The organism is Actinoplanes sp. NPDC048796 (genome assembly GCF_040650035.1).
GTDB lineage: Bacteria > Actinomycetota > Actinomycetes > Mycobacteriales > Micromonosporaceae > Actinoplanes.
Genome location: NZ_JBEZGO010000007.1, coordinates 283,663 through 465,335, shown reverse-complemented (window position 1 = coordinate 465,335; position 181,673 = coordinate 283,663). Strand labels below are relative to the sequence as shown.

Below are 181,673 nucleotides of genomic sequence, written 5' to 3'. Positions count from 1 at the left end.
ACATCGTCACCAGGAACGATCGCCCGAAAAGCACACCCAGAAAGAAGCCCTCAACCACTCCACGGCCACGCCGAACAGGTTAAAACTCAAGCTAGGCCGTGTTTCGTAGTGCGCGGAGCCATTGGTTGATGGCGGCGATGGTGAGGGTGGCTTCGTAGCGTACGGCGAGTTTGTCGTACCTGGTGGCCATGGCGCGGTGTTGTTTGAGCTGGTTGATGCCGCACTCGACAGCGTGGCGCAGGCGGTAGACCTCGGGGTCGAAGGCGGGCGGGCGCCCGCCTTTCGACCCTTTGGCTTTGCGGTGCGCGTCCTGGTCGGTCTTGCTGGGGATGCATGCTCGGATGCCACGCGAGCGCAGGTGAGCCCGGTTGGCCTTGGACGTGTATGCCTTGTCGGCGAGGACGGTGTCCGGCCGCGTGCGTGGCCTGCCGCCACTGATCCGAGCGACGCGGAGTCTGGCCAGCACCGTGATGAACTGCGGGCTGTCGCCGCGTTGTCCGGCAGTCACGATCACTGCCATCAGCTTGCGGCCTTGTTCGCAGGCCAGGTGCGTCTTGGTGGTCCAGCCGCCCCGAGATCGGCCGAGTCCGTGATCTGCCGGCTCGGCCCGCACGCCACCGGGCGGCTCCTTCTGAGCGTGGCCATCACGGCGAGCTCCAGCCGCGTGCTGATGGGCGCGGCTGATGGTCGAGTCCACGCTGACGGTCCAGCCGATCAACCCGGCCGCGTCCGCCCGAGCCTGCAATAGAGCCAAGATCTGTTCCCAGACGCCGTCACGCTGCCAACGGCGGAACCATCGATAGAGGGTCTGCCAGGGCGGGTACACCTCGGGCACGTCCCGCCAGGGCGAGCCGGTCCGCACCCGCCACCGAATCCCGTCAATGATCACTCTGATGGTCCATCTGCGCGGCCGATCACGACCCGTTCCCGCAGGCAGCAACGGCTCGAGAACCGCCCACTGCATGTCGGTCAGGTCGTGTCGCCTCGCTGCCGCTACGCTCGGCACGAGGTCTCCGGTGTGAAGTTCTAGCTTGGTCGCTGAACCAACTACCGGAGACCTCTTCTGTTATCGATCACCAACACGCCTCAACATCGACGCCGCTACGAAACACGGCCTAGTCGGCGGGTTCGGTTAACCGAACCCGCCGAGGGAGCGGCGCGAGGGCGCGGATCGCGGCCACGGCGAACGGGACGAGCGTGAGGTGGCAGAGGGCGAGCGTCACGGTGCTGACCGTGTCGAAGTCGGCGGGCAGGGTCAGCAGCGGGATGGTGGCCAGGGCCAGCAGCGGGGCCAGAACCAGCGCGGTGCGGGCGGCCCACGGGCCGAGCAGGGCCACCGCAGTCAAGCCGATCAGCAACGGAACGGCGCTGAACCCGGCGACGGTGAGGGCGTCCACCTCGGCCGGCTCCCCCGACGTGGTGAAGCGGAAGGTTCCCCCGGCGGCGCGCCCCACGGCGTACACCAGGAGGTTGACGGCGACCGCGACGGCGACGGCGAGAATGAGAAGGACGGTCTTAGGCATCGCTCTTCGCCGTCAGGAAGGCCTCGATGCGATCGAGCGCGCCGGTCCAGACCTCGCCGGTGAAGAAGTCGCGGATCTCGGGGGCGGGGAAGCCGCTCTGGACGACGGTCATCAGGGTGCCGCCGTCGTGGGGTTCGAAGGTGATCTCGATGCGGGTGGTCATGGTGGTGCCGTCCGGGCCGGAGCCGGTCGAGTCGGTGACCAGCCGGTGCGGCCGGTCGATCTCGACGAAGGTCTGGGTCTCGCGGAACAGCGCGTCCGGGCTGGGGCCCCACACCGCGGTCTGCCGGCCGCCGACCCGCAGGTCCACCTCGATCTCGACGATGCCGGGCTCCTCATCGAGAATGCTGAACCAGATCTTCTGTTTCTCGGCGTCGGTGTACGCGTCGAAGACCTCCTCGGGCGTCGCCGGCAGCTGCCGCGTCACTCGCATGTCAAGCGTCATGGTCGCCGTTCCCTTTCCGGAGCGTGAAGTAGACGTCCAGCCCGTCCAGGCGGCGAGCCCAGAGACGCTGGTAGAAGCTGATCCAGTTCATGGCGTCGTCCAGCGGCGCCGGCGCGAGCCGGCACTCCCGCGCCCGCCCGACCTTCTCGGTGACGATGAGCCCGGCTTCCTCGAGCACCCGCAGGTGCTTCTTCATCCCGGTCAGGCTCATCCCGGCCGGCTCGGCCAGCTGCCCCACGGTCGCCGGCCCTTCACCGAGCCGGATCAGAACTTCACGCCGTACCGGGTCGGCCAGGCTTGAGAAGACGCGATCGAGGGCCGCTTGCTGAACCATGTGGTTCACCATAGAACACTGAACCGCCGGGTTCAATGTCGAAATCCATCCCGGTTTTCCCGCCGGTCGAGGGCCACCGCCGCCTCCTGTCGCAAGGCGGCTTCCGAGCACTGCCCGGGCCATCGGGGCCCCGGTACGGTCGTGGCCGTGACGGACGGGGGACTGGCCGTCGAGAGTGGCGCCAAGGCGCGCTGGGCTCCGGCACCAACGGCAAGGGCGGCACCACCCGGCTCGCCGCGAGCTCTGGCAAAATCGCGGCCATGGAGCCGGAGCTGGTGTTGGTGCTGCGTTACCGCAAGGCGGTGACGTATGGCTTCCATGTGCTGCTGGGCGCGCTGGGTGAGCACGAGACCGCCACCCGGTACGAGGTGCGGTTCGGGGCTGACGTGGAGGAGACCGCGCGGCACATCCGGGAGGCGGGCGACGTCCGTACCCTCGTGCTCTGGTCCTTCTACTCGCCCGATGCGGCGGCGCTGGCCGAGGAGCTGAAGCAGATCCGCGGGCTCGCCGACGGGCCGAACGTCACGCATCTGGCCGGGGGAGTGCACGCCACCGCCGAGCCGGTGCAGACGCTGGACGCCGGGTGGGACATGGCGGCCGTGGGCGAGGGGGAGTCCACCCTGCTGAGCCTGGTCGACGCCAAAGGGGATCCGGCCGGGATCACCGGGCTGGCCTACCGGGACGCGGCCGGCGAGGTGAAGCGGAGCGGCAAGGCCAGGCAGCGGGATCTCAACGACTTTCCGGGGTTCGCGCTCAAATGGGGGCGGTTCAACGCGCTCGAGATCACCCGGGGTTGTGTCTACGCGTGCCGGTTCTGCCAGACGCCGTTCATGTTCTCGGCGCGGTTTCGGCATCGCAGCGTGGAGAACGTGCGGTGGCATGTGGATCGGATGCGGGAGCGTGGGCTTCGCGACGTTCGGTTCATCACGCCCACGGCGATGAGTTACGGCAGTCGGAGTGACGAGCCGAACCTGGCCGCCGTCGAGGAGCTGCTGGCCACCTGCCGGGAGGGGATCGGGCCGAACGGACGGGTTTTCTTCGGCTCGTTTCCGAGTGAGATCCGGCCCGAGCATGTCAGCCGGGAGGCGTTGCGGCTGGTCAAGAAGTACTGCGACAACAAGAACATCATCGTGGGTGCGCAGTCCGGGTCGGACCGGGTGCTGGGTGCGGCCAAGCGGGGGCACGGCGTCGAGGAGGTACGGCGGGCCGCGCGCCTCGGCATCGAGGAGGGGTTCCAGATCAACGTGGACATGATCTTCGGGATGCCGGGGGAGGATCAGGGTGACGTGGACGCGTCGCTGGGTCTAGCCCGGGAGCTCGCGGATCTGGGAGCCCGGATCCACGCCCACACCTTCATGCCGCTGCCGGGTACGCCGTGGCGGGACGCCCCGCCGGGTGACGTCGCCCCCGAGACGATCAGCGAGGTCGACCGGTTGTCGCAGCGGGGGCGCTCTACGGGCACTGGCAGCGGCAGCGCGACCACGCGCAGCGCCTGGCCGCGGCGGCCGAGGCGTACCCCCGGCCCGGTCGTAGCCGTACCCTGCTCCCGACGCTGCCCACCGACGGATAGGCCACCATGGAGCGCATCCTCTACGGGCTGATGGCGGTCGCCGGCGTCGCCGTGATCGTCGGTCGCCTGCGGTTCGTGAGATCCGGCTCGCGCGCGAGCCGGGAGGTCTTCGGGCGTGCGACCGGCCCGCGGGAGGCGGCCTTCCAGTCCGTCTTCACCCAGGTGCTGGCGTTCGTGGTCGGCGGGGCGTTCATCGCGATGGGGGTGCTCGCGGCGTTCGGCGTCATCTGGAACGACTAGGGGCGGTCGGCCGGGCGGTCCCAGCCGTCGCAGGCGTCTTCCTCGTCCAGTTGCTCGCGGAGGACGTCGAGCAGGTCGGGGCCCTCGTGGCCGGTGTCGATGGAGCGGCCGGTCAGGCCCAGCTGGGTGGCGCAGTCGCGGCCGAAGCCCTTGACCATGCGGTCGGCGCGCGTGAGGTGGCCGCAGCGGGGGCAGCGGCGCATCACTGGTGCTTCGGGTGGGACCATCGCCCTTCAGTATCACGTGCGGATCTTCGGTGTGGGGGTTAAGGTCTGAGTCGTGGGCGTGCGGACCTGGATCGAGGGCTGGCCGGTCTACCGGCAGTTGACCGGGACCGACCCGCTCGGGCGTGGTGCCGCGGCCCAGTCCGACCGGTCCAAGGAGCTCACGGCGCGTACCGAGACCGCCGATCGGGTGGCCAAGTCGGTGTGCCCCTACTGCGCGGTCGGCTGCGGGCAGCGGGTCTTCGTGAAGGACGAGAAGGTCGTCCAGATCGAGGGCGACCCGGACAGCCCCATCTCGCGGGGGCGGCTCTGCCCCAAGGGCTCGGCCAGCAAGAGCCTGGTCACCACGGACCGCCGGCAGCAGAAAGTGCTCTACCGGCGGCCGTACGGGACCGAGTGGGAGTCCCTGGACCTCGACACGGCCATGGACATGATCGCCGACCGGGTGCTCGCCGCGCGCGAGCAGACCTGGGAGGACAACGACGCCGAGGGGCGTCCCCTGAACCGTACGCTGGGCATCTCGAGCCTGGGCGGCGCGACGCTGGACAACGAAGAGAACTATCTGATCAAAAAGCTCTTCACGGCGATCGGGGCCATTCAGATCGAGAACCAGGCCCGTATTTGACACTCCGCCACCGTTCCCGGTCTGGGAACCTCTTTCGGCCGTGGCGGGGCCACCGGATTCCTCCAGGATCTGGCGAACGCCGACTGCATCATCATCCAGGGTTCGAACATGGCGGAAGCGCACCCGGTGGGCTTCCAGTGGGTGATCGAGGCCAAGAAGCGCGGCGCGAAGATCATTCACGTCGATCCGCGGTTCACCCGGACCAGCGCGCTGGCGCACAGCTTCGTGCCGGTGCGGGCCGGGGCCGACATCGCGTTCCTGGGTGGAGTGATCAACTACATCCTCGAGAACGAGAAGGACTTCCGGGAGTACGTGCTGGCGTACACCAACGCGTCCATGATCGTCAGCGAGGAGTTCCAGGACACCGAGGAGCTGGACGGGCTGTTCTCCGGCTTCGACCCCGAGACCCGGGCGTACGACCAGTCGAGCTGGCAGTACGCGGGTCAGCAGGATGAGGGCCAGGAGGAGGGCGAGTCGCACGTCGACCGGGAGACCGCCTCCGGCCTCGAGCAGGAGTCGCACGGCCCGCCCATCCCGGCCGACGTTCCCCGCGATCCGACGCTGCGGGATCCGCGCTGCGTCTACCAGATCCTCAAGCGGCACTACGCGCGCTACACGCCCGAGGTCGTGGAGCGCCTGTGCGGCGTACCCCAAGACAAGTTCCTGGAGGTCTGTGAGGCCTGGACGGCTAATTCGGGGCGGGAGCGCACGACGGCGCTCGTCTACTCGGTGGGCTGGACGCAGCACAGCGTGGGCGTGCAGTACATCCGGACCGGCGCCATCATCCAGCTGCTGCTGGGCAACATGGGCCGGCCCGGCGGTGGCGTCATGGCGCTGCGCGGACACGCCAGCATCCAGGGCTCGACCGACATCCCGACGCTGTTCAACCTGCTGCCCGGCTACCTGCCGATGCCGCATGTCACCCAGCACGAGACGTTCGACCAGTGGATCGACGCGATCCGGCATCCGGAGCAGAAGGGCTTCTGGGCCAACGCGAAGTCGTACGCGGTGAGCCTGCTCAAGTCGTACTGGGGTGACGCGGCGACCGAGGAGAACGACTACGGGTACGACTGGCTGCCGCGCCTGACCGGCGACCACGGCACGTACCAGCAGGTCCTCGACATGATCGACGGCAAGATCAAGGGGTACTTCCTGCTCGGGCAGAACCCCGCGGTCGGGTCGGCCCACGGTCGCGCGCAACGGCTCGGCATGGCCAACCTCGACTGGCTGGTGGTGCGCGACCTGTTCATGATCGAGAGCGCCACGTTCTGGAAGAACGGTCCCGAGGTGGAGACCGGCGAGATCGTGCCGGAGCAGTGCAAGACCGAGGTCTTCTTCATGCCGGCTGCCTCCCACGTGGAGAAGGAGGGCACGTTCACCCAGACCCAGCGGCTGCTGCAGTGGCGTGAGAAAGCGGTGAACCCGCCGGGCGACGCGCGCAGTGAGCTGTGGTTCTTCTACCACCTCGGCCGCCGTTTGCGGGCCCGCCTGCACGATTCCGGCAAGTCACGAGACGAGGGCATCAAAAACCTGACTTGGGAGTACGGCGACGACGAGCCGGACGCCTCTCTCGTGCTCAAAGAGATCAACGGGTACGACCTGACGAGCGGCAAGCTGCTCAGCTCGTTCACGGAGATGAAGCCGGACGGCTCCACCTCCGGCGGCTGCTGGATCTACACCGGCGTCTACAAGGACGACGTCAACCAGGCCGCTCGGCGTAAACCGGGCGGCGAGCAGAACTACGTCGCCCCCGAGTGGGGCTGGGCCTGGCCGGCCAACCGGCGCACGCTGTACAACCGGGCCTCGGCCGACCCGGACGGCAAGCCGTGGTCGGAGCGGAAGAAGTACGTCTGGTGGGACGAGGCCGCCGGGGAGTGGACCGGCGAGGACGTCCCCGACTTCGAGAAGACCAAACCGCCGTCGTACCGGCCGCCCGAGGGCGCCTCCGGCGTCGAGGCGATCTCCGGCGACGACGCCTTCATCATGCAGGGCGACGGCAAAGGCTGGCTGTACGCGCCGAGCGGGCTCATCGACGGCCCGATGCCCACGCACTACGAGCCGGCCGAGTCCGGGGTGGCCAATCCGCTCTACGGCCAGCAGGCCAACCCGACCCGCAAGGTGTACGACCGGACCGACAACCTGACGAACCCCAGCGCGCCCGATCGGCACGCCGAGGTGTTCCCGTACGTCTTCAGCACGAGCCGCCTCACCGAGCACCACACCGCCGGCGGGATGAGCCGCCAACTGCCGTACCTCTCCGAATTGCAGCCGGAGATGTTCGTCGAGGTCTCGCCGGCCCTGGCCGAGGAACGCGGCCTGACCCACATGGGATGGGCGCACATCGTGACGGCGCGGGCGGCCATCGAGGCCCGGGTCATGGTCACCGATAGGCTGAGGCCGTTGCGGATCGAGGGCCGTACCGTCCATCAGCTCTGGATGCCCTATCACTGGGGCAGCGAGGGCGTGGTCACCGGCGACTCGGCGAACGACCTGATCGGCATCACCCTCGACCCGAACGTGCTGATCCAGGAGAGCAAGGTCGGCACGTGTGACATCCGGGCCGGGCGACGGCCCGCCGGTCCGGGCCTGCTCGCGTACGTGCAGGACTATCGCCGCCGTGCCGGGCTGGAGGACGACAGTGGGAAGTAACAGCCTGTACGGGCCGATCGACCCGGCGACCGACGCCGGTTACGTCGACGCGCCCCCGCGCATGGGTTTCTTCACCGACACCTCCGTCTGCATCGGATGCAAGGCGTGCGAGGTCGCGTGCAAGGAGTGGAACGCGGTCCCGGACGACGGTTTCAATCTCCTGGGTCATTCGTACGACAACACGGGCGGCCTGTCGGCGAATTCGTGGCGCCACGTCGCGTTCATCGAGCAGCCGGTCACCGGTGACGTTCTCGGCGACACGGCCGGACCTCAGTTCCTGGGAATGCCGACGACGGAGCTGCCGGGCAAGGCGTCGCCGGGGCCGACGTCGGATTTCCGCTGGCTGATGATGTCGAACGTGTGCAAGCACTGCACGCACGCGGGATGCCTGGATGTCTGTCCGACCGGCGCTCTGTTCCGTACGGAGTTCGGCACCGTCGTGGTGCAACAGGACATCTGCAACGGTTGCGGTTACTGCGTTTCCGGTTGTCCGTACGGCGTGATCGATCGTCGTGAGGACGACGGGCGGGCCTGGAAATGCACGCTGTGCTACGACCGTATCGGCGACGGTCTGACGCCGGCCTGTGCGAAGGCGTGCCCGACCGAATCCATCCAGTATGGCGAATTGTCGGAGTTGCGCACCCGGGCCGAGCAGCGGGTCGCCGACCTCCATTCTCAGGGTGTTCCGGCGGCGCGGCTTTACGGACACGACGAGAACAACGGCGTCGGCGGGGACGGGGCGTTCTTCCTGCTGCTCGACGAGCCCGAGGTGTACGGGCTGCCGCCCGACCCGATCGTGGCCACCCGTGACCTGCCGAAGATGTGGAAGCGGGCCGGGCTGGCCGCGCTGGCCATGGCCGCCTCGGCCGTCGTGGCCTTCGCCGGGAGGCGCTGATGAAAGACCGTTCCATGGTGCCCGAGGCGGAGTTCGAGTCGTACTACGGGCGCCCGATCGTCCGGCCGCCGGTGTGGACCCACGACATCGCCTCGTACCTGTTCACCGGCGGCCTGGCCGCCGGGTCGGCGCTGCTGGCGGCGGGCGGGCAGGCCACCGGGAACACGAACCTGCGCCGCGCGGGGCGCCTCACGACGCTCGGCGCGCTCGGCGCCAGCACGTACTTCCTGATCATCGACCTGGGCCGGCCGGAACGCTTCCACCACATGCTGCGGGTGGCCAAGCCGACCTCGCCGATGTCGGTCGGCACGTGGTTGCTGGCCACGTTCGGCGGGGTGGCGGCGGTCGCCGGGGCGGCCGAGTTCGCGCCGCTGCTCCCGTCCCGCCTGCTTCGCCGGCTGCTGCCGCCCGTGGGCGACCTCGCCGGGTACGGGGCCGCGGCGCTCGCTCCGGCGCTGGCCACCTACACCGCGGTGCTCTTCGCGGACACGGCCGTGCCGAGCTGGAACGCGGTCCACCCGGAACTGCCGTTCATGTTCGCCGGCAGCGCGCTGGCCAGCGGGGCCGGCGTGGGCCTGATCGCGGCGCCCGGCACGCCGGCCCGGCGGATGGCGGTGCTGGGCGCGGGCATCGAACTGGTCGCCGGCCACCAGGTCGAACACGGCCACGGGCTGCTCAGCGAGCCCTACCAGCGGGGCCGCCCCGGCAAGCTGCTCAAGGCGGCCCGCCTGCTCACGGCGGCCGGAGCGGTCGGTGCGGTGCTCGGCCGCCGCTCACGTGCCGTGTCGGCCCTCTCGGGCCTGTCCCTATTGGCCGGCTCGGCCCTGACCCGCTTCGGCGTGTTCGAGGCCGGCGTGGCGTCGGCCAAGGACCCGAAGTACACGGTGGTGCCGCAGCGGGAGCGCCTCGCCCAGCGTGATCAGCTTAACGAACGGCGGACGTGACCTCACGCTGCTGCCGATCGAGCTCCCCGTAGATCTCGATCTTGGCGTCGAGGACGGCCAGGTCGGCCTGGAGCTCGGCGATGCGGGCCAGCACCCGCTCCTTGTGCTCCACGAACAGCCGCAGCCGGTCGCCGACCGTGTCGTCGCCGGCCCGGACCATGTCGGCGTAGCGCCGCATGTCGCGCACCGGCATGCCGGTCGTCCGCAGCCGGATCAGCAGCTCGAGCCACCCCAGGTCGGCGTCGCTGTAGCGGCGGCGCCCGGCGGTGTCCCGCTCGACCGGGTCGACCAGGCCCTCCTGCTCGTACCACCGCAGCGTGTGCACGGTGAGCCCGACCCGCTCCGCGACCTCGCCGACGGTCAGCCCGCTCGCCATGGTTCCTCCCTCAGGCATCGATGACCAGGGTCTTGCCATCCCGGGCCGGGATGAGCTCGCCGATGACCGGGTAGCCCGGCACCTCACCGGCGACGAGCAGCCCGCCCGAGGTCTGCGCGTCCGCGAGCAGCAGAAGCTCGTCCTCGTTGACATCACTGTCCAGGTGCGGCCGCACCCAGTCGAGGTTGCGGCGCGTGCCCCCACTGACGTAGCCGTCCTTGAGGGCCCGCCGGGCCCCGTCCAGATAGGGCACGGCGGCGGCGTCGACCCGGGCGGTGACCCCGCTGGCCCGGGCGAGCTTGTGCAGGTGCCCGAGCAGCCCGAACCCGGTCACGTCGGTGGCGCACACGACGCCGTTCTCGAGCGCCTTCCGCGAGGCGTCGGCGTTGAGCGTGGTCATCGCGGCCACGGCCTCGGCCGAGACGTCACCGGTCGCCTTGTGCCGGCTGTTGAGCACGCCGATCCCGAGCGGCTTGGTCAGCGTGAGCGGCACCCCCGGCTTCCCGGCGTCGTTGCGCATGAGCCGAGCCGGATCGGCCACCCCGGTGACCGCCATGCCGTACTTGGGCTCGGGATCGTCCACGCTGTGCCCACCGGCCACGTGACAGGAGGCCTCGGCCGCGACGTCGAGCCCACCGCGCAGAACCTCGGCGGCCAGTTCCATCGGAAGCACCTCCCGCGGCCAGGCGAGCAGGTTGACGCCGACGACGGGCGTACCGCCCATGGCATAGACGTCGGAGAGCGCGTTGGCCACAGCGATACGACCCCAGTCGTACGCGTCGTCCACCACCGGCGTGAAGAAATCGGCCGTGGCCACGATCGCCGTCCCGTTGGCAATCTTCACCACCGCCGCGTCATCCCCGTCGTCAAGCCCGACGAGCAGCTCCCCGGGTCCTTCCGGCGTCGTCACCCCGACCAGCCCGGCCACGACCGCCTCGAGTTCCCCCGGCGGAATCTTGCAGGCACATCCACCACCATGGGCGTACTGCGTAAGACGAGTCACCCGCCCACTCTGGCACGTCGCGACCCGCTAGGCTCGCGCGCGGAGGCGTTCAGGTGGCTGGTGCCCCTCCCAGTCTTCAAAACTGGTGTGACCCGGCATCCGGGTCAGGCGGGTTCGATTCCCGTCCGCCTCCGCTGACGTCACGCACCGAGATCTCACTCGAAAGAGTGACGGATCTCTCATATTTACCCGCGTACTGTGTGTATGACATGACGAGTAGTGTGTATGACACGCGCGGAGGCGGCTGTGCCTGAGATATGGCCAGAGCACATCGAGTGGGACGACCACAATCTCGAGCACGCCACGAGGCACGGCGTGTCGGCCGCCGAAGTAGATCAGGTACTCAACAGTGGGCCGAAATATTATCGGAACAGGAAAGGGCGCAGCGGCGATCTGGTGGCAATTGGTCTCACCCGCGGCGGCAGGACCGTGGTGGTAGTCGTCGAATGGCGTCCCGCCACTGCTGTGATGCGACCGATTACCGCGTGGGAGGAGGGCGCGTGAGCAAGCAGCCAGAGGAGATGAGCCAGGCAGAGCTGGCTGACTTCTACTACTCCGAGCGGCACGATCTCGTTGGCGAGCCTGTGCCGACCCTAAGTCCGGCGAAGCTTGATGTCATGTTTTCGGTTCGAGTGTCCACCGAGGAAGCCGCGGCGATTCGGGCCGGCGCCGGAAAGGCCGGACTTTCGGTTTCTGCCTTCATGCGCCAGGTTGCGCTGTCGGCCGCGTCGAGCGAGGAAGCAGTGGACCTCGAACGGCTGCGACGAGATGCCGGTCAGCTTCAAAAGCTTCTTACGGCCATGGTGACAGTGGCCGCCGAGGTCGTCAGTCTCGCGAGTGCCGGCGGCATCAAGAAGCCCCCGGCCTAGCACCTGTTTCGTCCCTGAGGCGGTGCTGCGGCTTGGCCAGCTTCCGCCTGGGCCCCTACCGGACGAAACCTGGACCCACCCCAGGTACGAAACAGGCGCTGGCGGTGTATGACGTCGAACGAGGCGGGAGCCGTCAGCGGTCCAGGGCTCGCAGCACCGCGTCGGTGACGGCGCCGTAGGCCAGGTGGGGGAGGGCGTCGCTCAGCCAGTCGGTGACCGACCAGTGGCGAGGGTCGGTGACGCCGAGGGCGATCATCGACGCGTTCGTCGAGGCCATGGTGGTGGCGCCGATCAGGGCGGTGCCGGCCAGCGGGCCGGGGCGCAGGCCGGCCCGGCGGAGCAGGCCGAAGGCCGCGCCGATGGCGACGCCGGTGGCTATGCCGGTGAGGCTGGCCAGGCCCGAGACGCGGTGGTCGCGGGTTTCCGGGTCGCCGGGGATCGAGACCGGCAGGGCCTCGATCGAGTCCTCCGGGGCCGGGCTGGCGGGGCGGCCCCGCAGGGCCATGTCGAGGTAGGTGGCGGCGTTCAGGGCCGCGGTGCCGGCGGCCCCGGCTGCGGCTCCGGCGAGCAGGCCCGTACGCATGAACAAGCTCCTGCCCGGTCAGGTGGCGGCGAAACCTCGCAGGGCGCGGGCGACGTCGAAGTCGGTCAGCTGGGTGAAGTCGTGGTACCACTGGCCGACCGCGCGGAACTCCGCCGGGGCGCTCAGGCAGATCACCGCGTCGGCGTCGCCGGTCAGCGCGTCCCGGGCCGGTGGGGCGCAGACCGGGACGGCCAGGATCAGGCGGGCGGGGTGGCGGCCCCGGAGCCAGCGCAGGGCGGCCCGGGCGGTGACGCCGGTGGCCAGGCCGTCGTCGACGACCACGACCTCGCGGGCCGTGGGGTCCGGGGTGGGCCGGTCGGCCCGGTATTCGCGGGTACGGCGGGCCAGCTCCGCGCGTTCCTCCACCACCGCCGGGGTCAGATCGGACGGGGTCAGGCCCAGGGCGGCCAGGGCCGGCTCGTCGAAGACGGGCGGGCCGTCCTCGGCGATCGCGCCGAGGCCGTACTCGGGACGGCCGGGTGCGGCGATCTTGCGGGCGATGACCACGTCCAGTTCGCCGCCGACGCGGGCGGCCACGTGGACGGCGACCGGCACGCCGCCGCGCGGGAGGGCCAGCACGAGCGGGGCCGGGCCGGGGTGGCGGGGCAGCTGGGCGGCGACCGCGTCGGCCAGCTGGCGGCCGGCGTCGTCGCGGTTCTCGAAGATCAGCGCAGGTGCGTCGCGAACCATGCGGCGGCCTCCTCGGCGACGGTGTCGAGGGCGCCGGGCTCCTCGAACAGGTGGGTGGCGCCGGCCACGACGCGCAGTTCGGCGGTGACCGTCATGGCGTTGCGGGCCTCCTCGTTGATCTCGATCACGGTCTGGTCGTTCCCGCCGGCCAGCAGGAGCGTCGGCGCGCTCACCTGGACGAGCGCGGGCCCGGCCAGGTCGGGGCGGCCACCCCGGGAGACCACCGCCCGTACGGGCCGGGGACGCGCCGCGGCGGCGACGAGCGCGGCGGCGGCGCCCGTGCTGGCCCCGAACAGGCCGATCCGGGCGGTGGGGTAGGCCCCGACCAGCCAGTCGACGAGACCGATCAGGCGGTCGGCGAGCAGGCCGATGTCGAAGCGCCGATCCTCCTCGTCGTGGGTGAGCAGGTCGGTCAGCAACGTGCCCAGGCCGCGCCGGTTCAGCTCGGCGGCGACGGCCCGGTTGCGCGGGCTGTGCCGGGAGCTGCCGCTGCCGTGGGCGAAGAGCACGATCCCGTACGCGTCGTCGGGCAGGGTGAGATCCCCGGCCAGTTCGGTGCCGGCCGCGTTGAACGTGCGTTCGTGCGTCACGGTGGCCATGCCCCCGGGATACCCCGGAGGCATGCGTCCTATACGTCCGACTTGTCAGCTCTTGAAGCCGGCCAGTACCAGGTTGAGGCCCGTGTCGGCGGCGACCACCGCCCCCTTGAAGCCGGCGGCGGTCAGCAGTTCCAGCCGCGCCGTGGGCCCGCCCTGGGTGCCCAGGCCGTACGCGCCGGGCTGGCTCAACGACCCCGGCGTGCACAGCGCCGTCGACGCCGCGTAGTTGGCCCGGGCCACCGGGTTGCCGACGACGGTGGTGAAGTCGTCGGCCGACCACGGCTCGACCGCGACCACGATGCCGCCCGGCTCCAGCACCTCGTAAGCCGCCTTCAGGGCGGCCGGCGGGTCGCCGAGGTCGTGCAGCGAGTCGAAGAACGCCACCACGTCGAACCGGCCGTACCGGTCGATCTCCGTCGCCGAGGCGACGTGGAAGTCGACCCCCGGCGCCAGGGCGGCGCGGGCGTTCACGATCGACGCCTCGTGGTTGTCGAAACCGGTCACCGTGGACGCCGGCCAGGTCGAGGCGATCAGCCGGGTCGCGACGCCGTGCCCGCATCCGATGTCGGCCACGCGGGCGCCTTTCTCGAGCTTTTCGAGCAGACCGGGCACGGCCGGGAACCATTGTCGCGCCAGATGATTGACATAGGCCGTACGGAAGAAACGCTCGATGCCGTGGTGCAGACATCCCGGCATGTCGCCGTAGGGGAGGCCGCCGTCGCCGCGGAAAGCGGCCTCGAGCCGGGGCAGGGCCAGGAAATAGCCGGCGATGATCTCACCGCCACCCACCATGTAGGCGGGTGAGTCGACGACCGAGAGCGCCAGCGCGTGCTCGATCGGCAGTTCGAAGGTCTCGCCGTCGCTGGTCACGTATCCGGAAACGGTCTGTGCGCGCAGCCATTCGGTGACCAGCCTCGGATGCAGCCCGGTGGCCGCCGCCAGTTCGGCCGGGGTCATCGGGCCGGCGCCGGTCATCGCCCGATAGAGCCCGAGCCGGTCGCCGGCAACCGTGAGCGCGGTGCTGCCGGCCCCGGCGAAATCGGTCAGGAGTTGTCCCGCGAACGCTTCGGCGCGGGCTTCGTCAATGCGTGTGTCGGTCATGCCGCCTACGGTGCGGCCGCGTCCTTGCCGGCTCCTTGCTGAAGCCTTGCCAGGGCGAAATCGGCCGCGTCCGCCGCCGGCAAGGCGCCCGCCGCGCGCAGCCGTTCCAGCCGGTCACGGTCGGGGCCCATGACGGCCGGGGCGTACGGGTCGGCGTCCGCCGCGGCCACTATCGCGGCGGCCGCGGCATGGTCCCCCCGGTCGGCGAGCAATTCCGCGGTGAGCCGCAGAAGCGTCCACAATTGCGCGGTCATTCCCGCGGCGCGAACGGCGGCGATGGCCTCCCGGCAGGCGTCCGCGGCCTCGTCGTGGCGGCCGAGCCGGATGAGGACCGCGGCCCGGCCGGTCCGGGCGATGTTCGCCGTGTAATCCAACCCGGCGCGGGTGGTGCGGCGCAGCGACTCCTCGTAGCACGCGAGCGCCGCCACCGGATCGCTCGCGGCCAGCAACTCACCCCGGGTGAACGGCTCGAAACCGTCGTCAGAGCCGCCCGTCAACTCCTTCTCGTACGTTTTCAGCCAGCGCATTCCGGCCGCCGCGTCCCCGTTGTAGGCGTCCATCAGGGCCGCGCAGCACAGCCCGGTCACCCGCACCCACCCCGACGCGCCCGGCTCGTCGCGCAACCGCAACGCGTCCGCCCGTACGTCCCCCGCCCTTCCCGCGAACATCGAGCTCGAGATGCGGATGAGAATCGCCGGCCCGCGCACCGGATGTCCCGCCGGCAGCACGGCGAGAGCCGCGTGCAGCAGGCGTTCGGCCTCGTCCAGATTGCTGGTGAGCCATTCCCCGGTGCCGGCGGCGACCGCGCGCAGGGCATCACTTTCGGACACGACGGCCGGGGGAGCGCACCGCACCAACTGCGCCGTGAGCCCCGGGTCGGGCGCGTCGGACCCGGCCACCGCCGCCCAGGCCGCCAGCCGGGCCCCCTCGTCGCGGTCGCCCAGCCAGGCCAGCGCCTCCTGAACATTGCCCAGCTCACGCCGCAGAGCCGGCGACGTGTGCGGATTACGGCGCCGCTGCCGCTCGACGAGTTCGGTGACGAAGTCGAGCATCCAGCGCGCGTGGGCGTCTCTCGCCGCAGCAAGATCTTCTCCCAGATGCGCGAGCCCGACATGTCGTACGGTGTCGAGCAACCGGTACCTCGGCGGCCCCGCCGACAGGTCACACACGACCAGCGAGGCGTCCACCAGCTCCGCGAGCAGCGGCTCGGCGCCGTCCGCGAAGTACGGCAAAGCCTCGAGCCCGAACCCGCCCCGGCACACCGCGAGCCGGTCGAGCAGCCGCCGCGCCGCCGGGTCGAGCAGCTGGTACGACCACTCGACGGTGGCCGCGACCGCGGTGGCCCGGTCGCCGCCGCGGGCCGGGTCGAGCACCTGCAACCCGGCGCCGAGCCGATCCCGCAGATGGGCCAGCCCGAACACCGCCTCCCGCCGGGCCGCCAGCTCGACCGCGAGCGGCAGCCCGTCCACCAGCCGGCACACCTCGGCCGCGAGCTCCCGGCTGCGCGCGTCGGGGGAGAACCCGGCCCGCAGCAGGGCCGCCCGATCGCAGAACAGCGCCACCTGGTCCTCCTCGGGCAGCGGCCCCAGCCGCAGCACCCGCTCCCCGGGCACCCCGAGCCGCTGCCGGGAGGTGGCCAGAACCCGCACTCGCGGGCAGCGCGACACGATCTGAGCGACCAGGTCCCGTACCGCCGCAAGCAGATGTTCGCAGTTGTCGAGAACCAGAACCACGGCCGACCCGCCCAGCCGCTCCGCGACCGCCGCCACCGCACCGCGCGGCGCCGCCCGCAGCCCGAGCGCCCCCGCCACGGCCGCGCCGACATCGTCCGGCACGGACCGCTCGGCCAGCTCCACGACGAGCTCGTCCCCGGTCAGCGCCTCGCTCATCAGCCGCGTCTTGCCCACCCCACCGGGCCCGACGATCGTGGTCACCCGGCTGTCGGACAGGGCTTTCCGCAGTACGGCCATCTCGTCCCGCCGCCCGAAGAACCGGTCCGGCCGCGCCGCCCGCGGCGCCCGGACGGCCGGCCGCAGCGTGGGATCCGCACCGAGGATGCGCTGTCGCAACTCGTCCAGGGCCGGCGAGGGATCGACGCCGTGCCCGTCCACTACCCGGTCCCGGAACGCCCGCGCCACGGCCAGCGCCTCGGCCGTACGGCCGGTCTGATGTAAAGCCCGCATCCAGAGCAGATGGGGCCGCTCCCGCATCGGCTCGGCCGTCGCACAGGCCTCGATCTCCGGCAGCGCCTCGGCCCCACGGCCGGCCGCCACCCGCCGATCCAGGAACTCCTCGCGCAGGTGCCGCCGCCACTCGGCGAGCCGGGCCACATCAGGCGCGAAGCTCAGCCGGCCGGCCACACCGGACAGCGGATCACCCCGCCACACCCCGAGCGCCTCGGCGAGCGTGTCCGCGGCCTGCTCGTCCCCCTGCCGGCCGGCGGCGGCGACAAGCCGCTCGACCCGGCCGATGTCGACGGCCCCGTCCGGCAGGACAAGCCGATAGCCACCGGGTTCCCGCCGAATGACGTCCCCACCGGCATGCCGCCGCAGCCGCGACACGTAACTGTGCAGATTGCCCAGGGCGTTCGCGGGCGGCTCACCTTCCCAGAGCGCCTCGATCAGCTCACCGACCGGCACGACCCGCCCACCGGCCAGCGCGAGCCGGGCCAGAAGTACCCGCTGCGGCGCCCCGGTGAGAGCCGCCGTCCGCCCGCCGACGCGCAGCTCGACCGGCCCCAGCAGGCACACCTCGACGCTCACGGCCCCATTCTCGGCCGCTGACCCACCACAGACCAAGACACTTTCCGCCCGTACGCGACCCCACCGCACCCCGCATGGTCAACCACCCCTGGCGGTAGGTTGGTCCCATGCCCCAGGATCCACACCCGACCGGCCCCGCACCGGCCGCACCCGAGGATCCGCGGCCGTCCACTCCACCGTCGCCCACCGCTCCTTCACCGGCCGCCCCGGCTTCCGGTTCGCCCGCCACACCCTCGTCGCCCGCCACACCCTCGTCGGCCGCTAAACCTTCGTCGGCCGCTACACCTTCGTCGGCCGCCCCGGCTTCGGGTTCGGCCGCCGCCTTGCCGGCGACTGCGGGTTCGGGTTCGCCCGCCATACCTTCGTCGGCCGCCCCGGCCTCGGGTTCGGCCGCCACCGCCTTGCCGGCCACTCCGGCTTTGGGTCCGTCCGCTGTCCTCTCGTCGGCTGCTTCTCCCTCGGGCTCGCCGGCTGCTTCTGCCTCGGGCTCGCCGGCTGCTTCTGCCTCGGGCTCGCCGGCTGCTTCTGCCTCGGGCTCGCCGGCCGCTTCGGCTTCAGGCTCTTCGGCGGCTTCAGGCTCTTCGGCGGCTTCGGTGGCTTCGGCGGATCCGCGGCGGCGGGTACCCCGTACCGACGCGGTCCTGGCCGATCCTCAACTTCTGGCCGCCGCCGGGACGCTGGGCCGTGCGGCCGTCAAGGCCGCCGTCGTCGCCACGCTTCAGCGGGTCCGCGACGGTGAGCTGGCGCCGGCTGACGCCGTGGACGCCGCCCTGGCCGCACTGCCCCGGGGTCCCCGCCCGGTCCTCAACGCCACCGGCGTCGTCCTGCACACCAACCTGGGCCGCGCCGCCCTGTCGGCCGCGGCCCGCGAGGCCATTGTCGCCGCCGCCGGGCACACCGACGTCGAACTCGACCTGGAGACCGGCCGCCGCGCCCGCCGGGGCCGCGCCACCATGGCCGCCCTGGCCGCCGCCGTGCCCGCCGCCGGCGACGTCCACGTGGTCAACAACGGTGCCGCCGCCCTGGTCCTGGCGGCCACGGCCCTGGCCGCCGGCCGCGAGATCATCGTCAGCCGAGGCGAGATGGTGGAGATCGGCGACGGCTTCCGCCTGCCCGACCTGCTCGAGTCGACCGGCGCCCGCCTCCGCGAGGTGGGCACCACCAACCGCACCACGCTGCGCGACTACGAACGGGCCATCGGCCCCCACACCGGCTTCATCCTGAAGGTCCACCCCTCCAACTTCGTGATCCGCGGCTTCACCAGCGACACCCCCGTCGCCGCCCTGGCCACCCTGGACCCACCGGTGGTGGCCGACATCGGCTCCGGCCTGCTGCACCCCGACCCCCTGCTCCCCGGCGAGCCCGACGCCACCACGACCCTGACCGCCGGCGCCGCCCTGGTCACGGCCAGCGGCGACAAGCTTCTGGGCGGCCCCCAAGCCGGCCTCCTCCTCGGCGAGCCTGCCTTGATCGAGCGCCTGCGCCGCCACCCCCTGGCCCGCGCGCTGCGCGTCGACAAGCTCACCCTGGCCGCGCTCCAGGCCACCCTGACCGGCCCCCTCACCCCCACATGGCAGGCTTTGCGCGCCGACCCGTCCGCCCTGCGCACCCGAACGGAGGCCGTCCGCGCCCAGCTGGCCGCCCAGGGCATTCCGGTCACCCTCACCGAGTCGTCGGCGGTGGTCGGCGGCGGCGGCGCCCCCGAGGTCACCCTTCCGTCGTGGTCCCTCTCATTGCCCGAGACGTACGCCCACACCCTGCGCACAGGCGCAACACCCGTGGTCGGCCGCGTGGAACGGGGCCACCTCCTCCTGGACCTGCGCTGCGTCCCCGTCGACGCCGACCCCCAGCTGACCGCCGCGATCCTGACCGCCGGCAGGGCCTTGGCGTCCACACCGCGTGCCGCCATCGACCCGACGGCGATCGCCGTTCCGGCCGGACCGGCCGCGACGGCTGAAGCCGCGGCGCCTGTTGCTACGGACGGACCCGCCGTTTCGGCCGGAGCGGCCGCGACGGCTGGAACCGCGGCACCTGTCGCTACGGACGGACCCGCCGTGCCGGCCGGGGCGGCACCGAGTGGTGCGCCTGCGGCGCCGGCGGTGGCGGGGGAGTAGGCGTGCACGTCATCGCTACGGCCGGGCACGTCGATCACGGGAAGTCGACTCTGGTTCGGGCGCTCACCGGGATGGAGCCGGATCGGTGGGCCGAGGAGCGGCGCCGGGGGATGACCATCGACCTCGGGTTCGCCTGGATGGGGCTGCCGTCGGGGGAGACGGTGGCGTTCGTCGACGTACCCGGGCATGAGCGTTTCGTGCCGAACATGCTGGCCGGGGTGGGGCCGGTGCCGGCGGCGATGATTGTGGTGGCGGCCGATGAGGGGTGGATGCCACAGTCGGCCGAGCACCTGGCCGCTCTGCACGCGCTGGACGTGCGGCACGGGCTGCTGGTGGTGACCCGCAGCGATCTGGCCGAGCCGGAGACCGCGATCGAGCTGGCCCGGTCGGAGATCGCCGGAACGTCGCTCGGCGACGTGGAGGCGGTCGCGGTCAGCGGGGTCACCGGGGCCGGTCTCGACGATCTGCGGGCCGCGCTCGACCGTCTGACCGGGCGCCTGCCGGCCGCCGAGCCGGGACCGGTCCGCCTGTGGATCGACCGTGTCTTCACGGTCAAGGGCGCCGGAACGGTGGTCACCGGCACCCTCGGCGCCGGCCGGCTCCGCACCGGCGACGAACTGACCCTGGGCGACAGCACGGTACGGGTCCGCGGCCTGCAGAGCATGGGACAGCAGCGGGACGAGGTGACCGCCGTGGCCCGCGTGGCCGTCAACCTGCGCGGCACTCCCCGCGACGACCTGCGCCGCGGCGACGCCCTGCTCACCCCGGGCCGGTTCCGCTTCGCCGGTCTGGTCGACGTCCGCGTGCACGGCGACCCCGTGGCCGACCTCCCCGCCCAGGCCACCCTGCACGTCGGCTCCGCCGCCGTTCCGGTCCACATCCGCCCCCTCGGCACCGACACCGCCCGCCTGCGTCTCTCTCATCCCCTGCCCCTGCGCATCGGCGACCGGGCCCTGCTCCGCGACCCCGGCCGCCACCACGTGGCCGGCGGCGTCACCATCCTCGACGTAGCACCTCCCGGCCTCAAACGCCGCGGCGCCGCCGCAGCCCGCGCCGCCCAGCTGACCAGCATGGACGCCCACCCGTCGCTCCGTTCCGAACTCAGCCGCCGCCTCCTGATCAAAGGCGCCGACCTGGCCGCCATGGGCGTGCTCCTGCCCACCCCCTCGTCCGAGCCCATGTCACCCGCGGACGCGGCGGCTGGGCAGCCGGTGGCGGGGGACTGGTACGCCGATCCGGATCATTGGTCGGCGCTTGGTGGGCGGCTCGGTGAGGAGGTGGCCGCGTACGCCAGGGAGCACCCGCTCGAGGCGGGCATGCCCGTGGAGGCGCTTCGGCATCGGCTGGGACTGCCGGATCGGATCCTGGTGACGGCACTGGTTCGGCCTCCGGTCGTGGTGCGGAACGGGCGGGTGGTGGCGGGCCCGACGGGGGCGCCGGACGAGCTGGTGGGGCTGGTGGGCAAGGCGTTCGACGGGCTTGGGGCGTTCGCCGCGCCTGAGTCCTACGACCTGGCGGCGCTCGGTCTGGGTGCGCGGCAGGTGGCGGCGGCCGAGCGGACGGGGCTGCTTCTTCGGCTCACGCCGCAGGTGGTTCTGCGCGCGGGCGCGGTCGAGGAAGCTGTTCGTCTGCTGGCCGCGCTGCCGCAGCCGTTCACGCTGAGCGAGGCACGCCAAGCCCTGGGCACGACGCGGCGGGTGGCCGTGCCGCTGCTGGAGCTGCTCGACCGCAAGGGCCACACGCGCCGGCTGCCTGACGACCGGCGGACGATCGGGTCATAGCCGGGCGATCGCCGTCACCTCCACTTCCAGAACGGCGCCGGGCAGGAACAGGCGGCTGACTTCCACCGTGGTGCTCGCCGGTGGGTTCCCGGGGAAGAAACGGCGTCGGACGGCGCCGTACGCGGGCAGGTCGTCGAGGCTCGTCATGAACGTGCGGACGTGCATGACGTCGGTCAGGGCCGCCCCGTGCGCGGCCAGCAGCTCGGTGATGACCTCGAAGACGCGGGTGGCCTGAGCGCCGGCGTCGCCGGGCGACACCACGGCGCCGGTGGCGTCGACGGCGACCTGGCCGGAGAGCAGCAACAAGGCGCCGCCGCCGGGCAGGTCGGCCCGGGCCACGTGCGCGAATCGGTCGCCGAAGGGCGCGGCGACGGTGGCGGGGTTGTCGAGGGTCAAATTCGGCATGGGCTCGACGGTACGGAGGGGCCACGTATGCGACCAGCGAATGTCTGGCATGGACGGGATGCGGCGCTAGCATGGCTCGGCATGGAGACCCAGCTGCTGGAAGTGTTCCGGACCGTGGCTCGTCTGGGCTCGATCACCGCCGCCGCGAAACAGCTTCAATTCACGCAGTCGGCGGTGTCCCGGCAGATCGGCGTGCTCGAGGCGGAATGGGGTGCGCAGGTCTTCGACCGGTTGCCGCGCGGGGTGGCGCTGACCGAGGAAGGACGCGTGCTTCTGCCGCACGCGGAGGCCGTACTCAATCGGCTTTCGCATGCCCGGAAGGCCGTGGCGGAATTGCGGGAACTCGGCGGTGGCAGGCTCCGCGTGGGTGCTTTTCCCACGGCCTTGGCGGCGTTGGTGCCTCGTGCGCTTGCCGGCTTTCGCAAGGCGTACCCGCAAGTGGCTCTGGGTCTGGTCGAGGGTTTGACCCCGACGCTGCTGGAAAAACTCGCCGAGGGTGAGGCGGACGTGGCCGTGGTGAGTTCGTCACCGACCGGTCCTATTGACGCCAATCGCTTCGCATTGCGGCACATCCTGGACGAGCGTCTCCTGGTGGCCGTCGCGCTGGATCATCCGCTGGCGAACAGGAGAACGGTCCGGCTGGCGGAGTTGGCCGGCGACCCGTTCATCGCGGGGTCGGCCAACGCGGAGGAGACGCTGTTGCGGGCCAGCCTGCCCGACGGATTCCAGCCGCGGATCGAGATCGTGGCCGCGGAATGGACGGGGAAATTGGGCTGTGTCGCGGCGGGACTGGGAGTGGCGCTGGTGCCCGCGCTCGCCTTGCGGAGCACGCCGCCCGACATTGCTCTGTTACGCCTTCATCGCGACGACGAGCCGACCCGGCGGGTGTACGCGGCAACGGTGGCCGGTCGTTCGATGCCGCCCGCGGTCAGTCAATTCCTGCGCTTTCTCGCGCACGCCGTGCCGGGGATCTGACGATTCCGGCCGTCGCGATCGGTTGCCTTGAGAATGGCAACCGATCGCCGACGGACCGATCGGATAATTATGAGGTACGGGTCAGGCGCCACCACGCCGACGGCGATGCGATGGCGCTGTCGGTGCGCAATTCCACCCGTACACCGGAAGCCTGCACCGTGCCCACCGACTGGGCCGCCGTGACCTCGGCCGACGGCGCCGTTGTGGTGACCTTGAGCGGCACCGTGAGGCCGGGCCAGCCGACCACCTTCAGAGCCTGGGCCGGGCGGACCGTGGTGGTGGCGCCCCACGCCGTCTCCACCTGCCCGACCGGATCGGTGGGCAGGAGGGTGTATTCCTTGACGACCTTGGCCGTGGCGGTCAGCAACTTCTTGACCTCCCGGTTGACCTTGGCCAGCTGCTGAGGAGTCTGCGCGCCCGGCTGATTGAAGACGGCACCGACCAAGGTCAGCTTGCGGCTACCGACGGTGAGGTGAGAGGCGAACACCAAGTTACCGCCGGCCTCGTCGGTGGAGCCGGTCTTGATGCCGAACACGCCGTTCACCCCGAGCAGGTCGTTGTAGTTCTTGATCGTGCCGACGACCGGGATCTCGGCCTCGGGCAGGGCCACGATCTCGGCGAAGACGGCACTCTTGAGCGCGGCGCGAGCGAGAATGACCTGGTCGGGCGCGGTACTGGTGGTGGTCGGCAGATAGCCGCTGGGGTCGGTGTAGTTGGTGTTCTTCATGCCCAGGTCCTCGGCGGCGGCGTTCATCTTGGTCAGGAACGCCTCCTCGGACCCGGCGTCCCAGACGGCCAACTGGTGGGCGATGTTGTTGGCCGAGGGCAACATCAGGGCCTCGAGGGCGTCACGCTCGGTAAGTTTTTCGCCGATTTCCACCTGTACGAGGGACTGGCCGCTTGCGATCCGCGACTCGAAGTCCGCGACGTCGGCCGCGGTCACTGTCAGTGTCGGCCCCTCCTCGGTGCCACTGAGCGGGTGGTCACGCAGGATCACGTACGCGGTCATGACCTTGGCGACGCTGCCGATGGGCGCGGCGGCGGTGCTACCGGAACCGCCGATGCGGCCCAGCCCTTCGATCATGAGCTCGGCGCTGCCGGTGGCCGGCCACGGAAGCTCGGGCGCGGCCCCCGGGATCTTCATGCTGGCGGCGATCGACGTGGTCAGGGTGGCGGCCGGCAGCGAGCGCGTCAGTTGGAGGGTGGCGCCGCCGCCGAGCAGAACGACGAGCAGAACCAGGGCGATGAGTACGGGAAGACGCCGGCGCCGCCGGGCCGGGGCCGCCGGGTGTTGGCCGCCGTAGACAGTGGAGCCGGGGCGGTCGGGCGGCGGGGGTGTGACGGAGGAAGGGCGAGTGCCCGGAACTGTGACGGCAGACTTGGCACTCACCGTGACCGGAGCCGCGGCGCTCATCGGCTGAGTGAGATCGGCTTCCGCAGTCCGCGCGCCAGGCGGCGTAGCGGGCCACGCGCCGGGCCGCGTCGAAGGTGGCGCGGTGGGCGCCGTGGCGGGCCGTGTCGAAGGTGGCGCGGTGGGCGCCGTGGCGGGCCGTGTCGAAGGTGGCGCGGTGGGCGCTGTGGCGGGCCGTGTCGAAGGTGGCGCGGTGGGCGCTGTGGCGGGCCGCGTCGAGGGTGGCGCGGTGGGCGCTGTGGCGGGCCGGGACAGCGGCATCGCTACCTGCGCGACGGGAAGAGCCTGAGCCGTGCCCGGCGGGGTCTGCGGTGGCGTTACTGGGGAGGTGGCCTGCGGCGGCGTGGCTCGAGCCGAGTTCGGGATGGGCTGGGTCGGTGGCGTCGTGACCGGCTGTGAGGGAGGTGTGGTTGCCGCCGGAGGGCGAGGCAGGGGCATGGCGGCTTGCGCCGGCGGTCGCGGCAACGGCATCGCGGCCTGTGCCGGAGACTGCGGGGCCTTCGAGGGCGTGGTCGAGGGCTGTGCGGAAGACGGCGGGGTCGAGGGCGGCGAGGTCGAGGGCGCCGTGGACGGCGGTGGCGAGGTGGGGGTGGCCACGGCCGGCGGCGCTGAGGGGGAAGCGGTCAGCGGCTGCGTGGTGTCGACGGTGGCGGGCGAGCCAGGCGTACGCGGCAGCGGTTGAGTCGCGTCGGCCGGCGCGGGCGGAGGAGGCGGTGAGGAGGGTGCCGGCGGGGAAGGTGCCGAGGGTTGAGCGGGAGGGGGTGAGGAGGGCGTCGGCGGAGAAGGTGCCGAGGGTTGAGCGGGAGGGGGCGAGGAGGGTGTCGGCGGGGAAGGTGCCGAGGGCTGAGTGGGAGGAGAAGGGGGTGAGGAGGGCGCCGAGGGCTGAGCCGGAGGAGGCGTGCTCGATGGGCCGGCTTTTGTGTCGGCCGAGGGCTTCTCGTTTTTCGCCGACGGGCCGGGAAGGGCGAATGGCTTGGTCGGCTCGTCGCCGGAATCGGGCTGAACAGGGGCGGCGAAAGGCTCGGTGGGCTCCTCCTGGCTTGCCGGCTCGGCCGCTGGAGAAGCCTCGGCGCCGTACACCTGGCCCTCCGGTTGTCGTGGGGCTGGGGCCGGAGCCTTTGGCTCGGCGGGGCCCTCGTTCTCCTGCGAGAGCGGGCGGGTCTCGTCGGTCGGCTTCGGCGGGTGGGTCATCTCTCTCCTTCCGGTCCCGGGTGCCCGGGCGTCCGGCAAGTATTGCCGGAGCGCGCCACCTTTCGTTCGGGTGATTGCGCGTCAGTGGCATTCACCGCTACCTGTGAAGGATGAGTGCCGACACGGAACCCGCGCTGACGCGACGAGGCGGCCCGGTGCTCACGGCGTACGTCATGCTTTGGACGTTTTTGCTCCTTGACCTGGCGATCGTCGAGCTGATGTTCCTCAATCCGGCGACACCGACGTACGACACCCTGACCTCGATCGGTCGGTTTCTGGGGCTGCATCTCGCTTTCGTGATGGCGCTTCAACTGCTGCTGATCGCCCGGCTGCCGTTCCTCGACCGGCGGATCGGGATGGACCGGCTCACCACCTGGCACCGGTGGACGGGATTCACGATTTTCTGGCTCGTGGTGCTGCATCCCACCTTTGTCCTGCTCGGATATGCGCGGCTCGGGAACATTTCATTCCTCGCCGAGGTCGCCGATCTGGCCCGGCAGACGCCGGTTCTGCTGGGCATGATCGCCGCCGGCTTGGCGGGGATGATTGCGGTTTCTTCGGTACGCCTTTCTCGCCGCGCCCTGTCCTACGAGGCCTGGCACGCCGTCCACCTGCTGGTCTACGCCGTCGTGGTGCTCGGCGTGATTCATCAGGTGTACGAGGGCAGCGCCTTCAAGACGAACGGGCTCACCCAGCTCTACTGGTGGGGTTTGTGGGCCTTCGCGATCGGCTCGCTCATCACCGGGCGGCTCGTCGTCCCCCTGGTCCGTAACGCGCGGCACCGGCTGCGAGTCGCCGCGGTCGTCTCCGAGTCGCCCGACGTCGTCTCCGTCCACGTCACCGGCCGTGACCTCGAGCGCCTGCGGGCCCGGCCCGGCCAGTTCTTCCTGTGGCGGTTCCTCGGTCACAACAGGTGGTGGCAGGTCAACCCGTTCTCACTGTCCGCCGCGCCGGACGGTCGCTCGCTGCGGCTGACGGCCAAGGGCATCGGCGTCACCAGCGCCGGCTTGCGACACCTTCCCCTCGGTACGAGGGTGTTCGCGGAGGGCCCGTACGGCGCGTTCACCACGACACGCCGCGTCCGCGAGAACGCGGTCCTGATCGCCGGCGGCATCGGCGTCACCCCGATCCGGGCGCTGCTCGAGGACGAGACCCTGACCGGTGACATCGTCGTCCTGTACCGTGCGCGCACGCCGGCCGACGCGGTGCTGCTTCCGGAGTTGCAGAACCTGGCCCGGTTGCGCCGGGCGCGCCTGCACCTGCTCACCGGGCGTACAAGCGCGGGGAACCAGCCGTTCAGCGCCGGCAACCTGCTCGAGCTGGTGCCCGACATCGCCCAGCGTGACGTCTTCGTCTGCGGTCCGTCCGCGATGACGACCGCGGTCCTGCGCGGTCTGCGCCAGCTCGGTGTGCCGGCCCGCCAGCGCCACGCCGAGACGTTCCGCCTGGCAAGCTGACGGCATGGCCACCGACACAGCGCACCTGGCGGAACGCGTCGACCGTCCCGCCGGCGAGGTCTACGCGTACGCCTCGAACCCCGCCAATCTCCCGGAATGGGCCCCCGGCCTGGGCCAGGGCGTCGAACAGGCCGACGGCGACTGGTTCGTCCTGACCGGCACCGGCCGCGTCAAGGTCACCTTCGCCCCACCGAACGACTTCGGCGTCCTCGACCACTGGGCCACGTTCCCCGACGGCCAGACCTTCCTGAATCCGTTGCGCGTGGTCCCGTACGGCGAAGGCTCCGAGATCGTCTTCTCGGTCCGCCGCGCCCCCGGCACCTCGGACGCCGATTTCGCCCGCGACACCGCCCTGGTCGCCGCCGACCTGGCCCGCCTCAAGCAGATCGTCGAGTCCCGCGCTCTCTGATCAGGTGGCACGCCGCTTCCGGTGGACAGGTCGCTTGCGGAGGGGAAGGCTGGTCGGAGCTACACCGAACCGGAAAGAGGTATGACAATGCAGTACCGGCAGCTCGGCCGCACCGGCCTCCGGGTTTCCACCTTCACCCTGGGCACCATGGGCTTCGGCGGCACCGGTTGGGCCACCCCGGTCGGCCAGATCGACGTGTCCGGCGCGCGCGAGCAGATCGCGATCGCCCGGGACGCGGGTGTCAACCTCATCGACACCGCCGACGTCTACTCGGCGGGCCTGTCCGAGGAGATTCTCGGCGAGGCGCTCGGCGGCGACCGCGACCAGGTGCTCATCGCCACCAAGGCGCGCATGCCGATGGGCGACGGGCCGAACGACGCGGGCCTGTCCCGCCACCACATCGTGCGGGCCGCCGAGGCCAGCCTGCGGCGGCTCAACACCGACTACATCGACCTGTACCAGGTGCACGAGTGGGACGGGCACACCCCGCTCGAGGAGACCCTGACCGCCCTCGACGACCTGGTCCGCAGCGGCAAGGTCCGCTACATCGGCTGCTCCAACTACGCGGCCTGGCAGATGATGAAGGCCCTGGCCATCTCCGACGCGCGGCACCTCGAGCGTTTCGCCAGCACCCAGGTGTACTACTCGCTGCAGAACCGCGACATCGAGGCCGAGATCGTTCCGGCCGTGGTCGACCAGGGGCTGGGCATCCTGGTCTGGAGCCCGCTGGCCGGCGGCCTGCTCTCCGGCAAGTACCGCCGCGGCGTCGAGGCCCCGGCCGGCAGCCGCCACCTGAGCGAGTGGTCGGAACCGCCGATCAACGACGAGGACAAGCTGTACGACACGATCGAGCTGGCCGTGAAGATCGGCGAGTCGCACGGTGTGTCGGCGGCGCAGGTGGCCCTGTCCTACATCGCCCAGAAGCCCGGCGTGACCTCGCTGATCGTCGGCTCCCGCACCCCGGCCCAGCTGCGCGACAACCTGGCCGCGGCCGACCTGGAGCTGACCGCCGACGAGGTCAAGGCCCTCGACGACGTCAGCGGCGAGCCGCTGCGCTACCCGTTCTGGCACCAGCGCAACACGAGCTCCGACCGTCTCTCGGCGGCCGACCTCACCCAGATCCAGCGCCACCTCTGATTCGAACCCGTTTGTGCCCGCGGCCCGCGGTGGCCGCGGGCACAAGTGTTTCCACGGGCGCGGCTTCGGGGCGGGTCAGCCGAGGGCGGCCGCGATCTCCACCGACGGCAGCCCGAGCGCGGCGCCGACCTCGGCATTGGTCAGGCGCCCATCGTGCACGTTCAGCCCCAGCGCCAGCGCCGGGTCCTGGCCCAGCGCGTCCTTCCACCCCAGATCGGCCAGCTTCACCGCGTACGGCAGGGTCGCGTTCGTCAGCGCGTACGTCGACGTGTTCGGCACCGCCCCCGGCATGTTCGCGACGCAGTAGAAGACCGACTCGTGCACCTTGTACACCGGGTCCTCGTGGGTCGTCGCGTGCGAGTCCTCGAAGCACCCGCCCTGGTCGATGGCGATGTCGACCAGCACCGAGCCCGGCTTCATCCGCTTCACCAGGTCGTTCGAGACCAGCTTGGGGGCCTTCGCGCCGGGCACCAGCACCGCGCCGATCACCATGTCGGCCTCCAGGAGCGACTGCTCGATGGCGTACGACGACGAGACCAGGGTCTTGACCCGGCCGCCGAACTGGGCGTCGATCTGGCGCAGGCGGGGGAGGGACAGGTCGAGTACGGTCACGTCGGCGCCCAGGCCGAGGGCGATGGTGGCCGCGTTGACGCCGGAGACGCCGCCGCCGATGACGGTGACCTTGGCCGGGCTGACGCCGGGTACCCCGCCGGGCAGTACGCCGCGGCCGCCGCTGTTGCGCATCAGGCTGTACGCGCCGACCTGCGGGGCGAGGCGGCCGGCGACCTCGGACATGGGGGCCAGCAAGGGCAGCGAGCCGTCGGCCAGCTGCACCGTCTCGTACGCGATGGCGGTCGTGCCGCTGGCGAGAAGCGCCTTTGTGCCTTCGGCGTCGGCCGCCAGGTGCAGATAGGTGAAGACGACCTGGTCCTTGCGGAGGCGGTGGTATTCGGAGGCGATCGGCTCCTTGACCTTGAGCAGCAGGTCGGCCTGCTCCCAGACGGCGTCGGCCTCGTCGAGGACGGCAGCGCCCGCGGCGATGTAGTCCTCGTCGGTGATGGCGGAGCCCGCGCCGGCGCCGGCCTGGATGACCACGTCGTGGCCGCGGCGGACGAACTCGGCGACGCCGGCCGGCGTGATCGCCACCCGGTACTCGTGGTTCTTGACCTCGGTCGGCACACCGATCCGCATGGCTGTCTCCTTCATCACGCCGTTGTGGCCCTTAGCGTGAAACGATGTGCTGCCACCACGCAAGATGACCGAATATGATTCTGATTGGCGGCAGAAACAAGAGGAAGATGCGGACAGGGGCCTCGTGGTGACCGATCAACCGAAGGATCTTCGAGCTCTGGATCACATCGACCGCGAGTTGCTGACCCTGCTCGAGGCCGACGGCCGCATGCCCAACAACGCCCTCGCCGAGCGGGTCGGTATCGCCCCCTCCACCTGCCTGACCCGGGTCCGGCGGCTGCGCGAGATCGGTGCCATCCGCGGCTTCCACGCCGACGTCGACCCGGCCTGGATCGGCCGGCCCATCGAAGCCATGATTGCCGTACGGATCCGGTCGGAGTCCCGCGACGCGATCGGCAAGTTCGCGTCCTCCCTGGCCGACATCCCGGCCGTACGGGACGTCTATTTCGTCTCCGGCTCGTACGACTTCCTCCTGCATGTGGCGACCGCCGACGTCGAAGACCTCCGTGCCGTGATCACCGAACGCCTCAGCGGCACGCGGCTGATCGCCGGCACCGAGACGTACCTGATCTTCGAGCACCGCCGCGGGCAGGGTTGATCCCCCTCTGCACCGGGGCCATCACTCAACAAACCGCGGCGCCGGCCGACCCTTTCTCATGGTGGAGTCAGCTCGAGACGAGGACGGGCGAGATGTCGGACACTCTGGTCGCGGAGCGCGAGCGCCTGGCGGCGCTGCACGGCTACCGCGTGCTGGACACCGCGCCGGAGAGCGACTTCGACGACATCGTGGTCCTGGCCGCCCAGCTCTGCCGCGCCCCGATGGCGGCGATCAGCCTGATCGACGGCGAGCGGCAGTGGTTCAAGTCGCGGATCGGCATCGAGGCCTGCGAGGTCGCCCGCGACCGGTCGTTCTGCGCGCACGCCATGTTCAGCGACGGGATCATGCAGGTGCCCGACGCCCGGCTCGACCCGCGGTTCCGCGACAACCCGGCCGTCACCGGCGACCCACACGTCGTCTTCTACGCCGGCGCGCCGCTGGTCACCCCGGCCGGCCAGGCGCTGGGCGCGCTCTGCGTGATCGGGCCCGAGCCCCGGCTGCTGACCCCGGCCGAGGCGACCGGGCTGCGCACCCTGGCCCGGCACGTGATGGCTCAGCTGGAACTGCGGCAGTACGCCCACGGGCTGAACGCGCGGCTGCGCGACGCCGACCGGGTCCGCGACGAGTTCCTGTCCCGGGTCACCCACGAGCTGCGCACGCCGCTGACCTCGATCAACGGATACCTGGAGCTGCTGGGTGACGGCGAGAGCGCCGACGGCGAGTTCGTGGCCCGGATCCGGCGCAACTCGGAGCGGCTGACCGCCCTGGTCGACGACATGCTGCTGGCGGCGAGCACCGGCCGGGAGCGCCTGGTGCTGAACAAGCGTGAGCTCGACCTGGCCGAGATGGCCCGGGACGCCGTACGGCGTAACGTCGGCCTGGCCCTGACCCGGCGCCTCGACATCATCGCCGACGCGCCGCTGCCGGTGATGGTGGAGGCCGACCAGGAGCGGCTCGGTCAGGTGCTGGAGCGGCTGCTGCTGAACGCGGTCAAGTTCACCCCGCGCGGCCGCATCACCGTGCGCGCCTCGGTCCGGGGCGACGACGCCGTGCTCGAGGTGCGCGACACCGGCATCGGCATGAGCGCCGAGGAGAGCGCCCGCGCGCTGACCCCGTTCCGCCGCTCGGCCGCCGCCGAACGCCACGAGGTCCAGGGTGCCGGTCTGGGCCTGAGCATCGTCAAGGCCATCGTCGACGGTCACCACGGCACCCTCCGCATCGACAGCGAGCCCGGCCGCGGCACCGCGATCGTGGTGACCCTCCCGTTGAGAGAAACTGTATAAGCGCTGTTACATTGCTCAGGTGGACCTCCTCGACAGCAATCACTGGAGCGACCTGCACGCGTTGCTGGCCGCGCTCGACTCGGACATCGCCGATCTGTACGCCGCCGGGGACATGCCGGAAGTCCGGACGCGGTTCGTCGGGCCGCTCATCGCGCTGCACCGCTTCGGCCCGATGACGATCCGGGCGCTGTCCGAACGCCGCGGCGTGAGCCACTCGGCGATGAGCCAGACGGCGGCCGCCATGACCAAAGCCGGCCTGGTCGAGAGCGTTCCCGGCGACGACGGGCGGACCCGGCCGATCCGGCTCACCGCGCGGGCGGCCGAGATCATGCCGTTCCTCGTGGCCGAGTGGCGGGCCACCGAGGCCGCCGTCCGGGAGCTCGACGCCGAACTGCCGTACTCGCTCACGCAAGTCACCGCCGATCTGCGGGAGCTGCTGGCCCGGCGGTCGTTCGCCCAGCGCCTGCGGGATCATCTCGGATGAGGGCGCTGGCCGACCTCAGCCCGCTGCGCGAGAACCGCACGTTCCGCCGGCTGTGGCTGGGCACCACCGCCTCCGGCTTCGGCGGGCAGTTCGGCTCGTTCGCGGTCCTCTACTACGTCTGGGACCGCACGCACAGCGCGGCCGTCGTGGGCCTCGTCGGGCTGGCCGTCGGCGTACCACTAATTGTCTTGGCTCTTGCCGGTAGTGCCTTCGTCGACCACGTCGACCGGCGGCTGCTCACCCTGCGGTGCACCGTCGCGCAGATCGTGGTGAGCGCGGCCATGACCTTCGTGGCGTTCACCGACACCGGCGGCGTGCCCGCGATCCTGCTGCTCACCGCCGTCCAGTCGGCGATCGGCGGCCTCAACGCGCCCGCCCGTCAGACGTTCGTGCCGGCCCTGCTCACCGGCGAACGCCTCGCCGCCGGTCTCGCCCTCAACCACCTGTCGTTCCAGCTCGCTATGCTCGCCGGGCCGGCCACCGCGGGCGCGCTCACCGCCATCGCCGGCGTCGGCTGGTGCCTCGCTTTCGACACGCTCACCTACGGTTTCGCGCTGTTCGGGGTCGCCGGTCTGCCGCCCGGCGTCCCCACCTCCGAGGGCCGGTCCGGCGTGCGGGCGGTCCAGGCCGGTTTGCGGTACGCCGTGAGCACCCCCCAGGTGCGAGGGGCGCTGCTGGCCGACCTGGCGGCCACGGTCCTGGCCATGCCGTTCGCCCTGTTCCCGGTCATCAACCAGGAGAAGTTCGGCGGCCGCCCGGAAATCCTGGGCCTGTTCGCCACGGCCGTCGCGGTCGGCGGCGTCCTCGCCTCGGTCCTGTCCGGCCTGGCCACCCGCAACCCGCACCCCGGCCGCATGCTGCTGGCCTGCGGCGCGCTGTGGGCGGTCACGCTCGGCCTGGCCGGCCTGAGCACCAGCCTGTACGCGGTCCTGGGCTTCCTCGCCGTGGCCGGCTTCGCCGACACGTGGGCCGTGGTCTCGCGCGGAACCGTCGTCCAGGGCTCCACACCGGACACCTACCGGGGCCGGGTGGCCGCCCTGGAACACATCGCCGGCGCGGCCGGCCCGCACCTCGGCAACCTCCGGGCGGGCCTGGTCGCCTCCCTCACCTCGGGCGGCGCCGCCCTGGCCATCGGCGGCGCCCTGGGCGTGCTGGGGACGGCGTTGATCGCCCTGACCATCCCGGCTCTGCGCCGCTATCGCATTCCCGCTTGACCCCCATGCCACCATCCTCGGCGTGGGCTCTGACGCGTGGATTCACCTGTTCGACTACGAGCGTTACCGCGCCGAGGTCGTGCCCGGCGTGCTGGACCTGCTCCGCGGCGGCGCCGTGCCGCCGTGGCTGGCGCGGCTGCCCGCAAGCGAGTGGACCGACATGTGGTGGCCGATGGCCGAGCGCCTGCGCGCCCGGCCGGTCGACCTGGCCGCGTACTGCCTGTGGCTCGGGGCGGATCTCGGCTACCTGGGCAACGAGCCGGTGATGCGGCCGGACGGCGCCCGGCAGTGGCTGCGGTGCCCGTCGACGACCTGCCCCGAGCGGACCCGGTGCTCCTTCCACACCACGGCGGAGCAGGAGAACGTCGAAGAACTCGCTTTCCTGTACGCGGCCTGGGTCACCCTCCGCTGCCTCGGCGAGGGCCAGTTCGTCGGGCGCTCGGCCCGGCCGTCGGGTTACCGGCCGCTGCTCGACCACCTCGGCGTACCCGAAAACGATCCGATCCGCCTGCACCTGGCGGCGCTCGACGTTCGGGGCGCCGTCGTGGGCTTCGAGTTCGAGAACACCGACGGCACCTACGGCTGGCTGACCCCGGCCGAGACCGCCGACCTGGCCACCCGCCTCGACCGGCTCGACCTGCCCCGCTACGAGCCGACCTTCGCGGCCGCGTCGGCCGCGTTCGGCGCCTTTCACGGGGAGCCGGCCGGCGAGCTCGGCTGGCCGGCCCTCACGCTGTCGTTCGTTCGCACGGCCGCCACCGTCGCCGCCACCACCGGCCAGGGGATCCTGTGGGGCGGCGACCTCTACCCGGAATCCTGGCGCGACCTGCTCGGCCTGACCGCCTGAAGCGGCGGAGAACGGCCGGCGGCGGCCGGGCCGCGATCGCCGACCGGCTGGACGGCACCGACGCCGGCGGCGTCGTGGGCGCCCGCACCGGCGTCGGCGGACTGCCCGCGGAGTGGCTGTCCGCCGCCGAGCCGGTGTCCCTTCGCCAGTCTCTCGACTGATAGCGGGTGCGATCCGCCACGGCACTGTGGACGGGTGCTCACCATTGACGTCTTCACCAGCGGATACAAGCCGATCGTGGCGGACGGCCACGACGCACCGACCTGGCCCGCCAGTACCTCGACGCTGATCGCCGGCGAGCGGGACGCGGTCCTGGTCGACGCGCTGATCACGGCGGCCGAGGCCGGCCGGCTCGTCGAGTGGATCAGAAGCAAGGACCGGAACCTGACCCACGTGTACGTCACGCACGGCCACGCCGATCATTTCCTCGGGCTCTCCGTGGTCCAGCGGGCCTTCCCGGCCGTCACCGCGGTGGCCCTGCCCGAGGTCGTCCCGTACGCCCAGGAGCAGGTAGCGCCCGGCTATCTGGCCTACTGGGAGTCGCTGTTCCCGGGCCAGCTGCCGAGCGGGCCGCCGGTGGTGCCGGTCCCGCTGGACAGTGACGTGATCCTGCTCGAGGGTGCGGAGATCCGGCCGGTGGCGGTCGGGCAGAGCGACACCCACCCGTCGAGCGTGGTCCACGTGCCCGGCGCGGAGGCGGTCGTGGGCGGGGACGTGGCCTACGACGGCATCCACATGTGGCTGGCGCAGACCGACCGGGCCGCCCGGCGGCGCTGGCTGGCCGCGATCGACACGGTCGAGGCGCTGCGGCCGCGGCGGATCGTCACCGGGCACCGCGATCCGGGCGCCCCGGACGAGGACGCCGCCCGGATCCTCGCCTTCTCCCGGGGCTACCTGACGGCGTTCGACGAGGCGCTGACCGGCGCGCCGGACGCCGCCGCCCTGATCGCCGCCATGGACGCCGCGTATCCGGGGCTCGGGAACCCGTACACGCTGAGCGCTTCCGCCCTTGGTCAGTTCTGACGGCTCTCGGCCGCGGTGGCGAAGTCGTCGAGGAGGCGGGCCAGGCCGCTGACCGACTCCTCGGGCAGGACGGCGGTGACCGCCCGGCGGAAGTCCTGTTCGCCGAGGGCGGCGCGCAGGCGGGCCAGGTCGGCCACCTCGAGGCGGGCGTCGGGCAGGCCGAGGGAGATCTCGATGGCCAGCGCCTGACAGTGCAGGGCGACGGCCTCGCTGAGGCGGTTGGTGAGCGTGCAGAGCAGGGCGAGCCGGTGCTGGCCGGTGGCCAGGCCGGTCCGGTTGCCGTTCTCGGCGTCCAGCAGCAGCGCCTGCCGCAGGCGGCGCTCGGCCCCGGCGTGGTCGCCGCGGTCCTCGGCCAGCCGGCTCAGCTTGTGGCCGATCGTCGCCTGCTGGACCCGGTCGCCGGCCGTCTCGCTCACCGACAGCGCCCGCTCGAGCAGCCGTTCGGCCTCGGCCGTCTCGCCGCGCCGGTGGGCCAGCAGGCCCAGGTAGTGCAGCAGGGTGCCGGCGTCGCGGCTGCCCGGCTCGACCCAGCCCAGGGTCTGTTCGCAGACCGCGCGGGCCCAGTCCCAGGCCGACCACATGTCGAGGCGCTCGCGTACCAGGAAGCTGAGCCGGATCGCCTCGTCCACCCGCCCGGCCCGGAACAGGTGGTACCGGGCCTCGATGAGGTCGTCCAGATCGGCGACCGGGTCGCCGTCCCGGGGGCGTACGCGGTGCCGGTAGTAGTCGGCCGCACGGCCGTGTGCCGCCGCCGTGTCCTGGGGGTGGAGCCGGGCGATGGACGCGGCGGTCCACGGGTGGACGGTGTGCCGTACCCCGTCTTCGTCGGCGATCTCGCTGACCAGCCCCAGACCGGCGAGCGTCTCCAGGCCGTCCGGCAGGCCCGGCAGGGCGCTCTGCCGCACCAGCGCCGGCTCGTCGGCCGGGCGGCGGTAGACGGCGGCGCCCACGAGCAGCCGCCGGCTGTCGTCGTCGAGCAGCGCGAGCAGGTCGCCCAGCACGGCGTCGTTGACGGTGGTGGCGATCGCCTCGGCCAGGGCCAGGCCGGCCCGGCGGTCGTCGGCGGCGGCCGAGCGCAGGTCGGCCGCCCACCGCCCCGGCTCGGGCACACCCTGCCGGGCCAGCAGCTCCTCGAACCGGCCGGCCACCTCGCCGAACCCGGCGTCGCCACGGCGCAGCAGCGCGTCGAGATGTTCCAGCGTGCGCGGGTGGCCGCCGGTGCCGGCCCAGGCGCGGTGCTGCTCGGCCGGGGTGAGGGCGGCCAGCGCGGGCAGGCGCGAGCCCAGCACCCGGGCCTCGGCCTCGGTGAGCGGGCCGAGGTGGTGCTCGGTGAGCTGTTCGTGCAGGTTGCCGGGGAGGGTGAACGGGAGGCGGCTGGTGATCAGCAACCGGTGCGGTCCGGGCTCGCGGATCCACCGGGCCAGGAAGGCGGCCAGACCGGGGTCGGCCGGTTCGGCCCGGTGCCCGGCCCGGCGCGCCCGCGGGTCGATCGCGAAGTCGTCGACGACCAGGGTGACCGGCCGGGAGCCGAGCACGGCGAACGCGGTGGCGAGCCGGTCGCGCCAGAATTCCTCGGGTGTACGCAGGTAGGCCGCGAGCCGGCGCCGGCGGTCCTCGGCCGCCGTCCGGGCCGCCGACGGCTCGTCGGCGAGCAGCCGCCCGAAGGTGTCGAGGATCTGCTCGCCGGTGTCGGTCCCGCTGACCCGCAGCACCAGTCCGGCGTCGTCGCCGAGCCGGCGCACCAGCTCGCCGGCGAGGCTGCTCTTGCCCATGCCGCCCAGGCCGTGCAGCACCACCCCGGCGTGGCCGGGCCGGCGCACGTCTTCCAGCAGGGTTCGCAGGTCGTCGCGGCGGCCGACGAAACCCTCGGGCTCGTCCATATCGGCCACGGTAACTCCGTGCAGCGGCGTGGGCGCGCCCCGGCAGTACAGAACGGGCGCTGTCCACTCCGTGCCGCCGGCCAGCCGGCGCGCCCCGGCGACGGCGCCGGGCACCGACGGGAAGCCGGCGAGCAGCCGGTAGAAGTGGCCGAGGAAACGCGCCGCGTACCCGTCGGTGACCGGTTCGGTCATGGCCAGGACCTGCGGTACGCCGGCCGCCAGGAGCTCGGCCACCCGGGCCCGCCCGGTGACGACGACCAGGCCCGGACGGGTACCGGAGGGAAGCCACTCGGCGTCGTCGAGGTGCGCCACGTGCACCGGCTCGCCGGTCGCCTCCCCGTCGAGGATCCGCAGACCGGGGCCGGGCTCCACCACGTCGAGCAGTCGTTCCAGGTCGCCCCCGGCCAGGATCCTCAGTGGGCCCGGCAGGGTGCCGGTGGGGTAGGCGACGCCGGGGGCCGAACGGTACATCCGCACGTTCGGGTGCAGCCCGAGCGGCTTCCCGGTGCCGGGGACGACCAGCGCCTCCCACGGCAGGTCCTCGTCCGCGCGCACCTCGAGCAGCAGGTCTCCGGCCTCGACGAGCCGGCGCAGGGCGTCGCCCACCGCCGCCGGCGCGTAGATCCGGGCCAGCTCGTCCCCGGCCGCGCGCAGGGCCTCGCCGACCGGCGCGGCCGAGCGCGCCACCACTCCGGCGCCGTCGAGCCGGCGGGCGCGGCGCAGGTCGCGAAGCCGCTCCGCGAGACGGTCACCGGCGCCCACCGGCGCGGCGACGGCCTGACCGCGCGCGGCGACCTCGACCGTGCCCGCGTCGACGCGTAGCCTTCCGGACTCCACACTCTCAGTGAACCCCGGAGCGCACGGGAGACGAACTACCCCGAACGGTCAGACCTACCGCTCGGCCTGAGCCTCGTCCTCGTCGCCGACCTGGTCCTCCTCGCTGTGCCGCTGAGCCGGGACGGCGTCCTCACGGTCGTCCGGGGCACCGTGCCGCGGGCCGGTCTCCGGCTCGCCGAGGTCGCCGGTGACCTGCGGCTGGTCGACCCAGAGGGCACGCAGCTGACCCTGCATGAAGGTGGTGAGCCGGGACCGGTACTCCCGGTCGAACGACTCCAGCGCCTCGATCTGCTGCTGGAGCGCCTCGCGCTTGCTGCCCAGGCTGCCCACGACGTCGTCGTAGCGCTGGCGGGCCTGCTGGTTGAGGTGGTCGGCGTTGGCCTGCGCGTCCTGGGCGATCGACTCCGACTGGGCGCGGGCCTCGGAGAGGATCTTCTCCGCGTTGCGGCGGGCCTCCTCGGTCCGGGCGTGCGAGTCGCGGGCGATCTGCTCGGCGGCGGCGCGGGCGTCGGAGAGGATCTTCTCGGCCTCACGGCGCACGTTGTGGGCGTGCACCTGCGCGTCGCGGGCGATCTGCTCGGCGGCGGCCAGCGCGTCCGTACGGATCTTGTCGGCCTGGTGGTGCGCCCGCGCGACGTGCTCCTCGGCGGTGCGCTGGGCCAGGGTCAGAACCTGCAGGGCCTGGTTCGGGTGCTGACCCGGCTGTCCGGGCTGGCCGGGCTGGGCGGCCGGACCGGGCTGAGCGGTGCCGTTCTGTGCCTGCGCGCCCGCCGGCTGGGCCGGGGCGACGAGGGCGTGCTCCGAGGTCTGGCTGTCCGTTGACGTCCCATTGAGCAGCACTTTGACACGATCCTTCATGCGGTTGTTGTCGGACACGGGGTAAGACCTCCGAACCTGAGAGTCGCGGGATGCTATCAAGCTGAACTGGCAGTTCGCGAGGTCTTGTCACCCGGGGATGTCCCCGACGTACCGGGCGTGCGTCGCCGCCCACTACGCTGAGCGCATGGCCGGCGACGAGGTGGCCCGGGTCGTTCAGGAGATGCTCGCCGTCATCCCGGTGGGCTGCTCCTGGCTGCTCCCGGTCACGGCCCCGGACGGCGCCGTGCGTGACTTCCGGGTCGCCGCGGCCAGCGGTCAGGGCCGCGACATCTACCGCCGGGGCACGAGCCGGGTCGACCGCCTGCTGAGCGAGCTGTACCCCAGCATCGTCGGCGGCGAGCTCTGGCAGATCTACCTCGACGTCGTACGGACCGGCGAGCCCCGCGTGTACAAAGAGTTCGGCTACGACGAGAGGAAGGCCGGCGTCGTCGCGCACTCCCTGTTCGACGTCACCGTGCACCCCGTGCTCGGCGGCCTGCTGGTCTGGTGGCAGCGTCTCGACGAGGACCGCCGCCGGATGGCCAACACCGAGATGCTGGGCAGCCTCGGCTGGACCGAGTTCGACCTGATGACCGGGACCAGCGAGTGGTCGCCCGGCATGTACCGGATCTTCGAGCGGGACCCGGATCTGGGGCCGATGTCGCGGGTGGAGCAGGCGGCGGCGATGCTGCCCGAGGACCGCGGCGTCGCCGAGACGGCCTGGCAGAGCATGGACAGCGGCGGAACGGCCGACGTCACGGTGCGCTTCGCCGTCGGGCACGGGATCAAGCACCTGCGGATCCTCTCCGACGTCACCACCGACGCCGGCGGCCGGCCGTTGAAGATCAACGCGGTGGTGCAGGACGTGACCGCGCGGGAGAGTTCCCGGACGGCCATCGACCGTCTCCGCGACCAGCTGCGCACCCGGGAGATGACCGCCCTGGCCGAGCATCGCCTGGCCGGCCAGCTCCAGCACATGATCCAGCCGGTGCCGCGCGAGCCGTTCCCGCTGCCCGGCCTGGAGGTTCTGGTCCACTACCTGCCGGCCGAGAACACGGTGCAGGTCGGCGGCGACTGGTATCACGCGCAGGAGCTCACCGACGGGCGCGTGCTGCTGGCGGTCGGCGACGTGGCCGGGCACGGGCTGGCCGCGGCGAACGGGATGGCGCACCTGCGGTTCGCGCTGATCGCCTGGCTGTCCATCGGGGTGCACGACCCGGCGACGCTGCTGCGGCACCTCAACCGGCTGTGCGGGCAGCTGCGGCTGACCGGTACGGCCGTGCTCGGCGTCTTCGACCCGGCGACCCGGTCGCTGGCCTGGGGCCGGGCCGGGCACGCGCCGCCGTTGCTGGCCCGCGGCGGGCACGCGCGCCCGCTCGAGCTTCCGGTGGGCCTGCTGCTCGGCGCCGACGGCGAGGCGGCGTACGAAATCGCGACCTCGGCCCTCGCCCCTGACGATCTTCTGCTGCTCTACACGGACGGCCTGGTCGAGCGGCGCAGCGGTCCGCCGCTGCTGCCGCGCGTGCTCGACACGCTGGCCGCGGCGGCCGGCGCCCTGCCCGCGGTGACGACGATCAACCGGCCGAGCCCGGACGACGACACCTGCACGGTGCTGGTCAAAGTTCTTTGAGGTCCAGAGCCAGCCGTACGCGGGTGCCCTCGGCGGCCGCCTCGACGCCCACCTCGTCGCAGACGCGCTCGACGATGGCCAGGCCCCGCCCGCGCAGCGCGTCGGCGGCCGGCATGTCGCGCCCCAGCACCCGCATCGGCCCGCCGTCGATCACGTCGCAGTAGACCCGGCCGTCCGAGGCCCACAGCCGCACCCGGCCCCCGCCCTCGGTGTGCTGCAGGGTGTTCGTGGCGAGCTCGCTGACCGCGAGGGTGAGCAGATCGGCGCGGCTGCCGGGCAGGCCGAGGGCGGTGGCGTGCAGCCGGACGAAGTCGCGCAGCGGGGCCAGATCGCCGGGCTCGTGGTAGGTGGTCTCGTACGGCGCGGTGGCGGGTTCGGTGTTCATCCGCCGGTCCTGCGCTCTACCGCGGGCGGGGCGGCGTCGCTCAGCAGGCCGGCGACGCCGGTGATGTCGAGGACGGCCGCGACCGCGCCCTTGGCGTTGACCACGACCAGGCGGCCGTGGCGGCCGAGGGCGGCGTGGTGGGCGGTGATCAGGCCGTGCACGCCGGTGGAGTCGAGGAAGCCGACCTCGGCGAGGTCGACCACGACGCGGGGGTGACTTCCGCCGGCGGCGGTGAGCGCGGCGTCGAGGACGGTCAGCAACTCGTCCCGTACGGAAAGGTCGCAGTCGCCGGAGAGGACCACCCTGGTCTCGCCGGCTCCCTCGAAGGTTCGTGCCTCGAAGCGCGCCATCGCGAACATCATGTCATCCGGGCGCTTTCTTCCCAACCAAGTCCACTCGTTATTGAAGCTTCACCCTCGGGGACGCCCGCCGCATGCGTACACTCAAACCGTCAAAACGGATATAGCGCGCCTACGGGGATAACCATGAAGAAACGGCACTTTTGGATGGTCTCCGTGGCGGCCTTCGCGGCGGTCACCGCCGTCGCGGCGCCGGCCTCCGCCTCGGCCGAGCACGAGATCGCGTTCTGGGGGATGAACGAGGCCCCCGGTTCCTCAACGATGCGGGACGGCAGCGGGCACGGCTTCAACGGGCGGATCGGCCGCGACATCGGCGTCGGCCTGCGCACCGACGACGGGTACGGATACCGCTTCGACCGCCTCGAGCCGGACACCCCGCCGACCCACCCCGGGCACCTGGCGGTCGTGCCCGACGACGCCGAGCTCGACCCGGGAAGCCGCGACTACGCGGTCACCGTGCGACTGCGCACCCGCGAACACTTCGGCAACATCATCCAAAAGGGACAGGCCACCGTCTCCGGCGGCAGCTACAAGATCCAGATCCCGAACGGGAAGGTCCAGTGCTGGTTCCGCGGCACCTCGACCGCGCTGCTGGTGACCGCGCCGCGGGCCATCAACGACGGGCGCTGGCACACGGTCCGCTGCGAACGGACCGACGACGGCGTCTTCCTGACGATCGACGGGCGTACGGTCGCCGGGCGCTACGGCTGGACCGGCGCGATCGCCAACTCGTGGCCGGTCGCCATCGGCGGCAAGACGGACTGCGACCAGGTCGACGTCGGCTGCGACTACTACGCCGGCGACATCGACTACATCGCGATCGAGGTTGACCAGCACGCCTGGTGACAGTCGGCTCACCCGAGTTGACACCCGCCGGAATCCGGGCGAATGTTCCCTCGTGAGCGAAGACTGGCCGAGCGCGGGAAGCCTGCTGGCTTCGCGGTACCGCCTGGCCGAGCTCCTCGAGATCGGTGGCATGTCGCAGATCTGGCGTGCCGACGACGAGCTGCTGGCGCGCCCGGTCGCGGTGAAACTGCCGCTGGGCGCGCAGGTGGTGTGGCGCGAGGCCCGCATGGCGGCGAAACTGCAGCACCCGAACATCGCCGCGGTGCACGACTACCGCGAGGCGGTGCGCCCGGACGGCTCAATCACCCCGTTCGTGGTGATGGAACTGCTGGCCGGCGAGTCGGTCGCGGCCCGCCTGGAACGCGAGCCGATCGGCCTGCCCGAGGCGGCCCGTATCGGCGCGGCGGTGGCCGACGCGCTGGCCGCGGCCCACGCGTCCGGCGTCGTGCACCGCGACATCAAGCCCGGCAACGTGATGCTCACCCCGACCGGCGTGAAGATCCTCGACTTCGGCATCAGCGCCACAGCCGGCGAGCCGGACGACGACGAGTCCGGCTCCACATTCGGCACCCCGGCCTACGTGGCCCCCGAGCGCCTCGACGGCATGCCGTCCGAGCCGGCGACCGACGTGTACGGCCTGGGCGTCCTGCTGTTCGAGATGGTGACCGGCGACCCGCCCTACCCGGTGGACACGTGGGAGGAACTGGCCGAGGCCCGAACCCGGGGCCCTCACCGCTTGCCACCCGACCTCCCGGGGGCGTTCCGCGACCTGGTGGACCGCTGCCTGGACGAGTCTCCCACCGCCCGCCCGACGGCGGCCGAGGTCCGCTTCGACCTGACCGCCCTGTGGCTCAAAGCGGAGCCCGCCCACGTCGCTCCGCCCGGCAGCTCGGCCACCCAGCCCGGCCCTTTCCCGTCGCCGGCATCCGCCGCGCCGCTCACCCCGCCGGCCTCTCCCGGTCAGCTCGCACCCTCCGCCCGCTACGACGGCTTCGCGCCGGGAAAGCGCCCCTCTCCGTCGGCCGGCCTCGAGCCCGACGACCGGCCTCACCCGCCGGGCGGCGTTGAGCCCGAGGACCGACCTCACCCGCCGGGCGGCTTTGAGTCCGACGGCCGCCCTCACCGGTCGGGCGGTTTCGCGGCGGGGGAGCGGCCCGATGTGTCGGCGGGGTTCGCGCCTGGCCGGGCCGCGCCGGCGAGCCGAGCGCTCAACGCCGGACGAGGCTCCAGCGCGGAGGACGGTCTTAACGCGGGGAGCGGCTTCAACATGGGACGAGGCTTCGCCGCGGGACGAGGTTTTGCCGCGGGACGAGGTTTCCGCATGGGCCGAGAGTCCGGCGTCGGGCGGACGGCCGCGAGTGGTCGTGCGCCGGCCCCGACGCTCGCGCTGACCAAGCCGCCGGGCCGCCGAATGGCTCTGATCGTGGGGGTCACGGCGCTCGTCGCGGCCCTGGCCGGGTCGTTCGTCGTGATCAACTGGCCGGCGAACGAGAAGATCGACGCCAATCCGGAGCTGCCCCCGCCGCCCGTGGTCGTCACGTCCACAATAGAGGCGCCCCCGACGCCGGCGACCACGGCGCCGCCGACGTCGTCCTCGCCGGCGCCGAAGCCGGCCCCGACGCTCAGCTTCGACGACGCCGTGAGCCGTTTCCGCCGCGCGGTCGAGCGCGGCGCCGCCGGCGGCGACATCCGCTCCGACGTGGCCACCGACCTGCTGAACCTGGTCCGCCCCCTGACCCGCTCCGGCGGCAACACCGGCGACCAGGTCGATGCGTTACGCCGCAAAATCGACGACCGCGCCGGCGAGGGCAGCGTGTCCTCCGCCCAGGCCGCACTGCTCCGCTCCCGTCTCGCCGACGTCGACAAGGCCGCCCGCACGTTGTGATCCCGCGCCCGCCCGCGCTCGCGGCGGGGAAAAGCCGGGCCGCACTCGATCCCGCTCGCGGCGGGGTAAGCCCGGCCGCGCCTGGTCCCGCTCGCGGAGGAACGTCGGGCGGCCTCCGATTCCGCTCGTGGGGAACGTCGGGCCGCGCCTGGTCCCGCTTGCGGGGGAACGACGGGCCGCCTCCGATTCCGCTTGCGGGGAACGTCGGGCAGCCCGGTCCCGCGTGCGAGGGAAAGTCGGGCCGCGTCCCGGTCCTGCTCGCGGAGAAGGGCGGGCCGTGGCGGGGTGGATCGGCCGGGCCGTGGCAGGTCAGGCACTTGACGGAGGGGAAGGCCGGGCCGTGGCAGGTCAGGCTCCCGGCGGAGGGAAAGCCGGGCCGTGGCCTCTCGGGCACGTGCGCGAGGGAAGGGCGGGCCGTGGGCGGGGGTCAGGCTGAGCCGCGGATGACCAGGCGGGTGGGGAGGACCACCTGGGTTTCGGCGGGCTCGTCGCCGTCTATTTTGGCCAGCAGGAGGCGGACCATTTCGCGGCCCATTTCGGCTATGGGCTGGTCGACGCTGGTCAGGGAGGGCTCGGTGTGGCGGGTGATCACCGAGTCGTCGAAGCCGATCACCGCGACGTCCTCGGGGACGCGGCGGCCGTGCTGGCGCAGCACGCGCAGGGCGCCGGCCGCCATCATGTCCGAGGCGGCGAAGACCGCGTCCAGGTCGGGGTACTGCTCCAGCAGCCGGTACATCGCCGCGGCGCCGCTTTCCTCGCTGAAGTCGCCGAAGGCCACCGGGCCGTCGCCCACCACGTCGCGGTAGCCCTCGAGGCGGCCGATGCCGGCCGCCATGTCGAGCGGGCCGGTGATCGCCGCTATCCGGCGGCGGCCCCGCGACCACAGGTACGACACCGCCTCCCGCGCGCCGCCCCGGTTGTCGGCGTCGACATAGGAGCCCCGGTCCGCGTACGTGGGCCGGCCCGCCCGGACCGTGGCCACCCCCCGCTCCTCGAGCACCGCCGGCAGCGGGTCGTCGCCGTGCAGCGACAGCAGCAGCGCCCCGTCCACGTGCTGGCGGGTCAGGTAGCCCTCGAGCCGCCGCCGCTCCTCCGGCGCCTGCGCGATCATCAGAACCATCTGGAGGTTGCGCGCCACCAGCACCGAGGAGGTCGCCTGCACGATGCGGCCGAAGAAGGGCTCGGCGAAGAACCGCTCCCCGGACTCGAAGATGACCAGCGCGATCGAGTCGGTCCGCTGGGTCACCAGCGTCCGGGCGGCCCGGTTGGGCACGTACCCCAGTTCCTGGATGGCTTCCTCGACGGCCTGCCGGGCGCGCGGGCTCACCTGCGCCGACCCGTTGACCACGCGTGACACCGTTCCGCGGCCCACGCCGGCCCGCGCGGCGACCTCTTCCAGCGTCGGCCGCCCCGTCGCCCTGTTCCGCTCGGTCGTCATCGCCTGGCACCTTCCTCCGCGCGCGAAAAGGTGGTCGCGCCCGACACAAAGTACCTGGCCCGCGCAGCCTGCCCTAATGCGGTCGCGCCGCGATGGTGGCACCGTTACCGTCGGCGCGTGCGCGTCCGAGACTTCGAAGATCACGATTGGCCCGCGGTCTGGTCGATCATCCACCAGGTGGTGACGGCCGCCGACACTTTCCCGTACGACCCGACGATGTCCGAACAAACGGCCCGCGCCATCTGGATCGAGGGCCTGCCCGGCCGCACCGTGGTCGCCGTCGACGAGCCGTCCGGCCGGGTCCTGGGCACCGCCAAGATGGGCCCGAACCGGCCCGGCCCGGGTTCGCACATCGCCACCGCCAGCTTCATGGTCGCCGCCGGGGCGCGAGGCCGCGGGGTGGGCACGCTTCTCTGCCGCGACGCGCTCTTCTGGGCGCGTTCCCAGCCGTACGACGGAATGCAGTTCAACGCGGTCGTCGCGTCGAACCACGCCGCCGTCTCCCTGTACCAGCGCTTGGGTTTCGCCATCCTGGGCACCGTGCCCGGCGCTTTCGCCCACCCCACCCAGGGCCGGGTGGGGCTGCATTTGATGTACCAGAGTTTCGATCGGCGAGGCTAGTCGAGGCACTGCCGTAACGCGGTCAGGAGCTGGTTCTTGCTGAACGGCTTCTCGACCAGGGTGACGTCGGGGTCGAGGGTGCCCTGGGAGGCGAGGACCGGGCGGGCGTAGCCGGACATGAAGAGCACGGCGGTGCCGGGGCGGGTCTCGGCGAAACGCTCGGCCAGGTCCTTGCCGAGCATGTGGGGCATGACCACGTCGGTCAGCAGGACGTCGATCGGGCCCTCGTACTCGGCGGCCAGGGTCAGCGCGGCCGGGCCGTCGGGCGCGACCAGCACGTGGTGGCCGGCGCCGGACAGGATGCGGCGCAGCACGTCGCGCAGGGCGGGTTCGTCCTCGACGGCCAGGATCGTGCCCCGGCGGTAGTCGTCGGCCGGCGGTTCGGCCGGGGGCTCGGCCTCGGCCGGGGCGGCGTCGGTGGTGGGCAGCAGGATGGTGAAGGTGGTGCCCATGCCGGGTTCGGAGTAGACGTTGAGGTCACCGCCGGCCGCGGTGACGATGCCGTACACCGTGGCCAGGCCGAGGCCGGTGCCCTTGCCGGCGGGCTTGGTCGTGTAGAACGGCTCGAACGCGCGCTCGATCACCTCGGGCGGCATGCCGGTGCCGGTGTCGCTGACCCGCAGCCGGACGTACCGGCCGGTGCGCAGGTGCGGGCGGCCCGACGCGTAGTCGTCGTCGACGTGGAGCACCTCGGTCTCCAGGGTCAGCTCGCCGCCGCGCGGCATGGCGTCGCGGGCGTTCACCGCGAGGTTGACCAGCACCTGGTCGAGCTGGCCGGGGTCGGCGGTCACCGACGGCAGGTCCGGGGCCAGCCGTACGGTCAGGGCGATGTGCTCGCCGATCGAGCGCCGCAGCATCTGCTCGATGTCGGTGACCACCTCGTTGATGTCGAGCGGCCGCGGCCGTACCACCTCGCGGCGGGCGAAGGCGAGCAGCTGGTGGGTGAGGTCGGCCCCGCGCTGGGCGGCCTTGGAGATCTGCTCGGCGTCGCCGGTGATCTCGGTGAGCCCGGCGTCGGTGGCCGCCTCGGCGATGAAGGTGGCGTAGTTGGCGATCACCGCGATGAGGTTGTTGAAGTCGTGCGCGACCCCGCCGGCCAGCTGGCCCAGACCCTCGAGGCGCTGCGCGCGCTGGAGCTGTGCCTCCATCCGGGCCCGCTCGGCTTCGGCCTGGAGCTGCCGGTACCGGTCGTCGGCGCGGATCCGGTCGGTGATGTCGCGGATCACCGCGCACCGCATCCGGCCGTTCTCGGTCGGCAGCACGCTCATCGACACCTCGACGGGCACGGTGCTGCCGTCGACGCGGTGGGCCAGGGTCGGTGTGGGCGGGGTTCCGGGGGCCAGCAGCTCGGCCGGGGACTCGTCGGCGTCCCGGCGCGGGGCCGGGTCGTCCGGCAGCGACGGCGTGAGCAGCCGGCTCACGTCGCGGCCGATCAGCTCGTTGCGGGTGAGGCCGAACAGCAGTTCGGCCTGGGTGTTGGACAGGGTGATCCGGCCGTCGTCGCCGACGCCGACGAACGCGTCCGGCGCGGCTTCCAGCAGCGCCTGAAGGCTGGACTCGAGCCGTTCCCGGGCGCTGGTGGCGCGGGCCATCACGGTGAAGCCGAGCAGGTCGCCGTCGTCGCCGGCCAACGGCGACACGCTCAGGGTGACCGGGATCCAGCGGCCGTCGCGGTGCCGCCGGCGGGTACGGAATCGTTCCATCCGGGCGCCGGCCGAGATCAGGGCGAACATCTCCCGCTGATCGGCCCGCCGGTCGGGCGCCACGAGCAGGTCGAGGTCGCGCCCGACGATTTCCTCGGGGGAGTAGCCGAGCAGTGCCTGGGCGGCCGGGTTCCAGGAGAGGATGGTGTAGTCGCGCCCGACGGTGTAGATCGCGTCGTGGGCCGAGCCCACGATGGCCCGGAGCAGGTCGGCCTGCTCGGACAACCCGGAATTACCGCGCGATCGGACCATATGACGTCTACGTTAACGATTCGGTTCTAGGCTCGCATCATGATCGGTGAGGCCGACGCTCAGGCCGTGCCGGAGGTCGACATGCAGCGGCCCAGCGTGTCCCGGATGTACAACTACTTCCTGGGCGGCCGGCACAACTTCGCCGCCGACCGGGAGGCCGCGGCGGCCGCGCTGACCGCGATGCCCGAGCTGCCGGCGATCGTCCGGCTCAACCGGCGGTTCCTGCGCCGGGCCGTCACCCGGGCCCACGAGGCGGGCGTCGGGCAGTTCCTCGACCTCGGCTGTGGCATTCCCTCGCCCGGCGACGCCCGCGAGGTGGTACGGGAGCTCGACCCGCACGCGCCGGTGGTTGGCGTGGACGTCGAGGCCTCGGCCTATCTGCACGGATGTTGCGTCACCGAGGACGACCCGCACGCCGGAATGGTCCTGGCCGATCTCACCGACCCCGGCCTGGTGCTCGGCTCCCCGGTGGTCCGCGACCTGATCGATCTGGACCGCCCGGTCGGCCTGCTGCTGGTCGCGGTCGCCCACTTCATCCCGGACACCGAGCGCCTGGCCCGGGCGCTGGACGACTATCGCCGGGCGCTCGCGCCCGGCAGCGTGCTGGCCCTGACCCACGGATCCCGTAAGGGCTCGTCCGAGCGGACCGAACGGGTCCGGCGGATCTACAACAACACCACCGCTCCCATGGTGATGCGCGACCAGGCGGACGTCCGCGCGTTCTTCGGTGACTGGGCGCTGCTGTCGCCCGGCGTCACCCTGGTCGGCGAGTGGATGGCCGCGGAGGACCTGGACGAGGTCGCTCAGCGAGCCTTCATCGTTGGGATGTCCCGCAAAATCGGTACATGACGGACTTATTGCCGCATGCTGGGGAGATGGCAAGCGTGCTTATCGCGGAGGACGACGAGGACATCGCCCTCATCCTGACCAGGCTGCTCAAACGCGCCGGGCACACGGTGAGCCACGCGCCCGACGGAGCGCGGGCGCTGGAGATGGCGATCGCCGACCGGCCCGACGTGGTGCTGACCGACCTGGGCATGCCTCGGATGGACGGCCTCGAACTGACCCGGGCCATCCGCGAACACGCCGACATCGGGAAGACGCCGGTAGTCATGCTCAGCGGGCACCTGCATCCCGGCGACAACGCCCCGATCGCCGCCGGTGCCTGCGCCGTACTGCTCAAGCCCTGCCCCAACGACAAGTTGCGCGAGGTGATCGGCGACCTGGCCGACCTGGGCCCGCACGGCCATCAGGGCGCCGACGCCGCCTGCCCCGCCCGCTGGCCGGTCTCGGCCTAGGTGGACCACGACGCCTTCCTCGACGCGCTGCTGGAGAGCCTGACGGTCGGCGTGATCGCCTGTGACGCCGACGGCGAGGTGGTCCTGGTCAACCGGCCGGTCCGCGAGTTGATGAGCCTGAGCGAGCAGACCGCCGCACGGGACTATCCCCAGCGCGCCGACGGCGTCCTGTTCGACGCCGGCGGCAACCCGATCACCTGGGACGAGGCCCCGGTGCAGCGGGCGGTCCGCGGCGAGGTCGTCGACACCGACATGATCGTGCGCGTGCCCGGCCGCCGGGAACGGGTCGTCGCCGTCACCGCCCGGCCCATCCCCGGCGCCGGCGGCGGGCATCTGGGCGCGGTCGCGATAGCCCGCGAGGTGACCGCGCTGCGCCGAGCCGAGCGGTTCCGGGCCTGCCACCGGGCCGTCGAGCAGGCTCTGCAGTCGGCCGGGTCGATCGTCGAGGCGGCGCCGGGCGTGCTCGCCGCCCTCGGCGAGGCGCTCGGCTGGCCCGCCGCCGAACTCTGGCTCAACGGCGAGGACGACAGCGAGCTGGCCTTCGGCGGCCGGTGGTGCGCCCCCGGCAGCGGGCTCGAGGCGGTGCTCGGCTTCGCGCCGATCCGCGGATCCGGCATCACCGGCCGGGTCTGGGTCACCGGCAAGCCGCTCTGGGTGCCCGACATCGCCCACACGGTCACCCTGAGCAGCTCGCTCGAACGGTCGCGGGCCGCCGCCTGCCTGCGGCACGGCATCCGGTCGGTGCTGTCGGTGCCGGTGCGCGACGGCAGCACCGTGCTCGGCGTGCTCACCTGCTATGCCTCGATGCCCGAGCCGCACGAGGACCTGCTGGCCGTGCTGCTCGACGGGGTGGCCGCCCAGATCGGCGTCTACCTGGCGCTGCGCCGGGCCGAGGCGCTGGCGTCCCAGCTCACCCGGGCCAAGGACGACTTCATCGCGCTGGTGAGTCACGAGATGCGTACCCCGCTGACCACGATCGTGGCCAGCTCGTCGATGCTCGCCGAGGCGGCGGCCGGGCTCGACGAGGAAAGCCGCGCGATGGTGGACGCGGTCCAGCGCAACGCCACCGCGCTGCGCGGCGTCGTCGACACCCTGCTCGACCTGGCCGGCCTCGACTCCGGGCACATCGACCTCACGATCGGACCGGTCGACCTGGCCGCCGTCGTGGCCACGGCGATCGCCGCCGCCACCCCGGCCGCGGCCGCCAACGGGGTGCGCCTCGACGCCGACCGGACCGCGCCGCTCCTGCTCGACGGCGACGCCCGCCGGCTCCGCCAGGTCGTCGACGACCTGCTGGCCAACGCCGTCAACTACAGCCCGCGCGGCGGCGACGTGCACGTCGGCCTGCGCGAGCACGGCGCCTCGGTCGAGCTGACCGTGACCGACAACGGCATCGGCACCCCGGCCGAGGAGCGCGAGCGCGTCTTCGACCGCTTCTACCGCGCCAGCAACGTCCGCCACAAGGGCATCGCCGGCAAGGGCCTGGGCCTGAGCCTGGCCCGCGCGATCGTCGGCCTGCACGGCGGCACCATCAGCCTCACCGGCCATCTGCCGCACGGCACCACGGTCCACGTCCGCCTGCCCACCCGCAGACCCTAAAGCCTCATCCCGGTGATGCCGATAGTGGCGGTATGACTGACACGCAGGCGCGCCCCACAGTGCTGCTCGTGGACGACGAGTCCACCATCCTCGAGACGCTGGCCCTGCAGTTGCGCCGCGACCACCAGGTTCTGATCGCCGACAGCGGCGCCGAGGCGCTGCGCCTGCTCGCCGAGAACGGGCCGGTCGCCGCGGTCATCAGCGACCTGCGCATGCCGGAGATGGACGGCGTCGAACTGCTGCGCCGCGTCCAGGTCGAATATCCCGACACCACCCGCGTGCTGCACACCGCGCAGAGCGACCTCAACTCGGCCATCGCCGCGATCAACGACGGCGGTGTCTACCGCTATCTCGCCAAGCCGGTCAAGACCGAGGAGCTGCGCTCGACCGTACGGGAGGCGGTGGAGCTGCACGGCCGCTCGACCGCCGACCGCCAGCTGCTCGACAAGACCCTCAAGAGCAGCCTGGAGGCGCTGTTCGGCTGTCTCGAGCTGGCCAGCCCGCTCGCCTTCGCCCGCGGCGGCCGCATCCGTACGCTGGTCGGCGAGCTCTGCCAGCAGATGCAGCTCGGCACGCTGTGGGAGATCGAGGTCGCCGCGATGGCCTCGCAGCTCGGCGCGGTCACCCTGCCGCCCAGCGTGCTGGCCAAGCTCGACAAGGGCATGCCCTGCACCGCCGAGGAGCAGGTCATGATCGACCACATGCCCGAGGTCGCGGTGCAGCTGCTCAAGAACATCCCGATGCTCGAGGACGTGATCCAGATCGTTCTGGGGCTGAGCGTGAAGCCGCCCCGCAACCCCAGCCCGCTGGTCGAGGCCGCGGTCGCCGTCGTCCGCACCGCCATCGACTACGAGACGCTGGAGAGCCGCGGGCTCGAGGTGGACAGCGCCATCGCCGTCCTCGAGTGCCGCGAGGACAGCGCGATGCCCGTGCTCGCCGCGCTGCGCCAGCTCAAGGGCGTCGTGCACGTGGCCGAGAAGGTCCGCGGCCTGCGCGTGGTCGACCTCGAGGTCAACATGCGGGTGGCCGAGGACATCGTCGCCGTCAACGGCCTCGTCCTGATCGGCCGCGGCATGCTCGTCACCGAGCTGCTGCTCGACCGGCTCACCAACTTCGCCCGCACCATCGAGATCGTCGAGCCGGTGCTCGCCATCCCCGGCGGCCGCCGCTTCGACGAGGACATGCTCCTGCCCGAGCCCGGGGCCCGCTAGGAACTCTCGAGCTCGGCCGCGAACCGCTCCAGGACCTCGAACGCGAGGGCCTGTTCGGCGGCCACGCGGCCGAGCGTCACGTCCGGGTCGGGCACGAAGCCCTCCCGCGCGGCGTTCTCCACCTCGGCCAGGATCCCGGCCAGGACGCCGGCGCCGATGTTGGCCGCCGAACCCTTCATCGTGTGCGCGTGATCGCGCAGCTCCGCCGGGTCGCCGCCGCGCAGCAGCTCACCGAGCCGGTCCACCGCGCCCGGCGTCTTCGCCAGGAACGAGCGGATGAGACGGCTCATCAGCGCGCGTTCGGCCGTACCGGGGTCGCCGCCGGCGATGTCCCGCATCCGGTCCCGGACCTCGTCCTGGCGGCTCCGCTCCATGTGTCCAATCCTGCTGGCTGACGGCCGGAGGAGGTGCCCGGTCCTGAAAAGTCCTTTGGTTTCCGTCGTCCGCGCCGATTCGTCGGGGGTGGGCACCGACTTGCGTACGCCGGTCCGCTACGTCGTCGCGGCCGTCACCGTCACCCTGCTGGGCGCGGTCTGGTTCCTGACCCGTCCCGGCCCGGACGCGATCGCGTACCTCTTCATGCCCGCCGGCGGCGCCGCCGGCATCCTGGCCATCCTGTCCCTGATGCGCGGGCGGAGCCTCGACCCCGTCACCAGACGGTTCTGGTGGCACATCCTGACCGGTATGAGCGTGCTCAGCGCCGGCTATCTCATTCTCGCCGTCGTCGCCTTCCGTACCGCGCCGACGCTGCCCGCGATCCCGTTGCCCGCCGCCGCCCTGGCCGGCATCGGCATGCTGACCGCGATGTGGGGGGTCATGCGGGTCCCGCTCGGCGCCGGCGGGCCCGGCGCCCGCCGCCGGCAGCTGATCGACCGCACGATCGCCTTCGTCGGCGTCGGCACGCTGCTCTGGACCTTCGGCCTGGCCCCGATGATCACCGGGTCCGACGGCTGGAGCGCGCAGTCCACCGCGCTGATCGGCATCTCCTTCCTGCTCGGCCTCGGCGGCATCACCAAGGTCTCGTACATCGACGGCGGCCCGGTCGACCGCAGCGCCATCCGGCTGATCGCCGCGACCGCGCTGACCGGCGTCGGCGTGGCCCTGCTGTCGACCGGCGGCGACCGGAACGTCCTGCTCGCCCAGGCCATCGTCATGCCGCTCACACACGCCTTCGTGGCCACCGCCGCGTACCGTCAGTCGATCGCCACCGGTGCTCCCGCGCGCCGCTCCGGCACCCTGCTGCCCTACCTGGCCCTGGCCGCCGCCGACGCCTCCCTGCTCTCCCTGCTGTGGCACGGGCACGGCTGGACCGCGAACGTGGTCGTGGTGGCCACCGTGCCGCTCACCGGCCTGGTCGCCGTGCGCCAGATGATGGCGCTGCGCGAGAACGGCCGCCTGCTGCGAGCCCAGCGCGTCTCCGAGGACCGCCTGCGCCACGAGGCCACCCACGACGGCCTGACCGGGCTCGGAAACAGAGGACTTTTCCGTACGCGGGTGGCCGAGGCCCTCCAGCAGCGGGACACCACCGTGCTCCTGGTGGACCTCGACGACTTCAAGACGGTGAACGACTCGCTCGGCCACGACGTGGGCGACCAGCTTCTGATCGCCGTGGCCGGCGCGCTCAGCGCCGCCGTCGGCCCCGACGGCCTGCCGGTCCGGCTCGCCGGCGACGAGTTCGCCGTGCTGCTGGTACCCGGCGCCGACGGCGAGACCGTGGCCCGGCGCGTGCTCGACGAGTTCGCCCAGCCGCTCAGCGACCACCGCCTGCTGGTGCACGCCAGCATCGGGATCGCCACCGCCGGCGCGGGTGCCGGTCTCGACCCGCTGCTGCGGCACGCCGACGTCGCCATGTACGCCGCCAAACAGCGCGGCAAGGGCAACGCGGTGCGATACCACGACGGCATGGAACAGCCGGTGCTCGCGCACGCCCGGATCGGCGGCGAGCTGCGCCGCGCCCTCGACGCGGGCGAGTTCCGCGTGCACTACCAGCCGCTGATGGAGCTGGCCACGGGCCGCGTCGTCGGCGTCGAGCCGCTGGTGCGCTGGCAGCACCCCACCCGCGGCCTGGTGCCGCCGGGCGAGTTCATCCCGGCCGCCGAGGGCACCGGGCTGATCGTGCCGCTGGGCCGCTTCGTGCTGCGCGAATCCTGCCGGCAGGCCGCCGCCTGGCTGGCCGAGTTCGGCCCCGACTGCATGCGCAAGCTCGGCCCCAACGTGTCCGTGCGGCAGCTGCACGACCCGGACTTCGTGGCCGACGTGCGGGCGGCGCTGGCCGATTCCGGCCTGCCGGCCGACCGGCTGGTGCTGGAATTGACCGAGTCGGCCGTACTGCGCGGCCCGCAGGTGTCCCGCACACTGCGCGAGCTGCACGAGATGGGCGTACGGCTGGCGCTCGATGATTTCGGCACCGGCGAGTCGTCGCTGAGCCTGCTGCGCTCGTTCCCGGCCTCGATCGTCAAGCTCGACAAGTCGTTCGTCGACGGCATCGAGCTCGACGAGATGGGAACACCGGAGGCGGAGGCCCGGCAGGCGGTGGCCCGCGCCGTCGTCCAGCTGGCCGGTGCGCTCGGCCTGGACACGGTGGCCGAGGGCATCGAGAACCAGGAGCAGGCCGACCGGCTGCAGCGCCTGGGCTACACGCTCGGCCAGGGCTACCACCTGGCCCGCCCGATGCCGGCCGAGGAGATGACGCGGCTGCTGTCCGGCCGGGTGGAGCTGGCCAAGGCGGCATGAGGGGAGGGCTTAATGTACGGCGATGGACACCGCGCACTCGTTGGAAGCTCGGCTCGCCGATCTGCGCTTCACCGACCTGAGCAACGACCAGGCCACGGCCCGGATCATCGAGGAGATCGCGGACTGGGGCTCGACCCTGGGCTGGCGGGTCTACCGGCGGGCGCCCAGCGTCTTTCCGCTGCCGCCACCGCTGAAGGGCCACTCGGTGCTCGACGTGGCCTGCGCCCGGCCGTCGGCGGCGCCGATCGCGATCGAGGTCGACCGGCTGGACCGGCCCCGCACGGTGGAGAAGCTGCTCGCCGAGGCGGCGGCCGGGCGGGAGGCGATCTGGGTGCGCTGGGGAGCGGGACCGTTCACCCCGCCACCGCTGCCGGTACGCATGGTGACCCGACCGGCCGTACGCAAGTCCGGCACCTGGTCCACCGAGGCCGTGCTGCCGCCGCCACGGCACTCGGACGCGCCGATCGAGTCGGCGGCGCCGGCGTCGCTGCCCGGTCTGGGGGCCGACGAATGAGCGAGTCGCCGCAGCGGCGGGCCTGGCGCGTCACCGAGCCCCTCCACTCGATGATCTATTTCGTCCCGGAAGCCCCCGCGCGCTACGCCGAACTCGGTGTCGGCCCGACCGACGGCTACTTCGCCTCCCGCGGCGCCGGGTTCGGGCGGGTCGGCCCCGACGTCATCACCGCCACCTTCTACAACTTCAATCCCACCCTCGTCGCCCGCGCCCTTCCGGCGGTCTGGGAGAAGACGGACCCGGCCGCGATGGCGCGGGCCCGGCTCGAAGCGGCCGGCGCCGCCCTCACCCGCGGCCTCGGCGCCGCGACCCTCGCCTCACCGGAAGTGGCCGAGGCGGCCACCCTGGCCCGGCGGGCGGCCGAGGCGGCGGCCGCGTGGCCGCAGGGCCGGCCCCTGTTCGCCGCCCATCTCGGCCTCCCCTGGCCCGACGAGCCGCACCTCGTGCTGTGGCACGCGCAGACGCTGCTGCGCGAGTTTCGCGGTGACGGCCACGTGGCGGCGCTGCTGGCCGCCGGGATAGGGGGACTCGAGGCGCTGGTGCTGCACGTCGCCTCGGGCGACATGGACGAGCGGTTCCTGCGCCTGAGCCGCGGCTGGGGCCGGGATCACTGGGCCGGCGCGGCCGAGGCCCTAAAGATCAGAGGTTTGATTGCCGAAGACAGTGGCGTGCTTACCGACGCGGGCCGCGAGCTGCGCGCGGAAGTGGAAGCGGTGACCGACCGGCTGGCCCAGCCGGCGTACGACGCGATCGGAACCGACGCGTGCGTACGCCTGGCCGAGCTGACCCGTCCGCTCAGCCGCACATTGGTGAAGGCCGGGATGTTGAGTCCGGCGAGCTACACGGAGGGACGATCGTGAGCACGGGGGTAGTGACCGTCGGACATCCCGCCTCGTGGTGGGGGCAGTTCCAAGAGGTCTCGGAGCGTTTCGACGCCGCGACCGCGGCGGAGGGGCTCTCCGACGTGATCACGCCGAAGATCGCCTCGCCGCTGCTGCGCCGGGAGGCCGAGATCGCGGCCGAGGTGGTGGTACGCCACCTCAACAAGCCGGCCAGCGAAGAGCTCGCCGAGCGGGCCACCAAGGGCACCGATCGGCTGGTGGCCACCGTCGAGCGCCTCAACGAGCGCTCGACCGGAGACGCCGGCACCACCGAGGCGTACGCGCTGATCCATGCCCTGCAAGGCCGTTTCGCCGACGCGGCGGCGGAGATCGAGCCGGTGGTCGGCACCCAGGCCCTGATGCGGGTCTTCGTGCACGCGCTGCGGCTCGAACAGTTCGACTCGGCGCTGGCCCTGCGGCTGCTGCGGGCCGGCCAGCGGCCCGAGCTGGCCGTACGGTCGGGCCTGGCCGTCGGCAAATACGGCTGGTGGCCGACCTGGCTGCTCAAGGTCGTCACCGAGCGGGCCATCGCCGGCACGCTCGACGCCGAGACCATCACCGCGCTCGACCAGTGCGCCTACGCCGACCTGAGCCCGGCCCAGGCCCGCATCGCCAAGCGGCTGCTGGCCGGCGACGACCAACTGGTCGACTCGTCGGCGCACCGCCTGGAGAACCTGGGCGAGCACTCGGCAGCCGAGAAGCTGCGCCAGGGCGACCTGACCTCGGTCGCCCTGGCGGCCCGCTTGATCACCGAATAGCTGTCTCAGGCGCCGCCTTCCGTGAGGGTCACGGTGGCCGGCTGGAACGACGTGCCGTTGACGTCCACGCCGGCCGCCTTGGCCGCGGTGATCGCCTGGTTGATGTAGTCGTTGGTGTACGCCAGCCCCTCCGGCGCCTTGGTGAGAACGGTGTCACCGGTCTGGTTCTTGGTGGTCATCGAGATGTCCACGGTCTGCTTCCAGGCGGCCTCGTCGATGACGCCGACACCCCCGGTGGCCGGCCAGATCAGCTTGTTCGTCTCGTTCATCTGCCACAGCTGGTGGCTCTTGCCCAGCTTCGAGCCCTTGGCCACGACCAGGTCCCGGCACTTCTCGGCGTTGTCCCGGCAGAACGCCCAGCCCTTGATGGTGGCGGTCAGGAACTTCACGGTCTGCTGCTGGTACGCCGGGTCGCTGAGCTTCTCGGTGTTCGCCCACACCGCGTCCTGGAGCATCGAGGTGCCCTCGGACTTCCAGTCGATGATCGAGAAATCGTCGGCGGTGTAGAGCTTGCCGGTCTGCGGGTTCTTGGCCTCGAGCAGCTGGGCGTACTCGTTGTAGCTCATCGCCTGGGCGGCGTCGATCTCCTTCTTGAGCAGCGCCTGCATGTCGAATTGCTGCTGTACGAGGGTGACGTCCTTACCGGGGTCGAGCCCGGCCTTGGTCATGCCGGCGAACAGCTCGTACTCGTTGCCGAAGCCCCAGTTGCCGACCTTCTTGCCCTTGAGATCGGCCGCGGTCTTGATGCCGGAGTCCTTCCAGGCGACCTGATAGGTGCCGGACCGCCCGAAGATCTGCCCGACGTCGGTGATCCCGGCGCCCTGCTCGCGGGAGGCGAGCGCCTTGGGCACCCAGGCGACGGCGTAGTCGGCCTTGCCCTGCGCGAGAACGGTCTGGGGGACGATGTCGACGCCGCCCTCGAGCAGTTGCACGTCGAGGCCCTGCTCCTTGTAGAAACCCTGGTCGACGGCGGCGATGTAGCCGGCGAACTGGGCCTGGTAGAACCATTGCAGCTGCAGCTTGATGGGGGTCAGGGCGCCGCCGCTGCCGCCGGGGGCGGGCGTGGCCGAGTCGTCGGCCGTCCCGCAGCCCGCCGCGAGCAGGGCGGTCGCGGCGGCCACGGCCGTAAATATCCGGATTCGTCGCATGGATACCTCCGAAAATGGGCTCTAGAGTGCTCGATAGGGCGCGTGCCGGTTGTCCACAGGTCTCCAGCCGAGATTTCGTGAATGCGGGAGGATGGCTGTGTTGGATGGGGGCCCCCTTGGGAGGGCGGGCCCTGGTCTGGCGGCGGGGGGGGTCAGGCGATCAGGCGGGTTCGCCAAGGCATGGCCAGGCGTTCCAGCAGCAGCGTGGTCAAGTAGAAGACGAGGCCCAGCAGGCAGGCGCCGACCACGAAGGCCCAGGCCCGGGGGTACGCGGTGAACGCGGCCGCGCTGGTGATCCGCGAGCCCAGGCCGGTCTGCAGGCCGCCGAAATACTCGGCCACCACCGCCGCGATGACGGCCAGCGAGGACGCCTGGCGCAGGCCCGTGAAGACGTAGGGGAGTGCTCCCGGCAGGCGGACCTTGCGGGCGAAGGTCCAGCCGCTCGCGGCGTACGTGTGCATGAGCTCCCGGTGGATCGGGTCCACCTCGCGGAGGCCGCGCAGGGTGTTCACGAAGACCGGGAAGAAGACGATGATCGCCGTGACCAGGCGGCGGGGGATGCTGCTGGTCGACTCGAACATGTTGTTGAGGATCGGGGCCAGGGCGATGATCGGCAGTGCGTTGAGCACCGCCGCGAACGGGATGGAGACCTCGGTCAGCGGCGTGAAACGGCTGGCCACCATGGCCGCCAGCACGCCCAGGACGGCGCCGGCGGCCAAGCCGATCAGGGCGTTCGCGCCGCTGGCCAGGGCGGCCTCCCACACGTTCTGCCGCTGGGCGACCAGCTCGCGCCAGATGGCCGAGGGGGCGGGCAGGATGAACGGCGCCACCCGGCCCAGCGAGACCGTGAGCTCCCAGGCCACGATCGCCAGCACCCCGACGGCCACGGGCGGGACGACCGAGCGCACCCACTTCATGAGGCGGTCCTGACCGGTGCGCCGCGCAGGGCCTGGCGGACTTCGGTGATCTTGTCGAAGAACGGGGGTGACTGGCGGGCGGCGTCGTCGCGGCTGGGCAGGTCGACGGTCACCGAGGCGGTGATGCGGCCGGGGCGGGCCGACATGACGACCACCCGGTCGGACAGGAAGACCGCCTCCGAGATGGAGTGGGTGACGAAGACCGTGCTCGTTCCCGTCTTGGCGCAGATGCCCAGCAGCTCACTCTGCAGGCGTTCCCGGGTCATCTCGTCGAGGGCGCCGAACGGTTCGTCCATCAGCAGCAACGGCGGCTGCACGGCCAGAGCCCGCGCGATCGCCACCCGCTGCTGCATGCCGCCGGAGAGCTGGGCCGGATAGTGCCCGGCGAACTCGGCCAGGCCGACCAGGGCCAGCATCTCCTCGGCCCGCGCCCTGCGTTCGGCCTTGCCCAGGCCGCGCAGTTCGAGGGGGAGTTCGACGTTGCGGAGCACCGTGCGCCACTCGAAGAGCCCGGCCTGCTGGAACGCGATCCCGTACGCCTGCTCCTTGCGGGCCTGGCCGGCGCCCTTGCCGGCCACGGTGACCGTGCCGGTGGACGGCTCGATGAGGTCGGCGATCAGCCGCAGCAGGGTGCTCTTGCCGCACCCGGACGGCCCGATGAGCGACACGAACTCCCCGTCGCCCACGGTCAGGTCCACGTCGGACAGTGCTGCCACCTCGTCCGGGCGTCCCTGATTGAAGACCTTTGTGACGGACGAAACCATGACAGCGCTCATAGCGTCACCACCTCCACGTGCCGGCGGTGCCGCATCAGCGGCAGCTCCAGCAGGCTGACGAGACCGGCGACGACGAGGCCGAGCAGGGCGGCGCCGAGCATCGCGGTGTAGACCTTCGCGGGGTCCGAGGTGGCCTCGCGCGAGTATTCGATGATGAGGCGGCCGACGCCGCCGCGGGTGCCGGTGGAGATCTCGCCGACCACCGCGCCGACCACCGCCGCCGCCCCGGCCAGGCGCAGGGCCGGGAACAGGTACGGCAGGGAGGACGGGAAGCGCAGCTTGACCAGGGTGCGCCACCAGCCGGCGGCGTAGCTGCGCATCAGCTCGACGCCGCTCGCCGACGGGGACTGCAGGCCGCGCAGCATCCCGACGGCCACCGGGAAGAAGGCCAGGTACGCGGCGATCACCGACACCACGGCCCAGGCCGGCATGATCGTGCCGCCCCAGCCGGCCACCAGCGGCGCGAGCGCCACCAGGGGCACGGTCTGGCTGAGGATGACGTACGGCAGCAGGCCGCGCTCGACGATCCGGAACCGTTCCATGGCCACCGCCAGCAGGAGCCCGACCACAGCGCCGACGACGAAGCCGACGGCCGTGATGCCGAGCGTGAACAGGCACGCCTGGACCACCACGATCCAGACCGGCCGGCCGCCCGTGAGCTCCGGGCGGCCGAGCCGTTCGAGGACCGTCCACAGGTGGGGCATGGACAGGTCGTCGGCGCGGGGCAGGACCCGTACCCCGAAAAGCACTGTCCCGTCGGGGTTGCCGACCGCCTTGTAGCCCTCCCACAGCACGACGGCGACGGCGAGCCCGAGGACGGCGTACAGAAGCTTCCTCACGAGATCGCCGGGATGATGTGCTCGCCGTACGCCCGGAGGGTTTCCTCTTTCGCGTCGTGCTGGAGATAGACGGCGAACTGGTCGACGCCGAGCGCGCGCAGCTCCTCGAGGCGCTTGAGGTGCTGCTCGACCGGGCCCAGCAGGCAGAACCGGTCGACGATCTCGTCGGGCACGAACGTGGTGTGCGTGTTGCCGGCCCGCCCGTGCTCGGCGTAGTCGTAGCCCTCGCGGCCCTTGATGTAGTCGGTCAGGACCTGCGGGACCGTGCCGTCCGAGCCGTAGCGGGCCACGATGTCGGCCACGTGGTTGCCGACCATGCCGCCGAACCACCGGGTCTGTTCCCGCTGATGGCCGAGATCGTTCCCGACGTACGCCGGTGCCGCCACGCAGAATTTGATGGCCATCGGATCGCGGCCGGCCGCCTCGGCCGCCCGCCGCACGGCGCCGATCATCCAGGCCGCGATGTCCGGGTCGGCCAGCTGCAGGATGTAGCCGTCGCCGACCTCGCCGGTCAGGGCCAGGGCTTTCGGGCCGTACGCGGCGACCCACACGTCCAGCCGGCTGTCCGGCGCCCACGCGAGCTGCTGCTGTTTGCCGCGCAGCGTCACCTTCTCGCCGTTGGCCAGGCCGCGGATCACCTGCACCGCCTCGCGCAGCTGCCCGAGCGACTGCGGCGTCGCGCCGAGCACCCGCAGGGCGGAGTCGCCCCGGCCGATGCCGCAGATCGTGCGGTTGCCGTACATCTCGTTGAGGGTGGCGAACAGCGACGCCAGGACCGTCCAGTCGCGGGTGCCCGGATTGGTGACCATCGGGCCGACGATCACCCGCTCGGTCTCGTCGAGGATCTTCGAGTAGACGACGAACGGCTCCTGCCACAGCACGTGCGAGTCGAACGTCCACACGTGACTGAAGCCGGCCGCCTCGGCCTGCTTGGCCAGCTCGACCACCTGCATGGCCGGCGGGTTGTTCTGGAGTACCACTCCGATGTCCATGCGGGCTCCGTTCAGACCAGGTAGTCGGAGAGCGCGCGGGGAACGTACTTGCCACGGCCGGCGCGGCCCGTGTACTCGCCATCGCGGGAGATGACCTCGCCGCGGGACAGGACGGTGTCGACCCGGCCGTCGATCTCCCAGCCCTCCCAGGCCGAGTAGTCCATGTTCATGTGGTGCGTCTCGACGCTGATCCGGGTACGCCCGTTCGGGTCGTACAGCACGATGTCGGCGTCCGAGCCGGGCGCGATGACGCCCTTGCGCGGGTACATGCCGAACATCCGGGCCGGGGTGGTGGCGATCGTCTCGACCCAGCGGGCCAGCGACAGCTTCCCGTCGACCACGCCCTGGTAGAGCAGGTCGACCCGGTGCTCGACGCTGCCGATCCCGTTCGGGATCTTGGAGAAGTCGCCCAGGCCCATCTCCTTCTGGTCCTTCATGCAGAAGGGGCAGTGGTCGGTCGAGACCACGGACAGGTCGTTGGTGCGCAGGCCCTGCCACAGGTCGGCCCGGTGGCTCTCGTGCTTGCTGCGCAGGGGAGTGGAGCAGACCCACTTGGCGCCGTCGAAGCCGGGCGCGCCGAGCTGATCCTCCAGTGTCAGATAGAGATACTGCGGGCACGTCTCGGCGAACACGTTGCGGCCCAGGTCGCGGGCGGCCCGCACCTGTTCCAGGGCCTTCGAGGCGCTCAGGTGCACGATGTACAGCGGGCAGTCGGCGGCCACGCTGGCCAGCCAGATGGCCCGGCTGGTGGCCTCGGCCTCGAGCTCCTGGGGCCGGGTGATGCCGTGGTAGATCGGGTCGGTCTGGCCGCGTTCCAGCGCCTGCTTGACGAGGACGTCGATGGCCGGCCCGTTCTCGGCGTGCATCATGATCAGGGCGCCGTTGTCGCGGGCCTTCTGCATGGCCCGCAGGATCTGCCCGTCGTCGGAGTAGAAGACGCCCGGGTACGCCATGAACAGCTTGAAGCTGGTGATGCCCTCGCTGGTGACGAGCTGGTCCATGGCCTTGAGCGACTCGTCGTCGACCCCGCCCACGATCATGTGGAAGCCGTAGTCGATGTGGCAGGTGTCCGCCGTCTTGGCGTGCCACGCGGCCAGTCCGTCCTGCACGACCTCGCCGTACCGCTGAATGGCGAAGTCGATGATCGTGGTGGTACCGCCGATGGCGGCCGCCCTGGTGCCGGTGTCGAAGGTGTCGCTGGCCTCGGTGCCGCCGAACGGCATCTGCATGTGGGTGTGCGCGTCGATCGCGCCCGGGATGACGTACTTCCCGGTGGCGTCGATGATCTCCGGACCCTCGGGCGCGCGGCCGGGAGCGAAGATCGCGGCGATCGTCTCGCCGTCGATCAACACGTCGGCGGCGTACGGGCCGGTCGTGCCGACGACGGTCCCGCCCTTGATGAGGATGCTCACGAGGCCACCGTCCGGGTGTAGCTCTCCGGGCGGCGGTCGCGGTAGAACTGCCAGCGCTCGCGAACCGTCTTGATCAGGCTGAGGTCGAGGTCCCGTACGATCAATTCGGGGTTGTGGGTGTCACCGACCTCGCCCACGAACTTGCCCTCGGGGTCGACGAAGTAGCTCTGCCCGTAGAAGTCGTCGTCGCCGAGCTCCTCGATGCCGACCCGGTTGATGGCGCCGATGAAGTATTCGTTGGCGACCGCGCTGGCCGGCTGCTCCAGCTGCCACAGGTAGCTCGACAGGCCGCGGCTGGTGGCCGAGGGGTTGAAGACGATCTGCGCGCCGCCCAGGCCCAGCTCGCGCCAGCCCTCGGGGAAGTGCCGGTCGTAGCAGATGTAGACGCCGACCTTGCCGACCGCGGTGTCGAAGACGGGGTAGCCGAGGTTGCCGGGCCGGAAGTAGAACTTCTCCCAGAATCCGTTCACCTGCGGGATGTGGTGCTTGCGGTACTTGCCGAGGTACGAGCCGTCGGCGTCGACGACGGCGGCGGTGTTGTACAGGACGCCTTCCTGCTCTTTCTCGTACATGGGCAGGACCATCACCAGGCCCAGCTCGGCGGCGAGGGCCTGGAAGCGCTCGGTGGTCGGGCCGGGGATCGACTCGGCGTACTCGTAGTAGGCGGCGTCCTGCACCTGGCAGAAGTACGGCCCGTAGAAGAGCTCCTGGAAGCAGATCACCTTGGCGCCCTGTGCTGCGGCGTCGCGGGCATAGTCCTCGTGGGCCTTGATCATCGATTCCTTGTCGCCCGTCCAGGTGGTCTGGACGAGGGCGGCGCGAACGACGTCGGACATGACTGCTGCCCCTCTCAATTGATCTTTATAAGCGTTCACACGGCCGCAACAGGCCTGTGATCGTGTGTCTACTCCCCGTCATAGCCCCTGCGCTAGCCCTCCTGGCTCCGCTTCGCTCCGCGGCAATCGCCTTGTAACCGGTGACAGGCCAGGCGATTTCCCAACGTCCGCAAACCCGGCGGCCGTCGAGAAATCGCATGCCCTGTCACCGGCGGCGATTGCGGCTTGCTTTGAGCTCCCTGATGCCGTAGGACACTAACGACACAGATTCATGCGAACAATTGCCCGTACGTAACGGAATGTTTCTGAGAGGTAATTTGATCGGGCCAATAGTGGACGCTGTGGACGATCGCAGCGCCCGGGGAATCGCTGCGGCCATCAGCCGGATGATCACGGCGGGGACGCTGCCGGCGGGCGCGCGCCTGCCGACCGTACGAGACGTCGCGCGCTCGCTTCAGGTGAGCCCGACGACCGTGAGCGAGGCGTGGCGAAGCCTGACGCGAGCCGGTGTTCTCCGGACGCGCGGGCGGTCGGGGACGTTCGTCGCGACCGCTTCGTCGCGGCAGCGTCTGCGCTACTCGCAGATAAGCGCGGTGGGCGCGGTCGCCCACGATCTGTCGACCGGTGTGCCCGACCACGACCTGTTGCCGGATCTCACGGACGCGCTGAAACGCATCGGGGACGGGCGGCTGACGTCGAGCTACCTCGACGCGCCGGTGCTGCCGAGGCTCGAGGAGGTGCTGCGCGCTCGCTGGCCCTTCGCGCCGGACGCCCTGACCGTTGTGGACGGTGCTCTGGACGCGATCGACCGGCTGATAGGCGTGGCGGTGCGCTTCGGGGATCACGTGGTCGTCGAGAATCCGGCCTTTCCGCCGCTGCTCGACCTGTTGCAGACTGTCGGTGCGACAGTGATCGGAGTGCCGGTCGACAAATCCGGCATGTCGCCCGAGGGCCTGGCGGCCTCGCTCGCGTCGTACCCGGTCGTCGCCGTGTTCCTGCAGCCGAGGGCGCACAATCCGACCGGCGTGAGCATGACCGCGATCCGGGCCGCCTCACTCGCGAAGATCATCGGCTCTTATCCCGGCGTGCTCGTGGTCGAGGACGATCATGCCGGCGACATCGCCTCGGCGCCGCCGGTCAGCCTGGGCACGCCGCGGACCGTGCACATCGCCGGCTTCTCCAAGTCGCACGGCCCCGACCTGCGCCTGGCCGCGGTGGGCGGCCCGGCCCAGGTGATCTCGGCCGTGGCCGACCGCCGCCTGCTCGGCCCCGGCTGGTCCTCGCGGCTGCTCCAGGCCGTCCTGCTCGACCTGCTCACCGACCCGGCCGCGGCCGCCCAGGTCTCCGACGCCCGCGAGGTCTACGCGGCCCGGCGTTCGGCTCTGCTCGCGGCCCTGCACGCCCGCGGGGTGACGGCCACCGCCGACGACGGCATCAACCTCTGGATGGCCGTCGACGACCAGCAGATGGCCATGGTCGCCCTCGCGGCACACGGCATCGCCGTAGCCCCCGGCGCCCCCTTCTGTGTGACCCCGCTGCCCTCCGACCACGTCCGCGTCACCGCCGGGCTGGTCTCCACCGACGTCGAGGCCCTCGCCGACGCCCTGGCCGCCGCCGCCCTGCTCGACACCCGGGGCAGCGGCCCCCGAGCCCGCCCGCACCCCCGCGGCTGGCGGTAGCCGTGCCCCACCCCTCCACCCGTCTCGCATCTGGGATTCATCCGATTCACCCCGCTAAGGAGCGACCATGACCGATGATCTGCTGGCCCGCCACAAGGCTGTGCTGCCGAGCTGGATGCCGACCTACTACGGCGACGACGCCCTCGAGATCGTCAGCGGGTCGGGGCGGCGCGTCACCGGGAGCGACGGCCGCTCCTATCTGGACTTCTTCGGCGGGGTGCTGACCACGATGGTCGGCTACGACGTTCCCGAGATCAACGAGGCGGTTCAGCGTCAGCTCGCCACCGGGGTCGTACACACCTCGACTCTGTATCTCATCCGGCAGCAGGTCGAGCTGGCCGAGAAGATCGCGCGGCTGTCCGGCATCCCCGACGCCCGGGTCTTCTTCACCAACTCGGGGACCGAGGCCAACGAGACCGCGCTGCTCATGGCGACCAACCTGCGCCGCTCCAACCAGATCCTGGCCATCAAGAACAGCTACCACGGCCGGACCTTCGCCACCATGGCGGTCACCGGGCACCGCAGCTGGTCGTCGAGCGCGCTCACCCCGCTCAACGTCTCGTGGCTGGCCTCCGGCGACCGGCTGCGCGGGCGGATGGCCGGCCTGGACGGCGACGCGATCCTCGACGCCGCCGTCGACGACCTGCGCGAGGTTCTGGCCACTGTCACCGCGGGCGATGTGGCGGCGCTGATCGCCGAGCCGGTGCAGGGTGTCGGCGGGTTCGTGGCCGGCCCGGACGGCCTGCTCGGCGCGTACCAGAAAGTCCTCTCCGAGACCGGGATCCTGCTCATCGCCGACGAGGTGCAGACCGGGTGGGGCCGCACCGGTGAGCATTTCTGGGGTTATCAGGCGCACGGCGTCACGCCCGACCTGATCACGTTCGCCAAGGGCATCGGCAACGGGTTCGCGCTCGGCGGTGTCGTGGGCCGGGCCGAGGTGATGAACGCGGTGCCGGCCATCAGCTTCTCCACCTTCGGCGGCAACCCGGTCTCGGCGGCGGCCGGCAACGCCGTCCTGGACTACGTCCTCGACCACGACCTCCAGGGGAACGCGGCCCGGGTCGGCGCGATCCTGCTCGACGGTCTGCGCGCGCTGGACCTGCCGATCGTGGGGGAGGTGCGCGGCAAGGGCCTGATGATCGGCGTCGAGATCGTCCATCCGGGAACGACCGAGCCGGACCCGGCGGCCACGCTGCGCGTCTTCGACGAGTGCCGGGCCGGTGGGCTGCTGGTGGGCAAGGGCGGTCTGTACGGCAACGTGCTGCGGATGGGGCCGGCGCTGACCCTCACCGAGGCCGAGGCGCGGGAGGGTCTGCGCATCCTCGTCGATGCGCTGTCACTTGTCGACGCTGACAGCCGCATCTAAACGATGTTTTGTCCGGACAGCGAGAACTTTTGCTTGATCTGAAGAAACTTAGCTTCACTTTCGACGAAACAGATCGGTAACCTATCGAGCGACGTCGTTCGATAGGGAGACCGCAATGCCGCATTCACTGAACCGTCGTCAACTCCTCGGCGCCGCAGCGGCGGCCGGCGCCGCCGCGACCATCGCCGTTCCCGGAGCCGCCCAGGCAGGCGGCTCCCACGGGGGCCACCTCAGCCGAGTCCCGCGTGACCAGATCAGCGTGCAGCTCTACACGCTGCGCAACCAGCTCGCGATCGACCTCGACGCGAGCCTCGCCGAGCTCGCCGAGATCGGCTACAAGAGGGTCGAGCACGCCGGCTTCGTCAACCGCACGGCCGCGCAGTTCCGGGCCGCGCTCGACAAGGCCGGCATCCGGGCCACCTCGGGCCACGTCGGCATCCCGCAGCCGTGGAACGCCGACACCTGGAAGCGTGCTCTCGAGGACGCGGCCATCGTCGGCAACAAGTTCATCGTCCACCCGTTCTTCGGTCAGGGCGCCAACGGCCCGATCCGCGACGCCGCCGTCTACCGGGCGTTCGCGGCCGACCTGAACAAGGCGGGCGCGCTCGCCCGCAAGGCCGGGCTCCAGTTCGGCTACCACAACCACCACGCCGAGTTCTTCCGGCAGAACGGGACCAGCCTGACCGGCATGGACATCCTGTTCCGGGAGACCGACCCGCGCCTGGTGCACTTCGAGGTCGACCTGTTCTGGGCCTTCCGGGGCGCGCACGACCCGGTCGACCTGATCAAACAGAACCGCGGCCGCATCAAGCAGGTTCACGTCAAGGATCTCGACGTGAACGCGAGCTTCGCCGACCCCGGCGACGGGCTCATCGACTTCGGCCGCATCTTCGACCACTCGAAGGAAGCGGGACTCATCGAATACATCGTCGAGCGCGACGACGCCGGCTCCCCGCCGCGTACGCCCGAGCAGGCCCTCGTGACCGCCGAACGCGGTTACGACTACCTCGCCGGATTGAGGTTCTGATGATTCGTAAGTTGTCCGTCCTCGGCGCGATCAGCGCCGCCGTCCTGGTGGCGCCCGGCGCCGCCGTGGCCCACCCCTCGCCGCCGGCCCAGCCGCTGCCACCTTCGTCGGACTTCCAGAAGGTGACCCTCAACGACTTCCCGGGCGAGCCGATCGCTATCGCCGTCCTGCCGGACCGGCGGGTGCTGCACACGGCCCGGACCGGAGAGGTACGCATCCACGAGCCGGCCACCGGCCGCAACGTGCTCGCCGCGAAGATCCCGGTCTACCTCCACGACGAGGAGGGCGTGCAGGGCATCGCGATCGACCCCGACTTCAAGCACAACAAGTGGGTGTACGTCTACTACTCGCCCGTGCTGAACACGCCGAAGGACGACCCGACGACGCCCCAGGTCAACGAGGGCGACGCGCCGAACGAGGGCACCGCGGCCGACTTCGCCAGGTTCAAGGGCCACCTGCAGCTCTCGCGCTTCAAGCTGCAGGGCAGCACGCTGCGTCTCGACACCGAGCAGAAGATCCTGCAGGTGCCGGTCGACCGCGGCCAGTGCTGCCACGTCGGCGGCAAGATCGACTTCGACAGCAAGGGCAACCTGTACCTGTCGACCGGTGACGACTCCAACCCGTTCTCCTCCGACGGCTACGCGCCGATCGACGAGCGGGCCAACCGCAACCCGGTCTTCGACGCCCAGCGCAGCGCGGCCAACACCAACGACCTGCGCGGCAAGGTGCTCCGGATCAAGGTCGGCAAGAGCGGCGGCTACACGATCCCCAAGGGCAACCTCTTCAAGCCGGGCACGGCGAAGACCAAGCCGGAGATCTACGCGATGGGCCTGCGGAACCCGTTCCGCTTCACCATCGACCCCAAGACCGACGTGATCTACGTCGGTGACTACTCGCCGGACGCGCAGAACGCGAACCCGGCCCGGGGCCCGGCCGGGCACGGCCGCTGGCTGGCGATCGACAAGCCGGCCAACTACGGCTGGCCGTACTGCGCCGACGCCGACAAGCCGTACGTCGACTACGACTTCGCCACCGGCGTCTCCGGGGCCCCGTTCAACTGCGCGGCGCCGGTCAACGAGTCGCCCAACAACACCGGACTGCGCAACCTGCCGCCGGTCGAGAAGGCGGAGATCGCTTACTCGTACGGCGCCTCGGCCCAGTTCCCCGAGCTCGGCACCGGTGGCATCGGCCCGATGGGCGGCCCGGCCTACGACTACGACAAGTGGTCCCGGTCGCCGATCAAGTGGCCGGCCGCGTTCGACGGCAAGCCGCTGTTCGCCGAGTGGACCCGCGACTGGGTCAAGGCGCTCACCCTCGACCGCCGCAACCAGGTCACGAAGATCGAGTCGGTCCTGCCCGAGCTGGTCTTCGACAACCCGATGGACCTCGAGTTCGGCCCGGACGGCGCGCTCTACGTCCTCGAGTACGGCGACGGCTACTTCGCCGAGAACCCGGACGCCCAGTTGTCCCGGTTCGATTACGTGCGCGGCAACCGCACCCCGATCGCCAAGGTCGCCGCGACGCCCACCTCGGGCCAGTCGCCGCTGACGGTCCAGTTCTCCAGTGCCGGCACGGCCGACCCGGACGGCGACGCCCTGCGCTACGAGTGGTACCTGGACAACGACAACCGGGTCGACTCGCGGTCGCCGAACCCGACGTTCACCTTCACGGCGAACGGCAACTACCGCCCGACCCTCAAGGTCACCGACAGCACCGGCCGGTCCTCCTCGGCCGAGGTGATCCTGCCGGTCGGCACGGCGGCCCCGAAGGTCTCGTTCACCAGCCCGCAGGCCGGGCAGCCCTTCCACTTCGGTGACACGGTGAACTTCCAGGTCCAGGTGACCGACGACCAGCCGGTCGACTGCGCCCGGGTCACGGTGACCTACGTTCTCGGCCACGACCAGCACGGGCACCCGCTGTCCACGGCGTCCGGCTGCACCGGCTCGATCACCACGTTCCTGGACGCCGGTCACGCCGGCGCCTCCAACCTGACAGCGGTCTTCGTGGCGTCGTACACCGACACCGGCGACCCGGCTCAGACCGGCACGGCGACCGTCGTGCTCCAGCCCACACCCTGACAAGTTGCCATTCACCCGGCCGAGCTGTATGGCTCGGCCGGGTGAAACGTGTGTGCGCGCGAAACCCTAGATGGACGTCAGGTTAACGAGGGCGCAACATTTAGATGCTGATCACCTGAACCTTCCGCGCGCGCGTTGCTCGGGTGAATCTGGCTTCGTGACAGAGTCAACGGTCATTCTGGTGCTGGTGGTGGTCACCGCTCTCGGGTTCGACTTCACCAACGGGTTCCACGACACCGCCAACGCGATGGCCACGTCCATCGCCACCAAAGCGTTGCGGCCGAAGGTCGCCGTTGCCCTCTCGGGCATCCTCAACCTGATCGGTGCCTTCCTCTCCGTCGAGGTCGCGCTCACCGTCAGCAACGCCGTTGTCAAGATCCAGAATTCGGACGGTACGCCGAAGGAATCGCTCACCGCCAACGGCGGCGAAGCACTCCTGCTGATCATCCTGGCCGGCCTGATCGGCGGCATCATCTGGAACCTGCTCACCTGGCTGCTCGGCCTGCCCTCCAGCTCCTCCCACGCGCTGTTCGGCGGCCTGATCGGCGCCACCATCGCCGGCCTCGGCTGGGCCGGCGTCAACTGGAACGGCAACGGCACCAAGCTCGACGGGGTCGTCGGCAAGGTGCTCCTGCCGGCCGTGCTCTCCCCGGTCATCGCGGGCGTCGTGGCCGCCGTCGGCACCTGGTTCATCTACAAGATCACCGTCGGGGTCGCCCAGCGGTTCACCGACAACGGCTTCCGCTGGGGCCAGATCGGCAGCGCCTCCCTCGTCTCGCTGGCGCACGGCACCAACGACGCCCAGAAGACGATGGGCATCATCACCCTGGCCCTGATCGCCGCCGGTGACTGGACGGACACCAAGAGCATCCCGTTCTGGGTGAAGGCCTCCTGCGCGATCGCCATCGCCCTCGGCACCTACCTCGGCGGATGGCGCATCATCCGTACCCTCGGAAAGGGTCTGGTCGAGATCGCCCCGCCCCAGGGCATGGCCGCCGAATCCTCCTCGGCCGCGGTCATCCTCGCCTCCAGCCACCTCGGCTTCGCGCTCTCCACGACGCACGTGGCCACCGGCTCCATCCTCGGCTCCGGCGTGGGCAAGCCCGGCGCCCAGGTCCGCTGGCGCGTAGCCGGTCGCATGGTCGCGGCCTGGATGATCACGCTGCCCTCGGCCGCCATCGTGGGCGCCCTGATGTGGTGGATCAGCGACGTGATCGGCGGCCTCACCGGCGCCATCGTGATCTTCGCGCTTCTGCTGGCCGCGGCCGGCGCCATGTACCTGCGCTCGAAGCAGACACCGATCGACCACAACAACGTGAACGACGAATGGGACGCGACTTCCGGGGAAGACACCCGTGAGCCGGCCAAGACGGGGGTCTGATCGATGAGCAACCTGGGATTCGCCCTCGAAGGCGCCTGGAAGGTCCTGGCCGCCGGTCTCGTGCTCGGCGCCGGGCTGCCGGCCCTGTTCGCGCTCGGTATCCGCTCCCTGGCCTGGGGCGCAGGCGGCGACGCGGAGGACTCGCACGCCCGCCCGAACCCGGCGGGCACGGTGCTCGGCTACGTGCTGTTCACGATCGTCATCCTGGGCGTGCTGCTGGGCATCACGTTCATCGTGGCCAGCGGCTTCGGCAAGACGATCAGCTTCGACCACATCTTCCCCACCATCGTGGACAAGTAATGACCGACTCCTTTCTCACCCGAGCCATCGACTGGCTGCGGGCCGGATATCCGGCCGGCGTGCCGAGGCAGGACTACGTGGCCCTGCTGGGCCTGCTGCGCCGGAGCCTGACCGAGGACGAGGTCCGCAAGATCGCCGCCGACCTGGCCGCCCAGTCCGAGACCACCGGCGGCGACCCGATCACCGCCACCGACATCGAGGCAATGATCAACGACGAGGTCCTCCAGGCCGCCACCCCGGAAGACATCGTCCGCGTCTCCGCCCACCTGGCCGCCGGCGGCTGGCCCCTGGCCGACCCACCCCGCGAATAGTTCCGCCGCAACCGGCGGCGCGCGGCCCGGGACAGTTCCGGGCCGCGCGCCGCCGGCAGCTTCGTGAACGTGGAGGACGGGTGGCTGCCGAGCGTCCCTGGTGGCACAACCGAACGGTGCTGTGGTCGATGGCCGTGTCGTCGATGTGCGTTTTCGCCGCGCGCTTCCTCGACGACCCATACGACAACTTCGGCGGCCCGTGGCTTCACTTCACGGTGCTCGGCGGCTCCGGGGGCCTCTTCGTCACGGCAATCGTGCTGCTGGTGTCGCGGCGCGGAGATGGTCCGGGCGGCGGATAGCTCAGTCGGCATGCGATTTCCAGCCCAGGCCGGCCAGCGGGCCGTGGATCGCCGTCCACACCGTCTGGGGGCCGCCCGGGAACGGCACGTGGGCGGTCGGGATGAACGGCGCGTTCGCCTCGGCGATCGGCTTGCCCAGCAGGCCGGTCAGCGCCTCGAGGATGCTGTCGTTCGTGACGCCGGACGAGGTGAGCAGCGCTTTCGTCGTTCGGTCGCAGTGCCGTTCAGCCTCTGAGGTGACAGAGCCGGCGCTCAGGTGAGCGCCGGCCCGGTCATCCGGTGAGAACTCAGTCGAAAGCGAGCGTGCGGGAGAGCACGCCGATGTCGGGCTGGTCGGTGAAGAGGCCGTCGATGCCGGTCTTCAGGAAGGTGATCTGCTCGTCGATGGCCCGGCCGTAGGCGTTCGGGTCGGTGCCGACGCGGTAGTCGGCCGGGAGGAACTGGTTCTCGGCCCGGAACGTGTACGGGATGACCTTGAGGCCGGCCGCGTGGGCGTCCCTGACCAGGCTCGACGGCGTGCCCAGCGTGCCGTCGGCGTTGCGCGGGATGACCTGGCTCTTGTCGGGGCCGATGCCGTCCACGAAGGACGAGAGCTCCTTCAGGCCGGCCGGGGTGAGGTATTGCGCGTACGTCCTGCTGTCGTTGAACGGCGAACCGGCGGCGGAGGTCAGGAAGACCAGGTTGACCTGTACGCGGTACTTGTGGTTGAGGTCCTTGAGGTTGACCGCCTCGAACGACTGGATCCACACCTTCGCGCCGCGCCGGTTGAGGCGGGCCCGGTCGAGGGCGCGCACCAGCGGCGTCTCGAGCTCGAGGCCGAGCCGGCGGAAGAAGGTGGGGTGCTTCGTCTCCGGGATGACGCCGATGTCGCGGCCGAGTTCCTTGGACAGCTTCGCCCGCAGCGCCAGCACCTCGGTGAAGGTCGGCACCTCGAACAGCTTGTCGTAGAGGGTGTTCTCCTGGCGCACGGCGGGCAGGCGCTCGATCGCGCGCAGCGTCTTCAGCTCGGCCAGGGTGAAGTCGTTGGTCCACCAGCCGGTGACGCTGACCCCGTCGAGGACCACGGTCCGCTTACGGTCGGCGAACTCGGGGCGTGACGCCACGTCGGTGGTGCCGCTGATCTCCGGCTCGTGCCGGCAGACCAGCACGTGGTCCTTCGTCGAGACCAGGTCGGGCTCGATGTAGTCGGCGCCCATCCGGGCCGCGAGCTCGTACGACGCGAGCGTGTGCTCGGGCCGGTAGCCGGAGGCGCCGCGATGTCCGAAGACCTCGGTTCTCGTACGGCCGTGCGCCTGCGCCGGGGTGGCGATGGTGGCGGCGGCTCCGGTGAGGGCGGGAGCCGCGGCGGCGACAGCGCTCATGCGCAGCACCTGACGTCGGTCGGGCACGGGGTCCTCCACGGGACTCGGCGCCGGCGACCGTCGCCGGCTGGTCCCTCGCAGAGTCGAAGCGACGCGATCGACATACAGGGAACAGTGACGTAGCGATCACGGAAACTGCGCGAAAAGGGCGGCGCGTTAATCCCGGGTTCACCCAGAGTTAGACGGTCGCGCTGACTCTTCGCACCGAAGGGGTTCGCGGCGCCGAGACGTTGCCGCGCCTGATGCTCGGCCGGTAGGTACGCTCGGGCGATGTTCTCGCCACAGGGACCGTCGCTCCGCGAACTGTTCGTCCAGGCGATGTCCTCGGTCGAGCGCGGCTACGACCTCCTCGCGCCGAAATTCGACCACACCCCGTTCCGTACGCCGTCGGGCGTCCTCGAAGCGACGGCGGCGGCGCTGACCGGCCCGTTCGAGGCGGGCCTCGACGTCTGCTGCGGCACCGGCGCCGGCCTGTCGGTCCTGGAATCGGTGGGCTGCGCCCGGGTCACCGGCGTCGACTTCAGCGCCGGGATGCTGGCCGAGGCCCATCGCGCCCACCCGGCGGCCACCCTGGTCCGGGCCGACGTGCGCTCCCTGCCCTTCGCGGGCGACTTCGACCTGGCCGTCAGCTTCGGCGCGCTGGGCCACTTCCTCCCGTCGGAGCGCCCGGCGGTCTTCGCGGGTGTGCGCCGAGCGCTGCGCCCGGGCGGCCTGTTCGCCTTCCCGATCGGCGACACCCCACCCGTGGCCTCGGTGGCCGGGGTGGCCACGCTCGGCTTCGACCTGGCCATGCGCGTACGGAACGCGGTGTGGCGTCCCCCGTTCGTCATGTACTACCGCACCACACCACTCCCGGCCCTGCGCGCCGACCTGACCACCGCCGGCTTCACCGTCGTCTCCACCGACCTGATCACCCCCGGCTGCCGCCTCGTCCTGGCCCGCACCCCGGGCCCCTGATGCCTCTCGTCGCGGTGACCGGCACGTCCGGGCTCGTCGGGGCGGCGGTGGCCCGGGCGGCCGTGACGGCCGAGGCGACCGGCATTTTCGTCGTCGCCGGCCGCCACCCCTTCCGCCGCACCGGCTGCGGCGCCCTGCTCGACGACGCCGCGGGCCTGATCGCCGCGCGCGCCCCCGAGGTCGCCGCCGCCTTCGCGGAGCGGGGCTGGCCGCTCCCGCGAACCCTGGACCGGGTCTACGGCTCCAGCGCCGCCACGGCCGCGCTTCGGCTATCGGCCCACGCTGTCAGCGCTTGATTGTGTACGTGACATGGGTGACCAGCGACGCCGCGCGTGAAGAGATCCGCTCCAGGTTCAGCGGCGGCACGCCGTCGAACAGGCGCGCCCCGGCCCCGACGGTCACCGGCGCGATGTGCAGGCGCAGCTCGTCGATCAGCCCGGCCCGGAGGAACTGGTTGACAGTGGTGGCGCCGCCGGCGACGGCGATCGTGCCGTCCCCGGACGCCTCGATCGCCCGCTTCAGGGCCTCGTCGACACCGCCGGTGACGAAGTGGAACGTCGTGCCCCCCGCCATCGGCAGGTCGTCCCGCTCGTGGTGGGTCAGGACGAAGACCGGTCACAGGTGATGTAGGCCATGCCTTCAGACCGTAGTCCGACACTGTCGTTTCCGTCCAAGACGGCGGGGCGGTCAGGCTCTAGCGTCGTTTTCGGCAGCCCGCTCTCGGCAGGAGGAGACAGAACGATGCGCAGTCTGGTCTACACCGGTTTCATGTCGCTCGACGGGGTCGTGGACTCGCCCGGTGGGCCGTCCGAAGGGCATCGCAGCGGCGGCTGGGTGTTCAAGGACCTCGAGTTCGTGCCCGAAGCCTGGTCGCTGAAGGGGGAGGAGCTCGCCGACACGGCCGCCCTGATGTTCGGGCGGCGCAGCTACGAGGCGTTCGCGCCGGTCTGGCCGGGCTCGGAGGACCACGCCGGCTACAAGGACCTTCCCAAGTACGTGGTCTCCTCCACCCTGACCGACGACGCTCTCGTCGACGGGTGGGGGCCGATCACGATCCTGCGTTCCACCGAGGACGTGGCCGAGCTCAAGCGGGGCGAGGGCGGCGCCATCTTCATCCACGGCAGCGCCGAACTCGCCCGGCGGCTGTCCGACGCGGGCCTGATCGACCAGTACAACCTGCTCGTCTTCCCGGTGCTGCTCGGCGCCGGCAAGAGCCTGTTCGGCCGGGCCGACCGCGACAAGCACATGCTCAGCCTGCGCGAGTCCGAGGCGTACAAGAACGGAATTCTGAAACTCGTCTACGACGTCGAGCGCTGAGGAAGGTCGAGCCCGATCGCGCCGCCGTCGCCGCCCCGCAGCTGCTTGACGGTGCGCCCGACGTACGACCGCAGCGCCCGGGCCAGGTGCGGCTCGTCGAAGTAGTCCAGCTTGGCCACCACGTCCCCGGCCGTCCCGCCGGCCGCCAGCAGCTCCGCCGCCGTCCGGGCCCGCTCGATCTGCCGTACCGCACCCCGCGTCAGCCCGGTCGCGGCCCGGAACCGCCGTTCGACGGTCCGGCCCGACACCTCCGGGCGGCCCCCGCGCAGCACCTCGGCGACCAGCGGATCGCGCACCACGGTCCCGCCCCGCACGAGCCGCGCCACCAGGGCTTCGGCGTCATCCACCCCGGGCGTCTCCCAGCGCGCCCCGTCGAGCCGGAACGTCCGGCGCGAGGTGTCGGGAAGCTCGATGCCGCTGTCGACCAGCGACGGTGCCGGCGCGATCCGCAACGACGTGCCCACAGCGAATTCGATGCCGGTGAAGCTGGCCCCTTCCGGCACCGGCGCCGTGCTGGTCCGCGTCTCGGGCCCGGTGACACTCGCGTACGACCGCCCGTCCCGCTCCCAGAACACCAGCCCCCACCGCACCCCGGCAACGGCCGTCATGGAGTCGACCCGCTCGCTGCCGCACGTCCACACGGCGTCGACCCATGCCGAATCCGACCCTCGTGTCGCGAACCGCAGCCCCACGCGCGAAGAATACGCCGCCGCGCTAATCGCCGAGGGAGACGCGGGTCTTGTCCAGTTGGTGGCCGAGCCAGGCGTTGAGGGCCAGCACGGTGCCGCCGCAGATCAGCAGGACGATGACGAAGATGCCGAGGATCCAGCGCCAGATCGCGAAGCGGCTCTCCCGCGGCGCGTCCGCGCCGGTGCCCTCGAAGGGCCAGGCCGAGTCGTCCTCCGGGTCGTCCACGAAGACGGACGGTACCCAACCGGCGTACCCCAACCGGGGGTTTAAGGCAAAGATGACCCCTTAGAGCATGATGGTCGTCCGCGTGGGGGCGACCGGAGACACCGCCGCGCGGCTGGTCGTCCTGCTGATATGCCGGCCCATGAGCGCCGGAAAATCCTCATGCACTATCCGACCTCGCCGGACTGCACGTCGCCGTACGCGCCGATCTGGATCGCGGAAATGGTGCGCCGGCGGAAAGGCTAATCGAACAGAATGGTACGGATCGTCGCGGTCAGCCGGGTGATGAGGTCGTCGGCGGACATGGTCGCGACCGGGCCGTCGGCCAGCACATAACGGCTGAAGGCGACGCCGATGAGATGGGCGCCCATCATGTTGACACGGGCGTCCAGATCAGGCCGGTCGAGCACCCGCGCGTAGCCGTCGACGGCCGTCTGCTGGAGGGTCCGCAACAGGGCCTTGGCCGCCTGCTGGTCGCCGGCCGCGCTGCGGATGAGGGCGATGACCGGGTCGGCGCCCTCGGAGGTCTCCATCCGGTGCACGAAGGAGGCGGCGATGCGTTCTGGCAGCTTGGCGACGTCGTCGTCGAGGACACCCTGGAACAGGGACTCCGGGTCGGGCGTGGTGGCGGCGACGAACAGCTGCTCCTTGGTGGAGAAGTGCAGCACGACCAGGCCGTGGGTGACACCGGCGCGGCGGGCGATCTCGCGGATGGTGGCGTTCTCGTAGCCGCGCTCGGCGAACACGGCCCGGGCCGCCGCGAGGATCGCCGCCTGTTTGCGGATCGGATCGCGGGTCCGCCGGGGTGAGGGGTGTGACATACCCCCTACTGTACACCCGGACAGTAGGGGGTGTTTTCCTGATGGGCGAGCGGCTGCCGAAATGGCGTGACCGCTATTTTTGTGCCAATACACACGACGGTGAACCGCCCCGACGGTGTTGCCCGCAAACAATTCTCTTCCGAATCCGCCGCGTTCGACCGGACAGATAAATGGAAGGGGAGAAATCGTGAACGACAACAGGGCGACATCTCTGCTGACCGCCGCCGGAACGGTCTTCCTGCCGGGGGATGACGGATACGACCGGGCGCGCGGCACCTGGTCGCTCGAGGCCGACCTGCGGCCGGCGGCCGTGGTCTACCCGGAGAGCGCCGACCAGATCAGCGCCGTCCTGCGCGCCGCCGGCCGGGCCGGCCTGCGGGTCACGCCGGTCGGCACCGGGCACAACGCCCACCCACTGCCCGACCTCGGCCGTACGGTCATGCTCCGCACCTCGCGCCTCACCGGCGTCACTGTCGACGCGGCCCACCGCCGGGCCCGCGTGCGGGCCGGCACCACCTGATCGCCCGTCGTCGAGCAGGCGGCCGGGCACGGCTTCGCCCCCGAGCTGCCCGAGCCGTTCCGCGGCCGGAACTGGGTGATGATCGACGGCGCCGTCCAGGCCGGCGACGAGCGGGCCGAGCGGCTTCTGGCCCCGCTGCGTGAGCTCAAGCCGGAGATCGATACGTTCGCCCGGGTGCCGTCGCCCGTGGTCTCGCGCATCCACATGGATCCGGAGGAGCCGACCCCGGGCTTGAGGTACGCGTCGTCATGAGCCTTCTCGAGCGCCGTACCCCCGGGAAAGCACCTGGCGATCGGCGGCCTCACCACGGACGTGTGCGTGCTGCACACGGCCCTGGGCGCCCGGCGCCACCACCACGAGCTGGATGTCGCTGGCGACCGAACTGGCCGGCCTCTACGCCAACGACACCAGGGGCGTCCTGCCCCAGCTCCTGGCGCTGGACGCCAACCTGACGTCGGCCGGGCTCAACGAGGTGCTTTCCGACCTCTCACCCACTCAGCCCTGAGCGCCTTCGACAGGTAGCCACAGCTCCCGGGCCTCCCGATCGACCAGCACCACGATCTCGGGGCCCGGGCGCAACCGCCACGGATTCGACGGGAACCACTCGGTCGCCGTGGCGGCCCAGGTCTCAGGCAGAGACGCTTCGGTCGTACGGAACACCGCCCACGCCCCGGCCGCCACCTCGAGAGTGTCCAGATCGGCGGGCACGGGCGTGCCGGCCGTGACGGCGGCTCCGTGCAGATAGGTGAGCTCGCTGCCCTCCGTACGATCGGAATCCAGGTCGTCGAAGACCTGGAGCAGACCGCCCGGCTCGGTGTCACTGAGCTCCTTGAGGCGCTGGTGCTCGGCGGCCGGCAGGCCGGCGATGTGCTGCTGGATCAGCGGATTCGGGCCACGGTGGATCAGCGGAACCCGGGCCGCGTGTCCCGCGACGCGGAAAGCGGGCCGGTCGGCGATGCGAGTTTCCATGGGGTTGCCTCCTTCGACGGTCAGACGGAACGTGAGTCGCGGCTGCGTGCGGAGCGGCCCACCGTTCCGGCGGACGTCACCGGGCGAGGCGCCGTGCACCGCCCGGAACGCCCGGCCGAACGCCTCGGCCGACCCGTAGCCGTAGCGCACGGCGATGCCGAGCAGGTCGTCCCGGCCCCGGATCACGTCGGCCGCGGCCATGGTCATCCGCCGCCGCCGCACGTACTCCGAGAGCGGCATGCCGGCCAGCGACGAGAACATCCGCCGCAGATGGTGCTCGGTCGTCCCGAGTTCCTTGGCCGTCTCGGCGACGTCGAGTTCGTCGGCCGCCTCGACGAGCGAGACCAGCCGGTTCAGTGCCGCGATCACGGGTTCCACTCTGGCGGAGACCTCAAGGCCCGCGCCCGACCGGCGCGGCCCGATGCGATCAGGTGGGGTCAGACGTCGAGGGCCCAGCTCACGAAGCGCAGCTTCGGGGTGAAGCCGGCCCGCTCGTAGACCTTCAGCGCGGGGCTCTCCGAGTCCGCCTCGACGAGCGCCCGGTCGTAGCCCTCGGCGGCCGCGGCCCGGAGCGCGTGCCCGATCAGGGCGGCGGCGACGCCCCGCCGGCGGTAGGCCGGCTGCGTCGCGATGAACATGAAGCGGGCGTCGCGGACGCCGGTGGCCGCGGTGTCGGCGTCCCAGGACATCGTCACCAGCATGCCCGCCGGGGTTCCGTTCGCCTCGTCGCGGAGCAGGAAACTGACTGTGGGACGGAACGCCTGGTTCGTGATCTTGCTCTTCCAGGACTCCACGGTCATCGGCGCCCGCAGCAGGTCGTCCTGGAACGCCTCGTTGCGGATCAGCCGGAAGTCCTCGTCGTTCCGCTCCGACCAGGGCTCGACGCGCAGCCCGGCCGGGATCGCCGTCCCGGTGACGTTGTCGCCGAGCGGGTGCTGCATGTGCTGGTAGTAGCTGACCGGCGTGAAGCCCTGGGCCGTCATCAGCTCCGGCAGGCCGGCCATGCTCTCGGGCTTGTGAACGTCGACGGCCAGCTTCAGCGCCGGGTGGTGCCGCGCGTGCAGATCCTTCGCCGCCGCCACCCCGGCCGTCACGAGCCGGGTGCCGAGTCCGCGGCGCCGGTAGCCCGGGGCCACCCCGCCGTCCATGACGATCCGGTGGACTCCCTCCGGCGCCGCCTGGTACCGGGTCTTCATGAAGCCGGCCATCACGTCGCCGTCGAAGGCGGCGAGGCTCCCGCGCTCGAGATCGGTGTAGGGGTCGATCAGTTCCTGGAGGGTGTCCTGCTCGTCGTAGTACTCGCCGATCCGGTCGACCGCCTCCATGGCGTTCAGCAGGTCCGCCGACGTCCTCGCGTCGCCGGGGGAGAGCGGCCGCCAGGTCAGTGCGCTCGATGCTTCATGCATTCGGGGGAGGCTAGCCCCTGGCGCCCGAGTCGTCGCCTCATTTCACCGCGCGGGGCCGAAGGGCGCGAGCCGCGCGGCCGGAGGGGTGCGGGCCGCGCGCGGCCGGAGGAGTGCGGGCCGCGCGCGGTTGCGAGGGTGTACGGGCCGCGCGGGGTGCGAGGGTGAACGGGCCGCGCGGCGCGAGGGCGATCGGGCCCCGCGCGGCGCACGGGTGGGGGTGCGGTCAGAGGCGCAGCTCCGGCCAGTCGAGGAGGCCGGCGCCGAGGTCGCGGACCGTGGCCAGCAGGCCCAGGCGGGCGGCGCGCAGGGCCGGGTCGTCGGCCATGACGAAGACCTCGTCGAAGAAGCGGGCCAGCGGGGCGACCAGCGGGCCCACCGCCGTCGTGAAGGCGGCCAGGTCGGTGCCGAAGTCCGTCTTCACCCCCGAGACCGCCTCGTGCAGGGCCAGTTCGGCCGGCTCGACCAGGGCCGCCGGGTCGTAGCCGGCGGCGGTGTCGGCCGGCAGGATGCGGCGGGCCCGCTGGATGGCCGCGGCCACCGCCACGAAGTCCGGGTTGCCGACCAGCGTGTCCAGCTGGGTGAGCAGGCCGTCCACCACCGACGGGCGGTCGTAGTGGATGAGGGCGGCCCGGACCCGGTCGACCGGGGCGCCCTCCTCGGTCAGCACCTGCTCCAGGCGGCGGGCCAGGAACTCGCCGGCCGCCGCCAGCACCTCGGCCGGCACCGGCACCGGCTGCTGCGCGGCCGCGGCCGACAGGCCCGACGTGAGGGAGAAGCCGGACAGGGCCGGGTGGGCCCGGTGCACGGCGAGCAGGCCCAGGACCGCCCGGCGTACGGCGAACGGGTCGCTGCTGCCGGTCGGCAGGCCCACCGTGGCGGCCAGGCCGGTGACCAGGTCGAGGCGGTCGGCCAGCGACAACAGGGCGCCGGGGATCGACGCCGGCAGCGCGTCGCCGGTGTTGCGGGGCAGCTCGGCCTCGTAGACGGCGGCCGCCACGTCGCGGGGCTCGCCCGCGTGCAGCGCGTAGTCCTGGGCCATCACGCCGGCCAGCGACGTCATCTCGGTGACCAGCTGCGAGCCGAGGTCGAACTTGACCAGGCGGGCCGCGCGGCCCAGGGTGGCCGAGCCCAGGCCGAGGCCGTCGGCGATGGACAGGGCCAGCGCCGCGATCCGGCCCGACCGGTCGGCCATCGAGCCGAGCTTGTCGGTGAAGGTCAGCCGGGTCAGGCGCTCGCGCATGTCGGCCGGGGAGGTCGAACGGTCGGCGCGGTAGAAGAACGCCGCGTCCTCGTACCGGGCCCGCAGCACCGCCTCGTTGCCGGCCCGCACCAGCTCCACGTCGACCGGGCCGTTGGCGACCGTCACGAACATCGGCAGCAGCTGACCCTCCGCGTCACGCACCGGCAGGTACCGCTGGTGTTTGCGCATCACGGTCGTCAGCACGGCGTCGGGCAGCGACAGGTAGCTCTCGTCGAACGTGCCCAGCAGCGGCGTCGGCGCCTCGACCAGGTAGCTGATCTGCTCGATCAGCGCCGCCTCGCCGGCCACGTCGATGCGGCCCTCCGGGTAGACGTGGTCCTGGGCGCCGGTCACGATCAGGTCGTGCCGGTCCTCCGGGTCGGCCACGATGCCGGCCAGGGCGAGCGTCTCCATGAAGGTCTCGGCCGACGCGATCTCGACGACCGGGGTCTCCGAGGTGCGCAGCAGCCGGGTCTGCCGGCCGGCGGCCAGGGTGCCGAGCGCCACCGGCACCACGTCGTCGCCCCACAGCGCGGTCAGCCAGCGGATCGGCCGGCTGAACGACAGCTGCGGGTCGTTCCACCGCATGTTCTTGGCCGCGCGCAGGCCGGAGACGACCTTCGCGAGCACGCCGGCCAGCACGGTCGCTGCCGCGCCGCCGGCTTCGTGCTTCTCCACGACATGGTGCTGTACGCCGTTGACCTCGCCCGTCAGCAGCGCGCCGACCGCGACACCCTGACTACGGGCGAACCCCTCGACGGCCTTCTCGGGCGCGCCGACCTTGGGGCCCTTCACCGTCCGTACATGATCGGTCTCTTTGGCCGCGACCGAGGCGACCACCGCGACCAGCCGCCGCGGTGTCGCGAAGGTCCGGACCTCGTCGTGCTCGAGCCGGGTGCCGGCCAGGCCCTCGGTGACCGCGCGCTGGAGATAGGCCAGCGCGGCACGCGCCTCGGACGGCGGCAGCTCCTCGGTGCCGATCTCGAAGACCAGCGCGCGCGGCTCGGCCCGCTCGGCCGGGGTGGAGAACGGCGCCGCCGGCGGCAGGGCCTCGACCAGGCCGAGCGGATGACCCAGCTCGTCGCGGCGGGCCACCCACAGCTTGGCCACCTCGCCGGCCAGGCGCCGCATGCGGGCGAACTCGGCGGCCCGGTCGGCGGTGGACACCGCGCCGCGCGAGTCGAGGACGTTGAAAGCCTGCGAGCACTTCAGCACGTACGTGTGAGCGGGCACCGGAAGACCGGCGTCGATCAGCCGCTGCGCCTCGCCCGCGTAGATCTCCAGCAGCTGCCGGTTGGCGGCCACGTCGGCGTCGTCCAGGTAGTACCGGGACATCTCGTACTCGCCCTGGCCGAAGACCTCGCCGTACGAGATGCCGTCGCCGTACTCGATGTCCTTGAAGTGGGTCTTGTCCTGAAGCGCCATGATGATGCGCTCGATGCCGTAGGTGATCTCCACCGACACCGGGTCGAGGTTGAGGTTGCCGGCCTGCTGGAAGTACGTGAACTGGGTGATTTCGAGGCCGTCGAGCCAGACCTCCCAGCCCAGGCCCCAGGCGCCGAGCGCGGGGGAGGCCCAGTTGTCCTCGACGAAGCGGACGTCGTGCGCGTTCACGTCGATGCCGATGGCGGCCAGGCTACCCAGGTAGAGCTCCTGCGGGTTGCCCGGGTCGGGCTTGAGGATCACCTGGAGCTGGGTGTGCGTCTGCAGGCGGTTCGGGTTCTCGCCGTACCGCGAGTCGTCGGGCCGCACGGAGGGCTCGGTGTAGACGACCCGCCAGGGCTCCGGGCCGAGCACGCGCAGGAAGGTCGCCGGGTTCAGCGTCCCCGCACCGACCTCCGTGTTCATCGGCTGGACCGTCAGGCATCCCTGAGCGGTCCAGTACGCGGTCAACCGGGCCAGTGCGTCCTGCATGGTGAGCATGGGACGGAAGTCTAAGACGCGCCGCACGAGGGTAGTGAGCCAAATATGCTCGACGGTGATCTTTACGCCTTTCAGGACCTGCTTTCGACCGACGAGGCCGCCGTCGTGCGGCGCGTCCACGACTTCCTCGACGCCGAGGTCGTGCCGATCGCCAATGACCATTGGGCCCGCGCGGAGTTCCCCCATCATCTGATCAAGAGGTACGCGGACCTCGACATCGCCGACCGGCCGGGCTCGAACCTGCTCAGCGGCTGGCTCGCCCTGGAGATGGCCCGGGCCGACGCGTCGATGGCCACCTTCTACGGCGTGCACGCGGGCCTGGCCATGGGCAGCATCCGCACGTGCGGCTCGCCGGAGCAGCAGGAGCGCTGGCTGCCGTCGATGGCGTCGTTCGACAAGATCGGGGCGTTCGCGCTGACCGAGCCGACCGGCGGCTCGGACGTGGCGGCCGGGCTGCGCACGACGGCCCGCCGCGACGGGGACTCGTGGATCCTCGACGGGCGGAAACGCTGGATCGGCAACGCGACGTTCGCCGACCTGATCGTGGTGTGGGCCCGTGATCCGGAGGACAACCAGGTCAAGGGCTTCGTGGTGCCACGGGAGACGCCCGGCCTCACCGCCACGAAGATCGAGAACAAGATCGCTTTGCGTACGGTGCAGAACGCCGACATCGTCCTGGAAGGCGTCCGGGTTCCTTCGTCGTCCAAGCTCGAGAACGCGAACTCCTTCAAGGACACGGCCAAGGTGCTCCGGCAGACCCGCAGCGGCGTCGCCTGGGAGGCGGTCGGGGTCATGCTGGCGGCGTACGAGATCGCCCTTTCCTATTCCAAAGATCGTTCTCAATTCGGCAAGCCGATTGCCTCGTTCCAGCTTGTGCAAGACCTGCTCGTACGAATGGTGGGCAATTTGACCGGATCGCTGGGAATGTGCGTGCGGCTGGCGCAGCTGCAGGACGCCGGGCAGTACCGCGACGAGCATTCGGCGCTGGCCAAGGCGTACTGCACGACCCGCATGCGCGAGGTGGTCGGCTGGGCCCGGGAGCTGCTGGCCGGCAACGGGATCGTGCTCGACTACGACATCGGGCGCTTCGTCGCCGACGCCGAAGCCCTCTATTCGTACGAGGGAACCCGGGAAATCAACACGCTGATTGTGGGCCGGGCCATCACGGGGGAGAGCGCCTTCGTCTGATAATCCCCGGATGGAATGGTTACGGCGGCGGGACCCGGGGCTTCTCGCCATCCGGCGCGCGGTGCGCGTCACGCTGGTCGCCTGCCTCGGGTTCTATCTCTGCCGGTACGTCCTCGACCTGCCGGCGATGGCGCCGTACGCGCTGTTCGGCACGGTCGCCCTGGGCGCGCTGTCGCAGATCCCGGGCAGTCCCCGCCAGCGGGCGGCGACGCTGATCGCCGTGCTGCCGGTGGCCTGGGCGCTGGTCGGCGTGGGCACGCTGCTGTCGGTGAGCAACTGGGCGGCCGCGGCCGGCATGTTCGTGCTGGGCTTCGCGGTGAGCTTCGTCGGCGTCGGCGGGCCCCGCCTGGTCGGGCTCGCGGCCGGGATGCAGCTGCTCTACATCCTGCCGTGCTTTCCGCCGTACGATCCCGGCTCGCTCCCGCAGCGGCTGGCCGGCGTGACGATGGCCGTGGTGCTGCTGGCCGCGGCCGAACTCCTGCTGTGGCCCGACCCGACCCCGACGCCGTACCGGGAGCGGCTGGCCCGCGCGGTGGCGCTGCTCTCGTCGTGCTTCGACGCCCTGGCCGACGAATGGTCGGGCTCGCCGGCCGCCTCGGGCGCTCCGGGCCGGTCGCGGCTGGCGGCGCTGCTGCCTGAGGTGACGGAGGCGGCCGAGGCGCTGCGGCCCTCGCGGCTCCCACCCGGGCTGCGGCCGGCGTCGGCGTCGCGGCGGGACCGGGCGCTCAGCGCGGCCGCCGGCACCGCCCGCCTGCTGGTCGGCCGGGCGGCCGACCTCTACTTCCTGGAGGACCGGCAGGCGGTCACGCTGCCGGCGTCGGCCCGGCTGCTGCGGGCGGCGGCCGGCTGCACGGACACGGTCGCCGAGTGGCTGTACGGCCGGGGACCGCTGCCCGACACGGACAAGCTGGCCGCGGCGCTGGCCGACTTCCGCCGGGCCCGCACCGAGACCGACCCGAGCGGCCTGCCCCCGGAACGGCTCGAGCTGGGCGCCCTGGCACTGACCCTGGGGGAGTGGACCAAGTCGCTGGTCTTCGCGGTGCGCATCGCGGCCGGGGAGAAGCCGGCGACGCTGGTGCCGGGCTCGTTCTGGTACGCGGGACGCAGCACCCCGTACCTCTGGTGGCACCGCCTGAGGGAGAACCTGACGCCCCGGTCGGTCGCCTTCCAGGGCGCGCTGCGCCTGGCCGCCGCGCTGGCGGTGGCCCGGCTGGTCGCGGGCGGTCTCGACCTGTCGCACGGCTTCTGGGTGCTGCTGACCATCCTGACGGTGCTGCGGGCGTCGGCCGCCGAGACCCGTTCGACGCTGAAGCCGGCCCTGATCGGCACGATCGGGGGCTCGGTGGTGGCGGCCGGCCTGCTGCTGCTGGGCCTGGACCCGACGGTGTACGTGGTGGCCCTCCCCCTGGTGATGATCGCCGGCTTCGCCTCGGGCCCGCTGCTCGGCCTGGGCTGGGCGCAGGCGCTGTTCACGCTGGTCATCACGCTGGTCTTCGCCCAGGTCACGCCGGTCGACTGGCGCCTGGCCGAGGTACGGGTGCTGGACGTGGTGGTCGGGGCGGTGGTCGGAGTGCTGATCGGCCTGTTCGCCTGGCCCCGCGGCGGCGCGGGCGAACTGCGCCGGGCGGCGGCGAACTTCATGGCGGCGTCGGCCGACGTCGTCCGCGAGACTGTCGCGGTGATGGCCCAGGGCTCCGCGCAGGCCTCGGCCCTGCCGGCCGCCCGGGGCGCGAGCCTGCTGGCCGAGGCGTCGTTCGCGCTCTACCAGAGCGAACACCACCCGGACTCCCCGGTCGACTGGCAGGCCACGTTGCTGGCCGGCCACCACGCCGTCCGGGGCGCGGAGGCCCTGATCCGCTCCTGCCCGGCCGGCGGCCTCCTGCCGTGCGAAGCCCAGCTGACCACCTCGGCCGAGGACGTGGCCGCCTGCTACACCCGGGCCGAGTCCAGCCTGCGCCGGGGCGCGGCCCTGCCGCCGGTACCCCCGCCGGTCCCCGTGCCCTGGCCCAACGACCTGGGCCAGGACCTCTACGTCATAGCCGACCTGCGAGTCTGGCTCCTGGGCCTCCGAGACGACTTGGCCCCCCACCCCGAACCAGGCGAAACCCTACGAGCCCGAGCCTCCCGAGTAGCCGACGGCGCCGCCTGACCCCCTCGGCCCGCTCCTCCCGTTTCACGAAATCTCGGGCGAAAGGCTGGCATCGTCGGCGGGGTGAAGGGACCCAGCCGAGCGGAGGCCACCCGCGGCGTCGAACAGCGCCTCGAAGCCACCTTGCACGCGCACGCCGGCCTGCGCCTGGTCCCGGTCCCGGCTGCTCTGCTGCGCCCGCCGCCCGGCCCCGGCCCTCGCATTCTCCGCGGCGGCCACCTGCCCGACCTGGGCGACACCACCGGCACCATCGCCGACGAGATCCGCCACTTCTGGGAGGAATCCGGCTGCCGCGTCGAGGACGGCCCCGGCCCCGACGGCCGCGTCCTCGTCATCCACGACCCCGCCGGCTACGTCATCACCCTGGTCCACCTGCCCGGCGACGCCGATCCGACCCTCACGGTCGCCTCACCCCGCGTACCCGCCGAAATGATCGACCGTGGTCTTCTGGCCGGCCTTCTCGCCGGCATCGCCCTCGGCTGCGCCGGCCCGTGCCTGTTCTCGCTCGGCTCCATGACGGCTTTTCCATCGCTGGCCGGCTTCTCCGCCCCGTTCTGGGCCTGGGTACCCCTCTACCTGCTGGTCGGGGCGGGCTCCGCCTGGTTCCCCGAGACCCGCAAGTTCGGCGCCGGTTTCCTGGCCGCCGGCGCCGTCGTCGGAATCTCGGTCGCCGCCCTCTTCAGCTGAGAGCCGCCGCCCTCGTCGGCTGAGCGTCGCCTTTCCCGCCGAGAGCCGCCGCCCTCGTCGGCTGAGCGTCGCCTGTCCCGCCGAGAGCCGCCGCCCTCGTCGGCTGAGCGTTGCGGCTCCTTTTTCAGCCGAGCTGCGGGCGTGCGCGGCGCTGGCCGCCGCCGTACTGCTTGGTGTCGCGCTTGGCCTCGTACATCGCCGCGTCCGCGCCCTTCATCAGCGCCTCGTAGTCCGTCGCGTCCTCCGGGTAGAGGGCGATCCCCACGCTGCCGCCCACCGTCACCTGCTTGCCGTCGATGGTGAACGGCTGGCGCAGCCGGTCGCAGATGCGCTCGGCCACCGCCGACGCCACCGCGTCGTCGGGGTCGCGGGTGAGCAGGATGGCGAACTCGTCGCCGCCGAGCCGGGAGACCACGTCGTCGTCGCGGACGGCGCCCAGCAGCCGCTTCGCCACCTGCTGGAGCAGGGCGTCGCCGGCCTGGTGGCCCTCGGTGTCGTTGACCTGCTTGAAGCCGTTGAGGTCGAGCACCATCAGCGCCACCTGGCCACCGTGCGAGGCCGCGTCGCTGACCGCCCGCTCGGCCCGGTCGATCAGGTACGACCGGTTCGGCAGGCCGGTGAGCGAGTCGTGGAACGCCTGGTGGCTGAGCTGCGCGACGTGGGCCTGGGCGGCCTGGCGCATGCCGGCGCTGTCGACGATCAGGGTACCCTCGACCGAGAGCTGCTCGGCGAAGATCCGGTCCCGGAACGTCCATTCACGCGGCGTCGACGAGTCCCCGCACAGGATCATGCCGACCGGCCCTTCGGCCGACATCAACGGCATGGCGATGTACGACTTGAGCTCCATCCGGCGTACCGGCCCGCTCGGCAGGACCTGGGCCGTCGAGGCGTCGTTGACGAGCGCCACCTTCCCGTCCTTGATCGCCCGCCACATCGGCGTCTGGTCGATGGCCTCGCCGAGGGCGGTGGCGAAGGCCTCGTCGTCCGGCGAGCTGACCCCGTGCACGTAGCTGATCTTGCCGGTGGCGTCGATGAGGCAGACCGCGGCGTGCTCGGTCCGGAAGCCGTCGGCGGCCGCGCTGGTGAGGATGCGGCCGGCCGCCTCGACGCTCGTCGCGGTCATGCCCTCTTCGAAGAGGCGCCGAATGATCGTGGTGTTGTGCGAGACCCACTGCCGCTGCTTCTCGGCGGCGAGGCCCTGCAGGGTGGTGGCGAAGTGCAGCGCCAGCGCGGCGAGCACGTCGGTGCGCAGCGCCTCCAGGTTGCCGCCGGTGAGCAGGAGCACGCCGACGGTCTGCCCGCCGATGCGCAGCCGGATCGGCATCTGCTCGCCAGTGACTTTCGGGGCGGCGCCCGCGGCCAGCCGGAACACCTTGCCGGCGGTGAAGTTGTCGCGCTTGCCGGGCTCACCGAGCTGGGCGGTCGGGTAGAGCAGGCCGGTCTCGGAGTCGAGCTCGAACACCGTCGCGGCGGTGAGGCCACCCGCCCGCACGAGATGGGCCCCGGTCAGCTCGAGGACGTGCTGGACCGACGGCGTGTCCTTGGTCATGAACGTGACGAGGTCAGAGAGCAGCGCATCCTGCGGCTCGTCGACGGTCTCCGGGCCTGACGGCCGGATTTCACTGCTCACGCTCATGCCCTTATGAGTCGGCAGCGGGCGCCGGAGCTTGACGGGCCGGTCGAGTGCGAGCCGGGTGCACGTCGGTTCCCTGCCCCTTCGGGCAAACATCGACGTCCATGAGTCCTTGACGCTACCTGTGAAACATTGTTGAAATGTGTTGGCTCATGGCGTAACACGAGCGACCGAAGGGACCATCGCGCGTGAAGAGACATGCCCTGCTAGCCGCCCTCCTGATCACCGCCTCTCTCGGCCTGGCCGCCCCCGCCGGCGCCGCCCCCGCCCCCGCCGGCGCCGCCAGCGCCCCGCCCACCTGGCACCCCGGCATTCCGCCGCTGGCCACCCCATGGACCAGCCAGGTCGGCCCCGCCAACGCCCTCCCCGAATATCCGCGGCCGCAGCTCACCCGCGACAAGTGGCAGAACCTCAACGGCGTCTGGGAGTTCGCCAAGGCCGAGGTCAATCAGGCCGTACCCACCGGGCAGAGCCTCGGCGAGCGCGTCCTGGTGCCGTACCCCATCGAATCCGCCCTCAGCGGCATCCAACGGCACGAAGACCGCATGTGGTACCGCCGGACCTTCACCGTTCCGGCGAACTGGAAGGTCGGCTCGGGCAACCGCCTGCGCCTCAACTTCGGTGCCGTCGACTACGACGCGAAGGTCTACGTCAACGGCACGCAGGTCGCCACGCACCGGGGCGGCTACGACGGCTTCGACGCCGATGTCACCGACGCGCTGACCGGCACCGGCCCTCAGGAGCTGATCGTCTGGGCCGAGGATCTCACCGACGCCACCGGCCAGCCGATCGGCAAGCAGCGCCGTACGAGCGACCGCGGCATCTTCTATCAGGGCAGCTCCGGCATCTGGCGCACGGTCTGGATAGAGCCGGTCCCGAGCGCGAGCATCACCGAGCTGGTGTCGACGCCGTCTTTGTCGGCGTTGCGCCTCAAGGTCAACGCGACCGGGAGCGGCCTGACCGTCAAGGCGGTGGCGCGCGAGGGCTCCCGCGTCGTCGGCACGGCGACGGGCGCCGCCGGCACCGAGCTGACCCTGCCGATCACCAAACCCAAGCTGTGGACCCCCGACAATCCTTTCCTGTACGACTTGACGGTCACCCTGCAGAGCGCGGGCAAGACGGTCGACACGGTGGGTTCGTACTTCGGGCTGCGCACGGTCGGCACCGCCAAGGGCGCCGACGGCAAGCTCCGCATCACCGTCAACGGCAAGATCGTGTTCAACATGGCGAACCTCGATCAGGGCTTCTGGCCCGACGGCCTGCACACCGCGCCCACCGACGCCGCCCTCAAGTGGGATCTTCAGCAGGACAAGGCGATGGGCTTCAACGCGGTCCGCAAGCACATCAAGGTCGAGCCGGACCGCTGGTACTACTGGGCGGACAAGCTGGGCCTGCTGATCTGGCAGGACATGCCGGCGGCGAACACCGGCCCGATCCCGCCCGAGTGGCGCGACCAGTTCGAGGCCGAGCTGCACGAGATGGTCCGCGAACACGCGTCCTGGACGTCGATCATCGCCTGGGTGCCGTTCAACGAGGGCTGGGGCGAGTGGGACCGGGCGGCCACCGGCCGGATCGCCGACGCGGTCAAGGCGCAGGACCCGTCCCGACTGGTCAACGCGCACAGCGGCGTCAACTGCTGCAACTCCAAGGGCGACTCCGGCCGCGGCGACGTGATCGACTTCCATCAGTACCTGGGTCCGGCGTCCCCGGCGCCGTCGGCGACCCGCGTGTCGATCGACGGTGAGCACGGCGGCTACGGCTTGAAGACCTCCAACCACATGTGGTTCGGCGACGGCCAGGCGTACGAGATGACGCCCGACTCGGCCACCCTGACCGCGAAGTACGTGGCCAACCAGCAGGACGTGCTGACCTCGGCGCAGTACTGCGGGATCAGCGCGGCCATCTACACCCAGCTCTCGGACGTGGAGGGCGAGCTCAACGGCTTCTTCACGTACGACCGTCAGGTCACGAAGATGGACCTGCGCCAGGTCAGGGCCATCAACCAGAAGATCATCAAATCGGCCGACGGCTCCGGCGCCGCGGTGCCGCAACCGCCGGCCGGCACGCCCGGCCTGACCGGGATCGCCTTCTGGCCGCTCGACTCCTCCTACGGCGGTCTGACACCCGCCGGTTCTTTCGTCGACGGACACAACGGGCAGGGTGTGGCACTCAACGGTTCGTCGGAGTTCCTCGACGCCGGCTCGCCGCTCCTGAACACCGCCTCGGACTATTCGGCCGCCGCCTGGGTGAAGCTCGACAAGGCGGACGGCGGCTTCCAGACGGTGGTCAGCCAGGACGGCCCGCAGAACAGCGACTTCTTCCTTCAGTACTCCGGCGCCGACCAGCGCTTCGCGATGAGTTTCGCCGGCGTCCGCGCGCTGGCCCCGGTCAAGCCCACCGTCGGCCAGTGGTACCACCTGGTCGGCGTCCGGGACACGGTCAAGGGCGAATTGCGGTTGTACGTCGACGGCACGCTCGCCGGCTCGGTCAGCGCCTGCCTGCCGCAGGCCGCGCCGACCGGCAACACCGTGATAGGCCGCGGCAAGTACGGCGGCAACCCGGTCGATTACCTGGACGGCACGGTCGATCAGGTCCATCTGTACGACCGCGCTCTGTCACCCGCCGAGATCGCCGACCTGTACGCCTCCGGCAACTGACCCGGCGCATGGGGGCGGGTCCATCGACCCGCCTCCATGCTGCTGGATCTAGGACAGTGTTTTCCCAGCTCAAGTCCTACATTCGGCACATGCGCATCGCGACGTTCAACCTGGAGAACTTCGACGAGACCCCGGCCGGCGTCCGCCCGTCGCTCGCCGACCGCATCGCCCTCATGCGCCCGCAGATCAAGCGGCTGCGCGCCGACGTCGCCTGCTTCCAAGAGGTCCACGGCCAGGAACGCCCCGGCCAGCCCCGCGACCTGCACGCCCTGCGCGAGCTGCTGGCCGGCACGAACCTCGAGGGCGCCGAACTGGTGAGCACGAAACCCAAGGACGACGGCGTCTACAACGAGCGCAACCTCGTCGTAGCCACCCACCTCCCGGTCCTGGCCCGCCACCAGCTCCGCAACGAACTGGTCAAAGCACCCACCTACCGCCGCCTGACGGCCAACCCGCCCGACCAGTACCCCATCGAGATCAACGTCGAGCGCCCCATCCTGCACGTGGAGCTCAACGTCGGCGGCACCCCCCTGCACGTCATCAACGTCCACCTCAAAAGCAAGATCCCCTCCGACATCCCCGGCCAGACCATCGACGCCTACACCTGGCGCAGCGCCGACAGCTGGGCCGAGGGCAGCTTCATCTCGTCGATGAAGCGCATGGCCCAGGCCCTGGAGGTCCGCCGCCTGGTCGACCAGCTCCTGGACGCCGACCCCGAGGCCCGCATCGTCGTGGCCGGCGACTTCAACGCCACCCCCGACGAGGTACCGGTCCTGGCCATCCGCGGCCAGGTGGAGGACACCGGCAACGGCGCCCTGGCCGGCCGCGTGCTGGTACCCATCGAGACCACGGTCCCCGAGTCCTCCCGCTACACCCTCTTCCACCAGGGCCGCGGCGACATGCTCGACCACATGCTGGTCACCCGCACCATGCTCGCCCACTACCGAGGCTCGGAAATCCACAACGAACTCCTCCACGACGAGTCCCAGTCCTTCGCCACCGACATCAAGTTCCCGGAGTCCGACCACGCCCCGGTGGTTGCGACCTTCGAGTTCTAGGCCCTCCTCATGCCTTCCTTTCACGCAGCCCCGGCATCCTCGAGCGGTTCCGGCTGATCCGCCCACGGGGCTGCGTTCCGCCACCGTCGCGTCAATTCCGGATACGCGTCCCAGCCGGCATGAGCTGCCTTGTAGGCAGTGGCAATCCCCAACTCGGCGACCGTGACCCACACGCGAGCGATCAGTTCCGAGTCATCGCTGGCGGGGAAATCCAGCATGAGGTTCACGTCTTTGGCGAGGTTCGCCAGATCATCCGCCTCATATCGGGTGGTCGATTCGAGATAGGGGAGGACGCAGCGAGCGAGCGCCTCGACAGTCGGGACTGACAGGAAAAACTGCATCTTGACGCACCGGCGCAGAACCTCGGCGACGACAGCCAGGGTCGCGCCGGAATCAGTCGCGAGACGATCGAAGATGAGCCGGGCCGCGTCCTGCTCCTCATCCGATCCAAGGGCTCTTATCGCCTCGACGCAAGCTGGGTAGACCTTGAGCCGGTCGTCTTCCGTCGCCTCGCCCAACGGCAGCAACCAGGCGGTGAGCAGCAGATGGGCGGCGGAGACATATCCCAGGTCCGGCGACCCCAGGAAGGCGTTCACCGACTGGCCCAGCCGCCCGAGCAACGGCTGCACTGTGTGCATCAGCACGTCGTCCAGGTTTCCGCACTGGAGGTTGGCCTTGCGGATGAGCTGACCGGCGCCGTGCTGCGCGTAGGTATCCCGCCGGCCGTCGGTGTACGGCAGGCCATACGTCCACGCCGGGTCGACCGGCCGAGGAGACGGATCGCCCGTCATCGAGAGCCGGAAACTCCGCTGCTCACCCTCCCACGTCCTGTCCAGCAGGAGGACGTCAGCGATGCCTGACCACTCGTCGCTGCTGAGCTGGGAACGCCACAGCAGCGCTTCCTGATGCCAGGCGCCGACCGGGTCGGCGCTCGGGCCGAGCAGATCGCGGGCGCTGAGATCGTCGACCAGGCAGGCGGTCAGCAGGACCAGGTTGGCGCTGTAGGCGGCATGCCGGGCCGGCACCGTTTGGTGGCGTGGCTGGTAAGCCTCATAGGTCCGGCCGACGCGGGGAAGGTGCGCCGCCCGGAAGAGCCGGATCGTGAGTTCGGCGAGGCGGGCCCGTTCGTCCGGCGAGACCGCGACGGTGTTCTCGACGAGGAACGTGAGGACCGGCAGACGGTTGGACAGGGGCGCGAAGGACAGCAGGGCGTGCAGCCGGTCGTCGTCGGCGGGGGCGGCGCTCAGCGAGAACTCGGATACGGCCTCGCGGGCCGCGATCTCCCGCAGGGCGCGCCAGACGATCCAGGCGACCAGGTATTCGCCGAAGGTGGCGTGCAGGAACTCGTAGGTTCTGAGGTCGGCGCCGTCCCGGGACGCCTTGGAGTGGTGGATGAAGAAGAAGCGGCCCAGGGCCTTCTCGGCGGAGGTCAGGGGAGCGCGCATGTCGGAGCGGCTCGCGGGGGAGGACGAGACCAGCAGGGCGGCCAGGTCGGACTCCAGCTCGGGCTCGCTGATCCACTGGGTGCCCCGGTTGAACATGGCCAGGCCGACGATCGCCAGCCGGTGCAGTTCCTCGTCGACGGCCCGGGCCAGGCCGCGGTCGTCCAGGTCGGGGTGGTGCTTCGTGATCTCGCGGGTGGCGAAGTTGCGGAGCAGACGGCTGTACAGCTCGCCCTGGCCCAGGTCGCCGGTCAGGCGCTGAAGAGCGTTGCCGTCCGCGTCGTAGAGGGCGAGCATCAGCAACAGCAGAGGCTGACCGGCCAAGCCCTCGTGGCGCAGGACCGTGGGCGCGGGCAGGGGCGCCAGGTCGCGGGTGTGCAGCCAGCCGGCGTTGGCGGCGTTCCAGACGTCAAGCCAGGCCCGTACGCGGTCCTCGTCGAAGGGTTCGAGGCGCAGCGCGACAGTGTCCTCGGGGGCGCGGGCGCGGTCGGCCACGCTGGTGCGGCTCGTGACCAGCACCGCCAGGGGCCGGCCCTGGTCGGCCTCCCGCTGTTGGAAGCGAGCGATCCGGACCAGGTAGTCGGTCTGGCTGACGCCGGTGGCCTGCAGCAGTTCGTCGAAACCGTCCAGGATCACCACCGGCAGGGTGTCGGGGCCGGAGCGGACCAGGGCGGGCCACTCGACGCGCTCACCGGTGGCGGCCCGGATGGCGTACTCGATCTGGTCCTGCAACTCGGCGTCGGCCGGCACCTCGCGCAGCACGACGCGGATCGGCAGGAAGTCGGCGGCCGGCAGCCGGGCGGCCATGACCTTGGTCAGCACCGACTTGCCGGAGCCGGGCTGTCCCAGGACCAGCAGCGGGGCGACGACGGCCTCGGGGGACGTCAGGTGGCCCGTCAGGAACTCGTCCAGGTCGGCGCGGACGGCCTGGGAGGACCACCACCGCTCGTCGCTGGGCGGGACACCGGGCCGGACCCGGGCCACCCGGAACCGGGGCTGCACGTAGGCCTCGGCCAGCGTCGGGATGCGCAACCCGGGTGGGGCATCGGACGACTCGACGATCGGGCGGTCGAGAGCCGCGCGGTAGGCGTTCGCCACCGCGGCGCGGCGGTCGTCGGGCAGACGGCCGGTCGAGATGTCGGTGAGCAGGCGCTGCATGCCGGACATGGCGGAGGCGAGCTGCCCCACCACGGCGTGATGACGCCGGGCCGACCAGAGCGCGACCTCGGGGAAGTCGGCCGCCAACTGCCGGAGGAGGCCGTCGTAGCGCTCGACGGCCTTTTCCGGCAGCTCCTCGAGCACCTCGGCCGCGCGCTCCTGGGCATGGATGGGCAGGCGGTCGACGGCCGCGAGGCCCTGGACGAAGCTCAGCGTCGACACCGCGAGCTCGCGGTAATACGTCTTGAGCCGTCGATGAAACTCCTCGTCGGGCTCGTGGGGCGAGGGCAGCGGCACCGGGTAGGCCAGGCCGTCACCGGCCAGCACCTGCGCGGCCGCGCCGGAGCCGCCGGCGGCCAGCGACTCCTGCTCGGCGCGGGTCAGCTCGAGGTCGGCGAAGCGGAAGGGAAGGTCGGCGCCGGCCATCTCCTCGAAGAAGGCGGTCACCACGAGAACCGAGTGGGCGGCCTCGATCCGCCGGGTGCGGTTGTGACGGGACAGGCCGCTGCGTTTCTCGGCGGCGTCGCGCACCAGTTCCTTTCCGAGGCGCGCGAACTCGGCCTTGGCGTCGAACAGGCCGAGCACCGCGGGGAAGGCGGGCACCGCGGCCAGCAGCAGGCCGCCGGCGACATTGTCGAGGGCCGTGACCAGCTTGCTGTCACCACCGCCGAGCAGCCGCGCGGCGTCGGCGTAGCTGAGCGTCCTGGCCATTCGTGAACTCCCTCGCTGAGGTATCCGAGGCGTCCATCATGGTCGACGCGGGTCAGGCGCGCGTCCACCCGAGGTCTGACCAACCCAGGGCTGACGACGGGCACGGCCGACGGTGGGAAGCTCGGCGAGCCGAAGACGCGGCGAGGAAAACGAACACCGGCCGAAGGAGAAGACGATGCGGAACCTAGACCGTCCGTTCCACGCGGATCACGGCGGCTGTGGCGTTGTCGGCGCCGCCCGCGGTAAGGGTGTCGTCGAGGATGGTGGCCACGGCGGCGGCCGGGTCGTCGGTGGCCAGGACGCGGGTCAGGCGCTCGTAGGTGAGCTGGTCGGAGACGCCGTCGGTGCAGAGCAGGTAGACGTCGCCGGGGCGCAGGGTCACGTTGAGCAGGTCGGGCTCGGGGGCGTCGGGGTGACCGGCGTAGCGGGTCAGCCGGTATCGGGCGGCCGCGGCCTCCTCCGAGTCGGCCGCGAACCAGCCGTGCAGCACCCCGACCCAGGCGATCGTGTGGTCGGTGGTGAGCAGGTCGAGCAGGCCGTCGCGCAGGCGGTAGGCGCGGGAGTCGCCGAGCTGCACGATCCAGCCGTCGGCGTCCACCGCCGCGAAGGCGGTCAACGTGGTGCCGGTCAACTGTGGCAGGTTGCTGCCGGCCCGCCGTACGGCCTCGGAGGCCTGGGAGACCGCGTCCCGCAGGGCGGTCGGCTCGGGGGAGAGGGCCGGCTCGCGCAGCGAGCGAACGAAGACCTCGACGGCGGTGTTGCCGGCTACCGTGCTGCCGGGGCCGTCGCCCATGCCGTCCGCGACGACCGCCAGCGGGTCGCCGGGGTCCAGGTGCAGGACGTCGTAGTTCTCGGTGTATCGGTTGCCGACAACGGAGCCGGCCGCCGCGGTGAGGCGGCGGCCGGTGACGGTCCAGGCGACCTTGGTGATTTCCACCGTTCTTTCTTATCGGACTCCGCCGCCCAAGCGTGCGGAAAACACCGGGCCCCGCTCCTCGTGGGTTAGAGCGGGGCCCGGCGGTCTCAGTTACCCGTCACTCACAGCGCCGGGTAGGCGTTCGCCATCAGCTCGCGGAACTGCGCGGAGAACCACGCGCCGGAGATGGGGGCGTTGGGCAGGGCGCCGCTCGGGTTGTTGCCGTTGCGGGCGTTACCCGTGTAGGTCGGGTCGCACATCCGGTCGAAGCCCTTGCCCTCGTCGTTCGGGATGAGGGTGCTGGAGCCGTCCGACTCGCCCGGCGGCTTGACCCAGACGTAGGCGTCGATACCGGTGGCCGGGGCCGCGGTCGGGCGCTCGCCCAGGCCGGCGCCGGACTGGTTGCACCAGTTGCCGAGGTGGATCCGGCGGTCGATGCGCGACTGGTTGACGAAGGTGTTTACGTCGGTCGAGGTGCTGGCCGCCGTGGGACGCTGCGAGCCGCCCCAGCCGTTGCGGGAGGTGTCGATCAGCATGCCGATGTTGGAGTTGAAGCCGATCGAGACCAGCTTGGTGCGGAAGGCCTGGGCGAAGGTCAGCTCGTCGGTGTACTGGTTCCAGTCGATCCACTTGGACTGGCGGACGTTCTGGCCGTTGACCGTGGTGGTGGGCTGCACGAACGGCTCACGCAGGGCCGAGTAGTTGGCCGTGTTGGTGATGAAGCCGGTGACGTTGTTGACGCTGCCGGAGGCGCGGGCGGCCTCGAGCATGATGTCGGCGGTGGGGCCGAAGTTGGAGTCCCAGCCGATCCAGCCGTGGTGGGCGGCGTCGACGTAGTTGTAGGTGTTGCTCAGCGCGCCGAGCTTGTTCAGGGCGTAACCGACGCCCTGCACGTAGCCGCCGTTGGCCTTCATGGTGTCGCAGGTCGCCGTGCCGCCGGCCTGACCGGAGGTGTTGGTGACCAGGTTCGGCAGGGAGTCGATCTCGACGATGTTGATGATGCGGAGGTTCTTGTACTTGGCGTCGGCCTCGATCGCGGCGATCGGGTCGATGTACTCGGCCTTGTAGCGCGGCAGCTCGTTCGGGGCGAGCTCGCCGTTGGAGGCGAGAGCGGCGCAGTCGCGACCGGGGAGGTTGTAGATGACGAACTGGATGTAGCCGGCGCCCTGGGCGAGAGCGGCGTCGAGGTGGTCACGAACGCCCATCGAGCCGTTGGAGCTGCTGTCGTCGGTGCCCTCGATCGCGGCGATCCGGTCGAGCCAGACCGCTGTCGGGTTGTTCGAGACGCGGGTGCCGCCGGGCTCGGCCTCGGCCTTGGCCCGCCACTCCGGGTTCACGTAGCCCTTGACCCCGGCGTACGGGTTGTCGACCTTGGTGCCGTCCGGCGGCGGGGTGGTCGGCGGCGGAGTCGTCGGGGGCGGCGTGGTCGGGGGCGGGGTGGTCGGCGGGGTGGTCGTGGGCGGCGGGGACGTCGGGCCGGTCACGCCCGTGCAGACCGTGCCGTTGAGCGAGAAGCTGGCCGGGTTGGCGTTCGTACCCGAGTAGTTGGCGTTGAAGCCGAAGTTGACGCTCGCGTTGGTGCCGATCGTGGTCGACCAGGAAGGATTGGCCGCCGTGACGTTCTGCCCGGACTGCGAGATGGTCGCGCTCCAGCCCTGGGTGATCTGCTGGTTGCCCGGGAAAGCCCAGGTGACGCGCCAGCCGCCGGAGATCGGGTCGCCGAGGTTGGTCACGGTCACCGCGCCGGTGAAGCCCGTGCTCCAACTGTTGGCGGTGTAGTCGACCCGGCAACCGGCGGCCGCGCTCGCGCTGGACGCGACGGCGACGCCGAGACCGGAGACGAGCGTTGCCGCGGCGGCCGCGGTCAGGCCGCGGATAAGGACAGGTCTCATGTGGTGGCTCCTCGAGACGGTGGCGGGGATGAGCCGGGTCAGGCATCGAGGGGCATCGCTCCCGGCTGTTCCGACAGCATGGCATGGGAGCGCTCCCACCGCAATGTCCAAGTTATAGATCGGAAATGATGTGTTAACAGCGGCCGGTGCGGCTGGTCGTGGCCCCCATGGCGTATAACGGGTGCGTGCAGGTTTTCGAGATCGTCGAGGCGCTGGGCGAGGTCCCGAACGCCGAAGTAGCAGTGCGTCGCGGTCTGCTCACCGTGCACATTCCGGCCATCGGGGACACGGCCCAGCTCGATCCCGACGAGGTCCTCGACGCGCAGTCGGTGTTCGTGCCCACCCGGGCTCCGGCGGTTCAGCTCGACGTGCGCCGGGGGCGCAAGTCGCTGCCGCTGATCGTGACCGTGGACGACATGGTGTTCAACCCGGCCTACGCCGACGACCTGGTCGAGCCGGGCGCCCACCGGCGCCTGCCCGCGATGCCGGGGCTGATCGCGTACTCGGAGATGCACCGCGACGTGCGGGCCCTCGGCAAAGCCGTCGACGACCGGACGCTCGACCTCGACCCCGAGACGCTGGCCGCGACGCTGCTGGCCCACCGCTGCTTCATCGCGGGGGCGGTCGAGGTGGGTCTCTGGCCGGTACGGGTCGCGGCGTGGTGGGAGTACTCGCACGCCCGCGTGGGTGGGCCGGCCGGCGTGGCTCCGCTGCGCGCCGACCCGGTCTGGGACGAGCTGATGGCCGATGTCCAGGAAGCCCGCCGCCAGACCGTGGTCCAGCAGTTCTAGAAGCGCCGGCCGCCGGACGGAGGTCGTGGAGCGCCAGCCGCCGGCGGAGAGGGCAGCGCCAGCCGCCGGCGGAGAGGCGCAGCGCCGGCGGAGAGGCCAGCGCCGGCGGAGAGGCCAGCGCCGGCGGAGAGGCCAGCGCCGGCGGAGAGGCCAGCGCCAGCCGAGAAGGCGGCGCCTGCGGAGAAGGCGGTTCCTAGGGGCGCCAGCCGATGTTCATGCGCTGCGGTGGGCGTGGAGGCGGGTCGCCGGCCAGCAGGGTGTCGAGCCGGTCGTTGATGGTGGTCAGGGCCGTGGTCAGGCGTGGGTCGGCGCCGTATCGGCCGCGCTGGTCGTGCAAGGTGTCGGTCAGCTCGCGCAGGAGCTGCGCGGCTGCCGGGTCGGTCTTCTCGAAAGCGGTCAGCGCCTCGTCGATCTGGTCCCGGGCCGCGCTGAAGGCAGTGGTCAGCAGCGCGTCCAGGCGCTGCTCGGTCAAGCCGCGCAGTGACGACAGCGGGCCGGGCTGCTTCCACGACTGGAGCAGCTCGACCGGGTGCGCCTTCTCGTCGTGGTCGATCGTCTTGCGGTGCGGGACGCACAGGAGCAACAGGTTGGCGAAGGAGTCGTCCGGCGGCCCGGCGGTGTAGCGCGGACCGTCCGGGTCGGCGCCCCGGATGCGTACCGGCTCGACGTTGACCTCGGGCTCGGTGCCGAGGAAGACCATCACGGGGGTGCGGCAGCCGGGGAAGTCACAGCTGCCCTGGGAGAGCGCGACCAGGGCGGCGCGCGCCGCCGGGGTCATACGCGGGGTTTCGTCCACGATTGCCTGCCTGCCAGGGTGAGTGGATGGTTGAGGGTGGTCCGGCCGGGGTAAGAACGCACATGGCACTTCACGAGATGATCTGCGAAGCGGAGAACGCCAACGAGGTGCTCTTCGTCTGCTCCGACGACCTGTGCGGCCGCCGCGTGGTGGTCGGCAAGTCCCGGCCCCGCCTGACGGTCATCGACCGCGGCGACTTCTCCGCACGGCACGTCGGCTCGCTCGGCGGTATCAGCATCGAGGGCGTCGACATCACGTAGAAAAGACCGGCCGGTTTCCTCGGGGACGCCGTTGTCCGGGAAGAAACCGGCCGGCCCGGCTTCTACTCGGGGTCCTCCACCTTGATGATCGGACCCTCGGCGTAGCCCATCATGTCGTAGCCGACGGGGCCCAGATCGGAGTCGAGGAACGTCGTGACGACGATCTTGTAGACGCCGGCCTGGATCGTGTTGCCGGGGTCGCCCTCGGGCAGCGTGAAGGCCGGCACGGTCAGCTTGGCCGCGTACCTCTCGTCCTGGCTGAAGAACGGGCCGCGCACCGGCACCCGCACCTCGCCGAGGGACACCTCGTCGCCCGGGCCCTGGGACTCGGCGAACGCCGTGACGACCCAGTCCTGCGTGCGTACCGACAACGCGGTCAGCCAGAGCGGCACCAGGTTGCCGAAGACGCGCCAGCGGACCTCGATGTCGAACGGCTTCGCGCGGTTGACGACGAGGTTGGACTTGCCGAGCGTGGGCCTCTCGGTGATGCCGACGATGCCGAGGAACTCTCCCTCGATGGCGGGGTCGGTCGGCCCGGTGGGTGGGATGTTGGGATCGAAGCGATCGGTCATGGCGATGCTCCTTTGCATCAGGAATCGATCCGAACGTAAGCCCATCGGGTGACCGCGGTCAGCCGGATCAGCGACACGAAGCGTTATTACCGCCGGCGTGGCGCTGTGTAGAAGCCGGTCGGCAACTCGGTCGCCAGGGCCGCGGTGCGGCGGTTGCGGGCGCGCAGCCGCAGCAGCATGCCGACGCCGAGGAAGACCATCAGCGCGCCGATGATCAGCCCGATGCCGAGCACGCTGGTGCTGCTCGACGCCGGCACCAGGGCGGCCGATGACGGCTCGGGATCTTCAGTGACCACCGCCGCCTCTTCTTCCTCCGGCGAGGGGGGAGCGGAAGGGGCGGCCGAAGGCGACGCGGAGGGTGACGCCGACGGTGACGGCGACGTGGAAGCGGCCACCGGCGTGACCACCTGGGCCTGGGAGCCGATGGTGCTCAGTACGCGGCCGGTCGCGTCGAGGGCGCGGGCCGTGAAGGTGACCTCGCCGTCGTCCGGGCCGGTGAAGGCGACGGTCCACTGCCCGGTCACCGTCCGGTCGCGGCAGAGCTGACCCGGGTCGAGCCGCTCGTCGACGATCTGCGCCGCGTCGTTCTCGATCGTCGCCCGTACGCCGAAGTCCTGATTGTTCTCGACCCGCCCGACCCGGATCTGGTCGAGGCTGACGCCCTTGGTCTCGACGGTGAGCGCCCAGCGCACCTTGATGCAGCGCCGGCTCTCGCGCTCGGTCGAGACGACCGCGGTGAGGGTGCGCGCGGCCTTGCCGATGGTGAACGTCGCAGGCGCCTGGTCGAGCTTCACCGAGAAGCCGTCCACGTCGGCGCGCGCCGGCGTCGCGAAAAAGCCGATCGCGACCAGCGCGACAGCGCCGGATGCCGCCAGGTGTCGCATGCCGATCATCTCCTTCCGCGCGGGCGTCGACACGCCTCGCGCGCTGAAGGGTTCGCAGGCGGGCGCCGAAAGGTTCACCGGGTGGCTCGGGTCACTCCGTACGGGAACCTTAAGTTTTCCTTAGGTCTTTGTTGCTTGGGCGTGTCTGCGCAGCTCAGGGCCGCTTTGCCGAATGTGACTGCCAAGTAGCCGACAAAATCGCCGCCCAGTGTTCATCCGAACCCGCGCCCGGCACGTAGATGGGGGATGGGCAGGGACCGGAGCGACACCGGCCGCTGCCCGAGACCAAGAGCACGGGGCACTCCCCACGGGTGCCGGCGTCCCACCGCCCACGGGACGTGACCGCTGCGGAGAACGAGGAGTCAATGGCCAAGACGAAGAACAAAGAGCGATCCGCCAATCGTGTGGCCGTCGATGTCGGAGCTACCGGAACGAAACCCGCCTCCCGGGGCGCGGTTGTCGTACTCACCGTGAGCGTGCTCGCGGCGATCTGGGCGGTCGCGATGATGACCGCGCCGGGACGCGTCGGCTACTACTACTTCTTCATCTACGCCGAGTTCTACATGGGCGTGGTGGCGCTGGTCTCGCTGTCCATCACGATCATGATCGGCCTGGTCGCCACCGACCGGCTGGTGCTCTCGATCCGGCAACGGGTGCTGCTGCAGTCGGCCCACCGCACCACCGGCGTGATCGCCGTGGGCGCGCTCTTCGTCCACGTCTGGACCAAGGTCGTCGAGGAGCACATCGGCATCATCGACGCCTTCATCCCGTTCCTCGCGGCCGGCAACAAGCTGTACATCGGCCTCGGCACCATCTCCGGCTGGCTCATGGTGCTGGTGATGTGGACCGGCATCGCCCGGTCGCGCTTCGTCGGCCGGGGCAAGCCCTGGATGTGGCGCTCCATCCACGCCATCTCGTACCTGATGTGGCCGATCGCCCTGGTGCACGGCCTCTCGGCCGGCCGGCCCGCGGCGACCTGGGTCATCGTCAGCTACATCGTCTGCATCCTCGGGGTGCTCATCGGCCTGGCCGTACGGCTGTCGGTGAGCCTGAACCGCAACAAGGACTTCGCCTCGCAGGCCGGCGCCGGTGGCCTGAAGCCGGTCGGCACGCTGGTGCCGACCAGCTCGCCGGCGATGAAGCGGCCGAGCCGCCGCGAGCGGGCTCCCGAGCCCGAGCCGCAGACGCTGGGCCCGGTCGCCGTGGTCGACACGTTCCGCCCGGTCACCCCGCCGCCCGCGCCGCCGGTGGACGATCTCCTGGTTCCGGCCGCCCGCTTCGACGAGCCGACCGGCATGATGGTCCGCCCGGACTTCGAGGACGAGATGCCGCGGGGACGGCGCCGGGTCGAGGACGAGATCGAGTACGACGAGCCGCGCGGCCGCCGCTACGCGCCCGAGGACACCGGCACCCGGATGCGCCTGGACGACACCGGCACCCGCATGCGCCGCGCCGACTACGAGGACACCGGCGCCCGGATGCGCCGTGACGATCTCGAGGACACCGGCGCCCGGATGCGCCGTGACGATCTCGAGGACACCGGCGCCCGGATGCGCCGTGATGATCTCGAGGCCACGGGCACCCGGATGCGCCGTGACGATCTCGAGGACACCAGCACCCGGATGCGGCGGGTCGAGCGGGACGACCGCGGTTACTACGACGAGCCGACGGCGCCCCGCCAGCGCCGCTACGCCGACGAGGACGACATGCCCGCCCCGCGCCCGTCGCGGCGCCGCGGCGACATGCCGCTGACGGACGACCGGGACTACGGCGACGTGCCCCGGCAGCGTGGCCGGTACGCCGACGACGAGCCGCCCGCCCGCCGGGCCGCCTACGACCGCGAGATCGACGACGCTCCCCGCGGCCGGCGGCGTGACCGTGGCGCCGACGTCGACCGGGCCGACTCCGGCCGGCACAGCCGCAGTGGCTTCGTCGAGTTCGGTGGCGACGACGAGACGCCGACCCTGGTCGACATGGCGTCCCGCCGCTCCCGGAGGGAAGACCGTGACCTGCAGGAACCCGTACGCGTCCAGGCGGGCCGGGGAGCTCGCCGCGACGGCCGCGGCCGGGCGGACGACGAGGTGGCTGACGACGCGTACTGGTCGCAGCTGCGAGGGGAAGCGAATTGAGCGCGTCGCAGGTTCCGCCGGTCACCGCGATCGGCACGCCGCGGATCACCGCGGGCTTCGACGAGTACGGTCGGCTCGACCTGCTCGCCCACCAGGAGGTGCACGGTGGCTTCGCCGCGCTGTCCTCGGGCGAGCTGATCGGGCTGGCCGACCGGATCGAGCTGCGCGGGCGCGGCGGGGCGGGTTTCCCGTTCGCCCGCAAGGTCCGCGCGGTGCTCGACTCCTGCCGGCGGCAGGAGCTGCCGCCGGTGATCGTGGTCAACGCGACCGAGGGTGAGCCGCCGTCCTGGAAGGACAAGGCGATCCTGACCCGCGGCCCGCACCTGATCCTCGACGGCGCCGCCCTGGCCGCCGCCGCGCTGGACGCCGAGGAGATCGTCATCGGCATCGCCGACGACGGCATCGGGCAGGAGTCGCTGACCGCGGCCCTGGCCGAGCGGCGCATGCCCTGCCCGACCCGGATCGTCACGGTGCCGCACCGCTTCATCTCCGGTGAGGGCGGCGCGCTGGTCCGCGGCATCAACGGCGAGGCGCACATCCCGCCCGGCCGCAAGGTCCGCTCGAGCGACAACGGCGTGATGGGCCTGCCCACCCTGCTCTCCAACGCCGAGACGTACTCGCAGCTGGCGATCGCGGCCCGGCTCGGCCCGTGGGAGTACAACGCGGTCGGCATCCCCGAGGAGCCGGGCACGGTCATGCTGACCGTCGGCGGCGCGTCGTCGGCCCCGGCCGTGGTGGAGGCGCCCACCGGCACCCCGCTGATGGACGTGCTCAACATGTGCGGCGCCGACATCGGCCCCGGCCTGCTGGTCGGCGGCTACCACGGCAAATGGATCACGGCCGAGGCCGCGAAGACGGTGACGATCTCACGCAAGGGCTTCGCCGGGGTCGGCGGCACGCTCGGCGCCGGCATGCTCATCCCGATCGGCTCCAAGACCTGCCCGCTGGGTGAGGTCTCGCAGGTCGTGCAATATCTGGCCGGCGAGTCGGCCGGGCAGTGCGGCCCGTGCCGGCTCGGCCTGCCCGACCTGGCCCGCGCGGTCACGCTGGTCTCGCTCGGCGGCAACGCGGTCGAGAACGTCCGCCAGGCGGCCGGTGTGGTCAAGGGCCGCGGCGCGTGCAGCCACCCGGACGGCACGGCCCGCTTCGCGCTGTCGGCGCTGGAGGTCTTCGCCAAGGACGTCGAGGCGCACACCAACGGCGAGGGCTGCGGCAAGCAGGTCCGCGGCATCCTGCCCCTGCCGTACACGGCGGAGCAGGGCGCCCGGAAGCTGGCCGTGGACTGGTCCCGGTGCGACGGTCACGGCCTGTGCTCGGCGGTCGCCCCCGAGATCATCCGGCTCGACTCGAACGGCTTCCCGGCGTTCCCGCAGACGCCGCTGCCGCCGTGGCTGGAGACGGGCGCCCGTAAAGCGGTGAACGTCTGCCCGGCGCTGGCCCTGCGGCTGACCGAGGCGACGAAGTGAGGCGGCGCGCCGTCCTGCTGGCGGCGGCCTCGGCCCTGCTCGCCGCCGGGTGCGGCGCGCCCGAGAAGACAACGGCGGCCTGGGATCCGCCCGGCGCCGAGGCCAGGGCGGTCCCGGCCACGCTGGCCTTCACCGGCAAGACCATCGACGGCAAGCCGTACGACGGGAGCCTGCTGGCCGGTCGGCCGACGATCCTGTGGTTCTGGGCGCCCTGGTGCGCCACCTGCGCGAGCGAGGCACAGAGCGTCCGCGACCTCGAGGAGCAGTACCGCGGCAAGATCAACTTCCTGGGCGTGGCCGGCATGGGCGACAACAAGGCCATGCACCAGTTCGTCGACGACTTCGAGCTGCGCACGGTCCCGCACCTCGACGACCAGGCCGGCGTCATCTGGAAGAAATTCAAGATCGCTGAGCAGAGCCTGTACGTCGTCCTGGACGACAAGGGCAAGGTCCGCAAGACGGGCTACCTGGACGATCTGCAGCTGACCGCCGAGGTCAAGTCCCTGGCGGTCTGAGATGCTGCTGGCGCTGACCGCGGGCATGCTCGGCGCGGTCAACCCCTGCGGCTTCGCGCTGCTGCCGGCGTACCTCTCGGTGTTGATCGCCGCCGGCGCCGAACGGCCGGTCCGCCGGGCCCTGATCTGCAGCGCGGCGCTGACCGCGGGCTACGTCCTCGTGTTCGGCGCGTTCGGCCTGGTGCTGGCCCCGATCGCCGGGGTGCTGCGGCCGCACCTGCCCTGGCTGACCGTGGTGCTGGGCCTGGCCCTGGCGGTTCTCGGCGGGTGGCTGCTCGGCGGCCGCTCGCTGCCCGCGCCGAGGGTTCGGGCGCCGCTGGTGTCGGGCTCGGTGGGCTCGACGCTGCTGTTCGGGATGGCGTACGCCGTGGCGTCGCTCGGCTGCGCGGTCGGCCCGTTCCTGTCGCTGGTCGTCTCGAGCCTGCGCGCGGGATCACTTGCTGAGGGTGTGCTGCTCTTCCTGGCGTACGGCCTGGGAATGGGCCTGATCGTCTCGGCCACCGCCGTGGCCGTGGCGCTGGCGCGCACCGGGCTGATCACGCGGACGCGCCGCCTGCTGGGCGTGGTGCCCCGGCTCGGCGGCGCGATCCTGATCGTCTGTGGTCTCTACGTGGCCTACTACGGCTGGTACGAGCTCCGGCTGACCGGCGATCTCCGGCTCGCCGGGACCGACCCGGTGATCAACGCCGCCGGCGAGGTGCAGCGGTGGCTGAGTGATCTCGTGGCCGGCGCCGGCGCGGTCCCGTTCGTGGTCGCCGTCGTGCTGTTGTCAGGCGGCCGGCGGATACGGCGTCGCGTAGGCGGGCTTCTCCGACGGCATCACGATCCACAGGATCGGGTAGACGAGGATCTGGCTGCCCGGGATGGCCAGCAGGACCACCACGAAGAGCAGGCGGGCGAGCCAGGGGTCGATGCCGAAGCGGCGGGCGAGACCGGCGCACACGCCGGCGATCATCCGGCCCTCCCGCGGACGGGTGAGGCCCTGACGGGACAGGCTGTCGTGCACGGCGTTCATTGAACTCTCACATTCCCTCGAAGAGGTCGTCGATGTATCCATCGTCGGCCTTTTCGCGCCCGCCGGACATCCGGAAGTCCCCTGGGGAGACCCTGATCCAGCACCCTGAGAGAGCTGCCTAGCCTTCGGTGACGTCGGCGACGATCACGGTGACGTTGTCGGGGGCGCCGTTCTCCAGCGTGCGGTGGACCAGCTCGGCCGCCGCCGTCTTGCGGTCGGCGTTGTCGAGCAGGGTCTGCCGGATCACCGCGTCCTCGACGTAGTCGCTGAGGCCGTCGCTGCACAGCAGGAAGCGGTCACCCTCCTGCACCGGGATCATCCGGCCGGTGGGGCGGAACGGCCCGCCCTGCACCGCCTGGGTCACCAGCGCCCGCTGTGGGTGGCGGCGGGCGTCCTCGGCGCTGAGCACGCCCTGGTCGACCAGCGCCTGCACGTACGTGTCGTCGCGGGTGATCTGCTGCATCTCGCCGTCGCGGACCAGGTAGCAGCGGGAGTCGCCGACGTTCAGCGCGGCCACCCGGTCGCCGGCGAGCATGATCGCCGTGACCGTCGTGCCCATCCCGTCGCGGGCGTCGTCGTCGGCGACCGCGGCCTCGATCCGGCCGTTCGCCGTCTGGAGCGCGGCCAGCAGGTCCTGTAGCGGCTCACCGGTGTCCGGCACGTCGTCGACCACGGCCAGAGCCTGCACGAGGATATCGCTGGCCAGCTCACCGGCGGGGAGCCCACCCATGCCGTCGGCCACCACGAGCAGGCGGTTACCCACGAAGACAGCGTCCTCGTTGTTGGACCGCACCAGGCCCTGATCGGTGGCAGCGACCGCCCGGACAACAAGCGTCATGCCGATAAGACTGCCAAAGGCCGAAACGGATGTCTCTAGTACCTCCCACCAAGCCTGGATGACGATGGCCTAGTGTTGGACGATTTGCCCATCGCGTGGCGGTTCCTCCGCCGTGACCGGTGTCCCCCGTGAGCGGTACAGAGGGTGCGTCGTGCGGGGTGGCGAGACAGGCGATCCGGGCATCGGAGACAATCGTCGGCGTGACGACAGCGATCCATCAGCGCATTGCCTCCGAGCTCGGTGTCCGCGAGAGCCAGGTAACCGCGGCGGTCGAGCTCCTCGACGGCGGCGCCACCGTGCCGTTCATCGCCCGCTACCGCAAGGAGGTGACCGGCACCCTCGACGACACGCAGCTGCGCACGCTCGAGGAGCGGCTGGGTTACCTGCGGGAGCTGGAGGAGCGCCGGGCCGCCGTGCTCGAGTCCATCCGGCAGCAGGGCAAGCTCGACGACGCGCTGGAGCAGGCCATCCTCGCCGCCGACTCCAAGGCGCGGCTCGAGGACATCTACCTGCCGTACAAGCCGAAGCGCCGCACCAAGGCCCAGATCGCCCGTGAGGCCGGCCTGGAGCCGCTGGCCGACCAGCTGATCGGCGACCCGTCGCTCGACCCGCGGGCCACCGCGGCCGCCTTCGTCGACGCCGGCAAGGGCGTGGCCGACGAGAGCGCCGCCCTCGACGGCGCCCGGTCGATCCTGATCGAACGGTTCGCCGAGGACGCCGACCTCATCGGTGAGCTGCGCGAGCGCATGTGGACCCGGGGCCGCCTCGTCGCCAAGGTGACCGACGGCAAGCAGACCGAGGGGGCGAAGTTCGCCGACTACTTCGACTTCGCCGAGCCGTACGCCAAACTCCCCTCGCACCGGATCCTCGCCATGTTCCGCGGCGAGAAGGAGGGCGTCCTCGACCTGACGATGGAGCCCGAACCCGAGGACGAGTCCACCTTCGAGCCGCGCATCGCCGCCCGCTTCGGCGTCTCCGACCAGGGGCGGCCGGGCGACAAGTGGCTGACCGACACGGTTCGCTGGGCCTGGCGTACGCGGATCCTGATCCACCTCGGCGCCGACCTGCGCGTGCGGCTGTGGCAGGCCGCCGAGGACGAGGCCGTACGGGTCTTCGCGGCCAACCTGCGCGACCTGCTGCTGGCGGCGCCGGCGGGCACGCGGTCGACGATGGGCCTCGACCCCGGATTCCGTACGGGCGTGAAGGTCGCCGTGGTCGACGGCACCGGCAAGGTGGTCGCCACCGACACCATCTACCCGCATGTGCCGCAGAACAAGTGGGACGAGTCGATCCACCGGCTCGCCGCGCTGGCCAGCAAGCACAACGTCGACCTGATCGCGATCGGCAACGGCACCGCCTCGCGCGAGACCGACAAGCTCGCGGCCGACCTGATCAAGCGGCACCCCGAGGCCAACCTGACCAAGGTGATGGTCTCCGAGGCCGGCGCGTCGGTCTACTCGGCGTCCGCGTACGCGGCGTCGGAGCTGCCCGGCATGGACGTGTCGCTGCGGGGCGCGGTCTCCATCGCCCGCCGCCTCCAGGACCCCCTGGCCGAGCTCGTCAAGATCGACCCGCGGTCGATCGGCGTCGGCCAGTATCAGCACGACCTCTCCGAGGTGAAGCTGTCCCGCTCGCTCGACGCGGTCGTCGAGGACTGTGTGAACGCGGTCGGCGTCGACGTCAACACGGCCTCGGCGCCGCTGCTCACCCGCGTCTCCGGCATCGGGGCGGGCCTGGCCGAGAACATCGTGCTGCACCGCGACCAGAACGGCCCGTTCAAGAACCGCTCCGAGATCAAGAAGGTGGCGCGGCTCGGCCCCAAGGCGTTCGAGCAGTGCGCCGGCTTCCTGCGCATCCCGGGCGGCGACGACCCGCTCGACTCGTCCAGCGTGCACCCCGAGTCGTACCCGGTGGTCCGCACGATCCTCTCCACGGTCGGGGCCGACCTCAAGAGCGTCATCGGCAACACCCAGGTGCTGCGCAAGGTCAAGCCGGAGCAGTTCGTCACCGACACCGTCGGCCTGCCGACCGTCACCGACATCCTCAAGGAGCTCGAGAAGCCGGGCCGCGACCCGCGCCCGGGCTTCACCACGGCCACCTTCGCCGAGGGCGTCGAGAAGATCGCCGACCTCAAGCCGGGCATGGTCCTCGAGGGCGTGGTGACCAACGTGGCCGCGTTCGGCGCGTTCGTCGACATCGGCGTCCACCAGGACGGCCTGGTGCACGTGTCGGCGCTGTCCACCACGTTCGTCAAGGACCCGCGCGAGGTCGTGAAGTCGGGCGACGTGGTCAAGGTGCGGGTGGTCGAGGTCGACGAGGCTCGCAAGCGGATCTCGCTGACCATGCGCCTGACCGACGAGCCGGTCCGCAAGCCGCGAGGGGAGACCCCGCCCCGGCAGGCGCAGCCGCGCCAGCAGCGTCCCGGGAGCGGCGGGCAGCGTCAAGGGGGCGGCGGCGGGCAGCGTCAGGGCCGTCAGCAGCAGGACCAGCGCAGCTTCAACGGCGGCGCGATGGCCGACGCCCTGCGCCGGGCCGGGCTCACTAAGGACTCGAAGTAATAGCGATGTGGTCGAAGGCCACCCGGAACGGGCCGCTCTGCGGGGCGTCCCGGTCCGGGTAGACACCGAGCAGCAGCCGCGCGCCGGAGATGTCCCGGTCGGTCAGGGGCGCCTGGCCGACCACGGCGCCGTCCCGGGAGACCGTCACCGTGCCGTCGTCGACCCGCAGCCCGATCCGGGTGGCCGGGCCGTTCACCGGCAGCGGCCGGTCGAGCGGCATGGTGCGGGTGACGACCACGTCGGTGCCCTTGTGGGTGCCGACGTAGAAGCTGTTCGCGCACGCCCGTACCAGATAACCTTTGTTGGCTCCGAAACGGAACCAGATCGCCGCGCACGAGTCCTCGCTGAGCAGCCGCACCCCGACCTCGGCGTTGATGTCGGCGGGAAGCTGGTCCTGCGGGCCCGGGCACTTGTAGAGCCGCCGGCTGTCGACCCGCGCGACCAGCGAACCGTCGGCGAACTCGCAGGCCGAATGCCCGTCCGGCTCGGTCTTGGCCAGCCAGTAGCGGGCGGCGGCCAGATCGTCCTCGATGATCATCGGCTGGTCGGCCGGCGGCGGTTCGGCCGACGTCTCGGCCGGGTCCCGCCCGAAGATCACCATCATCGCGCCGGCGATCACGGCCAGCACCAGGAAAGCGACCGCGACCGGCATGAACCAGCGGCGCCGCGCCTCCGGCTCCTCCTCGACCGGCCCGGCGGCCGTGATCGGCACCGTGATGATCGAGTCTTCCTCGTAGCCCTTGGGCATCAGGCCGGTCACCGACTGCGCCTTCGCCGCGGCCACCCGCAGGTCGGGCTGATCGTCCAGCGCGGCCTTGGTCGCGGCCGGCCGGGTCGGGCCCGCCACCAGCAGATCCAGCAGTTCGCGGGCGGTCGGCCGGTTCTTCGGGTCCTTCTCCAGGGTGTACGCGACCAGGTCGCGCAGCGGGCCACTCAGGCCCTCCAGATCGGGCGGGCTGGTCAGGATGCGGCCGGCCGTGGCCGGCGGCGAGTCACCGCCGAACGGGGTCTTCCCGATTCCCGCGTACGTCACCACGCTGCCCCACGAGAACACGTCGGCCGCGGCCGTGATCGGCACGTCGGCGTCGCCGAACCGCTCCGGCGCCATGTAGGCGACAGTGCCCACCATCTGCGACGCGGCCGTGTTGTCGCTCGGCGCGCCCATGGCCCGCGCGATCCCGAAGTCGATCACCTTGGGGCTGCCCGGCGCGAGCAGCACGTTGCGCGGCTTGAGATCGCGGTGGATCACTCCCGCCCCGTGGATGGCGGTCAGCGCGGTGGCCACCCCGATGGCCACACTGTGCAGGTTGGCCGCGGTCAGCGGGCCGCGCTCCTCGACCACCTCGGCCAGCGTCGGCCCGTCCACGTACTCGCAGACCAGGTACGGGTGTTCGGCGTCCGGGTCGGCGTCGAGCACCTCGGCCGTGCAGAACGGCGGCACCTGCCGCACCCGAGCCACCTCGCTGCGGAACCGGCGCCGGAACTCGTCGTCGTGCGCCAGATCGGCGCGCACCACCTTGACCGCCACCAGCACTCCCGCCGGTGACGTGGCCAGATAGACGGTGCCCATGCCGCCCTCGCCGAGCCGGCCGACCAGCTCGTAGGAGCCCAGCCGGTCCGGGTCGCGAGGACGCAACGGTTCCGTATGCTCCCCAGGCATGGGTGCACTGTATAGGGCGCGGTCGTTGCCTCACCCGGCCGGATAACCTCGTTCCATGCTGATCGCGACGGAACGGCTCATCCTGCGGCGCTTCCGCCCCACGGACGCCCCCGTGCTGGCCGGGTACCGCTCCGATCCGGCGGTCGCGCGCTACCAGTCGTGGGACGCGCCGTTCCCGCTGTTGCGGGCCGAGACCGCCGTGGCCAACTTCATGGCCTCCGACCCCGACAAGCCGGGCTGGTTCCAGTACGCGATCGAGCGCACCGCCGAGCGGGACCTCATCGGCGACGTGGCGGTGCACCTGCACGACAACGCGAAGCAGGCCGAGATCGGCTTCACCCTGGCCTCCCGACATCAGAAGCAGGGCTACGCGACCGAGGCCGTTCGGGCCGTCCTGGACCGCCTTTTCCGCGTGCAGGGCCTGCACAAGGTGGCAGGGGAGTGTGACGCCCGCAACGTCGCGTCGGCCGCCCTCATGGAACGGCTCGGCTTCACCCGCGAGGGCCTGCTGCGCCAGCAGACGTTCATCAAGGGCGAATGGACCGACGACCTGATCTACGGCCTCCTGGCCCCGGAATGGCTCCGCCAGCCCGATTGATCAACTAGGCGCCCGATCCGTACAGTGCCCGGGTGACTCAGCCCCTCCCGGTGACCGTCCGGGTCGCCTTGTACTTCCAGCTCGCCGTGGTGGCGATGCTGCTGCTGTTCATCGGCGTGTCCACCGCCCACGCGATCCATTACGACGGACTGATCACCGAGGCCGCGCTGGCCACCGGGGCCGACCCGGGCGACGTGGGCGCCGAACGCTCGTACAACCTGACCGGGGCGGTGCTTCCGGCGGTCCCCGCGCTGATCCTGGCCGTCTGGCTGAGCATCACGGCCGTCCTGGTGCGGCGGGGCAACAACACCGGCCGGATCCTCACGCTGGCCGGCATGGGCGCCCCGGTCGTGTTGTCGCTGGGCGGCTGCCTGTTCGGCGGTTTCGGGGTGTTCTTCCTGATCGACGCGCTGGCTTCGGGTTTCGGCGGCGACGACGGGTCCGCCGACGATCCCTACGAGGACGGCACCGCGTACACGGACGAGCCGTACCCCGGGGTGGCGTTCTGGGACAAACTGGCCGACCTGGACTCGAGCGGCTGGAACATCGCCTTCGAAGTCATCAGCTTCTCCGCGCTCCTGCTGGCCTTCGCCTGCGCGATCGTCACGGCGGTCCTGCTGCTGGTGGGCCCCTCGAACCGCTTCTTCCGCCCGGGCCGCCCTCAGCCCGCCGCGCCGTTCGGCTACGGACCGCCACCGGCTTACCCGGTGCCCCCGCATTTCGCCTCGGCCTACCCGGCGCCGCCGCACCCGGCGGCCGCTTACCCCAGCGCGGCTTTCCCCGCACCCGCGTATCCTCAGCCGCCGGTGCCGTTCGCCGCGCCTTCGCCGTTCGCTCCGCCGGCCCCCGTCTTCGCTCCCGCCGACCAGCCCGTTTCCACCGCTGATCAGGCGAGCCCGTCTCCCTCCGCCGCGGATCCGTCAGCCGTTTCCCCCTCTGCCCCGCCCGCTGATCCTTCGGTCGCGTCACCTTCCGCGCCGCCCGCTGATCCGCCGGCTGGTCCGCCGCCCTCGGCGTGATCCGGCCTTGACGCCCTTCTCGTTGTAACCGAAGCTGTTACAGCGAGGAGGCATCGATGGCCGCGAACAGCCGCTTGACCGTCGCCGTGCACGCGCTGACCTGGCTGGCGCTGGCCCACCGGCGGGGCCGCGACGTGCTCACCTCCGACGAGGTCGCCGCCAGCGTCAACGTCAACCCGGTGATCGTCCGCCGCAGTCTCGGCGACCTTCGCCGGGCCGCCCTGGTGTCCGTACGGCACGGAACCGGCGCCGGCTGGCTGCTGGCCCGCCCGCCCGGCGAGATCCCGCTCAGCGACGTCTACGACGCCGTCGAGGGCCCGCCGGTCTTCGCCCTGCACCACACCGAGCCCAACCTCGAGTGCCCCGTCGGCCGCGGCATCCGCCCCGCCCTCAGCGGCGTCTACACCGGCGTCCACCAGGCGCTGCGCCGCGAACTGGCCCGGACCTCCATCGCCGACGTCCTGCACCGCTCCCTGGAGGCCTGATGATCGTCGAACTTCGCCAGTACACCCTGCACCCCGGCCGCCGCGACGACCTGATCACCCTCTTCGACCGCGAGTTCGTCACCACCCAGGAAGCCACCGGCATGCGGATCATCGGCCAGTTCCGCGACCTCGACGCCCCCGACCGTTTCGTCTGGCTGCGCGCCTTCCCCGACATGCCGTCCCGCGCCGCCGCCCTGACCGCCTTCTACACCGGCCCCACCTGGCGCGCCCACAGCGCCGCCGCCAACGCCACGATGATCGACAGCGACGACGTCCTCCTGCTGCGCCCCGCCGAGCCCTTCCCCAGGCCCTTCGATACCGCCGCCCGCCGCTCCCTCGACGCCCTCTTTCTGGGCACGCTGCACTTCGGCGACCGGCCGTTCGGCGCCGACTTCGCCGCACTGGTCGCCGAGCGAGCCGCCGAGTTCGGGGTGACCCCGCTGGCCGTACTGACCACCGAGTACGCCGAGAACACCTTCCCGGCCCTCCCGGTGCGCACCGGCGAGCACGTCGTCGCCTGGTTCGCCCGTTTCCCCGACGAGCCCGCGCTGGCCGAGCATCTGGATCGCTTCCCCCGCCTGACAGACTCGGAGCATCATCTGCGCCTGTCACCCACCGCGGGTTCGCGCCTGCGCTGACCCGAACGAGGTGAGCTCCGTGCCGATCGGACGCCTCCACCACCTGATCGCCGACTGCCCCGACCCCACCGCCTCGGCCCGCTTCTGGAGCGCCGTGCTGGGCCGGCCCGTCACCTACGACGACGGCGACTTCGCCGTGGTCTCGGCCGACACCACCACTTCCGGCCTCGCCTTCCAGCGCTCCGCCGGCCGGCCCGCCCCGACGTGGCCCGACCCGGCCGTCCCGCAGCAGATGCACCTGGACGTCATGGTCGACGACCAGCCGGCCGCGGCCGAGGCCGTCCTTTCCCTGGGCGCCCGCCGGCTCGACGGCGACTACGTCTTCGCCGACCCCGCCGGCCACCCGTTCTGCCTGATCCCCCGCCCCGGCTGGTCCCCACCGGTCACCCCCGCATCCGACCCGGATGCCGGCGGGGAGGCAGCCTTAGGACTGCTTTAACGGTGGCACAGCGTGCCCATAGGTGATCTCCCGCGATCGTAGGAGCGTCCGAAACGACTGGGAGGTCAACTGATGAAGAGCACTCGTACCGTCGTGGTGGCCGGCGTGGGCGTACTGGCGGCCCTGGGCATCGCCGGGACCGCGCTGGCCGCCACCGGCGGCGAGAGCAGCCCGGCCCGGGCCGCCGCCGTGGCCCTCGCCGAGACGCCGTCGGCCACGCCGAGCGATACCGCCAGCTCCGCGCCGAGCGGCGGGGCGACCTCGAGTGGTGGGGCGACTGCCGATCCCGCCGCGCCGGCTGGAGCGACCGTCGACGCCAACGGTGCGCGGGAGATCGCGTTGGGTGCGGTGCCGGGCGGTCAGGTTCACGAGGTGGAGCTGGACGACGACGACAACGACCGCCAGGTCTGGGACGTCGACGTGCACGTCGGCGACGTGGAGCACGAGATCGAGATCGATCCGGCCAACGGCAAGATCGTTCAGCACGAGACCGACGACAGCGACGACGACGACTGACGGAAGTCGCTACCCGGGTGGGGCGGGCAGCCGCAGGCGTACCTCGGTGCCGCCGCGCGGAGCGGCCTCGATGGTGAAACTGGCGGCTACCTGGCGGGCTATGTCCAGGCCCAGGCCGGTGGAACCGGCGGCCGAGACGCCTCGCCCGGCGGCCTCGGGGGTGAAGCCGGGGCCCTCGTCGGTCACCGTGAGCAGGGCGCCGTGGGGGGCCGCGGTCAGGCGTACGCCGAAGGCTGTGCCGTCCGGTGTGTGGGCGAAGACGTTGCCGAGCAGGGCGTCCAGGGCCGCTCCCAGTTCGTCGGCGGCCACGGCGACCGGGACGGGGCCGGAGGGGATCTCCTGAGTCAGGGCGCGGCCGGTGTCCTCGGCCAGGACCGCCCAGAACGCCACCCGGTCGCGGACCACGGCCGCCGCGTCGCTGTGGGCCCGAGTGGGGGGCTCGTCTCGGCGGCGGGCCTGCTCAATCAGGGCTGTCACCGCTCGGGCGACCTCGTCGGCGGCGGCGGAGACGCGGGCCGCCTCGCCGGGGTCGCGTAGCGACTCGGTTTCCAGGCGCAGGGCGGTCAGCGGGGTACGGACGCGGTGGGACAGGTCGGCGATCCGTTCGCGTTCGGTTTTCAGCAGGACCTGGATGCGGTCGGCCAGGTGGTTGAGGGCGCCGGCCACCTCGCGCAGTTCGGCGGGGCCGGAGGGGTTCGCCCGTACGGTCAGCTCGGCCTGGGCCAGGCGGTGGGAGACGGCCGACAGCTCGGTGATCGGGGCCGTGATGGCGCGGGCCAGGCGGTCGGCCACCAGCAGGCTCAGCAGGACCAGGACGAAGCCGAGGCCGGTCAGGGTGAGCCAGGCCCGGCCGACGCCGTGGCGCAGGTCGTCGTCGGCCACCACCGTGCTGACGACCGTGGTGCCGGAGGCGCCGACCACCGGGACCACGATCTCGCGGTCGTCGTCCACGGCCACGGTCAGGGCTTCGCCGCGCGCGGCGGCCAGCCGTACGGCCGGACTGCGGTCCGTCTCCTGGCCCAGGACAGTGCCGTCGGGGAGGAAGACCGACACCGGAACGGACTGGGCCGTGACCGCCAGGCGAATCGCGTCGCGGTCGCCGGAGCCGGCCAGCGGCACCACCGTGCGCAGCACGTCGTCGGCCCGGCTCATCGCCCTGTCCTCCGCCACCTGGCGCACCAGCAGCGCGAGCGGGACCAGGAAAGCCAGCAGCACCAGAACGGTGGTGGCGCCCACCAGCAGGGTCAGGCGCGCTCTCATGCCGGCCCGCTCAGCTTGACGCCTACGCCGCGGACCGTGTGCAGGTAGCGCGGCTCCTGCGCCGTCTCGCCCAGCTTGCGGCGCAGCCACGACAGGTGGACGTCGACCGTCTTGTCGGCGCCGCCGTAGGGCACCTGCCACACCTCGGTGAGCAGTTCGCGCTTGGTGACGACCTGACCGGCGCGCTGGGCCAGATGATGCAGCAGCTCGAACTCGCGGGGGGTGAGCTCGACCGCCGCCCCGTCGAGGGTGACCACGCGGGCGGCCGGGTCGATCCGCAGGCCGCCCACGGCCAGCACGGACGGGGTCTCGCCGGGGGAGAGGCGGCGCAGCACGGCTCGTACGCGGGCGTCGAGCTGGGCCGCGGTGAACGGCTTGACCACGTAGTCGTCGGCGCCGGCGTCGAGCAGCCGGACCATCTCGCGTTCCTCGTCGCGGGCGGTGGCCACGATCACCGGGACCTGGCTGATGGCCCGCAGCATGCGCAGCAGTTCACGGCCGTCGAGGTCGGGCAGGCCCAGGTCGAGCACGATCAGGTCGGGGCGGTCGGCCAGGGCGGCCTGCAGGCCCTCCATCGCGGTGGCCGAGGCCGCCACCGCGTGCCCGCGCTCGCGCAGGGCGCGCAGCAGGTTGGACCGGATCGCCGGTTCGTCCTCGATCAGCAGGAGTCTCGCCACGGGTGAACGCTATCCGCCGGGTCCGACAAGAACTGAGTCTCTTAACCGTCCCTTAGCGTTGCCCGGCGTCAGGCTTAGCCGGGCGGCGGGCATAGTTCCCTCATGCGCTTTCTCGACCGGACCCCGGTGATCGTCGCCGGCTGGACCGCCGCCGCGATCCTGGCCGTGCTGGTGGGCGTGGTCGGCATCGGCCTCGTCGGCTCGGGCCTCACCTCGGAGCGCGCCGCGACGGTGCTCAGCGAGGACGAGGTCGACCGGGCGCTCGGCGCGGCTCCGGCGACGGATCCGGCAAATCCGAAGTCGGCGGTGGCGTCGGGGGCGGCGAGCGCGGGAGCGAGCGCGGCGAAAGGCCAGACCTTCACCACCATGGGTGGTACGGTCGTCGCCGCCTGCGATCGCATCATCTCCATGGCGCCCGCGCAGGGCTGGGCCGTGCACGACCAGGACCAGCGGGAGGGCGAGTTCCGCAACGGCCGCGACCGGTTGGAGGTCGAGCTGAGCTGCGTGAACGGCGCCCCCCGGCTGGAGGTCGCGAACGATTAGGCCTCGTGCCGCAGCCAGACCGCGCCCAGCGGCGGCACGCGCAGCGACACCGAGTGGTCGAAGCCGTGCCACGGGAGCTCGTCGGTGTGGACCTCGCCGAGGTTGCCCACACCCGACCCGCCGTACAGCTCGCTGTCGGTGTTGATCACCTCGGCCCAGCGGCCCGGGCGCGGCAGGCCGATCCGGTAACCCTCCTGCGGCACCGCCGCGAAGTTGACCACGCAGGCCAGCGCGTCGCCGTTGGGCGCGAACCGGACGAACGAGAACGTGTTGTGCTGCGAGTCCTCGCTGGTGATCCAGCGGAAGCCGCTGGGCTCGGTGTCCTGCGACCAGATCGCCGGCGTGTCCCGGTAGACGTGGTTGAGGTCCTTGACCAGCGACTTGATCCCGCCGAACTGCGGGTCTTCGAGGAGGTCCCAGTCGAGGCCGCGCTCCTCGCTCCACTCGCGCAGGTCACCCATCTCGCCGCCCATGAACAGCAGCTGCTTGCCGGTGAAGGCCCACATGAAGCCGAGCAGGGCCCGCGTGTTCGCCAGTTTCTGCCACAGGTCGCCCGGCATCTTGCCGGTCAGCGAGCCCTTGCCGTGCACGACCTCGTCGTGGCTGATCGGCAGAATGTAGTTCTCGCTCCACGCGTAGACCGTCGCGAAGGTCATCTGGTGGTGGTGCCACTGCCGGTAGACCGGCTCCTTCTCCATGTAGGACAAGGTGTCGTTCATCCAGCCCATGTTCCACTTGAAGCCGAAGCCGAGGCCGCCCAGGTGGGTCGGGCGGGTGACGCCGGGCCAGGCCGTCGACTCCTCGGCGACCGTGATCACGCCCGGGTTGTTCTTGTAGACGGTCGCGTTCATCTCCTGCAGGAAGCTGATCGCGTCCAGGTTCTCCCGGCCGCCGTACTGGTTCGGGGTCCACTCGCCGTCCTTGCGCGAGTAGTCGAGGTACAGCATCGAGGCGACCGCGTCGACCCGCAGGCCGTCGGCGTGGAACTCCTCGCACCAGTAGAGCGCGTTGGCGACCAGGAAGTTGCGGACCTCCTTGCGCCCGAAGTCGAACACGTACGTACCCCAGTCGGGGTGTTCGCCGCGACGCCAGTCGCCGTGCTCGTAGAGCGGGGTGCCGTCGAAACGGGCGAGAGCCCACTCGTCCTTCGGGAAGTGCGCCGGAACCCAGTCGAGGATGACGCCGACGCCGGCCTGGTGCAGCTTGTCGACCAGGTAACGGAACTCGTCGGGATTTCCGAAACGCGACGTCGGGGCGAAGTACCCGGTGACCTGGTAACCCCACGAACCGCCGAACGGGTGTTCCATGACCGGCATGAGCTCGACGTGCGTGAAGCCCATGTCGACGACGTAGTCCACGAGTTCGGAGGCGAGCTCGGTGTACGAGAGCCCCGGCCGCCACGAGCCCAGGTGCACCTCGTACACGCTGGCCGGTTCCTGATGCCACGTCTTCGAGGCCCGCGCGGTCATCCACTCGCCGTCGGCCCACTCGTAGGACGACGCGTAGACGACGGAGGCGGTCGCCGGCGGGACCTCGGTGTGCTGGGCCAGGGGGTCGGCGTGCTCGCGCCACACCCCGTCCCGGCCGAGGATGCGGAACTTGTACTTGCTGCCCACGGCCACGTCCGGGACGTAGACCTCCCAGACGCCGCTGCTGCCCAGCGAGCGCATCGGCCAGCCGTCGTACGGCCCCCAGCCGACGCAGTCGCCGATCAGCTGCACGCCGCGCGCCGACGGCGCCCACACCGCGAAGCCGACGCCGGTGCCCTTGGGCTGCGCGCCGAGCACCTTCCACAGTTTCTCGTGCCGGCCCTCACCGATCAGGTGCAGGTCGAGTTCGCCCAGGGTCGGCAGGTGACGGTACGGGTCGTCGACCGTCTCGCCGTCCACGTCCAGCCGGTAGTCGAGCACCGTGCCGGGCAGTTCGGCGGCGAAGACGCCGTCCGGGTGCACTTTGGTCATCTCGGTGCGCTCGCCGTCGACGACCACGGCGACCGCCTTGGCGCCCTTGCGCAGGGTACGGATGACGGTGTTGCCGCCGCCGGGGTGGGCGCCGAGCGTCGCGTGCGGGTCATGGGTGTCGCCGGCCACCACGCTGTTCAGGGCGCGCTGGTCCGCGGCGAGCGTCGAGACGGTCTGGCCGGTCACAAAAAGCTCCTTAGTAGAAATGTCAGCCGACGAGCCGGGCGATGGACCGCAGGGGGATCCGCAGCCATCCGGGCCGGTGCCGGGCCTCGTACGCGGCCTCGTAGACCGCCTTGTCCAGCTCGTACGCCGCCAGCAGCGACCCGTGCGAACGCGGGTCGACGCCGGAGGCGTTCGCGTATCCGTCGCAGAACGCGGCACGGTTGCGGTCGATCCACTCGCGGGCGCGGGCGGCCAGCGGCTCGTCGTCGTCCTGGTCGACCAGCAGCTGGTAGGCCGCGTACTCGTACGAGCGCAGCACCCCGGCCACGTCGCGCAGCGGCGAGTCGGGCAGCCGGCGCTCGTCGAGCGGCTGCCCGGGCTCGCCCTCGAAGTCGATGAGCAGCCAGCCCTCGGGCACCCGCAGCACCTGGCCCAGGTGCAGGTCGCCGTGCACGCGCTGCACCTCGACCTGCTGGCCGGTGAGCCCGCGGAACCCGTCCTCGATGGCCGGCACGTACTGCTGGATCTCGGAGACCGAGTTGGCCGCCGTGCGCAGCCGGGCCAGCATGGCGTCGACCGGGAACGGGGACGGCCCGGACCCGAGCTCGCGGGCCAGGTCGGCGTGGACGGAGGCGACGGCCTCGCCGAGCCGGTACGACTCGCCCTGGAAGTCGCCGCCCACCTCGTCGGCGCCGTACTCGGAGTCGGCGAACAGGTCACGCGCCGACGCGGTCGCCATCGCCCAGCCCTCGGCCGAGTTCGCCGCGTACTGCGTGACCATGCCCAGCGGGCTGGCCTCGCCGCTCTCGGTGGTCTCGAACGAGCCGAGCAGCTTGGCCACGTGGACGTTGCCGACCCGCCCGAGCACCCGGTTCAGCTCGATGTCGGGGTTGATCCCGGCCGAGACCCGGCGGAACACCTTGAGGATGGCGTCCTGCTCGAAGATGACACTGGTGTTGCTCTGCTCGGCGTCGAAGACCCGCGGCCACGACTCGACCGGGAAGTCGGCCCCCGGCTCGGGCTGGAAGATCACGTCGCCCCTGGTGCCGCCGGCCGCGATCAGCGCCAGCAGCTTGCGGGCCATGGCCGGGTCGTACAGGGCGTCATAGCCCGTACGGTCGCCGGCCGTGCCGATCGTGGCGACCTCGCTGTACTCGACGATCGGCCCGGAGTCCCAGGCCACCAGCACCTGGTACCGCTCGGAGCTGCCGTCGGTGTACTCGACGTCGATCAGCACCAGGTCGAGGTTGTCGTCGAGCGCCGTCGACGAGGCCTGTTTGACGGATGACAGGGTGCGGGCTTTACCGGCGTACCACCTCTGCTGCGGCAGCCACTCGGCGAAAGGCAGCGTCATTGCTTCTCCTCGGACCCGCACAGCTGGAACCAGTAGAAGCCGTGCCCGGGGAGCGTCAGCAGGTACGGCAGCTGGCCGATGCGCGGGAAGTTCACGTGCCCGGTCAGTTCCACGGGGGTGTACCCGTTCCAGTGCTGCAGGTTCAGCTCGATCGGTTGCGGGAAGCGCGACAGGTTGTTCACGCACAGGACGACGTCGTCGCCGTCCTCGCGCAGGTACGCCAGCACCGACGGGTTCGATCCGCCCAACTCGCGGAACGTGCCGACGGCGAACGCTTCGTGGCGGCGTCGCACCGCCAGCATCGTACGCGTCCAGTTCAGCAACGACGTGGAACTGTCGCGCTGCGCCTCCACGTTCACCGCCTGGTACCCGTACACCGGGTCCTGGTTGGCCGGCAGATACAGCCGTCCGGGGTTGGCGGTGGAGAAGCCGGCGTTGCGGTCGGGAGTCCACTGCATCGGCGTACGGACGCCGTCGCGGTCGCCCAGCCAGATGTTGTCACCCATGCCGATCTCGTCGCCGTAGTACAGGACCGGCGAGCCGGGAAGCGACAGCAGCAGCGCGGTGAACAGCTCCATCTGGTTGCGGTCGTTCTCCAGCAGGGGCGCCAGCCGCCGCCGGATGCCGACGTTGGCCTTCATCCGCGGGTCCTTGGCGTACTCGCCGTACATGTAGTCGCGCTCTTCGTCGGTGACCATCTCGAGCGTGAGCTCGTCGTGGTTACGCAGGAAGATGCCCCACTGGCAGTTGTCCGGGATGGCCGGCGTCTGGGCCAGGATCTCCGAGATCGGGAACCGCGACTCCCGCCGTACGGCCATGAAGATCCGCGGCATCAGCGGGAAGTGGAAGGCCATGTGGCACTCGTCGCCGCCGGTCTTCGGATCGCCGAAGTACTCGACCACGTCGGCCGGCCACTGGTTCGCCTCGGCCAGCAGCACCCGGCCCGGGAACTCGTCGTCGATCACCTTGCGGCAGTGCTTGAGGAACGCGTGCGTCTCGGGCAGGTTCTCGCCGTTGGTGCCCTCGCGCTCGAACAGGTACGGCACCGCGTCCAGCCGGAAACCGTCGATCCCCAGGTCGAGCCAGAAACGCAGCACGTCGAGCATCGCGTTCTGCACGGCCGGGTTGTCGTAGTTGAGGTCGGGCTGGTGCGAGAAGAACCGGTGCCAGAAGAACTGCCGCCGCACCGGGTCGAAGGTCCAGTTGGACTCCTCGGTGTCGACGAAGATGACCCGGGCGTCCTTGTACTTGTCGGAGGTGTCGCTCCAGACATAGAAGTCGCCGTACGGCCCGTCCGGGTCGCGCCGCGACTCCTGGAACCACGGGTGCTGGTCGGACGTGTGGTTCATGACCAGGTCGGTGATGACCCGGATGCCGCGCTTGTGCGCCGCCTCGAGCAGGGCCACGAAGTCCTCGACCGTGCCGAACTCCGGCAGCACCTTGTAGAAGTCGCTGATGTCGTAGCCGCCGTCGCGCAGCGGCGACTGGTAGAACGGCGGCAGCCACAGGCAGTCGACGCCCAGCCACTGCAGATAGTCGAGCCGCTCGATCAGGCCGCGCAGGTCACCGGCGCCGTCCGAGCTCGAGTCGTAGAACGCCCGGACCAGGACCTCGTAGAAGACGGCACGCTGGAACCACGTCCGGTCGGCCGGCAGCGCCCGGGCGTGACCGAAGTCCTCGGCGTTCGGGTGCTCGACCACGCCGTCCTCGATGTGGCTGCCTTCCGTGGGATCGAGACCCTCCGCCGGATCAAGGTCGAGATCGTTTTTCTGGTCCATCAGGTTCCCCACCTACCCACCCGCAGGTACTTGAATCTTGTTACTGCGCCGGTTGTACGACGAAGACGTGCGCCGGCTCCACGTACGGATCGATGCGTACCGCGTTGTGCTGGCCCCATTCGTACGTCGCGCCGGTGATCTGGTCGACGACCGTGAACCGCTCGTGCCAGTCCTTGCCGAGGGCCGGCATGTCCAGCACGGTGTTGCCCCACTGCACGTTCGACGAGTCGAACGTGACCACCACCAGCACCGTATTGCCGGTGTCGGGATCGCGCTTGGAGAAGCACAGCAGGTTGGCGTTGTCGATCTCGTGGAAGCGCAGGTTGCGCAGCCAGTGCAGGGCCGGGTTCTCGTCGCGGATCTGGTTCAGGCGGCCGATGTACGGCGCGAGCGAGCGGCCGGAGCGCTCGGCGCCGGCCCAGTCGCGCGGCTTGAGCTCGAACTTCTCGTTGTCGATGTACTCCTCGGCGCCGGGCCGGGCCACGTGCTCGAAGAGCTCGAAGCCCGCGTACATGCCCCAGGACGGGGTGAGCATCGAGGCCAGCACCGCGCGGATCTTGAACATCGGCGGGCCGCCGTGCTGCAGCGACTCGTGCAGGATGTCGGGGGTGTTGGGCCAGAAGTTCGGCCGCATCCAGTCGATCGTGGTGAGCAGCTGCTCCATGTACTGCCGCATCTCCCAGGCCGTGGTGCGCCAGGTGAAGTACGTGTACGACTGGGTGAAGCCGATCTTGCCGAGTCCGTTCATCATGGCCGGCCGGGTGAAGGCCTCGGCCAGGAACAGCACGTCCGGGTCGTTCTCCTTGACCTTGGCGATCAGCCACTGCCAGAAGTTGAGCGCCTTGGTGTGCGGGTTGTCGACCCGGAAGATCTTGACGCCGTTGTCCACCCAGTGCATGACCACGCGGTAGACCTCGTCGCGCAGGCCCTTGTAGTCGTTGTCCCAGTTCAGCGGGTAGATGTCCTGGTACTTCTTGGGCGGGTTCTCGGCGAAGGCGATGGTGCCGTCGGCGCGGGTGGTGAAGAACTCCGGGTGCTCACGGACCCACGGGTGGTCGGGCGCGGCCTGCAACGCCAGGTCCATCGCGACCTCCATGCCGTGGTCGCGGGCGACACCGATGAAGCGCCGGAAGTCCTCCAGGGTGCCCAGCTGCGGGTGGATCGCGTCGTGGCCGCCCTCGTCGGAACCGATCGCCCACGGCGAGCCGACGTCCTCGGGGCGCGCCACCAGGGTGTTGTTGCGGCCCTTACGGTTGACCTTGCCGATCGGGTGGATCGGCGGCAGGTAGAGCACGTTGAAGCCGAGCGCGGCCACGGCCGGGATCCGCTCGGCGGCGGTGGCGAACGTGCCGTGCTTGATCGGGGTGGCCTCGGGGCCGATCTCGGCGCCCTCGGAGCGCGGGAAGAACTCGTACCAGGCCGAGTAGAGGGCGCGCTTGCGGTCGACCCAGATCGCGTACGACCGGGTGGTCGTGACCAGCTGCCGCACCGGGTTGTGCCACAGCAGCTCTTCCAGGTCGAGCGCGGGGGAGACCCGGGCGAACAGCGAGCGCTGCTCGTCGCGCAGCGCCGCCGCGGCCTCGCGGACCCGGTCCTCGTCGTGCCCCGGCACGATCTTGGCGGCCAGGTCGAGCACCTCGGCGCCCTCGGCGAGGTCGTTGGCCAGATCCTCCAGGCCCTGCCCGGCGCCGATCTTCTTCACCACGGCGTCGCGCCACGTCCGGTAGGGATCGTCGAACGCCTCCACGGTGAACGTCCACCGGCCGACCCGGTCCGGGCGGATGGTGGCGTGCCACTGGTCGAGGCCGGGCTCGCCGGGGCGCATGCGGGTGAACGGCTCGGTCTCGCCGTCCGGCCCGCGCCATACCACGTTGACGCCGAGCGCGTGGTGTCCTTCGCGATAGGACACAGCGGAGACCGGCACGAGCTCGCCGACCACCGCTTTCGCCGGGTAGCGGCCACAGGACACCGAGGGCGTGACGTCCTCGATGGGGAAACGACCGGTCATGATCTCCACCGTAGTCAGAAGGGCGCGGGCGGGGTCGGCGAAACCAGACCGCCGTCAGGGCATACTTCTCCGCTGTGGAGGCGCCGCAAACGGTCACGTGCCGATGCGACTCAACCTACCGGAGCGGAACCCGGCGGGCTCATCCAGGCGAGGCGTTGCTCCCCTCCCGCTGATGCTTACCGACTTTGATCATCGGGACGTTACCGGCGGGCAAAATCAAATTTCCCACGCGTCTCATCGGGAGTGCGTTGGTTGCCGACCGGTCCCACTCCGGTCACCCCGCTCAAACCGGCCCGCCCGCCCGCCGAGAAGAACCCCGTGACGCCGCATCGCCCCGATGCCGGCGCCGTTAACGGAGGAGCACCCCACGTGGCCGGACCGTCTGTCGAGCTGTCGCCCGTCATCGCGGCCAGCACCCACTGGATCTCCCGGGCCTACCCGGCCGGGAGCCCGGACACCATCGCCCACACCCTGTCGGAGCTTCAGGCCCGGCAGGCCGTGACAGTGGCGGCGTGGCTGCGCTACCCGACCGAGGTCGACGCGGCGCTGGTCGCCATCGCCGGCCCGGGCGGCTCGGCGGTGCTCGACTGGCGCGTCGGCAGCGAGCCCGAGGACGAGGAGGCCGAGGAGGAGGGCTGGCGCACCTGGGTCGACGAGGTCGTGGTCAGCTGGGCCGCCTGCCTGCTGGCCGACCCGGCCCTGGCCCGCCGCGCGGTCGACGCGGTCGCCGCGGCCGTCCCGCTGAGCGAGGACCGCCCGCTGCCGTTCCCCCGCCGCGCCGGCGGCACCCCGAACGAGTTCCGCCGCCTGATCGAGCCCGACCAGCGCGACCGCGACGCCGCCGTGCTGCTGCGCCACCCCGACCTGCTCGAGCCGGTCGCCGAGATGCACCGCGACACTTTGCTCTACTTGCTCGACGCTGAGCAGTCTGGCCTCGCTCCGCTCGGCGGGCACTGAGCCCCCAACAGTCGGTGCCGAGGGCGCCGAAAACGCCCTCGGCTCCGCCTCGCGATTTTCGGAGCCCTCGACACCGACGGGCTCAGTGCGACTCTGGTCGCGCTGAACCCCGAAGGCCGGCACCCCTCCTCGGGGTGCCGGCCTTTTTTGGTTGCAGCATTCTGGCCACACGGGCCGTTAGGGGTGCATAACTCACGACCGGAGCGGGGGTGCCGCGGATGCGGGACGCGGACGGCTTCGACGAGTTCTACCGGGAGACAAGCGCGCGGATGCTGCGGTACGGCTACGCGATGACCGGTGACCTCGCCGAAGCTCAGGATGTGGTGCAGGAGGCGTACACCAGGGCCTGGCGAAATTGGCGTACGGTCGCCGCCCACCCGGCGCCGGAAGGCTGGCTGCGCCTGGTGGTGTCCCGGCTCGCCACCGACCGCTGGCGCCGGCTGTCCGGCTGGCGGGCCGCGGTCCGCCGGGCCGGCCCACCCGAACCGGTGGCCCCGCCCGGCGAGGACGCGGTGGTGCTCACCGCCGCCCTGCGCCGCCTGGCACCGAACCTGCGCCAGGCGGTCGCCCTGCACTACCTGTTCGACCTGCCCGTCGCGGCGATCGCCGCCGAAACCGGGGCCGCCGTCGGCACCGTCACGTCCTGGCTGCACCGCGGCCGGACGGAACTCGCCGCCATCCTCGCTTCCACCCGCCTGCCGGAGGCCACCGATGTCGAATGAGCTGGAGAACGCCTTCGCGGCCCTCGCCGCGGACGCGGGCCGGGGCCGGCTGCTGCCCGCGGCCGAGGTGCGCCGCCAGTCCGACCGCCGGGCCGTGCGCCGCGGCGTGCTCACGGTGACCGCCGCCGCGGTCCTGATCGCCGGCGCGTTCGGCACGGGCTGGGCCCTCGGCGGCGACGACCGCGGCCAGGCCCCGATCGCCCCGATCCCGATCGTGACGCCGTCCCGGTCCCCGTCCGTCACGGTGTCCCCGCCGGCCAAGCCGGTGTCCACGCCGCCCTCGGCCCCGCCTTCCACGCCGCCCGCGACCTCGCCTTCCACCACGGCCCCGACGTCCAAGCCGCCCACCGTGCCGAAATCGATCCCCGCGCGGGCCATGCTGAACAAGGCGGACGGCAACACGGGAGGCTTCGCGCGCCTCACCGAGATCTGGGACCCCACGAAGCTCTGCGGCGACGCGAGCTATCCGAGCTCGCAGGACGCGGCCGTACGGGCATCGGTGCGAGTCATCTACAAACGCCCCGAGCTGGGCGTCGAGTACGTCCCCGACGACGTCGTCTACAACACGGTCACGGTGTACCGGGGCAACGGCGCCGAGGACTTCCTGGACGAGCTCCGCGACGCCGTCCGCGAGTGCCCGACCGGGGGCGAGGGCGAGCCGCCGCCGAAATACCGTTCTCTCGGCTCACCGGGCCTGGGCGACGAGTCCGTGATGATCGAACGCTCGGCCGTCGGCCGCCTGGGCACCGGCGAACCCGACCCGAAGGCCGAACGCCAGATCACCTACATCGTCGCCGTCCGCGTCGGTGACGCCGTAACGCTCCTGGACACCACCGGCTACGAGAACGCCGGCTCGATCCGTTCCTCGGTCGACTCCCTGGCCGCAACCGCCGCCGACCGGCTCACCGACTGGCGCGGCTGAGCCACGCGGTTCTTTCGCGGGCCGCGTGGCTTCGCGGGCCGCGCGGCTTCGCGGGCCGCGCGGCTCCTGGGCGGGTCAGGCCAGGCGGGCCGGGAAGCCGCCGGTGGCGATCGGGCCCCAGCGGTCGATCGTGATCCGGATCAGCGATTTGCCCTGGTCACGCATGGCCTGGCGGTATTCGTCCCAGTTCGGGTGCTCGCCGGAGATCACCCGGAAGTACTCGACCAGGGGCTCCACCGACTCGGGCAGGTCGATGATCTCGGCCGTACCGTCGACCTGGACCCACGGCCCGTTGAACTCGTCCGACTCCACCAGGACCGAGACCAGGGGATTACGGCGTACGTTGAACGCCTTGGCCCGCTCCGGATAGGTCGAGATGACGATGCGGCCCTCGGCGTCGACGCCGCACGTGTTCGGCGACGCCTGGGGCCGGCCGTCGCGCCGGGTCGTCATGAGGATGGCTTTGTGGCGCGGCCTCAGGAACTCCAGCAGCTCCTCGCGGCTCACCTTGGTGTTGGTGGCGATCGTGCGGGCCATCAGCCGGCCACCCGCGCGCCCGCCTCGTGCGGCGTCACGCCGCCGGGGGAGGCCGCCTTGGCGTCGGTCTCGGCGGTCACCGCGGCGCCGATGATGCCCGCGTTGTTGAGCAGCGTGGCCGGGACCATCGGCGTACGGATGTCGATCAGCGGCAGGAAGCGGTCGGCTTTCTTGCTGACGCCGCCGCCGATGATGAACAGCCGGGGCGAGAGCAGCATCTCCACGTGACGGAGGTAGTTGCCGACCCGGTTGGCCCACTTTTCCCAGCTCAGGTCCTCGGTCTCGCGGGCCCGGTCGGACGCGCGGCTCTCGGCGTCGTGCCCGTCGAGCTCGAGGTGGCCGAACTCGGTGTTGGGGATCAGGACGCCGTCGAGGAACAGGGCGCTGCCGATACCCGTACCGAAAGTCAGCATCATGACCAGACCGGCCTGATCCTTGCCGGCGCCGAAGGCGACCTCGGCCGCACCGGCCGCGTCGGCGTCGTTGAGCACGCTGACCGGCATGCCCAGCCGGTCGCTGAACAGCTGCGCGGCGGGCGCGTCGAGCCAGGACTTGTCGACGTTGGCCGCCGTGCGGGTGACGCCGTCGACCACGACGCCGGGGAAGGTGACGCCGACCCGGTCGAACCCGTCGAACTGCGCCGCCACCTGGGCGACCGCCTCGACGACGCTGGTGACGTCGGAGGGCTGCGGCGTGGGCACGCGGAACCGCTCCGCGAGCAGCTCGCCCCTGACGGTGTCGACCGGCGCGCCCTTGACTCCGGAGCCGCCGATGTCGATGCCGAGAATGGCCATCCCTGTTTCCCGTCTGGAGACTTCGTGTGTTGCCCGTTGTTTACCACGGGGGACCGACATTAAATCCCCGGCGCGTCACCCACCTGCCGCGCGGGTCGGGGGTTGTCGAGCGTCACTCAGTCGTTCGGCTAGGCAACCCTCACCACATCGGCTAGCGTGGAGTAACTGAACGGTCGCCGCTAGCGGGCACGGCTCTCTGCCCGTTGTGATGGAGGACCAAACCCATGACCTTGTCGTACGCCGACCAGGCAGCTGCCCAGCAGACCGCGGCCGACCGGCTGGCCGCCCTGTCCGCGCTACCGCCGGACCATCCGTCCCGGCCCCGCGCCCGCGACCGGGCGATCGAGGCCTGGCTGCCGCTGGCCCGCCACCTCGCCCACCGCTACTCCGGCCGCGGCGAGCCCACCGACGACCTCGTCCAGACCGCCAACGTCGGCCTGATCAAGGCCATCGACAAATTCGACCCCGAGCGCGGTGTCGACTTCGCGGGTTACGCGATCCCGACGATCATCGGTGAGATCAAGCGCCACTTCCGCGACCGTACGTGGTCGGTCCGCGTCCCGCGCCGCCTGCAGGAACTGCGCCTGGCCATCACCGAGGCCAACAGCACCCTGACCCACAGCCTCGGCCGCTCCCCGACGGTCGCCGACGTCGCCGCCCACCTGGGCGTCAGCGAGGAAGACGTCCTCGAAGGCCTCGAAGGCGCCCGCGCCTACAACGCCACCTCGCTGTCCACCCCGATCTCGGCCGACGGCACCACCGAACTCGGCGACACCCTCGGCGGCGAAGACACCGAGTTCGAACTCGCCGAGACCCGCGTCGCCCTGGGCCCGGCCCTGGCCACCCTCGACGAGCGCGAGCAGAAGATCCTCACCCTGCGCTTCTACGGCAACCTGACCCAGTCGCAGATCGCCGACCAGATCGGCATCTCCCAGATGCACGTCTCGCGCCTGCTCACCAAGGCCCTGACCAAGCTGCGCCAGGAACTCCGAGCCGGCCTGTAATCCCAGCGGCCCCACACCGCAGCCCTCCCCGAACACTGAGCTCCGCCCGACGGGCCTCAGGCAACCGCCTGGGGTCCGTCACCTTTCCCGGCTCAAGCTCCCTGCCCTAACAGCTCCCACCGCCGTCCCAGCCGGTTGTGCCTGACCAGTCATGCCTGGGCCCGCCGTCCCGCTTGCCGTGTGTGGCCTTGCTTCTTCGTCCGCCCGCCGGGCTCGGCCTGCCACCTCCGTCCCGCCTGCCGCGTTTGATGTTTCGTCTCCATCCCATCCGCCATAGTTGGTCGTCCGTCTCCGTCCCGCCCGCCGTGCCCTCGGCCTTTTGGCCCGCTCCCGCTTGCCGTGCCTGGGTCGCCGTGCCTGGCCTTCGATCTATCGGTCGGTTCCCGCCTGCCGCGCCTGGGCCGCCGTGCTTGGCCTGCGGTGCCAGGGTCCGCCTTCCCCGGCCCGCTCGGTATGCCCGTCTTCCCTTTACCCAGCACTTTCCGCATGCGGCCTGCTGACCTTGCGGGCAACTGCGTGACAGGCCAGGGTCTATCGGCTACCGCGACTGTGCTTTTTCTGTGAATGGCTAAGAAGGCTGGAGCTATGTTCGCCGGTCTGATAAAGGCCCGCGCCCACTTCGACGACAAGCCGAAATTGGCATGATCGAAAACTGACGCGAGCCACCCAGCGTGCGGGAAAATTGCTTATGGCGCAGTTGCAGTTCTTCACCCGATCAGAAGTGGCCGGTATGCGCGACCCGACAAAGGCGCGGAATTACTCTCCAGGGCGCGCGGAATTCCGCCGTGATCACGAGACCCGCCGCTATTGGGGGTTGAAGGCCCGCCACGCGCAGAAACTGCAACGCCTCTTCGGCAGCGTGGCGGCCGCCGACGCCCACTTCCAGTTGCAGGCGCGCCAGCGCAAAATGATCCCGCCCCCACCCCTCCCGCCCCGGCAGACCAACACGGAGCGCCCTTCAGCCCGCCCACCTGCCGCCGCCCAAACCGCCAAAGCCCCGCAGCCCGCCCCGCCTGTTGGTGGCTCACGGTCTGTCGCGCCTGTTGGTGGCTCACGGTCTGTCGCGCCTGTTGGTGGCTCACGGTCTGTCCCGTCTGTTGGCGGCTCACGGTCTGTCCCGCCTGTCGGCGGCCCACGATCCGTCCCGCCTGTTGCCGGCCCACGATTCACCCCCTCTGTTGGCGGCCCAAGATCCGCTCCGCCTGTTGGGGCATCACGGCTGGTCGCGCCAGTTAGGGTGCCGCCGGTCGGTGCCTCACAGTTCGTTCCACCTGTCGAGGTCCCGTCGCCCGCGCGCCGTGTCGAGGTTCCGCACTCCGCTCCGTCTGCCGGCGCCACGGCGAGCGCATCGGAGGACAGTTCCCGTGACGGGGCCGCCACTGCGACGTGCCGTGCCCCGGCCATGGCAGCCCGCACTTTGCCCCGGCTGTCGTGTGGCAGTGCACCTCGGCTGTCGTGGGGCGGTGTGCCTCGGCTGTCGTGGGGCGGTGTGCCTCGGCTGTCGTGGGGCGGTGTGCCTCGGCTGTCGTGGGGCGGTGTGCCTCGGCTGCGGTGCTCATGCGGCCGGTGCTGTGGCGGATCGCCGTGACGGGAGCGGCATCTAGGAAGAGCCACCACGGGTTCCGCTTCGGGGCGCCGCGCCTAACGGGTTCGTGCCTGAGGCGACTGCGCTCGGGTGGGCGGCGCCCGACGATGCTGGATATGTGCGGGTGGGGCTCATACCCGAAGGGCGTTTCCTTGAAGGCGTTGGGCGCGGGAGAGCTGTGCTCGTCGAGGCCACGGGCGGCCGGTGTCCGGATGTGGGTTCTGCGGATAGAACGGTGGCTGGCGGGAAGGCTCGACCGCGTATGCCGGTATTGCCGCAGGCTGTCTTCCTTGCCGGGCCGGTGAATTATGGGTCGATTGTCAGCCCGCCCCGTCTCTTGTTCGGCTGTCGGCGGTCAGTAATAGGACCGCCGATAAAAGGAGGCCGGATGGAGAAAAGGCGCGTTGGCGAGAAAGGGGCGAGAAGGGCGGAATGGGGCGCTGCGGGTACAGTAAAGGGCCCGGCTCGGCGGCCGGGCCCTCGGGTGGGAGCAATTACTGTGCGCCCGAGGCGCGCCAGTTCAGTTGGACCAAGAGCTGTTGGGCCTGGGCCGCCACCTCGGCGTCGGCGGTTACCGCGTACTGGCCCGCCTGGAGGGAGCTTCGGGAGGCGAAGTCTCGGCGGCCGCCCGTGGCGGCGTGGGCGATGGCGCCGAAGATGGCTCCCCATACCGCGCCGATCAGCAGGGTGGACAGGATTACCGCGAACCAGTTCGAGTCGCTGAACAGGCCGAACAGCAAGCCGATGAACAGGCCGAACCAGGCGCCCGAGGCGGCGCCGGCCAGGGCCGCCCGGCCCACCGTCAGGCGGCCCAGGACGTTTTCCACCAGGCGCAGGTCGGTTCCGATGATGGCTGTGCGCTCTACCGGGAACTTGTTGTCCGACAGCAGGTCCACCGCCTGCTGGGCCAGCGCGTACTCGGGGAACGTGCCCACCACCACGGTCGGGGTCGGGCCGGCCGCCACGTTCTGGGCGGGCAGGGTGGGGACCCCGGACGGGCCCGAGGGCACGCCGGAATTGTCAGGGGTGGATGGTGTGGTCACTTTGTGCCTCCTTGGATGACGCCCGGTGAGGCCGTCAGCCACACCCAGACGAGAAACGCGCCGGCGGCCGCGGCGGTGATCGCGGCCGAGCCGGACAAGAATGTGAAGCGGCCGGGGAGGTCGTCCAGCAGGGCCTCGGCGGCGATGCCGAACGCCGCGGCGACCGCCGCGACCGCGCCGGCCAGGATCAGCGGGACCGTCGCCACCCGGCTCGGGCGGCGGGGCGTGCCCGGCGTGCGCAGGCGCCACAGGCGTACGAGGAGGACCGCTAGCGAACCCCACGCCAGCGTGACCAGCAGGCCGGCCAGCGTGTCGCTCGGGCGGTGCCACTCGGCCCACACCGTCGCCACCGCGATCACCGTCACGTAGGCGAAACCGACCAGCGCGATCGTGCCCCGCAACGCCTGCGGCAGCACCAGGATCACCGCGAACGCCACCGACGCGGCCGCCGCCGTGTGCCCGCTCGGGAACGAGTTCGGCATGTCCGTGCCGTCCAGGTCGGGCCGGTACAGGTGCATTTTGAGCAGCTGGGCGGTCGCGTTCGAGCCGATCACCATCAGGGCCGCGCCGATCGCCAGGTCGGCCCGCTTGCGCAGCACCCCGAACACCGCCGCGAACAGGCACACCAGCACCAGCGTGGCCAGCGTCGTGCCGTTCAGCGTGCGGTCGAGCACCTCCACCACCCGCGGATGCCCCACGTCGGCGCCGTCCATCGCGGCCGTGTCGGCCCGCTGCCCCAGCGACGTGCGGATGGCCACCCGCCACACCGCGTACAAGGCCGCTACCGACAGGACGAAGGTCGCCAGCGGGGCGACCAGATGGCCGGCACCCCGGGTGGGGGTGTCGGGTAACGACGGGGACGCCAGGGCCGTCATCGGCGGGCTGCCCTTCTGCGAGTCGCGGTCAACGGCGGTACGCGCATTTCCCAGCCGGTCGGATTTTCAAGCGTGCGTCCCACGCGGCACAACGTCACCTACGGCACATTTTCGCCACAGCGACCTGGCGAGGCAACGATTCTGCACCCCGGATCGCTCTCGCCCGGCAACGCCGCGCCCCCACCTTCGAACGGACGCAGAACGAAGGGGGACTTTTTTCATGAGGCACATCGCCGGACCGATGCTCGCGCTCGCCGTGGGGGCCGGCCTTCTCGCCGTACCTCAGACGGCCTACGCGGCGGGGGTGACGGCCACGGTCGATGTCCGTAGCACGCTGAAGGTCCGCTCCGCGCCGTCGCTGGCCGCGAAGGTGGTCGGCTCGCTGCGCGACGATCAGAAGGTCTCGGTCGCCTGCTCGGTGACCGGCCAGAGCGTGCGCGGCTCGGTCCGCACCACGACCCAGTGGGACCGCCTGAACACCGGCGGCTACGTCACCCACTCGTACCTGCGCAGCGGGGCGATCAAGAAGTGCGCCACCGCGTCGCCGCAGGCGTCCGCGGTCAAGACGAAGACGCCGGTGAAGAGCACGTTCACGGTCGGCACCGTCAAGAGCTCCGACGGCAAGGTCAACATCCGGACCGCCCCGTCGACCACGGCGCCCGTCAAGCGCTCGGTCACCAGCGGCGCCAAGGTCAACGGCGTCTGCGGCGTCGCCGGTTCCACGGTGAGCGGCACCGTCCGTACGACCTCGCAATGGAACAAGCTCTCCGACGGCGGTTACATCTCGCACGCGTACGTCGTCACGCCCACCCTGGCGCAGTGCCCGGGCGCCAAGACCGCGCCGGCGCCGGTCACCCCGGTCACCCCGGAGCAGTTCCTGGCCGCGGCCGTGCCCGGCGCGCAGCGCGGCTGGCGCGAGTACGGCGTCCCGGCGTCGGTCACGATCGCCCAGGCGATCCTCGAGTCGGGCTGGGGCAAGAGCGGCCTGGCCTCGGTCGACAAGAACTACTTCGGCATCAAGTGCCAGAGCGGCCGGTACGGGACGCTGGCCAGCGGCTGCCACGACTACACGACCCAGGAGTGCACCAAGGCCGGCACCTGCTTCACCACGGTCGGCAGCTTCCGGACGTACGCCTCGATGGCGCACTCGTTCCGTGACCACGGCAGCTTCCTGCGGGTGAACAACCGCTACAAGCCCGCGTTCACCTACACCAAGGACGCGAACAAGTTCATCTGGAACGTGTGGAAGGCCGGCTACGCCACCGACCCGAACTACTACACCAAGATCACGACCCTGATGGCGCAGCGGGATCTGTACCAGTACGACACCTGGAAGTGAGCTTGCCTCACCCCGGTCGGCCGAACCTGTCCGACCGGGGTGATTTGCGTTTTATGCTCACATTTGTGGCACGATTGGCGGCGGACAAGAGGGGCCTCGCGCTGGCCGTCTCGGTCGCGCTCGTCGGCCTCATCGTCTTCGGTCTGGTGTACGCCGGTATGCGCACCGCCCAGGACGAGACCGCCGAGCGCGTGATGGACCAGCGCACCGCCATGGCCCAGGCCGCCGTGCAGACCGAGACCGAGCGCTTCCGCGCCCTGACCGAGGCGACCGCCGCCGGCCTCGGCACCGACAACGATCTCACCTGGGACGACTTCGACTCGGCGACCGCGCCGCTGTCGTCGGCCAACCTGATCGGCGCCGCCTCCCTGGCCTTCATCGTGCCGGCCACCACCGCTGAGGTTCCGCAGGTGCAGCGGCTGTGGCGCAGCCGGGGCGCCGACGGGCTCCAGCTGAAGCCGGTCGGGGAGGGCGAGCACTACTTCTCGATCTACACGAGGACACTCAACTCGGCCGGGCCCGCCCTCAACGGCCTCGACGTGTCGGCCGCCGTCGAAGCGGCCGCCGCCCTGCAGGACGCCCGCCGCCTCGGCCAGCCCAGCGTCTCCGACACCTACGTTCTGCTGCGCGACCGCAATCTGCCCGGGGCCGAGCAACAGCACTCGTTCATCTTCGCCGCCCCCGTGTGGAACCGCGCCTCGTCGCCCGGCTTCCGCGGCTGGATCGTGCTCGGCCTACGCGGGCAGGACTTCCTCAGCGGTGTGCTGGCCACCGTCAGTCAGGGCCAGCTCGACGCCACGCTGCTGGCCGCGAACCGCGACGGCGACCGGCCGGTGGTCGCCGAGTACCGGGTCGGCGGCGACACCGACCTCGAGCGGCGCGGCGACTTCGAGGTCGCCGACCGGCAGTGGACGCTGATCACCAAGGCCGACGCGTCACTGCTGCCCGGCGCGGCCAGCCCGCTGCCGCTCAGCGTGCTGCTCGGCGGCATCGCCGTCTCGCTCATCCTCGCCGGGCTCGTCTACACCCTGGCCACCGGCCGGGCCCGGGCCCTGGCCGAGGTCGAGGGGGCCACGGCCGAGCTGCGCGACGCCGAGGCCGAGAGCCGGCGCCACGCCGAGCTGCTCGGCGCGATCATGAACAGCATCGGCGACGGCGTCGGGGTGGTCGACGAGAACGGCGCCTTCCTGCTGCACAACCCGGCGGCCCGGCAGCTGCTGGGCGGGATGGACGACGCCGACGGGCCGGACGACTGGCACGAGCACTACGGGCTCTACCGGACGGACGGGCGAACCCCGTTCCCGATGGAGGACCTGCCGTTGATGCGGGCTCTGCGCGGCGAGTCGTCCGACGGCGTCGAGATGATCGTCCGCAACCAGCGCCGGCCCGAGGGGATCCTGATCAGCGTCGACGGGCGCCCGCTGCACACCGGCGCCGGCCTGCGCGGCGCGGTCGCCGTCTTCCACGACATCACCGAGCTGCGGCGCTACGAGAGCGACCTGGCCGTCTTCGCCGGGGTGGTGGCGCACGACCTGAAGGCGCCCCTGGCGGTGATCCGCGGGCACTGCGAGGCGGCGATCGAGGACCTGGCCGACGTGCCGGCCTCGGAGGCCGGCGACGACGTCCGCGACAGCCTGCAGCGGATCGTGCGGGCGGTCGACCGGATGGGCGGGCTCATCGACACGCTGCTGGCCTACAGCACCGCGCGCAACGCGCCGCTGCGCACCCGGCCGGTCGACCTCGGCGCGCTGCTGGCCGAGGTGATCCGCGACCGGGTGGAGCATCTGCGGCCCGAGGACCGCCCGGACGTCTACGTAGGCCCGATGCCCGAGGTCCGCGCCGACCCGGCGATGCTGCGGCACGTCCTGGACAACCTGGTCGGCAACGCCCTCAAGTACGTGCGTCCCGGCACCACGCCGCGGGTCGACGTGACCGGCGAGGTGGTGGCCGGGGCGTGGGCCCGCGTCGAGATCGCCGACCGCGGCATCGGTATCCCGGACGAGGACAAGCCCGAGATCTTCGAGAGCTTCCACCGGGCGCAGACCGCCGCCGGGTACGCCGGCACCGGCCTGGGCCTGGCCATCTGCAAGCGGATCGTCGAGCGCCACGGCGGCGAGATCGGCGTCGCCGACAACCCCGGCGGAGGTACCCGATTCCACTTCACGATTCCGGTCGGCAAAGAGGAGGAACCAGAGATGAGCAGGACGAAGTCGGACGACGAGGCCGCCACCCGGGCGGCGCTGGAGCGCGCGCTGGCCGAGCGCGCGGCGATCGAGAACACCCGGCTGCCCGGGCTGGGGGCGCTGCCGTCCTCGGTGCCGTCGGGCCACAACCCGGCGGCCGTGCCGCTGCGGTCGCCCGTGCCCGAGCGGCCCCCGGCGACCGCTGAGTGATCCAGAGGTGTCGGTGGCCGGATCGCGGGGCAGGATGACTCGTATGACGATTCCTGCCCTGCCGCTTCCCAAGGCCGCCGACGGCACCCCGGTCGAGATGCCCCTGCTGGGCTTCGGCACCTGGCAGATCCGCGGCGACCAGGCCTACCAGGCTGTCCGCGACGCGCTCGAGGCCGGCTACCGGCATCTCGACACGGCCACCATGTACGGCAACGAGGAGGAGGTCGGCCGGGCGCTGGCCGACTCCGGCGTGCCCCGCGACGAGGTCTTCGTGACCACCAAGCTGCCGCCCGAGCGGGCCGGCAAGGAGCGCCGGACCATCGAGGCCAGCCTGCACGCGCTCGGCCTGGACGCGGTCGACCTGTGGCTGATCCACTGGCCGCCGCACCGGGGCCGCTCGGTCAAGGTGTGGCAGGAGTTCGTCGCGATCCGCGACGCCGGGCTCGCGCGCGCCATCGGCGTCAGCAACTACGGGCCGGACGAGATCGACGAGCTCACCGCCGAGACCGGGGTGACGCCCGCGGTCAACCAGATCAGGTTCGGCCCTTCCCTGTACGACGCCGGGCTGCTCCAGGCGCACAAGGACCGCGGCGTGGTGCTCGAGGGCTACTCGCCGTTCAAGACGACCAACCTGAACGACCCGGTCCTGACCAGGATCGCCGCCGCCCACGGCGTCGACACCGCCCGCGTGGTGCTGCGCTGGCACGTCCAGCACGAGATCGTCGTGATCCCGAAGTCGTCGACGCCGGAGCGGATCGCCCGCAACGCCGACATCGCCGGATTCGAGCTCACCGCGGCGGAGATGGCCGAGGTCGACCACCTGGGGCGTTAATCACCAGGCGTTTGCGACGAGATCCGCCTATTCTTGCCTCGCCATGTCGATAACACCTGCCCCACCGGCCGTAGCCGAGCTGCGCAGCCGGATAGCCGAGCTTCTCCCGCACGACGAGCGCCGGCTGACGCGCCGGCTCGAGGGCACCCGCAAGATCAAAGACGAGGCGGCCCGTACGGCCGTTCTCGCCGAGATCGCCGCCGACACCGACCGGGCCGCCGCCCGTCTGGCGTCGCGGCTCGCCTCCGTACCCACGATCACCTATCCCGAGTCGCTGCCGGTCAGCCAGCGCAAGGACGACATCGCCGCCGCCATCCGCGACCATCAGGTGGTCGTGGTGGCCGGCGAGACCGGCTCGGGCAAGACGACCCAGCTGCCCAAGATCTGCCTGGAGCTGGGCCGGGGCCTGCGCGGCCAGATCGGGCACACCCAGCCGCGGCGGATCGCCGCCCGCACGGTGGCCGAGCGGATCGCCGAGGAGCTCGACCGCCCGCTGGGCAACACGGTCGGCTACAAGGTGCGCTTCACCGACCAGGTCAGCGACGACACCATGGTCAAGGTGATGACGGACGGCATCCTGCTGGCCGAGATCCAGAACGACCGGATGCTGCGCCGGTACGACACACTGATCATCGACGAGGCGCACGAGCGCAGCCTCAACATCGACTTCATCCTCGGCTACCTGCGGGAGCTGCTGCCCAAGCGCCCCGACCTGAAGCTGATCATCACATCGGCCACCATCGAGACCGCCCGTTTCGCCACGCATTTCGCCGACCAATCGGGCAAACCGGCCCCGGTCATCGAGGTCAGTGGCCGGACTTTCCCGGTCGAGGTCCGATACCGGCCGCTGGTGACACTCGACGAGGACGAGACCGAAGAGCCCGTCGATCAGGTGGACGGGATCGCCGAAGCCGTCGACGAGCTGGGCCGCGAGGGCGACGGCGACATCCTGGTCTTCCTCTCCGGCGAGCGCGAGATCCGCGACACCGCCGACGCGCTGGCCAAGCGCAACCTGCGCAACACCGACATCGTGCCGCTCTACGGCCGGCTCTCCGCGGCCGAGCAGCACAAGGTCTTCGAACGGCACTCGCAGCGCCGGGTCGTGCTGGCCACCAACGTGGCCGAGACCTCGCTGACCGTGCCCGGCATCCGGTACGTCATCGACCCCGGCACCGCCCGCATCAGCCGGTACTCCAGCCGGCTCAAGGTGCAGCGGCTACCCATCGAGCCGGTCTCGCAGGCCAGCGCCAACCAGCGCAAGGGCCGCTGCGGCCGCGTCGCCGACGGCATCTGCGTCAGGCTCTACTCCGAGGAGGACTTCCTCGGCCGGCCCGAGTTCACCGAGCCCGAGATCCTGCGCACGAACCTGGCCAGCGTCATCCTCCAGATGACCAACCTGGGCCTGGGCGACCTGGCCAAGTTCCCGTTCATCGACCCGCCGGACCGCCGCAACATCACCGACGGCGTGAAGCTGCTCGAGGAACTGGGCGCCCTCGACGAGCGTCGCCTCACCCCGCTCGGCCGTCAGCTCGCGCAGCTTCCGGTCGACCCGCGGCTGGCCCGCATGGTCATGGAGGCCGACAAGCAGCAGTGCGTGGCCGAGGTCATGGTCATCGCGGCCGCGCTGTCCATCCAGGACCCGCGCGAGCGCCCGGCCGACAAGCAGCAGCAGGCCGACGAGAAACATGCCCGGTTCACCGACAAGGAATCGGACTTCTTCAGCTATCTCAACCTGTGGCGCTATCTGCGCGAGAAACAGCAGGAGCTGTCCGGAAACCAGTTCCGGCGTCTTTGCCGTACGGAATTCCTGAACTACCTGCGGGTCCGCGAGTGGCAGGACATCTACGCCCAGCTGCGCCAGGTCGCCCGTACCCTCGGACTGACCTTGTCGGAGGACCGCGAGGACGTCGCCGAGGGCCAGCACGTGCACACCGCGCTGCTGTCCGGCCTGCTCAGCCACATCGGGCTCAAGGACACCGACAAGCGCGAATACCTGGGCGCCCGCGGGGCCAAGTTCGCCATCTTCCCGGGCTCGGCGCTGTTCAAGAAACAGCCGCGCTGGGTCATGTCGGCCGAGCTCGTCGAGACCAGCCGCCTGTGGGGCCGGGTCAACGCGCGCATCGAGCCGGAATGGGCCGAAAAGCTCGCCCCGCATCTGGTGAAGCGCAGCTACAGCGAACCGCACTGGGAGAAGAAACAGGGCGCCGTCATGGCGTACGAGAAAGTGACTCTCTATGGGTTGCCTATCGTTCCGCGCCGCAAGGTCGGTTACTCGAAGGTCGACCCGGTGGTCTCGCGGGAGCTGTTCATCCGGCACGCGCTGGTCGAGGGCGACTGGGAGACCCACCACAAGTTCTTCGCCGAGAACGCCAAACTGCTCGAGCAGATCGAGGAGATCGAGAACCGGGCGCGGCGGCGCGACATCGCGGTCGACGACGAGACGGTCTACGCCCTGTACGACGCCCGCATCCCGGCCGACGTCGTCTCCGCCCGCCACTTCGACGCGTGGTGGAAGAACACCCGCCGGACCCAGCCCGACCTGCTCACCTTCACCCGTGAGCTGCTGGTCAACGCCGGGCGTGACTCCGTCGACCCCAACGCCTACCCGGACGCCTGGCTCGCCAACGGCGTCAAATTGCCCTTGTCGTACGAGTTCGAGCCGAACACGGCGGCCGACGGCGTGACCGTCGAGGTGCCGCTGCCGCTGCTCAACAAACTCGACCCCGAGGACTTCGGCTGGTCGGTGCCCGGATTCCGCAAGGACGTCGTGATCGCGCTGATCCGGGCCCTGCCCAAGGCCCTGCGCACCAACTTCGTGCCGGTGCCGGACTGGGCCGAGGCCGTCCTCGACCGGGTGCCGGCCCGCCGCGGCCCGCTGCCCGACGCGATCGCGGGCGAGCTGCGCCGGCTCACCGGGACGATCGTGCCCCGCGACGCCTGGCGCCCCGACCAGGTCCCCGACCATCTGCGGGTCAACTTCCGGGTCGTCGACGAGCAGGGCAAGGTGCTGGGGGAGGGGCGCGACCTCGAGGTGCTGCGCCGCAGCCTGGCCCCCAAGGTCCAGGCGACGATCTCCCGGGCGGCCGGCGACATCGAGCGCCGGGGCATCACCACGAACGACTTCGGCATGCTGCCGCGCCGGGTGGCCCAGGTCCGCGGCGGTTACGAGGTGAACGTCTATCCGGCGCTGGCCGACGAGGGCGACAGCGTCGCCGTGAAGGTTTTCGAGACCGAGGCCGAGCAGCGTACGGCGATGACCGCCGGCACGCGCAAGCTGCTGCTGCTCACGCTGCCGCCGGCGGCCCGCTACCTGCAGGGGCGGCTCGACAACCGGGCCAAGCTCGAACTGTCACGGGCCAACCCGTACCGCTCGATCGCGGACCTGCTCGACGACTGCGCGGGCGCGGCCGTCGACAAGCTGGTGGCCGACGCGGGCGGCCCGGTCTGGTCGTCCATCGAGTTCGCGTCCCTGCGCGACACCGTACGGCAGGACCTGGTCGACGCCGTGGCGAACGTGGTCACCCAGGTCCAGGCGGTGCTGGCGACGGCGTACGACGTCGAACAGCGGTTGAAGTCCCTGCGCGACCCGGCGCTGCTGCCCGCCCTGGCCGACATCCGGCAGCAGCTCAAGGGGCTCGTGCACGCCGGGTTCGTGACCGAGACCGGCTTCCGGCAGATGCACCACCTGCCGCGCTACCTGCGGGGCATCGTCTACCGGCTGGACCGTCTCGGCGGCAACCTGGCCCGCGACCGGCAGCTGATGGCGCAGATCCACGAGATCGAGTCGGAGTACCGCGAGCTGCGGGCCGATCTCGGCGGCGCGGCGACCGAGCAGCTGCGCGAGATCCGCTGGATGATCGAGGAGCTGAGGATCAACTTCTTCGCCCAATCGTTGGGAACCGCCTATCCGATTTCGGACAAAAGGATCTACAAGGCGATGGACCAACTGCCTGCGTAGCAGCGTGGGGAGCGCTCGGGTGCCGTTCGGTTACCCCCCTGTCGCGGGGTAGCCGGAGGCCATAAGTTCTTCCGCATGACGAACGAATTCCTGGCCTTCGCCCCGATTTCCGCTCTTGTCCCGACCTCGCCGGCCGCCGGCACGCTCGACGAGATGATGGCTCGCGTGGGCGTCGACGGAATCGTCGCCGCGCTCGCCGACCCCGGCGTCCTCGCCCTCATCGACCAGCACGCGGCCGGCGTCCGCGACGCCCTGGCCGACGCCGAGCAGGCCCCCGACGCCGACGGCCTGGCCTCGTACGCCCGCTCCATCGCCGCCGGCGCCCGCCGCATGGGCCGCACCCTGCCGACCCCCGGCACGGCCCCGTCCCACTCGTCCGAGTGGCTGGCCGCCGAGTGGCACGTCCTGCGCCTGGTCGCGGTCTGCCGGATCGCCCTGGAGAACGAAGTCCTCTGACCCGCCGACTCCAGCGCCCGACCCACTTCCCGCGCCTGCCCTGACGCGCTTCCCGCGCCTGCTTTGATCCGCTTCCCGCGCCTGCCCTGACCCGTTTCCCGCGCCTGCTTTGATCCGCTTCCCGCGCCTGCCCTGACCAGTTCCTGCGGCTGCTCTGACCCGCTTCCCGCGCCCGCTCTGACCCGCTTCCCGCGCCCGCTCTGACCCGATTCCCGCGCCCGCTCTGACCCGCTTCCCGCGCCCGCTCTGACCCGCTTCCCGCGCCCGCTCTGACCCGTTTCCCGCGCTGTGCGGGTCCTCGCTCGCGTTCCTTGGGTCCTCTCTTCGACGCTGTGGCCCAGCTCGCCGTAACCCGGCTGGGCTGGTGTGGATCCCTCGGACGGGCTTCTCCCGTCGCCCGGACGGGCTCGCCCGTCCGGGCGGGGGAATCCCGCCGAAACGCCGAAAGCGGTCCTTTGCCCTTTCGCCGCCTATAAGTGAAGTTATACGTATGAAAATGGCTTATACCCTCGTTGCGCTCGCCGGTCTCGCGGTCCCGGCGCCCGCGATGGCCGCACCCGGGCTCCCCGCGCCCGCGACCACCACGCCACCGCCCCTCGCGGTGACCACCCCGACCGCCGTCCGCCCCGGCGCCGCCCCGGTCGCCACGACCGCCCCGGCCGCTGCCGCCACCTCTACTCCCGCCGCGGCCGTCACCACCGCTCCCGCCGCTGCTGCCCGTTCCGGGGCGATGCCTGCCACGACTCCCGCCGCTCCCGCCGCCGGTGCCGCCGCCGGTGCCGCTGGTGGTGCTGCTGGTGGTGCTGCCGCCGTTCGGCCGGCCACCACGCCGGCCGCGCCCGCGCTCGTCGCCCGGTACACGTTCGACGCCGGCGCCGTGAACGGGCGGGTCGCCGACACCTCCGGCCGCGGGCCCGCGCTCACCGTGCGCTCCGTCGACCAGGGCGTCATCCGGTTCGACGCCGGCACGCCGGCCGGCCGCTACGCGAGCTTCCCGGGTGCCTGCGCCACCACCGCCACCTCCTGCCCGCGTGGCCTTCTCGAGGCCCCGGACGACGCCGACCTCAACCCGGGCACCCGCATGTTCCGCTGGTCGGCCCGCATCCAGCTGACCAAGGCCCAGATCACCGGCTCGGCCAACATCATGCAGAAGGGCGTGGCCACCACCGCCAGCCAGTGGAAGATGCAGGTCGGCCGCACCAACGGCAAGGCGCAGTGCGCCGTCGTGGGCACCGGCTCGGCCACCATCTACGTGGCCCGGTCGGCCGCCTCGGTCGCCGACGGCCAGTGGCACAAGATCCTGTGCCAGCGCAGCGGCTCGACGCTCTCGGTCTACGTGGACAACGTGGTCCGCGGCACGGCCACGATCCCGTCCAACCTCAACATCAGCAACCCGCTGCCGCTGCGTATCGGCGGCCCCAACTTCAACACCAAGACCGACATGTACCACGGCCGCCTGGACGACGTCTACGCCGAACTGGGCTGACCGGCACGCGCGGCGAACAGGGCGGCCCCGGCCGCCCTGTTCGTTACCGCCGTCAGATCGCGCCCTTGGCCACCAGGGCGTCCAGCTTGGCGTAGCCGTCGTTGACGCCGACCTCCATGCCGCTCTCCAGCCAGGCGTCGCGCCCGGCGAAGCTGTCGACCAGCGACTGGGCGTGCAGCCTGGTGTGGCCGTTGCCCAGATCCTCGAAGGTCAGGGTCTCCAGGGACACGCCGTCGGGGTCGCCCTCGTACGTGAAGGTCTGCACGATCCGGTCGGGGCGTACCTCGTGGAAGCAGCCGTGGAAGCCGTACTCCTCGCCGCCGTCCACGGCGCCGGTGAAACGCCAGGCGCCGCCGCGCTGGGCGTCCCACTTGTCGATCCGGACGGCGGTCCCGTCGGGGCCGGTCCACTGCGCGAACAGTTCGGGGTCGGTGTGTGCGCGGAACAGCTGCTCCGGTGTGGCCGCGAAGTCCCGGGTGATCCGGATGATCGGCAGGTCCTTGTCGGCTTCGATCCGTGCCTCGTTCATCTCACGTGCCCTTCTCCTCGTCGGTTGCCTCGTTCATGGCCGCGAGCACCGCGTCCAGGCGCTGGTAGCGCGCCTCGCTGCGCCGGCGGTACTGCTCGACCCATCCGCCGATCTCGTCGAAGACGTCCCGCTCGAGCCGCACGGAGCGCGGCTGCGGCCCCGGCGGCCGGCTGACCAGCCCGGCCTCCTCCAGCACCTTGAGGTGCTTGTAGACGGCTTGAAGCGACATCTCGTACGGCTCGGCGAGCTGCCCGACCGTGGCGTCGCCACCGGCCAGGCGGGCCACCATGTCGCGCCGGGTCGGATCGGCCAGGGCGGCGAACGCTTTGGAAAGTCCCTCCGCCGCCATGTCGACCTTCTTTCAACTCATCGGTTGAAAGCAACGGTAGACCCGCCGTTGAGAGGTGTCAACCAATCAGTTGAAAGACGGGACGGGAGGGCCCGCCGAGCCGTAGCAGGCGGCGACCGTACGCGGATCCCACGGCAGCATCTCGACCTTGTTCAGGGCGGCCCGGTCGCGGACGGCGTTGCCCCGGATCTCTGCCGGCCGCAGTTCTCGGTGCCGTACCGAAGCAGGTCGCGAGCCGGCCGTGTCGCGCCGGTGGAAGGGCCGGCGATCGGTCAGCCGCCCTTCGAGCGGATCATGGCGGCGCCCTCGGTGATGCGGGGGACGGAGAAGCGCCGCGACCTCTGCGATCTTCAGCTTCGAAGCCGACGACGCGAAGAAGAGCGGGTAATGGCCGAGGCCTCCGACGACGGGTTCTCCGGGCGCGCGCGGCGATCAAGGAACGGGCAGCCGAGCTGCGCAAGGAGAGGCGCCGCGGCGCGGACAAGGCCGCCGCCGAGGCGGACGTGCTGGCGAAGATCGCGCGGATGGCGGAGCCGGACCGTGCTCCGGCCGAGCGGGTGCACACCATCGTGACCAGCGCCGCGCTCGAGCTCTAGCTTCTTTCGCAGCGGGCGGGCCGACGGGCAGCGGTACTCGACGTTCGGGTTCAGCGCCGGGGCCGCTCTCGACGACGACGGTGGGCTGTGGCCGACCTCGTACGCCCTGTCCGGTGTGATCGGGACAGCGGCGGAAAGGCTGGCCGGGACAGCGGCGGAAAGGCCGGCCGGGACAGGGGCGGAAAGGCTGGCCGGGACAGGGGCGGAAAGGCTGGCCGGGACAGGGGCGGAAAGGCTGGCCGAGCTCGTCGAACGCGCCGGACAGGCCCCGGAACCAGCGATCCTGAGCTGTCCGGTGCGGGCCCGGCACCCCGAGGAGTGCCGGGCCGGGGGATCAGCTGCGCCGGAAGGCGTAGGAGCGGCCCGAGGTGGCGCCGGCGGCGCGGCCCGAACGGGAGCGGCCGGAACGTTCGCGGGCGTCCTGGCGGGCGTCGCGGGCGCCGTGGTGCTGGGCGTCGGCGGCGACGTCGCGGCGGCCGGTGGGACTGGTCGTGGACGGGCCGAACAGGCCGGCCGCCAGGTCGTTGGCGGCGAGGTCGTCGGCGTCCACGTGAACGGTGAAGGGCTGGGCAGGCATGCGGGCCTCCTCGAGGCCCGGCGCGAACGCCGGGCCGGGCAGTGCGAAGCCGTGGTGAGAGAAGATGAGCGCGCTCCGGGTGTCGGCGCTGAGGCGTCTCCACGGCGGACCACCACCGGAACACCCGGAACCGAGCACGATCAACGGCGCCGCCCACAGTCGACGGTCCCGCGAGAGGGGACCGGAGAGGGCGAAGGCCGGAGGAGCTGTCAGATCATGTGGAGCACGGTAGCGCCCGCCGCAGGGGGGCGCGAGCGATTTATCTGACCAGCTGGGAGCCGGCGTTGAGGACGGCGACGGCGGTGGGGAAGTCGAGGAGCTGGGCGCGCACCGCCTCCAGGCCGACGCGCAGGGCCACCGGGGGCACGCCGCGGGCTTCCAGGACGGCGGCGGTCCAGGTGATGAAGTCGGTGAAGATCTGGGTCTCGCTGACGTACAGGGCCGCGGCCAGGAAGTCGACGATGTGGGCCAGGTCCTCGGTGGTCGCGTCCAGCTGGCGGGTGTTGTAGTCGCGCAGGCGCGGGTACGCCTCGGCCAGCGTCGTCATGGCCGTGGCGATCAGGTCGCCGCGGTGGCGGACCACGTACGTGTACTCCTCGTCGCCCAGGAACGCCGACAGCTGGGGGTCGGGGGAGTGCGGCGGCCAGTTGCGGGCCAGGCGCCGCACCGCTTCCTCCGCGCCGGCCGCCCAGGCGTCCGCGCCCAGGTGTTGCGCGTAGCGGCCGCCGGGGCCGAAGCCGCGGCCGCCCGCGATCACCGGGATGCCGGCCGCGCGGCAGGCCGTGATGGCCGCGTGGGCGCGGGGGAGGCGGGTGGCGATCATGCAGCTGAGGGCGACCGCGTCCGGTCCCGTCTGGTGCAGGTGGGTGACCAGATGCTGGCCGGGGACGTTGGCGCCCAGGAAGTCGACCCGCCAGCCGTCCAGGCGCAGCATCTCGGCCAGCAGGCGGATAGGCAGCGCGTGCCACTCACCGTCGACGCAGGCGATGGTGATGCTGCCCCGGGTCGGTCGCACCGACGTGCGGGCCGCCACCGCGGCCAGGGCGCGCTCGCTGATCGCCGTGGCCGCGTGTTCGCGGGCCACCGTCCACTCGTTGGCCGCCCACAGCTCGCCCACGCGGGCCTGGGTGCCGGCGATCAGGTCCATCATGATGCGCTGGGGCGGCACGCCCTCGTCCAGCAGGCCGGTGACCAGGGCGACCGCGCCGTACTCGTCGCTGTCGCCGACCAGCTGGAGATAGTCGTCGGCCAGGCCGGAGCGCAGCGACGTGGGTACTGTCATGTCCGCTGCCTGACGCGCCGGTCACCTCGCCGGGAAGCGTCGATGGCGAACGGCGAGGCGTTGCGGGCGCCCGTGCGGAGGCTGAGCTGGGTGCGGTCGGGGGCCCGTACGGCCAGCATCGCGATGTCGTCGCGGGCGCCGCCATGCACCCAGTCGGAGACGAGCTGGCGGATGCGCTCCACCGCGGCCGCGCCGGGCATGCCCCGGCAGCCGGACAGGGCGTCGCGCAGGCGGGCCTCGCCGTACTCCTCGGTGCCCGACGCCCCGCCCCGGGCCTCGGTCAGGCCGTCGCTGTAGAGCAGGCACAGCTCGCCGGGGGCGAGTTCGATGTCGGCCGGCCGGACGACCGTGCGGGCCACCGCGCCGATCAGCGTGCCGCTGGTCGGCACCTCCTCGACCGTGCCGTCGGTGCGCAGCACCAGCGGCGGCGGGTGGCCGCCGGTGGCCAGGGTCAGCTTGACCCGGCCGTGGTCGCCGCGGCTGACCGAGCCCACCACCATGGTGACGAACCGGTGCTGGCGGGTCGACTGGAGCAGGGCCTGGTTGAGCACCCGCAGCATGTCGCCGGGGGTGGCCTCGACCAGGCGCAGCGCGCGCAGCGTCTGGCGGACCTTGCCGGTCAGCACGGCCGCCTCGGGGCCCTTGCCGCAGACGTCGCCGAGCGCGATGACCGTGTCGGCGCTCTTCTCGGTCGGGCCGAAGACGTCGTAGAAGTCGCCGCCGATACGCAGCGCCTCCTTGGCCGCCTGGTAGGAGCCGACCAGTTCGATGCCGTCGGGCTGGGGCAGCTCGGGCGGCAGCAGGTCGGCCTGGAGCACGGCGGTGGTGTCGACCTGCTCGCGGTAGAGGCCGGCGGCCGAGATGGCGGCGCCGGCCCGGGCCGCGAAGATCCGGGCGAGCATCTCGTCCTCGGGGCTGAACTGAGCCTCGGCGCCGCGGCGGGCCAGGATGAGCGCGCCGGCCGGCTCGGCGTTGCCGGGCAGCGGCGTGACCAGCAGCGCCCCTATCGGGCTGAAGTCGTCGGGCAGCAGCCACTCGGGTGCCTGGGCGGCGTCGAGCCACTTGCTCGGGATGGGCGGGAAGCCGCCCAGCACCTCGACCAGGCCGGGCACGTCGGGCAGCACGTTCTCCCGGAGCCGGCCCTCCTGGACGGTGCCGCCGGCGACGAGCCGGACCCAGACGCTGTGCCGGCGGTTGACCGGCAGCACGACGATCGCGGCGTCGGCCAGGTGGGCCACCGCCAGTTCGGCGGTGATCCGCAGGCAGCGGCCCTGGTGGAGTGAGGCGGACAGGCGCCGGCCGGCCTCGGCCAGGAACGCCGTGCGGGCGCGCTCGGCCTGCAGCGCGTCGGCCCGAACCACTTCCTCGGTGCGATCGCGCAGGTACCATCCGTAGTGGTCGTCGCCGAGGGCGCGGCGCCGGCCGTCGAGGTGGCGTCCGGCGAACTCGTCGGTGAAGCTGTCCTCGCCCGCGGCGACCGCGGCGGCCAGGCCGGGCAGTGGGCCGGCGGTGGCCAGGCCGCCGGGGGCCAGGCCCGGCACCAGCGCGGCGGCGGCCGCGTTGACCAGCAAGATCTTGTCGTCGGTGGCGCCGCACAGCAGCACGGCCTCGCTGGCCGCGTCGAGCGCGGCGCGGAGCAGGGCCGGTGCGGGCGTCTCGACGAGCCGGTCGCCGATGGTGACCGGCGATTGCGCCGTCATGGTCCCTCCCGTCTCTCCCCGCCGGATGTTCCTTCGATCTGCAGAGCCTACGTGCTTTCCGGTGGAATGGCCGGTGCGGCCGGTGCGGCCTGGCCGTTCAGTCGCCGAGGTCGACCACGATCGGGGCGTGGTCGGAGGGGCCTTTGCCCTTGCGCGCCTCGCGGTCCACCACCGCGTCTGTGACCCGGCCGGCGATCGCGGGGGTGGCGTAGACGAGGTCGATCCGCATCCCCTTGTTCTGGTGGAACATCCCGGCGCGGTAATCCCAATAGGTGAACGGGTGATCGCCCTTGAGCGGGCGCGCCACCACGTCCTGGAGCCCGATCTCACGGATCGCGGCCAGGGCCGCACGCTCCGCGGGGGTGACGTGGGTGGATCCGGCGAAGACGGCCGGGTCCCACACGTCGGCGTCGGTCGGGGCGACGTTGTAGTCGCCGGTGACGACGACCGGCCCGGCCGCGACGTCGGGGATCAGCGCCTCGCGCAGGGCGGCCAGCCAGCGCAGTTTGTACTCGTAGTGTGGGTCGTCGGGCGTGCGCCCGTTCGGCACGTACACCGAGACGAAGCGGATGCCGTCGCAGAGGGCGCCGATCGCGCGGGCCTCCGGTTCCGGATAGCCCGGCTCGCCGGGAAAGCCGCGGCGCACGTCCTCGAGACCGGCCCGGGACAGGATCGCCACACCATTCCAACGACCTTGCCCGTACGCGGCGGTGGCGTACCCGAGCTCGGCGACCTCGTCACTGGGGAACGCGCCGTCGGCGACCTTGGTCTCCTGGAGGCACAGCACGTCGGGTTTGGTGGTGTCGAGCCACTCCAGCAGCCGCGGCAGGCGGGCCTTGACCGAGTTGACGTTCCAGGTGGCGAAGCGCATCCACCCAGGGTGCTACATGTTGAGGGTTCTTCGCGACCTACCGCAACCAGGCCGTCCGCGCGAGTGACGTATCCAGGTCTCCACCGTCGCGAAGAATCCTCACAGGCGGCGTGTGTGGCGGGGGCGCGCGGTGGCGAGGATCAGGGCGGCGGCGAGACCGGCCATGAGCACGAGAAGCACGACCACGAGGCCCGACATGTCGCTCCTTTGTTACCAATTCTGTAGCTAAACCTGACCTGAGTGTGATCCCCGTTACCACGCTCGTCAGCGAATAATGCCCGAACGAACCCTCAACCGCCAGGGGTTCTGGGTGAATCAAGAGAACTGTGCAAAGAGGCCGCCCCCGCGACGTGCCAGTGCGCCGCGAACTCCGCCGCCGGCACGGCGGGCCCCCAGAGCCAGCCCTGGCACCGGGTCACGCCGATCGCGTCCAGCACGTCGCGCTGCAACCTGGTCTCGACCCCCTCGGCGATCACGGTCAGCCCCAGCGCGTAGCTCATGGCCGCCACGGCCCGGACGATCTCGTCGTCCTCGGTGCTCTGCCCGAGCCCGATGATGAAGGAACGATCGAGCTTCACCCCGGTCACCGGGAAGCGCCGCAGGTAGGACAGCGAGGAGAACCCCGTACCGAAATCGTCGATCAGCAGTTGGACCCCGAGCTCACGCAGTTCGAAGAGCACCCGGCCGGGGGTGCTGTCCGGGTCGACCAGCACCGACTCGGTCATCTCCAGCGCCACGCACCGCGCCGGCACCCCGGTCTCGAGCAGCTCGGCCGAGATGATCAGCGGAAGCTCGGGGTCGGTGAGCTGCCGGGCCGACAGGTTGATGGATAGGTAGAAGTCGTCGCCGACCGTGCCGTCGCGCCGCCACTGGCCGAGCTGGCGCAGCGACTGGCGGCGGACCCAGTCGCCGAGGGCCCCGATGAGCCCGGCGTCCTCGGCGATCGGGATGAACACGGCCGGGGAGATCGCCCCGCGCTCGGGGTGCACCCAGCGGGCCAGCGCCTCGGCCCCGACCGGCACCCCGGTCCTGGTCCGGACGATCGGCTGGTACGCGACGTGCAGCTGCCCGACCTCGAGGGCCCGGCGCAGGGCCACCTCGAGCTCGATGCGCTCGCGGACCTCCTCGTGCATGGACGCGTCGAAGACCGTCGTGTGGCCCGGCCCCTCCGACTTGGCGCGGTACATGGCGGTGTCCGCGTCACGCATCAGGGCCTCGGTGACCTGCGCGTATCTCCCGTATTCGACGGGTGGGGCCGAGGCCACGCCGATCGAGGCGGTGATGGTCACGTCGATGCCGCGGATCGAGAACGGCTCGGCGAAGCAGCGGCTGACCTCGTCGCAGAGGCGCAGCGCGCCCTCGCGCTCGCCCAGGTAGGCCAGCGCGAACTCGTCCCCGCCGAGCGCGGCCACCGGCACCGCGGCCGGCGCGGCCGAGCGCAGCCGGCGGCTCAGCTCGATGACGAGCTGGTCGCCGGTGTCGTGGCCCCAGCTCTCGTTGACGTACTTGAAGCCGTCCAGGTCGAGCACGAACACCCAGACCCGCTGCAGGCCGCCGGGCGCGGCCCGCCCGAGCAGCCGCTCGATCTCCTCGCTGAGCATGAGGCGGTTGGGCAGGCCGGTGAGCGCGTCGTGCAGCGCCTGGTGCTCGGTGCGCAGCTGGGCCACGACCTGGGCCCGTACGGCGAAGACGGCCCGCACGAGCAACAGCGCCGTGGCCAGCACCCCGGCCACGGCGATGGTCAGCCGCTCGGCCCGCGTCGGCTCGGGGATCACCACCAGCAGCACGAACGGGGTGATCGAGGCGGGCGCGAGCACCGCCACCCGCCGGATCGACCACGCCTGCACGGGCGGCCGGGCCGGGCGGCTGAGCTGCACCATCGACGGATGCAGGGCGGTCACCCCGAGCATCGCGTAGGCCACCAGGAACGGCGCGTCGAGCAGCGGCGACGCGTACGTCTCGCCGGTCGTGCCGATGATCGCGTAGGCCGTGTCGCCGACGAAGAGCATGGTCATCGTGCCGAGCAGGGTGAACAGGCTCGGCGGCCACTGCCGCGCGGTGAAGGTCAGATTGACCACGAGCAGCAGCAGGATCACGTCGAACAGCGGATAGAACGCGGCCAGCATGTTCTGGATCTCGTCGCGCTCCTGGATCTCGGCCGCCGGGGCGGCGAGCAGCAGCGTCGCCGCCAGGCCGCCGGCCAGGCAGAAGATCAGACCGTCCAGGACGGCGTGCCGGTCGATGCTGACCCGCCAGCGCAGCAGGATGATCAGGAAAGCGGCCAGCATGATGTAGCCGGGGACGGTGGCCGCGTCGGCCAGCAGCGGCAGCGGCTGCGCGAGGTCGTCGACGACCGGCCGGACGAGTACGCCGAGCAGGAAGCTGGACGCGGCGAAGGCCATCAGCCGCCACGCCACCCGCGGCTCGGCGCCGAAGCGGCCCGGGCCGGTGAAGCAGGCCCAGACGGTGCCGGCCCCGATCGCCAGCAGGCACACGGCATTGACCACGGAGTTCAGGTTCGCCGTGTACGCGGCCGTCGCCGCCAGCCCGGCCACTCCGAAGAGCCGCCATTTCTCGGTCATCACTGACCATTTCGACCCGGAAGCGGCCGGGCTGAGGAGTTACCGGGCCAGGGCGTTCCCCCTGATCGGCTTGCGCGGGGAGGGTACCCGCCGGCCGTGCGGGAAGACGGTCGGGCAGGCCGCGTGGTGCAGCACCTCGCGCGCCACGGAGCCGATCAGGCCGGCCCCGTCGGCGCCCCGGTGCCCGAGAACGAGCATGCGGGCGTGCCCGGACTGGCGTACGAGCGTGGGACCCGGCGCCCCAGTGAGCACGTGCACCTCGTGATCGTCCAGTTCGGGGCAGGAGCGCACCGCCTGGGCGACGAGCCGTTCCCCCTCGGCGGGATCGGCGCAGACGTGCGCCACATGGACGGCGACCTGGTGTCGTGCGCCCTCCTTGGCCGCGTGCTGCAGAGCGACCAGAGAGTGGGCGGACCCGTCGACCGCCACCAGCACCGGACCGGCCGGAGGGCGGGGCCCGCGGGCCACCATGACCGGGCACCAGGCCCGGGAGACCGCCTGGACCAGCACCGACTGCTCGGGCAGCCAGGGCGTCGTGGCGAGGCCGTCGTCGCCGACGACCAGCAGTTCGGCGGTCCGGGCCAGGCGCAGCAGCACCCGATCGGGCAGCCCGTCGACGAGTTGTCCCGTCACGCGCACCCCTGGTGTGGAACGCTGGGCGGTGGTTATCGCCTCGTCGACCACCCGGGAGGCGGCTCGGCGGGCTCGGTCGTGATCGAGATCGGACCAGGTGAAAGCGTGGACGATTCGTAGTTGACGGCCGCGTGAGAGGGCTTCGCGCGCGGCCAGGCGCACGGCGGCAAGACCGGCCGACGTGCCGGTGACGCCTACGACGACGGGCGATGGACTCGGACGACGCATGTGGTGCACCTCCGGGTTTGATACCAACCATTATCTATGCAAGAACGCCACTCTTCGTGATCAATCCCTCAGCAGGGAGCCGCCTGATGACCCATTCAGGTTGAGGGTTTACGGTAAACGACAAAATTCGTAGGACATCTGCCGGTGAAGCGAGGGAAATACATGACGGATGTCAAGCTCGACCATCCCGGCGGGCAACTGTCGATGTCGGTACGTGAGGCTGTCGAGGGTCCGGGTGGCATCGATGTCAGCGCCCTCCTCAAGGAGACCGGCTATGTGACCCTCGACCAGGGTTTCGTGAACACCGCCTCCACCACGTCGGCGATCACCTACATCGACGGTGACGCCGGCATCCTCCGCTACCGCGGCTTCCCGATCGAGCAGCTGGCCGAGAAATCCACGTTCCTCGAGGTCTCGTACCTCCTGATGCACGACGCGCTGCCGACGGCGCAGCAGCTCAAGGACTTCGGCGACAAGATCCGGGTGCACACGCTCCTGCAGGAGGAGATGCGCGCCTTCTTCTCCGGATTCCCGCGCGACGCCCACCCGATGGCCGTGCTCTCCTCGGCCACCACCGCGCTGTCCACGTTCTACCAGGACGCGCTCGACCCGCTCGACGCCGAGCAGGTCGAGATCTCGGGCATCCGCCTGATGGCGAAGCTTCCGACGATCGCCGCGTACGCGTACAAGAGGAGCATCGGCCACCCGCTGCCGTACCCGGACAACTCCCTCGACTACGTCGAGAACTTCCTCCGGATGACGTTCGGCCTGCCCACGGTCCAGTACGACGTCGACCCCAAGATCGCCAAGATCCTGGACATGCTGTTCATCCTGCACGCCGACCACGAGCAGAACTGCTCCACGTCGACCGTGCGGCTGGTCGGCTCGGCGCAGGCCAACCTGTTCGCGTCGGTCTCGGCCGGCATCAACGCCCTCTCCGGCCCGCTGCACGGCGGCGCCAACGCGGCCGTGCTCGAGATGCTCGAGCAGATCCGCAAGGAGGGCGGCGACGTCAACTCGTTCGTCACCCGGGTGAAGAACAAGGAAAAGGGCGTCAAGCTCATGGGCTTCGGCCACCGGGTCTACAAGAACTACGACCCGCGCGCCGCCATCGTCAAGAAGGCCGCCCAGGAGATGCTCAACACGCTCGACAAGCCCGACCCCCTGCTGGAGCTCGCGTTCCAGCTCGAGGAGATCGCGCTCAGCGACGACTACTTCGTCTCGCGCAAGCTCTACCCGAACGTGGACTTCTACACCGGCCTCATCTACAAGGCCATGGGCTTCCCCACCAAGATGTTCACCGTGCTGTTCGCGCTGGGCCGCCTGCCCGGCTGGATCGCCCAGTGGACCGAGATGATGAACGACCCGGCCAACAAGATCGGCCGCCCGCGGCAGCTCTACACGGGCTCGCCCGAGCGCGACTTCGTCGCGATCGACAAGCGCTGACGCGGACGAAACAACCTTCGACGCCCCGCCGGATCTCCGGCGGGGCGTTTTCGTACCATCGGGGCATGGAGACGTTGGAGTTTCAAGCCGAAGCTCGGCAGTTGTTGCAGCTGATGGTCCACTCGATCTATTCGAACAAGGACATCTTCCTGCGTGAGCTGATCTCGAACGCCTCGGACGCGCTGGACAAGCTGCGCCTGGCGACGTTGCAGGACGGTCTCGAGGCGGACGCCTCCGACCTGCACATCGAGATCGAGGCCGACAAGGAGGCGCGCACGCTGACCGTGCGCGACAACGGCATCGGCATGACCCGCGACGAGGTGGTCGACCTGATCGGCACGATCGCCAAGTCGGGTACGGCCGAGTTGCTGCGCAAGCTGAAGGAGGCGAAGGAGAGCCCCGAGCTGATCGGCCAGTTCGGTGTCGGCTTCTACTCGACCTTCATGGTGGCCGACCGGGTCTCGCTGGTGACCCGCAAGGCCGGCACCGAGGGTCACGGCACCCGCTGGGAGTCGGCCGGCGAGGGCACCTTCACCATCGACGAGGCGCCGGACGCGCCGGTCGGCACGACGGTCACCGTCCACCTGCGGCCGAAGGACGAGGAGGACGCTCTCTACGACTACACCGACGAGTGGAAGATCAAGGAGATCGTCAAGAAGTACTCGGACTTCATCTCGTTCCCCATCAAGATGGGCGACGACACGCTCAACTCGATGAAGGCGCTCTGGGCGCGGCCGCGCTCGGAGGTGTCCGACGAGGAATACCACGAGTTCTACCGGCACATCAGCCATGACTGGTCCGAGCCGCTCGAGATCATCAACATGCGGGCCGAGGGCACCTTCGAGTACGAGGCCCTGCTGTTCCTGCCGTCGCGCGCCCCGCACGACCTGTTCCAGCGCGACTCGGCCCGCGGCCTGCAGCTCTACGTCAAGCGCGTCTTCATCATGGACGACAGCCGGGAGCTGATCCCCGACTACCTGCGGTTCGTCAAGGGCGTGGTCGACGCGGCCGACCTGTCGCTGAACATCTCGCGGGAGATCCTGCAGCAGGACCGGCACATCCAGATGATCCGCCGACGGCTGGTCAAGAAGGTGCTGTCGACCATCAAGGACCTGCTGAACAACAACCCGGAGAAGTACGCGACGTTCTGGCGCGAGTTCGGCCGGGCGGTCAAGGAAGGCCTGCTCAACGACCAGGACAACCAGAAGGCGATCCTGGACGTGGCCACCTTCGCCTCGACGGCGGGCAGCGAGCCGACGACGCTCGCCGCGTATGTCGAGCGGATGAAGGAGGGCCAGGAGGAGATCTACTTCCTGACCGGCGAATCGCGCTCCCAGGTCGAGAACTCGCCGCACATGGAGGCGTTCCAGGCCCAGGGGTACGAGGTGCTGATCCTGACCGACCCGGTCGACGAGATCTGGGTCGAGGCCGTGCCCGACTACGACGGCAAGAAGCTCCAGTCGATCGCCCGCGGTTCCGTCGATCTGCCCTCGGACTCGTCCGAGGACAAGGAGCCGGAAGGTGACTTCGACCCGCTGCTCGGGTTCCTCAAGGAGCGTCTGGAGGAGCAGGTCAAGGATGTACGTCTGTCGCACCGCCTCACGACCTCGGCGGCCTGCCTGGTGAGCGACGCCGACGACATCACCCCGACGCTGGAGAAGATGTATAGGGCGATGGGCCAGGAGGGACCCCGGGTCAAGCGGATCCTCGAGCTGAACCCGAACCACCCGCTGGTCAGCGGCCTGCGCGCGGCCCACGAGCGGGACGCCTCGGACGAGGCGCTGCCCGAGACGGCCGAGCTGCTGTACGGCACGGCGCTGCTGGCCGAGGGCGGCGACCTGGACGACCCGGCCCGGTTCGCGAAGCTGTTGGCCGACCGGCTCGCCCGTACCGTCTAGAAGTCCTTCAGGCTGTTCTTCAGCGCGGCCAGGGCCAGTTCCAGGCGATCGAAGTCGTGTGGCTGGAAGCCCGCACCGGGAGGACTGACCGCGAGAACGATGCCGACGAGGGCGCCCGCCACCACGCGGGCGTTCTCGTCGGCCGGCCGGCCGTCGCGCTCGGCGATGGCGTCGGCCAGCATGTCCACCGCGGCCACGGTCTGCTGTTGCTGACGGACGCGCAGTTCGGGGACCGTCTCGATCAGCCGCTGGCGGCGGCGCTCGACCGACCACTCCTGCTCGGTGAGGTTCTCGAAGACCCCGCGCATGCCCAGCAGGACGGCCCGCACGGCCGGCACCTCGACGGGCTGGGCTCGGATCGCCTCGACGATGAGCGGGTCGTAGTCGTCGGTGAGGACAGTGTCTTCCTTCGTCGGGAAATACCGGAAGAACGTGCTCGGTGACACCTCGGCCGCCTCGGCGATCTGCTCGACCGTGGTGGCCGCGTAGCCCTGCTCCTCGAACAGGCGCATCGCGGCCCCCCGAATGGCCGCCCGGGTCCTGGCTTTCTTTCGTTCACGCAGGCCGAGCGGCACACCGGGGGAAGGGGTCATAGCGTCGATTCTGCCAAAGCCTCTTCGCTGACCTCGGCGGGCGGCGCCGGCGTGCGGGCCGGCACGACCACCAGCGCGATCACCACGCCGGCCGCCGCGACCGCGCCGGCCACCAGCAGTGACAGGTCCATGCCGTGGGTGAAGGCCCGCTGCGCCTGGGCCAGCAGGCCCGGGTCGCCGAGCCGGACGGCGGTGGCGATCCCGTCGTCCACCGAGGCGGGAACACCGCTCCGGTAGCCGGCGCTGACGACCGTGCCCAGCACGGCCACCCCGATCGCGCCGCCCACCTGGCGCATGGCCTGAAGCACGGCGTTGCCGACGCCGCTCTGTTCGGGGGAGAGGGCGCCGAGCGCGGCGTCGAGCGAGGGCGGCAGAGTCAGGCCGAGCCCGAGTCCGGCCAGGGTGATCCACACGGCGATCGAGCCGTAGCCGGTGGCCACCTCGGTCCGCGCGCCCAGGAACGACGCGGCGGCGATCAGAACAAGACCGACGGCGATGGTGGTACGGGTGGACAGGCGCGACCGGAGCATGTCGGCCGCCCGGGCGCCGACGACCAGGCCGCCGATCACCGGCAGCAGGCGCAACCCGGAGCCGAAGGCGTCGTGGCCGCCGACCGCGGCGAAGAACTGCGGCAGCGTGAACAGCAGACCGAGCATGGCGAAGCTGGCGATGGTGGCCAGCGCGGCGCCGCCGGTGAAGGCTCGCGACCGGAACAGCCCGAGATCGATCAGAGGCGTCGAGGCGCGCCGTTGCCACCGGACGAAACCGGCCAGCAGCACCACACCGGCGCCGATCGTCCCCAGCGAGCGCCCGTCGGACCAGCCGCGGTCACCGACCGAGATGACGCCGTACGTCACCGCGACCAGCCCGGCCGCGGAAAGAGCCAGTCCGAGCCCGTCGAGCCGGCCGCCCGTGCCCCGCGACTCCGGCAGCCACCGGGCGAGCGCGGCGACGCCGACGACGACCACCGGCACGTTGATGAGGAAGACCGAGCCCCACCAGAAGTTGTCGAGCAGCCAGCCGCCGAGCAGCGGCCCGAGCGGGATGCCGAGCGCGCTGGCGGTCACCCAGATCGACATGGCCCGCGGCCGGGTGGCGCGGTCGAACAGCGTGGTCAGCACGGCGCCGGACAGCGGCATGATCACGGCCGCGCCGAGGCCCAGAACAGCCCGGGCGGCGATCAGCTGCTCCGCGTTCTGGGCGTAGGCGCAGGCCACGGAGGCGAGGCCGAACAGGGTGAGCGCCCCCACGAGCATCCGTTTGCGGCCCAGCCGGTCGCCGAGCAGGCCGGCCGGAAGCAGCGCGGCCGCGAGCACCAGCAGGTAGGCGGTGGTGAACCACTGAAGATCGCCGGTCGAGGCGGACAGATCACGGGCGAGGGTGGGCAGGGCGACGCTCAACACGGTGGTGTCGAGCCCGACGGCCAACGTGCTCAGGGAGAGCGCCGCCAGGGCGTACCAACGAGAAGTGGAAGTAACCATGTTTTGACAGTAGCTCTCACTTCATAGTGGCTGTCAAGTTTTCCCGTGTGCCGCGCGGGTGAAGATCCGCGAAGTTCGTGCGCCGACGTGCCACGATCACGTAGGCCACGCGCGGGAAGGGAGCCGAGCAGATGAAGAAGGCCCTCGGCTGGATCGTGCTCATCCTCGTGATCTTCTACATCGGCACGAACCCGGGCCCCGCCGCGGACATCGCCCAGGGCATCGGCGACGGCATCGCCGAGGTCTTCCGCAACGTGGGCGTCTTCGTCCGCGAGCTGGCCACGTGACGGCCCACTGGCTCTTCCAGCACAACCCGGCCCGGGGCGCCTGCGGCGACGGCGACTGGACGGTACGCCGCTACCGAGACCGCATAGCCGCGGGCGACAAGGTGGCCCTGTGGCACAGCGGCCCCTCGGGCGGCCTGGCCGCCCTGGGCGTGATCGTCTCGAACCCCCACGCGACCCCGGCCGGAACGTCGGTGGAACTCCGCTTCGACCGCTGGCACAGCATCCCGCGCGCCGACCTCCGTGCCGACCCCCACTTCCGCCAGGCCCTGATCCTGCGCATGCCCGCCGGCGGCAACCCGTTCCCCCTCGAGCCCGGCGAGTGGCAAGCCCTCACCGACCGCTGAGCGGCGGCTCTCACCCGGTGGCGGACAGGGCCGCCAATGAAGCGCGGGCCGATCGTTCGGCCTCCAGGACGCGGGTCGTTGTCTCGGGCTTGAGGCCGGGTTCGCCGGAGGCCACGTCGTACGCCTCACGAAGTGTGGCCACGTGCAGTGCCAGGCGCCTCGCCTCGAGCATGGGATCCGCCGGGCTCTGGCGCAGCGCCTCGGTTCCCCGCTCGACGGCGGTGATGGCCTCGGCGAGGTAGCGGTTGGCGGCGCGGTTACGGACCAGCAGGGCGGCGGCCAGGCCCAGCAGACTGCCCAGAACCGTCTGCACCAGCCGGTCGCCGATCAGGTCCAGCGGTGGCGTCTTGTGGCCGAGTTCGCCGACCAGCAGGGCCAGGGGAGTGATGGCGAGCATGGCCAGGCCGTAGTTGCGGATGACCAGCAGCTCGGCGATCACCTGGGCCAGCACGATGCCGGCGACCATCACCCACGGGCCCCCGGGCACGGAGACGACCACACCGGCGATGAGCAGGCCGAGGAGGGTGCCGCCGGCGCGCTGGACGGCCTTCTGGGAGGAGAGCCGCAGCGAGGCGGTCTGCAGGACGGCGACGGCGGAGACGGCCGCCCAGTACGGGTGGTGCAGGCCCGTGACATGCACGAGGATGCCGGCGGCGGCCCCGGCGATGAGCGCCCCGAAGGCGACACGGGCGGCCGCCGGCCAGAGCGGGCGCCGGGGCGTGCCGGGCCCGGGAGCGGGCAGATCACGCAGCAGAAGCGCGGCCAGGCGGCGCTCGGCGATCCGGGCGTTCTCGGCCGGCGTGGCGGTCAGGTGGGGGATCGGACCCCGCGCCTTGACCTGGGCGGCGAGGGCCCGCAGCTCGGCGGCGGCCTCGGCCGTGTGCCCATGCATCCCGCTGAGTTCGGTTTCCGCGTGCGCGACCAGGATCTCCTCGGCCCGCAACTCGTCGCCCCGTTCCCCCTCCTCCCGCACCCGGTTGGCTGCGCTCCCGTCGGCTGCTGTTCCGTTGGTTGCGTTACCCGCGGCCGCTGCGCTACCCGCGGCCGCTGCGCTTCCGGCGGCCGCTGTTCCGTTGGCCGGGCGCCCGGCAGCCGTCATCCCGTTGGCCGAACTTCCGTCGGCGTCCGGCTCGTCGGCGGGAACGGCTTGCGAAGGAGCGTCGGAGCCGGCGCGGTGAACGGTGTGGACGGCTTCCGTAGCGGCGAGGGAGTCGGCGGGGTGGGAGGCGTGGACGGCTGAGCGAGGGGCGGCGGGCCGGGAGGTGTCAGCGGTCGCCGGAGGGGCGGCGGAGTTGGTGGCATGGGACGTGTGAGGGGCGGCCGAGTCGACGGGTTGGCACGTGTAAAGGGCGGCTGGGCCGGCGAGGTGGGAGGTATGAGGGGCGGCGGAGCCGGTGCGGTGAACGGCGGTCCAGCGGCCGGCGGCGACGGCTCGCCAGGCTCGGTCGACGGCCAGGGCCGCCTGCTGGCGCGCCAGCAAGCCGGCCGGGCCGGCCGGCGCCGCGTGCAGGGCCGCGGCGGCGCGCAGGGCTCGGGCCACGGCCAGGCGGCGTGGGGCGTCCGGGGTCACCAGCGCCCCCGACATGACGATCAGCCAGGCCACCGCCGCCACGGCCGCGGTCAGGGCCGCGTTGCGGGGTATCGACGACGCCGTGGCGGGTAACGCGCTGGCCACCGCCGCCGCGAAGGTGAACATCAGGCCCGCCGGTGGTCCCACCCGGTAGCGGTTGCACAGCAGGGTGGCCGCGCCGCCGACCAGGGCGACCACCCCCACCCCGACGGTCTCCGGGTGCGGGGCCAGCGCGGCCAGCGTGCCGAGGACCACGCAGGCCACCAGGCCGGCCGCGCTGAACGTCAGGATCACCGCCCGGCGGCGGTAGGGCTCGTCCCGGCCGTAGAGCGCCGTGAACGCCCCGAACGTGGCCACCCCGGCCCACGCCGTGTGACCGATAGCGATCAGCACCACCAGCGGCACCGCGACGGCCAGGCCGGCGCGGAGCGCGAAGGCCCACGCCGCGTCGGCCGGGCGGACCCGGACCGCGGCGCGCAGGTCGGCGGGGACTGTGCGTGGGCTCACCAGGTCCGACATTACCCAGCCAAGATTGAAAAGCGTTCGCCTTGGGTATCCGCCCGAAAATGACGCCCCTCGCCGCTGAGGCCATCACGGACGCCGGGACCACGCAGCTGGTTCTCGCCGCTGTGCTCGGCATCATCGCTGTCGTGCTACTCATCGCCTGGGCGAAGTGGCATCCGTTCCTCGCGCTGATCATCGGGTCGGGGGTGCTCGGCCTCGTCGCCGGCGCGTCGGCCGGTGACACCATCGACTCCTTCACCGCCGGGCTCGGCAGTACCACCGGCAGTGTCGGCGTGCTGATCGCGCTCGGTGCGATGATCGGGGCGCTGCTGGCCGATTCCGGCGGTGCCGACGGCATCGTGAACCGGATCGTCAACAGCGTCTCCGGCTCGGCCCTGCCGTGGGCCATGGCGGGAGTGGCGGCCCTGATCGGCCTGCCGCTGTTCTTCGAGGTCGGCGTGGTGCTGCTGGTGCCGATCGTGCTGCTGGTGGCCCGCCGTACCGACATCGGTCTTCTCCGCATCGGCATCCCGGCGCTGGCCGGCCTCTCGGTGCTGCACGGTCTCGTGCCGCCGCACCCGGGCCCGCTGGTCGCCATCTCGAACCTCAACGCCGACCTGGGGCTGACCCTGCTGTTCGGCATCATCTGCGCGATCCCCACCGTGATCGTGGCCGGCCCGGTCTTCGGCAACTTCATCGCCAAGCGGGTCCCGCTGCGGGTTCCGGCGCTGGCCGGGGCGACTCCCGCGGCCGGCGGATCGGGCATCTCGACCGCCGACGACCTGGGCGACGTGGTGGAGGAGAAGGGCAAGCCCCGGCCGACCCACAATCCCGGGTTCTGGCCGGCCGTGCTCACCGTCCTGGTGCCGATCGTTCTCATGCTGGCCCGGGCCATCGCCGAGCTGACCCTGGACGAGGGCAACGGCGTCCGGTCGGTCCTGGAGACCATCGGCGAGCCGATCGTGGCGTTGCTGGCCGGCGTCCTGATCGCGATGTACACGCTGGGCAAGCGGGCCGGCTTCAACCGGCAGCAGACCTCCGCCGTGGTCGGCGGCGCCCTGCCGCCGGTCGCCGGCATCCTGCTCATCGTGGCCGCCGGCGGCGGTTTCAAGCAGGTGCTGGTGAACGCGGGTGTCGGCAACGTGGTGGCCGACGCCGCTCAGGACGCGAACATCAACGCGCTGCTGCTGGGCTGGCTGGTCGCGGTCGGCATCCGGGTCGCGACGGGCTCGGCCACGGTCGCGACGATCACCGCCGCCGGCATCGTGGCCCCGCTGGCCGCGACGCTCGACAAGCCTGAGGTGGCGCTGCTGGCGCTGGCCATCGGCAGCGGCTCGCTCTTCTTCTCGCACGTCAATGACGCCGGGTTCTGGCTGGTCAAGGAATACTTCGGGATGACCGTGGGCCAGACCATCAAGACCTGGTCGGTGATGGAGACGATCATCTCGGTGGTGGGCTTCGCCTGCGTGATGATCCTGAGCATCTTCGTGTGACGAAAGTCAGGCGCCGCACTTCCCGTCGAGCTTCTGGCCGACGGTCTGGAAATCGCCTTTGACGTACGCCGCCGGGTCGCTCAGCCGCGCCCCGGCGGTCAGGTCGCCCGAGATGTCCTGGAGCGCGCTCTTGAGCCCGGGCTCCGTCGTCCGGGCGACCTCGGCGTCGACCTGCGCGGCCATGTCGGTGAAGGTCTGCTTGATCTTCGCCTTGGCCTCGTCGCTGGAGCTGCCGATCCACGGCGCCAGTTTGAGCGCCCCCTCGGTCAGGGTCTTGTACACGGCCGTGCACACGTACTCGGGCACGCCGGCCGAGCCGGACGGCGTCGGGTTGATGCTGATCGGCGGCGGCACCGCCTCGGGCGCGATGTCGATCTCGCATCCGGCGGCCAGGGCCGCCGTCGCGATCAAGGCGGCGGGCAGCAGGCGGCGTCGAGACACGGCATTCTCCCTTTTCGATTCCGTACGCAGGAAGCATAGTGGCCGCCGTCACGGGCGCCACCCGGCCGGCGCCGCAACCTCGTACGAAAAGCGTAGTTAACGACCAATGTGCGCAACCTCCGAAAAAGTGCCGCCCTCGCGATCGCCGGCGTCGTAGTCGCGGCCGGTGCCGCCCTCGCCGGGGTGGTCACCTCCGAACCCTCCGCCGCCCCCTCGTTCAACGGCCCGGTCTACGCGGTCGTGTACCGCGGTGACACCGTCTACGTGGGAGGCAACTTCACCACCGCGATCGTCGGCGGCCGCAACGTCGCGCGCACGCGGCTCGCGGCCTTCAACGCCCGCACCGGCGCGCTGCTCGACTGGCAGCCCAGCGCCGACGCCAACGTCCGCGCGCTCGCGGTCGCCGGCGACGTGGTCTACGCGGCCGGCGACTTCGACGTCGTCAACGGCGAGGCCCGCGACGCGGTGGCCGCCATCGGCGCCACCAGCGGCCTGCTGACCAGCATGCGGCACTCGGTGACCGGCCAGCCCAACGCCCTCGCCACCGGCAACGGCCGGCTCTATCTGGCCGGCCGCCTCTCGGCTGTGGACGGCGTGCCGCGGGCCAATCTGGCCGCGTTCACGCTGAGCTCCGGCGCGCTCGACGCCTGGGCGCCCTCGGCCGACGACACCGTCAACGCGCTCGCCGTCACCAGCGACCGCGTCTACGTGGGCGGCCGGTTCCACCGCACCAACAACGTGAGCTCGACGATCCGGCTCTCGGCGGTCGACCCGGCCACGGGCGTGACGGACGCTTCCTTCGTACCCAAGCCGGTCTCTCAGGTCTTCGCTCTCGCCGCCGACGCCAACGGGGTCTACGCCGCCCTCGGTGGCCAGGGCGGCCGCGCCGTCGCCTACACGAGGGCCGGCGCGACCCGCTGGACCCGGGTCTTCGACGGTGACGCCCAGGCCATCGCGGTGCTGGACGGCATCACCTACGTCGGCGGCCACTTCGACAAGGCCTGCACGACCGGCAACAACGGCGTGCGCGGGGTCTGCACCGACGGCTCGGTGACCCGCGGCAAGCTGGCCGCCGTGGACGCGCAGGGCAACCTGCTCGAGTGGGCGCCGCAGGCCAACGGCGTGGCCGGCACCCGGCAGATCGCCACCAGTCCCGCCCTCGGCTCGATCAGCGCGGTCGGTGACTTCACCACGGTCAACGCGACCCCGCGCAAGCGCTACGCCGCCTTCAACGGCGTGCCGGCGCGGGAGGAGGGCGGTCCCGCGACCGGCCCGGTGGCCTCGTACAACTTCGACACGACGATCGCCGACGGCACCTTCGACGACGGCTCCGGCCACGGTCACCTGCTGCGGGCCGTGATGCGCGACGGCGGCAGGATCGCCCTGACCCCGCACGGCTCCGGCCAGGCCCTGTCGTTCCCGCCCGGCTGCGCCGAGGACGCCTGCCCGAAGCTGGTCCTGCAGGCGGCCGACACGCCGGATCTCAACCCCGGCGACAAGCCTTTCCGGTACGGCGTGACGGTGCGCCCGGGCACGACCAGGACCAGCCAGAACCTGCTCCAGAAGGGCCTCGCGGGTGCCGGCGGCCAGTACAAGGCGCAGCTGGAGGGCACGACCGGCAAGCCCAGCTGCGTGCTGACCGGCAAGGACGGCGGTCAGTCGTACGTGGCCCGCGGCCGACAGTCGATCATGGACGACGGCTGGCACACGATCGAGTGCCGCCGCACCGGCCCGACGCTCGCCGTCGTGGTGGACGACCAGGTCCAGGCCACTACCGCCGTACCGGAAAGCCTCTCGATCGTGTCCTCGCAGCCGTTCAGCATCGGCGGCAAGGGCGTGGGCAGGAACAACGACCAGTTCCACGGTTCACTCGACGACGTCTGGATCCACATCGGCTGACGAGGCGCGACAGTGGTGACAGCGGGTCACCCGATGGGGGGCGGGCGAGGTCCCCTGATCGGAATGACGACCGTCGACCCCGGGTACTGTTGACCTGCCTGCCGTCGTCTACGCAGCGTGAGGAGCTGACGCATGGCCGACTGGATTCTGGTCCCGTGCCTGGTGAAGCTGCGCTCCGAGTTCACCACGATCGCGCCCAACCGCGACAAGAGCAGCGACGGCTCGATCGGGGACAGCGCTCACCAGGCGACGCAGTCGGACCACAACGACGACGAGGTCGGCAACGTGCCGATCCACGACGCCGACAAGATCCACGAGGTGCACGCGATCGACGTCGACGTCGACCTGCGTGAGCCCGGGCTGACCATGGAGACGGTGGTGCAGTTCCTGCTGCGGCGGTGCCGGTCCGGCGCCGAGAAGCGGCTGCGCTACATCATCTTCAACCGGCGCATCTGGCAGCAGAGCAACGGCTGGAAGCAGCAGCCCTACAGCGGCGCCAACCCGCACGACCACCACGCGCACTTCTCGTCGTCGTACACCACGTCCCTCGAAGCCTCGACGGCTTCCTGGCATCTGGAGGACATACCGGTGGCTCTCACTTCCTCTGACAAGTCCTGGATCGCGGGCGAGATCAACAAGGTGGAGGAGCGGGTCTGGGACTTCCGCCTGCGCAACCCCTACACCAACGTGAATCAGCCGGCCGGGGACTTCCAGCGGTACGCGCCGAGCAAGCAGCCGCTGAACGACCTGTCCCGGCAGATCGCCGAGCTGAGCGAGCAGGTCGCCCAGCTCCAGAAGCAAGTGGCGGCACTGACCATGGTCCAAGTGGACTGAGCCAGGCGAAAGGGGGCCGCGAGGCCCCCTTTCTCATTCTCCGGCGCCGGCCGGGGTGCTCGCGTTCTCCTCGGGACCCTCGGTCTCCTCCGGCGGGGCGGTGGTCTCCGGCGGCGCCGACGTCTCCGGCTCCGAGGGACCCGACTCGTCCGAGCTGGGCGAGGTCGTGGTGGAGGTGACCGGCGCCGACGGCCGGGTGGTGGCCGGCACCGGCTGCTGCGACCGTGACGGTGCCGGGTTCGACGTCCTCTTCGGCGTGCTGGTCGGCGTCCTGGCCGGCGCGTTGCCCGTGCCGGCGGAGGCTCCGACGGTGGCCGACGGCTGCGTGTCCGGCGGGGTCTGCTCGTCGTCCGGCCAGGTCAGCGCCAGCGCCAGCGCCGCCGCGGCCAGCACCAGAACAGCCGCGGCGGCCGCGATCAGCGGCTTACGGCCGCGGGCGTTCTCCTGTCGCGCGGGAAGCGCCGCCGTCGTTCCCGCCGGAGGGGCGATGGCAGCGAGCACGGTCGTGGTGTCGACGCCGGCCAGGATCTGATCGGCCGCGCCGGCCATCGCCGCCGCCGACGCGAACCGGTCCTCGGGCCGCTTGGCCATGGCCCGCAGGACCAGGGCCTGCACGGCCGGCGGCACGTCGTCCGGCAACGGCGGCGGTGGCTCGTTGAGATGCTGCATCGCGATGGCGACCGGGTTGTCGCCGAGGAACGGCGGCTGACCGGCCAGGCAGTGGTACGCGACGACGCCCAGCGCGTAGACGTCCACGGCCGGGGTGATCGGCTCCTTCGACACCTGCTCGGGCGCGATGTACATCGCCGTGCCGACCACCTCGCCGGCCGCGGTCATGGTCGCGGTGTCGGCCTGCCGGGCCACCCCGAAGTCGACCAGCACCACCGTGCCGTCCGGCTTGATGATCAGGTTGCCGGGCTTGACGTCGCGGTGCACGATGCCGGCCCGGTGCGCCGCCTCGAGCGCCCGCCCGGCCTGCGACACCACCGACAGCGTCTCGTCGGCGCTCAGCCGGCCGCGCGCGGCGATCCGCTGATGGAGCGGCTCGCCCTCGACCCGGGCCATCACGATGAACGCGTCGGTGCCGCCCTCGGTCTCGCCGAAGTCGTACACGTCGGCCACGCCCGGATGGTGCAGGGCGGCCATGGCCCGCGCCTCGTTGCGGAAGCGCGTCTGGAAGTTGGGGTCGCCGGCCCGATCGGCGTGCAGCGTCTTGACCGCGACGTCCCGGCCGAGCACCGTGTCGGTGCCCCGCCAGACCTCGCCCATGCCACCGGCGGCGATCCGCTCGTCCAGCCGATACCGGCCGCCGTACATCTCTCCTGGGGAAGGCATAGCCTCTCCTCTACCCGACCGGTGATCAGGCTATACGCCGCGGGCCGGGCTGGGGGCCGAGCTGAGGTCGCCCGTCCGATGGATCGTCTGCCAGCGCAGTCGGCGGCCGGTCACCGCGGCCAGCGCCGACACCAGGAGAACGAGATACATGAGCTGGCGATACACGATCTGTTGCAGCGGCAGCGTCCACAGCGGGCGCAGCGGCTCCCGGTCGAGGCGGAAGGCCAGGATGGCGGTCAGCACCTGCACCACGAGCATCGCGAGCCAGCCGATGACGGTGATCCGGCGGTCCAGGAACAGCAGCCCGTACACCGCCATCAGGTCGATCAGCGGGGCCAGCAGGGGCAGCAGCACGCTGAAAAGGGTGATGAACGGCAGGCCGCGCCGGCCGAACCGTCCCGACGGGCCGGACTCGACGACCGCGTGGCGGTGCTTCCACATCGCCTGCATGGTGCCGTAGCTCCAGCGGTAGCGCTGCTTCCAGAGCTGCTTCATGCTGGCCGGGGCCTCGGTGTACGCCCGCGCCGACTCCTCGTAGACGACCCGCCAGCCGGCCCGGTGGATGGCCATGGTCAGGTCGGTGTCCTCGGCCAGCGTGTCGGTGCTCAGGCCGCCGGCCTCGGTCAGGGCCTCGCGGCGGAAGGCGCCGAGGGCCCCCGGGATCGTCGGGATGCAGCCGAAGGTGTCGTACAGCCGCCGGTCGAGGTTGAAGCCGATCACGTACTCGATGTGCTGCCATTTGCCGATGAGGCTGCCGCGGTTGGCGACCTTCACGTTGCCGGCGACCGCGCCGACCATCGGGTCGCCGAAGGGCTGCACGAGGCGGTGTACGGCCTCGGGTTCCACGACGGTGTCGGCGTCCACCATGACGACGATCGGGTTGCGGGACAGGGCCACCCCGGCGTTGAGCGCGTTCGCCTTGCCGGAGTTGGGCACTTGCACGATGCGAACATTGCGGATCCGCAGGTCGCGGACCGCCGCGGCGGTCCCGTCGGTCGAGCCGTCGTCGACCACCAGGACCTCGACACTCGGATGCTTCGAACCGGCCAGCGACCGGACGGCGGGCGCGATCGTCTTCTCCTCGTTGTACGCGGGCACGACGATCGTCACCGGCGTGGACACCGGCAACCCCCACGACCAGTCCGGGCTGCGCCGATGCCGCGAATGCCGCCAGGCGAACAAAAACAGGATCAGCGTCCGTACGACGATCAGGCCGCCCGCGACGATCAACAGCACCCAGAGCGCGTCGAGCACGATGTCGGCCACGTGCACGGTCCACACCAGGGCCCGGCCACGCCACACGGCCTCGTCGGTGGCCGGCGGATTGACCCGGTCACCCAGGGCGGCGCTGACCGTGCTGAACCGGTAGCCCCGGCGCTGCATCTCCGGGATGAGCCGGTCCAGCGCGGCCACCGTCTGCGAACGGTCCCCGCCGGCGTCGTGCATGAGAAGAATCTGCCCGCCGGTGCCGCGCGGCGTGCCGTTGCGCACGATGGCGTCGACACCGGGCCTCTTCCAGTCCTCACTGTCCATGGTGTCGAGCACGGTCAGATAGCCCTGCGCGCCGACGTCCTGCACGGTCTGCCAGTCCTTGTCGGAGATGGCGTCGGCGAACGACGAGTAGGGCGGCCGCATCAGCGACGAGGAGCGTCCGGTCGCGTAGGCGATGGCCAGCTGCGTCTGCGAGTTCTCCATCTCCCGCCGCCAGTTCGGCAGCTCGGCCAGATCGGGATGGGTGAAGCTGTGCCCGGCGATCTCATGCCCCTCGTCGGTGATCCGCCGGGCCACGTCCGGATGCCGGGCGACCTGGGACCCGACGACGAAGAAGGTGGCCGGCGCGTGATGCCGGCTCAACACGTCGAGGATCTTCGGCGTCCACAGCGGATCGGGGCCGTCGTCAAAAGTGAGGGCGATCGTCTTGGCCGGCATGCCGTACGTCCGGACCTGGCCGCCGTCGACGTCGATGATCGGGCCGCCGTTGCTGATCGAGTCGGGCACGTCCTCGGACGAGGTGGTGCTCTGTGTGGTCCCGTCGGGGCTGAACCCGGCGTCGGTGTAGACCGACACGAGGATCACGGTGGCCAGCAGGAGCAGAACGACAAGCCCGAGCCCGCCGGCGAACACCCGCCGTCGCCGGATACGCCGCTTACGCTGAAGCGGGGGAAGCCGCCCGGTCGACTCGGCCGGATCATGCGGCGGTGGCGTGGCCCGGTAGACGGTCACCGCGCGGCTGCCGCGCTGCTGGGGCCGGGGGTCCGTGCCGGCGGCGGCGCCGATCCGCCGAGCTGGCTGAGCCAGATGACGACCAGGGCCACAATCAGGAGAAGCCCGATTCCGTACGCCGTACGCCGCACCCACCGGCGGCGGCCACCGGTCGGATCGACGAAGACGGGCGGCGGCTCCTGCGAACCGATGGGGATGTAGTCGGTGGGCGCGTTCTCGGGCGTGCGCGCCTTGCCCACGGCCTTGCCGACCCGGGCCTGGCCGCGCGGCGGACGCTGAACCCGCGCCCGCCCGATGTTGGGTTCGTCTCCCACGCTTCCGACGCTAAGAGGTACGTCAATTCGCCGCACGTCGTGAGGCGGGGGTGGAATGTCCCTTGTGTCCGGTGTGGCTTGAGGGTTGGCGGGGTTCCTTCGCAGGTGGGGGAGGGGTGCTCGATCAAATACTGGGGGCGGTGGTGGTGTGGCCGGTAAGGAGTGGGTGTCACCCACCCGACTGACTTTGGGGCTCGCTTGCGGTGGGACGGCGGGGAGCCGGGGATGCCCACTCGGGCTGGCTGGGGAGCGCTTTATGCCTCGAGTGGTCACCCCCGGCTCCCCGCCTTGCATGGGGGCTTGGTGCGGCCAGGGGAATGGTGGGGGGCTGCTGGGTGGGTGGCTGCGGTGAGTGGTCACCTTGCGCTGCGCGGGGTTTGCTGTTCGCTGCCGCGTTGTGGTGCGGGTGGGGGGATTTGTCGGGCGGGCCGGCGTTGGTGGGGGGCTGGGCGGCAATTCCAGGCCGGTTGCGCGGGCGGGTGGAGGGCGAGACTCGTCGCGTCTGCCGGCCGTATGTCAGGCCCAGCGGAGGAACCAACAGAGGGGGCCGTGCGGGCGCTCGCCTGCCCTTGGATCTCTTGGCTTTGCGGTGTGCGTCCGGTCCGTGGCCGGTGACCACGGGCTCGGGCAACGCGCACCTTGGCCGGCACGCCGATGAGCTGAGGGCTGTCGCCGCGTTGGCCGGCGGTCACCACCACCGCCAGGAGTTTGCGGCCTTAGAACTCCTAACTCTTTGGGTGGTGGAGGCGGTGCCAGCAGATCAGGGCGCAGCCACGTTTGAGCAGGGCTTCGTGGATGTCGTCGCGGACTTCACGGCGGATGCGTAACCGCCGGAACCAGTGCGGCAACGCGAAGCTCTGCTCGACGACCCAGCGCGGCTTGCCAAGCCCGGAACCATGCTCGGTGCCGCGGCGGGCAATCACCGGGGTGATGCCCAGCTCGCGGACCAGGGCGCGGTACTTGTCGTGGTCGTAGCCGCGGTCGGCGTAGACCTTCGGGGCCCGACGGCGGGGCCTGCCGCGTTGCGGTTGCCGCCGGTCAGCAGCGCCGCCGACGCGACACCGCCGGCGTCCGTGATCAAAATGGTGCTGGGAGCCCAGCCGGCCGCGGTCTACTGGACTCCGGTCGGTTTTGGGCCGCCCTGGAGCGCGCGCACGTGACTTGAGTCGAGCACCGCTCGGGATAGGGTCCAGCTTCCCGGCCGCGCGCAGCTCGGCCAGCAGCACTTCGTGCAGGCGTTGCCGGACCCCGGCGTTGTTCCAGTCGCGTAGCCGGCGCCAGCAGCGGCTTTGGTGGTCCAGCCGCCGCGGGAACACCGGCGCGCTGCCGGTGGCGGAACCATCGATACAGCGTCGGCCACGGGCGGATACACCTCAGTCTCGACGTCCATGTGCGCGGCCGATCACGTCCCGTCCCGCAGACAGTGCACTGCGAGTCGCGCGTGACTTCCTCGCCTTCCCCGCCGCCGAGGAGATCCGCCAGTCGGTGCGGGTCTCGAAGGTTTCGATCTGCGGTCGGCGCCTGATCCTGCGGGGGTGATGCCGCCTCGGCGGGTGGGGCGGGCAAAGGGGCGAGCCGGGCCGCCTCGGCGGTCCGGCTCGCTGGGGTGGGAAGGTCAGGGCTTGCGGCGGGGGAGGAAGAGGGCGATCACGGCGCCGGTGGCGACGATCGCGGCGCCTACGACGACGGCGGGCTTGATGCCGTCCACGAAGGACTGGTGGGTGGCGTAGCTGCCGTACGAGCTGAAGATCGAGGCCAGGGCGGCCACGCCGACGGCTACGCCCAGTTCGCGGATGGTGTTGTTGACGCCGGAGGCCACGCCTCGCTGGTCCTCGGTGACGCTGGCCATGGCCACCGTGCTGACGGGGGCGAAGGTCAAGCCCATGCCCACGCCGGCCATGGCGAAGGCGGCCACCAGGGACGGGTACGTCACGTCGGTGCCGATGGCCAGGCCCATCCAGAGGATGCCGCCCGCCAGCAGGGCCTGGCCGGCCAGGATGAGGTTGCGCTGGCCGACGCGGTCGCCGAACAGGCCGGCCAACGGGGCCACGATCATCGGGGCGGCGGTCCACGGGAGGGTGCGCAGGCCGGCGTCGAGCGGGCTCAGGCCCTGTACCACCTGGAAGAACTGGGCCAGCAGGAAGACCGAGCCGAAGGCGCCGGCCGAGAAGGCCAGGGTGACCAGGTTGACCAGGCCGAAACCGCGGGAGCGGAACAGCGACAGCGGCATCATCGGTGACGGGTTGCGGCTCTGCCAGGCCAGGAACGCGGCGATCAGCACGGTGCCGCCGACGAGCATGCCTAGGACGCGGGCCGAGGTCCAGCCGTGGTCGGGTCCGTCGACGACACCCCAGATGACCAGCAGCATGCCGGCCGCCGACAGGACCAGGCCGAGCGGGTCGAGGCGGCGGGCGCCGCCGCGGGACTCGGACAGGACGGTGCGGGCGAGGAACACGGCGAGCACGCCGACCGGCACGTTCAGCCAGAAGATCCAGTGCCAGTCGAGGCCTTCGACGACGGCGCCGCCGACGACCGGGCCGACCGCGACGCCGAGGCCGCTGATGCCGCCCCAGATGCCGATGGCGGCGGTGCGCATCCGGTCGGGCACGGCCGCCGACAGCAGGGTCAGGGCCAGGGGCGCGACGGCGGCGCCGCCGAGGCCCTGGATGGCGCGGGCGGCGGTGAGCTGCCACGGCGAGGAGGCCAGGCCGGCCGCGGCCGAGGCCAGGGTGAAGACGACCAGGCCGGCGACGAACATGCGGCGGCGGCCGATGCGGTCGCCCAGGGCGGCCGCGGTGAGCAGGAACGCGGCGAACGGCAGCGTGTACGCGTTCACGAACCACTGCAGGTCGGTCAGCGACGCGCCCAGGTCGGCCCGGATCACCGGCAGCGCCGTGCTCACGACGAGGTTGTCCAGCGCGACCATGAAGGTCGGGATGCCGACGGCGGCGAGCACCGCGGCCAGCGGCTTGGCGGCGCGCCGGGGTGCGGCGGGTGCTTCCAGTACGGCGGTCATGACTGTCGTTCCCCCAAGTTGTTATTGACTGATAACCAACGTAGTTATCGACTGATAATCTGTCAACATGTCTCGCACCCGCCTCACCGCCGAGGAGCGCCAGGAGCAGCTCGTGGCGGCCGCCGTCACCGCGTTCAGCAGCGGCGGCTACGCCGGCACCACCACCGATCAGGTGGCCCGCCTGGCCGGTGTCTCCCAGCCGTACGTGATCCGCCTGTTCCGTACCAAGCAGGATCTCTTCCTGGCCGCCATGCAGCACACCGTCGAACTCATCGACGCCACGTTCCGCGCCGCCGCCGACCAGGACCCCACCCTCCCCAGCCTTGGCCACGCCTACTTCCAGCTGCTGGGCCGCCGCGAGCTCATGGCCATGCTCCTGCACGGCTTCGCCGCCAGCGACGACCCCGCGATCGGCGACCACGTTCGCGCCGGCTTCGGCCGCCTGTACGACACCATCCGCGCCCTGACCGGCTGCACCCCCGAGGAGGCCCGTTCCTTCTTCGGCGAGGGCATGCTCCTGACGTGCCTGGCCTCGATGCGCGTGATCGGCCCCGCCGCCGTACCCTTGCAGCCCTGGTCGGCCGAGCTGGCCGGCACCTACCCCGACGAAAAGTTCGACTAGCCTCGTTTCGTGGCCGACCACGAGCAGTACTCGCGATACCGGCATGACCGCACCGTGCTGGCCGCGATAGGCACTCGGCTGGAGTCCCAGGCCGATCGGTTCAGCGTGCGCTTGCCCAGGCCGCTGGCCGAAGCGGCGGTCGCCGCCTGGCACCGCGAGGAGACGGGCGGGACAGGCGAGGAGAGCCGCGAAGAAGGCGAGCTGCGTGACGACGCCGCCAACCTGGCCTTGATCGGCCTGGCCCTCAGCGAGCGAGGCGTGTGGGACGTCCAGGAGGCCGTAGTCGACCTGGACCTCGTCCCGATAGCCGCGGCATTACGGGCCGCGCGCTAGCCCAGCCTTTCAGCCCGCGCAACCGGCCTGAAATTGCCGCCCAGCCCTCACTCACCCTGGCCTGCCCGACAAATTCGCCTATCCGCACCACAACGCGGCAGCGAACAGTAACCCCCGCCCAGCGCAAGGTGACCCTCACCGAAGCCACCCACCCAGCGGCCCCCGACCATTCCCCTGGCCGCACCAAGCCGCCATGCAAGGTGGGGAGCCGGGGGTGACCACTCGAGGCATAAAGCGCTTCCCAGCCAGCCCGAGTGGGCACCCCCGGCTCCCCGCCGTCCCACCGCAAGCGAGCCCTAGATGTTGTGCCGAAGATAAGCCGGCTCCCGCCACCCCAGGAGCGCCTCGGTCATCCGCACAGCATCCACAGCGGACCGAACATCATGAACCCGCACGATCCGAGCCCCCCGCTCGACGCAGAAGACCAGCGCCGCCAACGTCCCCGCCAGCCGTTCATGCTGGGGAGCGTCCAGCGTCTCCCCGATGAAGTCCTTGTTGCTGACCGCCGCCAGCACCGGATACCCGATCTCCGCGATCTCACCCAGCCGCCGCGTCAGCTCGAGCGTGTGCCGGGTGTTCTTGTTCAGGTCCGGCCCCGGGTCGATGATGATCTGATTCGGCCGTACGCCGTGGTCCAGCGCCACCCGTACCCGCTCCCGGAGGAAGTCTCCCACCTCCGTTGTCACGTCCCTGTACTGCGGGCTCGGCCACAGCGTGCGCGGCGCCGCCAGGCTGTGCGTGATGACCAGCTGGGCGTCCGTGCCCGCGACCACGTCCGCCATCGCCGGGTCCCGCAACCCCGACGTGTCGTTGATGACCCCCGCTCCCGCCTTGATGGCCTCCGCCGCCACCTCCGGCCGGAACGTGTCGACCGAGACCACCGTGCGGGAGCGTGCCACCTCCACCACCGGCAGCACCCGGTCCAGTTCTTCCGTCACCGGCACCTCGGGCCCCGGCGCGAACGGCACCCCGCCCACGTCGATCCAGTCGGCGCCGCCGTCGGCCGCCGCCTCGACCGCCTCGACGGCCCGGTCGAGCGCGAAGGTCCGCCCCCGGTCGTGGAACGAGTCGGGGGTGCGGTTGACGATCGCCATCACCGCGACCTGACGGGAGAAATCAAAAGTGCGCCCGCCGATGATCCGGCTACCGAGAAGATCGCTCACGATTCGCGAGCGTAACAGGCGACCGGGCACACGGCAGAAGCGGCCGGATACCCCCATTTCCGCGGATCATGCGGATGAATATTAGCTCTATTCCGCAGCCGAATTCGTGAATGGGCCGAGGCGAACCCGGGTAGCTCAATTGACGTCGAAATCCCCACTGGAGGAAACTCATGAGTGACGTGCCATCGGGCGTTCGCGGACCGGGCGCCGTCGATCCCGTCGAGGTGCCTACCCAGGCGACGTACCCGACCGAGACGTACACGACCGAGGTCTATGCCGAGACCTATTCCTCCCCCTCGGCGCCGGAGCAGCCGAGCGGCGCCAAGGAGAAGGCCAAGGAGGTCGCCTCCCAGACCGGCCACGCCGCCGGTGAGGCCGCGGCCGATGTGAAGGACACCGCCAAACAGCAGGCCCGGCGGGTCGGTTCCGAGGCGAAGGCGCAGGCCAGCAACCTGGCGTCGGATGTCAAGAGCAAGGTCAACGAGCAGGCGCGTTCGCAGAACGACCGGCTTGTCGGCTCCATCCGGGACACCGCCGACCAGCTCGACCAGATGCGCGGCGACCGCGGGGACACCCCGGCCGCGCAGGTCGTGACCCGGATCGCCGACGGTGGCCGCCAGTTCGCCGACTACCTGGACCGGAACGGTCCCGAGGGTGTGCTGCGCGAGGTGCAGGACTTCGCCCGCCGGCGTCCCGGCGCGTTCCTGGCCACGGCCCTGGCCGCCGGTTTCGTGGTGGGCCGCCTCGGCAAGAGTGTGGCCAAGGCCGAGTCGAGCTCGGACGCCGCCAAGCCGACCAGCGACTCCTTCGTGTCCGGCTCGGGCGCCGACACCACCGCGCAGTACGCGACCGGGTACCCGGCCACGCCGGCCACCCCGGCCACCCCGACCTACCCCGCCGGGACGAGCACCGCGCCGACCGGCGGTTACGCCAGCGCCACCGAGTACACCTCGACCGGCACCGGCACGCCGGCGGTGGCCAGCGAGTACGTGGTGGACAGTCCGGAGCGTCCACGATGACCACCCCGTTCCAGCAGAACCGCTCGGAAGAGGTCGCCGAGACCTCGGTGGGCGAGCTGATCGGCAACATCAGCAATGACCTGTCCCAGCTCTTCCGGCAAGAGGTCGAGCTGGCCAAGGCCGAGGTCCAGCAGGAGGCCAAGAAGGCCGGCAAGGCGGCCGGGCTGCTCGGCGGCGCCGGGTTCGCCGGCTACCTGGCGGTGCTGTTCCTCAGCCTCGCCGCCGTCTTCGCCCTGGACGCCGTGATGCCCGCCGGATGGGCCGCCCTGATCGTGGCGGCCGTCTGGGGGATCGTCGGCGCCGTCCTCTACACGAACGGCAAGAAGAAGCTCAAGAACGTCGACCCGATGCCCCGTCGCACCGTCGACACCCTGAAGGAGGACGCCCAATGGCTGAAGAACCCGACCGGCTGAGGCAGGACATCGAGAACACCCGGCGTTCGCTCACCCGCGACGTGGACCTGCTCGCCGAGAAGACGAGCCCCACGAAGGTGGCGCAGCGGCGCTGGACCGCGGTCAAGGAAAAGGTCATGGGTGTCAGCGACTCGGCGTCGAGCAAGGCGTCGGATGTAGGAGGAACGGTGAGCGACAAGGCGAGCCAGGTGGGCGGCGCGGTCAGCGACAAGGCGAGCCAGGTCGGCAGCGCGGTCAGCGACAAGGCCGGCCAGGCCGGCGACGTGGCCAGCGAGAAGGCGCACCAGGCGGTCGGCGCGGTCAAGCAGGCCCCGCAGGCGGTGGCCCAGCAGACGCAGGGCAACCCGATCGCGGCCGGCATCATCGCGTTCGGCGTCGGCATGCTGGCGGCCACGCTCATCCCGGTCACCGAGGCCGAGAAGAGCGCGGGCGCGGCCCTCAAGGAGCACAGCGGCGACCTGACCGAGAAGGTCAAGGACGCCACTCAGGAGCTGCGCGAGGACCTTCAGGGCTCGGCGCAGGAGGCCTTGGGCCAGGTCAAGGAGACGGCGCAGGACGCCGTGGCGACGACCAAGTCGACGGCCCAGGACAATGTCCAGGACGTCCGGGACCAGGCGCGTTCCGCCGCTTCCTGAATCAGCCTGAACCCGGCTCGGACCAGCGCGTTTGCGACGGTCCGGGCCGGGAAGCTGTTAGGACATGAAACTCGGATACAAGTTGGCCGCGGAGGCCTTCGGACCCAAGGAGCTGATCCGCCAGGCGGTCCAGGCCGAGCAGGCCGGATTCGACTTCGTGGAGATCAGCGACCACTTCCACCCCTGGCTCGACGTGCAGGGCCACTCGCCGTTCGCCTGGAACGTGCTGAGCGCGATCGCGATGCGCACCGAGCGGCTGGGCCTGGCCACCGGTGTCACCTGCCCGACCGTGCGCTACCACCCGGCGATCATCGCGCAGGCCGCGGCGACGCTGGCCATCCTCTCCGACGACCGTTTCACGCTGGGCATCGGCGCCGGCGAGCGGCTCAACGAGCACGTCGTCGGCCAGGGTTTCCCGAGCGTGCGGGGCCGGCACGAGCGTCTGGTGGAGGCGCTGGACATCATCAACCTGCTCTGGCGGGGCGGTTACCAGTCGTACGAGGGCAAGCACCTGCAGCTCGAGGACGCGCAGGTGTTCGACCTGCCCGAGAAGCTGCCGGTCATCGCGGTGGCCGCCGGCGGTAAGGACGCGGCGGAGCTGGCCGCCACCCACGGCAGCGGCCTGTTCGTCACCGAACCCCGCAAGGACCTGGTCGAGACGTACACCCAGAAGGGCGGAAAGGGCCCGAAGTACGCCGAGGTGTCCGTCGCCTGGGCGCCGACCGCGGAGGCGGCGGTCAAGGCCGCGCACGAGACCAGCCGCTGGGGTGTCACCGGCTGGAAGGTGATGGCCGAACTGCCGAATCCGGTCAATTTCGAGGCGGCGTCGGCGACCGTGCGCCCCGAGGACGTGGCCGAGAAGTTCGCGCACGGACCGGACCCCGAGCCGTATGTCAAATCGGTCAAGGAATACACGGAAGCGGGATACGACCACATCGTTCTGATGAATGCGGGCCCGGATCCCGATGGCTTCTTCGATTTCTTCTCGAAAGAGTTGAAAAATCAGCTCTAAGAAAAGTGTGTACGGGGTAAGCGCTCCGCCATGTCGCTGAAAGCCGAACAATTGTCGGTGGAGACCGACGACGTCACCGTCGTGGTCGCCACCCGGAACCGGGCCGACCGGCTGCGCGAGACGATGCCCCGGCATCGCGCCCGGACGATCCTGGTCGACAACGCGTCCGACCAGGAGCTGCCCGCCTTGCCCGGCGTCGACGTGGTCCGCCTGGACGCGAACCGCGGCGCGGCCGCCCGCAACGTGGGGGTGGAACGGGCCCGCACCCGTTATGTGGCTTTCGCCGACGACGACTCGTACTGGACGCCCGGCTCCCTCGCCCGCGCCGCCGCCATCATGGACGCCCATCCCCGGGTGGCCCTGCTGGCGGCGCGGGTGCTGGTCGGGCCGGAGGGCCGGCTCGATCCGGTGTCGGCCGAGATGGCCGCGAGCCCGCTCGGGCGGGGGAGCGCCGGGCCGTCCGTCCTCGGCTTCCTCGCCTGCTCGGTGATCGTGCGGCGGGACGCTTTCCTGGCCGCCGGCGGCTTCGAGCCGAGACTCTTCGTGTACGGCGAGGAGGCGCTGCTGGCCATGGACCTCGCCGCCGCCGGGTACGAGCTGTCGTACGCCGCCGAGCTCACCGTGCGGCATCTGCCACAACCGGCGGGCCGGGACAACGGCGCGCGGGCCCGGCGGGAGACGCGCAACCGGATGTTGACCGCGGTGCTGCGCCGCCCGCTTCCCGTGGTCGGGCGGACGCTGCTCACCGCCGTACGGCAAAGCCCTCGATCGGTCTTGGACGTGACCCGGGACCTGCCCTGGGCGCTCAACCACCGAAGGCCGCTCCCGCCGGAGGTGGAAGCGGCCCTGCGGAAGCTGTAGCTACCAGCCCGACGGCGGCGCCTCGATGTGCACCGCCTTGGTCGCCGTCATCTCGTCGAGCAGCTCCGGGCCGTAGCCGAAGCCCTGCCCGCTCCCGCGCCGGGGATGCGCGGCGCCGCCCGGAGCCCCGCCGAAGACCGCGTTGACCTTGACCGTGCCGGCCGGCAGCGTGCGCCAGGCCTGCTGGGCGTGGCTCATCGAGCTGGTCAGCACGGTGGCCGCCAGGCCGTAGGGGGAGTCGGCGGCGCGGCGCAGCCCCTCGTCGAACGAGTCGACGACCATGACCGGCGCCACCGGGCCGAACGTCTCCTCGCGCATCACCGCCATGTCGTCGGTGCAGTCGGCGAGCACGGTCGGCGGGTAGTAGGCGCCGGGACCGGCGGGGACGGCGCCCCCGCGTACGGCCCGGGCCCCGTCCTTGACCGCCTGTTGCACCTGCTCGTCGACCGCGTCGCGCATCCGGCGGTCGACCATGGGCCCGATCCGGGTGGCCCACGAGTCGGCCTCGGTGGCCAGGCAGTCGAGGAAGGCGGAGGCGACGTCGCGGTGCGCGTAGACGCGTTCGACGGCCACGCAGATCTGGCCCGAGTTGACGAAGGCGCCCAGCGCGACCTGCTGCGCCGCCCAGGCCGGGTCGACGCCGGCGTCCACGATCACCGGGTCCTTGCCGCCGTTCTCCAACAGCGCCTTGGCGCCGGTGCGGGCGCAGGCGGCGGCGATCGACCGGCCGGTGGCGGTCGAGCCGACCTGGGCCACGACGTCCACACCGGAGGCGGCCAGGGCGGCGCCGACCGAGCCGTCGCCGTTGACCAGGTTGAGCACGCCGGGCGGGAAGTGCGGGGCCAGCAGCTGGACCACCCGCCAGCCGGTGGCCGGGGTCCGCTCGCTGGGCTTGTGCACCACGGTGTTGCCGGTGACCAGGGCCGCGCCGAGCAGGCCGCAGGCGACCGCCACCGGGTCGTTCCACGGGGTGATCACCGCGACCACGCCGCGCGGGCCGTACGCCATCAGGTCGATCGCGCCGTCGTCGCCGGCCAGCGTGCGGCCGCGGTGGGTGGGGCCGAGCTCGGCGTACTGCCGCAGGGTGCCGACCCCGGCGCCGATCGACTCCCGGGCGCCGTCCACCGGCTTGCCCATCTCGGCGCTCATGATCTCGGCGAGCTCGTCCGCGCCCGACTCGAGGGCGGTCGCGGCGGCGTGCAGCGCGGCCGCGCGGGCCGCCGGAGCGGTGCTCGCCCAGCCTGGCGCGGCGTCGCGCGCGGCCTGCACGGCGGCCGTCACATCGCCTGGCGAACTGAGCGGGACGACGGTCACCGCGGTGCCGTCGGCGGGGTTCACGACGGTCAGCTTGTGGCCCGAACTGCCCGGTCCCCAGCTGCCCGCGACGTACTGCTCCACGTCATACATGAGCGGGCGTTTGCCCAGGTGCAACGGTCTCAAACCTCGTATCAGTGCAGGTGGGAGGCCACTTTTTATTTTTTGGAGAAGTCAATGATCATGGGAGTACTTCTCCCGAGCCGGGGTATCCGGCGCCACATGCGTGTCCTGGGAATCAACGCCATCTTCCACGATCCGGCCGCCGCGCTGATCGTCGACGGCCGCGTCGTGGCCGCCGCCGAGGAGGAGCGGTTCAGCCGGCGCAAGCACGGTAAGAGGCCCGTCCCGTTCGCCGCCTGGGAACTGCCCGAACTGGCCGCGGCCTGGTGTCTCGAGGAGGCCGGGCTGCGCCCGGACGACCTGGACGTCGTCGCCTACTCGTTCGACCCCGCACTGACCCGCGACCTCTCGTCGCTCGGCGTGAGCGACCCGTCCGACGCGATGCGCGTCGACTACGCCCGCCGGGC

The 181,673-nt window shown here is 71.3% G+C and carries 163 protein-coding genes, 1 tRNA gene and 4 pseudogenes (1 of these 168 running past the window's edge); 92 read left to right on the top strand and 76 right to left on the bottom strand.

The features are described from left to right. Positions 1 to 91 precede the first annotated feature (91 nt). From AB0C26_RS29330 to AB0C26_RS29315, 4 genes are all read right to left on the bottom strand, one after another. A complete protein-coding gene (locus tag AB0C26_RS29330) occupies positions 92 to 1,006 on the bottom strand; it encodes an IS5 family transposase (RefSeq protein ID WP_360254012.1) in 915 nt (304 codons plus the stop codon). Between the two features lie 109 nt (positions 1,007 to 1,115). After that, positions 1,116 to 1,523 carry a DUF6069 family protein gene (locus AB0C26_RS29325; RefSeq protein WP_360254010.1) on the bottom strand — a complete coding sequence of 136 codons (408 nt, stop codon included), beginning with the start codon at positions 1,521 to 1,523 and terminating at the stop codon, positions 1,116 to 1,118. After that, positions 1,516 to 1,968 (bottom strand): SRPBCC domain-containing protein, encoded by a 453-nt coding sequence (locus AB0C26_RS29320; RefSeq protein WP_360254008.1) that lies wholly within the window; start codon positions 1,966 to 1,968, stop codon positions 1,516 to 1,518. The genes AB0C26_RS29325 and AB0C26_RS29320 overlap by 8 nt, the downstream gene beginning before the upstream one ends. Next, a complete protein-coding gene (locus tag AB0C26_RS29315) occupies positions 1,958 to 2,302 on the bottom strand; it encodes a metalloregulator ArsR/SmtB family transcription factor (protein WP_360254006.1) in 345 nt (114 codons plus the stop codon). The genes AB0C26_RS29320 and AB0C26_RS29315 overlap by 11 nt, the downstream gene beginning before the upstream one ends. 260 nt (positions 2,303 to 2,562) lie before the next feature. Here AB0C26_RS29315 and AB0C26_RS29310 point away from each other — a divergent pair, with 260 nt between their 5' ends. Both AB0C26_RS29310 and AB0C26_RS29305 read left to right on the top strand, forming a co-directional pair. Then, complete coding sequence (locus AB0C26_RS29310) at positions 2,563 to 3,903, top strand: TIGR04013 family B12-binding domain/radical SAM domain-containing protein (RefSeq protein WP_360254004.1); 1,341 nt, start codon at positions 2,563 to 2,565, stop codon at positions 3,901 to 3,903. Next, the gene (locus AB0C26_RS29305) at positions 3,879 to 4,112 is read left to right on the top strand and encodes a hypothetical protein (protein ID WP_360254002.1); all 234 of its coding nucleotides are present in this window, start codon (positions 3,879 to 3,881) and stop codon (positions 4,110 to 4,112) included. The genes AB0C26_RS29310 and AB0C26_RS29305 overlap by 25 nt, the downstream gene beginning before the upstream one ends. Here AB0C26_RS29305 and AB0C26_RS29300 read toward each other — a convergent pair. Continuing rightward, positions 4,109 to 4,315: a hypothetical protein gene (locus AB0C26_RS29300; protein ID WP_360254000.1), complete on the bottom strand. Its 207-nt coding sequence runs from the start codon at positions 4,313 to 4,315 to the stop codon at positions 4,109 to 4,111. The genes AB0C26_RS29305 and AB0C26_RS29300 overlap by 4 nt on opposite strands. 76 nt (positions 4,316 to 4,391) lie before the next feature. Between AB0C26_RS29300 and fdh the strand changes: the two genes are divergently transcribed. The 3 genes from fdh to nrfD are packed head-to-tail and all read left to right on the top strand — an operon-like array spanning position 4,392 to position 9,449. After that, a complete protein-coding gene (gene fdh, locus AB0C26_RS29295; RefSeq protein WP_360253998.1) occupies positions 4,392 to 7,610 on the top strand; it encodes a formate dehydrogenase in 3,219 nt (1,072 codons plus the stop codon). Further along, the gene (locus AB0C26_RS29290) at positions 7,600 to 8,505 is read left to right on the top strand and encodes a 4Fe-4S dicluster domain-containing protein (protein ID WP_360253996.1); all 906 of its coding nucleotides are present in this window, start codon (positions 7,600 to 7,602) and stop codon (positions 8,503 to 8,505) included. The genes fdh and AB0C26_RS29290 overlap by 11 nt, the downstream gene beginning before the upstream one ends. After that, positions 8,505 to 9,449, top strand: a complete 945-nt coding sequence (gene nrfD, locus AB0C26_RS29285; RefSeq protein ID WP_360253994.1) for an NrfD/PsrC family molybdoenzyme membrane anchor subunit — start codon at positions 8,505 to 8,507, stop codon at positions 9,447 to 9,449. Before AB0C26_RS29290 ends, nrfD begins: the two co-directional genes overlap by 1 nt. Here the strand turns inward: nrfD and AB0C26_RS29280 are convergent. Further along, the gene (locus AB0C26_RS29280; RefSeq protein WP_360253992.1) at positions 9,430 to 9,825 is read right to left on the bottom strand and encodes a MerR family transcriptional regulator; all 396 of its coding nucleotides are present in this window, start codon (positions 9,823 to 9,825) and stop codon (positions 9,430 to 9,432) included. The genes nrfD and AB0C26_RS29280 overlap by 20 nt on opposite strands. Before the next feature lie 10 nt (positions 9,826 to 9,835). Further along, complete coding sequence (selD, locus tag AB0C26_RS29275) at positions 9,836 to 10,828, bottom strand: selenide, water dikinase SelD (RefSeq protein ID WP_360253990.1); 993 nt, start codon at positions 10,826 to 10,828, stop codon at positions 9,836 to 9,838. A gap of 41 nt (positions 10,829 to 10,869) precedes the next feature. Here selD and AB0C26_RS29270 point away from each other — a divergent pair. The 3 genes from AB0C26_RS29270 (at position 10,870) to AB0C26_RS29260 (ending at position 11,697) form a co-directional block, all read left to right on the top strand. Beyond that, positions 10,870 to 10,963 (top strand) — tRNA-Sec (locus AB0C26_RS29270). Positions 10,964 to 11,053: 90 nt separating this feature from the next. Next, entirely contained in the window at positions 11,054 to 11,332 is a 279-nt protein-coding gene (locus tag AB0C26_RS29265; protein WP_360253988.1) for a hypothetical protein, read from the top strand. Then, positions 11,329 to 11,697 (top strand): plasmid mobilization protein, encoded by a 369-nt coding sequence (locus AB0C26_RS29260; protein WP_360253986.1) that lies wholly within the window; start codon positions 11,329 to 11,331, stop codon positions 11,695 to 11,697. Before AB0C26_RS29265 ends, AB0C26_RS29260 begins: the two co-directional genes overlap by 4 nt. Before the next feature lie 133 nt (positions 11,698 to 11,830). Here AB0C26_RS29260 and AB0C26_RS29255 read toward each other — a convergent pair whose 3' ends face one another. From AB0C26_RS29255 to AB0C26_RS29235, 5 genes are read right to left on the bottom strand one after another with little or no spacing between them, the layout of a single operon-like run. Continuing rightward, entirely contained in the window at positions 11,831 to 12,280 is a 450-nt protein-coding gene (locus tag AB0C26_RS29255) for a hypothetical protein (RefSeq protein ID WP_360253984.1), read from the bottom strand. Between the two features lie 18 nt (positions 12,281 to 12,298). After that, complete coding sequence (locus AB0C26_RS29250; protein WP_360253982.1) at positions 12,299 to 12,970, bottom strand: phosphoribosyltransferase family protein; 672 nt, start codon at positions 12,968 to 12,970, stop codon at positions 12,299 to 12,301. Beyond that, a complete protein-coding gene (locus AB0C26_RS29245) occupies positions 12,946 to 13,569 on the bottom strand; it encodes an alpha/beta fold hydrolase (RefSeq protein ID WP_360253980.1) in 624 nt (207 codons plus the stop codon). Before AB0C26_RS29245 ends, AB0C26_RS29250 begins: the two co-directional genes overlap by 25 nt. Positions 13,570 to 13,614: 45 nt before the next feature. Continuing rightward, positions 13,615 to 14,670 carry a class I SAM-dependent methyltransferase gene (locus tag AB0C26_RS29240; RefSeq protein WP_360253978.1) on the bottom strand — a complete coding sequence of 352 codons (1,056 nt, stop codon included), beginning with the start codon at positions 14,668 to 14,670 and terminating at the stop codon, positions 13,615 to 13,617. Positions 14,671 to 14,675: 5 nt separating this feature from the next. Beyond that, positions 14,676 to 17,432 (bottom strand): BTAD domain-containing putative transcriptional regulator, encoded by a 2,757-nt coding sequence (locus AB0C26_RS29235; protein ID WP_360253976.1) that lies wholly within the window; start codon positions 17,430 to 17,432, stop codon positions 14,676 to 14,678. A gap of 593 nt (positions 17,433 to 18,025) precedes the next feature. Between AB0C26_RS29235 and selA the strand changes: the two are divergent. Together selA and selB are read left to right on the top strand one after the other, a co-directional pair. After that, positions 18,026 to 19,300: pseudogene (selA, locus tag AB0C26_RS29230) on the top strand (L-seryl-tRNA(Sec) selenium transferase); the annotation flags it as partial. A gap of 248 nt (positions 19,301 to 19,548) precedes the next feature. Then, the gene (selB, locus tag AB0C26_RS29225; RefSeq protein WP_360253974.1) at positions 19,549 to 21,327 is read left to right on the top strand and encodes a selenocysteine-specific translation elongation factor; all 1,779 of its coding nucleotides are present in this window, start codon (positions 19,549 to 19,551) and stop codon (positions 21,325 to 21,327) included. Here selB and AB0C26_RS29220 read toward each other — a convergent pair. Beyond that, positions 21,322 to 21,732: a RidA family protein gene (locus tag AB0C26_RS29220; RefSeq protein ID WP_360253972.1), complete on the bottom strand. Its 411-nt coding sequence runs from the start codon at positions 21,730 to 21,732 to the stop codon at positions 21,322 to 21,324. The genes selB and AB0C26_RS29220 overlap by 6 nt on opposite strands. Before the next feature lie 81 nt (positions 21,733 to 21,813). Between AB0C26_RS29220 and AB0C26_RS29215 the strand changes: the two genes are divergently transcribed. Further along, entirely contained in the window at positions 21,814 to 22,707 is an 894-nt protein-coding gene (locus AB0C26_RS29215) for a LysR substrate-binding domain-containing protein (RefSeq protein ID WP_360253970.1), read from the top strand. A gap of 67 nt (positions 22,708 to 22,774) precedes the next feature. On the opposite strand, the gene AB0C26_RS29210 is transcribed toward AB0C26_RS29215, so the two are convergent. Beyond that, positions 22,775 to 24,121 (bottom strand): D-alanyl-D-alanine carboxypeptidase, encoded by a 1,347-nt coding sequence (locus AB0C26_RS29210; protein WP_360253968.1) that lies wholly within the window; start codon positions 24,119 to 24,121, stop codon positions 22,775 to 22,777. A gap of 433 nt (positions 24,122 to 24,554) precedes the next feature. Between AB0C26_RS29210 and AB0C26_RS29205 the strand changes: the two genes are divergently transcribed. From AB0C26_RS29205 to AB0C26_RS29190, 4 genes are all read left to right on the top strand, one after another. Continuing rightward, positions 24,555 to 24,800: a hypothetical protein gene (locus tag AB0C26_RS29205; RefSeq protein ID WP_360253966.1), complete on the top strand. Its 246-nt coding sequence runs from the start codon at positions 24,555 to 24,557 to the stop codon at positions 24,798 to 24,800. Positions 24,801 to 25,419: 619 nt separating this feature from the next. After that, positions 25,420 to 26,766 (top strand): ferredoxin reductase family protein, encoded by a 1,347-nt coding sequence (locus AB0C26_RS29200; protein ID WP_360253964.1) that lies wholly within the window; start codon positions 25,420 to 25,422, stop codon positions 26,764 to 26,766. Between the two features lie 4 nt (positions 26,767 to 26,770). Beyond that, positions 26,771 to 27,175 (top strand): SRPBCC family protein, encoded by a 405-nt coding sequence (locus AB0C26_RS29195; protein ID WP_360253962.1) that lies wholly within the window; start codon positions 26,771 to 26,773, stop codon positions 27,173 to 27,175. Positions 27,176 to 27,256: 81 nt separating this feature from the next. Next, positions 27,257 to 28,312, top strand: coding sequence for an aldo/keto reductase (locus AB0C26_RS29190; RefSeq protein ID WP_360253960.1), 1,056 nt, complete (start codon positions 27,257 to 27,259; stop codon positions 28,310 to 28,312). A gap of 75 nt (positions 28,313 to 28,387) precedes the next feature. Here AB0C26_RS29190 and ald read toward each other — a convergent pair whose 3' ends face one another. Next, positions 28,388 to 29,503 carry an alanine dehydrogenase gene (gene ald, locus AB0C26_RS29185; protein ID WP_360253958.1) on the bottom strand — a complete coding sequence of 372 codons (1,116 nt, stop codon included), beginning with the start codon at positions 29,501 to 29,503 and terminating at the stop codon, positions 28,388 to 28,390. A 127-nt stretch (positions 29,504 to 29,630) separates the two neighbouring features. On the opposite strand from ald, the gene AB0C26_RS29180 reads away from it, so the two are divergent. The 6 genes from AB0C26_RS29180 (at position 29,631) to AB0C26_RS29155 (ending at position 34,952) form a co-directional block, all read left to right on the top strand. Next, the gene (locus AB0C26_RS29180; RefSeq protein ID WP_360253956.1) at positions 29,631 to 30,101 is read left to right on the top strand and encodes an Lrp/AsnC family transcriptional regulator; all 471 of its coding nucleotides are present in this window, start codon (positions 29,631 to 29,633) and stop codon (positions 30,099 to 30,101) included. 92 nt (positions 30,102 to 30,193) lie between these two features. Continuing rightward, positions 30,194 to 31,384, top strand: coding sequence for a GAF domain-containing sensor histidine kinase (locus tag AB0C26_RS29175; RefSeq protein WP_360253954.1), 1,191 nt, complete (start codon positions 30,194 to 30,196; stop codon positions 31,382 to 31,384). A gap of 19 nt (positions 31,385 to 31,403) precedes the next feature. After that, positions 31,404 to 31,868 (top strand): MarR family transcriptional regulator, encoded by a 465-nt coding sequence (locus AB0C26_RS29170; RefSeq protein ID WP_360253952.1) that lies wholly within the window; start codon positions 31,404 to 31,406, stop codon positions 31,866 to 31,868. Beyond that, entirely contained in the window at positions 31,865 to 33,082 is a 1,218-nt protein-coding gene (locus AB0C26_RS29165) for an MFS transporter (protein WP_360253950.1), read from the top strand. Before AB0C26_RS29170 ends, AB0C26_RS29165 begins: the two co-directional genes overlap by 4 nt. A gap of 22 nt (positions 33,083 to 33,104) precedes the next feature. Then, complete coding sequence (locus AB0C26_RS29160) at positions 33,105 to 33,929, top strand: hypothetical protein (protein WP_360253948.1); 825 nt, start codon at positions 33,105 to 33,107, stop codon at positions 33,927 to 33,929. Positions 33,930 to 34,124: 195 nt separating this feature from the next. Then, a complete protein-coding gene (locus AB0C26_RS29155; RefSeq protein WP_360253946.1) occupies positions 34,125 to 34,952 on the top strand; it encodes an MBL fold metallo-hydrolase in 828 nt (275 codons plus the stop codon). Here the strand turns inward: AB0C26_RS29155 and AB0C26_RS29150 are convergent. Both AB0C26_RS29150 and AB0C26_RS29145 read right to left on the bottom strand, forming a co-directional pair. Further along, a complete protein-coding gene (locus AB0C26_RS29150) occupies positions 34,943 to 37,669 on the bottom strand; it encodes a tetratricopeptide repeat protein (RefSeq protein ID WP_360253944.1) in 2,727 nt (908 codons plus the stop codon). The two genes, AB0C26_RS29155 and AB0C26_RS29150, sit on opposite strands and share 10 nt — an antisense overlap. Before the next feature lie 54 nt (positions 37,670 to 37,723). Beyond that, positions 37,724 to 38,527, bottom strand: coding sequence for a hypothetical protein (locus AB0C26_RS29145; RefSeq protein WP_360253942.1), 804 nt, complete (start codon positions 38,525 to 38,527; stop codon positions 37,724 to 37,726). Between the two features lie 145 nt (positions 38,528 to 38,672). On the opposite strand from AB0C26_RS29145, the gene AB0C26_RS29140 reads away from it, so the two are divergent. Continuing rightward, positions 38,673 to 40,157 carry a SpoIIE family protein phosphatase gene (locus AB0C26_RS29140; RefSeq protein WP_360253940.1) on the top strand — a complete coding sequence of 495 codons (1,485 nt, stop codon included), beginning with the start codon at positions 38,673 to 38,675 and terminating at the stop codon, positions 40,155 to 40,157. Here AB0C26_RS29140 and AB0C26_RS29135 read toward each other — a convergent pair. Further along, positions 40,144 to 40,542: an ATP-binding protein gene (locus tag AB0C26_RS29135; protein WP_360253938.1), complete on the bottom strand. Its 399-nt coding sequence runs from the start codon at positions 40,540 to 40,542 to the stop codon at positions 40,144 to 40,146. The genes AB0C26_RS29140 and AB0C26_RS29135 overlap by 14 nt on opposite strands. Further along, positions 40,539 to 40,892 (bottom strand): STAS domain-containing protein, encoded by a 354-nt coding sequence (locus tag AB0C26_RS29130; protein ID WP_360253936.1) that lies wholly within the window; start codon positions 40,890 to 40,892, stop codon positions 40,539 to 40,541. The genes AB0C26_RS29135 and AB0C26_RS29130 overlap by 4 nt, the downstream gene beginning before the upstream one ends. A 135-nt stretch (positions 40,893 to 41,027) precedes the next feature. On the opposite strand from AB0C26_RS29130, the gene AB0C26_RS29125 reads away from it, so the two are divergent. Beyond that, complete coding sequence (locus AB0C26_RS29125) at positions 41,028 to 41,747, top strand: laminin G domain-containing protein (RefSeq protein ID WP_360253934.1); 720 nt, start codon at positions 41,028 to 41,030, stop codon at positions 41,745 to 41,747. Between the two features lie 52 nt (positions 41,748 to 41,799). Next, positions 41,800 to 43,632 (top strand): protein kinase, encoded by a 1,833-nt coding sequence (locus AB0C26_RS29120; protein WP_360253932.1) that lies wholly within the window; start codon positions 41,800 to 41,802, stop codon positions 43,630 to 43,632. 427 nt (positions 43,633 to 44,059) lie between these two features. Here the strand turns inward: AB0C26_RS29120 and AB0C26_RS29115 are convergent, their stop codons facing one another. Then, complete coding sequence (locus tag AB0C26_RS29115) at positions 44,060 to 45,070, bottom strand: LacI family DNA-binding transcriptional regulator (protein ID WP_360253930.1); 1,011 nt, start codon at positions 45,068 to 45,070, stop codon at positions 44,060 to 44,062. Positions 45,071 to 45,187: 117 nt separating this feature from the next. Between AB0C26_RS29115 and AB0C26_RS29110 the strand changes: the two genes are divergently transcribed. Then, positions 45,188 to 45,691 carry a GNAT family N-acetyltransferase gene (locus tag AB0C26_RS29110; RefSeq protein WP_360253928.1) on the top strand — a complete coding sequence of 168 codons (504 nt, stop codon included), beginning with the start codon at positions 45,188 to 45,190 and terminating at the stop codon, positions 45,689 to 45,691. Here the strand turns inward: AB0C26_RS29110 and AB0C26_RS29105 are convergent. Next, entirely contained in the window at positions 45,688 to 47,646 is a 1,959-nt protein-coding gene (locus AB0C26_RS29105) for a PAS domain S-box protein (protein WP_360253926.1), read from the bottom strand. The genes AB0C26_RS29110 and AB0C26_RS29105 overlap by 4 nt on opposite strands. A 39-nt stretch (positions 47,647 to 47,685) precedes the next feature. Here AB0C26_RS29105 and AB0C26_RS29100 point away from each other — a divergent pair, with 39 nt between their 5' ends. Genes AB0C26_RS29100 through AB0C26_RS29085 form a run of 4 tightly spaced genes read left to right on the top strand, consistent with a single transcriptional unit; the run spans position 47,686 to position 51,754 of the window. After that, positions 47,686 to 48,495 (top strand): SAM-dependent methyltransferase, encoded by an 810-nt coding sequence (locus tag AB0C26_RS29100; protein WP_360253924.1) that lies wholly within the window; start codon positions 47,686 to 47,688, stop codon positions 48,493 to 48,495. 26 nt (positions 48,496 to 48,521) lie between these two features. Beyond that, a complete protein-coding gene (locus AB0C26_RS29095) occupies positions 48,522 to 48,944 on the top strand; it encodes a response regulator (protein ID WP_360253922.1) in 423 nt (140 codons plus the stop codon). Next, positions 48,945 to 50,543, top strand: coding sequence for an ATP-binding protein (locus AB0C26_RS29090; RefSeq protein WP_360253920.1), 1,599 nt, complete (start codon positions 48,945 to 48,947; stop codon positions 50,541 to 50,543). A 32-nt stretch (positions 50,544 to 50,575) separates the two neighbouring features. Further along, positions 50,576 to 51,754: a response regulator gene (locus AB0C26_RS29085; protein WP_360253918.1), complete on the top strand. Its 1,179-nt coding sequence runs from the start codon at positions 50,576 to 50,578 to the stop codon at positions 51,752 to 51,754. Here AB0C26_RS29085 and AB0C26_RS29080 read toward each other — a convergent pair. Beyond that, positions 51,751 to 52,128: an Hpt domain-containing protein gene (locus tag AB0C26_RS29080; RefSeq protein ID WP_360253916.1), complete on the bottom strand. Its 378-nt coding sequence runs from the start codon at positions 52,126 to 52,128 to the stop codon at positions 51,751 to 51,753. The genes AB0C26_RS29085 and AB0C26_RS29080 overlap by 4 nt on opposite strands. An 88-nt stretch (positions 52,129 to 52,216) precedes the next feature. On the opposite strand from AB0C26_RS29080, the gene AB0C26_RS29075 reads away from it, so the two are divergent. The 4 genes from AB0C26_RS29075 to AB0C26_RS29060 are packed head-to-tail and all read left to right on the top strand — an operon-like array spanning position 52,217 to position 56,640. Next, entirely contained in the window at positions 52,217 to 54,487 is a 2,271-nt protein-coding gene (locus tag AB0C26_RS29075; protein WP_360253914.1) for a bifunctional diguanylate cyclase/phosphodiesterase, read from the top strand. 22 nt (positions 54,488 to 54,509) lie between these two features. Beyond that, positions 54,510 to 55,001 carry a hypothetical protein gene (locus AB0C26_RS29070; RefSeq protein WP_360253912.1) on the top strand — a complete coding sequence of 164 codons (492 nt, stop codon included), beginning with the start codon at positions 54,510 to 54,512 and terminating at the stop codon, positions 54,999 to 55,001. After that, on the top strand, positions 54,998 to 55,861 hold the full coding sequence (locus tag AB0C26_RS29065) for a hypothetical protein (protein WP_360253910.1): 864 nt from the start codon (positions 54,998 to 55,000) through the stop codon (positions 55,859 to 55,861). The genes AB0C26_RS29070 and AB0C26_RS29065 overlap by 4 nt, the downstream gene beginning before the upstream one ends. Next, positions 55,858 to 56,640 carry a hypothetical protein gene (locus AB0C26_RS29060; protein ID WP_360253908.1) on the top strand — a complete coding sequence of 261 codons (783 nt, stop codon included), beginning with the start codon at positions 55,858 to 55,860 and terminating at the stop codon, positions 56,638 to 56,640. The genes AB0C26_RS29065 and AB0C26_RS29060 overlap by 4 nt, the downstream gene beginning before the upstream one ends. A 5-nt stretch (positions 56,641 to 56,645) precedes the next feature. Here the strand turns inward: AB0C26_RS29060 and AB0C26_RS29055 are convergent, their stop codons facing one another. The 7 genes from AB0C26_RS29055 to AB0C26_RS29025 form a co-directional block, all read right to left on the bottom strand. Continuing rightward, positions 56,646 to 57,788 (bottom strand): ABC transporter substrate-binding protein, encoded by a 1,143-nt coding sequence (locus AB0C26_RS29055; protein WP_360253906.1) that lies wholly within the window; start codon positions 57,786 to 57,788, stop codon positions 56,646 to 56,648. A gap of 152 nt (positions 57,789 to 57,940) precedes the next feature. Then, positions 57,941 to 58,705 (bottom strand): ABC transporter permease, encoded by a 765-nt coding sequence (locus tag AB0C26_RS29050; RefSeq protein ID WP_360253904.1) that lies wholly within the window; start codon positions 58,703 to 58,705, stop codon positions 57,941 to 57,943. Next, positions 58,702 to 59,469 (bottom strand): ABC transporter ATP-binding protein, encoded by a 768-nt coding sequence (locus AB0C26_RS29045; protein WP_360253902.1) that lies wholly within the window; start codon positions 59,467 to 59,469, stop codon positions 58,702 to 58,704. The genes AB0C26_RS29050 and AB0C26_RS29045 overlap by 4 nt, the downstream gene beginning before the upstream one ends. A gap of 8 nt (positions 59,470 to 59,477) precedes the next feature. Further along, positions 59,478 to 60,320, bottom strand: a complete 843-nt coding sequence (locus tag AB0C26_RS29040) for an ABC transporter permease subunit (protein WP_360253901.1) — start codon at positions 60,318 to 60,320, stop codon at positions 59,478 to 59,480. Next, entirely contained in the window at positions 60,317 to 61,312 is a 996-nt protein-coding gene (locus AB0C26_RS29035) for a TIGR03842 family LLM class F420-dependent oxidoreductase (protein ID WP_360253899.1), read from the bottom strand. The genes AB0C26_RS29040 and AB0C26_RS29035 overlap by 4 nt, the downstream gene beginning before the upstream one ends. Before the next feature lie 11 nt (positions 61,313 to 61,323). Then, positions 61,324 to 62,724 (bottom strand): dihydropyrimidinase, encoded by a 1,401-nt coding sequence (gene hydA, locus AB0C26_RS29030; RefSeq protein ID WP_360253897.1) that lies wholly within the window; start codon positions 62,722 to 62,724, stop codon positions 61,324 to 61,326. After that, positions 62,721 to 63,560 (bottom strand): nitrilase-related carbon-nitrogen hydrolase, encoded by an 840-nt coding sequence (locus tag AB0C26_RS29025; protein ID WP_360253895.1) that lies wholly within the window; start codon positions 63,558 to 63,560, stop codon positions 62,721 to 62,723. The genes hydA and AB0C26_RS29025 overlap by 4 nt, the downstream gene beginning before the upstream one ends. A 341-nt stretch (positions 63,561 to 63,901) precedes the next feature. Between AB0C26_RS29025 and AB0C26_RS29020 the strand changes: the two genes are divergently transcribed. From AB0C26_RS29020 to AB0C26_RS28985, 8 genes are all read left to right on the top strand, one after another. Next, positions 63,902 to 65,239 (top strand): aminotransferase class I/II-fold pyridoxal phosphate-dependent enzyme, encoded by a 1,338-nt coding sequence (locus tag AB0C26_RS29020; RefSeq protein WP_360253893.1) that lies wholly within the window; start codon positions 63,902 to 63,904, stop codon positions 65,237 to 65,239. Positions 65,240 to 65,306: 67 nt separating this feature from the next. Further along, a complete protein-coding gene (locus tag AB0C26_RS29015; protein ID WP_360253891.1) occupies positions 65,307 to 66,605 on the top strand; it encodes an aminotransferase class III-fold pyridoxal phosphate-dependent enzyme in 1,299 nt (432 codons plus the stop codon). Between the two features lie 115 nt (positions 66,606 to 66,720). Continuing rightward, positions 66,721 to 67,632, top strand: coding sequence for a sugar phosphate isomerase/epimerase (locus AB0C26_RS29010; protein WP_360253889.1), 912 nt, complete (start codon positions 66,721 to 66,723; stop codon positions 67,630 to 67,632). Next, complete coding sequence (locus AB0C26_RS29005; protein WP_360253887.1) at positions 67,632 to 69,710, top strand: PQQ-dependent sugar dehydrogenase; 2,079 nt, start codon at positions 67,632 to 67,634, stop codon at positions 69,708 to 69,710. The genes AB0C26_RS29010 and AB0C26_RS29005 overlap by 1 nt, the downstream gene beginning before the upstream one ends. A gap of 157 nt (positions 69,711 to 69,867) precedes the next feature. Next, entirely contained in the window at positions 69,868 to 71,091 is a 1,224-nt protein-coding gene (locus AB0C26_RS29000) for an inorganic phosphate transporter (RefSeq protein WP_360253885.1), read from the top strand. 3 nt (positions 71,092 to 71,094) lie between these two features. Further along, positions 71,095 to 71,391 carry a hypothetical protein gene (locus tag AB0C26_RS28995; RefSeq protein ID WP_360253883.1) on the top strand — a complete coding sequence of 99 codons (297 nt, stop codon included), beginning with the start codon at positions 71,095 to 71,097 and terminating at the stop codon, positions 71,389 to 71,391. Next, entirely contained in the window at positions 71,391 to 71,702 is a 312-nt protein-coding gene (locus AB0C26_RS28990; RefSeq protein ID WP_360253881.1) for a DUF3349 domain-containing protein, read from the top strand. Before AB0C26_RS28995 ends, AB0C26_RS28990 begins: the two co-directional genes overlap by 1 nt. Positions 71,703 to 71,782: 80 nt before the next feature. Beyond that, the gene (locus tag AB0C26_RS28985; protein WP_360253879.1) at positions 71,783 to 72,001 is read left to right on the top strand and encodes a hypothetical protein; all 219 of its coding nucleotides are present in this window, start codon (positions 71,783 to 71,785) and stop codon (positions 71,999 to 72,001) included. A gap of 287 nt (positions 72,002 to 72,288) precedes the next feature. On the opposite strand, the gene AB0C26_RS28980 is transcribed toward AB0C26_RS28985, so the two are convergent. Continuing rightward, entirely contained in the window at positions 72,289 to 73,389 is a 1,101-nt protein-coding gene (locus AB0C26_RS28980) for a glycerophosphodiester phosphodiesterase (protein WP_360253877.1), read from the bottom strand. A 243-nt stretch (positions 73,390 to 73,632) separates the two neighbouring features. Between AB0C26_RS28980 and AB0C26_RS28975 the strand changes: the two genes are divergently transcribed. After that, entirely contained in the window at positions 73,633 to 74,319 is a 687-nt protein-coding gene (locus AB0C26_RS28975) for a class I SAM-dependent methyltransferase (RefSeq protein ID WP_360253875.1), read from the top strand. After that, entirely contained in the window at positions 74,319 to 74,615 is a 297-nt protein-coding gene (locus AB0C26_RS28970) for a hypothetical protein (protein WP_360253873.1), read from the top strand. Before AB0C26_RS28975 ends, AB0C26_RS28970 begins: the two co-directional genes overlap by 1 nt. On the opposite strand, the gene AB0C26_RS28965 is transcribed toward AB0C26_RS28970, so the two are convergent. Continuing rightward, the gene (locus AB0C26_RS28965; RefSeq protein WP_360253871.1) at positions 74,605 to 74,892 is read right to left on the bottom strand and encodes a dihydrofolate reductase family protein; all 288 of its coding nucleotides are present in this window, start codon (positions 74,890 to 74,892) and stop codon (positions 74,605 to 74,607) included. The genes AB0C26_RS28970 and AB0C26_RS28965 overlap by 11 nt on opposite strands. Positions 74,893 to 75,060: 168 nt before the next feature. Between AB0C26_RS28965 and AB0C26_RS28960 the strand changes: the two genes are divergently transcribed. Continuing rightward, entirely contained in the window at positions 75,061 to 75,636 is a 576-nt protein-coding gene (locus tag AB0C26_RS28960; protein ID WP_360253869.1) for a dihydrofolate reductase family protein, read from the top strand. On the opposite strand, the gene AB0C26_RS28955 is transcribed toward AB0C26_RS28960, so the two are convergent. The 3 genes from AB0C26_RS28955 to AB0C26_RS28945 all read right to left on the bottom strand — a co-directional run bounded on the left by AB0C26_RS28955 (position 75,618) and on the right by AB0C26_RS28945 (position 77,369). Then, positions 75,618 to 76,328 carry a helix-turn-helix domain-containing protein gene (locus AB0C26_RS28955; RefSeq protein WP_360253867.1) on the bottom strand — a complete coding sequence of 237 codons (711 nt, stop codon included), beginning with the start codon at positions 76,326 to 76,328 and terminating at the stop codon, positions 75,618 to 75,620. The two genes, AB0C26_RS28960 and AB0C26_RS28955, sit on opposite strands and share 19 nt — an antisense overlap. 22 nt (positions 76,329 to 76,350) lie before the next feature. Next, positions 76,351 to 76,551 (bottom strand): hypothetical protein, encoded by a 201-nt coding sequence (locus AB0C26_RS28950; RefSeq protein WP_360253865.1) that lies wholly within the window; start codon positions 76,549 to 76,551, stop codon positions 76,351 to 76,353. A 239-nt stretch (positions 76,552 to 76,790) separates the two neighbouring features. Further along, a complete protein-coding gene (locus AB0C26_RS28945) occupies positions 76,791 to 77,369 on the bottom strand; it encodes a TetR family transcriptional regulator (protein ID WP_360253863.1) in 579 nt (192 codons plus the stop codon). 187 nt (positions 77,370 to 77,556) lie between these two features. Between AB0C26_RS28945 and AB0C26_RS28940 the strand changes: the two genes are divergently transcribed. The 3 genes from AB0C26_RS28940 (at position 77,557) to AB0C26_RS28930 (ending at position 78,394) form a co-directional block, all read left to right on the top strand. Beyond that, the gene (locus tag AB0C26_RS28940; protein WP_360253861.1) at positions 77,557 to 77,889 is read left to right on the top strand and encodes an FAD-binding protein; all 333 of its coding nucleotides are present in this window, start codon (positions 77,557 to 77,559) and stop codon (positions 77,887 to 77,889) included. A gap of 78 nt (positions 77,890 to 77,967) precedes the next feature. Further along, positions 77,968 to 78,141, top strand: a complete 174-nt coding sequence (locus AB0C26_RS28935; protein WP_360253859.1) for a hypothetical protein — start codon at positions 77,968 to 77,970, stop codon at positions 78,139 to 78,141. A gap of 112 nt (positions 78,142 to 78,253) precedes the next feature. Beyond that, positions 78,254 to 78,394 (top strand): hypothetical protein, encoded by a 141-nt coding sequence (locus AB0C26_RS28930; protein WP_360253857.1) that lies wholly within the window; start codon positions 78,254 to 78,256, stop codon positions 78,392 to 78,394. Here the strand turns inward: AB0C26_RS28930 and AB0C26_RS28925 are convergent. The 3 genes from AB0C26_RS28925 to AB0C26_RS28915 all read right to left on the bottom strand — a co-directional run bounded on the left by AB0C26_RS28925 (position 78,385) and on the right by AB0C26_RS28915 (position 83,427). Beyond that, complete coding sequence (locus AB0C26_RS28925) at positions 78,385 to 79,227, bottom strand: helix-turn-helix domain-containing protein (RefSeq protein WP_360253855.1); 843 nt, start codon at positions 79,225 to 79,227, stop codon at positions 78,385 to 78,387. The two genes, AB0C26_RS28930 and AB0C26_RS28925, sit on opposite strands and share 10 nt — an antisense overlap. A gap of 68 nt (positions 79,228 to 79,295) precedes the next feature. Then, complete coding sequence (locus tag AB0C26_RS28920; protein ID WP_360253852.1) at positions 79,296 to 80,264, bottom strand: GNAT family N-acetyltransferase; 969 nt, start codon at positions 80,262 to 80,264, stop codon at positions 79,296 to 79,298. Between the two features lie 223 nt (positions 80,265 to 80,487). Then, the gene (locus AB0C26_RS28915; protein ID WP_360253850.1) at positions 80,488 to 83,427 is read right to left on the bottom strand and encodes a glycine--tRNA ligase; all 2,940 of its coding nucleotides are present in this window, start codon (positions 83,425 to 83,427) and stop codon (positions 80,488 to 80,490) included. A gap of 45 nt (positions 83,428 to 83,472) precedes the next feature. Between AB0C26_RS28915 and AB0C26_RS28910 the strand changes: the two genes are divergently transcribed. The 3 genes from AB0C26_RS28910 to AB0C26_RS28900 all read left to right on the top strand — a co-directional run bounded on the left by AB0C26_RS28910 (position 83,473) and on the right by AB0C26_RS28900 (position 87,451). Beyond that, positions 83,473 to 84,615 carry an acyl-CoA dehydrogenase family protein gene (locus tag AB0C26_RS28910; protein ID WP_360253848.1) on the top strand — a complete coding sequence of 381 codons (1,143 nt, stop codon included), beginning with the start codon at positions 83,473 to 83,475 and terminating at the stop codon, positions 84,613 to 84,615. A 10-nt stretch (positions 84,616 to 84,625) separates the two neighbouring features. Next, positions 84,626 to 86,764: an FUSC family protein gene (locus tag AB0C26_RS28905; RefSeq protein WP_360253846.1), complete on the top strand. Its 2,139-nt coding sequence runs from the start codon at positions 84,626 to 84,628 to the stop codon at positions 86,762 to 86,764. A gap of 63 nt (positions 86,765 to 86,827) precedes the next feature. Next, positions 86,828 to 87,451, top strand: coding sequence for a hypothetical protein (locus AB0C26_RS28900; protein ID WP_360253844.1), 624 nt, complete (start codon positions 86,828 to 86,830; stop codon positions 87,449 to 87,451). A 124-nt stretch (positions 87,452 to 87,575) separates the two neighbouring features. Here the strand turns inward: AB0C26_RS28900 and AB0C26_RS28895 are convergent, their stop codons facing one another. Then, entirely contained in the window at positions 87,576 to 89,081 is a 1,506-nt protein-coding gene (locus tag AB0C26_RS28895) for a sensor domain-containing diguanylate cyclase (protein WP_360253842.1), read from the bottom strand. Between the two features lie 191 nt (positions 89,082 to 89,272). Between AB0C26_RS28895 and AB0C26_RS28890 the strand changes: the two genes are divergently transcribed. After that, positions 89,273 to 91,741 (top strand): LamG-like jellyroll fold domain-containing protein, encoded by a 2,469-nt coding sequence (locus tag AB0C26_RS28890; RefSeq protein WP_360253840.1) that lies wholly within the window; start codon positions 89,273 to 89,275, stop codon positions 91,739 to 91,741. Positions 91,742 to 91,830: 89 nt separating this feature from the next. Next, the gene (locus AB0C26_RS28885; RefSeq protein WP_360253838.1) at positions 91,831 to 92,799 is read left to right on the top strand and encodes an endonuclease/exonuclease/phosphatase family protein; all 969 of its coding nucleotides are present in this window, start codon (positions 91,831 to 91,833) and stop codon (positions 92,797 to 92,799) included. A 20-nt stretch (positions 92,800 to 92,819) separates the two neighbouring features. Here AB0C26_RS28885 and AB0C26_RS28880 read toward each other — a convergent pair whose 3' ends face one another. The 3 genes from AB0C26_RS28880 to AB0C26_RS28870 form a co-directional block, all read right to left on the bottom strand. Then, on the bottom strand, positions 92,820 to 96,110 hold the full coding sequence (locus AB0C26_RS28880) for a hypothetical protein (RefSeq protein ID WP_360253836.1): 3,291 nt from the start codon (positions 96,108 to 96,110) through the stop codon (positions 92,820 to 92,822). Between the two features lie 184 nt (positions 96,111 to 96,294). After that, positions 96,295 to 97,047 carry a protein phosphatase 2C domain-containing protein gene (locus AB0C26_RS28875; protein ID WP_360253834.1) on the bottom strand — a complete coding sequence of 251 codons (753 nt, stop codon included), beginning with the start codon at positions 97,045 to 97,047 and terminating at the stop codon, positions 96,295 to 96,297. A gap of 101 nt (positions 97,048 to 97,148) precedes the next feature. Beyond that, entirely contained in the window at positions 97,149 to 98,918 is a 1,770-nt protein-coding gene (locus AB0C26_RS28870; RefSeq protein ID WP_360253832.1) for a glycoside hydrolase family 6 protein, read from the bottom strand. Positions 98,919 to 99,103: 185 nt separating this feature from the next. On the opposite strand from AB0C26_RS28870, the gene AB0C26_RS28865 reads away from it, so the two are divergent. Next, positions 99,104 to 99,709 (top strand): hypothetical protein, encoded by a 606-nt coding sequence (locus AB0C26_RS28865; RefSeq protein WP_360253830.1) that lies wholly within the window; start codon positions 99,104 to 99,106, stop codon positions 99,707 to 99,709. 193 nt (positions 99,710 to 99,902) lie between these two features. On the opposite strand, the gene AB0C26_RS28860 is transcribed toward AB0C26_RS28865, so the two are convergent. Continuing rightward, entirely contained in the window at positions 99,903 to 100,505 is a 603-nt protein-coding gene (locus AB0C26_RS28860; RefSeq protein ID WP_360253828.1) for a hypothetical protein, read from the bottom strand. Between the two features lie 62 nt (positions 100,506 to 100,567). Between AB0C26_RS28860 and AB0C26_RS28855 the strand changes: the two genes are divergently transcribed. Then, on the top strand, positions 100,568 to 100,765 hold the full coding sequence (locus AB0C26_RS28855; RefSeq protein ID WP_360253826.1) for a hypothetical protein: 198 nt from the start codon (positions 100,568 to 100,570) through the stop codon (positions 100,763 to 100,765). A 62-nt stretch (positions 100,766 to 100,827) separates the two neighbouring features. On the opposite strand, the gene AB0C26_RS28850 is transcribed toward AB0C26_RS28855, so the two are convergent. Both AB0C26_RS28850 and AB0C26_RS28845 read right to left on the bottom strand, forming a co-directional pair. Beyond that, complete coding sequence (locus AB0C26_RS28850; protein WP_360253824.1) at positions 100,828 to 101,337, bottom strand: hypothetical protein; 510 nt, start codon at positions 101,335 to 101,337, stop codon at positions 100,828 to 100,830. Positions 101,338 to 101,423: 86 nt separating this feature from the next. Beyond that, positions 101,424 to 102,221, bottom strand: coding sequence for a hypothetical protein (locus AB0C26_RS28845; protein WP_360253822.1), 798 nt, complete (start codon positions 102,219 to 102,221; stop codon positions 101,424 to 101,426). A gap of 470 nt (positions 102,222 to 102,691) precedes the next feature. Here AB0C26_RS28845 and AB0C26_RS28840 point away from each other — a divergent pair, with 470 nt between their 5' ends. From AB0C26_RS28840 to AB0C26_RS28825, 4 genes and pseudogenes are all read left to right on the top strand, one after another. Continuing rightward, complete coding sequence (locus tag AB0C26_RS28840) at positions 102,692 to 104,350, top strand: translation initiation factor III (RefSeq protein ID WP_360253820.1); 1,659 nt, start codon at positions 102,692 to 102,694, stop codon at positions 104,348 to 104,350. Further along, positions 104,347 to 105,816, top strand: coding sequence for an NADH-ubiquinone oxidoreductase-F iron-sulfur binding region domain-containing protein (locus tag AB0C26_RS28835; RefSeq protein WP_360253818.1), 1,470 nt, complete (start codon positions 104,347 to 104,349; stop codon positions 105,814 to 105,816). Before AB0C26_RS28840 ends, AB0C26_RS28835 begins: the two co-directional genes overlap by 4 nt. Further along, positions 105,813 to 106,331 carry a redoxin family protein gene (locus AB0C26_RS28830; RefSeq protein ID WP_360253816.1) on the top strand — a complete coding sequence of 173 codons (519 nt, stop codon included), beginning with the start codon at positions 105,813 to 105,815 and terminating at the stop codon, positions 106,329 to 106,331. The genes AB0C26_RS28835 and AB0C26_RS28830 overlap by 4 nt, the downstream gene beginning before the upstream one ends. Position 106,332: 1 nt before the next feature. Further along, positions 106,333 to 106,884, top strand: a pseudogene (locus AB0C26_RS28825) (cytochrome c biogenesis protein CcdA); the annotation flags it as partial. Positions 106,885 to 107,100: 216 nt separating this feature from the next. On the opposite strand, the gene AB0C26_RS28820 reads toward AB0C26_RS28825, so the two are convergent. Continuing rightward, positions 107,101 to 107,286 carry a PspC domain-containing protein gene (locus AB0C26_RS28820; protein WP_360254032.1) on the bottom strand — a complete coding sequence of 62 codons (186 nt, stop codon included), beginning with the start codon at positions 107,284 to 107,286 and terminating at the stop codon, positions 107,101 to 107,103. Positions 107,287 to 107,464: 178 nt separating this feature from the next. Beyond that, positions 107,465 to 108,184 carry a protein phosphatase 2C domain-containing protein gene (locus AB0C26_RS28815; protein WP_360253814.1) on the bottom strand — a complete coding sequence of 240 codons (720 nt, stop codon included), beginning with the start codon at positions 108,182 to 108,184 and terminating at the stop codon, positions 107,465 to 107,467. A gap of 200 nt (positions 108,185 to 108,384) precedes the next feature. Here AB0C26_RS28815 and AB0C26_RS28810 point away from each other — a divergent pair, with 200 nt between their 5' ends. Next, entirely contained in the window at positions 108,385 to 110,742 is a 2,358-nt protein-coding gene (locus tag AB0C26_RS28810; protein WP_360253812.1) for a Tex family protein, read from the top strand. Here the strand turns inward: AB0C26_RS28810 and AB0C26_RS28805 are convergent. Then, positions 110,726 to 112,402 carry a serine/threonine-protein kinase gene (locus tag AB0C26_RS28805; protein WP_360253810.1) on the bottom strand — a complete coding sequence of 559 codons (1,677 nt, stop codon included), beginning with the start codon at positions 112,400 to 112,402 and terminating at the stop codon, positions 110,726 to 110,728. The two genes, AB0C26_RS28810 and AB0C26_RS28805, sit on opposite strands and share 17 nt — an antisense overlap. A 55-nt stretch (positions 112,403 to 112,457) precedes the next feature. Between AB0C26_RS28805 and AB0C26_RS28800 the strand changes: the two genes are divergently transcribed. The 6 genes from AB0C26_RS28800 to AB0C26_RS28775 all read left to right on the top strand — a co-directional run bounded on the left by AB0C26_RS28800 (position 112,458) and on the right by AB0C26_RS28775 (position 116,097). Further along, positions 112,458 to 113,000, top strand: a complete 543-nt coding sequence (locus tag AB0C26_RS28800; protein WP_360253808.1) for a GNAT family protein — start codon at positions 112,458 to 112,460, stop codon at positions 112,998 to 113,000. Between the two features lie 32 nt (positions 113,001 to 113,032). Continuing rightward, complete coding sequence (locus AB0C26_RS28795; RefSeq protein WP_360253806.1) at positions 113,033 to 114,019, top strand: hypothetical protein; 987 nt, start codon at positions 113,033 to 113,035, stop codon at positions 114,017 to 114,019. Positions 114,020 to 114,075: 56 nt separating this feature from the next. Then, complete coding sequence (locus tag AB0C26_RS28790; RefSeq protein WP_360253804.1) at positions 114,076 to 114,504, top strand: Rrf2 family transcriptional regulator; 429 nt, start codon at positions 114,076 to 114,078, stop codon at positions 114,502 to 114,504. Beyond that, a complete protein-coding gene (locus AB0C26_RS28785) occupies positions 114,504 to 115,142 on the top strand; it encodes an NIPSNAP family protein (RefSeq protein ID WP_360253802.1) in 639 nt (212 codons plus the stop codon). Before AB0C26_RS28790 ends, AB0C26_RS28785 begins: the two co-directional genes overlap by 1 nt. A 10-nt stretch (positions 115,143 to 115,152) precedes the next feature. Beyond that, positions 115,153 to 115,581, top strand: a complete 429-nt coding sequence (locus AB0C26_RS28780; RefSeq protein WP_360253800.1) for a VOC family protein — start codon at positions 115,153 to 115,155, stop codon at positions 115,579 to 115,581. Between the two features lie 72 nt (positions 115,582 to 115,653). Continuing rightward, positions 115,654 to 116,097, top strand: coding sequence for a PepSY domain-containing protein (locus AB0C26_RS28775; protein ID WP_360253798.1), 444 nt, complete (start codon positions 115,654 to 115,656; stop codon positions 116,095 to 116,097). 9 nt (positions 116,098 to 116,106) lie between these two features. On the opposite strand, the gene AB0C26_RS28770 is transcribed toward AB0C26_RS28775, so the two are convergent. Both AB0C26_RS28770 and AB0C26_RS28765 read right to left on the bottom strand, forming a co-directional pair. Beyond that, positions 116,107 to 117,357, bottom strand: a complete 1,251-nt coding sequence (locus tag AB0C26_RS28770; protein ID WP_360253796.1) for a HAMP domain-containing sensor histidine kinase — start codon at positions 117,355 to 117,357, stop codon at positions 116,107 to 116,109. After that, positions 117,354 to 118,034 (bottom strand): response regulator transcription factor, encoded by a 681-nt coding sequence (locus AB0C26_RS28765; protein ID WP_360253794.1) that lies wholly within the window; start codon positions 118,032 to 118,034, stop codon positions 117,354 to 117,356. The genes AB0C26_RS28770 and AB0C26_RS28765 overlap by 4 nt, the downstream gene beginning before the upstream one ends. A gap of 102 nt (positions 118,035 to 118,136) precedes the next feature. Between AB0C26_RS28765 and AB0C26_RS28760 the strand changes: the two genes are divergently transcribed. Next, entirely contained in the window at positions 118,137 to 118,577 is a 441-nt protein-coding gene (locus AB0C26_RS28760) for a hypothetical protein (RefSeq protein ID WP_360253792.1), read from the top strand. On the opposite strand, the gene glgB is transcribed toward AB0C26_RS28760, so the two are convergent. The 4 genes from glgB to AB0C26_RS28740 form a co-directional block, all read right to left on the bottom strand. Next, positions 118,574 to 120,679, bottom strand: a complete 2,106-nt coding sequence (gene glgB / locus AB0C26_RS28755; protein WP_360254030.1) for a 1,4-alpha-glucan branching protein GlgB — start codon at positions 120,677 to 120,679, stop codon at positions 118,574 to 118,576. The genes AB0C26_RS28760 and glgB overlap by 4 nt on opposite strands. Positions 120,680 to 120,746: 67 nt before the next feature. Continuing rightward, entirely contained in the window at positions 120,747 to 122,057 is a 1,311-nt protein-coding gene (locus AB0C26_RS28750; protein ID WP_360253790.1) for a maltokinase, read from the bottom strand. Next, the gene (gene treS, locus AB0C26_RS28745; RefSeq protein WP_360253788.1) at positions 122,054 to 123,835 is read right to left on the bottom strand and encodes a maltose alpha-D-glucosyltransferase; all 1,782 of its coding nucleotides are present in this window, start codon (positions 123,833 to 123,835) and stop codon (positions 122,054 to 122,056) included. Before treS ends, AB0C26_RS28750 begins: the two co-directional genes overlap by 4 nt. A 40-nt stretch (positions 123,836 to 123,875) precedes the next feature. Then, positions 123,876 to 125,843: an alpha-1,4-glucan--maltose-1-phosphate maltosyltransferase gene (locus tag AB0C26_RS28740; RefSeq protein WP_360253786.1), complete on the bottom strand. Its 1,968-nt coding sequence runs from the start codon at positions 125,841 to 125,843 to the stop codon at positions 123,876 to 123,878. 369 nt (positions 125,844 to 126,212) lie between these two features. Between AB0C26_RS28740 and AB0C26_RS28735 the strand changes: the two genes are divergently transcribed. From AB0C26_RS28735 to AB0C26_RS28725, 3 genes are all read left to right on the top strand, one after another. Beyond that, positions 126,213 to 126,800, top strand: coding sequence for a hypothetical protein (locus AB0C26_RS28735; protein WP_360253784.1), 588 nt, complete (start codon positions 126,213 to 126,215; stop codon positions 126,798 to 126,800). Between the two features lie 218 nt (positions 126,801 to 127,018). Then, a complete protein-coding gene (locus AB0C26_RS28730) occupies positions 127,019 to 127,522 on the top strand; it encodes a sigma-70 family RNA polymerase sigma factor (protein ID WP_360253782.1) in 504 nt (167 codons plus the stop codon). Then, complete coding sequence (locus AB0C26_RS28725) at positions 127,512 to 128,444, top strand: hypothetical protein (protein ID WP_360253780.1); 933 nt, start codon at positions 127,512 to 127,514, stop codon at positions 128,442 to 128,444. The genes AB0C26_RS28730 and AB0C26_RS28725 overlap by 11 nt, the downstream gene beginning before the upstream one ends. Before the next feature lie 75 nt (positions 128,445 to 128,519). On the opposite strand, the gene AB0C26_RS28720 is transcribed toward AB0C26_RS28725, so the two are convergent. Both AB0C26_RS28720 and ppgK read right to left on the bottom strand, forming a co-directional pair. Continuing rightward, entirely contained in the window at positions 128,520 to 128,981 is a 462-nt protein-coding gene (locus AB0C26_RS28720) for a PPOX class F420-dependent oxidoreductase (protein WP_360253778.1), read from the bottom strand. Beyond that, on the bottom strand, positions 128,981 to 129,775 hold the full coding sequence (gene ppgK, locus AB0C26_RS28715) for a polyphosphate--glucose phosphotransferase (RefSeq protein WP_360253776.1): 795 nt from the start codon (positions 129,773 to 129,775) through the stop codon (positions 128,981 to 128,983). The genes AB0C26_RS28720 and ppgK overlap by 1 nt, the downstream gene beginning before the upstream one ends. Positions 129,776 to 129,999: 224 nt before the next feature. Here ppgK and AB0C26_RS28710 point away from each other — a divergent pair, with 224 nt between their 5' ends. After that, the gene (locus AB0C26_RS28710) at positions 130,000 to 130,779 is read left to right on the top strand and encodes an RNA polymerase sigma factor SigF (RefSeq protein ID WP_360253774.1); all 780 of its coding nucleotides are present in this window, start codon (positions 130,000 to 130,002) and stop codon (positions 130,777 to 130,779) included. Between the two features lie 2,079 nt (positions 130,780 to 132,858). On the opposite strand, the gene AB0C26_RS28705 is transcribed toward AB0C26_RS28710, so the two are convergent. Both AB0C26_RS28705 and AB0C26_RS28700 read right to left on the bottom strand, forming a co-directional pair. Next, on the bottom strand, positions 132,859 to 133,407 hold the full coding sequence (locus AB0C26_RS28705) for a general stress protein (RefSeq protein WP_360253772.1): 549 nt from the start codon (positions 133,405 to 133,407) through the stop codon (positions 132,859 to 132,861). After that, the gene (locus AB0C26_RS28700) at positions 133,404 to 134,282 is read right to left on the bottom strand and encodes a phosphatase PAP2 family protein (RefSeq protein ID WP_360253770.1); all 879 of its coding nucleotides are present in this window, start codon (positions 134,280 to 134,282) and stop codon (positions 133,404 to 133,406) included. Before AB0C26_RS28700 ends, AB0C26_RS28705 begins: the two co-directional genes overlap by 4 nt. Positions 134,283 to 134,502: 220 nt before the next feature. On the opposite strand from AB0C26_RS28700, the gene gsmA reads away from it, so the two are divergent. From gsmA to AB0C26_RS28670, 6 genes are all read left to right on the top strand, one after another. Beyond that, entirely contained in the window at positions 134,503 to 135,621 is a 1,119-nt protein-coding gene (gene gsmA / locus AB0C26_RS28695) for a sporangiospore maturation cell wall hydrolase GsmA (protein ID WP_360253768.1), read from the top strand. 65 nt (positions 135,622 to 135,686) lie between these two features. Continuing rightward, positions 135,687 to 138,014, top strand: coding sequence for an ATP-binding protein (locus tag AB0C26_RS28690; protein ID WP_360253766.1), 2,328 nt, complete (start codon positions 135,687 to 135,689; stop codon positions 138,012 to 138,014). Between the two features lie 43 nt (positions 138,015 to 138,057). Next, positions 138,058 to 138,846 carry an aldo/keto reductase gene (locus tag AB0C26_RS28685; protein ID WP_360253764.1) on the top strand — a complete coding sequence of 263 codons (789 nt, stop codon included), beginning with the start codon at positions 138,058 to 138,060 and terminating at the stop codon, positions 138,844 to 138,846. Positions 138,847 to 138,889: 43 nt separating this feature from the next. Next, complete coding sequence (gene hrpA / locus AB0C26_RS28680) at positions 138,890 to 142,804, top strand: ATP-dependent RNA helicase HrpA (protein WP_360253762.1); 3,915 nt, start codon at positions 138,890 to 138,892, stop codon at positions 142,802 to 142,804. A gap of 75 nt (positions 142,805 to 142,879) precedes the next feature. Then, a complete protein-coding gene (locus AB0C26_RS28675; protein ID WP_360253760.1) occupies positions 142,880 to 143,260 on the top strand; it encodes a DUF6401 family natural product biosynthesis protein in 381 nt (126 codons plus the stop codon). A gap of 496 nt (positions 143,261 to 143,756) precedes the next feature. Beyond that, positions 143,757 to 144,746, top strand: a complete 990-nt coding sequence (locus AB0C26_RS28670) for a LamG-like jellyroll fold domain-containing protein (protein WP_360253758.1) — start codon at positions 143,757 to 143,759, stop codon at positions 144,744 to 144,746. Between the two features lie 52 nt (positions 144,747 to 144,798). Here the strand turns inward: AB0C26_RS28670 and AB0C26_RS28665 are convergent, their stop codons facing one another. Further along, positions 144,799 to 145,275: an SRPBCC family protein gene (locus tag AB0C26_RS28665; protein WP_360253756.1), complete on the bottom strand. Its 477-nt coding sequence runs from the start codon at positions 145,273 to 145,275 to the stop codon at positions 144,799 to 144,801. A 1-nt stretch (position 145,276) separates the two neighbouring features. Further along, positions 145,277 to 145,624 (bottom strand): metalloregulator ArsR/SmtB family transcription factor, encoded by a 348-nt coding sequence (locus AB0C26_RS28660; protein ID WP_360253754.1) that lies wholly within the window; start codon positions 145,622 to 145,624, stop codon positions 145,277 to 145,279. A 422-nt stretch (positions 145,625 to 146,046) separates the two neighbouring features. Between AB0C26_RS28660 and AB0C26_RS28655 the strand changes: the two are divergent. Continuing rightward, positions 146,047 to 146,326: pseudogene (locus AB0C26_RS28655) on the top strand (DUF1801 domain-containing protein); the annotation flags it as partial. Positions 146,327 to 146,554: 228 nt separating this feature from the next. On the opposite strand, the gene AB0C26_RS28650 reads toward AB0C26_RS28655, so the two are convergent. The 6 genes from AB0C26_RS28650 to AB0C26_RS28625 form a co-directional block, all read right to left on the bottom strand. Beyond that, complete coding sequence (locus AB0C26_RS28650; RefSeq protein WP_360253752.1) at positions 146,555 to 146,797, bottom strand: hypothetical protein; 243 nt, start codon at positions 146,795 to 146,797, stop codon at positions 146,555 to 146,557. A 259-nt stretch (positions 146,798 to 147,056) separates the two neighbouring features. After that, complete coding sequence (locus AB0C26_RS28645; protein WP_360253750.1) at positions 147,057 to 148,079, bottom strand: cobalamin-dependent protein; 1,023 nt, start codon at positions 148,077 to 148,079, stop codon at positions 147,057 to 147,059. Further along, the gene (locus AB0C26_RS28640) at positions 148,076 to 149,779 is read right to left on the bottom strand and encodes a SpoIIE family protein phosphatase (protein WP_360253748.1); all 1,704 of its coding nucleotides are present in this window, start codon (positions 149,777 to 149,779) and stop codon (positions 148,076 to 148,078) included. The genes AB0C26_RS28645 and AB0C26_RS28640 overlap by 4 nt, the downstream gene beginning before the upstream one ends. A gap of 97 nt (positions 149,780 to 149,876) precedes the next feature. Continuing rightward, a complete protein-coding gene (locus AB0C26_RS28635; protein ID WP_360253746.1) occupies positions 149,877 to 150,650 on the bottom strand; it encodes an exodeoxyribonuclease III in 774 nt (257 codons plus the stop codon). A gap of 290 nt (positions 150,651 to 150,940) precedes the next feature. Beyond that, positions 150,941 to 153,232, bottom strand: coding sequence for an EAL domain-containing protein (locus tag AB0C26_RS28630; RefSeq protein ID WP_360253744.1), 2,292 nt, complete (start codon positions 153,230 to 153,232; stop codon positions 150,941 to 150,943). Positions 153,233 to 153,271: 39 nt separating this feature from the next. Then, on the bottom strand, positions 153,272 to 154,093 hold the full coding sequence (locus tag AB0C26_RS28625) for a universal stress protein (RefSeq protein WP_360253742.1): 822 nt from the start codon (positions 154,091 to 154,093) through the stop codon (positions 153,272 to 153,274). A 162-nt stretch (positions 154,094 to 154,255) separates the two neighbouring features. Here AB0C26_RS28625 and AB0C26_RS28620 point away from each other — a divergent pair, with 162 nt between their 5' ends. Both AB0C26_RS28620 and htpG read left to right on the top strand, forming a co-directional pair. Then, entirely contained in the window at positions 154,256 to 155,539 is a 1,284-nt protein-coding gene (locus tag AB0C26_RS28620; RefSeq protein WP_360253740.1) for a citrate synthase, read from the top strand. 65 nt (positions 155,540 to 155,604) lie between these two features. Beyond that, positions 155,605 to 157,437, top strand: a complete 1,833-nt coding sequence (gene htpG, locus AB0C26_RS28615; protein WP_360253738.1) for a molecular chaperone HtpG — start codon at positions 155,605 to 155,607, stop codon at positions 157,435 to 157,437. Here htpG and AB0C26_RS28610 read toward each other — a convergent pair. Together AB0C26_RS28610 and AB0C26_RS28605 are read right to left on the bottom strand one after the other, a co-directional pair. Then, the gene (locus tag AB0C26_RS28610; RefSeq protein WP_360253736.1) at positions 157,434 to 158,030 is read right to left on the bottom strand and encodes a TetR family transcriptional regulator; all 597 of its coding nucleotides are present in this window, start codon (positions 158,028 to 158,030) and stop codon (positions 157,434 to 157,436) included. The genes htpG and AB0C26_RS28610 overlap by 4 nt on opposite strands. Further along, entirely contained in the window at positions 158,027 to 159,511 is a 1,485-nt protein-coding gene (locus AB0C26_RS28605) for an MFS transporter (protein WP_360253734.1), read from the bottom strand. The genes AB0C26_RS28610 and AB0C26_RS28605 overlap by 4 nt, the downstream gene beginning before the upstream one ends. Before the next feature lie 131 nt (positions 159,512 to 159,642). Between AB0C26_RS28605 and AB0C26_RS28600 the strand changes: the two genes are divergently transcribed. Beyond that, the gene (locus tag AB0C26_RS28600) at positions 159,643 to 159,798 is read left to right on the top strand and encodes a hypothetical protein (RefSeq protein ID WP_360253732.1); all 156 of its coding nucleotides are present in this window, start codon (positions 159,643 to 159,645) and stop codon (positions 159,796 to 159,798) included. After that, a complete protein-coding gene (locus AB0C26_RS28595) occupies positions 159,795 to 160,142 on the top strand; it encodes a hypothetical protein (protein ID WP_360253730.1) in 348 nt (115 codons plus the stop codon). The genes AB0C26_RS28600 and AB0C26_RS28595 overlap by 4 nt, the downstream gene beginning before the upstream one ends. 10 nt (positions 160,143 to 160,152) lie before the next feature. Here the strand turns inward: AB0C26_RS28595 and AB0C26_RS28590 are convergent, their stop codons facing one another. Continuing rightward, complete coding sequence (locus tag AB0C26_RS28590) at positions 160,153 to 162,219, bottom strand: FUSC family protein (protein WP_360253728.1); 2,067 nt, start codon at positions 162,217 to 162,219, stop codon at positions 160,153 to 160,155. Between the two features lie 59 nt (positions 162,220 to 162,278). On the opposite strand from AB0C26_RS28590, the gene AB0C26_RS28585 reads away from it, so the two are divergent. Next, on the top strand, positions 162,279 to 163,709 hold the full coding sequence (locus AB0C26_RS28585; protein WP_360253726.1) for a gluconate:H+ symporter: 1,431 nt from the start codon (positions 162,279 to 162,281) through the stop codon (positions 163,707 to 163,709). Between the two features lie 6 nt (positions 163,710 to 163,715). On the opposite strand, the gene AB0C26_RS28580 is transcribed toward AB0C26_RS28585, so the two are convergent. Beyond that, positions 163,716 to 164,150, bottom strand: coding sequence for a hypothetical protein (locus AB0C26_RS28580; RefSeq protein ID WP_360253724.1), 435 nt, complete (start codon positions 164,148 to 164,150; stop codon positions 163,716 to 163,718). A gap of 108 nt (positions 164,151 to 164,258) precedes the next feature. Here AB0C26_RS28580 and AB0C26_RS28575 point away from each other — a divergent pair, with 108 nt between their 5' ends. Beyond that, positions 164,259 to 166,049 (top strand): LamG-like jellyroll fold domain-containing protein, encoded by a 1,791-nt coding sequence (locus AB0C26_RS28575; protein ID WP_360253722.1) that lies wholly within the window; start codon positions 164,259 to 164,261, stop codon positions 166,047 to 166,049. A 132-nt stretch (positions 166,050 to 166,181) separates the two neighbouring features. Then, positions 166,182 to 166,883 (top strand): hypothetical protein, encoded by a 702-nt coding sequence (locus tag AB0C26_RS28570; RefSeq protein ID WP_360253720.1) that lies wholly within the window; start codon positions 166,182 to 166,184, stop codon positions 166,881 to 166,883. Between the two features lie 33 nt (positions 166,884 to 166,916). Here AB0C26_RS28570 and AB0C26_RS28565 read toward each other — a convergent pair whose 3' ends face one another. From AB0C26_RS28565 to AB0C26_RS28545, 5 genes and pseudogenes are all read right to left on the bottom strand, one after another. After that, positions 166,917 to 168,218, bottom strand: coding sequence for a protein kinase (locus AB0C26_RS28565; RefSeq protein ID WP_360253718.1), 1,302 nt, complete (start codon positions 168,216 to 168,218; stop codon positions 166,917 to 166,919). Positions 168,219 to 168,248: 30 nt separating this feature from the next. Then, complete coding sequence (locus tag AB0C26_RS28560; protein ID WP_360253716.1) at positions 168,249 to 170,441, bottom strand: bifunctional polysaccharide deacetylase/glycosyltransferase family 2 protein; 2,193 nt, start codon at positions 170,439 to 170,441, stop codon at positions 168,249 to 168,251. Then, positions 170,438 to 170,755, bottom strand: a complete 318-nt coding sequence (locus AB0C26_RS28555; RefSeq protein ID WP_360253714.1) for a hypothetical protein — start codon at positions 170,753 to 170,755, stop codon at positions 170,438 to 170,440. Before AB0C26_RS28555 ends, AB0C26_RS28560 begins: the two co-directional genes overlap by 4 nt. A gap of 725 nt (positions 170,756 to 171,480) precedes the next feature. Beyond that, positions 171,481 to 172,038: pseudogene (locus tag AB0C26_RS28550) on the bottom strand (transposase); the annotation flags it as partial. A 332-nt stretch (positions 172,039 to 172,370) separates the two neighbouring features. Next, the gene (locus tag AB0C26_RS28545) at positions 172,371 to 173,771 is read right to left on the bottom strand and encodes an MFS transporter (protein ID WP_360253712.1); all 1,401 of its coding nucleotides are present in this window, start codon (positions 173,769 to 173,771) and stop codon (positions 172,371 to 172,373) included. 67 nt (positions 173,772 to 173,838) lie between these two features. Between AB0C26_RS28545 and AB0C26_RS28540 the strand changes: the two genes are divergently transcribed. Together AB0C26_RS28540 and AB0C26_RS28535 are read left to right on the top strand one after the other, a co-directional pair. Continuing rightward, positions 173,839 to 174,393, top strand: coding sequence for a TetR/AcrR family transcriptional regulator (locus tag AB0C26_RS28540; protein WP_360253710.1), 555 nt, complete (start codon positions 173,839 to 173,841; stop codon positions 174,391 to 174,393). Between the two features lie 9 nt (positions 174,394 to 174,402). Next, positions 174,403 to 174,726 carry a hypothetical protein gene (locus AB0C26_RS28535; RefSeq protein ID WP_360253708.1) on the top strand — a complete coding sequence of 108 codons (324 nt, stop codon included), beginning with the start codon at positions 174,403 to 174,405 and terminating at the stop codon, positions 174,724 to 174,726. Positions 174,727 to 175,022: 296 nt separating this feature from the next. On the opposite strand, the gene folP is transcribed toward AB0C26_RS28535, so the two are convergent. Then, positions 175,023 to 175,889 (bottom strand): dihydropteroate synthase, encoded by an 867-nt coding sequence (gene folP / locus AB0C26_RS28530; RefSeq protein WP_360253706.1) that lies wholly within the window; start codon positions 175,887 to 175,889, stop codon positions 175,023 to 175,025. Between the two features lie 170 nt (positions 175,890 to 176,059). On the opposite strand from folP, the gene AB0C26_RS28525 reads away from it, so the two are divergent. From AB0C26_RS28525 to AB0C26_RS28505, 5 genes are all read left to right on the top strand, one after another. Then, positions 176,060 to 176,908: a hypothetical protein gene (locus AB0C26_RS28525; protein ID WP_360253704.1), complete on the top strand. Its 849-nt coding sequence runs from the start codon at positions 176,060 to 176,062 to the stop codon at positions 176,906 to 176,908. Further along, the gene (locus AB0C26_RS28520; protein ID WP_360253702.1) at positions 176,905 to 177,321 is read left to right on the top strand and encodes a phage holin family protein; all 417 of its coding nucleotides are present in this window, start codon (positions 176,905 to 176,907) and stop codon (positions 177,319 to 177,321) included. The genes AB0C26_RS28525 and AB0C26_RS28520 overlap by 4 nt, the downstream gene beginning before the upstream one ends. Further along, entirely contained in the window at positions 177,297 to 177,956 is a 660-nt protein-coding gene (locus AB0C26_RS28515; protein ID WP_360253700.1) for a DUF3618 domain-containing protein, read from the top strand. The genes AB0C26_RS28520 and AB0C26_RS28515 overlap by 25 nt, the downstream gene beginning before the upstream one ends. A 64-nt stretch (positions 177,957 to 178,020) precedes the next feature. Next, complete coding sequence (locus tag AB0C26_RS28510) at positions 178,021 to 178,968, top strand: TIGR03557 family F420-dependent LLM class oxidoreductase (RefSeq protein ID WP_360253698.1); 948 nt, start codon at positions 178,021 to 178,023, stop codon at positions 178,966 to 178,968. A gap of 30 nt (positions 178,969 to 178,998) precedes the next feature. Continuing rightward, positions 178,999 to 179,829: a glycosyltransferase gene (locus tag AB0C26_RS28505; protein ID WP_360253696.1), complete on the top strand. Its 831-nt coding sequence runs from the start codon at positions 178,999 to 179,001 to the stop codon at positions 179,827 to 179,829. Here the strand turns inward: AB0C26_RS28505 and AB0C26_RS28500 are convergent, their stop codons facing one another. After that, positions 179,830 to 181,236 carry an aldehyde dehydrogenase family protein gene (locus AB0C26_RS28500; RefSeq protein WP_360253694.1) on the bottom strand — a complete coding sequence of 469 codons (1,407 nt, stop codon included), beginning with the start codon at positions 181,234 to 181,236 and terminating at the stop codon, positions 179,830 to 179,832. A gap of 129 nt (positions 181,237 to 181,365) precedes the next feature. On the opposite strand from AB0C26_RS28500, the gene AB0C26_RS28495 reads away from it, so the two are divergent. Continuing rightward, positions 181,366 to 181,673: the 5' portion of a carbamoyltransferase C-terminal domain-containing protein gene (locus AB0C26_RS28495; protein ID WP_360253692.1), read on the top strand. 1,321 nt of this gene lie beyond the right edge of the window; 308 of the gene's 1,629 nt are visible here — the first part of the coding sequence; it begins with the start codon at positions 181,366 to 181,368; its stop codon lies off the right edge, out of view.

Bases quoted from the DNA above. Each gene is read 5' to 3' on its own strand.
- AB0C26_RS29085 (WP_360253918.1), top strand. From the start codon at position 50,576: ATGACTGACACGCAGGCGCGCCCCACAGTGCTGCTCGTGGACGACGAG.
- AB0C26_RS28845 (WP_360253822.1), bottom strand. From the start codon at position 102,221: ATGCGACACCTGGCGGCATCCGGCGCTGTCGCGCTGGTCGCGATCGGC.
- AB0C26_RS28970 (WP_360253873.1), top strand. From the start codon at position 74,319: ATGCCTCTCGTCGCGGTGACCGGCACGTCCGGGCTCGTCGGGGCGGCG.
- AB0C26_RS29310 (WP_360254004.1), top strand. From the start codon at position 2,563: ATGGAGCCGGAGCTGGTGTTGGTGCTGCGTTACCGCAAGGCGGTGACG.
- AB0C26_RS29065 (WP_360253910.1), top strand. From the start codon at position 54,998: ATGAGCGAGTCGCCGCAGCGGCGGGCCTGGCGCGTCACCGAGCCCCTC.
- AB0C26_RS28520 (WP_360253702.1), top strand. From the start codon at position 176,905: ATGACCACCCCGTTCCAGCAGAACCGCTCGGAAGAGGTCGCCGAGACC.
- AB0C26_RS28505 (WP_360253696.1), top strand. From the start codon at position 178,999: ATGTCGCTGAAAGCCGAACAATTGTCGGTGGAGACCGACGACGTCACC.
- gsmA (WP_360253768.1), top strand. From the start codon at position 134,503: ATGAGGCACATCGCCGGACCGATGCTCGCGCTCGCCGTGGGGGCCGGC.
- AB0C26_RS29305 (WP_360254002.1), top strand. From the start codon at position 3,879: ATGGAGCGCATCCTCTACGGGCTGATGGCGGTCGCCGGCGTCGCCGTG.
- AB0C26_RS28665 (WP_360253756.1), bottom strand. From the start codon at position 145,275: ATGAACGAGGCACGGATCGAAGCCGACAAGGACCTGCCGATCATCCGG.
- AB0C26_RS28675 (WP_360253760.1), top strand. From the start codon at position 142,880: ATGACGAACGAATTCCTGGCCTTCGCCCCGATTTCCGCTCTTGTCCCG.
- AB0C26_RS28625 (WP_360253742.1), bottom strand. From the start codon at position 154,093: ATGCGTCGTCCGAGTCCATCGCCCGTCGTCGTAGGCGTCACCGGCACG.
- AB0C26_RS29135 (WP_360253938.1), bottom strand. From the start codon at position 40,542: ATGAACACCGAACCCGCCACCGCGCCGTACGAGACCACCTACCACGAG.
- AB0C26_RS29125 (WP_360253934.1), top strand. From the start codon at position 41,028: ATGAAGAAACGGCACTTTTGGATGGTCTCCGTGGCGGCCTTCGCGGCG.
- AB0C26_RS29025 (WP_360253895.1), bottom strand. From the start codon at position 63,560: ATGTCCGACGTCGTTCGCGCCGCCCTCGTCCAGACCACCTGGACGGGC.
- ald (WP_360253958.1), bottom strand. From the start codon at position 29,503: ATGCGGATCGGTGTGCCGACCGAGGTCAAGAACCACGAGTACCGGGTG.
- AB0C26_RS29095 (WP_360253922.1), top strand. From the start codon at position 48,522: ATGGCAAGCGTGCTTATCGCGGAGGACGACGAGGACATCGCCCTCATC.
- AB0C26_RS29145 (WP_360253942.1), bottom strand. From the start codon at position 38,527: ATGAAGGATCGTGTCAAAGTGCTGCTCAATGGGACGTCAACGGACAGC.
- AB0C26_RS29080 (WP_360253916.1), bottom strand. From the start codon at position 52,128: ATGGAGCGGAGCCGCCAGGACGAGGTCCGGGACCGGATGCGGGACATC.
- AB0C26_RS28640 (WP_360253748.1), bottom strand. From the start codon at position 149,779: ATGACGGCGCAATCGCCGGTCACCATCGGCGACCGGCTCGTCGAGACG.
- AB0C26_RS28850 (WP_360253824.1), bottom strand. From the start codon at position 101,337: ATGACCGATCGCTTCGATCCCAACATCCCACCCACCGGGCCGACCGAC.
- AB0C26_RS28565 (WP_360253718.1), bottom strand. From the start codon at position 168,218: ATGCCTTCCCCAGGAGAGATGTACGGCGGCCGGTATCGGCTGGACGAG.
- AB0C26_RS29140 (WP_360253940.1), top strand. From the start codon at position 38,673: ATGGCCGGCGACGAGGTGGCCCGGGTCGTTCAGGAGATGCTCGCCGTC.
- AB0C26_RS28975 (WP_360253875.1), top strand. From the start codon at position 73,633: ATGTTCTCGCCACAGGGACCGTCGCTCCGCGAACTGTTCGTCCAGGCG.
- AB0C26_RS29280 (WP_360253992.1), bottom strand. From the start codon at position 9,825: ATGGCGAGCGGGCTGACCGTCGGCGAGGTCGCGGAGCGGGTCGGGCTC.
- AB0C26_RS28610 (WP_360253736.1), bottom strand. From the start codon at position 158,030: ATGACCCCTTCCCCCGGTGTGCCGCTCGGCCTGCGTGAACGAAAGAAA.
- AB0C26_RS29205 (WP_360253966.1), top strand. From the start codon at position 24,555: ATGGCGGCTTGCGCCGGCGGTCGCGGCAACGGCATCGCGGCCTGTGCC.
- AB0C26_RS28585 (WP_360253726.1), top strand. From the start codon at position 162,279: ATGACGCCCCTCGCCGCTGAGGCCATCACGGACGCCGGGACCACGCAG.
- AB0C26_RS29045 (WP_360253902.1), bottom strand. From the start codon at position 59,469: ATGGTTTCGTCCGTCACAAAGGTCTTCAATCAGGGACGCCCGGACGAG.
- AB0C26_RS28730 (WP_360253782.1), top strand. From the start codon at position 127,019: ATGCGGGACGCGGACGGCTTCGACGAGTTCTACCGGGAGACAAGCGCG.
- AB0C26_RS29175 (WP_360253954.1), top strand. From the start codon at position 30,194: ATGTCGGACACTCTGGTCGCGGAGCGCGAGCGCCTGGCGGCGCTGCAC.
- AB0C26_RS28800 (WP_360253808.1), top strand. From the start codon at position 112,458: ATGCTGATCGCGACGGAACGGCTCATCCTGCGGCGCTTCCGCCCCACG.
- AB0C26_RS28945 (WP_360253863.1), bottom strand. From the start codon at position 77,369: ATGTCACACCCCTCACCCCGGCGGACCCGCGATCCGATCCGCAAACAG.
- AB0C26_RS29070 (WP_360253912.1), top strand. From the start codon at position 54,510: ATGGACACCGCGCACTCGTTGGAAGCTCGGCTCGCCGATCTGCGCTTC.
- AB0C26_RS29195 (WP_360253962.1), top strand. From the start codon at position 26,771: ATGGCCACCGACACAGCGCACCTGGCGGAACGCGTCGACCGTCCCGCC.
- AB0C26_RS29215 (WP_360253970.1), top strand. From the start codon at position 21,814: ATGGAGACCCAGCTGCTGGAAGTGTTCCGGACCGTGGCTCGTCTGGGC.
- AB0C26_RS29320 (WP_360254008.1), bottom strand. From the start codon at position 1,968: ATGACGCTTGACATGCGAGTGACGCGGCAGCTGCCGGCGACGCCCGAG.
- AB0C26_RS28905 (WP_360253846.1), top strand. From the start codon at position 84,626: ATGGAATGGTTACGGCGGCGGGACCCGGGGCTTCTCGCCATCCGGCGC.
- AB0C26_RS28785 (WP_360253802.1), top strand. From the start codon at position 114,504: ATGATCGTCGAACTTCGCCAGTACACCCTGCACCCCGGCCGCCGCGAC.
- AB0C26_RS28720 (WP_360253778.1), bottom strand. From the start codon at position 128,981: ATGGCCCGCACGATCGCCACCAACACCAAGGTGAGCCGCGAGGAGCTG.
- AB0C26_RS28935 (WP_360253859.1), top strand. From the start codon at position 77,968: ATGATCGACGGCGCCGTCCAGGCCGGCGACGAGCGGGCCGAGCGGCTT.
- AB0C26_RS28515 (WP_360253700.1), top strand. From the start codon at position 177,297: ATGGCTGAAGAACCCGACCGGCTGAGGCAGGACATCGAGAACACCCGG.
- AB0C26_RS28600 (WP_360253732.1), top strand. From the start codon at position 159,643: ATGAAGAAGGCCCTCGGCTGGATCGTGCTCATCCTCGTGATCTTCTAC.
- AB0C26_RS28635 (WP_360253746.1), bottom strand. From the start codon at position 150,650: ATGCGCTTCGCCACCTGGAACGTCAACTCGGTCAAGGCCCGCCTGCCG.
- AB0C26_RS28645 (WP_360253750.1), bottom strand. From the start codon at position 148,079: ATGACAGTACCCACGTCGCTGCGCTCCGGCCTGGCCGACGACTATCTC.
- AB0C26_RS29010 (WP_360253889.1), top strand. From the start codon at position 66,721: ATGCCGCATTCACTGAACCGTCGTCAACTCCTCGGCGCCGCAGCGGCG.
- AB0C26_RS28620 (WP_360253740.1), top strand. From the start codon at position 154,256: ATGACGGATGTCAAGCTCGACCATCCCGGCGGGCAACTGTCGATGTCG.
- AB0C26_RS28685 (WP_360253764.1), top strand. From the start codon at position 138,058: ATGACGATTCCTGCCCTGCCGCTTCCCAAGGCCGCCGACGGCACCCCG.
- AB0C26_RS29105 (WP_360253926.1), bottom strand. From the start codon at position 47,646: ATGGTCCGATCGCGCGGTAATTCCGGGTTGTCCGAGCAGGCCGACCTG.
- AB0C26_RS29315 (WP_360254006.1), bottom strand. From the start codon at position 2,302: ATGGTTCAGCAAGCGGCCCTCGATCGCGTCTTCTCAAGCCTGGCCGAC.
- AB0C26_RS29190 (WP_360253960.1), top strand. From the start codon at position 27,257: ATGACAATGCAGTACCGGCAGCTCGGCCGCACCGGCCTCCGGGTTTCC.
- AB0C26_RS28885 (WP_360253838.1), top strand. From the start codon at position 91,831: ATGCGCATCGCGACGTTCAACCTGGAGAACTTCGACGAGACCCCGGCC.
- AB0C26_RS29240 (WP_360253978.1), bottom strand. From the start codon at position 14,670: ATGACCGACACACGCATTGACGAAGCCCGCGCCGAAGCGTTCGCGGGA.
- AB0C26_RS28910 (WP_360253848.1), top strand. From the start codon at position 83,473: ATGCTCGACGGTGATCTTTACGCCTTTCAGGACCTGCTTTCGACCGAC.
- AB0C26_RS28775 (WP_360253798.1), top strand. From the start codon at position 115,654: ATGAAGAGCACTCGTACCGTCGTGGTGGCCGGCGTGGGCGTACTGGCG.
- AB0C26_RS28815 (WP_360253814.1), bottom strand. From the start codon at position 108,184: ATGACGCTTGTTGTCCGGGCGGTCGCTGCCACCGATCAGGGCCTGGTG.
- AB0C26_RS28570 (WP_360253720.1), top strand. From the start codon at position 166,182: ATGGCCGACTGGATTCTGGTCCCGTGCCTGGTGAAGCTGCGCTCCGAG.
- AB0C26_RS28630 (WP_360253744.1), bottom strand. From the start codon at position 153,232: ATGACCGAGAAATGGCGGCTCTTCGGAGTGGCCGGGCTGGCGGCGACG.
- AB0C26_RS28880 (WP_360253836.1), bottom strand. From the start codon at position 96,110: ATGGCCAGGACGCTCAGCTACGCCGACGCCGCGCGGCTGCTCGGCGGT.
- AB0C26_RS28710 (WP_360253774.1), top strand. From the start codon at position 130,000: ATGACCTTGTCGTACGCCGACCAGGCAGCTGCCCAGCAGACCGCGGCC.
- AB0C26_RS29325 (WP_360254010.1), bottom strand. From the start codon at position 1,523: ATGCCTAAGACCGTCCTTCTCATTCTCGCCGTCGCCGTCGCGGTCGCC.
- hrpA (WP_360253762.1), top strand. From the start codon at position 138,890: ATGTCGATAACACCTGCCCCACCGGCCGTAGCCGAGCTGCGCAGCCGG.
- AB0C26_RS29035 (WP_360253899.1), bottom strand. From the start codon at position 61,312: ATGGACATCGGAGTGGTACTCCAGAACAACCCGCCGGCCATGCAGGTG.
- AB0C26_RS28870 (WP_360253832.1), bottom strand. From the start codon at position 98,918: ATGAGACCTGTCCTTATCCGCGGCCTGACCGCGGCCGCCGCGGCAACG.
- AB0C26_RS28605 (WP_360253734.1), bottom strand. From the start codon at position 159,511: ATGGTTACTTCCACTTCTCGTTGGTACGCCCTGGCGGCGCTCTCCCTG.
- AB0C26_RS29100 (WP_360253924.1), top strand. From the start codon at position 47,686: ATGATCGGTGAGGCCGACGCTCAGGCCGTGCCGGAGGTCGACATGCAG.
- AB0C26_RS28650 (WP_360253752.1), bottom strand. From the start codon at position 146,797: ATGCCTGCCCAGCCCTTCACCGTTCACGTGGACGCCGACGACCTCGCC.
- AB0C26_RS28770 (WP_360253796.1), bottom strand. From the start codon at position 117,357: ATGAGAGCGCGCCTGACCCTGCTGGTGGGCGCCACCACCGTTCTGGTG.
- AB0C26_RS29005 (WP_360253887.1), top strand. From the start codon at position 67,632: ATGATTCGTAAGTTGTCCGTCCTCGGCGCGATCAGCGCCGCCGTCCTG.
- AB0C26_RS28760 (WP_360253792.1), top strand. From the start codon at position 118,137: ATGCGCTTTCTCGACCGGACCCCGGTGATCGTCGCCGGCTGGACCGCC.
- AB0C26_RS29050 (WP_360253904.1), bottom strand. From the start codon at position 58,705: ATGAAGTGGGTGCGCTCGGTCGTCCCGCCCGTGGCCGTCGGGGTGCTG.
- AB0C26_RS29255 (WP_360253984.1), bottom strand. From the start codon at position 12,280: ATGCGTACGGGCCTGCTCGCCGGAGCCGCAGCCGGGGCCGCCGGCACC.
- AB0C26_RS28915 (WP_360253850.1), bottom strand. From the start codon at position 83,427: ATGCTCACCATGCAGGACGCACTGGCCCGGTTGACCGCGTACTGGACC.
- AB0C26_RS29115 (WP_360253930.1), bottom strand. From the start codon at position 45,070: ATGACGACCGAGCGGAACAGGGCGACGGGGCGGCCGACGCTGGAAGAG.
- AB0C26_RS29200 (WP_360253964.1), top strand. From the start codon at position 25,420: ATGAGTGCCGACACGGAACCCGCGCTGACGCGACGAGGCGGCCCGGTG.
- AB0C26_RS28545 (WP_360253712.1), bottom strand. From the start codon at position 173,771: ATGACCGCCGTACTGGAAGCACCCGCCGCACCCCGGCGCGCCGCCAAG.
- AB0C26_RS28660 (WP_360253754.1), bottom strand. From the start codon at position 145,624: ATGGCGGCGGAGGGACTTTCCAAAGCGTTCGCCGCCCTGGCCGATCCG.
- AB0C26_RS28965 (WP_360253871.1), bottom strand. From the start codon at position 74,892: ATGGCGGGGGGCACGACGTTCCACTTCGTCACCGGCGGTGTCGACGAG.
- AB0C26_RS28855 (WP_360253826.1), top strand. From the start codon at position 100,568: ATGGCACTTCACGAGATGATCTGCGAAGCGGAGAACGCCAACGAGGTG.
- AB0C26_RS28790 (WP_360253804.1), top strand. From the start codon at position 114,076: ATGGCCGCGAACAGCCGCTTGACCGTCGCCGTGCACGCGCTGACCTGG.
- AB0C26_RS29220 (WP_360253972.1), bottom strand. From the start codon at position 21,732: ATGCCGAATTTGACCCTCGACAACCCCGCCACCGTCGCCGCGCCCTTC.
- AB0C26_RS29250 (WP_360253982.1), bottom strand. From the start codon at position 12,970: ATGGTTCGCGACGCACCTGCGCTGATCTTCGAGAACCGCGACGACGCC.
- AB0C26_RS29055 (WP_360253906.1), bottom strand. From the start codon at position 57,788: ATGCGACGAATCCGGATATTTACGGCCGTGGCCGCCGCGACCGCCCTG.
- AB0C26_RS28500 (WP_360253694.1), bottom strand. From the start codon at position 181,236: ATGTATGACGTGGAGCAGTACGTCGCGGGCAGCTGGGGACCGGGCAGT.
- AB0C26_RS28920 (WP_360253852.1), bottom strand. From the start codon at position 80,264: ATGCATGAAGCATCGAGCGCACTGACCTGGCGGCCGCTCTCCCCCGGC.
- AB0C26_RS28750 (WP_360253790.1), bottom strand. From the start codon at position 122,057: ATGACGCTGCCTTTCGCCGAGTGGCTGCCGCAGCAGAGGTGGTACGCC.
- AB0C26_RS29245 (WP_360253980.1), bottom strand. From the start codon at position 13,569: ATGGCCACCGTGACGCACGAACGCACGTTCAACGCGGCCGGCACCGAA.
- AB0C26_RS28930 (WP_360253857.1), top strand. From the start codon at position 78,254: ATGTCGCTGGCGACCGAACTGGCCGGCCTCTACGCCAACGACACCAGG.
- ppgK (WP_360253776.1), bottom strand. From the start codon at position 129,775: ATGGCCATTCTCGGCATCGACATCGGCGGCTCCGGAGTCAAGGGCGCG.
- AB0C26_RS29015 (WP_360253891.1), top strand. From the start codon at position 65,307: ATGACCGATGATCTGCTGGCCCGCCACAAGGCTGTGCTGCCGAGCTGG.
- AB0C26_RS29210 (WP_360253968.1), bottom strand. From the start codon at position 24,121: ATGAGCGCCGCGGCTCCGGTCACGGTGAGTGCCAAGTCTGCCGTCACA.
- htpG (WP_360253738.1), top strand. From the start codon at position 155,605: ATGGAGACGTTGGAGTTTCAAGCCGAAGCTCGGCAGTTGTTGCAGCTG.
- AB0C26_RS28670 (WP_360253758.1), top strand. From the start codon at position 143,757: ATGGCTTATACCCTCGTTGCGCTCGCCGGTCTCGCGGTCCCGGCGCCC.
- treS (WP_360253788.1), bottom strand. From the start codon at position 123,835: ATGGACCAGAAAAACGATCTCGACCTTGATCCGGCGGAGGGTCTCGAT.
- AB0C26_RS28960 (WP_360253869.1), top strand. From the start codon at position 75,061: ATGCGCAGTCTGGTCTACACCGGTTTCATGTCGCTCGACGGGGTCGTG.
- AB0C26_RS28740 (WP_360253786.1), bottom strand. From the start codon at position 125,843: ATGACCGGTCGTTTCCCCATCGAGGACGTCACGCCCTCGGTGTCCTGT.
- AB0C26_RS28725 (WP_360253780.1), top strand. From the start codon at position 127,512: ATGTCGAATGAGCTGGAGAACGCCTTCGCGGCCCTCGCCGCGGACGCG.
- AB0C26_RS28540 (WP_360253710.1), top strand. From the start codon at position 173,839: ATGTCTCGCACCCGCCTCACCGCCGAGGAGCGCCAGGAGCAGCTCGTG.
- AB0C26_RS29165 (WP_360253950.1), top strand. From the start codon at position 31,865: ATGAGGGCGCTGGCCGACCTCAGCCCGCTGCGCGAGAACCGCACGTTC.
- AB0C26_RS28805 (WP_360253810.1), bottom strand. From the start codon at position 112,402: ATGCCTGGGGAGCATACGGAACCGTTGCGTCCTCGCGACCCGGACCGG.
- AB0C26_RS28510 (WP_360253698.1), top strand. From the start codon at position 178,021: ATGAAACTCGGATACAAGTTGGCCGCGGAGGCCTTCGGACCCAAGGAG.
- AB0C26_RS28700 (WP_360253770.1), bottom strand. From the start codon at position 134,282: ATGACGGCCCTGGCGTCCCCGTCGTTACCCGACACCCCCACCCGGGGT.
- AB0C26_RS29300 (WP_360254000.1), bottom strand. From the start codon at position 4,315: ATGCGCCGCTGCCCCCGCTGCGGCCACCTCACGCGCGCCGACCGCATG.
- AB0C26_RS28990 (WP_360253881.1), top strand. From the start codon at position 71,391: ATGACCGACTCCTTTCTCACCCGAGCCATCGACTGGCTGCGGGCCGGA.
- AB0C26_RS29130 (WP_360253936.1), bottom strand. From the start codon at position 40,892: ATGGCGCGCTTCGAGGCACGAACCTTCGAGGGAGCCGGCGAGACCAGG.
- AB0C26_RS28525 (WP_360253704.1), top strand. From the start codon at position 176,060: ATGAGTGACGTGCCATCGGGCGTTCGCGGACCGGGCGCCGTCGATCCC.
- nrfD (WP_360253994.1), top strand. From the start codon at position 8,505: ATGAAAGACCGTTCCATGGTGCCCGAGGCGGAGTTCGAGTCGTACTAC.
- AB0C26_RS28820 (WP_360254032.1), bottom strand. From the start codon at position 107,286: ATGATCGCCGGCGTGTGCGCCGGTCTCGCCCGCCGCTTCGGCATCGAC.
- AB0C26_RS28995 (WP_360253883.1), top strand. From the start codon at position 71,095: ATGAGCAACCTGGGATTCGCCCTCGAAGGCGCCTGGAAGGTCCTGGCC.
- AB0C26_RS29265 (WP_360253988.1), top strand. From the start codon at position 11,054: ATGACACGCGCGGAGGCGGCTGTGCCTGAGATATGGCCAGAGCACATC.